The 230,686-nt window shown below is 70.7% G+C and carries 192 protein-coding genes, 6 pseudogenes and 1 riboswitch (1 of these 199 cut by a window edge); of the genes and pseudogenes, 121 read left to right on the forward strand and 77 right to left on the reverse strand.

What is annotated here, in order from left to right:
- Positions 1-215: 215 nt before the first annotated feature.
- The 3 genes from OO68_RS11945 to OO68_RS11955 form a co-directional block, all read right to left on the reverse strand.
- Entirely contained in the window at positions 216-980 is a 765-nt protein-coding gene (locus tag OO68_RS11945) for an SDR family NAD(P)-dependent oxidoreductase (RefSeq protein WP_033308272.1), read from the reverse strand.
- A 32-nt stretch (positions 981-1,012) separates the two neighbouring features.
- A complete protein-coding gene (locus OO68_RS11950) occupies positions 1,013-1,834 on the reverse strand; it encodes an Fpg/Nei family DNA glycosylase (RefSeq protein WP_033308273.1) in 822 nt (273 codons plus the stop codon).
- A 121-nt stretch (positions 1,835-1,955) separates the two neighbouring features.
- Positions 1,956-6,872, reverse strand: coding sequence for an ATP-dependent helicase (locus OO68_RS11955; protein WP_033308274.1), 4,917 nt, complete (start codon positions 6,870-6,872; stop codon positions 1,956-1,958).
- A 118-nt stretch (positions 6,873-6,990) separates the two neighbouring features.
- On the opposite strand from OO68_RS11955, the gene OO68_RS11960 reads away from it, so the two are divergent.
- From OO68_RS11960 to OO68_RS11970, 3 genes are read left to right on the forward strand one after another with little or no spacing between them, the layout of a single operon-like run.
- Positions 6,991-7,821: an AraC family transcriptional regulator gene (locus tag OO68_RS11960; RefSeq protein ID WP_033308275.1), complete on the forward strand. Its 831-nt coding sequence runs from the start codon at positions 6,991-6,993 to the stop codon at positions 7,819-7,821.
- Positions 7,822-7,876: 55 nt separating this feature from the next.
- The gene (locus tag OO68_RS11965) at positions 7,877-8,572 is read left to right on the forward strand and encodes an AzlC family ABC transporter permease (RefSeq protein WP_106974324.1); all 696 of its coding nucleotides are present in this window, start codon (positions 7,877-7,879) and stop codon (positions 8,570-8,572) included.
- A complete protein-coding gene (locus OO68_RS11970) occupies positions 8,569-8,880 on the forward strand; it encodes an AzlD domain-containing protein (protein WP_033308277.1) in 312 nt (103 codons plus the stop codon). Before OO68_RS11965 ends, OO68_RS11970 begins: the two co-directional genes overlap by 4 nt.
- Here the strand turns inward: OO68_RS11970 and OO68_RS11975 are convergent, their stop codons facing one another.
- The gene (locus tag OO68_RS11975) at positions 8,881-9,825 is read right to left on the reverse strand and encodes a hypothetical protein (RefSeq protein WP_033308278.1); all 945 of its coding nucleotides are present in this window, start codon (positions 9,823-9,825) and stop codon (positions 8,881-8,883) included. It abuts the gene before it with no gap.
- Between the two features lie 79 nt (positions 9,826-9,904).
- Between OO68_RS11975 and OO68_RS11980 the strand changes: the two genes are divergently transcribed.
- A complete protein-coding gene (locus OO68_RS11980; protein ID WP_033308279.1) occupies positions 9,905-10,099 on the forward strand; it encodes a DUF3046 domain-containing protein in 195 nt (64 codons plus the stop codon).
- A gap of 114 nt (positions 10,100-10,213) precedes the next feature.
- Positions 10,214-11,488 (forward strand): AI-2E family transporter, encoded by a 1,275-nt coding sequence (locus OO68_RS11985; protein ID WP_078625277.1) that lies wholly within the window; start codon positions 10,214-10,216, stop codon positions 11,486-11,488.
- Between the two features lie 21 nt (positions 11,489-11,509).
- Here the strand turns inward: OO68_RS11985 and OO68_RS11990 are convergent, their stop codons facing one another.
- Positions 11,510-12,061: a hypothetical protein gene (locus OO68_RS11990; RefSeq protein ID WP_033308281.1), complete on the reverse strand. Its 552-nt coding sequence runs from the start codon at positions 12,059-12,061 to the stop codon at positions 11,510-11,512.
- A 338-nt stretch (positions 12,062-12,399) separates the two neighbouring features.
- On the opposite strand from OO68_RS11990, the gene recA reads away from it, so the two are divergent.
- Together recA and recX are read left to right on the forward strand one after the other, a co-directional pair.
- Positions 12,400-13,524, forward strand: coding sequence for a recombinase RecA (recA, locus tag OO68_RS11995; protein WP_033308282.1), 1,125 nt, complete (start codon positions 12,400-12,402; stop codon positions 13,522-13,524).
- Positions 13,525-13,527: 3 nt separating this feature from the next.
- Positions 13,528-14,340, forward strand: a complete 813-nt coding sequence (recX, locus tag OO68_RS12000; RefSeq protein WP_033308283.1) for a recombination regulator RecX — start codon at positions 13,528-13,530, stop codon at positions 14,338-14,340.
- Positions 14,341-14,379: 39 nt separating this feature from the next.
- On the opposite strand, the gene OO68_RS12005 is transcribed toward recX, so the two are convergent.
- The 8 genes from OO68_RS12005 to OO68_RS12035 all read right to left on the reverse strand — a co-directional run bounded on the left by OO68_RS12005 (position 14,380) and on the right by OO68_RS12035 (position 20,744).
- On the reverse strand, positions 14,380-14,799 hold the full coding sequence (locus tag OO68_RS12005; RefSeq protein ID WP_245236948.1) for a rhodanese-like domain-containing protein: 420 nt from the start codon (positions 14,797-14,799) through the stop codon (positions 14,380-14,382).
- Positions 14,796-15,347, reverse strand: a complete 552-nt coding sequence (locus OO68_RS12010; RefSeq protein ID WP_033308284.1) for a cupin domain-containing protein — start codon at positions 15,345-15,347, stop codon at positions 14,796-14,798. The genes OO68_RS12005 and OO68_RS12010 overlap by 4 nt, the downstream gene beginning before the upstream one ends.
- Before the next feature lie 98 nt (positions 15,348-15,445).
- Positions 15,446-15,607, reverse strand: a complete 162-nt coding sequence (locus OO68_RS48580) for a putative leader peptide (protein WP_324605734.1) — start codon at positions 15,605-15,607, stop codon at positions 15,446-15,448.
- Positions 15,608-15,625: 18 nt separating this feature from the next.
- Positions 15,626-17,233 (reverse strand): FAD-dependent monooxygenase, encoded by a 1,608-nt coding sequence (locus OO68_RS12015; protein ID WP_033308285.1) that lies wholly within the window; start codon positions 17,231-17,233, stop codon positions 15,626-15,628.
- 176 nt (positions 17,234-17,409) lie between these two features.
- The gene (locus OO68_RS12020) at positions 17,410-18,303 is read right to left on the reverse strand and encodes an amino acid ABC transporter permease (protein WP_033308286.1); all 894 of its coding nucleotides are present in this window, start codon (positions 18,301-18,303) and stop codon (positions 17,410-17,412) included.
- Positions 18,300-18,965, reverse strand: coding sequence for an amino acid ABC transporter permease (locus OO68_RS12025; RefSeq protein WP_033308287.1), 666 nt, complete (start codon positions 18,963-18,965; stop codon positions 18,300-18,302). Before OO68_RS12025 ends, OO68_RS12020 begins: the two co-directional genes overlap by 4 nt.
- An 84-nt stretch (positions 18,966-19,049) precedes the next feature.
- A complete protein-coding gene (locus OO68_RS12030) occupies positions 19,050-19,886 on the reverse strand; it encodes a glutamate ABC transporter substrate-binding protein (RefSeq protein WP_033308288.1) in 837 nt (278 codons plus the stop codon).
- Positions 19,887-19,967: 81 nt separating this feature from the next.
- Positions 19,968-20,744, reverse strand: a complete 777-nt coding sequence (locus OO68_RS12035; protein WP_033308289.1) for an amino acid ABC transporter ATP-binding protein — start codon at positions 20,742-20,744, stop codon at positions 19,968-19,970.
- A 290-nt stretch (positions 20,745-21,034) separates the two neighbouring features.
- On the opposite strand from OO68_RS12035, the gene OO68_RS12040 reads away from it, so the two are divergent.
- Together OO68_RS12040 and OO68_RS12045 are read left to right on the forward strand one after the other, a co-directional pair.
- Positions 21,035-21,721: a response regulator transcription factor gene (locus OO68_RS12040; RefSeq protein ID WP_033308290.1), complete on the forward strand. Its 687-nt coding sequence runs from the start codon at positions 21,035-21,037 to the stop codon at positions 21,719-21,721.
- A gap of 9 nt (positions 21,722-21,730) precedes the next feature.
- Positions 21,731-23,137, forward strand: a complete 1,407-nt coding sequence (locus OO68_RS12045) for a sensor histidine kinase (RefSeq protein ID WP_033308291.1) — start codon at positions 21,731-21,733, stop codon at positions 23,135-23,137.
- Positions 23,138-23,167: 30 nt separating this feature from the next.
- On the opposite strand, the gene OO68_RS12050 is transcribed toward OO68_RS12045, so the two are convergent.
- Positions 23,168-24,169, reverse strand: coding sequence for a TAXI family TRAP transporter solute-binding subunit (locus OO68_RS12050; protein WP_033308292.1), 1,002 nt, complete (start codon positions 24,167-24,169; stop codon positions 23,168-23,170).
- Positions 24,170-24,265: 96 nt separating this feature from the next.
- Between OO68_RS12050 and OO68_RS12055 the strand changes: the two genes are divergently transcribed.
- Positions 24,266-24,673, forward strand: a complete 408-nt coding sequence (locus OO68_RS12055) for a pyrophosphohydrolase domain-containing protein (protein WP_033308293.1) — start codon at positions 24,266-24,268, stop codon at positions 24,671-24,673.
- Between the two features lie 58 nt (positions 24,674-24,731).
- On the opposite strand, the gene OO68_RS12060 is transcribed toward OO68_RS12055, so the two are convergent.
- Both OO68_RS12060 and OO68_RS12065 read right to left on the reverse strand, forming a co-directional pair.
- Positions 24,732-25,949 carry a cation:proton antiporter gene (locus tag OO68_RS12060; protein ID WP_033308294.1) on the reverse strand — a complete coding sequence of 406 codons (1,218 nt, stop codon included), beginning with the start codon at positions 25,947-25,949 and terminating at the stop codon, positions 24,732-24,734.
- A 4-nt stretch (positions 25,950-25,953) separates the two neighbouring features.
- Entirely contained in the window at positions 25,954-26,439 is a 486-nt protein-coding gene (locus tag OO68_RS12065; protein ID WP_033308295.1) for a cation:proton antiporter regulatory subunit, read from the reverse strand.
- A gap of 206 nt (positions 26,440-26,645) precedes the next feature.
- On the opposite strand from OO68_RS12065, the gene OO68_RS12070 reads away from it, so the two are divergent.
- The 4 genes from OO68_RS12070 (at position 26,646) to OO68_RS12085 (ending at position 30,615) form a co-directional block, all read left to right on the forward strand.
- Entirely contained in the window at positions 26,646-27,611 is a 966-nt protein-coding gene (locus OO68_RS12070; protein ID WP_245236949.1) for a sensor histidine kinase, read from the forward strand.
- Positions 27,611-28,264: a response regulator gene (locus OO68_RS12075; protein ID WP_033308297.1), complete on the forward strand. Its 654-nt coding sequence runs from the start codon at positions 27,611-27,613 to the stop codon at positions 28,262-28,264. Before OO68_RS12070 ends, OO68_RS12075 begins: the two co-directional genes overlap by 1 nt.
- Positions 28,265-28,328: 64 nt before the next feature.
- Positions 28,329-29,843, forward strand: coding sequence for a tRNA (N6-isopentenyl adenosine(37)-C2)-methylthiotransferase MiaB (gene miaB / locus OO68_RS12080; RefSeq protein WP_033308298.1), 1,515 nt, complete (start codon positions 28,329-28,331; stop codon positions 29,841-29,843).
- 58 nt (positions 29,844-29,901) lie between these two features.
- Positions 29,902-30,615 carry a class III extradiol dioxygenase subunit B-like domain-containing protein gene (locus tag OO68_RS12085; protein ID WP_033308483.1) on the forward strand — a complete coding sequence of 238 codons (714 nt, stop codon included), beginning with the start codon at positions 29,902-29,904 and terminating at the stop codon, positions 30,613-30,615.
- Between the two features lie 120 nt (positions 30,616-30,735).
- Here the strand turns inward: OO68_RS12085 and OO68_RS12090 are convergent, their stop codons facing one another.
- Together OO68_RS12090 and OO68_RS12095 are read right to left on the reverse strand one after the other, a co-directional pair.
- Positions 30,736-31,083 (reverse strand): antitoxin, encoded by a 348-nt coding sequence (locus OO68_RS12090; protein ID WP_033308299.1) that lies wholly within the window; start codon positions 31,081-31,083, stop codon positions 30,736-30,738.
- Positions 31,084-31,109: 26 nt separating this feature from the next.
- A complete protein-coding gene (locus OO68_RS12095) occupies positions 31,110-31,379 on the reverse strand; it encodes a hypothetical protein (protein ID WP_033308300.1) in 270 nt (89 codons plus the stop codon).
- Positions 31,380-31,561: 182 nt separating this feature from the next.
- Between OO68_RS12095 and miaA the strand changes: the two genes are divergently transcribed.
- From miaA to hflX, 6 genes are all read left to right on the forward strand, one after another.
- Positions 31,562-32,500 carry a tRNA (adenosine(37)-N6)-dimethylallyltransferase MiaA gene (miaA, locus tag OO68_RS12100; RefSeq protein ID WP_033308301.1) on the forward strand — a complete coding sequence of 313 codons (939 nt, stop codon included), beginning with the start codon at positions 31,562-31,564 and terminating at the stop codon, positions 32,498-32,500.
- Between the two features lie 108 nt (positions 32,501-32,608).
- Positions 32,609-33,121: a hypothetical protein gene (locus OO68_RS12105; RefSeq protein WP_033308302.1), complete on the forward strand. Its 513-nt coding sequence runs from the start codon at positions 32,609-32,611 to the stop codon at positions 33,119-33,121.
- Between the two features lie 28 nt (positions 33,122-33,149).
- Positions 33,150-34,022 (forward strand): diaminopimelate epimerase, encoded by an 873-nt coding sequence (gene dapF / locus OO68_RS12110; protein ID WP_033308303.1) that lies wholly within the window; start codon positions 33,150-33,152, stop codon positions 34,020-34,022.
- Between the two features lie 296 nt (positions 34,023-34,318).
- Entirely contained in the window at positions 34,319-36,496 is a 2,178-nt protein-coding gene (locus tag OO68_RS12115; protein ID WP_033308304.1) for a RelA/SpoT family protein, read from the forward strand.
- 103 nt (positions 36,497-36,599) lie between these two features.
- Positions 36,600-38,096 (forward strand): M1 family metallopeptidase, encoded by a 1,497-nt coding sequence (locus tag OO68_RS12120; protein ID WP_033308305.1) that lies wholly within the window; start codon positions 36,600-36,602, stop codon positions 38,094-38,096.
- A gap of 155 nt (positions 38,097-38,251) precedes the next feature.
- Positions 38,252-39,745 carry a GTPase HflX gene (gene hflX, locus OO68_RS12125; RefSeq protein WP_033308306.1) on the forward strand — a complete coding sequence of 498 codons (1,494 nt, stop codon included), beginning with the start codon at positions 38,252-38,254 and terminating at the stop codon, positions 39,743-39,745.
- A gap of 86 nt (positions 39,746-39,831) precedes the next feature.
- Here the strand turns inward: hflX and OO68_RS12130 are convergent, their stop codons facing one another.
- On the reverse strand, positions 39,832-41,040 hold the full coding sequence (locus OO68_RS12130) for a trypsin-like serine peptidase (RefSeq protein WP_033308307.1): 1,209 nt from the start codon (positions 41,038-41,040) through the stop codon (positions 39,832-39,834).
- Between the two features lie 6 nt (positions 41,041-41,046).
- Between OO68_RS12130 and OO68_RS46240 the strand changes: the two genes are divergently transcribed.
- Positions 41,047-41,190: a hypothetical protein gene (locus tag OO68_RS46240; RefSeq protein WP_157852701.1), complete on the forward strand. Its 144-nt coding sequence runs from the start codon at positions 41,047-41,049 to the stop codon at positions 41,188-41,190.
- Positions 41,191-41,264: 74 nt separating this feature from the next.
- On the opposite strand, the gene OO68_RS12135 is transcribed toward OO68_RS46240, so the two are convergent.
- On the reverse strand, positions 41,265-42,488 hold the full coding sequence (locus OO68_RS12135; protein WP_033308308.1) for a trypsin-like serine peptidase: 1,224 nt from the start codon (positions 42,486-42,488) through the stop codon (positions 41,265-41,267).
- 330 nt (positions 42,489-42,818) lie between these two features.
- On the opposite strand from OO68_RS12135, the gene OO68_RS12140 reads away from it, so the two are divergent.
- The 4 genes from OO68_RS12140 (at position 42,819) to OO68_RS12155 (ending at position 49,658) form a co-directional block, all read left to right on the forward strand.
- Complete coding sequence (locus tag OO68_RS12140) at positions 42,819-44,297, forward strand: aminotransferase class III-fold pyridoxal phosphate-dependent enzyme (protein WP_403550697.1); 1,479 nt, start codon at positions 42,819-42,821, stop codon at positions 44,295-44,297.
- Positions 44,298-44,610: 313 nt separating this feature from the next.
- The gene (locus OO68_RS12145; RefSeq protein ID WP_033308309.1) at positions 44,611-46,680 is read left to right on the forward strand and encodes an IucA/IucC family protein; all 2,070 of its coding nucleotides are present in this window, start codon (positions 44,611-44,613) and stop codon (positions 46,678-46,680) included.
- An 86-nt stretch (positions 46,681-46,766) separates the two neighbouring features.
- Entirely contained in the window at positions 46,767-47,411 is a 645-nt protein-coding gene (locus tag OO68_RS12150) for a GNAT family N-acetyltransferase (protein WP_051814598.1), read from the forward strand.
- Positions 47,412-47,681: 270 nt separating this feature from the next.
- Positions 47,682-49,658, forward strand: a complete 1,977-nt coding sequence (locus OO68_RS12155; protein WP_033308310.1) for an ATP-dependent DNA helicase — start codon at positions 47,682-47,684, stop codon at positions 49,656-49,658.
- 53 nt (positions 49,659-49,711) lie between these two features.
- On the opposite strand, the gene lexA is transcribed toward OO68_RS12155, so the two are convergent.
- Positions 49,712-50,512: a transcriptional repressor LexA gene (gene lexA, locus OO68_RS12160; protein ID WP_033308311.1), complete on the reverse strand. Its 801-nt coding sequence runs from the start codon at positions 50,510-50,512 to the stop codon at positions 49,712-49,714.
- 621 nt (positions 50,513-51,133) lie between these two features.
- Between lexA and nrdR the strand changes: the two genes are divergently transcribed.
- Entirely contained in the window at positions 51,134-51,694 is a 561-nt protein-coding gene (gene nrdR, locus OO68_RS12165) for a transcriptional regulator NrdR (protein WP_033308312.1), read from the forward strand.
- Positions 51,695-51,854: 160 nt separating this feature from the next.
- Entirely contained in the window at positions 51,855-54,746 is a 2,892-nt protein-coding gene (locus tag OO68_RS12170) for a vitamin B12-dependent ribonucleotide reductase (protein ID WP_033308313.1), read from the forward strand.
- A gap of 119 nt (positions 54,747-54,865) precedes the next feature.
- Here OO68_RS12170 and OO68_RS12175 read toward each other — a convergent pair whose 3' ends face one another.
- Positions 54,866-55,399 (reverse strand): TerD family protein, encoded by a 534-nt coding sequence (locus OO68_RS12175; RefSeq protein ID WP_033308314.1) that lies wholly within the window; start codon positions 55,397-55,399, stop codon positions 54,866-54,868.
- Positions 55,400-55,554: 155 nt separating this feature from the next.
- Here OO68_RS12175 and OO68_RS12180 point away from each other — a divergent pair, with 155 nt between their 5' ends.
- From OO68_RS12180 to OO68_RS12200, 5 genes are all read left to right on the forward strand, one after another.
- Positions 55,555-56,160, forward strand: a complete 606-nt coding sequence (locus OO68_RS12180; RefSeq protein ID WP_033308315.1) for a YdbC family protein — start codon at positions 55,555-55,557, stop codon at positions 56,158-56,160.
- Between the two features lie 207 nt (positions 56,161-56,367).
- The gene (locus OO68_RS12185; RefSeq protein ID WP_033308316.1) at positions 56,368-57,027 is read left to right on the forward strand and encodes a histidine phosphatase family protein; all 660 of its coding nucleotides are present in this window, start codon (positions 56,368-56,370) and stop codon (positions 57,025-57,027) included.
- A gap of 12 nt (positions 57,028-57,039) precedes the next feature.
- Positions 57,040-57,945: an ADP-ribosylglycohydrolase family protein gene (locus tag OO68_RS12190; protein ID WP_033308317.1), complete on the forward strand. Its 906-nt coding sequence runs from the start codon at positions 57,040-57,042 to the stop codon at positions 57,943-57,945.
- Between the two features lie 415 nt (positions 57,946-58,360).
- Entirely contained in the window at positions 58,361-59,062 is a 702-nt protein-coding gene (gene rnhB, locus OO68_RS12195) for a ribonuclease HII (protein WP_033308318.1), read from the forward strand.
- Positions 59,063-59,130: 68 nt separating this feature from the next.
- The gene (locus OO68_RS12200) at positions 59,131-59,760 is read left to right on the forward strand and encodes a hypothetical protein (RefSeq protein WP_078625256.1); all 630 of its coding nucleotides are present in this window, start codon (positions 59,131-59,133) and stop codon (positions 59,758-59,760) included.
- Between the two features lie 292 nt (positions 59,761-60,052).
- On the opposite strand, the gene OO68_RS12205 is transcribed toward OO68_RS12200, so the two are convergent.
- Both OO68_RS12205 and OO68_RS12210 read right to left on the reverse strand, forming a co-directional pair.
- The gene (locus OO68_RS12205) at positions 60,053-60,664 is read right to left on the reverse strand and encodes a hypothetical protein (protein ID WP_033308320.1); all 612 of its coding nucleotides are present in this window, start codon (positions 60,662-60,664) and stop codon (positions 60,053-60,055) included.
- Positions 60,665-60,975: 311 nt separating this feature from the next.
- Entirely contained in the window at positions 60,976-63,141 is a 2,166-nt protein-coding gene (locus tag OO68_RS12210) for a RecQ family ATP-dependent DNA helicase (RefSeq protein WP_033308321.1), read from the reverse strand.
- Positions 63,142-63,284: 143 nt separating this feature from the next.
- Between OO68_RS12210 and OO68_RS12215 the strand changes: the two genes are divergently transcribed.
- From OO68_RS12215 to OO68_RS12245, 7 genes are all read left to right on the forward strand, one after another.
- Positions 63,285-64,970: a DUF4192 domain-containing protein gene (locus tag OO68_RS12215; protein WP_033308322.1), complete on the forward strand. Its 1,686-nt coding sequence runs from the start codon at positions 63,285-63,287 to the stop codon at positions 64,968-64,970.
- 626 nt (positions 64,971-65,596) lie between these two features.
- Complete coding sequence (locus OO68_RS12220) at positions 65,597-67,516, forward strand: glycogen debranching N-terminal domain-containing protein (protein ID WP_051814599.1); 1,920 nt, start codon at positions 65,597-65,599, stop codon at positions 67,514-67,516.
- Between the two features lie 130 nt (positions 67,517-67,646).
- Entirely contained in the window at positions 67,647-68,405 is a 759-nt protein-coding gene (locus tag OO68_RS12225) for an NUDIX hydrolase (RefSeq protein WP_033308323.1), read from the forward strand.
- A gap of 131 nt (positions 68,406-68,536) precedes the next feature.
- Positions 68,537-70,876, forward strand: coding sequence for an ABC transporter ATP-binding protein (locus OO68_RS12230; protein ID WP_033308324.1), 2,340 nt, complete (start codon positions 68,537-68,539; stop codon positions 70,874-70,876).
- 161 nt (positions 70,877-71,037) lie between these two features.
- On the forward strand, positions 71,038-71,925 hold the full coding sequence (locus tag OO68_RS12235) for a FadR/GntR family transcriptional regulator (RefSeq protein WP_078625257.1): 888 nt from the start codon (positions 71,038-71,040) through the stop codon (positions 71,923-71,925).
- 426 nt (positions 71,926-72,351) lie between these two features.
- On the forward strand, positions 72,352-73,893 hold the full coding sequence (locus OO68_RS12240) for an RNA polymerase sigma factor (RefSeq protein ID WP_033308487.1): 1,542 nt from the start codon (positions 72,352-72,354) through the stop codon (positions 73,891-73,893).
- Positions 73,894-74,032: 139 nt separating this feature from the next.
- Entirely contained in the window at positions 74,033-74,881 is an 849-nt protein-coding gene (locus OO68_RS12245) for a S1 family serine peptidase (protein ID WP_033308326.1), read from the forward strand.
- 123 nt (positions 74,882-75,004) lie between these two features.
- Here OO68_RS12245 and OO68_RS12250 read toward each other — a convergent pair whose 3' ends face one another.
- Positions 75,005-75,235 (reverse strand): DUF7455 domain-containing protein, encoded by a 231-nt coding sequence (locus OO68_RS12250; protein WP_033308327.1) that lies wholly within the window; start codon positions 75,233-75,235, stop codon positions 75,005-75,007.
- Positions 75,236-75,677: 442 nt separating this feature from the next.
- Between OO68_RS12250 and OO68_RS12255 the strand changes: the two genes are divergently transcribed.
- The 4 genes and pseudogenes from OO68_RS12255 (at position 75,678) to OO68_RS12270 (ending at position 80,291) form a co-directional block, all read left to right on the forward strand.
- Positions 75,678-77,801 (forward strand): DNA gyrase/topoisomerase IV subunit B, encoded by a 2,124-nt coding sequence (locus tag OO68_RS12255; protein WP_033308328.1) that lies wholly within the window; start codon positions 75,678-75,680, stop codon positions 77,799-77,801.
- Between the two features lie 158 nt (positions 77,802-77,959).
- Positions 77,960-78,076, forward strand: a pseudogene (locus tag OO68_RS45380) (response regulator transcription factor); the annotation flags it as partial.
- A gap of 68 nt (positions 78,077-78,144) precedes the next feature.
- Entirely contained in the window at positions 78,145-78,702 is a 558-nt protein-coding gene (locus OO68_RS12265) for a DUF485 domain-containing protein (RefSeq protein WP_033308329.1), read from the forward strand.
- Positions 78,699-80,291 carry a monocarboxylic acid transporter gene (locus OO68_RS12270; RefSeq protein WP_033308330.1) on the forward strand — a complete coding sequence of 531 codons (1,593 nt, stop codon included), beginning with the start codon at positions 78,699-78,701 and terminating at the stop codon, positions 80,289-80,291. Before OO68_RS12265 ends, OO68_RS12270 begins: the two co-directional genes overlap by 4 nt.
- A gap of 71 nt (positions 80,292-80,362) precedes the next feature.
- On the opposite strand, the gene OO68_RS12275 is transcribed toward OO68_RS12270, so the two are convergent.
- From OO68_RS12275 to OO68_RS12290, 4 genes are all read right to left on the reverse strand, one after another.
- Positions 80,363-81,043, reverse strand: coding sequence for a response regulator (locus tag OO68_RS12275; RefSeq protein ID WP_033308331.1), 681 nt, complete (start codon positions 81,041-81,043; stop codon positions 80,363-80,365).
- Complete coding sequence (locus OO68_RS12280) at positions 81,043-82,716, reverse strand: sensor histidine kinase (protein ID WP_033308332.1); 1,674 nt, start codon at positions 82,714-82,716, stop codon at positions 81,043-81,045. The genes OO68_RS12275 and OO68_RS12280 overlap by 1 nt, the downstream gene beginning before the upstream one ends.
- Positions 82,717-82,827: 111 nt before the next feature.
- Positions 82,828-83,772 (reverse strand): ferredoxin family protein, encoded by a 945-nt coding sequence (locus OO68_RS12285; RefSeq protein WP_033308333.1) that lies wholly within the window; start codon positions 83,770-83,772, stop codon positions 82,828-82,830.
- A gap of 53 nt (positions 83,773-83,825) precedes the next feature.
- Entirely contained in the window at positions 83,826-85,085 is a 1,260-nt protein-coding gene (locus tag OO68_RS12290) for a citrate synthase (protein WP_033308489.1), read from the reverse strand.
- 110 nt (positions 85,086-85,195) lie between these two features.
- Between OO68_RS12290 and OO68_RS12295 the strand changes: the two genes are divergently transcribed.
- Together OO68_RS12295 and OO68_RS12300 are read left to right on the forward strand one after the other, a co-directional pair.
- Positions 85,196-86,356, forward strand: a complete 1,161-nt coding sequence (locus OO68_RS12295; protein WP_033308334.1) for a citrate synthase — start codon at positions 85,196-85,198, stop codon at positions 86,354-86,356.
- A 181-nt stretch (positions 86,357-86,537) separates the two neighbouring features.
- The gene (locus tag OO68_RS12300) at positions 86,538-87,602 is read left to right on the forward strand and encodes a CobW family GTP-binding protein (RefSeq protein WP_033308335.1); all 1,065 of its coding nucleotides are present in this window, start codon (positions 86,538-86,540) and stop codon (positions 87,600-87,602) included.
- Here OO68_RS12300 and OO68_RS12305 read toward each other — a convergent pair.
- Entirely contained in the window at positions 87,599-90,052 is a 2,454-nt protein-coding gene (locus OO68_RS12305) for a DNA gyrase/topoisomerase IV subunit A (RefSeq protein ID WP_033308336.1), read from the reverse strand. The genes OO68_RS12300 and OO68_RS12305 overlap by 4 nt on opposite strands.
- Positions 90,053-90,433: 381 nt before the next feature.
- Between OO68_RS12305 and OO68_RS12310 the strand changes: the two genes are divergently transcribed.
- The 4 genes from OO68_RS12310 (at position 90,434) to OO68_RS12325 (ending at position 95,202) form a co-directional block, all read left to right on the forward strand.
- Positions 90,434-91,777: a M16 family metallopeptidase gene (locus OO68_RS12310; protein WP_051814600.1), complete on the forward strand. Its 1,344-nt coding sequence runs from the start codon at positions 90,434-90,436 to the stop codon at positions 91,775-91,777.
- Entirely contained in the window at positions 91,774-93,162 is a 1,389-nt protein-coding gene (locus OO68_RS12315; protein WP_033308338.1) for a M16 family metallopeptidase, read from the forward strand. The genes OO68_RS12310 and OO68_RS12315 overlap by 4 nt, the downstream gene beginning before the upstream one ends.
- Before the next feature lie 190 nt (positions 93,163-93,352).
- A riboswitch (cyclic di-AMP (ydaO/yuaA leader) is annotated at positions 93,353-93,517 on the forward strand.
- 12 nt (positions 93,518-93,529) lie between these two features.
- Positions 93,530-94,318: a M23 family metallopeptidase gene (locus tag OO68_RS12320; RefSeq protein WP_033308339.1), complete on the forward strand. Its 789-nt coding sequence runs from the start codon at positions 93,530-93,532 to the stop codon at positions 94,316-94,318.
- A 188-nt stretch (positions 94,319-94,506) separates the two neighbouring features.
- The gene (locus OO68_RS12325) at positions 94,507-95,202 is read left to right on the forward strand and encodes a GntR family transcriptional regulator (RefSeq protein WP_033308340.1); all 696 of its coding nucleotides are present in this window, start codon (positions 94,507-94,509) and stop codon (positions 95,200-95,202) included.
- A 166-nt stretch (positions 95,203-95,368) separates the two neighbouring features.
- Here OO68_RS12325 and OO68_RS12330 read toward each other — a convergent pair whose 3' ends face one another.
- Positions 95,369-95,650: an HPr family phosphocarrier protein gene (locus OO68_RS12330; protein ID WP_033308341.1), complete on the reverse strand. Its 282-nt coding sequence runs from the start codon at positions 95,648-95,650 to the stop codon at positions 95,369-95,371.
- A gap of 180 nt (positions 95,651-95,830) precedes the next feature.
- Here OO68_RS12330 and OO68_RS12335 point away from each other — a divergent pair, with 180 nt between their 5' ends.
- Genes OO68_RS12335 through OO68_RS12350 form a run of 4 tightly spaced genes read left to right on the forward strand, consistent with a single transcriptional unit; the run spans position 95,831 to position 101,233 of the window.
- Complete coding sequence (locus tag OO68_RS12335) at positions 95,831-98,701, forward strand: bifunctional acetate--CoA ligase family protein/GNAT family N-acetyltransferase (RefSeq protein ID WP_033308342.1); 2,871 nt, start codon at positions 95,831-95,833, stop codon at positions 98,699-98,701.
- Between the two features lie 51 nt (positions 98,702-98,752).
- On the forward strand, positions 98,753-99,340 hold the full coding sequence (locus OO68_RS12340) for a DUF5998 family protein (protein ID WP_181361612.1): 588 nt from the start codon (positions 98,753-98,755) through the stop codon (positions 99,338-99,340).
- Entirely contained in the window at positions 99,340-100,536 is a 1,197-nt protein-coding gene (locus OO68_RS12345) for an alkaline phosphatase family protein (RefSeq protein WP_033308344.1), read from the forward strand. Before OO68_RS12340 ends, OO68_RS12345 begins: the two co-directional genes overlap by 1 nt.
- Positions 100,537-100,582: 46 nt before the next feature.
- A complete protein-coding gene (locus OO68_RS12350) occupies positions 100,583-101,233 on the forward strand; it encodes a thymidine kinase (RefSeq protein ID WP_033308345.1) in 651 nt (216 codons plus the stop codon).
- Positions 101,234-101,255: 22 nt separating this feature from the next.
- Here OO68_RS12350 and OO68_RS12355 read toward each other — a convergent pair whose 3' ends face one another.
- Positions 101,256-102,059 carry a VOC family protein gene (locus OO68_RS12355; RefSeq protein ID WP_033308346.1) on the reverse strand — a complete coding sequence of 268 codons (804 nt, stop codon included), beginning with the start codon at positions 102,057-102,059 and terminating at the stop codon, positions 101,256-101,258.
- Between the two features lie 250 nt (positions 102,060-102,309).
- Between OO68_RS12355 and OO68_RS12360 the strand changes: the two genes are divergently transcribed.
- Positions 102,310-103,161 carry a sulfurtransferase gene (locus OO68_RS12360; protein WP_033308347.1) on the forward strand — a complete coding sequence of 284 codons (852 nt, stop codon included), beginning with the start codon at positions 102,310-102,312 and terminating at the stop codon, positions 103,159-103,161.
- A 63-nt stretch (positions 103,162-103,224) separates the two neighbouring features.
- On the opposite strand, the gene sepH is transcribed toward OO68_RS12360, so the two are convergent.
- The 3 genes from sepH to OO68_RS12375 all read right to left on the reverse strand — a co-directional run bounded on the left by sepH (position 103,225) and on the right by OO68_RS12375 (position 107,290).
- Positions 103,225-104,253, reverse strand: coding sequence for a septation protein SepH (gene sepH / locus OO68_RS12365; protein ID WP_033308348.1), 1,029 nt, complete (start codon positions 104,251-104,253; stop codon positions 103,225-103,227).
- A 519-nt stretch (positions 104,254-104,772) separates the two neighbouring features.
- On the reverse strand, positions 104,773-106,092 hold the full coding sequence (locus OO68_RS12370) for a D-arabinono-1,4-lactone oxidase (protein ID WP_033308349.1): 1,320 nt from the start codon (positions 106,090-106,092) through the stop codon (positions 104,773-104,775).
- Positions 106,052-107,290, reverse strand: a complete 1,239-nt coding sequence (locus OO68_RS12375; protein WP_033308350.1) for an MFS transporter — start codon at positions 107,288-107,290, stop codon at positions 106,052-106,054. The genes OO68_RS12370 and OO68_RS12375 overlap by 41 nt, the downstream gene beginning before the upstream one ends.
- Before the next feature lie 157 nt (positions 107,291-107,447).
- On the opposite strand from OO68_RS12375, the gene OO68_RS12380 reads away from it, so the two are divergent.
- Positions 107,448-108,575 carry a ferrochelatase gene (locus OO68_RS12380; protein ID WP_033308351.1) on the forward strand — a complete coding sequence of 376 codons (1,128 nt, stop codon included), beginning with the start codon at positions 107,448-107,450 and terminating at the stop codon, positions 108,573-108,575.
- Between the two features lie 8 nt (positions 108,576-108,583).
- Positions 108,584-109,399 carry an inositol monophosphatase family protein gene (locus tag OO68_RS12385; RefSeq protein WP_033308352.1) on the forward strand — a complete coding sequence of 272 codons (816 nt, stop codon included), beginning with the start codon at positions 108,584-108,586 and terminating at the stop codon, positions 109,397-109,399.
- Positions 109,400-109,505: 106 nt separating this feature from the next.
- On the opposite strand, the gene OO68_RS46755 is transcribed toward OO68_RS12385, so the two are convergent.
- A complete protein-coding gene (locus OO68_RS46755; RefSeq protein WP_167345885.1) occupies positions 109,506-109,679 on the reverse strand; it encodes a hypothetical protein in 174 nt (57 codons plus the stop codon).
- A gap of 414 nt (positions 109,680-110,093) precedes the next feature.
- Here OO68_RS46755 and OO68_RS12390 point away from each other — a divergent pair, with 414 nt between their 5' ends.
- The 4 genes from OO68_RS12390 (at position 110,094) to OO68_RS12405 (ending at position 113,665) form a co-directional block, all read left to right on the forward strand.
- Complete coding sequence (locus tag OO68_RS12390; protein ID WP_003993508.1) at positions 110,094-110,747, forward strand: response regulator transcription factor; 654 nt, start codon at positions 110,094-110,096, stop codon at positions 110,745-110,747.
- A gap of 6 nt (positions 110,748-110,753) precedes the next feature.
- Positions 110,754-111,986 carry a sensor histidine kinase gene (locus OO68_RS12395; protein ID WP_033308353.1) on the forward strand — a complete coding sequence of 411 codons (1,233 nt, stop codon included), beginning with the start codon at positions 110,754-110,756 and terminating at the stop codon, positions 111,984-111,986.
- Between the two features lie 406 nt (positions 111,987-112,392).
- Positions 112,393-112,689, forward strand: coding sequence for a DUF4193 domain-containing protein (locus tag OO68_RS12400; protein WP_003993510.1), 297 nt, complete (start codon positions 112,393-112,395; stop codon positions 112,687-112,689).
- Between the two features lie 13 nt (positions 112,690-112,702).
- The gene (locus OO68_RS12405) at positions 112,703-113,665 is read left to right on the forward strand and encodes a hypothetical protein (RefSeq protein WP_033308354.1); all 963 of its coding nucleotides are present in this window, start codon (positions 112,703-112,705) and stop codon (positions 113,663-113,665) included.
- Positions 113,666-113,707: 42 nt separating this feature from the next.
- On the opposite strand, the gene OO68_RS12410 is transcribed toward OO68_RS12405, so the two are convergent.
- Positions 113,708-114,166, reverse strand: coding sequence for a DUF3093 domain-containing protein (locus OO68_RS12410; protein ID WP_033308355.1), 459 nt, complete (start codon positions 114,164-114,166; stop codon positions 113,708-113,710).
- 58 nt (positions 114,167-114,224) lie between these two features.
- Between OO68_RS12410 and OO68_RS12415 the strand changes: the two genes are divergently transcribed.
- From OO68_RS12415 to OO68_RS12450, 8 genes are all read left to right on the forward strand, one after another.
- On the forward strand, positions 114,225-114,809 hold the full coding sequence (locus tag OO68_RS12415) for a PaaI family thioesterase (protein ID WP_033308356.1): 585 nt from the start codon (positions 114,225-114,227) through the stop codon (positions 114,807-114,809).
- A 77-nt stretch (positions 114,810-114,886) separates the two neighbouring features.
- Positions 114,887-115,438, forward strand: coding sequence for a dUTP diphosphatase (gene dut, locus OO68_RS12420; RefSeq protein WP_033308490.1), 552 nt, complete (start codon positions 114,887-114,889; stop codon positions 115,436-115,438).
- A gap of 1 nt (position 115,439) precedes the next feature.
- Positions 115,440-116,192, forward strand: a complete 753-nt coding sequence (locus OO68_RS12425) for a DUF3710 domain-containing protein (protein WP_033308357.1) — start codon at positions 115,440-115,442, stop codon at positions 116,190-116,192.
- A gap of 159 nt (positions 116,193-116,351) precedes the next feature.
- Positions 116,352-117,527, forward strand: coding sequence for an alginate lyase family protein (locus tag OO68_RS12430; protein WP_033308358.1), 1,176 nt, complete (start codon positions 116,352-116,354; stop codon positions 117,525-117,527).
- 176 nt (positions 117,528-117,703) lie between these two features.
- Positions 117,704-120,247 (forward strand): sensor histidine kinase, encoded by a 2,544-nt coding sequence (locus OO68_RS12435; RefSeq protein ID WP_033308359.1) that lies wholly within the window; start codon positions 117,704-117,706, stop codon positions 120,245-120,247.
- Positions 120,244-120,927, forward strand: a complete 684-nt coding sequence (locus OO68_RS12440) for a response regulator (protein WP_033308360.1) — start codon at positions 120,244-120,246, stop codon at positions 120,925-120,927. The genes OO68_RS12435 and OO68_RS12440 overlap by 4 nt, the downstream gene beginning before the upstream one ends.
- 62 nt (positions 120,928-120,989) lie before the next feature.
- Positions 120,990-121,388 (forward strand): OB-fold nucleic acid binding domain-containing protein, encoded by a 399-nt coding sequence (locus OO68_RS12445; protein WP_078625258.1) that lies wholly within the window; start codon positions 120,990-120,992, stop codon positions 121,386-121,388.
- A 3-nt stretch (positions 121,389-121,391) separates the two neighbouring features.
- Positions 121,392-122,123, forward strand: coding sequence for a DUF3159 domain-containing protein (locus OO68_RS12450; protein WP_033308362.1), 732 nt, complete (start codon positions 121,392-121,394; stop codon positions 122,121-122,123).
- Between the two features lie 74 nt (positions 122,124-122,197).
- On the opposite strand, the gene OO68_RS12455 is transcribed toward OO68_RS12450, so the two are convergent.
- The 3 genes from OO68_RS12455 to OO68_RS45385 all read right to left on the reverse strand — a co-directional run bounded on the left by OO68_RS12455 (position 122,198) and on the right by OO68_RS45385 (position 124,221).
- Positions 122,198-122,872: a potassium channel family protein gene (locus OO68_RS12455; RefSeq protein ID WP_033308363.1), complete on the reverse strand. Its 675-nt coding sequence runs from the start codon at positions 122,870-122,872 to the stop codon at positions 122,198-122,200.
- A complete protein-coding gene (locus tag OO68_RS12460; protein ID WP_033308364.1) occupies positions 122,872-123,543 on the reverse strand; it encodes a potassium channel family protein in 672 nt (223 codons plus the stop codon). Before OO68_RS12460 ends, OO68_RS12455 begins: the two co-directional genes overlap by 1 nt.
- A gap of 276 nt (positions 123,544-123,819) precedes the next feature.
- Positions 123,820-124,221 carry an MFS transporter gene (locus OO68_RS45385; protein WP_245236950.1) on the reverse strand — a complete coding sequence of 134 codons (402 nt, stop codon included), beginning with the start codon at positions 124,219-124,221 and terminating at the stop codon, positions 123,820-123,822.
- A gap of 52 nt (positions 124,222-124,273) precedes the next feature.
- Here OO68_RS45385 and OO68_RS45390 point away from each other — a divergent pair.
- Positions 124,274-124,528: pseudogene (locus tag OO68_RS45390) on the forward strand (PfkB family carbohydrate kinase); the annotation flags it as partial.
- On the opposite strand, the gene OO68_RS48280 reads toward OO68_RS45390, so the two are convergent.
- Positions 124,525-124,647, reverse strand: a complete 123-nt coding sequence (locus OO68_RS48280; RefSeq protein WP_258199080.1) for a hypothetical protein — start codon at positions 124,645-124,647, stop codon at positions 124,525-124,527. The pseudogene OO68_RS45390 and the gene OO68_RS48280 overlap by 4 nt on opposite strands.
- A 183-nt stretch (positions 124,648-124,830) precedes the next feature.
- Here OO68_RS48280 and OO68_RS12475 point away from each other — a divergent pair, with 183 nt between their 5' ends.
- From OO68_RS12475 to OO68_RS43930, 3 genes are all read left to right on the forward strand, one after another.
- A complete protein-coding gene (locus OO68_RS12475; RefSeq protein WP_033308367.1) occupies positions 124,831-126,882 on the forward strand; it encodes an APC family permease in 2,052 nt (683 codons plus the stop codon).
- Positions 126,883-127,015: 133 nt separating this feature from the next.
- Entirely contained in the window at positions 127,016-128,344 is a 1,329-nt protein-coding gene (locus OO68_RS12480; RefSeq protein WP_033308368.1) for a class I SAM-dependent RNA methyltransferase, read from the forward strand.
- Between the two features lie 687 nt (positions 128,345-129,031).
- Entirely contained in the window at positions 129,032-130,786 is a 1,755-nt protein-coding gene (locus tag OO68_RS43930; RefSeq protein WP_157852702.1) for a NaeI family type II restriction endonuclease, read from the forward strand.
- A gap of 53 nt (positions 130,787-130,839) precedes the next feature.
- Here OO68_RS43930 and OO68_RS43060 read toward each other — a convergent pair whose 3' ends face one another.
- Complete coding sequence (locus OO68_RS43060) at positions 130,840-132,342, reverse strand: 5'-methylthioadenosine/S-adenosylhomocysteine nucleosidase family protein (RefSeq protein ID WP_078625262.1); 1,503 nt, start codon at positions 132,340-132,342, stop codon at positions 130,840-130,842.
- 768 nt (positions 132,343-133,110) lie between these two features.
- Between OO68_RS43060 and OO68_RS46245 the strand changes: the two genes are divergently transcribed.
- The 3 genes from OO68_RS46245 to OO68_RS12505 all read left to right on the forward strand — a co-directional run bounded on the left by OO68_RS46245 (position 133,111) and on the right by OO68_RS12505 (position 136,023).
- Positions 133,111-133,275: a hypothetical protein gene (locus OO68_RS46245; protein WP_157852703.1), complete on the forward strand. Its 165-nt coding sequence runs from the start codon at positions 133,111-133,113 to the stop codon at positions 133,273-133,275.
- Between the two features lie 333 nt (positions 133,276-133,608).
- On the forward strand, positions 133,609-134,790 hold the full coding sequence (locus OO68_RS12500; protein WP_245236951.1) for a hypothetical protein: 1,182 nt from the start codon (positions 133,609-133,611) through the stop codon (positions 134,788-134,790).
- A gap of 747 nt (positions 134,791-135,537) precedes the next feature.
- Positions 135,538-136,023 carry a hypothetical protein gene (locus OO68_RS12505; RefSeq protein ID WP_157852704.1) on the forward strand — a complete coding sequence of 162 codons (486 nt, stop codon included), beginning with the start codon at positions 135,538-135,540 and terminating at the stop codon, positions 136,021-136,023.
- Between the two features lie 352 nt (positions 136,024-136,375).
- On the opposite strand, the gene OO68_RS12510 is transcribed toward OO68_RS12505, so the two are convergent.
- Positions 136,376-137,683: a hypothetical protein gene (locus OO68_RS12510; protein ID WP_051814603.1), complete on the reverse strand. Its 1,308-nt coding sequence runs from the start codon at positions 137,681-137,683 to the stop codon at positions 136,376-136,378.
- Between the two features lie 227 nt (positions 137,684-137,910).
- Here OO68_RS12510 and OO68_RS12515 point away from each other — a divergent pair, with 227 nt between their 5' ends.
- The 3 genes from OO68_RS12515 to OO68_RS12525 all read left to right on the forward strand — a co-directional run bounded on the left by OO68_RS12515 (position 137,911) and on the right by OO68_RS12525 (position 144,263).
- Positions 137,911-139,011: a hypothetical protein gene (locus tag OO68_RS12515; protein WP_143684108.1), complete on the forward strand. Its 1,101-nt coding sequence runs from the start codon at positions 137,911-137,913 to the stop codon at positions 139,009-139,011.
- 427 nt (positions 139,012-139,438) lie between these two features.
- The gene (locus tag OO68_RS12520) at positions 139,439-142,867 is read left to right on the forward strand and encodes an AAA domain-containing protein (RefSeq protein ID WP_033308373.1); all 3,429 of its coding nucleotides are present in this window, start codon (positions 139,439-139,441) and stop codon (positions 142,865-142,867) included.
- 148 nt (positions 142,868-143,015) lie between these two features.
- Positions 143,016-144,263, forward strand: a complete 1,248-nt coding sequence (locus OO68_RS12525) for a phospholipase D-like domain-containing protein (protein ID WP_244201837.1) — start codon at positions 143,016-143,018, stop codon at positions 144,261-144,263.
- Positions 144,264-144,325: 62 nt separating this feature from the next.
- Here the strand turns inward: OO68_RS12525 and OO68_RS12530 are convergent, their stop codons facing one another.
- On the reverse strand, positions 144,326-144,865 hold the full coding sequence (locus tag OO68_RS12530) for a GNAT family N-acetyltransferase (RefSeq protein WP_033308375.1): 540 nt from the start codon (positions 144,863-144,865) through the stop codon (positions 144,326-144,328).
- Positions 144,862-146,145 (reverse strand): NsdA family TPR-like regulatory protein, encoded by a 1,284-nt coding sequence (locus OO68_RS12535; protein ID WP_078625263.1) that lies wholly within the window; start codon positions 146,143-146,145, stop codon positions 144,862-144,864. The genes OO68_RS12530 and OO68_RS12535 overlap by 4 nt, the downstream gene beginning before the upstream one ends.
- Before the next feature lie 242 nt (positions 146,146-146,387).
- Between OO68_RS12535 and OO68_RS12540 the strand changes: the two genes are divergently transcribed.
- The 7 genes from OO68_RS12540 (at position 146,388) to OO68_RS12570 (ending at position 155,386) form a co-directional block, all read left to right on the forward strand.
- Positions 146,388-146,834 (forward strand): ATP-binding protein, encoded by a 447-nt coding sequence (locus OO68_RS12540; RefSeq protein WP_033308376.1) that lies wholly within the window; start codon positions 146,388-146,390, stop codon positions 146,832-146,834.
- A 227-nt stretch (positions 146,835-147,061) separates the two neighbouring features.
- Entirely contained in the window at positions 147,062-147,250 is a 189-nt protein-coding gene (locus tag OO68_RS12545; RefSeq protein ID WP_033308377.1) for a hypothetical protein, read from the forward strand.
- Between the two features lie 188 nt (positions 147,251-147,438).
- Positions 147,439-147,618 carry an FxLD family lanthipeptide gene (locus OO68_RS12550; protein ID WP_016825826.1) on the forward strand — a complete coding sequence of 60 codons (180 nt, stop codon included), beginning with the start codon at positions 147,439-147,441 and terminating at the stop codon, positions 147,616-147,618.
- A gap of 157 nt (positions 147,619-147,775) precedes the next feature.
- Positions 147,776-150,790 carry a lantibiotic dehydratase gene (locus tag OO68_RS12555; RefSeq protein ID WP_051814609.1) on the forward strand — a complete coding sequence of 1,005 codons (3,015 nt, stop codon included), beginning with the start codon at positions 147,776-147,778 and terminating at the stop codon, positions 150,788-150,790.
- Positions 150,787-152,061, forward strand: a complete 1,275-nt coding sequence (locus OO68_RS12560; RefSeq protein ID WP_033308379.1) for a lanthionine synthetase C family protein — start codon at positions 150,787-150,789, stop codon at positions 152,059-152,061. Before OO68_RS12555 ends, OO68_RS12560 begins: the two co-directional genes overlap by 4 nt.
- Before the next feature lie 21 nt (positions 152,062-152,082).
- Positions 152,083-154,164, forward strand: a complete 2,082-nt coding sequence (fxlM, locus tag OO68_RS12565; protein ID WP_033308380.1) for a methyltransferase, FxLD system — start codon at positions 152,083-152,085, stop codon at positions 154,162-154,164.
- Between the two features lie 88 nt (positions 154,165-154,252).
- Positions 154,253-155,386 (forward strand): hypothetical protein, encoded by a 1,134-nt coding sequence (locus tag OO68_RS12570; protein WP_078625264.1) that lies wholly within the window; start codon positions 154,253-154,255, stop codon positions 155,384-155,386.
- A 7-nt stretch (positions 155,387-155,393) separates the two neighbouring features.
- Here the strand turns inward: OO68_RS12570 and OO68_RS12575 are convergent, their stop codons facing one another.
- The 5 genes from OO68_RS12575 to OO68_RS12595 all read right to left on the reverse strand — a co-directional run bounded on the left by OO68_RS12575 (position 155,394) and on the right by OO68_RS12595 (position 160,826).
- The gene (locus tag OO68_RS12575) at positions 155,394-157,100 is read right to left on the reverse strand and encodes a relaxase/mobilization nuclease domain-containing protein (protein WP_033308381.1); all 1,707 of its coding nucleotides are present in this window, start codon (positions 157,098-157,100) and stop codon (positions 155,394-155,396) included.
- Positions 157,097-157,744 (reverse strand): MobC family plasmid mobilization relaxosome protein, encoded by a 648-nt coding sequence (locus tag OO68_RS12580; RefSeq protein ID WP_078625265.1) that lies wholly within the window; start codon positions 157,742-157,744, stop codon positions 157,097-157,099. Before OO68_RS12580 ends, OO68_RS12575 begins: the two co-directional genes overlap by 4 nt.
- 37 nt (positions 157,745-157,781) lie before the next feature.
- Positions 157,782-159,113 carry a hypothetical protein gene (locus OO68_RS12585; protein WP_209442572.1) on the reverse strand — a complete coding sequence of 444 codons (1,332 nt, stop codon included), beginning with the start codon at positions 159,111-159,113 and terminating at the stop codon, positions 157,782-157,784.
- Between the two features lie 91 nt (positions 159,114-159,204).
- On the reverse strand, positions 159,205-159,903 hold the full coding sequence (locus tag OO68_RS43935; protein WP_078625266.1) for an ATP-binding protein: 699 nt from the start codon (positions 159,901-159,903) through the stop codon (positions 159,205-159,207).
- On the reverse strand, positions 159,900-160,826 hold the full coding sequence (locus OO68_RS12595; RefSeq protein WP_033308384.1) for a hypothetical protein: 927 nt from the start codon (positions 160,824-160,826) through the stop codon (positions 159,900-159,902). The genes OO68_RS43935 and OO68_RS12595 overlap by 4 nt, the downstream gene beginning before the upstream one ends.
- 516 nt (positions 160,827-161,342) lie before the next feature.
- Here OO68_RS12595 and OO68_RS12600 point away from each other — a divergent pair.
- The 3 genes from OO68_RS12600 to OO68_RS12610 all read left to right on the forward strand — a co-directional run bounded on the left by OO68_RS12600 (position 161,343) and on the right by OO68_RS12610 (position 163,478).
- The gene (locus OO68_RS12600) at positions 161,343-161,585 is read left to right on the forward strand and encodes a helix-turn-helix domain-containing protein (RefSeq protein ID WP_033308385.1); all 243 of its coding nucleotides are present in this window, start codon (positions 161,343-161,345) and stop codon (positions 161,583-161,585) included.
- Positions 161,586-162,119: 534 nt separating this feature from the next.
- Positions 162,120-162,326, forward strand: coding sequence for a helix-turn-helix domain-containing protein (locus OO68_RS12605; protein WP_033308386.1), 207 nt, complete (start codon positions 162,120-162,122; stop codon positions 162,324-162,326).
- Between the two features lie 165 nt (positions 162,327-162,491).
- Positions 162,492-163,478 (forward strand): tyrosine-type recombinase/integrase, encoded by a 987-nt coding sequence (locus OO68_RS12610; protein WP_245236952.1) that lies wholly within the window; start codon positions 162,492-162,494, stop codon positions 163,476-163,478.
- A 307-nt stretch (positions 163,479-163,785) separates the two neighbouring features.
- Here OO68_RS12610 and OO68_RS12615 read toward each other — a convergent pair whose 3' ends face one another.
- The 5 genes from OO68_RS12615 to OO68_RS12635 form a co-directional block, all read right to left on the reverse strand.
- Positions 163,786-164,349 carry a hypothetical protein gene (locus OO68_RS12615; protein ID WP_245236953.1) on the reverse strand — a complete coding sequence of 188 codons (564 nt, stop codon included), beginning with the start codon at positions 164,347-164,349 and terminating at the stop codon, positions 163,786-163,788.
- A gap of 134 nt (positions 164,350-164,483) precedes the next feature.
- Positions 164,484-166,730 carry a hypothetical protein gene (locus tag OO68_RS12620; RefSeq protein WP_245236954.1) on the reverse strand — a complete coding sequence of 749 codons (2,247 nt, stop codon included), beginning with the start codon at positions 166,728-166,730 and terminating at the stop codon, positions 164,484-164,486.
- Between the two features lie 54 nt (positions 166,731-166,784).
- Positions 166,785-167,600, reverse strand: a complete 816-nt coding sequence (locus tag OO68_RS12625) for a hypothetical protein (protein WP_033308389.1) — start codon at positions 167,598-167,600, stop codon at positions 166,785-166,787.
- Positions 167,601-167,702: 102 nt separating this feature from the next.
- Positions 167,703-168,362, reverse strand: a complete 660-nt coding sequence (locus tag OO68_RS12630; protein ID WP_106974325.1) for a Crp/Fnr family transcriptional regulator — start codon at positions 168,360-168,362, stop codon at positions 167,703-167,705.
- Positions 168,363-168,404: 42 nt separating this feature from the next.
- Positions 168,405-168,896 (reverse strand): Pycsar system effector family protein, encoded by a 492-nt coding sequence (locus tag OO68_RS12635; protein WP_157852705.1) that lies wholly within the window; start codon positions 168,894-168,896, stop codon positions 168,405-168,407.
- 666 nt (positions 168,897-169,562) lie between these two features.
- On the opposite strand from OO68_RS12635, the gene OO68_RS12640 reads away from it, so the two are divergent.
- The 5 genes and pseudogenes from OO68_RS12640 to OO68_RS47560 all read left to right on the forward strand — a co-directional run.
- Positions 169,563-170,036 carry a CU044_2847 family protein gene (locus OO68_RS12640; protein WP_051814611.1) on the forward strand — a complete coding sequence of 158 codons (474 nt, stop codon included), beginning with the start codon at positions 169,563-169,565 and terminating at the stop codon, positions 170,034-170,036.
- A 15-nt stretch (positions 170,037-170,051) separates the two neighbouring features.
- On the forward strand, positions 170,052-172,175 hold the full coding sequence (locus OO68_RS12645) for a VMAP-C domain-containing protein (protein WP_033308392.1): 2,124 nt from the start codon (positions 170,052-170,054) through the stop codon (positions 172,173-172,175).
- A gap of 23 nt (positions 172,176-172,198) precedes the next feature.
- Complete coding sequence (locus tag OO68_RS12650) at positions 172,199-173,209, forward strand: AAA family ATPase (protein ID WP_051814604.1); 1,011 nt, start codon at positions 172,199-172,201, stop codon at positions 173,207-173,209.
- Positions 173,206-174,645, forward strand: a pseudogene (locus tag OO68_RS48285) (SAV_2336 N-terminal domain-related protein); the annotation flags it as partial. The gene OO68_RS12650 and the pseudogene OO68_RS48285, both read left to right, overlap by 4 nt.
- Before the next feature lie 198 nt (positions 174,646-174,843).
- Positions 174,844-176,703, forward strand: a pseudogene (locus OO68_RS47560) (DUF2075 domain-containing protein); the annotation flags it as partial.
- Between the two features lie 1,551 nt (positions 176,704-178,254).
- Here OO68_RS47560 and OO68_RS12660 read toward each other — a convergent pair.
- Positions 178,255-178,650, reverse strand: coding sequence for a hypothetical protein (locus tag OO68_RS12660; RefSeq protein ID WP_078625267.1), 396 nt, complete (start codon positions 178,648-178,650; stop codon positions 178,255-178,257).
- A 177-nt stretch (positions 178,651-178,827) separates the two neighbouring features.
- Between OO68_RS12660 and OO68_RS42230 the strand changes: the two are divergent.
- Positions 178,828-179,499, forward strand: a pseudogene (locus OO68_RS42230) (transposase); the annotation flags it as partial.
- Between the two features lie 218 nt (positions 179,500-179,717).
- On the opposite strand, the gene OO68_RS12670 reads toward OO68_RS42230, so the two are convergent.
- Positions 179,718-180,173 carry an ArsI/CadI family heavy metal resistance metalloenzyme gene (locus tag OO68_RS12670; RefSeq protein ID WP_033308393.1) on the reverse strand — a complete coding sequence of 152 codons (456 nt, stop codon included), beginning with the start codon at positions 180,171-180,173 and terminating at the stop codon, positions 179,718-179,720.
- Between the two features lie 32 nt (positions 180,174-180,205).
- Positions 180,206-181,570 (reverse strand): FAD-dependent oxidoreductase, encoded by a 1,365-nt coding sequence (locus OO68_RS12675; protein ID WP_033308394.1) that lies wholly within the window; start codon positions 181,568-181,570, stop codon positions 180,206-180,208.
- A 165-nt stretch (positions 181,571-181,735) separates the two neighbouring features.
- Here OO68_RS12675 and OO68_RS12680 point away from each other — a divergent pair, with 165 nt between their 5' ends.
- The gene (locus OO68_RS12680) at positions 181,736-182,113 is read left to right on the forward strand and encodes an ArsR/SmtB family transcription factor (protein WP_033308395.1); all 378 of its coding nucleotides are present in this window, start codon (positions 181,736-181,738) and stop codon (positions 182,111-182,113) included.
- Positions 182,114-182,229: 116 nt separating this feature from the next.
- On the opposite strand, the gene arsB is transcribed toward OO68_RS12680, so the two are convergent.
- Complete coding sequence (gene arsB, locus OO68_RS12685) at positions 182,230-183,345, reverse strand: ACR3 family arsenite efflux transporter (protein WP_033308396.1); 1,116 nt, start codon at positions 183,343-183,345, stop codon at positions 182,230-182,232.
- On the reverse strand, positions 183,342-183,650 hold the full coding sequence (locus tag OO68_RS12690) for an ArsR/SmtB family transcription factor (RefSeq protein WP_033308397.1): 309 nt from the start codon (positions 183,648-183,650) through the stop codon (positions 183,342-183,344). Before OO68_RS12690 ends, arsB begins: the two co-directional genes overlap by 4 nt.
- A gap of 202 nt (positions 183,651-183,852) precedes the next feature.
- On the opposite strand from OO68_RS12690, the gene OO68_RS12695 reads away from it, so the two are divergent.
- Positions 183,853-184,272, forward strand: coding sequence for an arsenate reductase ArsC (locus tag OO68_RS12695; protein WP_033308398.1), 420 nt, complete (start codon positions 183,853-183,855; stop codon positions 184,270-184,272).
- A gap of 179 nt (positions 184,273-184,451) precedes the next feature.
- On the opposite strand, the gene OO68_RS12700 is transcribed toward OO68_RS12695, so the two are convergent.
- Both OO68_RS12700 and OO68_RS12705 read right to left on the reverse strand, forming a co-directional pair.
- Entirely contained in the window at positions 184,452-184,724 is a 273-nt protein-coding gene (locus OO68_RS12700; protein WP_033308399.1) for a DUF3253 domain-containing protein, read from the reverse strand.
- Between the two features lie 82 nt (positions 184,725-184,806).
- The gene (locus OO68_RS12705; RefSeq protein WP_033308400.1) at positions 184,807-188,046 is read right to left on the reverse strand and encodes an AfsR/SARP family transcriptional regulator; all 3,240 of its coding nucleotides are present in this window, start codon (positions 188,044-188,046) and stop codon (positions 184,807-184,809) included.
- A 185-nt stretch (positions 188,047-188,231) separates the two neighbouring features.
- On the opposite strand from OO68_RS12705, the gene OO68_RS42235 reads away from it, so the two are divergent.
- The 10 genes from OO68_RS42235 to OO68_RS12750 all read left to right on the forward strand — a co-directional run bounded on the left by OO68_RS42235 (position 188,232) and on the right by OO68_RS12750 (position 195,599).
- The gene (locus tag OO68_RS42235; RefSeq protein WP_329503636.1) at positions 188,232-188,576 is read left to right on the forward strand and encodes an NADPH-dependent FMN reductase; all 345 of its coding nucleotides are present in this window, start codon (positions 188,232-188,234) and stop codon (positions 188,574-188,576) included.
- Positions 188,530-188,706 (forward strand): hypothetical protein, encoded by a 177-nt coding sequence (locus OO68_RS43945; RefSeq protein ID WP_329503637.1) that lies wholly within the window; start codon positions 188,530-188,532, stop codon positions 188,704-188,706. Before OO68_RS42235 ends, OO68_RS43945 begins: the two co-directional genes overlap by 47 nt.
- Positions 188,707-188,792: 86 nt before the next feature.
- Positions 188,793-189,680: an NAD(P)-dependent oxidoreductase gene (locus OO68_RS12715; protein ID WP_033308401.1), complete on the forward strand. Its 888-nt coding sequence runs from the start codon at positions 188,793-188,795 to the stop codon at positions 189,678-189,680.
- A 405-nt stretch (positions 189,681-190,085) separates the two neighbouring features.
- The gene (locus OO68_RS43065; protein ID WP_051814605.1) at positions 190,086-190,613 is read left to right on the forward strand and encodes a hypothetical protein; all 528 of its coding nucleotides are present in this window, start codon (positions 190,086-190,088) and stop codon (positions 190,611-190,613) included.
- Positions 190,606-191,646: a hypothetical protein gene (locus OO68_RS12725; protein ID WP_033308402.1), complete on the forward strand. Its 1,041-nt coding sequence runs from the start codon at positions 190,606-190,608 to the stop codon at positions 191,644-191,646. The genes OO68_RS43065 and OO68_RS12725 overlap by 8 nt, the downstream gene beginning before the upstream one ends.
- Before the next feature lie 70 nt (positions 191,647-191,716).
- On the forward strand, positions 191,717-192,379 hold the full coding sequence (locus OO68_RS12730) for a class I SAM-dependent methyltransferase (protein ID WP_033308403.1): 663 nt from the start codon (positions 191,717-191,719) through the stop codon (positions 192,377-192,379).
- Positions 192,380-192,596: 217 nt separating this feature from the next.
- Positions 192,597-193,658, forward strand: coding sequence for a peptidoglycan recognition protein family protein (locus OO68_RS12735; RefSeq protein ID WP_033308404.1), 1,062 nt, complete (start codon positions 192,597-192,599; stop codon positions 193,656-193,658).
- A gap of 191 nt (positions 193,659-193,849) precedes the next feature.
- On the forward strand, positions 193,850-194,971 hold the full coding sequence (locus tag OO68_RS12740; protein ID WP_033308405.1) for an acyltransferase family protein: 1,122 nt from the start codon (positions 193,850-193,852) through the stop codon (positions 194,969-194,971).
- 55 nt (positions 194,972-195,026) lie between these two features.
- Positions 195,027-195,257 carry a hypervirulence associated TUDOR domain-containing protein gene (locus tag OO68_RS12745; RefSeq protein WP_033308406.1) on the forward strand — a complete coding sequence of 77 codons (231 nt, stop codon included), beginning with the start codon at positions 195,027-195,029 and terminating at the stop codon, positions 195,255-195,257.
- A 6-nt stretch (positions 195,258-195,263) separates the two neighbouring features.
- Positions 195,264-195,599, forward strand: coding sequence for a DUF3140 domain-containing protein (locus tag OO68_RS12750; RefSeq protein WP_033308407.1), 336 nt, complete (start codon positions 195,264-195,266; stop codon positions 195,597-195,599).
- Here the strand turns inward: OO68_RS12750 and OO68_RS46760 are convergent, their stop codons facing one another.
- The 5 genes from OO68_RS46760 to OO68_RS12770 form a co-directional block, all read right to left on the reverse strand.
- Positions 195,600-195,770 (reverse strand): hypothetical protein, encoded by a 171-nt coding sequence (locus OO68_RS46760; RefSeq protein WP_167345886.1) that lies wholly within the window; start codon positions 195,768-195,770, stop codon positions 195,600-195,602.
- A 211-nt stretch (positions 195,771-195,981) separates the two neighbouring features.
- A complete protein-coding gene (locus OO68_RS12755) occupies positions 195,982-196,212 on the reverse strand; it encodes a hypothetical protein (protein ID WP_033308408.1) in 231 nt (76 codons plus the stop codon).
- 386 nt (positions 196,213-196,598) lie between these two features.
- On the reverse strand, positions 196,599-197,621 hold the full coding sequence (locus OO68_RS12760) for a hemolysin family protein (RefSeq protein ID WP_033308409.1): 1,023 nt from the start codon (positions 197,619-197,621) through the stop codon (positions 196,599-196,601).
- Entirely contained in the window at positions 197,618-198,961 is a 1,344-nt protein-coding gene (locus OO68_RS12765) for a hemolysin family protein (protein WP_033308410.1), read from the reverse strand. The genes OO68_RS12760 and OO68_RS12765 overlap by 4 nt, the downstream gene beginning before the upstream one ends.
- Before the next feature lie 189 nt (positions 198,962-199,150).
- Positions 199,151-199,654, reverse strand: coding sequence for a MarR family winged helix-turn-helix transcriptional regulator (locus OO68_RS12770; protein ID WP_033308411.1), 504 nt, complete (start codon positions 199,652-199,654; stop codon positions 199,151-199,153).
- A gap of 114 nt (positions 199,655-199,768) precedes the next feature.
- Here OO68_RS12770 and OO68_RS12775 point away from each other — a divergent pair, with 114 nt between their 5' ends.
- Positions 199,769-200,284 carry a YceI family protein gene (locus OO68_RS12775; protein WP_033308412.1) on the forward strand — a complete coding sequence of 172 codons (516 nt, stop codon included), beginning with the start codon at positions 199,769-199,771 and terminating at the stop codon, positions 200,282-200,284.
- A 9-nt stretch (positions 200,285-200,293) separates the two neighbouring features.
- Here OO68_RS12775 and OO68_RS12780 read toward each other — a convergent pair whose 3' ends face one another.
- Both OO68_RS12780 and OO68_RS12785 read right to left on the reverse strand, forming a co-directional pair.
- Positions 200,294-202,042: a hypothetical protein gene (locus OO68_RS12780; protein WP_245236955.1), complete on the reverse strand. Its 1,749-nt coding sequence runs from the start codon at positions 202,040-202,042 to the stop codon at positions 200,294-200,296.
- A 137-nt stretch (positions 202,043-202,179) separates the two neighbouring features.
- Entirely contained in the window at positions 202,180-206,223 is a 4,044-nt protein-coding gene (locus OO68_RS12785; RefSeq protein WP_033308413.1) for a molybdopterin-dependent oxidoreductase, read from the reverse strand.
- A gap of 194 nt (positions 206,224-206,417) precedes the next feature.
- Between OO68_RS12785 and OO68_RS12790 the strand changes: the two genes are divergently transcribed.
- The 4 genes from OO68_RS12790 to OO68_RS12805 all read left to right on the forward strand — a co-directional run bounded on the left by OO68_RS12790 (position 206,418) and on the right by OO68_RS12805 (position 209,090).
- A complete protein-coding gene (locus tag OO68_RS12790; RefSeq protein WP_033308414.1) occupies positions 206,418-206,813 on the forward strand; it encodes a cell division protein SepF in 396 nt (131 codons plus the stop codon).
- Positions 206,814-206,968: 155 nt separating this feature from the next.
- A complete protein-coding gene (locus tag OO68_RS12795) occupies positions 206,969-208,105 on the forward strand; it encodes an AAA family ATPase (RefSeq protein WP_033308415.1) in 1,137 nt (378 codons plus the stop codon).
- Positions 208,098-208,421 carry a nucleotide pyrophosphohydrolase gene (locus OO68_RS12800; RefSeq protein WP_033308416.1) on the forward strand — a complete coding sequence of 108 codons (324 nt, stop codon included), beginning with the start codon at positions 208,098-208,100 and terminating at the stop codon, positions 208,419-208,421. The genes OO68_RS12795 and OO68_RS12800 overlap by 8 nt, the downstream gene beginning before the upstream one ends.
- Positions 208,422-208,619: 198 nt before the next feature.
- A complete protein-coding gene (locus tag OO68_RS12805) occupies positions 208,620-209,090 on the forward strand; it encodes a DUF6099 family protein (RefSeq protein ID WP_033308417.1) in 471 nt (156 codons plus the stop codon).
- A gap of 33 nt (positions 209,091-209,123) precedes the next feature.
- On the opposite strand, the gene OO68_RS46765 is transcribed toward OO68_RS12805, so the two are convergent.
- On the reverse strand, positions 209,124-209,297 hold the full coding sequence (locus OO68_RS46765) for a hypothetical protein (RefSeq protein ID WP_167345887.1): 174 nt from the start codon (positions 209,295-209,297) through the stop codon (positions 209,124-209,126).
- A 238-nt stretch (positions 209,298-209,535) separates the two neighbouring features.
- Here OO68_RS46765 and OO68_RS12810 point away from each other — a divergent pair, with 238 nt between their 5' ends.
- From OO68_RS12810 to OO68_RS12835, 6 genes are all read left to right on the forward strand, one after another.
- Complete coding sequence (locus OO68_RS12810; RefSeq protein ID WP_033308418.1) at positions 209,536-210,459, forward strand: LLM class F420-dependent oxidoreductase; 924 nt, start codon at positions 209,536-209,538, stop codon at positions 210,457-210,459.
- A 155-nt stretch (positions 210,460-210,614) separates the two neighbouring features.
- Complete coding sequence (locus tag OO68_RS12815) at positions 210,615-212,078, forward strand: 3' terminal RNA ribose 2'-O-methyltransferase Hen1 (protein ID WP_033308419.1); 1,464 nt, start codon at positions 210,615-210,617, stop codon at positions 212,076-212,078.
- Positions 212,075-214,615 (forward strand): polynucleotide kinase-phosphatase, encoded by a 2,541-nt coding sequence (locus OO68_RS12820; protein ID WP_033308420.1) that lies wholly within the window; start codon positions 212,075-212,077, stop codon positions 214,613-214,615. Before OO68_RS12815 ends, OO68_RS12820 begins: the two co-directional genes overlap by 4 nt.
- Before the next feature lie 267 nt (positions 214,616-214,882).
- Positions 214,883-216,106, forward strand: coding sequence for an arginine deiminase (locus OO68_RS12825; protein ID WP_033308421.1), 1,224 nt, complete (start codon positions 214,883-214,885; stop codon positions 216,104-216,106).
- Between the two features lie 60 nt (positions 216,107-216,166).
- Positions 216,167-217,174 carry an ornithine carbamoyltransferase gene (argF, locus tag OO68_RS12830; protein WP_033308422.1) on the forward strand — a complete coding sequence of 336 codons (1,008 nt, stop codon included), beginning with the start codon at positions 216,167-216,169 and terminating at the stop codon, positions 217,172-217,174.
- Positions 217,175-217,276: 102 nt separating this feature from the next.
- Positions 217,277-218,707 carry an amino acid permease gene (locus OO68_RS12835; RefSeq protein WP_033308423.1) on the forward strand — a complete coding sequence of 477 codons (1,431 nt, stop codon included), beginning with the start codon at positions 217,277-217,279 and terminating at the stop codon, positions 218,705-218,707.
- Here the strand turns inward: OO68_RS12835 and OO68_RS12840 are convergent.
- On the reverse strand, positions 218,664-219,131 hold the full coding sequence (locus tag OO68_RS12840; protein WP_033308424.1) for an ATP-binding protein: 468 nt from the start codon (positions 219,129-219,131) through the stop codon (positions 218,664-218,666). The genes OO68_RS12835 and OO68_RS12840 overlap by 44 nt on opposite strands.
- Before the next feature lie 307 nt (positions 219,132-219,438).
- On the opposite strand from OO68_RS12840, the gene OO68_RS12845 reads away from it, so the two are divergent.
- The 3 genes and pseudogenes from OO68_RS12845 to OO68_RS12855 all read left to right on the forward strand — a co-directional run.
- Positions 219,439-220,266, forward strand: a complete 828-nt coding sequence (locus tag OO68_RS12845; RefSeq protein ID WP_033308425.1) for an enoyl-CoA hydratase family protein — start codon at positions 219,439-219,441, stop codon at positions 220,264-220,266.
- Positions 220,251-222,626: a bifunctional salicylyl-CoA 5-hydroxylase/oxidoreductase gene (locus OO68_RS12850; RefSeq protein WP_033308426.1), complete on the forward strand. Its 2,376-nt coding sequence runs from the start codon at positions 220,251-220,253 to the stop codon at positions 222,624-222,626. The genes OO68_RS12845 and OO68_RS12850 overlap by 16 nt, the downstream gene beginning before the upstream one ends.
- 10 nt (positions 222,627-222,636) lie before the next feature.
- Positions 222,637-222,978, forward strand: a pseudogene (locus tag OO68_RS12855) (sigma factor); the annotation flags it as partial.
- A gap of 438 nt (positions 222,979-223,416) precedes the next feature.
- Here the strand turns inward: OO68_RS12855 and OO68_RS12860 are convergent.
- From OO68_RS12860 to OO68_RS12885, 6 genes are all read right to left on the reverse strand, one after another.
- On the reverse strand, positions 223,417-224,490 hold the full coding sequence (locus OO68_RS12860) for an ABC transporter ATP-binding protein (RefSeq protein ID WP_051814607.1): 1,074 nt from the start codon (positions 224,488-224,490) through the stop codon (positions 223,417-223,419).
- Complete coding sequence (locus OO68_RS12865) at positions 224,487-225,338, reverse strand: ABC transporter permease (RefSeq protein WP_033308428.1); 852 nt, start codon at positions 225,336-225,338, stop codon at positions 224,487-224,489. Before OO68_RS12865 ends, OO68_RS12860 begins: the two co-directional genes overlap by 4 nt.
- Entirely contained in the window at positions 225,335-226,153 is an 819-nt protein-coding gene (modA, locus tag OO68_RS12870; RefSeq protein WP_033308429.1) for a molybdate ABC transporter substrate-binding protein, read from the reverse strand. Before modA ends, OO68_RS12865 begins: the two co-directional genes overlap by 4 nt.
- A 137-nt stretch (positions 226,154-226,290) precedes the next feature.
- A complete protein-coding gene (locus OO68_RS12875) occupies positions 226,291-227,082 on the reverse strand; it encodes a ribonuclease BN (RefSeq protein ID WP_106974327.1) in 792 nt (263 codons plus the stop codon).
- Positions 227,083-227,235: 153 nt separating this feature from the next.
- A complete protein-coding gene (locus tag OO68_RS12880; RefSeq protein ID WP_033308430.1) occupies positions 227,236-228,048 on the reverse strand; it encodes a PaaX family transcriptional regulator in 813 nt (270 codons plus the stop codon).
- A gap of 15 nt (positions 228,049-228,063) precedes the next feature.
- Positions 228,064-229,674 (reverse strand): AMP-binding protein, encoded by a 1,611-nt coding sequence (locus OO68_RS12885; protein WP_033308431.1) that lies wholly within the window; start codon positions 229,672-229,674, stop codon positions 228,064-228,066.
- A 127-nt stretch (positions 229,675-229,801) separates the two neighbouring features.
- Between OO68_RS12885 and OO68_RS12890 the strand changes: the two genes are divergently transcribed.
- Positions 229,802-230,686: the 5' portion of an acyl-CoA dehydrogenase family protein gene (locus tag OO68_RS12890; RefSeq protein WP_033308506.1), read on the forward strand. The gene runs 297 nt beyond the window's last position; only the first 885 of its 1,182 coding nucleotides appear in the window; it begins with the start codon at positions 229,802-229,804; its stop codon lies off the right edge, out of view.

Consider the following 230,686-nt stretch of genomic DNA (forward strand, 5'->3'; position numbering starts at 1 on the left):
GCCTGTGCACTGTGTGCCCAAGCGGCGGGCTCGGGGGGTTGTGGGGGCGGGGCGGTGGCAGAGGGTGCTGAAGGCCGGGGTGGGGGCCCGGGCCGGAGACGGGGGTGCCACGGGGGTGAAGTCGGGGGGAGGGTAGGGGGTGCTTCGGCTGCGGGGCTCGTCGTAGGCGGGTGGTGTCCCGGTTGCGGGGCGCTTCTCGAGGGGCAGGGGCTCTGTCACCACGGCATGGCCACACCTCCGTTGGGGCGGAGGATCTGGCCCGTCGTGAAGGCCGAGGCGTCGGAGACCAGGTGGAGGATCGCGTGGGCGACGTCCTCGGGCTCGCCCACGCGGCCCAGGGGCGACATCCGGGCCATGACGGACTCCGTGTGCGCCTGGGAGCCGCTGTCGCCGTGATCGGTCATCGGCGTACGGATCCAGCCCGGCGCGACCGCGTTGACACGGATCCCGTGCCGGCCCACCTCCGTCGCGAGGGTCTTCGTCAGCTGCACCACCGCCGCCTTGGCCGCGCCGTAGCAGAGCAGCCCGGGGCCGCCCGTGTCGACGGCGCCCGAGGCCATGGTGACGATGCTGCCCCGGGTGCCGCGGGCGATCATGAGGCGGGCGGCCTCCTGGCAGGCGTACAGCACGCCCTTGAAGTTGACGTCGAGGACCCGGTCGAGGTCCTCGTCCCGGGTCTCCAGCACGAGACTGCGGTGCATGATCCCGGCGACCGCGGCCAGGGCGTCCAGGCGTTCGCCGGAGGTGAGGGCCTGCCGTAGCCCGGCCCGGTCGGTGACGTCGAGGGTGTGGGTGCGGGCGGTGCCACCGCTGTCCTTGATCAGGGCCGCCGTCTCGTGCAGACCCTCGGCGTCACGGTCCGCGCAGTGCACGGTCGCCCCTGCCTCGGCGAGCAGCAGTGCCGAGGCACGGCCGATGCCGCTCGCGGCGCCGGTGACGAACGCGGTGCGGCCGGTGAGGTCGTACGCCGTGACGGGCATACAGGGACCGTACGAGCGTTTCTGACGGATCGTCAATTGGTGTGGCCGCGCCGGGCCGGGGTGGGAGCCGGGCCGGGCTGGCAGGTGGGGCACCAGTAGGTGGGGCGTTCGCGGGAGCCGTCGCCCTGGTCGGCGACCCGGATCGGGGTACGGCAGCGCAGGCAGGGGCGGCGGGCCCGGCCGTACACGAAGAGGTCCTGGCCGCGGAGGCCCGTCGTGATGCGGATCGGGCGGTCGCGGTTGGCCTCCAGCAGCTTCTTGGCGAGCGCGGGCAGCTTCGTGGCGCGGGCGGGGGGAAGGTCGCCGGCCGGGAGCCACGGGGTGACGCCGAGCAGGAAGCAGAGCTCGCTCTTGTAGACGTTGCCGATGCCGGCGAGGTTGCGCTGGTCGAGCAGGGCCTCGCCGAGCTCGCGGGCGGGGTCCTGGAGGACGTTGGCGAGGGCCCGGTCGGGGTCCCAGTCGGGCCCCAGGAGGTCGGGGCCGAGGTGGCCGACCGCGCGGTGCTCCTCGGTGGTGCGCAGCAGTTCCAGGACGGGGAGGCGGTATCCGACGGCGGTGCGGTCGGTGTTGCCGAGGATCGCGCGGATCTGGTGGCCGGGGCCTCCGCTCCAGCGCTGGCCGTTCCCGTACACCTTCCAGGAACCGTCCATCCGCAGGTGGGAATGGAGGGTGAGGCCGCCCTCGATACGGGTGAGGAGGTGCTTGCCGCGCGCGGTGACGTCCAGGACCGCGCGGCCCGTGAGGTCGGCCGTCGCGAAGCGCGGGACCCGGAGATCGCTGCGGGTCAGCACCTTGCCCGCGAGGGCGTCGTGCAACCGCCTCGCCGCCTGCCAGACCGTGTCACCTTCGGGCATGGGTCAAGGGTGGCACGACGACCGCGTGGGCGGCCGGATCGGCTGTGTGGAGGGCCTGACCGGCTGTGTGCCGGGTCGGATCGCCTGTGTGCCGGTCGGATCGGCCTGCGTGGCCGGGGCGTCAGGCGCGCAGGCGGAGTCCTCGGGGGGTCGCGATGAAGCCCGCTCCTTCCAGGAGGGTTCCGATGGGGGACGTCAGGGCCTGGGCGCCGTTGACGCGCTCCACCGTGACCGTGCCGAGTGAACCCGCGCGGGCCGCCGCGGCGAGGGCCTCCGCGGCACTGTGCAGCCGGGGGTCGTCGGCGGGATCGCCGTCCGAGTGGGCCGGCCAGGCCAGCAGGGTCTTGCCGCCGCGCTCCATGTAGAGCGTCAGCTCACCGTCGACCAGCACCACCAAAGAGCCCGCCTTACGGCCCGGCTTGTGCCCGGCGCCGCTCGGTGGTTCGGGCCAGGGCAGGGCGGCGCCGTACGCGTTCGCCGGGTCGGCGGCGGCGAGGACGACGGCCCGGGAAGCGCCGTCGGGGCGGGTACGGCGGCCCGCGAAGCCCTGGTCGTACCCGGCGCGACCGCCGTTCTGCCAGGGCGGGGCGGCCTGTGGGGCGTAGTCGCGTGGCGAGATCCACTCACCCGGGGACGGCTTCGGGAGGTCGTACGAGGGAGCATGGTCGAGGAAGCCGTCGGACCCGGGGTCGTCGGTGTGGCCGAGGGACGGGGCCGAGTCGTCCGGGGCGGCGAAGTCATGAGCCGAAAACGGGTCGGGGTCGGAACCGGGAGGCGGGCCGGGCAGGTCCTCGCCGCGGTCACGGGCGTTGGACACCGCGCGCAGGCGGTCCACCGCGCCGTCCATCGCGAACTGCGCGGCGCCGAGGCCCTCCACCACGTAACCGCGGCGGGCCTGGCCGCTCTCCTCGAAGACGGACAGGACGCGGTACGTCGCGGAGAAGCCGCCCTCGACGCCCTCCGCCGAGACCGCGCCCCTGGTGACCACGCCGTGCCGGTCGAGGAGGGTGCGGGCGAGGGCGTGGGCCCGCACGGTGGGGTCGGGCTCATGGGCGGGCAGCAGGGACCAGCGGCCCGCGACCGTCGGCGGGCCGGAGCGGGACGCGGTGCGTGCCGCGGCCGTCAGGGATCCGTAGCGGCCGCGTGGGACCGCGCGCTTGGCGCGGTGGGCCGTGGAGCCCGCGGTGCGGCCCGAGCCGAGCAGGGAGCGCATGGGGGTGAGCGTGTCGTTCGTCAGGCGACCGGACCAGGCCAGGTCCCAGAGAATGTCGGCCAGCTGGGGGTCGGTGGCCTCGGGGTGCGTGGTGGCGCGCACCTGGTCGGCGATCTGGCGGAAGAACAGGCCGTAGCCGCCGGAGAGGGTGTCCAGGACGGACTGGTGCAGGGCGGTCAGCTCCAGGGGGTGCGGAGGCGGCAGGAGCAGGGGTGCCGCGTCCGCCAGGTAGAGGGAGACCCAGCCGTCCTTCCCGGGGAGGGAACCCGCCCCGGCCCAGACCACCTCTCCGGCTGCGGTCAGCTCGTCCAGCATCGCCGGGGTGTAGTTCACGACCCGGGAGGGCAGGACCAGTTTCTCCAGGGCGGAGGCCGGTACGGACGCGCCCTGGACCTGCTCGATGGCCCGGACCAGCCCGTCGATGCCGCGCAGGGAGTGGCCTTTGCCGACGTGCTGCCACTGGGGGAGGAACTGGGCGAGGGCGGCCGGGGGCACCGGCTCCAGTTCGTGCCGCAGGGCGGCCAGGGAGCGGCGGCGCAGTCGGCGCAGCACGGCGGCGTCGCACCACTCCTGGCCGATCCCGGCCGGGTGGAACTCGCCCTGGACGACCCGGCCCGCCGCCGCGAGCCGCTGGAGGGCGCCCTCGGTGACGGCGACGCCCAGGCCGAAGCGGGCCGCTGCCGTGGCCGAGGTGAACGGGCCGTGGGTGCGGGCGTAGCGGGCGAGGAGGTCGCCGAGCGGGTCCTTGACGGGCTCGGTGAAGGCTTCCGGGACACCGACCGGCAGGGCGGTGCCCAGCGCGTCCCGCAGGCGGCCCGCGTCCTCGATCGCCGCCCAGTGGTCCTGGCCCGCGATCCGGACCCGGATGGCGCGGCGGGCCCCGGCGAGTTCCTGCGCCCACCGCGCTTCGGCGCCCCGCTCGGCCAGTTCCGCCTCGGTGAGCGGGCCGAGGAGGCGCAGGAGGTCCGCGACGCCCTCGGCGTCCTTGACGCGGCGGTCCTCGGTGCGCCACTGCAGCTCCCGCTCCAGCTCGGTCAGCACCTCGGCGTCGAGCAGCTCGCGCAGCTCCGCCTGGCCGAGGAGCTCGGCGAGCAGCCGGGAGTCCAGCGACAGGGCGGCGGCGCGGCGCTCGGCCAGAGGGGAATCGCCCTCGTACAGGAACTGGGCCACGTAGCCGAAGAGCAGGGAGCGCGCGAAGGGGGAGGGTTCGGCCGTGGTGACCTCGACCAGGCGGACCTTGCGGGACTCCAGGTCCCCCATCAGCTCCACGAGGCCGGGGACGTCGAAGACGTCCTGGAGGCACTCGCGGACCGCCTCCAGGACGATCGGGAACGAGCCGAACTCGCTCGCCACCTGCAACAGCTGCGAGGCACGCTGCCGCTGCTGCCACAGCGGGGTGCGCTTGCCCGGGTTGCGCCGCGGCAGCAGCAGCGCGCGGGCGGCGCACTCACGGAAGCGGGAGGCGAACAGGGCGGAACTGCCCACCTGGTCGGTGACGACCTGGTCGACCTCGCCCTTGTCGAAGACGACGTCCGCCGCACCCACGGGGGCCTGCTCGGCGTCGTACTCCCGGCCCATCGTGACCGGCTCCTGGTCCAGCAGGTCCAGGCCTATGAGGTCGGCGTCCGGCAGGCGCAGCACGATGCCGTCGTCGGCGTGCATGACCTGCGCGTCCATGCCGTACCGCTCGGACAGCTTCGCGCCGAGCGCGAGCGCCCACGGGGCGTGCACCTGGGCACCGAACGGCGAGTGCACGACCACGCGCCAGTCGCCGAGCTCGTCACGGAAGCGCTCCACGACGATCGTCCGGTCGTCCGGGATGTGGCCGCAGGCCTCGCGCTGCTCCTTCAGGTACGACAGCACGTTGTCCGCCGCCCACGCGTCCAGGCCGGCGGCGAGGAGACGGAGACGGGCGTCGTCCTCGGGCAGCGACCCGACCTCCCGCAGGAACGCGCCCACCGCCCGGCCCAGTTCCAGCGGGCGGCCCAGCTGGTCGCCCTTCCAGAAGGGCAGCCGGCCCGGCACGCCCGGGGCCGGCGAGACCAGGACGCGGTCGCGGGTGATGTCCTCGATGCGCCAGGAACTGGTGCCGAGCGTGAAGACGTCACCCACGCGGGACTCGTAGACCATCTCCTCGTCGAGCTCGCCGACCCGGCCACCGCCCTTCTTGGGGTCGGCGCCCGCGAGGAAGACGCCGAAGAGGCCCCGGTCGGGGATCGTGCCGCCGGAGGTGACGGCGAGGCGCTGTGCGCCGGGGCGGCCGGTGATCTCGCCGGTGACCCGGTCCCACACCACGCGCGGGCGCAGCTCCGCGAACGCGTCGGACGGGTAGCGGCCGGCCAGCATGTCGAGGACCGCTGTGAAGGCCGACTCGGGAAGCGAGGCGAACGGGGCGGCCCGGCGGACGGCGGCGAGGAGGTCGTCGAACTGCCAGGTGTCCAGGGCCGTCATGGCGACCACCTGCTGCGCCAGGACATCCAGGGGGTTGGCGGGCACCTTGAGGGACTCGATGGAGCCGGTGCGCATGCGCTCGGTGACCACCGCCGCCTGCACCAGGTCGCCGCGGTACTTCGGGAAGACCACACCCGTGGACACCGCGCCCACCTGGTGCCCCGCCCGGCCGACGCGCTGCAGGCCGGAGGCGACGGAGGGCGGCGACTCCACCTGCACGACCAGGTCCACCGCGCCCATGTCGATGCCCAGTTCGAGACTGGACGTGGCCACGACCGCGGGCAGACGGCCCGCCTTGAGGTCCTCCTCGACCAGGGCGCGCTGCTCCTTGGACACCGAGCCGTGGTGGGCACGGGCGATGACCTGGGGAGCGCCCTGGGCCGCTCCCGAGCCGCCCATGAGCTCGGCGGGGGAGTGGTGCTCGTCGAGCGTCTCGCCCGTGGCCCGTTCGTACGCGATCTCGTTCAGGCGGTTGCAGAGGCGCTCCGCCAGGCGGCGGGAGTTCGCGAAGACGATCGTCGAGCGGTGGGACTGGACCAGGTCGGCGATCCGCTCCTCCACATGCGGCCAGATGGACGGGCGCTCGGCGCCTTCCTGGCCGTCCGCCACCGGGGAGCCGCCCAGCTCGCCCAGGTCCTCGACCGGGACGACCACCGACAGGTCGAACTCCTTGCCCGACTCCGGCTGGACGATCTCCACCTTGCGGCGGGGCGAGAGGAAACGGGCCACCTCGTCCACCGGGCGGACCGTCGCGGAGAGGCCGATGCGGCGGGCGGGCTTCGGGAGGAGGTCGTCCAGCCGCTCCAGGGAGAGCGCGAGATGGGCGCCGCGTTTGGTGCCGGCGACCGCGTGGACCTCGTCGAGGATCACCGTCTCCACGCCCGCCAGCGCGTCACGCGTGGCCGACGTCAGCATCAGGAACAGCGATTCCGGGGTCGTGATCAGGATGTCCGGCGGACGGGTCGACAGGGCGCGGCGCTCGGCGGCGGGGGTGTCGCCCGAGCGGATGCCCACCTTGACCTCGGGCTCGGGCAGACCGAGGCGCACGGACTCCTGGCGGATGCCGGTCAGCGGGCTGCGCAGGTTGCGCTCGACGTCCACCGCCAGGGCCTTCAGGGGCGAGACGTACAGGACGCGGCAGCGCTTCTTCGGGTCCGCGGGGGGAGGGGTCGAGGCCAGCTGATCGAGAGCGGCCAGGAAGGCCGCCAGGGTCTTCCCGGAGCCGGTGGGGGCGACGACCAGCACGTCCGAACCCTCGTGGATGGCCTGCCACGCACCGGCCTGGGCCGAGGTGGGCGCGGAGAAGGCACCCGTGAACCAGGCGCGGGTCGCGGGGGAGAAGCCGTCCAGGGCTCGGTGCGCATTGCTGGGCATGCGTCCATCGTGCACCTCGGCACTGACAACGGGCCCGCGCCGCCTCGCGGCCTGCCGTTCCGCCGCCGGGCCCGGCCGCGGGTGCAGCGCCCCGACCGCCACCGCGGACAATGGTCGTATGAGCGAGCGCGCACGCCACTGGCAGTACGACGAGCTGCCCGGGGTCGATCTGCTGCGGGCCCGGTACGTGCACAAGACGTTCGTCCGGCACACGCACGAGAACTTCGTGATCGCCGCCATCGCCGACGGGGTGGAGGTGTTCCACCACGGCGGGGGTGATCAGTACGCGGGAGCCGGGGCCCTCGCGCTGGTGAATCCCGATACGCCGCACACCGGGCGGGCCGGCGTGCCCGAAGGATGGCGGTACGGGGCTGTGTACCCACCGCCCGGCGTGGTGGCGGAGATCGCGGCCGAGACGACGGCCCTGCGGGGGGCCCCGGGGTTCGTCAGCCCGGTCGTGGACGATCCCTACGCCGCGAGCCTGGTGCACCAGGTGCTGCGCGCCGCTGATGAGGGCAACGCGCTGGCCGCGGACACGCTGCTGCGCGTCGCCGTGACCAGGCTGCTGCGGTTGAATGGCGGGCCCCTGCCGCGGCGGGAGGTGCGGACGGCGGGAGCCCGGATCGCGGCACGCGCGCGTGGTGTGCTGGAGGAGCGGATGACGTGTCCGCCGAGCCTGGAGCGACTGGCGGCCGACCTCGGGACCAGCCCGTTCGCCCTGCTGAGGGCCTTCCGGGACGTCTACGGCATGCCGCCGCACGCGTGGCTCACGGACGCGCGGGTGCGGCGGGCACGGCAGCTGCTGGACGCGGGGACGGCACCCTCCGAGGCCGCCGTGGCCGTCGGGTTCACGGATCAGCCGCACCTCAACCGGCACTTCACCCGGATGGTGGGCGTGCCTCCCGGCGCTTACCAGCGGGAGCGCAAGAACGTACAAGATCTGCGGTAGCCGCCGGCCGTAGCGTGCGGGTGTGGCAGATCGAACAGTTCTCGAAGATGAAGACGTGGACATCGGTGGGAAGGCGGACCGGGCCGTCGTACGCGACGCCCTGGGGGTCGGGGTGGCCGTCGGGCTGTCCGGGTTCGCCTTCGGAGTGACCTCGGCCGGCAGCGGACTCACGCTGCTGCAGACGTGCGCGCTCAGTCTCCTGGTGTTCACCGGCGCGTCCCAGTTCGCCCTGGTGGGAGCTCTCGCGGCCGGAGGCGGCCCGTTCACCGCCGCCGCGGGGGCCCTCTTCCTCGGCGTGCGGAACGCCTTCTACGGCTTGCGTCTGTCGCAGTTGCTGGCACTCCCGCGCGCGGTACGGCCGTTCGCCGCCCAGTGGGTGATCGACGAGACGGCAGCCGTCGCGCTCGCCCAGCCCACGCGCCGCACCGCACGGCTCGGATTCGTCGTGACCGGGCTGACCCTGTACCTCCTGTGGAACCTCACGACACTGCTCGGCGCTCTGGGCGCCGAGGCCATCGGGGACACCGACGCGTGGGGCCTGGACGCCGCCGGGCCCGCGGTGTTCCTGGCGCTGCTGGCGCCGATGCTGAAGACCGGCACCGAGCGGGCCGTCGCCGGGCTCGCCGTGCTGCTGGGACTCGGGCTGCTGCCCGTCCTGCCCGCCGGCGTACCGGTGCTGCTGGCCGCGCTGGCGGCGCCGGCCGTCCTGTGGGCGGACGGTCGGCGCCGGGGACGGGGGGACACGCGGTGAACGTCTGGATCGCGATCGGTGTGACCGTCCTCGGCTGCTACGCCGTCAAGCTCGCCGGACTCCTGGTGCCGGCGGGAGCCCTGGAGCGGCCCCTCGTCAAGCGCCTCGCCGCGCTGCTGCCCGTAGCGCTGCTCGCGGCCCTCACCGCTCAGCAGACCTTCGCCGACGGGCAGACGCTGGTGCTGGACGCGCGGGCCGCGGGACTCGCCGCAGCGGCCGTCGCGCTGATGCTGCGCGCCCCGTTCCTGCTGGTCGTCGCCGCGGCCGTGCTGGTGACCGCGGGGGCGCGGGCCATGGGGGCCGGATGATCAGTAGATGGCGCGGCCGTACGTGCTGAGCACGCGCAGGGCCTCGATGGTCACGAGCGGGCGGGCTTCCAGGGCGGGGGCCGGGGCCCAGCGGCGCCACCGGACGGGCCAGCCGCCGTCCTCCTGCTGCTGGGACGCGAGATGGTCCAGGGACCGGGCCATCTCGTCGTCCGTGAACCACGCGCGCGCGAGGGAGCGCGGTGTCCGCGCGTAGTCGTACGGGAAGTGGTGCTCCCCCGGGGCATAGCCGGGGGACACCGGGTAGGCGTCGAGGTCGCCGGGATCCAGGGCCGCGAGGCGGTGTGCGCGGACCAGGCGGCCGAGTCGGGCGGCGGCCGCCTCAGCGCGCGGACGGTCGGGGGCGGAGTCCAGGAAGGCCACGGCGGCCTCGATCTCGTACGGGTGCGACGTCTCCAGGGACTCGACCGCCTGCCAGCAGAAGTCCGTCGCCCGGAAGAGCCAGGCGTGCCACACCTCGTTGCGGTGCAGCAGTCCCACCACCGGCCCGGTGGCCAGGAGGTCGCTGGGCGGATCGTCCACCACCGTCACGAAGGGAGCCGTGGGGTAGTCGCGCTGGCTGGGGTGGATCGCCGGGAGGGCCCCGTCCGCCGTGGACACGGACGTCAGGTAGCGGCACATGCGCTCCACGCGCTGGCCTGCGCAGCGTCCGACCGCGTCCAGCACACGCAGGGCGTGCGCGGTGTGCAACGGCTGGCTGACCGGCCCGCGCAGATCGGGCTCCAGCGCGTGGCCGTACCCGCCGTCCTCGTTGCGGTAGGCGTCCAGGGCCGTCTCCACCGGTTCGGCGGCGGCGCCCCGGAAGTGGTGGGCGAAGCGGCGCTGCTCGAGCACGCGCGCGGTGAGCCAGACGAAACGCTCCGCGCGCGTGACGGGGCTGTGCGGCGGGGGCGTCGGGGGGACTTCGGTAGCTCCTGTTTCGGCCATGGGTCAGACGGTAGGGCGCGAAGCGGCGCCGGCAGGCGGTCACGGCCCAGGCCCACCCCAGGGGCGGGATACTGGAGGCATGCGGTTGACGGTCTTCTGGCAGCGAATGGCGGAGCACTTCGGTCCTGGTTACGCCGAAACCTTCGCGCGCGATCACGTGATGTCCGAGCTGGGCGGGCGCACGGTGAACGAGGCGCTGGAGGCCGGCTGGGGCGCCAAAGAGGTCTGGCAGGTGGTGTGCTCGGTGATGGACGTGCCCCGGGAGAGGCGCTGACCGCTTCGGGTGAGCGACGGAGACCTAGGCCGGCCGGTCTCGGTCATCGCCGTCCGGTCATGAAGATCGCAGGGCGGGCAGACGGCTGTCGGTGGCGTGGGCGAGACTTGGACCGTGGCACCCACTGACGAGACCGGGCAGGCAGCCCAGAAGTCCTCAGCTTCCGGTACGACGCCGCCCGTCCGGCCCCCGGTCGGCGGGGCCGGGGCGAACGGCCGCATGCCGCGCTGGCTGCCCCGCGCCATGGTGCTCGCGCTCGCTCTCGTCGCCGTGTTCCAGCTGGGCAGCTGGGCCTTCCACCAGCTCACCGGCCTGCTGATCAACATCCTCATCGCGTTCTTCCTGGCCCTCGCCATCGAACCCGCGGTGAGCTGGATGGCGTCGCGCGGCATGCGCAGAGGGTTCGCCGCGTTCGTGGTCTTCATCGGTGTGATGGTCGTGTCGGCCGGTTTCGTCACCCTGCTCGGTTCCGTCCTCGCGGACCAGATCATCAAGCTGATCGAGGGGTTCCCGGAGTACCTCGACTCCGTCATCAACTGGATCAACACGCACTTCAAGACCGACCTGAAACGCGTCGACATCCAGGAGGGCCTGCTCCGCTCCGACTGGCTGCGCAACTACGTCCAGAACAGCGCCACCGGCGTCCTGGACGTGTCCGCCCAGGTCATCGGGGGGCTCTTCCAACTGCTCACGATCGCCCTGTTCTCGTTCTACTTCGCCGCGGACGGCCCGCGACTGCGCCGCGCGATCTGCTCCGTCCTGCCGCCCGCCCGCCAGGCCGAGGTGCTGCGCGCGTGGGAGATCGCCGTGAACAAGACCGGCGGCTACATCTACTCCCGCGGCCTGATGGCGCTGATCTCCGGTGTGGCGCACTTCGTCCTGCTCCAGGCCATGGACGTGCCCTACGCGCCCGTGCTCGCCGTGTGGGTGGGGCTGGTGTCGCAGTTCATCCCCACCATCGGCACCTACCTCGCGGGCGCCCTGCCCATGCTGATCGCGTTCACGGTGGATCCCTGGTACGCGCTGTGGGTGCTGATCTTCGTCGTGATCTACCAGCAGTTCGAGAACTACGTGCTCCAGCCCAAGCTGACCTCCAAGACCGTCGACATCCACCCCGCCGTCGCCTTCGGCTCGGTCATCGCCGGCACCGCCCTCCTCGGCGCCGTCGGCGCGCTCATCGCCATCCCCGCCATCGCCACGCTCCAGGCGTTCCTGGGGGCGTACGTCAGGCGCTACGACGTCACGGACGACCCCCGGGTGCACGGTCACCGACGGGGAGAAGGGGCGGGCCTGCTCACGCGCGCCAGGGGGCTGTGGACACGGCGGCCGGGGGCGGAGCGGCCCGGGGGCGGGGCCGCGGACGGGAACTCGGGGGAGAGTACGTCCTGAGCGACACGAACCGCCCGGCTCCTACGCCGCCGCGGCCTTCAACAGGCTCGCCCGCTCCTCGGGTGGGATGAGCCCGTCCGGCAGTGTCCGGTCGTCCAGCAGACCGCGCACCAGTTCGGCATGCTCGAAGAACACGGCCCGGCACCGTGCGCGTTCCGGGTGGTCGCGGTCGCTGCCCAGAAACCGGATCGCCCGCTCACTGCCCCCGTCGACGGGATGCGAGAGCTCCGCGACGACGAACAGAACCTCGACCAGCCCGGTCCGCACCGGCACTGCCGGATCGGCGGCGAGGCGGAGCAGGAACGGCAGAGCTGCCGGCATGGCCGGGCCCATCGTGAAGACACCGTCCATCAGGACGTTGCAGAGCACCCGCTCGGCCTCGGCAGCCGCGGCCGGGTCGAGCAGACCGCGCAGGAGGGCGGGGACCCCGGCGGGGCACCCGAAGTCCGCCCAGGCGATGTCGTCACAGCCGCGCAGTGCGGGGTGATCCCGGCCGGCGCGCGGTGCGTCCGGGAACTCCTGCAAGAACCGTGCGACGACGGCTTCCTTGCCCGCCGCGGTGATCCGGCACATCCCGTCTCCCCCTTGAGTGCGCGCACCGTCTGTGCAGACGCAGCACGGTACTCCGGCACGAGCGCACCCGGCACGGAAGATCGGCTGTCGGCAGCGGGGTACGGGGTACTGCGGGATGCGCGTGCAACGCGGTGCCGCGTGGTGCGCTTGACACGAAAATCGAACGTCCATTCTCATGGAGGCACCGGCGAGGCTCAACGAAGGGCATTTCGACGTACTTTGGGTAGGTAAATGCCCGAGTTATCCACAGGCCGGACGTGCGTCGGGGCGCATTGTCAGTGGCAGGCGTTAGCGTCTTTGACGTGAAGCGATCGACTCAAGCAAATCGGGTGGAACCCATGGCAGGAACCGACCGCGAGAAGGCCCTTGATGCCGCTCTCGCACAGATTGAACGGCAATTCGGCAAGGGCGCGGTCATGCGCATGGGCGACCGGACCAACGAGCCCATCGAGGTCATCCCGACCGGGTCCACCGCCCTCGACGTGGCCCTCGGCGTGGGCGGCTTGCCCCGCGGCCGTGTCGTCGAGATCTACGGACCGGAATCCTCCGGTAAGACCACCCTGACCCTGCACGCGGTGGCGAACGCGCAGAAGGCCGGCGGCCAGGTCGCCTTCGTCGACGCGGAGCACGCACTCGACCCCGAGTACGCGAAGAAGCTCGGCGTCGACATCGACAACCTCATCCTCTCCCAGCCTGACAACGGCGAGCAGGCCCTGGAGATCGTGGACATGCTGGTCCGCTCCGGCGCCCTCGACCTCATCGTCATCGACTCCGTCGCCGCGCTCGTCCCGCGCGCGGAGATCGAGGGCGAGATGGGCGACAGTCACGTCGGTCTGCAGGCCCGTCTGATGAGCCAGGCCCTGCGGAAGATCACCAGCGCGCTCAACCAGTCCAAGACCACCGCGATCTTCATCAACCAGCTCCGCGAGAAGATCGGCGTGATGTTCGGCTCCCCGGAGACCACGACCGGTGGCCGGGCGCTGAAGTTCTACGCCTCCGTGCGCATCGACATCCGCCGCATCGAGACCCTGAAGGACGGCACGGACGCGGTCGGTAACCGCACCCGCTGCAAGGTCGTCAAGAACAAGGTCGCCCCGCCCTTCAAGCAGGCCGAGTTCGACATCCTCTACGGCCAGGGCATCAGCCGTGAGGGCGGCCTGATCGACATGGGCGTGGAGCACGGCTTCGTCCGCAAGGCCGGCGCCTGGTACACGTACGAGGGCGACCAGCTCGGTCAGGGCAAGGAGAACGCGCGCAACTTCCTGAAGGACAACCCCGACCTGGCCAACGAGATCGAGAAGAAGATCAAGGAGAAGCTGGGCGTCGGTGTGCGTCCCGAGAAGCCGGCAGCCGAGCCGGGCACGGACGCCGCGGTCTCCGCACCGGACGACGCGGCACCCGCTGTCCCCGCCCCGGCACCGGCCAAGACCGCCAAGTCCAAGGCCGCCGCAGCCAAGAGCTGATCCGTGACACGGCGAACCGACTGGGCGGAGTACGAGTACGCCGCCTCCGGTGTCCCACGGGGGAGGGGCACCGGAGGCGACTCGGCCCTGGGCAGGGAGGACGACTCCGGGGACACACCCCCCGAGGGCGCCCGGCTGTACGAAGACGAGGACGGCACCGGGCCGCACGGGGGCGGCTCATCCAGAAGCGGCTCGCGTGACGGCGGGCCGCGCGGCAGGCGCGGTCGTCGTCGGCGTGGCTTCGGCGAGACGGCCCCCGATGCCGAGGACGGAGGTGTCCCTTCCTCGTCGAGGGCCGAGCAGGAGCCACCTCCTGGGGACCCGGTCGAGCAGGCTCGGGCGATCTGCCTGCGCCTGCTCACCGGGACCCCGCGGACCCGTAAGCAACTCGCCGACGCCCTGCGCAAGCGGCAGATCCCGGACGACGCGGCCGAGGAGGTGCTGTCCCGGTTCGAGGAGGTCGGCCTCATCGACGACGGAGCCTTCGCGGACGCCTGGGTGGAATCGCGACACCACGGGCGAGGGCTGGCCCGGCGTGCGCTCGCCCGGGAACTGCGAACCAAGGGCGTCGACTCCACGCTGATCGACGAGGCCGTCTCCCAGCTCGACTCCGAGCAGGAGGAGGCGACCGCGCGGGAACTCGTCGACCGCAAGCTCCGCTCCACCCGAGGCCTCGACCGCGACAAGCGCCTCCGCCGCCTCGCGGGCATGCTCGCCCGCAAGGGTTACTCCGAGGGTATGGCGCTGCGTGTGGTGAGGCAGGCGCTGGAGGAAGAGGGCGAGGACACCGAGTTCCTCGCGGACGAGGGGTTCTGAACCGGCGGCCGGCCGACGACTCACCTCTCGGGCTCCGGCTCACACCACCGGAAGCCCCGCCCCTCGCCATGCCTGGAAGCCGCCCACCAGGTCCGTGGCCCGGTGCAGTCCCAGCTGGTGCAAGGACTGGGCCGCGAGACTGGACGCATAGCCCTCGTTGCAGATCACGACGATGCGCAGGGCGTGGCTCGTGGCCTCGGGGAGGCGGTGGCTGCCCTGGGGGTCGAGGCGCCATTCCAGTTCGTTGCGCTCGACGACCAGGGCGCCGGGGATGAGGCCGTCCCGTTCGCGCAGGGCGGCGTAGCGGATGTCGACCAGGAGAGCGTCGCCGGCCCGGGCGGCCTCGTACGCCTCGTGCGGTTCGATGCGCTCGTAGCCCGCCCGGACCCGTTCCAGCAACGCGTCGATGCCGAGGGGCTGTTGGGGATCGCGGCTCACCGGCCCGGGTGCGGCGCTCACTGCCAGTCCTCCGGTCGCTCGACCTGCTCCAGGCGCAGAACGGGACCGCTGCGGCTGTAGCGGCGGATCTGCGGCAGGGGCGGGTAGTAGGCATGGACGGAGATCGCGTGCCGGTCCGGGGATTCGTTGAGCACCTCGTGCACGTGGTGCCGGCCGAAGGCGCGGCCCTGGCCGGCCCGCAGGCGGCGTTCCCGGTCCACGTCCTCGGTGAGTTCCAGGGTCTTCCAGCCGTCGGTGGGCAGCCGCGCGGCGAGCGAGTTCTCTTTGAGCTCGCCCGACGCGGTCAGGAAGGCGCCGACCGAGTCGGCGTGGTCGTGCCAGCCGGTGCCCGTGCCGGGCGGCCAGCCGATCAGCCAGGCCTCGCTGCCGCCGGGCCCGTCCAGCCGCACCCAGGTGCGGCCCTCCGGGTCGAGCGGCAGGGAGTCGATCAGCTCGGTGTCGGCGGCCGTGCGCCGGACGAAGTCGTAGAGGTCGGCCTGCGTGGGAGCCGAACCGGCGGCGGAGACGGATGAGGTCGCAGACGGGGATGCAGAGGGTGGTACAGACACGGGTGCCGTCCTGAGGGTCCTGGTGAGGGTTCGCGAAGGAGGCGCGGAAGCCGACGCGGCCAGAGCGCGGCGCGCACAGGGAAAAGAGGAATGCGAAGTCAGCAGGACGGACGACACACGCAACCCGCATAGCGGAGGAGGTCCATATGGACCCTCCGCCACAGGCGCACACAGGTGTCGGTCACGCACCGGAGTACACCATGGCCGCCTGGCCGGGTCAACTCACTGTCACCATGCGGACGCACCGTGACAGTGAGCACATCACCGCAGGACCGGTGTCAGTGCGAGCCGGCCGAAGCACCGGCCTCTGCCTGCGCCTTCACCGGTCCGCCCACGGTGGCCTCCGCCGCCGCGTACAGGTCGGCCGGGCGCACGCCGCCCAGCGCGGTGACGAGGTGCCCGTCGGGACGCACCAGAAGCACCGTGTGCGCGGCCGCGCCCGGATAGCTCTCGGCGACGAGCAGTTCGGCGGGGTGCGGCAGTGCCGCGACCGCAGCGGCGAGCTGCGGCATGATGCCGGCGCCGACCCAGTGCTTGCGCTCCCAGACGCCCGTGCCCGGTGCGATCAGCACCACGAGCAGCGCGCCGCGGCCGAGCCGGTCCCGCAGCCGGACGAAGGTGCCGTCCTCCGCGGTGACCCGTACGTCGGTGACGGGTGCGCCGAGGGGTGTCTCGACCGGGGTCTGCCCGTCGAGGTGTCGGGGCGCGAGCGGCGAGTCGGCGTACGCCCCCGGCGCGCCGAGCTGGCCGTGACCCAAGTGCCCCTCCGTGAGGAGGGCGTCGTGACCCCGGGAGGAGCCGGGTACGACGGCGCGCAGCCCCGCACCGCCGCGTAGCAGCGGCAGCGCCTGGTCGGCCGCGCGGAGCCGGGCGGCGACGACCGCCCGGCGTTCGGTCTGGTAGCTGTCGAGGAGCGCTTCGTGCGGCCCGTGGTGCCAGGCCAGGGCCAGTTTCCAGGCGAGGTTGTCGGCGTCCCGCAGGCCCTCGTCCAGCCCGTGTGTGCCGAGCGCGCCAAGCAGGTGGGCGGCGTCCCCGGCGAGGAACACACGGTCGGCGCGCCAGCGGCGGGCCAGCCGGTGGTGGACGGTGTGGACACCGGTGTCCAGCAGCTCGTACGGCGGGGTCGTGCCGCCTGCCCAGCCGGCCAGGGTCTCCCGGATACGGGTGAGCAGCAGTTCGGGTGTGACCAGGTCCTTGCCGGGCGGCAGGAGCCAGTCCAGGCGCCAGACGCCGTCCGGCAGCGGCCGGGCGGTGACTTCGCCGGCGGAGGGGCCGGACATGCGCCAGGGCGGCAGACGGTGCAGCAACGCCTCGTCGTACCAGGGAAGTTCCGTACGGAGCGCGGCGACGGCGTGACGTTCCACCGCCGTACGGCCCGGGAAGCGGATGTCCTGGAGCTTGCGTACGGTCGAGCGGGGGCCGTCGCAGCCGGCCAGGAAACTGCCGCGCCACCAGGTGCCCTGGGGACCGCGGGTGTGAGCGGTGACGCCGGAGGGCTCCTGCTCGATCCCGTCGAGGCGGCTGTCCACGGCGACTTTGACGAGCCGTTCGCCGGTGAGGGCGGCGCGCAGCGCGCCGGTCAGCACGTGCTGGGCGATGTGCAGGGGAGCGGGCTCGGTGCCGTCGAAGACGATCTCGCGCATCACCTGCTTGCGCCGCATCGACCGCCAACCGGCCCAGCGCGCACCGGCTCGGGCGAGAGGCACACCGGACAGCCGTTCCACGAGGGCGGCGGTGTCCTCGCGCAGGACGACGGTGCGTGCCGCGCGGGGTTCGTCTTTGCCCGGGCCCTCGTCGAGGACGACGCAGGGGACTTCCTGACGTGCCAGTGCAAGGGCGAGCGTGAGCCCGACGGGCCCCGCTCCGACGATGATCACCGGGTCCACGGCGTGGCGCCCCCTGCCCGCGGTGGTGTCCTGAGAGACGTGGGTGAACAGGAAGTTGGAGCAGGGTGCACGATCACAGAACGTATGCAACCCATTGCCGGTGCTTGCGTCAAGTGACGAGGGGCAGTGGCGATCATGCCACTGCCCCTGAGTGTGTCACGTGAGGTGACCGGGTGTCAGACGGTGCCTCCGGCGCCGGTCCCCGTCGTGCCGGCGATCTCCGCGCCGTTCGCGCCCACGACCGCGCCCGTCGACTTCTTCGCCTGCCGCAGCCGGCGCTCCAGCCAGCTCGCGAACGAGGTGAGGGCGAAGTTGAGCGCGATGAAGATCACGGACACGACGGTGAAGCTTTGGATGATGTTCCCGCCGTAGTAGCCGCTCATCGTGCCGGCAGCGGCGAGCAACTCCGTGTAGGTCAGGACCGCGCCGCCGAGCGCGGTGTCCTTCACGATGACGACGAGCTGACTCACGATCGCCGGAAGCATCGCCGTGACCGACTGCGGCAGCAGGATCAGGCGCATCAGCTGGCCCTTGCGCAGGCCGATCGCCATCGCCGCTTCGGACTGGCCCTTGGGCAGGGCCAGGATGCCCGCCCGGACGATCTCGGCGAGAACCGAAGCGTTGTACAGGACCAGGCCGGTGACGACCGCGTACAGCGGACGGTCGTCGGAGGAGACGTTGGTGTATTCGGCGAACAGAGCGAGACCAAAGATCATCAGCACCAGAACGGGGATGGAGCGGAAGAACTCCACCACGACCGCGGCCGGGACCCTGACCCACGCGTGGTCCGACAGCCGGGCGATACCGAGAACCGCGCCGAGCGGCAGCGCGATGATCACCGCCAGGGCGGCAGCCTTCAAGGTGTTCTGCAGACCCGGCCAGATGTACGTGGACCAGGCCTCGGTGTGGACGAACGGCTCCCACAGGGCCCATTCCAGCTGGCCCTTGTCCTTGAGGGTCCTGAACACCCACCACAGCAGGGCCGCTACGGCGACCAGGAAGACCACCGTGAGGACGACGTTGCGCCGCTTGGCGCGAGGCCCCTGAGCGTCGTACAGAACGGAGCTCATCGCTTCACCGCCACCTTCTTGCCCACCCAGCCCAGGATCAGGCCGGTCGGCAGCGTCAGGACCACGAAACCGAACGCGATGATCGCCGAGATCAGCAGCAGCTGGGCCTCGTTCTCGATCATCTCCTTCATCAGCACCGCCGCTTCGGCGACACCGATGGCGGCGGCCACTGTGGTGTTCTTGATGAGGGCGATCAGCACATTTGCCAGCGGTACGACGGACGAACGGAACGCCTGTGGCAACACGACCAGGCCCAGCACCTGGTTGAAACTGAGCCCGATCGCGCGGGCCGCCTCCGCCTGCCCGACGGGCACCGTGTTGATGCCGGAGCGCAGCGCCTCGCACACGAAGGACGAGGTGTAGAGAATCAGGCCGAGGACGGCGAGCCGGAAGTTGATCGTCTCGACGTCGTTCGCGCCGAGGGAGACTCCCAACGTCTGGTTCAGGCCCAGCGACGTGAACAGGATGATGACGGTCAACGGGATGTTCCGCACGATGTTCACGTACGCGGTCCCGAAGGCGCGCATCAGCGGCACCGGGCCGACCCGCATGGCGGCCAGCAGAGTGCCCCAGATCAGGGAGCCGACGGCGGAGAGCACAGCGAGCTGCACTGTCGTCCAGAAGGCTCCCAGCAGGTCGTAATCCTTGAGAAAGTCGAACACGATCTCCCGTGCTTCCGCGTGTAGGGATGCCCACGCCGGTGCGCCGCCCCTTCCGGTGGGCGGCGCACCCTGTCAGGCGCTGCTTCAGCTCTTGATCTCGCCGATCTTCGGCGCCGGCTCGTTCTTGTAGTTGGCCGGGCCGAGGTTCTTGTCCACGGCCTCCTGCCAGGCCTTGTCGGCGACCATGTCCTCAAGGGCCTTGTTGATCTTGTCCTTGAGGTCGCTGCCCTTCTTGACGCCGATGCCGTAGTTCTCGTTGGTCAGCTTGAAGCCGCCGAGCTTGAACTTGCCCTTGAACTGCGACTGGGCCGCGTAACCGGCGAGGATCGAGTCGTCGGTGGTCAGCGCGTCGACGGCACCGTTCTGCAGACCGGGCAGGCAGGCGGAGTACGTCGGGTAGGGCTGCAGCTGCGCCTTGGGAGCCAGCTTGTCCTTGACGTTCTGCGCGGAGGTGGAGCCGGTGACCGAGCACAGCTTGGCGTTGTTCAGGTCCTTCGGGGACTTGATCTTGTTGTCGTCCGCCCGGACCAGAACATCCTGGTGCGCCAGCAGGTAAGGACCGGCGAAGTCGACCTTCTCCTGGCGCTCCGGGGTGATCGAGTAGGTCGCGGCGATGAAGTCGACGTCCCCACGCTGGAGCATGGTCTCGCGGTCGGCGCTCTTCGCCTCCTTCCACTCGATCTGGTCCTCGTTGTAACCGAGCTTCTTCGCGACGTACGTGGCGACGTCGACGTCGAAGCCGGCGTAACCCTGCGGCGTCTTCTGGCCGAGGCCGGGCTGGTCGAACTTGATGCCGACCGTGATCGTCTTGCCGCCGCCGTCGGAACCGGAGTCGTCGCCCGAGTCGCCGCCGCACGCGGTGGCGGTGAGGGCGAGAGCGAAGACGGTGGCCGAGGCGGCGGTGACCTTGCGGAGCTTCATGATGAACATCCTTTGGCTGGTGAAGAGATGCGAACCCTCAAAGGGCGGGCGACAGGGGCGCGTCGGGCGCGACCCGCGCCGTCAGTGATGCAGGATCTTCGACAGAAAGTCCTTGGCACGATCGCTGCGCGGATTGCTGAAGAACTGGTCGGGCGCAGCCTCCTCGACGATTCGGCCGTCCGCCATGAACACCACGCGGTTTGCGGCCGATCGTGCGAAACCCATCTCATGGGTGACGACGATCATGGTCATGCCGTCACGGGCGAGCTGCTGCATGACCTCCAGCACCTCGTTGATCATCTCGGGGTCGAGCGCGGAGGTCGGCTCGTCGAAGAGCATCACCTTCGGCTCCATGGCCAGCGCCCGTGCGATGGCGACGCGCTGCTGCTGGCCGCCGGAGAGCTGAGCCGGGTACTTCTCGGCCTGCGCGCCCACGCCGACCCGGTCGAGCAGGGCCCGGGCCCGCTCCTCGGCCGTCTTCTTGTCCTTCTTGCGGACCTTGATCTGGCCGAGCATCACGTTCTCGAGCACGGTCTTGTGCGCGAAGAGGTTGAAGGACTGGAAGACCATGCCGACATCGGCGCGGAGCTTTGCCAGCTCCTTGCCCTCGGCGGGCAGCGGCTTGCCGTCGATCGTGATCGTGCCGGAGTCGGTCGTCTCCAGGCGGTTGATGGTGCGGCACAGGGTGGACTTGCCGGACCCGGAGGGTCCGATGACCACCACGACTTCACCGCGGGCGATCGTCAGGTCGATGTCCTGGAGTACGTGCAACGCGCCGAAGTGCTTGTTGACGCTCTTCAGGACGACCAGTTCTCCGGTCGCGGCCACATCTTCCTTGGCCACCGATACTTCGGTCATCGCTCTCAGGCTCCGTCCTCCTCGGTTTCGGAGGACAGTAGTAACCCCGTACGACCTGCGTCATTACATCTGAGGGGAATCTGAGCATCACGATCCGATAGCAATCGGACACGTGTCGTAGCACTGGGGAACGGCGCTCATACCAGCCGGGTAACGGAAGCGGTCCGCAACCGGAACCCTCTTGACGCCGTCCTCGTCCATCAGCGTGACTGCACAAGGTGCACGCGCGCGCGTGCACGCCTTTTTGTACACATCTAGATCGTACGGCCAGTGAACCGAAGGGGGACCGGATGAGACTGCTGCTCGTCGAGGACGACAACCACGTCGCCGCCGCCCTGTCGGCGGTTCTGGCGCGGCACGGGTTCGACGTCACGCACGCGCGCAGCGGTGAGGAGGCCCTCCAGGCACTCGTTCCCGAGGGCGACTGCTTCGGCGTCGTCCTCCTCGATCTCGGCCTGCCCGACCAGGACGGATACGAGGTTTGCGGCAAGATCCGCAAGCGCACCGCCACCCCGGTGATCATGGTCACCGCCCGCTCCGACGTGCGCTCCCGCATCCACGGCCTCAACCTCGGCGCCGACGACTACGTGGTGAAGCCCTACGACACCGGTGAGCTGCTCGCCCGCATCCACGCGGTCAGCCGGCGCACCTCCCACGAGGACACCTCCAGCGGCATCGAGACCGAGCTGCGGCTCGGCCCGGTGCACATCGAGCTGCCCACCCGCCGGGTCAGCGTGGACGGGGCGGTGGTCCAGCTGACCCGCAAGGAGTTCGACCTGCTGGCCCTGCTCGCGCAGCGGCCCGGGGTGGTCTTCCGCCGGGAGCAGATCATCAGCGAGGTGTGGCGGACCAGCTGGGAGGGGACCGGGCGCACCCTGGAGGTGCATGTCGCATCCCTGCGCGCCAAGCTGCGGATGCCGGCCCTCATCGAGACCGTTCGCGGAGTCGGCTACCGGCTCGTCGCGCCTGCCGGTTAGCGGGGCCGGGTGCGCACTCGTCTGCTCCCGCTGCTCATCATCCTGATGGCGGCCGTGCTGCTCGCCCTCGGCGTCCCGCTCGCCGTCAGCCTCGCCGGCGCGCAGCAGCAGAAGGTCGTCGTCGACCGGATCGACGACACGGCACGCTTCGCGGCCCTCGCGCAGTTCGTCACCGACTCGCCCGACGGGACCACCGGAGCGTTCGAGAACGAGCGCCTGGCCACCCTCAGCAGCGAGCTGCGCAGCTACTACGAGGTCTACGGCATCCGCTCCGGCGTCTTCTACCGCACCGGCAGGGCAATGGCCCACGCACCGGCCAAGTGGACGCTGCCCAAGGAGGGCGAGGTCCGGGACGCCTTCGACGAGGCGAAGCTCAGCCGCCGCAGCCATGATCCGAAGCAGGTGTGGCCCTGGCAGCGGCGCAATCTCGTTGTGGCCTCGCCGGTCATCCGGGACGGGGACGTCGTCGCGGTCGTCGTCACCGACTCGCCCACCGGACAGATGCGCTCGCGCACGCTGCACGGCTGGCTGGTCATCGGCGCGGGCGAGTTCGCAGCGATGCTGCTGGCCGTCGGTGCCGCCCTGCGGCTGACCGGCTGGGTGCTCAAGCCCGTACGGGTCCTGGACGCCACCACCCACGACATCGCCACCGGGCGGCTCAAGTCCCGGGTCGCGGCCGCCGGCGGGCCGCCGGAACTCCAGCGCCTGGCACGGTCGTTCAACGAGATGGCCGACAATGTCGAGGACGTGCTGGAGCAGCAGCGCGCTTTCGTCGCCGACGCCTCGCACCAGCTGCGCAACCCCCTCGCGGCACTGCTGCTGCGCATCGAGCTGCTCTCCTTCGAACTGCCCGAGGGCAACAAGGAGATCCTTTCGGTCCAGGCCGAGGGCAAGCGCCTCGCGCAGGTCCTGGACGACTTGCTTGACCTGGCGCTGGCCGAGCACACCGAGGCGGATCTGAAGGTCACCGACATCGGCGAGCTCGCCGCCGAGCGTGTCGCGGCCTGGGCCCCGACCGCCGAGGCCAAGGGCGTGCGCCTGGTCGGGGATTGCCCGCCGACGACCGCGTGGGCCGACCCGGTCGCCCTGTCCAGCGCGCTGGACGCGGTCATCGACAACGCGGTGAAGTTCACACCCGAGGACGAGACCGTCGAGGTGAGCGTCGCCTCCCGGGGCGACACCTCCACCGTCGTCGTCACCGACCACGGCCCCGGCCTCACCGACGAGGAGCTGGCCCGCGTCGGCGACCGCTTCTGGCGCAGCGGCCGGCATCAGAACATCAAGGGCTCGGGCCTCGGGCTGTCCATCTCGCGGGCGCTGCTCGCGGCGGGCGGCGGTTCGATCGCGTACGACCGTCACGAGCCGCACGGGCTGAGGGTGACGGTGGCGGTGCCGCGGTCGGCGCCTACGGCCTGACGCAGGGCGAGGAGCGGGCGGGGCCGGGCGCTACGGCTTGACCGACTGGTAGTAGCGCTGGGCGCCGGCATGCAGTTGCAGCGGGTCGGTGTAGATCGCCGTGCGCACGTCGACCAGCTGGGCGGAGTGGACTTTCTCCCCGATGAGGTCCCGGCTGTCCAGCACCGTACGGGTCAGCCACTCGGTGAGCCGGGGATCCATGTCGCTGCGGGTGACCAGCAGGTTGGACACCGCGAGGGTCGGCACCGGCTCGCCGCGCTGGATGCGGGGATAGGCCGACTCCGGCATCTTCGTGGCGCGGTAGTAGCGCGTGGCGCCGCCCTGGTCATGCAGTTTGGCCACGAGCGTGGCGTCGATCGGCACGAACCGGAAGGCCGATGCCGACTTGTTGGCCAGGCGGCTGAGGCCGTCCGTGGGCAGCCCGCCCGACCAGAAGAACGCGTCGAGGCCGTGCCCCAGGCGCTTGGGCCCGGTGTCGATGCCGTCCGAGGACGGCTTGATGTCCTTCTCCGGGTCGATGCCGGCCGCTTTGAGCACGCCGTTGGCTATCAGCCGTACGCCGGAGTCGGGCAGCCCTATGGCCACGCGCTTGCCCCGCAGGTCGGCGACGGAGCGGATGTCCGAGTCGGGCGGTACGACGAGCTGGACGTAGTCGTCGTACAGGCGGGCGACGCCGCGCAGCCGGTCGGCCCCCGGGCTGTTGTCGAGCTTGTATGTGGCGACCGCGTCGGCAGCGGCGATCGCGAAGTCGGCCTTGCCGGTCGCCACGTCGGCGACGTTCTCCTGCGAGCCGGCGCTGGTCAGCAGCCGCACCTTCAGGTCGGGCATGTCCTTGTCGATCTCGTTGCGCAGGAGTTCGCCGTACTCGTGGTACACCCCCGCGCGGGTGCCCGTGCTGAACGTGATCGTCCCGCCCGGCGGCTCCTCGGCCCAGGGGCGCAGCCACCACAGGAGCAGGCCGAGGACCACGAGGGCGGCGGTGCCGCCCTGCAGGGCCCGGCGCCTGCCGATGGGGGGGAGCGTTCTGGACATGCGGGCGATCCTGCCAGCCGGGGTGCCCCGCTGACCAGGGGAGGGGTCACAGGTCCAGGGCGGGGACTGTCAGTGGTCGCCACTACAGTCGGCCCCATGAGCTCTTCGCCCGCCGACCTGGTCCGTGCGTTCCACCTCGCCTTCGGTCTGGACGCCCGCAGCACGCCCACGGAGGTCTCCCCGGCTCTGGCGGCCCACCGGGGTGAGCTGCTCGCGGAGGAGGCCCGGGAGGTCGCCGAGGTATCGGTGCGGGGCCCGCTCGACCGGCTCGCGCACGAATTGGCGGACGTGGTCTACGTCGCGTACGGCACCGCCCTCGTGCACGGCATCGATCTGGACGCGGTGCTCGCCGAGATCCACCGCTCCAACATGACGAAGATCGGCCCCGACGGCTCGGTCTCCCGCCGCGAGGACGGCAAGGTCCTCAAGGGCGAGCACTACGAGGCGCCGGATGTACGAGAGGTGCTGCGCAGACAGGGGTGGGTGCCGGGCGGGGGCGCCTGACCAGGGGTCACGCTCCGGGCCGCCCGGCCCCTTCCTCAGTCGGCGGCTGGTGCCTCCCTCAGTCGGCGACGGGCGCCTCGGCCTCGGCCGTCCGGGGCGCGGGCTCCGGGCGGCTGGGCTCGCGGCGCCGGCTCCACCAGGTCGCCACCGGCTCCGTGTAGCGCGCGGTGAGCGGGCCGAGAACGACCAGGATCAGCACGTAGGCCGTGGCCAGCGGGCCGAGGGACGGTTCGATCCCGGCCGAGACGGCAAGGCCGGCGATGACGATGGAGAACTCACCGCGGGCCACCAGCGCGCCGCCCGCCCGCCAGCGGCCCTTCACGGAGATCCCGGCCCGCCGGGCCGCCCAGTAGCCGGTGGCGATCTTCGTCAGCGCGGTGACGACGGCCAGTCCGAGGGCCGGCAGCAGGACGGGCGGGATGCTCGTCGGGTCGGTGTGCAGCCCGAAGAAGACGAAGAACACCGCCGCGAACAGGTCACGCAAGGGGCTCAGCAGGGTGTGCGCGCCCTCGGCGACCTCCCCCGACAGCGCGATGCCCACCAGGAAGGCCCCCACCGCCGCCGAGACCTGGAGCTGCTGCGCGACACCCGCGACCAGGATCGTCAGACCCAGCACGACCAGCAGCAGCTTCTCCGGGTCGTCGCTGGAGACGAACCGCGAGATGAGCCTGCCGTAGCGCACGGCCAGGAACAGCACGAGCCCGGCCGCGCCCAGCGCGATCGCCAGGGTCACGCTCCCGGCCATCAGTCCGACGCCCGCCACCAGCGCCGTGACGATGGGCAGGTACACCGCCATCGCCAGATCCTCCAGCACCAGCACGCTGAGGATGACCGGCGTCTCCCGGTTGCCGACCCGGCCCAGATCGCCCAGCACCTTCGCGATCACGCCGGACGACGAGATCCACGTGACACCGGCCAGGACGACGGCGGCCACCGGACCCCACCCGAGCAGCAGCGCCATGGCGGCGCCGGGCAGCGCGTTGAGGGCGCAGTCGACGAGACCGGAGGGGTAGTGGGTCTTGAGGTTGGAGACCAGGTCGGTCGCCGTGTACTCCAGGCCCAGCATCAGCAACAGCAGGATGACGCCGATCTCCGCGCCGGTGGCGACGAACTCCTCACTCGCGCCCAGCGGCAGCAGACCGCCCTCACCGAAGGCCAGACCGGCCAGCAGGTACAGGGGGATCGGCGAGAGCCGGAAGCGGCCGGCGAAGCGGCCCAGCAGGCCGAGGCCGAGAATGATGGAACCGAACTCGATGAGCAGAACCGCGGAGTGCAACGGCTCACTCCCGCTCGAGTATGGTCGCGGCCGCGTCGACGCCCTCACGGGTCCCGACGACGATCAGGGTGTCACCGCCGGCCAGCCGGAAGTCCGGCGCCGGCGACGGAATGGCCTCGGCCCGGCGCAGCACCGCCACCACCGAGGCGCCCGTCTCCGTCCGCATCCGCATGTCGCCCAGCACCCGCCCGTTCCAGCGCGAGGTCGCGGCCACCTCGATCCGCTCGGCGACCAGCCCGAGGTCCGTGGTGTACAGCAGGCTCGGGCTGTGGTGGGACGGCTTCAGCGCGTCGATCAGCGACCCCGCCTCCGAGCTGGTCAGCTTCAGGGACTGGGCGCAGGAGTCGGGGTCGTCGGGCCGGTACACGTTCACCGTGCGCGTGCCGTCGCGGTGCGCCACCACCGACAGATGGCGGTGTTCCCGGGTCTCCAGGTCGTACTGGACCCCGATACCCGGCAGCGGCGTCGCCCTCAGGCGCGGAGCTGACACGTTGCTTCCCCTTGTTCGTCTTGTTTGCCGTACTTTGTCGGCCTGTTGAACGGTCTCGATCACCGAACGGGTCAAGTCCGCATGCTCCCATCCGGCCGTACGGTGACGACATGGGTGTCGTGACGGATATACGCAACGGCCGGCCGCCGGAGAGGGTAGAGGGGGCCGTGCAGGGTGCGAAGGCGGGAAGGAGCGGATCCGGAAGCGTGTCGTTGTTCTGGCGGATCTTCTCGCTCAACGCCGCCGGCCTGGTCGTGGCCACGGGGTTGCTGCTCGGCCCGGTCACCGTGTCCACACCCGTTCTCGCGGGCGAGGCCCTCGTCCTGCTCTGCGGCCTGGTGGTGCTGCTCGCCGGCAACGCTCTCGTGCTCCGGTTCGGCCTGGCGTCCCTCCAGCGCCTGGACAAGGCCATGGCCACCGCGGACCTGCTGCGTCCGGGCTCCCGGCCGGTGGTCGCGGGACCGGCGGAGACGGCCGGGCTGATCACGACGTACAACACGATGCTCGACCGGCTGGAGGCCGAACGGGCCGCAGGCGCAGCCCGGGCCCTGTCCGCGCAGGAGAGCGAACGGCACCGGATCGCGCGGGAGCTCCACGACGAGGTCGGGCAGACTTTGACCGCCGTCCTCCTCCAGCTCAAGCGCGTCGCCGACCGGGCGCCCGAGGACCTCCGCGAGGAGGTCGGCCAGGCGCAGGAGGCGACCCGGGCCGGCCTGGACGAGATCCGCCGGATCGCCCGCCGGCTGCGCCCCGGCGTCCTGGAGGAACTCGGGCTGGCCAGCGCCCTGCGCTCGCTCGCCGGCGAGTTCACGACCCACGGGCTGACCGTGCGCCACCACGTCACCGGCGATCTGCCCGCCCTGACCCCGGAAGCGGAACTCGTCGTCTACCGGGTCGCCCAGGAGGGGCTGACCAACACCGCCCGGCACGCCGCCGCCGACCGCGCCGAACTCCGCCTCCAGCCGTTCCCCGGCGGCGTCGAACTCCTCGTGCGCGACAACGGCACGGGCATCGGCCACGCCCCCGAGGGCGCCGGCATCACGGGCATGCGCGAACGCGCCCTGCTGCTCGGTGCTGCCCTGGCCCTGGAACCGGCCCCGGGCGGGGGCACCGACGTACGGCTGCGCATACCGGTGACCGCAGGCGTACCGGCGACGGAAGGACCCCTCTGATGTCCCCACCGATCCGCGTCCTGCTCGCCGACGACCACACCCTCGTACGCCGGGGCGTGCGCCTCATCCTGGACAGCGAACCGGACCTGACGGTCGTCGCCGAGGCCGGCGACGGGGCCGAGGCCGTCGCACGCGCCCGCGAGACCGCCGTCGACCTGGCCGTCCTGGACGTGGCCATGCCCCGCATGACCGGCCTCCAGGCGGCCCGGGAACTCTCCCGCCGGCTGCCCGGCCTGCACATCCTGATCCTGACGATGTACGACAACGAGGAGTACTTCTTCGAGGCGCTCAGGGCCGGGGCCGGAGGCTACGTCCTCAAGTCCGTCGCGGACCGCGACCTGGTCGAGGCCTGCCGGGCGGCCGTGCGCGACGAGCCGTTCATCTATCCGGGCGCCGAACGCGCCCTCGTCCGCTGCTACCTGGAGCGGCTGCACCGGGGCGACGGCCTGCCGGAGAGGGCCATCACCGAACGCGAGGAGGAGATCCTCAAGCTGGTCGCCGAGGGCCACACCTCGAAGGAGATCGGTGAACTGCTCTTCATCAGCGCCAAGACGGTCGAGCGTCACCGTGCCAACCTCCTCCAGAAGCTCGGCATGCGCGACCGCCTGGAACTGACCCGCTACGCGATCAGGGCCGGACTCATCGAGCCCTGAGGCCGGTGCGCAGGTTGTCCACAGGCGGCCGAGCCACTTTCGCCGACCGCCTACCCTTGTCCCCATGAGCAGCATCGACCGGAGCCAGTCAGTGGGCGGCACGCGCACATACGAGGTACGCACCTACGGGTGCCAGATGAACGTCCACGACTCCGAGCGGTTGTCCGGACTGCTGGAGGACGCGGGCTACGTCCGCGCCCCCGAGGGCGCCGACGCGGCGGACGTCGTCGTCTTCAACACCTGCGCCGTGCGGGAGAACGCCGACAACAAGCTGTACGGCAACCTCGGCCACCTCGCCCCGAAGAAGGCGGCCCGCCCCGGCATGCAGATCGCGGTCGGCGGCTGCCTCGCGCAGAAGGACCGCGACACCATCGTGAAGCGGGCGCCCTGGGTGGACGTCGTCTTCGGCACGCACAACATCGGCAAGCTGCCCGTCCTGCTGGAGCGCGCCCGCGTGCAGGAGGAGGCGCAGGTCGAGATCGCCGAGTCGCTGGAGGCGTTCCCCTCGACGCTGCCCACGCGCCGCGAGAGCGCCTACGCGGCCTGGGTCTCGATCTCCGTCGGCTGCAACAACACCTGCACCTTCTGCATCGTCCCGGCCCTGCGCGGCAAGGAGAAGGACCGCCGCCCCGGCGACATCCTCGCCGAGATCGAGGCCCTGGTGGCCGAGGGCGTCTCCGAGATCACGCTGCTCGGGCAGAACGTCAACGCGTACGGCTCGGACATCGGCGACCGCGAGGCCTTCAGCAAGCTGCTGCGGGCCTGCGGGAAGATCGACGGCCTGGAGCGCGTGCGCTTCACCTCCCCGCACCCGCGGGACTTCACCGACGACGTCATCGCCGCCATGGCCGAGACGCCGAACGTGATGCCGCAGCTGCACATGCCGCTCCAGTCCGGCTCCGACCCGGTCCTGAAGGCGATGCGCCGCTCCTACCGCCAGGAGCGCTTCCTGGGGATCATCGAGAAGGTCCGCGCCGCCATCCCGCACGCCGCGATCAGCACGGACATCATCGTGGGCTTCCCCGGCGAGACCGAGGAGGACTTCGAGCAGACGCTGCACGTGGTGCGCGAGGCCCGCTTCGCCCAGGCCTTCACCTTCCAGTACTCCAAGCGGCCCGGCACCCCGGCCGCCGAGATGGACGGCCAGATCCCCAAGAAGGTCGTCCAGGAGCGCTACGAGCGGCTCGTCGCCCTCCAGGAGGAGATCTCCTGGGAGGAGAACAAGAAGCAGGTCGGCCGCACGCTGGAGCTCATGGTCGCCGAGGGCGAGGGCCGCAAGGACGACACCACCCACCGCCTGTCCGGCCGCGCCCCGGACAACCGCCTGGTTCACTTCACCAAGCCGGACCAGGAGGTCCGCCCCGGCGACGTGGTCACCGTCGAGATCACCTACGCCGCCCCGCACCACCTCCTGGCCGAGGGGCCCGTGCTGGACGTGCGCCGTACGCGCGCGGGCGACGCCTGGGAGAAGCGGAACGCGGCCGAGAAGGCCAAGCCCGTCGGGGTGATGCTGGGACTGCCGAAGATCGGCGCCCCCGAGCCCCTGCCGGCCGTGGCGAGCGGGTGCGGCTGCGACTGACCCGGACCGCTGCCGCCCTGTGCGGTGGCAGCGGCTTCTGAGGGTTACCCTGCCGATCATGCTTGTCGCCGCCGCTGTCTGCCCCTGCCCGCCCCTGCTGGTGTGCGAGATCGCCGCGGGCGCCGCCCCGGAACTGGACGCCGCGCGGGACGCTTGCACGGACGCGCTGGGCGTGCTCGCCGCCGCCCGGCCCGGCCGCCTCGTCGTCGTCGGCCCTGCGGACGGCGCCGGGCCCGAGACGTACCCGGAGGGAACGGCCGGCTCCTTCCGGGGCTTCGGCGTCGACCTCGATGTACGTCTGGGAGCGGCCGAGGGCGCGGACCCGCACCCACCACTGCCGTACGCGCTGGCGGTGGCCGCCTGGCTGCTGGAGCGGACCGGGTGGTCCGACGCCCCGGTCGAGGGAATCGGGGTGGGGGAGTCGTCCCCGCCCGGGCTGTGCGCGGACACCGGGAGGGACATCGCCGCGCGGGACGAGCGAGTGGCCCTGCTGGTGATGGGGGACGCTAGCGCGTGCCGGACGCTCAAGGCCCCGGGCTATCTGGACGACCGGGCGGCCCCGTTCGACGCGGAGGTCGCACGGGCACTGGGCGCGGCGGACGTGGCCGCACTCACCGCGCTCGACACCGGACTGGCCCACGAGCTGAAGGCCTCCGGCCGGGCCCCCTGGCAGGTCCTGGCGGGCGCGGCCGAGGGCGCGGACCTCGGCGGATCGCTGCTCTACGAGGACGCTCCGTACGGCGTGGGATACATCGTCGCCGCCTGGTCGTAGAGCGCGGGCGGCCGCCCGGAAGGCAGCCAACCGCACACACACGGGAGAACCGGCGGGGACGGCCGGGAGCAGGTGCTCCGCGGCCGTCCGCCGATGTGCCCTTCGGTGCCGGTGTCCGCGTCAGGAAGCAGGCGGAGGTGCGTCGTCCGGCGGCGTCATGCCACCCGGGTTCCGCGGCGGTGCCGTGCGGCCCGCCTCCGGCGGCATGGCCCCTGCGCCCGGCGGCGGTGTCGTGCCACCCCCGTCCGGTCCCCTCTCGCCCTGGTGCGCGAGGCGGCCCATGGCGCCCTTGGCCCGGCCCGTGCCCGACTGGATCCTGTCGCTGTACTTGCCCTTGGTCCTCTTGTCGACGGCCTGCGCGGCTTTGTCGAGACCGTGGTGGATCTTGTCCTCGTGCCGCTGTGCGAGGTCCGAGACCTTGCCCTTGGCCGGGCCCAGCTTGGCTTTCACGTTGTGCAGGAGACCCATGGCTCACCTTCCCTCGCGCGGGGCGGTCACGTACGGGCGCCCTCACCGGCCTCGTTGTCGGCAGCCTTCTCGGTGGACTGCTGCTTGGGGATGTCGACGCCCTCGGACTCGGTGACCTCGGCGGCGGCCTCGCCGGCCGGCTCCTTCGCTTCCCCGGCTCCGTCGGTGCCCTCGGCCTCCGTGGTCTCGGCCGTCTCCTCCTCGGACCCGGCCTTCGCCGTGTCGGTCTGAGCCTCGGCGGCAGGCGTCTCCGCCGTAGCCTTCGACCGCCGGAGAAGTCGTGCAAAAACGCCCATATCCACTCCATACGTTACTCGTGCGGGCGAAATCCCGCGTTGCCCGGTGCGTCAGTTTGCGCGGCCCGGGTCACCGCCTCTGCGATCCGGCGGCAGGAACCTCGCAACGGGCAACGACCCCGCGGCCGTGGCGTCACGTAACTCGTTCGAGACCAGGGTGCGAGGTTTGCGAGACTGGGGCGGTGAGCAGTGCACCCCCCGCCCCCCGCGTCATCGCCGTCGTCGGACCTACTGCGGCCGGAAAGTCCGATCTCGGCGTCTTCCTTGCCCGGCGTCTCGGCGGCGAGGTCGTCAACGCCGACTCCATGCAGCTCTACCGAGGGATGGACATCGGTACCGCCAAGCTGACGCCCGAGGAGCGTGGCGGCGTCCCCCACCATCTGCTGGACATCTGGGACGTGACCGTCACGGCCTCCGTCGCCGAGTACCAGCGCCTGGCCCGGGAACGGATCGACGCCCTGCTCGCCGAGGGCCGCTGGCCGATCCTGGTCGGCGGCTCGGGCCTCTATGTGCGCGGGGCCGTCGACAACCTGGAGTTCCCCGGCACCGACCCCGAGGTCCGCGCCCGCCTGGAGGAGGAACTCACGCTGCGCGGCCCCGGCGCACTGCACGCCCGTCTGGCCGCCGCCGACCCCGAGGCCGCTCGCGCGATCCTGCCGAGCAACGGCCGCCGGGTCGTCCGCGCCCTGGAGGTGATCGAGATCACCGGCAAACCGTTCACGGCCAATCTCCCCGGCCACGACTCGGTGTACGACACCCTTCAGATCGGCGTCGACGTGGCCCGCCCCGAGCTCGACGAGCGCATCGCGCGCCGGGTCGACCGGATGTGGGACGCCGGCCTGGTGGACGAGGTGAGCGCACTCCAGGAGCAGGGGTTGCGTGAAGGGCGTACGGCCTCGCGCGCGCTCGGCTACCAGCAGGTGCTCGCGGCGCTCGCCGGGGAGTGCACCCTGGGGGAAGCGCGGACCGAGACCGTCCGTGCCACCAAGCGCTTCGCGCGCCGCCAGGATTCATGGTTCAGGCGCGACCCGCGGGTGCACTGGTTGAGTGGGGCGGCAGCAGATCTCACGGAACTTCCGCAGCTCGCGCTGTCCTTGGTCGAACGACCGGTTACAGCCTGATCACGTCATGGCATCGGGACGCCCAGGCCGTCATCCGCTCCTTCGGCGGCGTGCCATCATCGAGCTTCGATCGACCGAGTTGAGTCCTAGTTGGGAGGGCGCGTGGCGATGGAGGCCGGCCCTCGCGACACCGCACGAAGCACGGATCACATCACCGCCGAGCGGGATGAGCCGGAGCCCGGGACGGCACCCGAGCAGGAGGCGGACCACCTCAGCTCCGACGGGCCCGACGAGACGCAGGGCGTGACGGACGACGGGCCCGAGCCCGGCGAGATGTTCGCCGACGAGGTCGAGGTCGAGCTGCGTCCGCAGCGCCGGCTCCGCATCTGGCAGCTGGCCCCCATCGTGGGCCTCGCGGCACTCGGCTCCCTGATGTTCGCCTTCCCGCTCGCCTTCGACTTCGGCGACAGCGGGGCCGTCATCGCCATGCTGGGCCTGCTGATCTGCTCCTGCGCGGCCGGCTGGGGCATGATGGCCGCCCGCCGCGTCGGCTACACCCTGCCGGGCCTGCCGGCCCGCGGCTCCGGCCGCAGACCCGACTGGCGGGTCGTCCTCGCGTACGCCCTGGTCGTGGCCCTCGTGGTGGTCCTCGCCGTGTGGCGGGTGGCACGACTCCGGTAGGCGGCGCGCGCCCCGTTACGATCGAGGCATGAGCACGCGGATCGCCTTCCTCAAGGGCCACGGCACCGAGAACGACTTCGTGATCGTCCCGGACCCGGAGAACGCCATCGACCTGCCCCCGGCCGCCGTCGCCGCCCTGTGCGACCGGCGCGCGGGCATCGGCGGCGACGGCCTGCTGCACGTCGTCCGCTCCGCCGCCCACCCGGAGGCCGAGGGGATGGCGGCCGAGGCGGAGTGGTTCATGGACTACCGCAACGGCGACGGCTCCATCGCGGAGATGTGCGGCAACGGCGTGCGGGTGTTCGCGCGCTACCTCCAGCGCGCCGGTCACGCCACCGAGGGAGACCTCGCGGTCGCCACACGCGGGGGAGTGAAGACCGTGCACCTCGCCAAGAACGGCGACGTGACCGTCGGGATGGGCCGGGCAGTGCTCCCGGACGGAGACGTCACGGTGAGCGTCGGCGAGCGCAGCTGGCCCGCGCGCAACGTCAACATGGGCAACCCGCACGCGGTCGCCTTCGTGGACGACCTGGCGCACGCGGGCGATCTGCTCTCTCCGCCCCCTTTCAGCCCGGCCGCCGCCTACCCGGACGGAGTGAACGTCGAGTTCGTGGCCGACCGCGGCCCCGGGCACGTCGCGCTGCGCGTGCACGAGCGCGGCTCGGGTGAGACCCGCTCATGCGGCACGGGCGCCTGCGCGGTCGCCGTGGCCACCGCCCGCCGCGACGGCGCCGACCCGACGGTCACCGGCACCCCCGTGACCTACACCGTGGACGTCCCCGGCGGCACCCTGGTGATCACCGAGCGGCCCGACGGCGAGATCGAGATGACCGGCCCCGCCGTGATCGTGGCCGAGGGCGAGATCGACGCGGACTGGCTGGAAGGCGCCACGTCCGCCTGAGTCCGAGCCGGTCGTCCGGAAACACCCGCGTCCCTTCGGCCGCCCGACCCGAAATCACCGTTGGAACCGGCCATTTGGCGGAAATCGCACGGTGAAGGTCGCGATGAACAGGGGTACAAACCTCACATTCATCCCTCGAATGGGTGATCAGTTTCACGCTCGGCGAGAGGCGGTCAGTCGGGCGTGGTGGGCTCGGTAGCATCAAGCACCGGCCCGGACGGGGGACCGAAGCCGCTCCCTGAGCCGTGTCCGCTCTGGGGCACCCCGTCCGCCGGTTGACGCAGCCGGAGGTGCCCATGAGTGCGGAGGCCACGAATTCCGTGACCCCAGGCCCGATGCCGGGCGCGGTGTCAGGACCGGTGACGCCGACAGCCCCCCGCAGAAAGGCCCGCCCCCGGATCGACCTGCGCCGCCTCGGCCGCGCGGCCCTGCTGGGCCCCGCCGCCCGTGGCCGGCTGCCCGACGCCATCAGCCACGTCGTCGAGGCGCACCGCGCCCACCACCCCGACGCGGACCTCGAACCCCTGCGCCACGCCTACGTCCTGGCCGAGTCCTCGCACCGCGGCCAGATGCGCAAGAGCGGTGAGCCGTACATCACGCACCCGCTCGCCGTGACCCTCATCCTGGCCGAACTCGGCGCCGAGACCACGACGTTGACCGCGTCCCTGCTGCACGACACCGTCGAGGACACGGACGTGACGCTCGACCAGGTCCGCGACCAGTTCGGCGAGGAGGTCCGCTACCTCGTCGACGGCGTGACCAAACTGGAGAAGGTCGACTACGGCGCCGCCGCCGAGCCCGAGACCTTCCGCAAGATGCTCGTCGCCACCGGCAACGACGTCCGCGTCATGTCGATCAAACTCGCCGACCGGCTGCACAACATGCGCACCCTCGGAGTCATGCGCCCCGAGAAGCAGGAGCGCATCGCCAAGGTGACACGTGACGTGCTCATCCCGCTCGCCGAACGGCTCGGCGTCCAGGCGCTCAAGACCGAACTGGAAGACCTGGTCTTCGCGATCCTGCACCCCGAGGAGTACGCGCACACCAGGGAGCTGATCGTCCACAACGCCGCCCGCGCGGACGACCCCCTCGCCGAGGTCGCCGACGAAGTACGCGGTGTGCTGCGCGAGGCGGACATCACGGCCGAAGTCCTCATCCGGCCCCGCCACTTCGTCTCGGTGCACCGCGTCTCCCGCAAACGCGGCCGGCTCCGCGGCTCCGACTTCGGCCGCGTCCTGGTCCTGGTGAACGAGGACGCCGACTGCTACGGCGTCCTGGGCGAACTGCACACCTGCATGAAGCCGGTGGTCTCCGAGTTCAAGGACTTCATCGCCGTACCGAAGTTCAACCTCTACCAGTCGCTGCACACGGCCGTGGCGCGCGAGGACGGCCAGGTAGTCGAGGTCCTCATCCGCACGAACCAGATGCACAAGGTCGCCGAGGCCGGCGTCGTCGCCCTCGGCAACCCGTACGCGCCCGCACCCGACGACCCGGCCGACGGCGAGCGTGTCGACCCCACCCGCCCGGGCTGGCTCTCCCGGCTCCTCGACTGGCAGGAGGCGGCACCCGACCCCGACCACTTCTGGTCCACCCTGCGCGAGGACCTCGCCCAGGACCGCGAGATCACCGTCTTCCGGCCCGACGGCGGCACGCTCGGCCTGCCCGAGGGCGCGACCTGCGTGGACGCCGCCTACGCGCAGTACGGCGAGGACGCGCACGCCTGTATCGGGGCCCGGGTGAACGGCCGTCTGGCGACGCTGAGCACCGTCCTCAAGGACGGCGACACCGTCCAGCTCCTCATGGGCCAGGACCCGGCGTCGGAACCCTCCCGGGAGTGGCTGGAGCACGCCCACACGCCCGCGGCCCGGATCGCCATCCAGCGGTGGCTGACCGCACATCCGGTCCAGGCGGAGTCCCAGCAGCAGGGCGAGGCGCGGATCTCCGAGGACCGGACGGCTCCGCGGTCCGTCGGCGCACCTGACCCGGACGCGGCTCCGGAGCAGCCCGCCGGGCGCCCCGGCACCGGCCATGTCCTCGCCGACCTGCCCGGCGCGACCGTCCGGCTCGCCCGCTGCTGCACGCCCGTACCGCCCGACGAGATCACCGGTTTCGCCGTACGCGGGGGAGCGGTCACCGTGCACCGCGTGGAGTGCCCCGCGGTGGCGCGTATGAAGGACGGGGGGCGCGCGGAGGTCGGCGTGCGCTGGGGAGAGACCGCCGAGTGCCGGGTCACGCTGGTCGCCGAATCGTTCGTCCGTCCCCATCTGCTGGCCGACCTCACCGAGGCCATGGCCTCCGAGGGCGCCGAGATCGTGTCGGCGACCGTCGAGCCCCCGACCCAGCAGCAGGTGCGGCACACGTACACCGTGCAACTGCCGGACGCCGGCCACCTGCCCGCCCTGATGCGGGCGATGCGCAACGTGGCCGGGGTGTACGACGTCAGCCGGGCGCAGCCGCAGCCGCAGGGCGGCTGACGCGCCGCCGGGGCGGCACCCGGCTCAGGCCCCGGTCCCCGGTTCGGGTGGGACGAAAGCGCGCCGTCCCCGCCGCCCGCCCGCCCGCTGATAGCCGTGGGGCATGATCCTGACCCCTCACAGCCAGGCCACCACCCCCACCCGTCGCCGGGCCGCGGCCGCCCTGCTTGCCTCGGCCGTCTCCGTCTGCCTCGTCGCCGCGAGCGCCCCCGTCGCCCCGCTCGGCGTCGGCGACCGCCTCTTCCCGTACCTCGGCAACCCCGGCTACGACGTGGCGTCGTACGACCTCGCTTTCACCTATCCGGGCAACAACAGCGAGCCGCTGCAGGCCGTCACCACCATCGACGCCTGGACGACCGCCGACCTGGACCGCGTCAACCTGGACTTCGCCCACGGCAAGGTCAAGTCCGTCGAGGTCGGCGGCGACCCCGCGGAATTCCGCTCCGCCGGCGAGGACCTGGTGATCACACCCGAGGACTCGGTGCCGGCCGGCACCTGGATGCGGATCACCGTGCGGCACACCAGTGATCCCGTGCCCGCCGAGGGCCGCGAGGGCGGCTGGGTGCGCACGGCCGACGGCCTCGCCATGGCCAACCAGGCCGACGCCGCGCACCTGGTGTTCCCCTGCAACGACCACCCCTCCGACAAGGCGATGTTCACCTTCCGGGTGACCGCGCCCGACGGTCACACGGCCGTCGCGGGCGGCCTGGCCGCCGGGGTGGAGAAGTCCGGCGGGTCGACGACCTGGACCTACCGCACCCAGCACCCCATGGCCACCGAGCTCGCCCAGGTGTCCATCGGCCGCTCCACGGTGCTGCACCGCACCGGCCCGCACAGCCTGCCCGTACGGGATGTCGTCCCGACCCGCGACCGCAGGGCACTCGAACCCTGGCTGGAGAAGACCCCCGGCCAGATCGCCTGGATGGAGAGCAAGGTCGGCCGCTACCCCTTCGAGACGTACGGCCTGCTCGTGGCCGACGCCTCCACCGGTTTCGAACTGGAGACCCAGACTCTGTCGCTCTTCGAACGGAAACTCTTCACCGAGCCGGTCTACCCTCCGTGGTACGTCGAGTCGATCATGGTCCACGAGGCGGCCCACCAGTGGTTCGGCAACAGCGTCACCCCCCGCACCTGGTCCGATCTGTGGCTCAGCGAGGGGCACGCCACCTGGTACGAGGCGCTGTACGCCGAGGAGCAGGCCGGCAAGCCGATGCGGGCCCGGATGAAGGCCGCCTACGGCGCCTCCGACCGCTGGCGCGCCGCCGGCGGGCCCCCCGCCGCCCCGAAGGCCCCCGACCCCGCCCGCAAGACCGGCCTCTTCCGGCCCAACGTCTACGACGGCGCCGCGCTCGTCCTGTACGCCCTGCGCCAGGAGATCGGCCGCCCGGCCTTCGAACGCCTGGAACGCGCCTGGGTCGTCCGCCACCGGGACGACACGGCCACCACGGAGGACTTCGTCAAGCTCGCCTCCGAGATCTCCGGGCGTGACCTCGACGGCTTCTTCCAGGACTGGCTGTACGGAGAGAAGACCCCGCCGATGCCGGGGCACCCGGACTGGAAGCCGGAGACGTCCGCGAAGCCGCAGGACCCGGCGCAGTAGGCCCGAGCGGGGCGACGCCCGCCCGATAACACAGTGACGAGACGCCCCGTGCCGTGCGAACATCTTCAGGTCGGCGCGGTACGGGGTGCCGGGAATCTCCCGGACCGCCCGCGCGTTGCACACAGTGAACGGCTTCCCATCGACGTAAGGATCCAATGACCTCCTCTTCTTCCTTTTCCCAGGACTCCAAGCGCTTCGCGCACAGCCACCCCGATGGTTTTCGGGCCGATGCCCTGATGGAAGAGGACGTCGCCTGGAGCCACGAGATCGACGGAGAGCGGGACGGCGACCAGTTCGACCGCTCCGACCGCGCGGCCCTGCGCCGTGTGGCGGGCCTCTCCACCGAGCTCGAGGACGTCACCGAGGTCGAGTACCGCCAGCTCCGTCTGGAGCGGGTCGTCCTCGTCGGCGTCTGGACCTCGGGAACGGTGCAGGACGCGGAGAACTCCCTCGCGGAGCTCGCCGCCCTCGCGGAGACGGCCGGCGCGCTGGTGCTCGACGGCGTCACCCAGCGCCGCGACAAGCCCGACGCGGCCACGTACATCGGCTCCGGCAAGGCCGAGGAACTGCGCGACATCGTCGTCGAGACGGGCGCGGACACCGTCATCTGCGACGGTGAGCTCAGCCCCGGACAGCTGATCCACCTCGAGGACGTCGTCAAGGTCAAGGTCATCGACCGGACGGCCCTGATCCTGGACATCTTCGCCCAGCACGCCAAGTCCCGAGAGGGCAAGGCGCAGGTCGCTCTCGCGCAGATGCAGTACATGCTGCCGCGACTGCGCGGCTGGGGTCAGTCGCTGTCCCGGCAGATGGGCGGCGGCAAGGGCGGCGGCCTCGCCACCCGTGGTCCCGGTGAGACCAAGATCGAGACGGACCGGCGCCGGATCCGCGAGAAGATGGCGAAGATGCGCCGGGAGATCGCGGAAATGAAGACCGGCCGCGAGATCAAGCGCCAGGAGCGCAAGCGCCACAAGGTGCCGTCCGTCGCCATCGCGGGCTACACCAACGCCGGCAAGTCCTCGCTGCTCAACCGCCTCACGGGCGCGGGCGTGCTGGTCGAGAACGCCCTGTTCGCGACCCTCGACCCGACCGTGCGCCGGGCCGAGACCCCGAGCGGACGGCTGTACACCCTGGCCGACACGGTCGGGTTCGTACGCCATCTGCCCCACCACCTGGTCGAGGCGTTCCGCTCCACGATGGAGGAGGTCGGCGAGTCCGACCTGATTCTGCACGTGGTGGACGGTTCGCACCCGTTCCCGGAGGAGCAGCTGGCCGCCGTACGCGAGGTGGTCCGGGACGTCGGCGCCACCGACGTGCCCGAGATCGTCGTGATCAACAAGGCGGACGCGGCCGACCCGCTCACGCTTCAGCGTCTGCTGCGCGTCGAGAAGCGGTCCATCGCCGTCTCGGCCCGCACCGGCCAGGGCATCGAGCAACTGCTCGCGCTCATCGACAACGAGTTGCCGCGGCCCTCGGTCGAGATCGAGGCGCTCGTGCCGTACACGCACGGCAAGCTGGTCGCCCGTGCCCACGACGAGGGCGAGGTGATCTCCGAGGAGCACACCCCGGAGGGCACCCTGCTCAAGGTGCGGGTACACGAGGAACTGGCGGCGGAACTCACGCCGTACGTTCCCGCGCCGGCGCTCTGAGCACGACCCGGCAGGCGCCGTGACCTGACCCGACCGCCGGAAGGCCCGCCCCCGTCGCCGGGGAGCGGGCCTTCAGCATGCACGGGTCACTGACCGCCGTACGTCTTGCTCATGTTCTGGTAGAGCGCCTCGGCGTCGCGTCCCAGCTGGGGGCCGGCCAGCCAGGTGTTGTCGGCCGGGCCGATCGAGGTGTTGGAGACCAGCACCGACTTGCCGTTCACGACCCGGAACCAGCCGCCGCCGGACGAACCGCCGGTCATGTCACAGCCGATGCGGTACATCGTCGGCAGGGAGGGACTGAGCGAGAACCGGCCGGGGATGTCGATGCACTTGAACATCTTTTCGCCGTTGTAGGGCGGCGCGGCCGGGTAGCCCCAGGCACCCATCTTCGCGGCCTCGGCCGCGGACGGGGCCGAGAAGTCCACGTCCAGCGCGGCGCCTACCGTCTCCTCCAGGGACTTGGCGCCCTGCTCCGGCTTCACGTGCAGCACGGCATAGTCGTACGCGGCCCCGTCACCGCCGCTCTCCGAACCGCCCTGGATCCACTGGTTCGAGGTCGAGGCCCAGTTCGCCCACCAGTTGCCGTAGGGGGCGACCTCGGCCGGGTTCGCGTTGCCGATCTCCGCCTCGGACTTGCCGAGGTCGTTGTAGGCCGGGACGAACATGATGTTGCGGTACCAGCCGCCGTTGCCGCCGGCGTGCACGCAGTGGCCCGCCGTCCACACCAGGTTGGACTTGCCCGGGTGGTTGACGTCCTTGACGACCGTGCCGGAGCAGACGGCCGGGCCGTCGGGGGAGTCGAAGAAGACCTTGCCGACCGGCGCCGCGTTGCGGTGGTACGGCGTCTTCTCCGCCTGCGCCCGGACCGGAGCCGGATCCGGGTCGCTGACGCCCTGGCCGGCCGCCGCGTCCTTGGTCGTGACCGTCTTGTCGGCCTCCTCGGCGGACTGCATCCGCTCCGGCTTCCAGAGGCCCTCGATCACCGGGTTGACGAAGTCCTTGGCGTCACTGAGCCACTTGTCCTTGTCCCAGTCCTTCCAACCGCCGTCCTTCCAGCGGTCGACATCGATCCCGTGCTCCTTGAGCTTGCCCGCGAGATCGGCCGGGATCTTGACCTTGCCGCCGCCGCTGCCGTCCGCGGCTGCCTGCGAGGAGGTGGCGTCGGGCTTGTCGCTCGCCGAGTCCGCCGAACCGCCGCAGGCGGTCGCGGTGAGCGCCAGCGCGGCGACGAGTCCGGTGGCGGCGAGGACGGTGCGCGGCCCGCGCCTGGGTGCGGGCGTACGTGTGGAACGCATGGTGCGATGACCCCCGTTGTGCGTACGTATGTGGTGCTGGTGCTGGTGCTGGTGCTGGTGCTGGTGCCGGGCGGGCGCTACGTGGGCATGTCATGGACCTGGGTGTGTTCGGTGGGTCCGCGCGACACCCCACTATGCCCGGGGAGTTGAGGGCGTACCGGGGTGGGGCGGTGAAGGTTTCCGCGGGGTGTGCCGCCCCACCGGCGGCGCCGTTCAGCAGGCCGTCACCGGTCGGCGAACTTCTTGCTGACCGAGTCGTACACGCCCTTGGCCACGCCGCCCAGGCGCGGCCCGGCCAGCCAGCCCGACGTCACCGGGCCGATGGAGGTGTTGGACACCAGCGCCGGCTTGCCGTCCGAGCCGGTCGCGACCCAGCCGCCGCCCGACGAACCGCCGGTCATGGTGCAGCCGATGCGGTACATCGTCGGATCCGACGCGGTGACCGACAGCCGTCCGGGCCGGTCCTCGCACCGGTACAGCTTCTGCCCGTCGTAGGGTGGCGCGGCCGGGTAGCCGATCGCCGTGAGGCTCTTCACCTGCGGCACCGCGGGCGCCTTGAAGTCGACCGGCAGCGCCGAACCGACCATCTCCTCCAGCGACTTGCCGCCGCTGCCCTTCTCCGGCGTCACATGGATGACCGCGAAGTCGTACGGCGCGCCGTCGCCGCCCGTCGAACCGCCCTGCTCGATCCACTGGTCCGAGGTCTGCGCCCAGTCGCCCCACCAGACACCGTAGGGAGCGACGTCCTCACGGGTGACGTTCTCCAGCTCCTCCACCGGCCTGCCGTCGTCGTTGTACGACGGCACGAACGCGATGTTGCGGTACCAGCCGCCCTTCTTGCCCGCGTGCACGCAGTGACCCGCCGTCCACACCAGGTTGGACTTGCCGGGGTGGGCCGGGTCCTTCACCACGGTCGCCGAGCAGACGGCCGAGCCCTTGGGGGAGTCGAAGAACACCTTCCCGGCCGTCGGGGCGTTGGCGTGGTACGACGGCGGCACGGCCTGCGCCTCGACCGGCTCGGGCGTCGGGTCGGTCACACCCTGGTCTCCGGAGAGGTCGCTCTCGTCGACGCCCTGGTCGGGCTCCTCGGCCTCCCGCATCCGGTCCGGGTTCCAGAGCCCCTCGATGATCGGGTTGATGTACTCGTGGGCCTCGCGCAGCCAGTCGTCCCGGTCCCAGTTCTTCCAGGCGCCGTTCTTCCACTTGTCGACGTCGATCCCGTGCTCGCGCAGCCGGTCCCTGATGTCGTCCGGGATCCTGAGCTTGCCGTCGTCGGAAGCGGTGGCCGACGCGGAGGCTTCACCGCCCGCCGCGGCGTCGCCCGACTCGCAGGCGGTGGCGGTGAGCGCGAGCGCCGAGACGAGGGCCACGGCGGCCAGTACGGGGGAATTCCTGCGGCCCGCCCTCCCCTCTCGGCTGGCATGGGACGACGGCCGTATGGATCGCATGATCTGACTCCCCCTGATACGGAACGAACGTGGACCGACCGGTGCCTCGGCCCCGATTCCCGCTGTCACACGGGCGGTTCGGGGACCGCACGGTGTCCGGGAACGGCACCACACACTATGCGGTGGCTGTCGGGGCGATCCGACGGGTCCGCAACAGTTCCGTTACGGAAAGGATCTTGAGGCAACCCGTAACCAGGTGAGTGATCCGCGGTTGGTAGCGGTGGGGGGGCCTGCTGTCTGTGCACGGTCCCCTGTGCCCGTGCCCAGTGGGAGGTCAGGGAAATCGTGGCGGAATCCACCCGTGGGGGTCGTGCGTCGGAGGAGGCCGCTGTGGGGCGTACGCAGGTGAAACCCCTTCCCGCCGGAGCCGTTGACGCCACCGCCCTCGCCTCGCGCGACGGGCACGAGGCGATCCTGCGCCGCCAAGCCGCGCGCGAACCCGCCGCCCGGACCTACGCCCGTGCCCTGCCGATCGTTCCGGTGCGGGCGCGGGGACTGACCATCGAGGGCGCGGACGGTCGCCGCTACCTGGACTGCCTCTCCGGCGCCGGCACCCTCGCCCTCGGCCACAACCACCCGGTCGTCCTGGAGGCCATCCGCCAAGTCCTGGACTCCGGCGCACCCCTGAACGCCCTCGATCTGGCGACACCCGCGAAGGACGCCTTCCTCACCGAGCTGTACCGCACCCTGCCGCCGGGCCTCGCCGGGCGGGCACGCGTGCGCTTCTGCGGGCCGGCCGGCAGCGAAGCCGTCGAGACCGCCTACGCACTGGTACGTGCGGCGACCGGTCGGAGCGGCCTCCTGGCGTTCACCGGTTCCGGCCGCGGAACCACCTGCCGAGCCCTCGACGGCACCTGGGCGGACACCCCGGACATGCGGGTCGCCCGCCTGCCCTACCCGCAGGACTACCGCTGCCCCTTCGGTGTCGGAGGCGAGCGCGGCGCCGACCTCGCCGCCCGCTGGACCGAGTCCCTCCTCGACGACCGCGGCCCCGGGGTGCCGCTGCCCGCCGGGATGCTCGTCGAGCCCGTTCAGAGCGAGGGCGGGGTGATCCCCGCACCGCACACCTGGCTGCGGCGCATGCGACAGCTCACCGCCGAGCGGTCCATCCCGCTGATCGTCGACGAGACCCACACCGGCGTCGGCCGGACCGGCGCCTTCTGGGCGGTGGAGCACAGCGGTGTGACCCCCGACGTGATGGTGCTCTCCAAAGCCATCGGCGGCAGCCTGCCACTGGCGGTCGTGGTCTACCGCGACGATCTCGACATCGGGGAACCCGGCGCTCCCGTCGGCACCTTCCCCGGCAACCAACTCGCCATGGCCGTCGGCACGGCAACCCTCGCTCACGTCCGCGAGAACGCCCTCGCCGAGCGTGCGGCGACCCTGGGGGAGCGCTTGCTGAGGCAATTGCGGGACCTCACCTCGGGGTTGAAGTGCGTAGGGGATGTGCGGGGGAGGGGACTGATGATCGGGGTCGAGCTGGTGGACCCGGAGGCTGAGGGGGACTCCGGCTCTTCTGGCGCTCCTGAGGCTGTGGAGGGCGGTGTGGCGGCATCGGTGATGCCGCACAGTGGACGACAACCCCGGCCCGCCGCCCCCGAACTGGCCGCCGCGGTCCAGCGGGAGTGCCTGCGGCGCGGCCTCATCGTCGGACTCGGCGGCCGTCACGCCAGCGTCGTACAACTGCTGCCGCCCCTGACCCTCACCGATGAGCAAGCGGCCGCCGTACTGGACCGCCTGACCGATGCGGTCCGGACAGCGGCTCGATGCCGTGGGGTGGCCCGGCAGACGCACCCTGAGCCGCGGTGAGCTTCTACGACACGGGGTTCGTGCGGTGCACGCTTTCGAGGCGTCTGCCTTCAGCCGTCTGCCCACCCGGGTCTGCTTGCCCGCACTGCGTCCGCCTGTCGGCAGTCTGTCGCCAGCCGCCTGACTGCCAGCCGATTGTCCGCCAGCGCCTGGCGCGCCATGAGCCCGTTCGCCCGCAGAGGGGCACGACCAACAGCCCGCCCGATCACAGCCCGCGCGCCTCTCCCTCGCGCCGCGCAGCCACACCCGAGTGAGGCTCCCCAGCCCACAGCCCTCCCCAGCATGATCCGGACCAGTCCAAGAGGTACCCGCCGTGAACGCCACCCCCCACACCCACCCCGACTCCCACACCCCGACACCTGGCCAAGGCTCCGTCGGCGCCCGGCCGTCCCAGATGTCGCCGAACCCGCGGGTCCCTCATCAGCGGCCGACGTCGAAACCCGCCCAGGGGCTGGGCGAAGGCCATGGCCCTGACCCCCTGGCCCATCCCGACCCGCACACCGTCGCCCAGGCTGTCGCCGTGGAGAACCTGCTCCGCTGCTGGGCGCGCGAGACCAACCAGTCCGCCCCGGCCGACGGCCACCTGCGCATCCCCCTTCCTGCCAGCGGCACGGCCCTGTCCGCCCCGGTCCGCTACTGGTCCCCGACGGGCTGGCACCGCTTCGGCCCACCTCGTCTGGCAGGCGCTCCCGACAGCACCCCACCGGTCGACGCCCTCACGCTCACCGCCCTGCTCACCAGGGAGATGTCCGCGAATGGCTCTGGCCACGACTGCGTACCCGACTCCTTCCCCAGGTCCACCCCCAGCTCCATCACCGGTGGCCTCAGCAACGGCACCGAACTCGTGGCGGGCGTTGCCGACTCCCTCCGACGCGTCGCCGGCTTCGTCACCGCCCGCCGGGAACGACCGGCCGACGGCCCCGACCGCTTCCTGACAGCGGAGCAGGCACTCCTCTTCGGACACCCACTCCACCCGACCCCGAAGAGTCGCGAGGGTCTTACCGATGCCCAAGCACTCCTGTACTCACCCGAGTCCCGGGGCTCCTTCCCTCTGCACTGGATGGCTGTCGCCTCCTCCGTCCTCGCCACCGACTCCTCCTGGACCGAACGTGGCCGCCCTGTCGCCGCACCCCTGCTCACCGCCCGCCTCGCCGGTCCCGCACCGGCGTTGCCGTTCGGGTACGCCCTGCTGCCCCTGCACCCCTGGCAGGCGCGCGAGATCCGCCACCGGCCGGAGATCGCTGCCCTGCTCGACGCCGGACTGCTCTGTGACCTCGGCACCAGCGGCCCTCACTGGCATCCCACCTCCTCCGTACGAACCGTCTACCGCTCCCATGCCCCCGCGATGCTCAAGCTCTCGCTGGGCCTGCGTATCACCAACTCCCGCCGGGAGAACCTCCGCAAGGAACTTCATCGCGGCGTCGAGGTCCACCGCCTGCTCCGCAGCGGCCTCGGACAGCAGTGGCGGGCCGCGCACCCGGACTTCGACATCGTTCGGGACCCCGCCTGGCTCGCCGTCGACACACCCGACGGGGCCCCGGTGCCCGGACTGGACGTGGTGATCCGCCACAACCCGTTCAGCCCCTCGGACGATGTCTCCTGCGTCGCCGGCCTCGTCACGCCGCGCCCGTCCTCGCCGGCCGTGCCGGACGAGGCGCCAGGGCACCCGGCCCAGCACGCCCCGGCCCAGCACGACCCGGCCCAGCACGACCCGGCCCAGCACGACCCGGCCAGGCCCGATCCGGCCCAGCGCAATGCGATCCCGCGGTCCCGGCTCGCCGAGCTCGTCACGCGTCTTGCCCGGCGCACCGGCCGTCCCCGCGGAGCCGTCGCCGCCGAGTGGTTCCTGCGCTACCTCGCCCATGTGGTGCGCCCCGTCCTCTGGCTGGACGGCGAGACCGGTGTCGCCCTGGAGGCACACCAGCAGAACACCCTGCTTCTGCTGGACGCGGACGGCTGGCCCACGGGAGGCCGCTACCGCGACAACCAGGGCTACTACTTCCGCGAGTCCCGGCGCGGGGAGCTCGACACCCGGTTGCCCGGGATCGGAGAGCGGAGCGACACCTTCGTAGACGACGAGGTCATTGACGAGCGACTCGTGTACTACCTGGTGGTCAACAACGTGTTCGGCCTCATCGGCGCGTTCGGCTCCCAGGGGCTGGCCGACGAGCGGCTGCTGCTCGCCGCCTTCCGCCGTTTCCTCGCCAACGCGGCCTCCGGTCCGGCTCGGCTGCACAGCTCGCTGCCCGCCCGGCTGCTCGACTCACCCGTCCTGCGCTGCAAGGCCAACCTTCTGACCCGGCTGCACGGCCTCGACGAACTGGTGGGCCCGGTCGACGGGCAGTCCGTCTACGTGACCATCGCCAACCCCCTGCCTTTCTGACCACCCTGATCGACGCCGACCACGGCTGTACCTCCTTCATCTCATCCCTGAGCACACGCCCCACCCCTTCTCGAGAGGAGCGTTGAATGCCTTCCGCCGACCCGATCGACGCGCCCGGCGAGCCTCCGCCCCGAGCGGGCGGGCATGACGACGCACTCGACGACCTCCTCGACAGCGTCGCCGCATGGGGTCCGGCCGACACACGCGCAGGCGTGTTCCACCTCGTGCCCGCGCGCATCGAACGCGACCTTCCGCTCATCAGCCGTTGGATGAACGACCCCGCAGCCGCGGCGTTCTGGGAGCTGTCCGGACCGCAGGACGTGGCCGAGGATCACCTGCGGACCCAGCTGGCCGGCGATGGGCGCAGCGTGCCGTGCGTCGGTCTACTGGACGGAACACCGATGAGCTACTGGGAGATCTACCGGGCGGATCTCGACCCGTTGACCCGCCATTACCCGGCCAGGCCTCATGACACGGGCGTCCACCTTCTGATCGGTGCGGTCGCGGACCGGGGACGCGGTCTCGGCGGTCTGCTGCTGCGGGCCGTGGCCGATCTCGTGCTCGCGCAGCGGCCCTCCTGCGCACGTGTCATCGCGGAACCCGACATCCGCAACACCCCCTCCCTCGCCGCTTTCCTGACCGCTGGCTTCCGGTTCTCCGCCGAGGTCGACCTGCCCGCCAAGCGGGCCGCCCTCATGGTCCGAGACCGGTCCCTCCGGCTTCTGTTGTAGCGCTGTGTAATCGTGCCATCACTCATCGAACGCAGCCCGGGTCGAGGCAGTTCCCGTCTGTGCGGGAATCTTTCGAGCGGCTTCGCAGCGCCCTCACCTACGCAGCCGGCCACCCGCCACCCAACCGGCCACCCCGCCACCCAGCCGGCCACCCGTACACCCGCCACCTCCCCCCGAGGAGCCCACGGTCTTGATCCCGTCCCGCGCCCACGCCGCTGCCGCCGCCTTGATCACCCGTTTGTCAGTGCAGGGTCGTAGGGTGGTCGCGCTATGACGAAGCCCTCACTCCCCGAACTCCTGCATGCTGCCGTCACTGCCGTCGGCGGCACGGAGCGCCCCGGTCAGGTGGCCATGGCCGAAGCCGTCGAGGAAGCGATCGACGACGGCTCCCACCTGCTGGTCCAGGCCGGCACCGGTACCGGCAAGTCGCTCGGGTACCTGGTGCCCGCGCTGGCGCACGGGGAGCGGGTGGTCGTCGCGACCGCCACCCTGGCCCTGCAGCGCCAGCTGGTGGAGCGCGACCTGCCGAGAACGGTCGAGTCGCTGCACCCCTTGCTGCGCCGCCGTCCGGAATTCGCAATGCTCAAGGGCCGGTCGAACTACCTCTGCCTGCACCGGCTGCACGAAGGGGTCCCGCAGGACGAGGAGGAGGGTCTCTTCGACCAGTTCGAGGCCGCCGCGCCCACCAGCAAGCTCGGCCAGGACCTGCTGCGGGTGCGCGACTGGGCCGACGAGACCGAGACCGGCGACCGTGACGACCTCACGCCCGGCATCTCGGACCGGGCCTGGGCGCAGGTCTCGGTGTCGTCCAGGGAGTGCCTGGGTGCCTCGAAGTGCGCGTACGGAGCCGAGTGCTTCGCCGAGATGGCCCGCGAGCGGGCCAAGCTCGCCGAGGTCGTCGTCACCAACCACGCGCTGCTCGCGATCGACGCCATCGAAGGCGCCCCGGTCCTCCCGCAGCACGAGGTGCTGATCGTCGACGAGGCGCACGAACTGGTCTCCCGGGTCACCGGAGTCGCCACCGGCGAGCTCACCCCCGGCCAGGTCAACCGCGCGGTGCGCCGTGCGGCGAAACTGGTCAACGAGAAGGCCGCCGACCAGCTCCAGACCGCCGCCGAGGGTTTCGAACGGCTGATGGAGCTGGCGCTGCCGGGCCGTCTGGAGGAGATTCCCGAGGACCTCGGGTATGCCCTCATGGCGCTGCGCGACGCGTGCCGCACGGTCATCTCCGGGATCGGCGCGACCCGTGACAAGTCCGTCCAGGACGAGGACGCTGTCCGCAAGCAGGCACTCGCCTCCGTGGAGAACGTGCACGACGTGGCGGAGCGCATCACGAACGGCTCCGAGTGGGACGTCGTCTGGTACGAGCGCCACGACCGTTTCGGCGCCTCCCTGCGTGTCGCCCCCATGTCCGTCTCCGGGCTGCTGCGGGAGAAGCTCTTTGCGGACCGCTCCGTGGTCCTGACGTCGGCGACGCTGAAGCTGGGCGGCGACTTCAACGGCGTCGGTGCCTCCCTGGGCCTCGCCCCCGAGGGCACCGAGGGCGACGACGTCCCGCAATGGAAGGGCATCGACGTCGGCTCGCCCTTCGACTACCGCAAGCAGGGCATCCTGTACGTCGCCAAGCACCTGGCCCGTCCCGCGCGGGACGGCGATCGTGCGGACATGCTCGACGAGCTCACGGAGCTGATCCAGGCGGCAGGCGGCCGCACCCTCGGCCTGTTCTCCTCGATGCGGGGCGCCCAGCTGGCCGCCGAGGAGCTGCGCTCACGGATCCCCGAGTTTCCAATCCTCCTGCAGGGCGAAGAGACACTCGGCGAGCTGATCAAGAACTTCGCGGCCGATCCGAAGACCTGCCTCTTCGGCACGCTGTCGCTCTGGCAGGGCGTGGATGTCCCGGGGCCGAGCTGCCAGTTGGTCGTCATGGACAAGATTCCGTTCCCGCGCCCTGACGACCCCCTGATGAGCGCCCGCCAGAAGGCCGTCGAGGAGGCGGGCGGCAATGGTTTCATGGCGGTCGCCGCCACCCATGCGGCACTCCTCATGGCCCAGGGCGCCGGCCGTCTGGTACGGGCGTCGGGCGACCGCGGGGTGGTCGCCGTCCTCGACCAGCGTCTGGCGACGGCCCGGTACGGCGGTTACCTGAAGGCGTCACTGCCCGACTTCTGGTGCACGACGGACCGTAACCAGGTCCGGAAGTCGTTGGCAGCGATCGACGAGGCTGCCCGGCAGACGGAAGGCGCGTGAGTGGTGGGGGGGGGGCCTTGGCCCACCCCCCCCACTCACGCGCCTTCCCGAGCTCACCCCGGTCCCACCACCGGCCCCCGACAGCGCAGGACGGCCACCACCTTGCCGAGGATGGTCGCGTCGTCGCCGGGGATCGGCTCATAGGCCGCATTGTGCGGCAGGAGCCAGACGTGGCCGTCCTCGCGCTTGAAGCGCTTGACGGTGGCTTCGCCGTCGAGCATCGCGGCCACGATGTCGCCGTTCTCGGCGACCGGCTGACGGCGCACCGTGACCCAGTCGCCGTCGCAGATCGCGGCCTCGATCATCGAGTCACCCACGACCTTCAGGACGAACAGCTCACCATCACCGACGAGCTGGCGGGGGAGAGGGAAGACGTCCTCGACGGATTCCTCGGCGAGGATCGGGCCACCGGCGGCGATCCGGCCGACCAGCGGCACGTACGACGCGGCCGGCTTGCCTGCCGTGTCCGTGGGCTGCACCGAGGCGGCCTGATCGGAACCGCGCACCTCGTAGGCGCGCGGGCGGTGCGGGTCGCGGCGCAGGAAGCCCTTGCGCTCCAGGGCCATCAGCTGGTGTGCGACGGAGGAGGTGCTGGAGAGGCCCACGGCCTGACCGATCTCCCGCATCGACGGCGGGTAGCCCCGCCGCTGCACGGAGTCCCTGATGACCTCGATCACGCGGCGCTGGCGATCGGTGAGTCCGGAGCTGTCCGCCCGGATGCCCGGAGGTCGGCCCGGCAGGGAGCGCTTGTGCCCCTCAGGGTTCGTGGCTTCGTTCATCGCATGCACCGGCTCCAGTCGGCCCTGGGAGCGGTCCTGGGCAGCGATGGCGGCACTGTCTGCGGTGGTGGTCACGTCGGCCCCTCTCGATGGTCTCCCTGCTGGACAACGGTAGTTGCTTTCGAAAGGTTGCGCCAAACACACGTTCGAGTGAAAAATCGCGAATCACCGGACGCAGTCATGTGTCCGGGTGTATTGGCGGCCGTGCCACCTGGCGGGCAAAAGGGCCCATTGCTGTACTCTTCACCGCCGGGGTGATCGCTCGTGGACTGGTGCCCCAGTCTGCCATCCGGCCTTCCCCTGCCCCGGGACCAGCCCTCATCTGTGCGGGAGTCCCACGTCCCCTCCCCGCGGCGCCCACGGTATCTCCGCATGTGCCGCAGCGATACGGCTGTGCCGGAACGGATGCGGCCGTGTCCCGGACGGAGCCGTCGGCGGCGGCGCGTCCGGAGGCCCGCGGGGCCGGTGCGGCCCGACCCGCCGCACGTCACCTGCGCCTACGCGTGCGACACGCGGCAACGGCTTGGATGTATGAGCCAATCCCCACATCTAGTGGTTGGATTGCAACTGCATCCCAGAAGTTGTGGTCCCCCGGGTCTCGAGGCTCATGGTCATCGCCTATGCTGGGGGCTGCTTCGTGGGGCGCAAGATGCCCGGCGAGGCTATTGAGTCTGCTGTGAGGAGGGTTGGGAATTCATGCACTGCCCCTTCTGCAGGCACCCCGACAGCCGTGTCGTCGACAGTCGTACGACCGACGACGGCACGTCGATCCGCAGGCGCCGCCAGTGCCCTGACTGCTCCCGTCGTTTCACGACCGTGGAGACGTGCTCGCTCATGGTGGTGAAGCGGTCCGGAGTCACCGAGCCCTTCAGCCGTACGAAGATCATCAATGGTGTGCGCAAAGCGTGCCAGGGGCGGCCCGTCACCGAGGACGCGCTGGCCCAGCTCGGCCAGCGGGTCGAGGAGGCGGTGCGAGCGACCGGAAGCGCCGAGCTGACCACCCACGACGTGGGGCTGGCCATACTCGGCCCGTTGCAGGAGCTCGATCTCGTCGCATACCTGCGCTTCGCCTCCGTCTACCGGGCCTTCGACTCGCTGGACGACTTCGAGGCGGCCATCGAGGAGCTCAGGGCGCAGACGGGACACCCCGGCGCGGACGACGGAGACCGCGAGGACACGGCCGCGGGGGGCCAGAAAGACGACCGCGGGTCCGGAGGGGCGGAACAGGTCCCCCAGCCCGCCGGCGCCGCCGACTGACCGGCGGGCCGGACCCGAAGGCAGCTCCGGGCCCGGCCGGACGGCGGCGAGAAGACCTGTTGCGGGCGACGTGAGTGGGTGCCCGCAACATCAGACAGAACACCGTGCCACGGGAACAACGGGGCACTTCAGGGCGTTTTCGCCCGTACAGGGAGGCGGCATGACAGAGACGGCGAGCGGTCCGGCACGGAGTTCCCGCGCCAAGAGCCCCAAGGCGAGCAAGGGCCTGCGTGTCGAGCGCATCCACACCACCCCTGGGGTCCACCCCTACGACGAGGTGGCCTGGGAGCGTCGTGACGTCGTCATGACCAACTGGCGTGACGGCTCGGTCAACTTCGAGCAGCGCGGCGTCGAGTTCCCCGACTTCTGGTCGGTGAACGCGGTCAACATCGTCACCAGCAAGTACTTCCGCGGTGCCGTGGGCACCCCGCAGCGCGAGACCAGCCTCAAGCAGCTGATCGACCGCATCGTGAAGACGTACCGGAAGGCCGGTGAGGACCACAAGTACTTCGCCTCGCCCGCCGACGCCGAGATCTTCGAGCACGAGCTGGCCTACGCCCTCCTGCACCAGATCTTCAGCTTCAACAGCCCCGTGTGGTTCAACGTGGGCACGCCGCAGCCCCAGCAGGTCTCCGCCTGCTTCATCCTGTCCGTCGACGACTCCATGGAGTCGATCCTCGACTGGTACAAGGAAGAGGGCATGATCTTCAAGGGCGGCTCCGGCGCCGGCCTGAACCTCTCCCGGATCCGCTCCTCCAAGGAGCTGCTGTCCTCCGGCGGCAATGCCTCCGGCCCGGTCTCCTTCATGCGCGGCGCCGACGCCTCCGCAGGAACGATCAAGTCCGGTGGCGCCACCCGCCGCGCCGCCAAGATGGTCGTCCTCGACGTGGACCACCCGGACATCGAGGACTTCATCGAGACCAAGGTCAAAGAAGAGGAAAAGATCCGCGTCCTGCGCGACGCCGGCTACGACATGGACCTGGGCGGCGACGACATCACGTCCGTCCAGTACCAGAACGCCAACAACTCGGTCCGGGTGAACGACGAGTTCATGCAGGCCGTCGAGCAGGGCGGCAAGTTCGGCCTGCGCGGGCGGATGACGGGCGAGGTGATCGAGGAGGTCGACGCCAAGGCGCTCTTCCGCCGGATCGCCGAGGCCGCATGGGCCTGCGCCGACCCCGGTATCCAGTACGACGGCGTCATCAACAACTGGCACACCTGCCCCGAGTCCGGCCGGATCACCGCGTCGAACCCGTGCAGCGAGTACATGCACCTGGACAACACGTCCTGCAACCTGGCCTCGCTGAACCTGATGAAGTTCCTGAAGGACGACGGCAAGGGCAACCAGTCCTTCGAGGCCGAGCGCTTCCAGAAGGTCGTCGAGCTGGTCATCACCGCGATGGACATCTCGATCTGCTTCGCGGACTTCCCGACGCAGAAGATCGGCGAGAACACGCGCGCGTTCCGCCAGCTCGGCATCGGCTACGCCAACCTCGGCGCCCTGCTGATGGCCACCGGCCACGCGTACGACTCCGACGGCGGCCGCGCCCTCGCCGGCGCCATCACCTCCCTGATGACGGGCACGGCGTACCGGCGTTCCGCCGAACTCGCCTCGGTCGTCGGCCCGTACGAGGGCTACGCCCGCAACGCCGACGCCCACAAGCGCGTCATGAAGCAGCACTCGGACGCCAACGACAAGGCCGTCCGCATGGACGACCTGGACACCCCGGTGTGGGCCGCCGCCAGTGAGGCCTGGGGAGACGTGCTGCGCATCGGCGAGAAGAACGGTTTCCGTAACTCGCAGGCGTCCGTGCTCGCCCCGACCGGCACCATCGGCCTGGCGATGTCCTGCGACACCACCGGTGTCGAGCCCGACCTCGCGCTGGTCAAGTTCAAGAAGCTGGTCGGCGGCGGCTCGATGCAGATCGTCAACGGCACCGTCCCGCAGGCCCTGCGCCGTCTGGGCTACCTGGAAGAGCAGATCGAGGCGATCGTCGCCCACATCGCCGAGAACGGCAACGTGATCGACGCCCCCGGTCTCAAGCCCGAGCACTACGAGGTGTTCGACTGCGCCATGGGCGAGCGTGCCATCTCCCCGATGGGCCACGTCCGCATGATGGCCGCGATCCAGCCGTGGATCTCCGGCGCCATCTCCAAGACGGTCAACATGCCGGAGTCGGCGACCGTCGAGGAGGTCGAGGAGATCTACTTCGAGGCCTGGAAGCTCGGCGTCAAGGCGCTCGCGATCTACCGCGACAACTGCAAGGTCGGCCAGCCCCTCTCCGCCAAGACCAAGGAGAAGGAGAAGGCGGAGATCACCGAGAAGGCCGAGGAGACGATCCGTACCGCGGTCGAGAAGGTCGTCGAGTACCGCCCGGTCCGCAAGCGCCTGCCGAAGGGACGTCCCGGCATCACCACGTCCTTCACCGTCGGCGGTGCCGAGGGCTACATGACGGCCAACTCCTACCCGGACGACGGTCTCGGTGAGGTCTTCCTCAAGATGTCCAAGCAGGGCTCGACCCTCGCGGGCATGATGGACGCCTTCTCCATCGCGGTCTCCGTCGGCCTCCAGTACGGCGTGCCGCTGGAGACGTACGTCTCGAAGTTCACCAACATGCGCTTCGAGCCGGCCGGTATGACGGACGACCCGGACGTGCGGATGGCGCAGTCGATCGTCGACTACATCTTCCGCCGCCTGGCGCTGGACTTCCTGCCCTTTGAGACGCGCTCCGCGCTCGGCATCCACTCCGCCGAGGAGCGTCAGCGTCACCTGGAGACCGGTTCGTACGAGCCGTCCGAGGACGAGGTCGACGTCGAGGGCCTGGCCCAGTCGGCGCCGCGCGCCCAGGAGCTGAAGGCCGTCACGGCTCCGAAGGCCGAAGAGGCGGCCAAGCCCGCCCCACAGCAGGCCCACACCAGTGCCGAACTGGTGGAGATGCAGCTGGGCATCCAGGCCGACGCCCCGCTGTGCTTCTCCTGCGGCACGAAGATGCAGCGCGCCGGTTCCTGCTACATCTGCGAGGGCTGCGGCTCGACCAGCGGCTGCAGCTGACGCCGAACGCCTGAGCCGATGACGACAGGGGCACCGCCTGCGGGCGGTGCCCCTGTCGTTCTGCCTGCCTCGCCGGTGTCGGGCTCAGGGACGCTGCTCCGCGCCCATCGGTGTCGGGCTCAGGGACGCTGCTCCGCGCCCATCGTGGTGGTGAAGTCCACGGGATCGCCCTGGAAACCACGCAGGCCGGACCGGAACTCCCACGGGCCGGAGCCCTCCCGGGTGAACTCCGCGACCGTCGCCGCCGTCGCCCCGAGGACCCCCCCGAAGTCGTCCTCCGCGAGGACGGTGTACCCCTCGCGGATACGCAAACCGGGGTTGCTCACACTGACGAAGGTGCGCTCCGCCGGGCGCTGCTGGATGACGACACCGACCACCACGCGCGCGTAGCGGACGTCGAGCCGGTCGAGTTCCAGCGTCATGACTTCGTCGTAGCCGAAGCCCTGGCCGTCCTTGCTGTCCCGGTTGAGGATGATCGTGCCGTCGGGCGAACGGCTGTCGAAGTGCACCACGTATGCGGGGTCGCCGTGCGGAGCGTCGGCCAGGTAGGTCGCCGCGACCAGGTCCAGGTCGGTGGACGGCTGCCCCGCCGGACTGGGATCCCACCGCACCGCGATCTCGACCTTGCGAAGCCCCTTGTTGAGCCCGTCCACCAGAGTCCCCTTCCCCGTACCGACCCGTCCGCCGGACCCAACTGCCGGGCCCTCATGACCGTTTGCCCATCCTGCCACGCGTGTGGGTGCGCGCGTGGGGGAGTGGTCCACCCGAGAGTGACCGACGCCACGCGCCGTGGCCTTACCATGGCGCGGTGCTGGTCAAGTGGATTCGCTGCACCGTGGTGGACCGCCGCGGTTTCGAGCGGGGGCAGCGGAAGTGGGCGGGGCTTCTGGGGGAGCCGGGATTTCGCGGGCAGGGGGGTGGCTGGAGCCGGGGACGGCAGGACGTGGCGCACATCTTCGCGTTCTGGGAGAGCCGCGCCTTCTACGACTCCTTCATGGCGCGGTCGCACGACCGGCTCGCGTCTGCCCAGGCGGGGACGTTCAAGGACGCCCAGGTGAGGCTGTTCGACTATCGCTTCGACGTGAAGACCGGTTTCGAACCGCGCTTCACCGACGCCGACCTGCTCCGGGTGGCGCTCTGCCGCATCCACGAGGAGCGGGCCGAACACTTCGTGCTGATGCAGGAGAAGGTCTGGAACCCGGCGATGGCCGGTTCGCCCGGCATGGTGCGCGGGCTGTTCGGTGAGGCACCGGGGAACGAATTCCTGGTGCTCTCGATGTGGCGCTCGGCCGCCGAGCACGGCAAGTACCGCACCGAACGCGTGGAGCGGCTCGCCCTGAGGGCCCAGACGGAGGCGGACGTAGCGGCGCTCACCGGGGACGTCGTGGACATGGAGTCGAGCTGGACGGTCTGAGCCCGCGCGGAGTCGGGTGCCCCGGACGGTGCGGGCAGGTGCCCGGAGAGGTGCGGCGCTGTGTGACGCCGCAGGGCCCGGACGGAACCGTTCCGACTCGGACAGGAGTGCGATCAGTGTGACCTGTGGTGCAGGAATCGTGTGACCTACGCTGTATGGGTGCGGCAGGAGTCCTCCGCCGACCCTCACCCGATCTAGGGTCTTGGCATGGCACGACCACGGCGCATCGTCCTTGTCCGGCACGGCGAGTCGACGGGCAATGTCGATGACTCCGTCTACGAGCGTGAGCCCGACCACGCCCTGGCGCTGACCGAGCGCGGCCGGCGGCAGGCGGAGGCCACGGGCGAGCAGCTGCGCAGGCTCTTCGGCGACGAGTACGTCAGCGTGTACGTCTCCCCGTACCGTCGTACGCACGAGACCCTGCGCGCGTTCCACCTCGACCCCGGACGCATACGGGTGCGGGAGGAACCCCGGCTGCGCGAGCAGGACTGGGGCAACTGGCAGGACCGGGACGAGGTCCGCCTTCAGAAGGCCTACCGGGACGCGTACGGCCACTTCTTCTACCGCTTCGCCCAGGGCGAGTCCGGCGCCGACGTCTATGACCGGGTCGGCGGCTTCCTGGAGAGCCTGTTCCGCAGCTTCGAGGACCCCGACCACCCGCCGAACGTCCTCATCGTCACCCACGGCCTGGCCATGCGGCTCTTCTGTATGCGGTGGTTCCACTGGACGGTGTCGGAGTTCGAGTCACTGTCGAACCCCGGGAACGGTGAGGTGCGGATGCTCGTTCTGGGGGACGACGGCAAGTACACCCTCGACCGGCCGTTCGATCGTTGGCGAGATCCCGAGCCGTACGGGATCACCGGATAGAGTGGCAGGGCGATGACCGCTGATTCCTCCCCCGCTGTGCGCCTGGACCGCGCCCTGGCCTGCCTGCGCGGACTGTCCGTCGGGGACGCCCTCGGCTCCCAGTACTTCGTGCCGGTGAACTACCCGCTGCTCAAGCGCCGCGAGGTGCCGTCCGGGCCCTGGCAGTGGATGGACGACACGGAGATGGCCGGCTCGGTCGTCGCCGTCCTGGCCGTCCACCACCGCATCGACCAGGACGCGCTGGCCCGCTCCTTCGCCGAGCACCACGATTTCGACCGGGGCTACGGCCCCGCGGTCAACCGCCTGCTGCGCCTCGTCCGGGAGGGTGGCGACTGGCGGGAGCTCGCCGCGGCGCTCTTCAAGGGGCAGGGCTCCTGGGGCAACGGCGCGGCGATGCGGATCGCCCCGCTGGGCGCCTGGTATGCGGACGATCCGGAGCAGGCGACCCACCAGGCGGAGATCTCGGCGTACACCACGCACCAGCACCGCGAGGGCGTCGTCGGGGCCATGGCCGTCGCCGCGGCCGCCGCGTTCGCCGCCGCTCCCGACGGACCGCCCAGCGCCGAAGCCCTCCTCGACGGTGTCATCGGCCTCGTGCCCAAAAGCGCCGTGGGCGCGGGGCTTCGCCGGGCCCGGGACATGCTCGACTACGGCGACCCGGGCACGGTCGCGGCCGTCCTGGGCTGCGGGCGGCGTACGACCGCCCATGACACGGTGCCCTTCGCCCTCTGGTCGGCCGCGAGAAGTCTCGGCGACTACGAGCAGGCGTTCTGGACGACCGCGCAGGTGGGCGGGGACGTCGACACCACGTGCGCCATCGTCGGCGGCGTGATCGCTGCGGGGAAGGCGGGGACACCGCCCGCCGAGTGGGTGGATCGGACGGAGCCGCTTCCGGACTGGGTGCCCACGTCGGTCTGACGGTCTGGGCTCTCCGCTCCTTCAGAAACTCTCCGTGTGCATCGGGAACTCTCCGTGACCCGCCGCCCGTTGTCCTGGTACCCGCTGTGCGAGCCGCCGGGGCGTTCGTGAGTGCTACACGCAGGCCTTCCGTAAGAGGGATCTGCGCAGTTTGAGACGCCATACCGGCGATGGTGATGTACCGGTCGAAGGTGTGCTGCTGTGAACGACGGGATCGTGAAGTCGAGGAATCCATCCACCAGTTGATGGGCCCGCTGCTGCTGCCGCACGATTCCTGAGGCTGTGGCCGACGGGCCTCGCTCCGCTGTCGGAGGTGCGCGACGCCCCGGTCGGCCGGTGCCTGACCGGGTTGTTCACGGGGTGCGGAGGACCGGGGTGTTGCGGGCGGTTCCGGGCGGCGTAATCTAGGGGCGCCATGCCGTACGAACCGCCTACTCACACCGTCGAGCGCTCCCTTCGAGCCACGACCGGAGCGAAGATCGTTGCAGGTGTCGACGAGGTGGGGCGCGGCGCGTGGGCCGGTCCCGTCACCGTCTGCGCGGCGATCACCGGACTGCGCCGTCCCCCGGAGGGGCTCACGGACTCGAAGCTGCTCACCATCAAGCGACGTACCGTCCTCGCCGAGGAACTGCGGACCTGGGTGACGTCGTACGCGCTGGGGCATGCCTCCCCGGAGGAGATAGACGCCCTGGGGATGACGGCCGCGCTGCGGCTCGCGGCGGGGCGTGCGCTGGACGCGCTGCCGGTCCGTCCCGACGCGGTCATCCTCGACGGCAAGCACGACTACCTCGGTGCGCCCTGGCGGGTCCGTACGGTGATCAAGGGCGACCAGTCCTGCGTGGCGGTCGCGGCGGCCTCGGTGATCGCCAAGGTCCAGCGCGACAAAATGATGGCCGAACTGGGTATCGACCATGCAGACTTCGGTTTTGCGGACAACGCCGGGTATCCATCCCCCGTGCACAAGGCCGCACTGGCGGAGCGGGGCCCCACCCCCTACCACCGGTTGTCGTGGGCGTATCTTGATGCGCTGCCCCAGTGGCGGCACCTCAAGAAGGTCCGCACCTGGGCGGACGAAAGTGTTCCGGAGATCGAGGGTCAGCTCGGCTTCGATTTCTGACGGTTTCGTTCGCACGCATGCGCCACCCGCCGACGCGGGCCGTACCAACGTTTGATAAATATCAACTCATGCCTCTCATTCCCGAGGAGCCTCAGATTCACGAGAGTGCCCAGGGTCCCCGCGCCACGCCGGCCAGCGGCCGCACCGCGCCGACCCCCCGTCCCGTACCCGGCCCCCGTCCCGCGGCTCCGTCGCGTCCCGGTCGCCCCGGCCCTCTCCGGCCGGCGCCGCCGATGCAACGTACGCCGCGCGACGTGGCCGCCAAGCCCGCTCCGTCGGGTCCCGCCGCCGGTGCCGCCGCTCCGGTCACCCCGCAGATCCAGCTGATCCCGGCTTCCCTGGAGGGGGCGCTCGACGCCGCCGAGGAAGCCGTGGACCTGCTGCTGGACTCCGGTCGTGCCCCCGGCGACGTGCTGGTGATCACGACCGGGGAGCAGCACCCGTGGGCCGCCCACGAGCTGTCCTTCGGTGAAACCTCCTACTGGGCCCAGCACGACGCCGGTGACGATGTCTTCTACACGGATGTCACCATCGCGGACCGTGCCGCGTCGCGTCCGGTGGTCGTGGTCGCCGTCAACGGCGGTCACGAGGACGCAGCCGCGCGTGCCCTGTCCGCGGCCCACTCCCGGGCCGGCACCCTGCTGATCGTTTGCGGCGACCCGCAGCGGATCAACTCGGTGCTGGGCGCGGGCGTTTGAGCCGCTGCCACTGCACCCGACGGGGCGCTGGGGCGTGACTTCAGGTGCCGCTGTGGCGGCGCCGCACGGCGGGCGGTTCACCGTGCCCGGAGGTCGCTGGACCGTGCTCGGGTGAGGCCAGGCGGTCGGGAGAGCGCTTCCGTTGTTGCGGCAGACCGCCCTGTGGGCGGTTATGCCAGGGCAGGTTCGGGTGCTGGTTCCGGCTGCCTGCCCAGCCGTCGTCGTGTGCCGTGCGAGGGGGCGCCCCGACCGGCCGACAGCCCGGATCGGTGCGGACCGGCCCGCCCAGGGCTCAGCGTGCCGCCGCTGCGCGGCGCAGTACCTCGGAGGCGCCGCCGGTGCGCGGTATGGGTGGCGGTGCCTCCGACGTGGCGAACGGCTCCGGTGCCGAGGCCGAGTGGGGGCGGCGTCCGCCGCGGCCCTCGCCCAGGACCTGCCAGCCGTCACGGGTCAGCGTGATGTACGCCCCGCAGCGCAGCCCGTGCAGGGTGCACGCGTCGCGCAGCCCCCACATCCACGCACCGTCCTCCTCCGTCCAACGCGCGTCGCCCTCACGGCAGTAGAGCAGCACCGCGGTGCGCACCGGCGTGCGGCGGCGCAGGTCGTGTGGAATGACCCGACGCAACTGCGCGAGAAGCGCGTTGCGGAACATCCAGCCGTCGGCCGGGGCCGGACGGCGTACGAACGACGCGCTCGCCAGCAGCCGCTCGTCCGGGTCGAGCACGGCGACGACAGCGGTCGCGGGCTGCGGGTGGTGACGGACGTGCAGTCCGCTGACGATCTCACGAGGGTTGCGCAGGAGTGGGATCCCGGCGGCGGCCCATTCCGCGGGTTCGAGCAAGCGGTTGGCGGAAGCGGCGGACGTCGACGCCGCTGCCGAGGCCGGAGCGAATCCGAAGGTCACGGTCCTCCCTTCGGCTACGCGCCCACACTGCGGGCGGGGTCGGATTCCTGGGAGCGCGCACCGCAGCGAAGCCCTACCGGAGCGGCCGGCGAGCCGTGCGGGAGCAGACCTCAATTCTTCCTGTCGAACTTGAATGCGGCAACGAGCAATTGAGGCAGCCGACCGTTATCAGATGATGCGCGGCTAATATCCCCACCATATGTGTCGCCGGACCACCCATGGGGCGTTCGAGCACGACACGTTCGTACGTCATGGGGGTGTGCGGCGTCCAGAGGTGTGCGCCGGGGCAGCTGCCCCGGCCCGGGTCGCCGTCAGCCCTGCACAGCCAGCACCAGCGGCAACACCCCCTGCGCGCCGGAGTGTCGGAGCATGCGCGCCGCGACCGCGAGGGTCCAGCCGGTCTCCGTGTAGTCGTCCACGAGGAGGACCGGGCCCCGGGCCTCGACGAGGGCGGAGGCGAGGGCGGGCGGCACGGCCAGGGCCCCGTCCAGCGCCTTCAGCCGCTGGGCGCTGTTGCTCCGGGAGCCCGAGTGCGCGTCGCCGGTGTACTCGACTGAGCCCAGCAGCGGCAGCCGCCCGATCTCGGCGATGCGCGCCCCGAGGGAGCCGATCAGCTGCGGTCGCGTGCGCGAGGCGACGGTGACGACACCGGCGGGGCGAGGCCCGGCCTCCGGTGCGCCCGGGGCCCAGCCGCCGGGGCCCCGGGCCCAGTCGGCCAGTACGTCCACCACGGCCTTCGCCACGTCGTCGGGAACGGGCCCGTCGGGGGCCTGGGGCGAGAGCATGGGCCGCAGCCGGTTCCCCCACCCGATGTCCGACAACCGTCCCAGCGCGCGTCCCGACCCGGCCTGTTCTCCGGCCGGGATGCGGCCCTTGAGGTCCACTCCGATCGCCGGCAGCCCGGTGGGCCACATGCGTCGGGGCTCCACTTCGACACCTGCCCGGCCGAGGTCCACGCGCGCGGCACCGAGCGCCTCCTCGGACGTGTCGGCGGTGAAGCGCGGACCGGCGCAGTTGTCGCAGCGACCGCACGGTCTGGCGGCCTCGTCGTCCAGCTGGCGCTGCAGGAACTCCATACGGCAGTCGGCCGTCGACGCGTACGCGCGCATGGCCTGCTGCTCGGCATCGCGCTGACGTGCTACCCACGCGTACCGCTCGGCGTCATACGTCCACGGCTGCCCGGTCGCGATCCAGCCGCCCTTGACGCGCTTGACCGCCCCGTCCACGTCGAGGACCTTGAGCATGGTCTCCAGGCGGGAGCGGCGCAGCTCCACCAGGGGTTCCAGGGCGGGCAGGGACAGGGGCTTCTCCGCGTGCGCGAGGATGTCGAGCGTGCGGCGCACCAGGTCCTCCGAGGGGAAGGCGAGCGACGCGAAGTACTTCCAGATCGCCTCGTCCTCCTTGCCCGGTAGCAGGAGCACCTCGGCATGCTTCACGCCTCGTCCCGCGCGGCCCACCTGCTGGTAGTAGGCGATGGGGGAGGAGGGCGAACCCAGGTGCACCACGAAGCCCAGATCGGGCTTGTCGAATCCCATGCCGAGTGCTGACGTGGCGACCAGCGCCTTCACCTTGTTGCCGAGCAGATCCTCCTCGGCCTGCTGGCGGTCGGCGTTCTCCGTCTTGCCCGTGTACGACGCGACCGTGTGCCCCCGCTGCCGGAGGAAGGCGGTGACCTCCTCGGCGGCGGCCACGGTGAGGGTGTAGATGATTCCGGACCCCGGCAGTTCGTCGAGGTGCTCGGCCAGCCAGGCCATACGGTGCGCGGCATCCGGCAGCCGCAGGACACTCAGGCTCAGGCTGTCCCGGTCCAGCGGGCCCCGGAGCACGAGGGCGTCCGAGCTGCCGCCGGTGCCGAGTTGTTCCGCGACGTCGGCCGTCACGCGCGCGTTGGCCGTGGCGGTGGTCGCGAGCACCGGAACACCGGGTGGGAGGTCGGCGAGCATGGTGCGCAGCCGGCGGTAGTCGGGCCGGAAGTCGTGGCCCCAGTCGGAGATGCAGTGCGCCTCGTCCACCACCAGGAGCCCGGTGGCTGCCGAGAGCCGGGGGAGGACCTGGTCCCGGAAGTCCGGGTTGTTGAGCCGTTCGGGACTCACCAGCAGGACGTCCACCTCGCCCGCGGCGATCTCGTCCTGAACGGCTTCCCACTCCTCGGTGTTGGAGGAGTTGATGGTCCGGGCGTGAATGCCTGCCCGAGCCGCCGCCTCGACCTGGTTCCGCATGAGCGCGAGCAGCGGGGACACGATCACGGTCGGGCCACTGCCCCGGGCTCGCAGCAGCGAGGTCGCCACGAAGTAGACCGCGGACTTGCCCCAGCCCGTGCGCTGGACGACCAGGGCACGGCGTCTGTCGGCGACCAGTGCCTCGATCGCCCGCCACTGGTCCTCGCGCAGCTGGGCCTCCCCCGAGACGTCCCCGACGAGACGGGCCAGGACCGTGTCGGCCGCCGCCCGGAGTTCCGCGTTGCTCGTGTGCTCCATGCGTTCCATACAACAGGACCGCACTGACATCCGCGGCGGCGCATCGGGAGGCTGGGGACACGCCGGGCCTGGGCTGACGTGTTCCTGATAGGACTTATCCACAGGCCCAAGCGGAGTTTTGCGTTCCGCGAGATCGTCTTCGCATGACGAACCACAGCGAAACGACCGGATCCCCCGAGAACGGCGACATCACCGGGCCCGAAGCGCAGAGCGGGCGGAAGAACGGTGAACAGGACAAAAAGGCGAGCGACGCGACCCGGCTCCACACCTCCACCCCCGCGTACGACAGTCACGGCGGCGAGCACCAGGTCACCTTGCGCACTCCGGCCGAACTGGCCGACGCTCTGCCGTACCTGCTCGGATACCGCCCCGAGGACAGCATCGTCCTGGTCGCTCTGCACGACAGCGACGGACGCGGGCGGTTCGGAGGCCGGGCCCGTCTCGGTATCCCCGCCAACGCTGACGACTGGGCTTCCGCGGCCCGGCAATTGTCCCACGGCCTTGTGACGGGCAGCGAGCGCCGAGGCGCACGGCCCGAGTCGATGGTCGCCTTCCTGTGCCAGGAACCGGAGAAGGGCCAGACCGGCCGGCAGGTGATGGAGCGGCTGAGGCCACTGGCCCAGAGGCTGCGTGTCGAGTGCGGTTCCCTCGACGTGGTGGTGGTCGAGGCGCTGTGCATCTCGGAGGGCCGGTACTGGTCGTACTGCTGTGACAACGCGACGTGCTGCTCCCCCGAGGGAGCCCCCATGGGCCTGCCCGGCACCTCCGTGCTGGCCGCCGCGGCCACCTACGCCGGCATCCAGGTCCGCGGCACACTGCGGGAGCTCCGGGCCCGGCTACTGCCCTGGGAGAACGCCGCGGCCCTTGAACAGGAGGCCGCCCTGGACACCGCCAGCATGGCGCTGGTGCCGAAGATCCTCGACGACGCGGGCCGTGCCGCCGTGGCCGACGAGACGCTGGAGCTGGCCAGGAGGATCCTGGACCGTTTCGCCCAGGCACCGCCTGCGACCGGCACACTCCTTGCGGATCTCCGCGACGACGAACTGCTCGGGCACGACGAGGCCGCCCGGCTCATTCTCGGCCTCCAGGACCGAGCGACCCGTGACCGCGCGGCCGAGTGGATGGAGGGCGACGAGGCCGGACACGCCCTTCGCCTCTGGCGGACCCTGGCTCGGCGCTGCGTCGGACCCTACGGAGAGCATGCCGCCGCACCGCTCACTCTCACCGGCTGGGTTGCCTGGTCCACCGGCGACGAACTGGAGGCCCGCGAAGCCCTCGCCATGGCCCTGGGCGCCGATCCCGACTACCTCTTCGCCCGGCTTCTGCACCAGGCCTGCAACGAAGGTCTCGACCCGGAGTCGATCCGCAGCTGCCTGCGAGCGGAGCGGAAAGGCCGTGGATCCGCGGTGGCCGATCTCCTGGAAACACGCGCGGACGGTGACGAGTCCGACGGACGCGAGACGACCGGGGCGTGCGAAGCCGAGCCACACGACGAGCCGTCACCGGCAATGATGCCGTCGCGCCGTCGCCGCCGCTCTCTCCCCGCCGCTACCACCGCCTCGGCCTCGGACCGCACCAGCGCGGATGACCGTGGCACGGGAGCCCGGGCTCCCCGGCGGCGTCCATCCTTGGGCACCACACACCCTGCCGGTACCACCACCGAAACCGGTCCTCGCCCCGGCCGTGCGACCAGGGCGAGTACCGCGCGATCGGGAAGCGTGCGGACGGGCGGCACGCGTGCACGCACGGCTAGGAAGGCAGTCCTGCCCGTCCGGGAGACCGGCCAGGAAGGTCCACAGCCCGGCCTCGGCAAGGACGGCGGGGAGTGAGCCCTCGCCGAGCGCCTTCGAGGTTCTCGGGGCGGGCTCCAGGGCGTGACTCGAAGGAGGGTCCCACCGTTCACCTGAGTGGCGGAACGGCTGGACGGGCCACGACGCCGCACTGCCCCTGCCCCGTCGGACCCCTCCGGCACCGGCGCCGAACCCGATCGAGGCGCACCGAGCGCAGAGGAAGCCATCCGATGCCCCAGCCGACTCCGCCCTCCGCCGCCGACGACCGCCGCCCTCCGGGCGGCCCGCCACCACCTCTCGGATCGGGTGTCGGCCCGCCGGGGGCAGGAGCGCCGGGGGCGGGGGAGCAGCAGGTCGTCCCTCCGCGGCCGACGGCACGTCTCGACGGATACGGGCCGCGGTTCCCCGGCGGCACGTCATACCCCCCTGCGCCCACCGGACCCGACTCGCGCCCGCCCACGTCGCCCGGCCCGGGCCGATCGTCACCCCGGGGGGTCGGACAGAACCGGCGCCCTGGTGCGGGAACAGGACATGGCTCAGTCGCGCCGCCCTTTGCTCAAGGACGGACTCCTTCACCTGGGGGCCGCCGGTCTGAACCCCCGCCCCGGGGAGCCACGATCCCCGGACTGCGCTGGTCCGCCGACCTACCCCCCGCCCACACCGCGATGATCTGTGTCGCCCTTCCCGGCCTCGCCATCTCGACCGAAGGAGGGCAGCTGACCGGCCGCGGGCTGGAGGGGTTCTACCGGGCCGGCCGGCGCGTGCTCTCCCGGTGCGAGATCCGCGTCGCCGGGCGAGAACCCCTCGCGGTACAGGCCCGGATGGCCTCGGCCGACCGCGCCCGGTTCGTGGGAACTCTCCGCACATCACCCCAGGCAGGCCCGGACCCGGACGTGATCGTGGAACGCAACCGCCTCGCGGACGGCACGGAGCGGATCACCCTGCACAGTGCGGCTTCCCGCCCGCTGCGACTGCCGGTCGAGATCGTCCTGGGCACGGATCTCGCCGACCTCGGGGCGATCGCCTCCGGGAGTGCAGGGCCCGAACTCACCGCCACTGTCCACGGCTCCGGCCTGCGCTGGTCCTGCGCTACCGGCAACGCGTCCGTCACGGCCGAACCGCCTCCCGCCGACGCCCTAGCCTCGACCGGGCTGCTGCGGTGGGAGCTCGACCTGCCACCCGGCTCCAGCAGAACCGTCGAACTGCGGGTGCGGCCGGACGGCGCAGGACCCCTCCGAGCCGTGGGACGAGCGGCGACCAGCCCACTGGCCGCCGCGCACGCGGAGGGGGACGACCTGAGAGTCCCCGCCCTCCTGCGGACGAGCATCGAGGACCTCCAAGCCCTCCTCCTGCGTGACGCGGCGAACCCCGCCGACACTCACCTCGCAGCCGGGGCGCCCTGGCGCTGCGGTCTGGCCCCCGCCGACGCACTCGTCGCCGCCCGGATGGCACTGCCGCTCGGCACCGGCCTCGCCGCGGGGACGCTGAGGATCCTCGCCCGGACCCAACTCTCCGGACCCGGAGAACAGTCCGGCATGATCCCAGGCCCTCGACGGGACGCCGGACCGCACCTTCTGCCGCAGTGCACCGGAACAGAGGCCACCCTGCTCTTCCCCGCCCTGCTCGCCGAGGCCCGCCGCTGGGGCCTTCCCGACCGGGAGACGGAAGAACTGCTGCCCGCCGCCGAGCGCTGCCTGGCCTGGCTGCGGACCACCGTGGGCGACGGCCCCTACCTGCGCGACGCGAACGAGGGCGGGTCAGTCCGCTGCGAGACACAAGCCCACGCCCACCGTGCCGCGCTGCTCGGCGCCGACCTCCTCGATGCCTGCGGCCGGGGAGGGGGAGCGGCACTCCGGCAGTGGGCGCAAACCCTGCGGACCGCGTTCCGAGAGGACTTCTGGGTCGAGGATCGCGGGGGCGGCCGGCCCGCGGCAGCCCGCAGACCGGACGGCAGCCCGGTCCCCCACCTGGGCGCGGCCGCCGTGCACCTCCTCGACACGGGTCTGCTGGGCGGGGGCGAGCCGGCACCAGGTCTGCTCGACAAGGTCCGGACCGAGCACCTCGCCCGGCTGCTCGGCAGCCCGGTCATGGACTCGGGGTGGGGCTTGCGCGGACTGGGCGCGAAGGAGCCGGGATTCAATCCGTTCGGCCACCGCGCAGGAGCTGTACGGATCCAGGAGACGGCACTCGCCGTGGCGGGACTGGCAGCCGCCGGCTACGAGAAGGAAGCGAGCTCACTCCTGCGCGGCGTACTCGTGGCTGCCGAGACGTTCTCCTACCGGCTGCCCGAGATGTACGCGGGGGAGCAGCGTACGGAAGGGGGTGCTCCGCTCCCGCACCCGGCAGCCTGCCGCCCCGCAGCCACAGCGGCGGCCGCCGGAGTCCTGCTGCTGACCACACTCGTCGGCATCCGCCCCGACGCCCCGGCCGGGACGGTCACCCTGCGCCCCGTGCGCAGTGCGCCCCTCGGGGAGATCGGCTTCACGGGACTGCGGGTGGCGGGCGCCCCGTTCTCCGTACGGGTCAGCCGACTGGGACTCGCCATGGTCGAGGAGGCGGCCGACGAGCTGCAACTGGGGGTGTGACGTGCGACGACGCGCCATTTTCAGCACCGGAGGGCAGGCGGTGCAGTCCCTGCCGGACAGAAGACGATCAGTAAGCGACGGGACGGGCGAAGGGAGTGTTTATCGTCAGGCAGACGACTATGATCGCCGCATGCCCTACGACCCGTCAGCGTTTCCTCCCTTCGCCGTCACCGTGGACCTGGTCGTGCTGACCGTGCGCCGCCATGCCCTGTGCGCGCTGGCGGTACGCAGGGGCGAACCGCCGTTCCAGGGGCGTTGGGCGCTGCCCGGCGGTTTCGTACGGGCCGATGAGGACCTGGCGCAGGCGGCGGGGCGTGAGCTGGCCGAGGAGACCGGACTGGGCGTCCACGACCCGTCCGTCCCGGCGCAGGACAACGGCGCACACCTGGAGCAGCTTGCCACCTACGGAGATCCCAAGCGGGACCCCAGGATGCGGGTCGTCAGTGTCGCGCACCTGGCTCTCGCCCCCGACCTGCCCGCACCCAGAGCAGGCGGGGACGCCAGCAACGCGCGGTGGGCCCCGGTCGAGGAACTGTTGCAGCAAGGCGGCTACGGGCGTGAGGCCGAGCCGGTCGCGCCGCTCGCCTTCGACCATGCTCAGATCCTCGCGGACGGAGTGGAGCGCGCCCGCTCCAAGATCGAGTACTCGTCGCTGGCCACCGCCTTCTGCCCGCCCGAATTCACCGTCGGGGAACTGCGCCGTGTCTACGAGGCGGTGTGGGGCGTGGCGCTCGACCCGCGCAACTTCCACCGCAAGGTCACGGGTACCCCCGGGTTCCTCGTGCCCACCGGCGGGACGACCACCCGCCAGGGCGGACGCCCGGCTCAGCTCTTCCGTGCCGGTGGTGCGACGCTGCTCAACCCCCCGATGCTGCGCCCCGAGGTGTGAGCGGCGGCCGGGCGCGTGCGGCCCCCGGGTCCGGAACTCCACCCGCCCGCAGCCCGGTCACGGTGAGGGCCATGCCTGAGGCAGGCTTGTGGTGCCCGAAAAACCGGACATAGCGCGCTATCTTGCTACGGGTGATCCAGGCCTTCGGACTGACCAGCAATCCCCGCAAGGAGCTTCCGCCCGCAGCCGACGACGTCTCCTTCGAGGCACGCGCGGGCCGGACCACCGCGCTGCTCGGAGCGCCGGGCGCCGGCAAGACGACGGTTCTCAGACTCATGCTCGAACTGCAACAAGGTCGCGGCATCACCCACTTCAGGGGCCGCCCCCTGCACCGCATCGCCCATCCCTCGCGCGAGGTGGGCGTGCTGCTGGGGGACGTGCCGGGGCATCCCGCCCGCACGGTCCGCGGTCATCTGCGCATGTTGTGCGCTGCCGCAGGGGTCCCGGTCCGGCGTGCCGATGAAGTTCTCGAGGCGGTCGGGCTCGTGAGCTTGCGCGACGAACGCCTCGGCACCCTCTCCCGCGGCATGGACCGCCGCCTGGGCCTGGCCTGCGTCCTCCTGGCGGACCCGCACACCCTCGTCCTCGACGATCCGGCCGGCGGACTGTCCACTCGCGAGAGCACCTGGATGCACGACATGCTGCGCGCCCACGCCGCCCAGGGCGGCACGGTCCTTTTCACCACGGCCGACCCCAAGGAGGCCGCGCGCACCGCCGATCACGTCGTCACCCTCGAACAGGGCAGGCTCGTGGCCGACCAGGACGTCGCGGAGTTCTCGCGCACCCGCCTCCGACCCCGGGTCGCCGTACGCAGCCCTCACGCGGCCCGTCTGGCCGTTCTCCTGGCCAAGCAGGCCCGCACCTCGCAGCGTTCGGTCGAGGTCGTCCGAGAGGGGGGCAACCGTCTCTCGGTGTACGGCGGTACCTGCGCGGACATCGGCGAGGTCGCCTTCCGCCACGGCATCGTGGTTCACCAACTCGCCGATGAGACCGGAGACATGGGGCCCGGTGCGGGCTCCCCTCGGACAAGTGGGCCGCGTGACCGGACCCTCGCCGCATCAGGGCACCTCACCGGAACGCACCGGGCGGACCGTATGCCGCGGCCCTCAGAAGCAGCGTCGCCTCTCGACCCGTCGAGACCGTTCGTGACCGATCCCACGGCTCTTACGACCGGGTCACGGTCCCCGCTTGAGCCGGGACCTTCGTCAGGCTCACCGAGACAGGGCGCGACAGAGCAGGGTGCACCAGAGCAGGGCGCATGTGAGCAAGGCGCACCAGGGCAAGGTGCCCGAGAGCGACGTGCTCCAGAATGCGGCGCACCAGAGCAAGGTGCCCGAGAACAAGGTGCTCCGAGACCAAGCGCACCAGGGCAAACCGCACCCAGGCAAGCCGCAGAGCCGTCGGCCTCCTCCGCAGCCCCTGCGGTCGTCTCCACCGAGCCGCGGCCCATGCCGGAGCCGCCATCCGGCACGGGCGCGCCGGAACCGGGCACGGACGAGTCGTCGCCTTCCCGCGGGCATCCGCACCCTGCCGCCGAGCCGCCAGAACTCCCGGACGCCCACTCGGCCGGCCGGTCAAGCGACGGACCTGTCGCGGAGACCGTGTCCTCCGCGCCCCAAACGCTGCTCCCTACCGGCACCCGCCCCGCACGCACGCTCGATGCGCTGCCTCCTCTGCCACCCCCCATCTCCGTCCGCCCGGCCCCGAGCCCCCTTCGCCCCCTGCGCTACGAGATCCGCCGTGCCGCCGGGATCGGCACGGGGTTCCTGACCGGGGCCGTCGTGCTGGCCGTGTCTGCGGTGACCGCCGTCGTGCTCGCACGCATCGGCCACACGCCTCAGCCGCGCCTGCTGGCCGCGTGGCCGCGCGAGCTCCCCCTGCCGCCCGCGGCGCTCGGCGCGGGACTGCTGGGAGCGCTGTCCTTCGGCGACGAGTTCCGCCACCCCGCCCTGGCGGCGGACCGCGGCACCGTACCCCGCCGGCTGGGGCTCCTGGCCGCCAAACTGCTCGTCTCCTCGGTCACCGCGCTGGTGCTGGCCGTCCTGACCGTCGGCTGCGACGCCGAAGTGCTCTATCTCGTCTACGGACGGGAGCTCGCCCAGGTTCCCACCGACTGGCTCCCCATGAGTGCGAGTTGGATCGGACTCGTAGTCGGCTGCGCCTGGGCCGGTGTACTCGCCGCCGGCGTTTTCCGGTCCACCACCGCCGGACTCGCCGCCGTCGCAGCCGTCCCCCTCCTCGTCGTGCCCGTCGTGCACCAGCTCGTGAACGGACCGTCCGTGCGAACCGCGGCCGGACTGCCCATGCGGCTGCGAGAGGCTCTCCTGCCGCGATGGCCCTTCGGGGGAGAGCGCTACCTGGAGGCCGCGCTCGAGGTGATCTCCCAACCCGTGGGCGGGGCACTGACGTTGTCGCTGACAGCGCTGCTCTGCGCGTATCTGCTGACGGGCCTGCGCAGCCGCTTCCGGTGACGACTGTCCGTAACCCTTGGTCCGGCCATGCCCACAACTCCCCGCAGAACGCCCATTTCTTTCCGATAAGGCGTCAATTGCGACGCGGTGAGCGATCACCCTTTCGTGTGCTTTTCACCAAAGACCTCAAGGGAGTTGGAGACGAGGCCGACAAAGGATGCGTGAGTACCCTTGCGCACACCATGATGACCGCCGCCCGCTCCGCCGACTCCGGCCTCGCGAGCCCGGGCGAACTCGACCGCTACCCGTACGCCGAGGCGCCCGCCGTCGACCGCGTCGGGGCCCCTGCCTGGGACGGCGGGGACCCCGAGCTGGGCCGTGTGGGCCGACGCGCCGCGGGCAGCCGCGGACGCGGGCTGCACGGCCAACTCGTTCAGCAACTCGGTCAGATGATCGTCTCCGGCGACCTGGGTGCCGACCGCCCGCTGGTGCCCGAGGAGATCGGCCAGCGCTTCGAGGTCTCCCGCACCGTCGTCCGAGAGTCGCTCCGCGTCCTGGAGGCCAAGGGTCTGGTGAGCGCCCGCCCGAACGTCGGCACGCGCGTGCGCCCCGTCAGCGACTGGAACCTCCTCGACCCGGACATCATCGAGTGGCGGGCCTTCGGGCCCCAGCGCGACGACCAGCGCCGCGAGCTGAGCGAGCTGCGGTGGACGATCGAGCCGCTCGCCGCCCGCCTCGCGGCCGGGCACGGGCGCGAGGACGTCCAGCAGCGCCTTGCGGACATGGTCGAGATCATGGGGCACGCGATGGCTCAGGGTGATGCGCTCACCTTCTCCCGCGCCGACGCGGAGTTCCACTCGCTGCTCATCCAGGTCGCGGGCAACCGCATGCTGGAGCACCTCTCCGGGATCGTGTCCGCGGCCCTTCAGGTCTCGGGCGGGCCGGTCACGGGGTGTGACCGGCCGAATGAGGCGTCCCTGGCGCACCACGGCCGTATCTGCGACGCCCTCGCCACTGGAGACGGTGCGGCGGCCGAGGCGGCCATGCGCCAACTCCTCACGATCAATCCCGAGGTGGAACGGGTCGTGCCCGCCCCGCGCGAGCACTGACCGAGTTCCGCGGGCGGCGCGGCCGGGTGTGCCACCCCCCTCCTGTGGCAGTGCCTGACCGGTGATCCGCCTCCCGTCGGACCTCGTGGGATCCCAGTGATCCTGCGGGGTCCGACGGCGCGAAGGGATCGAGGCATGGCGAGGCGGCCGAGTCGATACCGCATGTGACCTCTTCTGTCAGCGTCTGACCGTTTTCGTTCGCTTACGGGGTGTGACTCGGGCCACGCGGATTGGGCGTAACGCTCGCGGGAAGAACGCGATGACCTAAGAGGTGACAGCCGCGGAGGGAATACGGACGCCGTTCACGGCGCTGTGCATCTTCCCGGCCCCCGCCCGCGCCGTCGGCCCATCCCCAAGCCGGCGGTCGGCTCCTGTCCTCTGTGGACGGGGCCGGAAGCCGTTTTCCAACGTTCCGAGAGGTTGTTCGTGTCGGCCAGCACATCCCGTACGCTCCCGCCGGAGATCGCCGAGTCCGTCTCTGTCATGGCGCTCATTGAGCGGGGAAAGGCTGAGGGGCAGATCGCCGGCGATGACGTGCGTCGGGCCTTCGAAGCTGACCAGATTCCGGCCACTCAGTGGAAGAACGTACTGCGCAGCCTCAACCAGATCCTCGAGGAAGAGGGTGTGACGCTGATGGTCAGTGCCGCAGAGCCCAAGCGCACCCGAAAGAGCGTCGCAGCGAAGAGTCCCGCCAAGCGCACCGCCACCAAGACGGTCGCGGCCAAGGCGGTGACCACCCGGAAGGCCACCGCCACCGCTACGCCGGCGGCGCCCGCCGCCGAGCCGGCCGTCGAGGAGGAGGCGCCCGCCAAGAAGGCGGCTGCCAAGAAGGCGACCGCCAAGAAGGCTGCCGCGAAGAAGACCGTCGCCAAGAAGACGGCCGCCAAGAAGACCAGCGCCAAGAAGGACGACGCCGAGATTCTCGAGGAGGAGGTGCTCGAGGAGGCAGCGCCCGGCAAGGCCGGTGAGGAGCCCGAGGGCACCACCGAGAACGCGGGCTTCGTGCTCTCCGACGAGGACGAGGACGACGCGCCCGCCCAGCAGGTCGCGGCCGCCGGTGCCACCGCCGACCCGGTCAAGGACTACCTCAAGCAGATCGGCAAGGTTCCCCTGCTCAACGCCGAGCAGGAGGTCGAGCTCGCCAAGCGCATCGAGGCCGGGCTGTTCGCCGAGGACAAGCTGGCGAACGCCGACAAGCTGGCCCCGAAGCTCAAGCGCGAGCTGGAGATCATCGCCGAGGACGGCCGCCGCGCCAAGAACCACCTCCTGGAGGCCAACCTCCGTCTGGTGGTCTCCCTGGCCAAGCGCTACACCGGCCGCGGCATGCTCTTCCTGGACCTCATCCAGGAGGGCAACCTCGGTCTGATCCGCGCGGTCGAGAAGTTCGACTACACCAAGGGCTACAAGTTCTCCACGTACGCCACGTGGTGGATCCGTCAGGCGATCACCCGCGCCATGGCCGACCAGGCCCGCACCATCCGTATCCCGGTGCACATGGTCGAGGTCATCAACAAGCTGGCACGTGTGCAGCGCCAGATGCTCCAGGACCTGGGCCGGGAGCCCACCCCGGAGGAGCTGGCCAAGGAGCTCGACATGACCCCCGAGAAGGTCATCGAGGTCCAGAAGTACGGCCGCGAGCCCATCTCGCTGCACACCCCGCTGGGCGAGGACGGCGACAGCGAGTTCGGTGACCTCATCGAGGACTCCGAGGCGGTCGTCCCGGCCGACGCGGTCAGCTTCACGCTCCTGCAGGAGCAGCTGCACTCCGTCCTGGACACCCTGTCCGAGCGTGAGGCGGGCGTCGTCTCGATGCGCTTCGGCCTCACCGACGGCCAGCCGAAGACCCTCGACGAGATCGGCAAGGTCTACGGCGTCACGCGTGAGCGGATCCGTCAGATCGAGTCCAAGACCATGTCGAAGCTGCGCCATCCGTCCCGTTCGCAGGTGCTGCGCGACTACCTCGACTGAGCGAAGCCGTACGACACGAAAGGCCCGGTTCCCCGAGGGGGGCCGGGCCTTCGCAGTGCCGTCCCCCTCCGCGGGTGCGGGGTTCCACGAGGTGAATCACTCTGGGTGTCCCAATGACAACACGGAGTGAGGAGTGTGTATGCGTCGTCGACTGGCTCGAGCTCTGGTCCTGCCGCTGGCACTGGCGGCCGCGGTATCTGCGCTGTCCATGGGCGTCAGCGCCCCTGTGGCCGCCGACAGCGTGGTCATAGGGGGCTTTCCCGTTGAGGTGTCCCAGAGTCCGTGGACGGTGGCCCTGTCCAGTCGTGACCGGTTCGGGGGTACGCGCGCGGGGCAGTTCTGCGGGGGTGCGGCGGTCGGCCGCACCACCGTGCTCACCGCCGCCCACTGCCTGGACGAGGACGTCCTGGGCGTGCCACTCGAGCGCGTACGGGACCTCAAGGTCATAGCCGGCCGCACCGACCTGCTCTCGGGCCGTGAGGGGCGCGAGATCGCCGTGCGCCGTGCATGGGTGAACCCGGCCTACGGCAGTCACGGCAACGCCGGGGACTTCGCCGTGCTCACCCTGGCCGAACCGCTCCAGGGCGACTCGGTCATCAGGATGGCGGCGGACGGTGACCCCGCGTACGCGGCAGGTGAGACCGCGACGGTGTACGGATGGGGTGATACCTCGGGCACGGGCGACTACCCGGACGGTCTGCGGGCGGCGCGCGTGCGCGTGCTTTCCGATGCCCTGTGCGAGGAGGCGTATCCCGGCGGCATGGACGGCACCTACGACGCCACGAGCATGCTGTGCGCCGGGGAGGCCGAGGGGGGCCGGGACGCCTGCCAGGGCGACAGCGGAGGGCCGCTGGTGGCCCGGGGGCGGCTGATCGGGCTCGTGTCCTGGGGGATCGGCTGTGGCGAGGCCGGCAACCCCGGTGTGTACATGCGGGTGTCCTACCTCATGCGGACGCTCGGGTGGGCACGAGCCTCGGAAGGTGTATGAGGCGTCCGGCGGAGTCCGGACCGGTCCGGAGGACGAGGACGGGCGGCTGTCTCTGGTGGTGACCAGAGACAGCCGCCCGTTCACCGGCCTGTGCCGGGCTGGCTCGTCGTCGGACGCGAGGTGTCAGCGCTCTTCTTCGGAGGCGTTCGCGGGAACGGACGTGAGCCGCTCCGTCTCGTCCTGTATCTCAGCGGCGATCTTCTTGAGTTCCGGCTCGAACTTGCGCCCGTGGTGGGCGCAGAAGAGCAGTTCTCCACCGCTGAGCAGGACGACGCGCAGGTACGCCTGGGCGCCGCAGCGGTCGCAGCGATCAGCGGCCGTCAACTGGCTCGCAGGGGTCAGAACAGTAGTCACGTCGCCTCTTCTCTAGCTCGACGAGCTGTCGTACCAGGGTCAACATCCAACCAGCCCCAAAACGTTCCCGCTCGTGGCTTTTCCTCGAAAGAATCTTTGCGAGGCGGCTGTCTGCTGCCGGTTGGCGGCGAATGTGCCGTATTGCGTGTCTATGTGTCTTACGGGGCTTCGCGTTGTATCGGTGGTCGGTCCTCCCGGCTGGGTTGCCGGTTGTTCATGAGGACGTGCCCGGAGCCTAAATGGTTCATGCCTGGAAGGGAACGTGATGTGTACTTCACTCCATCGAGGGATCGAACACGCATGCGAGTGTGGACTAGTCTGAGTTTCCGACGAGGGTGGCGTTACAACGGCTCTACCAGGCCTCGGTACCCTCTCACCGGTGACCGAAGCCGCGCCCTTACCCATGAGGGCCCCATCTGAAATTCAGCGAGGAGCGAACCGCGTGACCGCCGAGACGTCCGTGCCGTCCACAGCTCTGCTGGCAGGAGCCGACCGGGACGGTTCCAACTACACCGCGCGGCACCTGCTCGTCCTCGAGGGGCTCGAGGCCGTGCGCAAGCGCCCGGGTATGTACATCGGGTCGACCGACAGCCGTGGCTTGATGCACTGCGTCTGGGAGATCATCGACAACTCCGTCGACGAGGCCCTGGGCGGGTACTGCGACCACATCGAGGTGATCCTCCAGGACGACGGCTCCGTCGAGGTCCGGGACAACGGCCGGGGCATCCCGATCGACGTCGAGCCCAAGACCGGCCTCTCCGGCGTCGAGGTCGTCATGACCAAGCTGCACGCCGGCGGCAAGTTCGGCGGCGGCTCCTACGCCGCCTCCGGCGGTCTGCACGGCGTCGGCGCCTCCGTGGTGAACGCCCTGTCCGCCCGGCTGGACGTCGAGGTGGACCGCGGTGGGCACACCCACGCGATCAGCTTCCGGCGCGGTGTCCCCGGCGCCTTCGCCGGGAACGGCTCCGAGGCCAAGTTCGAGGCCAAGAGCGGCCTGCGCAAGGCCAGGAAGATCCCGAAGACCCGCACCGGCACCCGCGTGCGGTACTGGGCCGATCGCCAGATCTTCCTCAAGGACGCCAAGCTCAACCTGGAGACGCTGCACCAGCGCGCCCGCCAGACCGCCTTCCTGGTGCCCGGCCTGACCATCGTCGTGCGCGACGAGTACGGGCTTGGCGAGGGCGGCAGCAAGGGCGAGGAGTCCTTCCGCTTCGACGGCGGGATCAGCGAGTTCTGCGAGTACCTGGCGAATGACAAGCCGGTCTGCGATGTCCTCCGCTTCTCCGGGCAGGGCACCTTCAAGGAGACCGTCCCCGTCCTGGACGACCACGGCCAGATGACGCCCACCGAGGTCACCCGTGAACTCGGTGTCGACGTCGCGCTGCGCTGGGGGACCGGCTACGACACGACGCTCCGGTCCTTCGTCAACATCATCGCCACACCCAAGGGCGGCACCCACGTCGCGGGCTTCGAGCAGGCCGTGGCCAAGACGATGAACGAGGTGCTGCGCGCCAAGAAGCTCCTGCGCGTCGCCGAGGACGACATCGTCAAGGACGACGCCCTGGAGGGCCTGACCGCGGTCGTCACCGTGCGTCTCGCCGAGCCGCAGTTCGAAGGCCAGACCAAGGAGGTCCTCGGGACCTCGGCGGCCCGCCGCATCGTGAACAACGTGGTCACGAAGGAACTCAAGGCGTTCCTGACGTCCACCAAGCGGGATGCCGCCCAGCAGGCCCGGGTTGTGCTGGAGAAGGCCGTCGCCGCCGCACGCACGCGTATCGCCGCCCGGCAGCACAAGGACGCGCAGCGCCGCAAGACGGCCCTGGAGTCCTCCTCGCTGCCCGCCAAGCTGGCCGACTGCCGCAGTGACGACGTCGACCGCAGCGAGCTGTTCATCGTCGAAGGAGACTCCGCGCTCGGCACGGCGAAGCTCGCTCGCAACTCCGAGTTCCAGGCGCTGCTGCCGATCCGCGGCAAGATCCTCAACGTCCAGAAGTCGTCCGTGACGGACATGCTGAAGAACGCCGAGTGCGGCGCGATCATCCAGGTCATAGGAGCCGGCTCGGGCCGGACCTTCGACATCGACACAGCCCGCTACGGCAAGATCATCATGATGACCGACGCCGATGTCGACGGCTCGCACATCCGCACCCTGCTGCTGACGCTGTTCCACCGCTACATGCGGCCCATGGTCGAGGCCGGCCGGGTCTTCGCGGCGGTGCCGCCACTGCACCGCATCGAGATCGTCCAGCCGAAGAAGGGGCAGGACAAGTACGTCTATACGTACTCGGACCGCGAACTGCGTGACACGCTCATGGAGTTCCAGAGCAAGGGCATCCGCTACAAGGACTCGATCCAGCGCTACAAGGGTCTCGGTGAGATGGACGCCGACCAGCTGGCCGAGACGACGATGGACCCGCGCCACCGCACCCTGCGCCGGATCAACCTCTCCGACCTGGAGGCCGCCGAGCAGGTCTTCGATCTGCTCATGGGCAACGACGTGGCCCCGCGCAAGGAGTTCATCTCCAACTCGGCGGCGACGCTGGACCGGTCGCGGATCGACGCGTAGCCGGAGCGCCTGGCTGTTGCCGCGTACGGCCGGGTCACGCAACCGGTCGGCAGCGGTCCGGGCTGTCTGAGCCACCTGGACCGCTCCGGCCGTACCGAGACGTCTCTCCACCCTCGGGTGGAGAGACACCCGGTCGGGGATCCACCCGTGATCCACCCACGGCGACCGTGAAGACCCACATCAACAACCTCTTCACCAAGACCGGGCTCAAGGACCGTGCGCAGGCGGTGCGTTACGCCTACGGAAAGGGACTCGTGCGGCCACCAGCGGGTTAGTCACCTGATGGGGTGAAGTGTGAAGGGAAGAAGAGTCAGACATCTTCCCGTTCTGTCCATCCTTGGGCATGCAGCCAAGCAAGGGCCGTCCCTGCGGCGGCGGGGCCGGCCAGGAGAGCCGGGTCGAGCCTCTCGACGGTCATGAACCGGTCCCGGCCGAGGAGGCCGGACAGCTCAGGTACGACGATCCCTGGTACGACGCCCTCGCCTCCGGCTGGGGCGAGTCGTCCGACGAGGCCCAAGCCCAGCCGGTGGTCCCGTCGGCACGGACGGAGGGCGATGCGGAGGCCGCGGCGGCCGACGTGTACCTGGAAGTGCAGCGCAGTGCGGCCTTTCAGGAGGTGCGGCAGCGGTACCGGAAGTTCGTGGTGCCGGCGTCCGTGGCGTTCTTCACCTGGTACGTGGGCTACGTCGTGACCGCCACGACGGCACCGGAGCTGATGGCGCGGCCCGTGGCGGGAGCGGTGAACGTCGCGATGGTGGCGGGGCTCGGGCAGTTCCTGTCCACCTTCCTTCTCACCTGGGCCTACGCGCGGCACGCGCGGCTGCGCAGGGACCGAGCCGCCCTCGAACTGCGGTGGGACACACAGGAACTGACCCGTGGCGTGAGCGGCGGTGCGTCGTGACGGAAGAACACCAGACGCTTGCGCTGCTGCTCTTCAGCGCCTTCGTCGCCGTCACGCTGGGGATCACCACCTGGGTCAGCCGCAACCGGCGTGGCTCGGCGGAGGAGTTCTACGCGGGCGGACGGCTCTTCTCCCCCATGGAGAATGGTTTTGCCATCGCCGGTGACTACATGTCGGCCGCTTCCTTCCTCGGGGTCACCGGGCTCATCGCGCTGTTCGGCTATGACGGGCTGCTGTATGTCGTGGGCTTCCTCGTGGCGTGGCTGGTGGTGCTGTTCCTGGTCGCCGAACTGGTCCGCAACTGCGGCCGGTTCACGCTCGCCGACGTCGTGGCGGCCCGGATGAGGGAACGGCCGGTCCGGATCGCGGCGGGAACCTCCTCGGTCACGGTGTCCGTTCTCTATCTGGTGGCGCAGATGGTCGGAGCGGGCAGCCTGGTGGCGCTGCTGCTCGGGGGCACGAGCGACGCGGCCCGTGCTTGGACCGTCATCGGTGTGGGCGCGCTCATGGTGATCTATGTGTCGTTGGGAGGGATGCGCGCGACCACGTGGATCCAGATCGTCAAGGCCGTCCTGCTGCTCGGCGGCACCATCGCGCTGACGGCGCTCGTCCTGATGCGCTTCCACGGCGACCTGAACCGGCTGCTGCTCACGGCAGCCGAGCGCAGTGGGCACGGCGCGGCGTTCCTGGCGCCCGGGCTGAAGTACGGCGAGGACTGGACCGCCCGCTTCGACTTCATCAGTCTGGGGCTGGCTCTGGTGCTGGGCACGGCAGGGCTGCCGCACATCCTGTCCCGCTTCTACACCGTGCCCACCGCGCGGGCCGCGCGCCGCTCGGTCGTCTGGGCCGTCGGGCTCATCGGCGGCTTCTACCTGATGACGATCGTGCTCGGATTCGGTGCGGCCGCCATCCTGGGGCCGGACACGGTGCGCGCTTCGAACGCGGCCGGGAACACGGCGGTTCCGCTGCTGGCGCTCGATCTGGGCGGTGGTGCGGGATCCACCGGCGGGACGGTTCTCTTCGCGATCGTCGCCGCGGTCGCCTTCGCCACGATCCTCGCCGTGGTCGCCGGCATCACGCTCGCCTCCTCGGCGTCCGTGGCCCACGACCTGTACGCGTCCCTGCGGCGCCGGGGCGGGAAGCCGCGCAGCGAGGTGACGGTGGCCCGTATCGCGGCCGTCGGTGTCGGTGCGGTGGCGATCGCGCTCGGTCTGCTGGCGCGGGATCTCAACGTGGCGTTCCTGGTGGGCCTGGCATTCGCCGTCGCAGCGTCGGCGAACCTGCCGGTGCTGCTCTACTCGCTGTTCTGGCGCGGCTTCACCACCCGGGGTGCCGTGTGGGCGGTCTACGGCGGTCTGGCCCCGGCGGTGGTGCTCGTGGTGCTGTCACCGGTGGTCTCGGGCAGCCCCGACTCGCTCTTCCCGGGCATCGACCTCCAGCTCTTCCCTCTGCAGAACCCGGGTCTCGTCTCGATCCCCCTCGGCTTCCTCGCGGGCTGGCTGGGCACGGTCACCTCGGCGGAGGTACCGGACGAGGTCAAGCACGCGGAGACAGAGGTGCGGTCGCTGACGGGTGCGGGAGCGGCGTAGCGGCGGTGCCGCCGACGCCACGGTCGAGGGGGAGCCGTCGCCGGTTCGTGGAAACGCCGCGGGATGTCGCCTCAGCCGCGGGTCGCCCACACATAGCGGTGCTCCGGGCGGCCCGCGTCGCCGTACTTGAGGGTCAGCCTGGCCCGTCCCGTGCGTTCCAGGAGCTTCAGATAGCGCTGGGCGGTCTGGCGGCTCACTCCGGTCCGCTCGGCGATCTCCTGGGCGGACAGGGGCCCGTCCGCGTGCATCAGGGACTGGCGGACCAGCTCCGCGGTGGTGGGGGAGTGGCCTTTGGGCAGGTCGGGCTCCGAGGACGCCGACAGGGCGCCGAAGATGCGGTCCACCTCGGCTTGTTCCGCCTCTCCGCCGCCGTCCAGGGTGCGGCGCAGTTCCGCGTAGGCCTCCAGCTTGGCGCGCAGGCCGGCGAAGGCGAACGGCTTGACCAGGTACTGCAGTGCGCCGTGCCGCATCGCCGCCTGCACGGTGGAGACGTCCCGGGCCGCCGTCACCATGATCACGTCGGTCTGGTCGCCGCGCCGCCGCATCTCCTGGACGACCGTGAGTCCCGTCGCGTCCGGCAGGTAGTGGTCCAGGAGCACCAGGTCAAGCCGGGGCAGCGTCTCCAGCCGGTGCAGCGCCTCGGCGGCGCTGTGGGCCTCTCCGGCGACATGGAAGCCCGGTACCTTCTCGACATAGGCGGCGTTGACCCGCGCGACTCTCACGTCGTCGTCCACGACCAGGACTTCGATCATCACGACCCCTCCTCGGCGGTCTGCGGTGCGGACGGCACGGTCGAAACGGCCGGTTCGGGACCCGGTCCGGCCAGCGCCTCGGGCAGGACGACGGTGAACTCCGCGCCTCCGCCGTGCGCCTCGCCGACCGTAGCGCTGCCACCCTGCCGCTCCGCCAGCCTGCGCACCAGGGAGAGTCCGATGCCCCGCTCGCGGTGAGCCGGCGGCTCCTTCGTGGACCATCCCGTGGTGAAGATCAACTCCCGGTGCTCCGGCGGGATTCCCGGACCCGTGTCGCGCACTCTGAGGATCGCCGTACGCCCCTCGGCGCGCAGTTCGACCTCCACGCGCGCGTGCGGCTTGCCGGCGACCGCGTCGAGGGCGTTGTCCACCAGGTTCCCCACGACGGTGACGAGCCCCTGCGGGTCGACCAGCCGGTCGGGCAGCCGGGTCCGGTCCGACACCCCCAGGGCGACGCCCCGCTCGGCGGCGACGGTCGCCTTGCCGACCAGCAGGGCGGCGAGCAGCGGGTCCTCGATCCGCTCGGTGACCTGCTCCGCGGTGGCCCGGTGGTCACCGACGACCTCGCCGACGAACTCGACGGCGTCGTCGTACATCTCCAGTTCGAGCAGCCCCAGCAGCGTGTGCATACGGTTGGCGTGCTCGTGGTCCTGGGCCCGCAGGGCGTCGATCAGACCGCGGGTGGAGTCCAGTTCGCGGCCCAGCTGCTCCAGCTCGGTGCGGTCGCGCAGGGTGGCCACGGCGCCGCCGTCGTCGGTGGGCATGCGGTTGGCGACCAGCACCCGCTGGCCGCGCACGGTGAGCAGATCCGTGCCGGTGACGCGCCCGGCCAGCACATCGGCCGTACGGCCCGCGCCGAGCGCCTCGTCGGGTGAACGGCCCACCACCGCTTCCCCGATGCCCAGCAGGCGCTGCGCCTCGTCGTTCACGAGACGGATGCGGCCGGTGCGGTCCAGGGCGACGACCCCCTCGCGGATACCGTGCAGCATCGCCTCGCGTTCCGACAGGAGCGCCGCGATGTCCGAGAAGGCCAGGTCCCTGGTCTGCCGGTGGACCCGCCGGGAGATGAGCCACGCCGCCAGCGCGCCCACGGCCAGGGCACCGCCGGCGTAGGCGAGCAGCCCGGGGATCGCGTGGATCAGCCGGGCCCGGACGCTGTCGTAGGCGATGCCGACCGAGACCGCGCCGACGACGGTGCCGTCGCTGTCGCGCAGCGGCACCTTCCCCCGGGCGGAGCGGCCCAGGGTGCCGCTGTCGATCTCCATGACGTCCTTGCCGGCCAGGGCCTGCCCGGGGTCGGTCGAGACGATGCCGCCGATCTGCTTCGGGTCCGTGTGTGACCAGCGCACGCCCCGCCAGTCCATCACCACGATGTACTCGGCCTTGGTGGCCTTGCGGATGCGCTCCGCCTCCCGCTGCACCGGGCCGTCCGGCGAGGGCGGCGTGTCCCGCACGTCCTCAGCCAGGTCCGGCAGCTGTGCGGTCGTCTGCGCGATCGCGAGCGCGCGGCGCATGGCCTGGTCGTCGAGCTGGTTGCTGAGGGGGGCGAGGAACAATCCGGTCGCGAGCACCGCGACTCCCGCGGCGATCGCCACCTGCATCAGCAGCACCTGCGAGAACACCCGCCGGGGCAGGCCGAGGCGCAGGCGGCGTGCGGGGGGAGTGGGGCTCATACCGAAGACCGTACGTGCGCCCGGCCGCCGTCCCTAGACGGGTGTGGCGTGGATCTCCCGGTCAATGTGTACGGAGGCGGCATCAATGTGTGCCCGAGGCGAGCCGGACGGTCAGCTGGCCAGTGAGGTTGTCATCCTCACCTCGCGCACCGCCACCACGTCCATGCGTGCGGGCGTACCGAGGACGGACGCCCCGCAGCTCTCGGGGCGGGCCGGCAGGGCCGCGCCCTGGGCCACGTCGACCTGCCAATGGCGTCCGTCGGCGTGGGCGACGGTCACCTCCCAGCGCGGGGCCGAGCCGGACGTCCGCACGACGCTCAGAGCCTCGGCGTCGTACTCGCCGGCCCTGGTGCGCACGGCGAGCTCGGCTGCTTGGCCGGGCCGGTCCCAGGCCGAGCTGCCCCGGCATCCCTCCACGACGATCCGCCCCTCTCGGGCGCCGTGCAGGACCTCCTTGAGGGAGTGGGCCTCGGCCCGGCCGTACGCGTATCCGTACGGCAGCACGAGCACCGTGGGGGAGAAGCGGTGACCACCCAGATGGGTGACCTCCCAGACGCCCTCGACCCCCGAGGTCGCCAGCTCGGCCGCGAGCGGCCGGCCCAGAAGGGCGCAGCAGCGGTCGCGCTTGCCGTTGGTGCAGACGAGGGCGAGCGGGTCACCGTCGTGGGGCCGGCCGCCGAGCAGCGCGCCGAACGAGCGGTGGTCCCCCCGGCCGAGCGCGGCGAAGTCGAGGCCCAGCAGCTCTCCGGGGTCCGGGGTCGAGGCGCTGTGCAGCCATACGTTGCCCGGCACGACGTGCGCGGCGTACACCCGGCGCGCCGCGGGCATGCGGCGGTCCGCGTGGCGCCCGGGGCGGCGGATGAGCGCGATCCGTACGCCCGTGTCCTTGGTGGCCGCCTCCAGGGCACGCCCCAGGGCGGGGTCCAGGTGGCTCGAGGTGAGCGCCTTGGCACCCCACGGACCGGGCTGTTCCAGCAACAGCCAGGTCCTCGCGGTGGCCGCGGTTCCCGAAACGGGCTCGGCGAAGTCCCGGGAGACGCTTGAGCACGTACTCACAGAGGTGAGCCTAACCTGACTTCGGCCATGGTGACTCACGGGCCCGGCCGGCGCTACTCCGGCAGTGGCTGCGGCGGTTTCGGACCTGCGTAGAGACCGCTCGGGCGCATCCGCAGGGGGCGCTCGCCGTACTCCTCCAGGGCGTGGGCGATCCAGCCCGCCGTCCGGGCCACCGCGAAGATCGTCTCGCCTGCGCTCGGGGCCATGCCGCAGGACACGGTGAGCACGGCCAGGGCCAGGTCCACGTTGGCGTGCAGGGGAGAGTGCCGGGCGGTCGTCTCGACGATGTCGCGGGCCGCGAGGAGAGCGGGCTCCGCGCGCGGGATCTGCTCCAGGAGGGCGAACAGGGCACGCGCGCGTGGGTCCTCGCCGGGGTAGAGCCGGTGTCCCAGGCCCGGGATGCGGCGGCCGGCGCGCAGTTCGTCCGCGATCACGGGTGCCGCGTCGCCCTGGTCGAGCACGTCCATCAGCAGCCGGTGGGCGAGCCCACTGGCGGCGCCGTGCAGCGGGCCCTCGATCACGCCGAGCCCGGCGGAGACCGCGGCGTAGGCGTGGGCCCGGGCGGACGCGGCGATGCGCACCGCGAGGGTGGAGGCGGCCAGGTCGTGGTCGACGAGGAGGGCGAGGGCGGTGTCCAGGGCACGCAGGGAGGCCTCGTCGGGGTCCTCGTGCACCGACAGCCTGGACCACAGGCGGTGGACCAGGGGGCCCTCGTCGCGGAGCCGGTGGCCCGCAGGGGGCAGAGCGGCCACGAGCGTGGGGATGAGGGTGCGCGCGGTGCCGAGTACGGCGCCTTCCGACAGGTCGAACCGCAGGGGATCGGCGGTCGCGGCGGCGATCGTCGCGACCCTCAACAGGTCGGCGGGAGCGGCGTGTTCGGGCAGGGCGTCGACGGCGCGGCGGGCGACGGCGACGGAAGCGGACGGCGCGGTGAACGTGCTGCCCGGGAGCATCCGGCCCGTCCACAGCCACTCGGCGACCTCCTCGTAGGTGTGCCGTGTGGCCAGGTCGACCGCGTCGACACCGCGGAAGAAGTAGCGGTCGCTGTCGATGAGCGTGATGCGGGTGCGGACGGACAGCTCGCCGCCGGAGCCGGAACCGCCGGTGCTCTCCCGCCTGTTGCGCCGGGCGAGTGCCTCGACCTCCCCGGCGTCGAAGGTGCTGCCCCGGCCGCCGCTCACCCGCCGGCTGCTGAGCTGGCCGCGACTCACGTACGCGTACACGGTCTCCGGCTTCACGCCGAGCAGCTCGGCGGCCTCCTTGGTGCTCAACCGTCGTTCCGTGCCCTGGGGGGCGGGCTCTTGATCGCGCATGGGGGCCACCGTATCCGTCCTGCGGACCATTGATTAATATATTGATTCAATCAATATTGACAGAGCTTTAGTCAATCATGGACAGTCGAATCAAGTCCAGGGAGGAAGTCATGTCCGTGAACAGGTCAGCAGCCACTCTTGTCGAAGCGCCCCGGGGGCTTGCCGGTGTCGTCGTCACCGACACCCGGATCGGTGATGTCCGCGGTCTGGAGGGCTTCTACCACTACCGCCAGTACTCCGCCGTCGACCTCGCGCGGACCCGCGGCTTCGAGGACGTCTGGCATCTGCTCGTACACGGCGAACTGCCGGACGCCGAGCGGAGTGCGGCCTTCGCGGCCGAGACGGCGGCGCTGCGGAGCCTGCCCGACGAGGTGCGCGCGGCGCTGCCGGCCATCGCCGCGGCCGGTGGGCGCTCCGGGCCGCTGGCCGGGATGCGTACCGCGCTGTCGCTGCTGGGTGCGGCCAAGGGATTCCGCCCCGTGTACGACATCGACGCCGACCGGCGCCGGAGGGACACGATCGAGGCGGCCGCGGCCGTACCGACGCTGCTCACCGCGCTGCACCGGCTGGGCAAGGGGCTGGAACCGGTGGAGCCGAGGGAGGACCTGACCTACGCGGCGAACTACCTGTACATGCTGACCGGTTCGGTGCCGACCGAGCGGCACGCGCGGGCGATCGAGCAATACTTGATCTCAACCATTGATCACGGATTCAATGCATCCACCTTCACGGCCCGGGTCATCGCGTCGACGGGCGCGGACGTGGCGGCCTGCCTGGCCGGGGCGGTGGCGGCGCTGTCGGGGCCGTTGCACGGAGGCGCGCCCAGCCGGGCCCTGGACACCCTGGACGCGATCGGCACCCCGGACCGTATCGATCCCTGGGTGCGTCAGCGGGTGCTCGCCGGCGAGCGCATCATGGGGTTCGGACACGCGATCTACCGCACGGAGGACCCGCGCTCCCGGATGCTGCGCGAGGTCGCCCAGGGGTTCGGCGGGCCGCGGGTGGACTTCGCCGTCGAGGTCGAGCGTCACATCGAGGCGATCCTGGCGGAGCTGAAGCCCGGGCGGGAGCTGCACACCAACGTCGAGTACTACGCGGGCGTGGTCATGGAACTCTGCGGTCTGCCCCGCGAGATGTTCACCCCGACCTTCGCCGCCGGCCGGTCGGTGGGCTGGAGTGCCAACATCCTGGAACAGGCGGAGGACACGAAGATCATCAGGCCCGTGGCGCGGTACGTGGGGCCGGAGGCGCCGGTGCCCGTGCCGGCCTGAGGGGAAGCGCCGCCGGTGGAGGGCGCGGCCCGCGATTCGTGAGGACCGTCGGCAGTCCCACCCTGACGGTCGTTCACTTCGGTGTGGATCTCTCGGCTCGTATCCTGGGGCGGCACCCCCATTACCCACGTGTGCCGGGAACGCGAGCCGGTGCACGCGTCGGCGCGAGAGAGGTCGCACGGTGAGCCAGCCGAGCCCCACACCGCAGCAGATCCCGGTCGTCGTCCTGGCCGGATTCCTCGGCTCGGGAAAGACCACCCTGCTCAACCACCTCCTGCACCGCAGCGGCGGCAGCCGTATCGGCGCCATCGTCAACGACTTCGGGGCGATCGAGATCGACGCGATGGCGGTGGCGGGAGCGCTCGGCGACTCGACGGTCTCCCTCGGCAACGGCTGTCTGTGCTGTGCCGTCGACGCGAGCGAACTGGACCAGTACCTGGAGCGGCTCGCGGAGCCCTCCCTCGGCATCGACGTCATCGTCATCGAGGCCAGCGGTCTCGCCGAGCCGCAGGAACTCGTGCGGATGCTGCTGGCCAGCGAGCATCCCGGGGTCGTGTACGGCGGGCTCGTGGAGGTCGTCGACGCCGTCGAGTTCCACGACACCCGTGCCCGGCATCCCGAGATCGACCGGCATCTCGCGCTGGCCGACCTCGTCGTCGTCAACAAGCTCGACCGGGCGGCGGACGGCGAACGCGTCCTCGGGCTGGTCCGGTCCCTCGTCGACCGCGCCGCCGTCGTCCCTGCCACCTACGGCCGGATCGACCCCGAATTCCTCTTCGACTGCCGCCCGGGTGAGGAGCGCATCGGGCAGCTCTCCTTCGACGACCTGCACGAGCACGGCGGGGACGAAGACGGCCACGCCGGCCACCTGCACGCCGCGTACGACAGCCTGTCGTTCGTCTCCCGGGAGCCCTTCGACCCGCGCCGGCTGATGACGTTCCTCGACAGCAGGCCCGAGGGGCTGTACCGGATCAAGGGGTACATCGACTTCGGGCCGCACGACGTCCGCAACCGTTACGCCGTCCACGCCGTCGGGCGGTTTCTGCGCTTCTACCCGGAACCCTGGCCGGGCGGCGGCGAACGCCTCACCCAGCTGGTCCTCATCGGCTCCGGGATCGACGCCCCCGCTCTCGGCAAGGAGCTGGAGGCGTGCAGGAGCGAGGCCCCACACGCCGACGAGCACGGCATGTGGGGCGTCCTGCGGTACGTGCGCGATCCCGAGGCGGATCTCGCGGACCCGGCCTAGACCGGCCCGGCCACCACGGCCACCGTCTTCGCCAGGGAGACTCCCGAGCCGTCGCGGCGCGGGTCGATGTCCGGGAGGTCGGCCGGGGTGCCGTTCTTCTGCGCCGCGAGGGCGGGGGCGGGACCCGCCCAGGCCAGGGACAGACAGTCCTCGCCCTTCAGGAACCGCTGGCAGCGGACGCCGCCCGTGGCGCGGCCCTTGCGCGGGTACTGGTCGAACGGGGTCAGCTTGGCCGTCGTCTGGACGGAGTCGTCCAGCGTGCCCCGCGAGCCCGCGACGGTGAAGACCACGGCGTCCACCGCCGGGTCGACCGCCGTGAAGGAGATGACCTTTGCGCCCTCGGTGAGCTTGATGCCGGCCACACCGCCGGCCGGGCGGCCCTGCGCGCGGACCTGGGATGCCTGGAAGCGCAGCAACTGCGCGTCGTCGGTGACGAAGACCAGGTCCTCCTCGCCGGTGCGCAGCTCGACCGCCCCGACGATCCGGTCACCCTCCTTGAGGGTGATCACCTCCAGCTCGTCCTTGTTGGCCGGATAGTCCGGCACCACGCGCTTGACGACGCCGTGTGCCGTGCCGAGCGCCAGTCCCGGCGACGACTCGTCGAGCGTGGTCAGGCAGACCACCGTCTCATCGTCCTCCAGGGAGACGAACTCCGCCAGCGGCGCGCCCCCCGCGAGGTTCGGTGCCGTCAGCGACTCCGGAAGCTGGGGCAGGTCGATCACGTTCAGCCGCAGCAGCCTGCCCGCCGAGGTGACCACGCCGACCTCGCCGCGGGCGGTGGCCGGCACCGCCGAGACGATCACGTCGTGCTTCACGCGCTGGGCACCGGCGTCCTCCGCGAACGGCTCGCCGTTCGCCGTACGGGCCAGCAGGCCCGTCGAGGACAGCAGCACCCGGCACGGGTCGTCGGCCACCTGGAGCGGCACCGCGGAGACCGGGGCACCGCCCGACTCCAGCAGGACCGTACGCCGGTCGGTGCCGAACTTCTTGGCGACCGTGGCCAGTTCGGAGGAGACCAGCTTGCGCAGCTCCGCGTCCGAGTCGAGGATCCGGGTCAGCTCCTCGATCTCCGCGTTGAGCCGGTCCTTCTCGGACTCCAGCTCGATGCGGTCGAACTTGGTCAGACGGCGCAGCGGCGTGTCGAGGATGTACTGCGTCTGCACCTCGCTCAGCGAGAACTGCTCCATCAGGCGCTGCTTGGCCTGCGCGGAGTTCTCGCTGGAGCGGATCAGGCGGATGACCTCGTCGATGTCCAGCAGGGCCGTCAGCAGGCCCTCGACCAGGTGCAGCCGGTCGCGCTTCTTGCCGCGGCGGAACTCCGAACGCCGCCGGACGACGTTGAAGCGGTGGTCGAGGTAGACCTCCAGGAGCTCCTTCAGACCCAGGGTGAGCGGCTGGCCGTCGACCAGGGCCACGTTGTTGATGCCGAAGGACTCCTCCATAGGCGTCAGCTTGTAGAGCTGCTCCAGGACCGCCTCCGGCACGAAGCCGTTCTTGATCTCGATGACCAGGCGCAGGCCGTGCTCGCGGTCGGTCAGGTCCTTGACGTCGGCAATGCCCTGGAGCTTCTTCGAACCGACCAGGTCCTTGATCTTGGCGATGACCTTCTCTGGGCCGACCGTGAAGGGCAGCTCCGTGACCACGAGGCCTTTGCGGCGGGCCGTCACCGGCTCCACCGACACCGTCGCCCGGATCTTGAACGTGCCGCGGCCGGACTCGTAGGCGTCCCGGATGCCGGACAGGCCGACGATGCGGCCGCCGGTGGGCAGGTCGGGGCCCGGGACGTGCTTCATCAGGGCGTCGAGATCGGCGTTCGGGTACCTGATCAGGTGGCGGGCGGCGGCGATGACCTCGCGCAGGTTGTGCGGCGCCATGTTCGTTGCCATGCCGACCGCGATGCCCGAGGCGCCGTTGACCAGGAGGTTCGGGAAGGCGGCGGGCAGGGCCACCGGTTCCTGCTCCTGGCCGTCGTAGTTGGGGTTGAAGTCGACGGTGTCCTCGTCGATCGACTCCGTCATCAGGCTCGTCGCCTCGGCCATCCGGCACTCGGTGTACCGCATGGCCGCCGGCGGGTCGTCGTTGCCCAGCGAGCCGAAGTTGCCGTGGCCGTCGACCAGGGGGACCCGCATCGAGAAGGGCTGGGCCATGCGCACGAGGGCGTCGTAGATCGACGCGTCGCCGTGCGGGTGCAGCTTGCCCATCACCTCGCCGACGACACGGGCGCACTTGACGTACCCGCGCTCGGGGCGCAGGCCCATCTCGCTCATCTGATAGACGATGCGCCGGTGCACGGGCTTGAGGCCGTCGCGTGCGTCGGGCAGGGCGCGGGAGTAGATGACCGAGTATGCGTACTCGAGGAAGGAGCCCTGCATCTCGTCGACGACGTCGATGTCGAGGATCCGCTCCTCGTACGAGTCGTCGGGCGGCGTCTTCGTGCTGCGGCGGGCCATCGCTGCCGGCTCCTCCTGTTACTGGTCGCTCGCCTACGGGGCGTTCCTGCCGGTGAGGAGACGTCGATCGTGCCCGGCCCTTCCGGTCCTGCGCGCGCTCGCCCACTCGTCACCGGCCGCCCCTGCGGCTCGCTCATGCTGCTGCGATCCGGATCTGACGCCGACCATTGTGGACCGCCGCACTGACAAGCGGGACCAGGACCCTGTCTCCGACGCCTGCCGGGCCGTCCGGAGCCCGGCGGGAACGGCCGCCCGTGCTCGCTCTCGGCGTACGCCGCCCGGGAACTTCACCAGGGCTTCGCACGCTTGCATACAGTGGCAGGACCGGCAGGAATCCGCGGTCGGGAAGACCGCTCCGCGATCGAAGGGACGTACATGCCCATGGGTCACACGGCCACAGCCCAGGCAGGCTCCGGGGGCCTGACAGCGACCGAGCACCGCCTGGCCAACGGCCTGCGCGTGGTGCTCTCCGAGGACCACCTGACCCCGGTCGCGGCGGTGTGCCTCTGGTACGACGTCGGCTCGCGCCACGAAGTCAAGGGACGCACCGGCCTGGCTCACCTTTTCGAGCACCTGATGTTCCAGGGGTCCGCCCAGGTCAAGGGCAACGGTCACTTCGAGCTCGTCCAGGGCGCGGGCGGCTCGCTCAACGGCACGACCAGCTTCGAGCGGACCAACTACTTCGAGACCATGCCCGCCCACGAGCTGGAGCTGGCCCTCTGGCTGGAGGCCGACCGCATGGGCTCGCTGCTGACCGCCCTCGACGACGAGTCGATGGAGAACCAGCGGGACGTCGTCAAGAACGAGCGCCGCCAGCGCTACGACAATGTCCCCTACGGCACCGCGTTCGAGAAGCTGACCGCGCTCGCCTACCCGGAGGGCCACCCCTACCACCACACCCCGATCGGCTCCATGGCCGACCTGGACGCGGCGACCCTGGAGGACGCGCGCGCGTTCTTCCGCACCTACTACGCGCCGAACAACGCCGTGCTCTCCGTGGTCGGCGACATCGACCCGGAGCAGACCCTCGCCTGGGTCGAGAAGTACTTCGGCTCCATCCCCGGTCACGACGGCAAGCCCGTCCCGCGCGACGGCTCACTGCCGGAGACCATCGGCGAGCAGCTGCGCGAGGTCGTCGAGGAGGAGGTCCCGGCGCGCGCCCTGATGGCCGCCTACCGGCTGCCGCACGACGGCACGCGCGCGTGCGACGCGGCCGACCTGGCCCTCACCGTCCTCGGCGGCGGCGAGTCCTCCCGCCTCTACAACCGGCTGGTGCGCCGCGACCGTACGGCCGTGGCGGCCGGCTTCGGCCTGCTGCGGCTCGCCGGGGCGCCCTCCCTGGGGTGGCTGGACGTGAAGACGTCCGGTGACGTGGAGGTTCCGGTCATCGAGACCGCCATCGACGAGGAGCTCGCCCGGTTCGCCGAGGAGGGCCCCACGGCCGAGGAGATGGAGCGCGCCCAGGCCCAGCTGGAGCGCGAGTGGCTGGACCGGCTCGGCACGGTCGCCGGCCGCGCCGACGAACTGTGCCGGTACGCCGTGCTGTTCGGCGACCCGCAGCTCGCCCTGACCGCCGTCCAGCGGGTGCTGGAGATCACGGCGCAGGAGGTCCAGGAGGTCGCCAAGGCCCGCCTGCGGCCCGACAACCGCGCGGTGCTCGTCTACGAGCCGACCGCCCCCGAAGCCCCCGCCGACCAGGACGAGAACGAGGAGGCGGCCCGGTGACCGAGCTCGCCACGATGGACTTCCACCCCCGGCCCCAGTCCGGCGACGCCAAGCCCTGGGCCTTCCCCGCCCCCGAGCGCGGCACGCTCGACAACGGCCTGACGGTGCTGCGCTGCCACCGCCCCGGCCAGCAGGTCGTCGCCGTGGAGGTGCTGCTGGACGCCCCCTTGGACGCCGAGCCGGCCGGTCTCGACGGTGTGGCCACGATCATGGCCCGGGCCTTCTCCGAGGGCACCGACAAGCACTCCGCCGAGGAGTTCGCCGCCGAGCTGGAGCGCGCGGGCGCCACCCTCGACGCGCACGCCGACCACCCCGGCGTCCGGCTCAGCCTGGAGGTGCCCGCTTCCCGGCTCGCCAAGGGGCTGAACCTGATCGCCGACGCGCTGAGGGCGCCCGCGTTCGCCGACAGCGAGGTCGAGCGGCTGGTCACCAACCGCCTCGACGAGATCCCGCACGAACTGGCCAACCCCTCCCGCCGCGCCGCCAAGGAGCTCTCCAAGGAGCTGTTCCCGCCGGACGCGCGCATGTCGCGGCCCCGGCAGGGCACCGAGGAGACGGTCGCCGCGATCGACTCCGCGGCCGTCCGCGGCTTCTACGAGAAGCACGTCCGCCCGGCGACGGCCACCGCCGTGGTCGTCGGCGACCTCACCGGCATCGACCTCGACGCCCTGCTCGGGGACACTCTGGGCGCATGGACGGGCTCCTCGGCCGAGCCGCGCCCGGTGCCGCCGGTGACCGCCGACGACACCGGCCGGGTCGTCATCGTGGACCGCCCCGGCGCCGTCCAGACGCAGCTGCTGATCGGCCGGGTCGGCCCGGACCGGCACGACCGCGTGTGGCCCGCGCAGGTGCTCGGCACGTACTGCCTCGGCGGCACCCTCACCTCCCGCCTGGACCGCGTCCTGCGTGAGGAGAAGGGCTACACCTACGGCGTACGGGCGTTCGGCCAGGTCCTCAGGTCCGCCCCGGACGGCACGGGTGCCGCGATGCTCGCCATCAGCGGTTCCGTGGACACGCCCAACACCGGCCCCGCTCTGGAGGACCTCTGGACGGTGCTGCGCACCCTCGCCGCCGGAGGACTGACCGACGCCGAGCGGGACGTCGCCGTGCAGAACCTGGTCGGGGTGGCTCCGCTGAAGTACGAGACGGCCGCGGCGGTCGCGAGCACGCTGGCCGACCAGGTCGAGCAGCACCTGCCCGACGACTACCAGGCCACGCTGTACCGTCAGCTCGCCGCGACGGGCACCGTGGAGGCCACCGCGGCGGCCGTGAGCGCCTTCCCGGTGGACCGTCTGGTGACCGTCCTCGTGGGCGACGCGGCACAGATCAAGGCGCCTGTCGAGGCCCTGGGCATCGGCGAAGTCACCGTCGTCGCGGCCGAGTAGCGGCACGCGCGCAGGGGCCCTGGTTGTCTTCAAAGGCACCAGGGCCCCTTTATGCCCGAATTGATACGGGAGTTGCCTGTCTGCCCTGTGGGATGCGCTACAAACACCGGGATTCGTTTGGGAATTGAAAGTGGCGCCGCTTAGCGTCGTCCGGGCTGTTCGTCAGGCAGTGCGCCGCACCCGCGGCACCGGACAGTCATCGCCGAGTCCCCGTACGGCGCGAGCCAGGGGAGCCGGGGACCCACCGCAGTCCCTGGGGTGAATCGGGCGCCCGCGCGAGTCGCGAGGGAGTCCGTAGGAGACCTTCCTGCTCCGAACCCGTCAGCTAACCCGGTAGGCGAGAGGGAAGGAAAGGACCAGCCACTACATGGCGTTCACTCGCGCCACCGGGAAGCACCGTCGTCCCAGCAGGATCCAGCGCGGCACCGCCCGCGCGGCGGGCGTCGCGGCCCTCGCCACCACCGGCGTGATCGGCACCGTGGCGGCCCCCGCGGCCTTCGCCGCCGAACCCAGCCCCGAGCAGACCGGCCTCACCCCGGTCGTCACCATGGGCGACACCGTGGCCCAGCAGATCGACGCCCAGGCGATCGCGCAGCAGCAGGCCGCCGACGAGGCCGCCGCCAAGCGGAAGGCCGAGGAGGCCGCGCGCAAGCGGGCCGCCGAGCTGGCCGAGAGGGCCAAGGAAGCGGCCGAGAAGGCCCGCGAGGCCAAGGAGCGCGCCGCCCGCGAGGCCGAGCGCAAGCGCCTCAACGCCTACGTGGCGCCGATCTCCGGCTCGTACGTCTCCACCGGCTACAAGGCGAGCAGCGGCCTGTGGTCCTCCGGCAGCCACACTGGTGTCGACTTCCACGCCGCCACCGGCACCTCCGTCCACGCGGTCGGCGCGGGCACCGTCGTCGAGGCCGGCTGGGGCGGCTCGTACGGCAACCAGGTCGTGATCAAGATGAACGACGGGACGTACACGCAGTACGGCCACCTGTCTTCCACCGGCGTCTCGGTGGGCCAGCAGGTCACCCCCGGCCAGCAGATCGGCCTGTCCGGCGCTACCGGCAACGTCACCGGCCCGCACCTGCACTTCGAGGCCCGTACGAGCCCCGAGTACGGCTCGGACATCGACCCGGTCGCCTACCTCCGCTCCCACGGCGTGAACGTCTGACCGGAACCCCGCGCTGTTCCCGAAGCCCCGGCTCCCCGAGCCGGGGCTTTCGGCGTTTACGGCGGCGGCCTGTCCAAAAAAATATCCCTGAATTCCCGATGGCCGTCGGAAATTCCGGCTCATTGCAATAGAGTCACGGAACGGACGCCGCCCGTCGGCGTTTCACGGGGATTAAGGGGAGGTCGGTCATGCGTATTCCCGCGCACTCGGTGTGCACGGCCATCCGGGACGACATCGTCGCGGGCGTCCACGCACGCGGCAGCCGGCTCACCGAGGAACTCCTCGCGCGCCGCTACGGCGTCTCGCGGGTGCCCGTCCGGGAGGCGCTGCGCACCCTGGAGGCCGAGGGCTTCGTGGTGACCCGCCGGCACGCGGGCGCGTGCGTGGCCGAACCCACCGAGCAGGAGGCGGGCGACCTGCTGGAGATGCGCATGCTCCTGGAGCCGCTCGGAGCGGCCCGCGCCGCCCAGCGCCGCACCGAGGCGCATCTGAAGGTCCTGCGCGGCCTGGTCCGGCTGGGCCAGGAGCGGGCCCGCCGCGGCAGCAGCGACGACCTGCGCTCCCTCGGCGGCTGGTTCCACGAAACGCTCGCCCAGGCCTCCGGCAGCCCCGCACTGACCTCGATGCTGACCCAGCTCCGCCACAAGATCGCGTGGATGTACGCCGTGGACGCGCCGGCCAGCCCCGTGGAGTCCTGGACGGAGCACGGCGCGATCGTGGACGCGGTGGCGCGCGGGGACGGCGAGCGCGCGCGGGCGGTCACGGCGCTGCACGCCGAGCGCGCGACGAGCGCGCACCGCCTGCGCTTCGGCTCCGGCCGGGAGCCCGCCGACCGTGTGAGGAACCCGCAACATCCCGTAAACACGGCGAGCCCGCGGAATTAACACGGCGGCCGTATACAAAGAGCAGCCAATTCGTGAGGGCCTCATTCTCCTGCCCGGAAACAGAGAATTCCACAATTCCCCGCTCCATGTCGGCCGGGAATGGCGAAGGGCCCGCCCGGTGAATCGGGCGAGCCCTTCCACGCGCGCCGAATCGGCGCGCGGGACATCAGACGGTCTCGGGCAGTTCCTCGAGACCCTCGGAAACCAGCTTGGCCAGCCGGTCCAGGGCGGCGTCCGCGCCCTCGGCGTCGGAGGCGAGGACGATCTCCTCGCCCCCCTGGGCGCCGAGGCCCAGGACGGCCAGCATCGAGGCCGCGTTGACGGGCTTGCCGTCAGCCTTGGCGATCGTCACCGGGACGCCTGCGGCCGTGGCGGCTCGGACGAAGATGGAAGCGGGGCGGGCGTGGAGGCCCTCGGCCCAGCCGACGTTGACGCGGCGCTCAGCCATGTGTTGCTGCCCTTCGGTGTTCAGGGTTGTCTAGACCAGTTTCCCATATCGTGAAGCCACCGGGAGCGGTCCTCGCGTTCCACTCCCGGGGGGTGCCGTCGGATCGCGGCCTCGACCCGACTGACGCCCTCCACAGACTGCCTGGCGCCACTGTCGGACGCTAGCCGTACTCTGGGGCCCATGCAGACCTCGCCGGACCGGCACGAGTATCCCGCCCACTGGGAAGCCGACGTGGTGCTGCGCGACGGGGGCACCGCGCGCATCCGGCCCATCACCGTTGATGACGCCGATCGCCTGGTCAGCTTCTACGAGCAGGTCTCCGACGAGTCGAAGTACTACCGCTTCTTCGCGCCGTACCCGCGCCTGTCCGCCAAGGACGTCCACCGCTTCACGCACCACGACTTTGTGGACCGGGTGGGACTCGCGGCCACGGTCGGCGGCGAGTTCATCGCCACCGTACGCTACGACCGGATCGGCGCGGACGGAACGCCCGCGTCCGCACCCGCCGACGAGGCCGAGGTCGCCTTCCTCGTACAGGACGCCCACCAGGGCCGCGGGGTCGCCTCCGCCCTGCTCGAACACATCGGCGCCGTCGCCCGCGAGCGCGGCATCCGCCGCTTCGCCGCCGAGGTGCTGCCCGCCAACACCAAGATGATCAAGGTGTTCACGGACGCCGGCTACACCCAGAAGCGCAGCTTCGAGGACGGCGTCGTCCGTCTGGAATTCGGCCTCGAACCCACCGACCGCTCCCTCGCCGTGCAGTACGCCCGCGAACACCGCGCCGAGGCACGCTCCGTGCAGCGGCTCCTCGCCCCCGGCTCGGTCGCCGTCATCGGCACCGGCCGGACACCCGGTGGCGTGGGCCGCAGCGTCCTCGGCAACATCCGCGACGCCGGGTTCACCGGCCGCCTCTACGCCGTGAACAAGGCCCTCCCCGACGGGCAGAAGGAGCTCGACGGCGTGCCCGCGCACCGCTCGGTGCGGGACATCGACGACCCGGTCGACCTCGCCGTCGTCGCCGTACCGGCCGAGCAGGTCACCGAGGTCGTCACCGAGTGCGGCGAGCACGGCGTGCAGGGGCTGGTCGTGGTCTCCGCCGGGTACGCCGAGAGCGGCCACGAGGGGCGCGAACGCCAGCGCGCCCTCGTCCGGCACGCGCGCACGTACGGGATGCGCATCATCGGCCCCAACGCCTTCGGCATCATCAACACCTCCCCGCAGGTGCGGCTGAACGCCTCCCTCGCCCCCGAGGTACCGCGCCCCGGCCGGATCGGCCTGTTCGCCCAGTCCGGTGCCATCGGCATCGCCCTGCTGTCCCGGCTGCACCGGCGCGGCGGCGGCGTCACGGGCGTGACCGGCGTCTCCACCTTCGTCTCCTCCGGCAACCGCGCCGACGTCTCCGGCAACGATGTCCTGCAGTACTGGTACGAGGACCCCGACACCGACGTCGTCCTCATGTACCTGGAGTCCATCGGCAATCCCCGCAAGTTCACCCGCCTCGCCCGCCGGACGGCCGCGGCCAAGCCGCTGGTCGTGGTCCAGGGCGCGCGGCACGCGGCCGCTCCCCAGGGGCACGCCGTCCGCGCGACCCGGCTGCCGCACGAGACCGTCTCGGCCCTGCTGCGCCAGGCCGGCGTCATCCGCGTCGACACCATCACCGAGCTGGTGGACGCGGGCCTGCTGCTCGCCCGCCAGCCCCTGCCCCCCGGCCCCAGGGTGGCCATCCTGGGCAATTCGGAGTCGCTCGGCCTGCTCACGTACGACGCGTGCCTCGCCGAGGGCCTGCGGCCGCACCCCCCGCAGGACCTGACCACCGCGGCCTCCGCGGCGGACTTCCACGCCGCCCTGTCCCGTGCACTCGCCGACGACCGGTGCGACGCCGTCGTCGTCACCGCCATCCCGGCGGTGGGGGAGGGCTCGGTCGGTGACGCGGCCCTCGCGCAGGCCCTGCGCTCCGCCTCTGCCGCGGCCCCGGGCAAGCCGGTCCTGGTGGTTCACGTGGAGCTGGGCGGCCTGGCGGAGGCCCTGTCGGCGGCGGCGAGCACGGCACCGCAGACCGGTTCGGGTGAAACACCGCAATCGATCTCCGACCGGGCATCACGCGCGGAGGGGGGCGAACCACCTCGAAGCGCGCCCGATGCGACACCCGCCGAGGGCCACCTCCCCGCCGCCGACGCCGCCGAAGGCGCCCACCTCATCCCCGCCTACCCCGCCGCCGAGCGTGCCGTCCGCGCCCTCGGCCAGGCCGTCGCCTACGCGCAGTGGCGGCGCGACGCCGCCGACCCCGGCAAGGTGCCCGAGTACGAGGACATCGACGAGAAGGGCGCCGCCGCGCTCATCGACGGCCTGCTCGCGCGCGGGCAGGGACTCACCCTCGGCACCGAGGAGACCTGCGACCTCCTCGGCCACTACGGCGTCCAGGTCCACCGTGCCCTGCCCGCCCCGACCCCCGACGCCGCCGCCGAAGCCGCCCGCACCCTCGGCTACCCCGTGGCGCTCAAGGCCACCGCCCCGCACCTCAGGCACCGCGCCGACCTGGGCGGCGTCCGCCTCGACCTCGCCGACGAGGACCAACTGCGCCGCTCATACGCGGAGTTGACCGAGCTGTTCGGTGCGCCGGAGGAGCTGCGGCCGGTGGTGCAGCGGATGGCGCCGCGCGGCGTGGACGTCGTCGTACGGGCCGTCATCGACCCCGCGGCCGGAGCGGTGCTCTCCTTCGGGCTCGCCGGGGCCGCCTCGCAGCTGCTCGGGGACACCGCGCACCGGCTGATCCCGGTCACCGACCGGGAGGCGAGCTCGCTGGTGCGCTCGATCCGCACCGCCCCCCTGCTGTTCGGCTGGCGCGGCTCCGCCCCTGCGGACACCCGGGCCCTGGAGGAGCTGCTGCTGCGGCTGTCCCGGCTGGTCGACGACCACCCCGAGGTCGTCGCGGTCACCCTGGAGCCGGTCGTCGTCGCCTCGCACGGTCTGAGCGTCCTCGGTGCCTCCGTCCGCCTCGCGCCCCCGCCCGCCCGCGACGACCTCGGCCCGCGGACCCTTCCCGCCTACTGACAGGGGGCGACCTGTCCCTCGCAGTCAGTGGTCCCCCGTAGGATGGGCGTCATGGCCAAGACCAGTACGACGACCCAGGGGCTGCGGGCGGCGATCGAGCGCAGCGGCTACTACCCGGCCCTCGTGGCCGAGGCGGTGGAGGCCGCCGTGGGCGGTGAGCCCATGCGGTCGTACCTGGTCCACCAGGAGACGACGTTCGACCAGAACGAGGTGCGGCGGCACGTGACCGTGCTCGTCCTCACGGACAACCGCTTCATCGTCAGCCACACCGATGAACAGGCCGCCGACAGCACCTCCCCGACGCCCTACGCCACGACGTCGACGGAGTCCGTGAAGATCGGCCGCATCTCGTCGATCGTGGTCAGCCGCGTGGTCGCCAACCCCGAGTCGTACAAGCCGGGCACCCTGCCCCGCGAGGTCGTCCTCACCATCGGCTGGGGCGCCGTCTCCCGCATCGACCTGGAGCCTGCCGCGTGCGGCGACCCCAACTGCGAGGCGGACCACGGCTACACCGGCAACTCGACCGCGGACGACCTCAGCCTGCGCGTCAGCGAGGCCGGGGACGGACCGGAGACCGTGCGTGAGGCCCTCGCGTTCGCGCAGGCCCTCTCCGAGGCGACCGCGGACACGACCCGCTGATGGCACAGCCCGAAACGGCCTGGGGCCCCCACCCCGAACCGCTGACCGTCTCCTCCGCACCCACCCCCGAGTACGGCAGCGGATCGCTCGCCGACCTCCTGCCCACCCTGGCCGCCGGCCTCGGCGTCCCGGACATGAACGCCGCGATCACCGAGCTGACCCCCGCCGACCGGAACTGCGTGTTCCTGATCGACGGTCTCGGCTGGGAGCAGCTGAAGGCGCACCCCGAGGACGCGCCCTTCATGACGTCCCTCCTCGCCACCTCCCGCGGCGGCACCGGGCGTCCGCTCACCGCCGGCTACCCGGCGACCACGGCGACCTCCCTCGCCTCCGTCGGCACCGGCCTGCCGCCCGGCGCGCACGGCCTGCCCGGTTACACCGTCCGCAACCCGGACACCGGCGAGCTGATGAACCAGCTGCGCTGGCAGCCGTGGACGCAGCCCGGCGTCTGGCAGCCGTACCCCACGGTCTTCCAGCTGGCGCACGCGGCCGGGGTGCACGCCGCGCAGGTGTCGTCCCCGACCTTCCAGAACACCCCCCTGACCAGGGTCGCGCTCAGTGGCGGAACGTTCCTGGGACGACTGACCGGCGAGGACCGCATGGACCTGGCGGCCGAGCAACTGGCCGCGGGTGACCGCTCCCTGGTGTACACCTACTTCGCCGAGGTGGACGGCGCCGGTCACCGCTTCGGCGTCGACTCCGACACCTGGCGCGGCCAGCTCATGTACGCAGACCGCCTGGTCCAGCGCCTGGCCGAGCAACTGCCCCCGCGCAGCGCCCTCTACGTCACCGCCGACCACGGCATGATCGACGTGCCGTTCGACGAGCAGCACCGCATCGACTTCGACGAGGACTGGGAGCTGAGCGCCGGGGTCGCCCTGCTCGGCGGCGAAGGCCGCGCCCGCCACGTCTACGCGGTGCCCGGCGCGGCGAACGACGTCCTGACCTGCTGGCGCGAGGTGCTCGGCGAGCAGTTCTGGGTGGCCTCACGCGACGAGGCCATCGCGGCGGGCTGGTTCGGCCCGCACATCGACGAACGGGTGTACGGCAGGATCGGTGACGTGGTCGCAGCCGCCCGGGACGACGTCCTGCTCATCGCCTCCGAGCGGGAGCCCAAGGAGTCGGCCATGGTCGGCAACCACGGTTCGATGACCCCCGCCGAGCAGCTGGTCCCCCTGCTCGAAGTACGCTCCTAGCACTGCCCCACGCCGACCTCTCACGCCGAAAGGTGCTCAACTCCACATGCCCGAGCTGGTGTTCTTCTGCGGAACCATGGACTGCGGGAAGTCGACGCTGGCTCTCCAGATCGAGCACAACCGCTCGGCGCGCGGCCTGCAGGGCATGATCTTCTCGCGCGACGACCGGGCCGGCGAGGGCAAGCTGTCCTCGCGCCTCGGCCTGGTCACGGACGCGGTGGAGGTCGGCGACGGGCAGGACCTCTACGCCTACCTCGTCGACCATCTCTCGCAGGGCGGCCGCGCGGACTACGTGATCGCCGACGAGGCACAGTTCCTCGCGCCGGAGCAGATCGACCAACTCGCGCGCGTGGTCGACGACCTGAGCCTGGACGTCTACGCCTTCGGCATCACGACCGACTTCCGCTCCAAGCTGTTCCCCGGCTCGCAGCGGCTGGTGGAACTGGCCGACCGGGTCGAGGTGCTCCAGGTGGAGGCCCTGTGCTGGTGCGGAGCCCGCGCCACGCACAACGCCCGCACGATAGGCGGGGTGATGGTCGTCGAGGGCGCCCAAGTGGTCGTCGGCGACGTCACCCACTCCGCCGACGAGGTCGGGTACGAGGTGCTGTGCCGTCGTCACCACCGCCGCCGGATGACCGCGGCGACCTCCCATGCGGCGGCCCTGTCCCCGGACGTGCTGCCGGTGACGTCCGCCTGACCCGCGTCCCGCGCTCCCGCCGTCAGTCCGGTCGCTGCACGATCGCGAACCGGGCGCCTTCCGGATCCGCCACCCCCGCCACCCGCCCGTGGGCGGTGTCGTGTACCGGCTTGAGGACCTGCCCGCCCAGATGGACGAGCTGGTCCACGGCGTCGTCGACATCAGCGACCTGGAAGTACGTGACCCAGTGCGGCCCGCGGTCGCGGGGCAGGGCGTGGCCCACACCGTGGATGCCGGCGACGGGCGCTCCGCCCAAGTGCAGCTCCACGTAGTCGAAGTCGGCGGAGACCACCGGCTCCTCCTCGTAACCGAACACCGTCCGGTAGAACTTGGCGGCACTCGCCGACTCGAAGGTCAGCAGCTCGTTCCAGGCGGGGGCGCCGGGCACGCCCGAGACGGCGGTGCCCAGATGCGTGGCGGCCTGCCAGATGCCGAAGACAGCGCCCGCGGGGTCGGAGCAGATCGCCAGACGGCCGGCGTCGGCGGCGTCCAGCGGACCCACGCCGATCGTTCCGCCGCGGCTGCGCACCGTTTCGGCCGTCAGATCCGCGTTCCGTGAGGCGAAGTAGGGCGTCCACGCGATGGGCAGATGGCGGTCCGGTGGCAGCCGGCCGAGGCCGGCCACCTCGCGTCCGTCGAGCAGCGCGCGCACATAGGGGCCGAGTTGCTGGGGGCCCGGCTGGAACTCCCAGCCGAACAGCGCTCCGTAGAAGTCCTCGGTCGCGTCCAGTCCGTGCACCATCAGGCTCACCCAGCAGGGCGCGCCGGGCGCGTGCCCGGCGGGTGGGTCACCGTACGGCCCGGCGGACCCCCGTGCGTCGGTCATCGTCACTCTCTTCTCGGCCTCGCGGTGGCCGTGCTCTCCGCAGCCTGGTGGGTCAGCCCTGTGGGGCGTCCCATGCCCGGGAGAATGCCCGATGTGCGGGCCTCGTCCCTCGCGGCGCGCTTGTCGGCAGGTGTCGTTCAGCTGTACAGCATGTGCTTGTTCCCGTACACCGTGTGATCGTTCCGCTCCGGCCGAGCAGAGTAGCCGGACACGGACGGCTCGGCCACCCCCGTGCGCGAGGATGGGAACCATGAACGTCATCATCTCCGCCTCCGACCTCGCGAAGGACCTCGACAGCGCCCGCCCGCCGGTCCTGCTCGATGTCCGCTGGCAGCTCACCGCGGCCAAGGCGGCCGGCGAGCCGCCGTTCGACGGCCGGGCCGCGTATGAGGCAGGGCACCTGCCGGGGGCCGTCTACGTCGACCTGGACCGGGAGTTGGCCTCCGCGCCGGGCGAGGGCGGCCGGCATCCGCTGCCCGACCTCGCACGCTTCGGCACCGCGATGCGCCGGGCGGGCGTGTCGGCCGGTACACCGGTGGTCGTCTACGACGGCGGCCAGGGCTGGGCGGCGGCCCGGGCGTGGTGGCTGCTGCGCTGGACGGGTCACCCGGACGTGCGGGTCCTCGACGGCGGGTTGCCGTCCTGGGAGGGGCCGTTGGAGACATCCGTACCGGCTCCGGCCGAGGGGGACTTCGTGCCCGAGCCGGGGGTGACGGGGCTGCTCGACGCGGATGCCGCCGCGGCTCTGGCACGGTCCGGTGTGCTGCTGGACGCGCGGGCGGGGGAGCGGTACCGGGGCGAGGTGGAACCGATCGACCCGGTGGCCGGGCACATCCCGGGCGCGGTGTCGGCACCCACCACCGAGAACGTGGGGGCCGACGGGCGCTTCCTGCCCGCCGGGGAACTGCGGGCGCGCTTCGAGGGATTCGGCGTGCGGGAGGGTTCGCAGGTCGGCGTGTACTGCGGGTCGGGGGTCTCCGCCGCCCACCAGGTACTGGCGCTGGCGGCCGCGGGCATTCCGGCCGAGCTGTACGTGGGTTCGTGGTCGGAGTGGTCCTCGGACCCGGGCCGGCCGGTCGCCGTCGGGCCGGATCCGCAGTGACCTGACACGAGGAGAGGGCCGCGCCCGGAAGGCACGGCCCTCTTCGTCCTGTGGCGGACCCGGCTACTCCTGCTTCTTGCGCCGCGTCCCGAACACGATCTCGTCCCAGCTCGGGACGGCCGCTCTGCGGCCCGGACGGACGCCGTCCGCCTCGGCCTGGCGATCGGTGGCACCGATGAGCCGGTCGCGGTGACTGCCCACCGATCGCGGCATGAGGACGTCCGCGTAGGCGGACCCGGCCGAGGCGGCGGGAGCCGGGGGCTCCTCCTCCTCGATCTCGGCGACGACGGGCTCTTCCTCGGACTCCGCCGGGGGCAGTTCCGGGACGACGAGGTCGCCGCGGAAGCTCGGCACCGCCTCCAGCAGGCTTGTCAGCGAATCCCGCTCGCCGGTGATCTCCTCGTCCGGTTCGGACGCCTGCGCGGGCAGGCTGGGCCGCTCGGGACGGTCCAGCGGTCTGTCGCGCGGCAGACGGGCGATCCGGGGGACGAACGGGAAGCTGGGTTCCGGCGCGGCCAGGTCGTCGGACTCGCCGATCAGGGAGCGCGCCTCGTCGTCGACGGCCTGGACGAGCCGCCGGGGCGGGTCGTACGTCCAGCTCGCCGAGTGCGGCTCGCCCGCGACGCGGTAGACCAGCAGGACTTCCCACGTGCCGTCGTCGCGACGCCATGAGTCCCACTGGACGGTGTCCTTGTCGGCCCCGCGCAGCAGCAGTCGTTCCTGCACGGCCTCGCCCAGCGGCGGACCGGAGTTCTCGCCGGGGCGGCGGACCGGGGTCTTGCGGGCGCGCTCGGCCATGAAGGCGCGCTCGGCGAGCACGGGACCCTCGAAGCGGCGCACCCGGTCGACGGGGATGCCGGCCATCTGCGCGACCTCTTCCGCGGTCGCGCCCGCACGTATACGCGCCTGGATGTCGCGGGGGCGGAGGTGGCTCTCGACCTCGATCTCGATCTGGCCGAGACGGGGACGGTCGCCACGCACGGCGGCGCGCAGCCGTTCGTCGATCGGAAGCGTGTACTCCGTAGAGTCGGCAGCCTTCAGCACCAGCCGTGTGCCGTCATTCGAGACGGCCACGACACGCAGTTCGGGCATGGGGACCTCCCGGGTGGTGCCTGCCGACGTCACGTGCGTCGCTGCTTCCGCTAGTCGAGTGTGGCCTGCCCGGGTGCAGCCTGCCACAACCTTGCCGAGTTGCCCGGCGTGTCGGGCGCGGGCCCTGGATCGCCGTTATGGCACGGTTACCTATTCGCAACGCTAAGTGACGAACTCCATCACCCTGTGCAACTAGCCCCCTCCCGGCGGTCCTTAAGGCCCTGTACACCCACAGGGGAGACCGGACCCAGGGCTCGCAACAGTACTCCATTCGGGCCACGTGCGTGGATTGGCGCGCCGCCCAACTTCTCGCAAGGGGTGGGACTTGGACACCCCTTCCCCGGTTCTGTGATCTTGAACGTGGGGAACTTCACGTAATCACCAGAATCGGAACTAAGGGTTCGGAACCAAGGGTTACGGAGAAGCCACGGCGGACCGACGTGCTCAGGCGAGAGCGACGATCCCACCCCGAGCGCCGACCGGCGTGAAGACGCCGGGCGCACCACCCCCGTGCGTCGCCTACGCCCCCAGAACCCTCCGCACATAGTCGTTCTGGAACAGCCGGTCAGGATCGAGCCGGTCCCGCAGCGCCGTGAACTCGCCGAAGCGCGGATACACCCGGGAGAAGTACTCGGCGTCCCGCGTGTGGACCTTGCCCCAGTGCGGACGGCCCTCGTGGGCGGTGAAGATGCGCTCGGCCGCGGTGAAGTACCGCTGGTAGGGGGTGCCCTGGAACATGTGGACGGCGATGTACGCGCTGTCCCGGCCGGAGGCGGTGGACAGGGCGATGTCGTCGGCGGGGGCCGTGCGCACCTCGACCGGGAAGCTGACCCGGAGGCCGGAGCGGTCGACCATCGCCTTCAGCTCGCGCAGCGTCTCGACGACGGCCGCGCGCGGAACGGCGTACTCCATCTCCACGAAGCGCACCCGGCGCGGGGACGTGAAGACCTTGTAAGGGATGTCCGTGTAGGTCCGTGCGGACAGGGCCTTGCTGGAGATCTGGGCGATCGCGGGGATCGTGGCGGGCACCGTGCGGCCGACCCAGTTGGCCACCTGGAAGACGCCGTTGGAGAGGAACTCGTCCTCGAACCAGCTTTTGAGCTGCGGCACGGGTTTCTCCGGACCCGCGCTGCGGTTGTTGCGCTTGGTGTTGGTGCTGCCGGTGTGCGGGAACCAGTAGAACTCGAAATGCTCGTTCTCGGCCCAGAGTTCCTCGAAATCGGAGAGGACCTTGTCGAACGGCATCGGCTCCTCGCGGGCCGTGAGCAGGAAGACCGGCTCGACGGCGAAGGTGATCGCGGTGACGATGCCCAGGGCGCCGAGGCCGATGCGGGCCGCGGCGAAGACCTCCGGGCTCTCCTTCTCGGAGCAGGTGAGGACGGAACCGTCGGCGGTGACCAGCTCCAGGCCCTTGATCTGGGCGGCGATCGAGCCGGAGTCACGGCCCGTGCCGTGCGTGCCGGTGCTGGTGGCGCCGGAGACCGTCTGCTCCATGATGTCGCCCATGTTCGTGAGCGACAGACCCTCGCGGGCGAGGGCCACGTTGAGCCTCTTGAGCGGGGTGCCGGCCTCCACCGTGACCGTCATGTTCTCGCGGTCGACCTTGCGTATGCCGGTCAGCAGCTGAGGGCGGATCAACATGCCGTCCGTCGCGGCTATGGAGGTGAAGGAGTGCCCGGCGCCGACAGCCTTCACCTTCAGACCGTCCTCGGCGGCTCGCCGCACCGCGGCGGCCAGCTCGTCGACGGAAGCAGGGGTGACCTCCCGCGCGGGACGGGCCGAGACGTTGCCGCCCCAGTTACGCCACGTGCCGTTCTTTCCGTTCGCTGTGCTGCTCAACGGAGCCTCCCCGACCCGGTGCCGGTCGCTTGAGCCGGCGGAACCCGAGGAAACCCACCGCGACCGCGACGGCCCCGGCCACCGCCGGAACCCCGTACCCGGCACGCGCCCCGGCCGCGTCGATCACCCAGCCGGCCACGGAGGAGCCGAGCGCGACACCCGCCGCGAGCCCGGTGCTCACCCAGGTCATGCCCTCGGTGAGCTGCGCGCGTGGTACGTGCTCTTCGATGAGGGACATGGTCGTGATCATCGTCGGAGCGATGGACAGACCCGCAACGAACAGCGCCACGGCCAGAGACGGCAAGTTTCCGACCAGTAGGAGGGGGATCATACTCACGGCCATGGCACACACGCCCAGCAGCCACCGGCGTTCCGGCGCCCCGGCGAAGTGCAGCAGCCCGTAGACCATGCCCGCCACACAGGAACCCGCTGCGTACACCGCCAGGACGACGCTGGCGGCGGCCTTGTGCCCCTCCTCGTCGGCGAAGGCCACGGTGACCACGTCGACCGCCCCGAAGATCGCCCCGGTCGCCACGAAGGTGGCCACCAGGACCTGAAGGCCCCGCGAGCGCATCGCCGTGCCGCCGCCCCGCCGCTCGCGCGGGTGAGGTGCAGGCTCGGTGGCGCGCTGCGCGGTCAGCCAGAAGACGCCGACCGCCAGGAAGCAGGCGGCGATCAGCGGACCGGCCTCCGGGAACCAGGCCGTGGACAGACCGATGGAGATGATCGGCCCGAAGATGAAGCACACCTCGTCCACCACGGACTCGAAGGAGTACGCGGTGTGCAGCTGCGGCGTCCCGCGGTACAGGGCCGCCCAGCGGGCCCGGATCATCGCGCCGACGCTCGGGACGCATCCGATGCCCACGCACGCCGCGAACAGCACCCAGTCCGGCCACCGGTAGTGCGCCGCGCACAGCAGGAGGGCCGCCGCGGCCAGCGAGACCAGCGTCGCCGGGCGCAGCACCCGCCGCTGCCCGTACTGGTCGACCAGCCGCGAGACCTGCGGTCCGGCCACCGCGGCGGACAGCGCGATGGTGGCCGACAGGGCACCGGCCAGGCCGTACCTCCCGGTGAGCTGGGAGGTCATCGTGACCACGCCGATGCCCATCATCGACAGCGGGATGCGGCCGAGGAAGCCCGCGACGGAGAAACCCTTGGAGCCTGGGGCTGCGAACAAGGCGCGGTACGGGCTGGGCACGAGGTCTCCGAAGGCTTCAGTAAGCTGCGAACGCAGTCGAGGCAGCTTACGCCTGGAATGCCCGGCGGCACCCGTTCGGCCCCGTCCCGGATCCGGCCGCCGCGCGCGGGCCACCCGCCGTTTCCCGGCTGTCACTGCAGGGTGGCAGGATCGACTCATGCCAGACGCGCGCGATGCCAGCCCCTACGATGCCCTGCTCCTGCTCTCGTTCGGCGGCCCGGAAGGCCCGGACGACGTGGTCCCGTTCCTGGAGAATGTGACGCGCGGGCGCGGCATCCCCAAGGAACGCCTCAAGGAAGTCGGGCAGCACTACTTCCTGTTCGGCGGGGTCAGCCCGATCAACGACCAGAACCGCGCCCTGCTGGACGCCCTGCGCAAGGACTTCGCCGGCCACGGCCTGGACCTCCCGGTCTACTGGGGCAACCGCAACTGGGCGCCGTACCTCACGGACACGCTGCGCGACATGGTCCGCGACGGCCGGCGCCGCGTCCTGGTCCTCGCCACCAGCGCCTACGCCTCGTACTCGGGCTGCCGCCAGTACCGCGAGAACCTCGCCGACGCACTCGCGGCCCTGGAGGCCGAGGGCCTGGAGCTGCCGAAGGTCGACAAGCTGCGGCACTACTTCAACCACCCCGGCTTCCTGGAACCCATGATCGACGGGGTCCTCCGGTCCCTCGCCGAGCTTCCCGAGGACGTCCGGGACGGGGCGCACCTCGCCTTCTCGACGCACTCGATCCCGACGGCCTCCGCCGACACCTCCGGCCCGGTCGAGGAGCACGGCGACGGCGGCGCCTACGTGAAGCAGCACCTGGACGTGGCGCAGCAGATCGCCGACGCCGTCCGGGAGCGCACCGGCGTCGACCACCCCTGGCAGCTCGTCTACCAGTCCCGCTCCGGCGCCCCGCACATCCCGTGGCTGGAGCCCGACATCTGCGACCATCTCGACGAGCGGCACGCGGCCGGCGTCCCGGCCGTCGTCATCGCCCCCATCGGCTTCGTCTCCGACCACATGGAGGTCCTGTACGACCTCGACACGGAGGCCACGGCCAGGGCCGAGGAGCTCGGGCTGCCGATGCGGCGCTCGGCCACCGTCGGCGCCGATCCGAGGTTCGCCGCCGCGATCCGCGAGCTGGTGGTGGAGCGCGCCGCCGCGGAGCGCGGGCAGGACGTCACACCGTGCGCCCTGGGCGCCCTCGGGGCGAGCCACAACCTCTGCCCGGTCGGCTGCTGCCCGGCCCGCGCCCCCCGGCCCGCCGCCGCGGGCGCCGACAGCACCTACGCGTGAGGAGCCCCGTGACCGACCCCCTGCACACGGACCTGCTCGAACTGGCCCGGGAGGCCGCCCGCCGCGCCGGGGCGCTGCTGCGGGACGGACGCCCTGCCGACCTCGCGGTCGCCGCGACCAAGTCCAGCCCCATCGACGTCGTCACCGAGATGGACATCGCGGCGGAGAAGCTGATCACGGGCCTGATCGCCGAGCGCCGCCCGGACGACGGGATCCTCGGAGAGGAGGGCGCCGCCACGGAGGGCACGAGCGGCGTCCGCTGGGTGATCGACCCGCTCGACGGCACCGTGAACTACCTGTACGGGCTGCCCACCTGGGCCGTCTCCATCGCCGCCGAGCAGGAGGGCGAGACCGTCGTGGGCGTCGTCGCGGCTCCGATGCGCGGCGAGACGTTCCACGCCGTGCGCGGCCGGGGTGCCTGGGCCACCGGCGCCTGGGACGGCGAGCGCAAGCTGGCCTGCCGCACCGCGCCGCCCCTGGACCAGGCGCTGGTCTCCACGGGCTTCAACTACGTCGCCGACGTCCGCGCCCACCAGGCCGATGTCGCCCAGCGGCTGATCCCGCTGCTGCGTGACATCCGGCGCGGGGGCTCGGCCGCGGTCGACCTGTGCGACGTGGCCGCCGGACGCCTCGACGGCTATTACGAGCGCGGTCTGCACCCCTGGGACCTCGCGGCGGGGGACCTGATCGCCCGGGAGGCGGGCGCGCTGACCGGTGGACGCCCCGGAGAGCGCCCGTCGGGCGATCTGGCAGTGGCGGGGGCCCCCGGCGTCTTCGAGCCCCTCCAGCGCCTCCTGGAGGACTTCGGAGCCTGGCACGACTGAAGGCGCCCGGGCCCGCGCGAGGTGCGCCGAGCACCGGGCGCGCCCCCGAGACAACGAAAGCGGGCCCCGGCGCTGGATTCGCCGGGGCCCGCTTCCTGCGGCCTGATCAGACGCTCGTCGCGCCGACCTCCACACCGTGCTCGGCGGCGAGGCGGCGCAGGTCGTCGAGCTCGCCCTGCTCCACATCGACGAGGAAGTCGTCGCCCTCGTCGCGAGCCCGGGACAGATCGGACTCGGTCGCCCTTATGCGCTGCAGAAGTCCTGCGGTGAATGCGTCCATGCTGCGCCCCCTCGTCCTGGGTCGTGGGTCGATGGCACGGGGGTGTGCCGGTCGGAAGGGACGATCACGCCGCATGTGGATGCCCAGCGCCGCTCGGCCGGGCGGCGACGGTGCCGGACACCCACGCCCGCCCTGCGGAAAGCGGATTGATGCGCACCGCATGGTGGTGCGGCGCCAGCAGAGCGTGATCGTGGGATGTAAAGCCGTCCTCCCCAAGCTCCCTTCCGGGGAAACCTAACGGGAGGAGAAAATCTCGTATTCCCCCTCGGGTCACCGCCCTCTCACTCGCCTTACCTCCGACTTATGGCCGAAAAGGGCAGGATGGAGGGCAACACACCAAGGCACCGTCGAAGACCCCTGCCCGCGTGCGCCCGGTGAGGGCTGCGCGGGTGGACATGAGGAAGGACCAGGAACGTGCGCGTACTCGTCGTCGAGGACGAGCAGCTGCTCGCCGATGCGGTGGCCACCGGACTGCGCCGGGAGGCCATGGCCGTCGACGTCGTGTACGACGGCGCGGCCGCCCTGGAGCGCATCGGGGTCAACGACTACGACGTGGTCGTCCTCGACCGCGACCTGCCCCTCGTGCACGGCGACGACGTCTGCCGCAAGATCGTCGAACTGGGCATGCCCACGCGCGTGCTGATGCTGACCGCCTCCGGCGACGTCAGCGACCGGGTCGAAGGCCTGGAGATCGGCGCCGACGACTACCTGCCCAAGCCGTTCGCGTTCAGTGAGCTCATCGCGCGCGTGCGCGCCCTCGGCCGGCGCACCAGCGTGCCCCTGCCGCCCGTCCTGGAGCGCGCCGGGATCAAGCTCGACCCCAACCGCCGCGAGGTCTTCCGCGACGGCAAGGAGGTCCAGCTCGCGCCCAAGGAGTTCGCCGTCCTGGAGGTGCTGATGCGCAGCGAGGGCGCCGTCGTCTCCGCGGAGCAGCTCCTGGAGAAGGCCTGGGACGAGAACACCGACCCGTTCACCAACGTCGTGCGGGTGACGGTCATGACCCTGCGCCGCAAGCTGGGTGAGCCGCCCGTCATCGTCACCGTCCCCGGCTCCGGCTACCGGATCTGATAACCCGTGGCAACGACTCCAGCGCCCCCGCAGGCGCCCCCCAAGCCCACCTGGGATCCCAGAAGGCCCGTACCGCCCTTCCCCTGGCTGCGCCCGACCATCCGCATAAGGCTCACCCTGCTCTACGGCGGCATGTTCCTGATCGCGGGCATCCTGCTTCTGTCGATCATCTACCTGCTGGCTGCCCAGGCCCTGAACGTGGGCAGTGAGCTGCCGTTCAAGATCGTCGAGGGCAAGGTCACCAGCGAGATCTGCAACCTGCCCGACCAGGCCTCGCCCGCCGAGTTCAACAACGCCATGAACCACTGCGTCAACGAGCAGCGCCAGAACGCCCTGGACAACCTGCTCAGCCGCTCGCTGCTGGCCCTGCTGGGCCTTGCGGTCATCGCGTTCGCCTTCGGCTACGCCATGGCCGGCCGCGTCCTGTCGCCGCTGGGCCGGATCACCCGTACCGCCCGCGCGGTGGCCGGCTCCGACCTCTCCCGGCGGATCGAGCTGGACGGCCCGGACGACGAGCTGAAGGAGCTGGCGGACACCTTCGACGACATGCTGGAGCGCCTCCAGCGCGCCTTCACCGCCCAGCAGCGCTTCGTCGGCAACGCCTCGCACGAACTGAGAACGCCGCTGGCGATCAACCGCACACTCCTCGAGGTGCACCTGTCCGACCCGCAGGCACCGCCGGAGCTCCAGCAGCTGGGCAAGACGCTGCTGGCGACCAACGAGCGCAGTGAGCAGCTCGTCGAGGGCCTGCTGCTGCTCGCCCGCAGCGACAACCAGATCGTCGAGCGGGGGCCGGTGGATCTCGCCGAGGTCGCCGAGCAGGCCATCGACCAGGTCCGCGGGGAGGCCGCCGGCAAGGGCGTGAGCATCCGCGGCGAGCAGAAGCCCGCGGTCGTCCAGGGCAACGGCGTGCTGCTGGAGCGGATCGCGCTCAACCTCGTGCAGAACGCCGTGCGCTACAACGTGCCGGAGGACGGCTGGGTCGAGGTCACCACCGACGTCCAGCACGGCCAGGCGGTCCTGGTCGTCGCCAACACGGGCCCGGTCGTGCCGGCGTACGAGATCGACAACCTCTTCGAGCCGTTCCGGCGGCTGCGCACGGAGCGGACGGGCAGCGACAAGGGCGTGGGGCTCGGACTGTCCATCGTCCGGTCCGTGGCCCGGGCACACGGCGGGCACATCTACGCCCAGCCGCGTGAGGGGGGTGGACTCGTCATGCGCGTCACGCTGCCGATCTGAGATCATGTCGCCGATCCACTCGGCGGCACACGGGGATGTTCGCTTTGCGCGGAATTTTTTATGCTTCGCCGCGCGTGCACCGTGTGTGATCGATCACAGGGACGCCTTTCCGGCCATCTACTCTCCGTGATCATGCCCGTTGTCGGAAAGCCGGGATAATCCCGGTTTTCGGGGGTCTTGATCACGGGAAGTACACGGTGAGACGCCTTTGGCGTGCAGCATTCGGACCGTGTACGGTCCCCATCGCCATCCAAGCCGATCACTCATGAGGAGTCCGGTTGGGTGTCGATTGAGTAACAGACCTTGATGTGAGGCAAAATCTCCGCCTCAGGTCGGGCACAAGTCCGGCCTCTCACGCGTTACGTGCGCTGGAGACACCGCAGACACCCAGAGGGGGAGAGCGACCATGGCAACCGATTACGACACTCCACGCAAGACCGACGACGACGTCGACTCGGACAGCCTCGAAGAGCTGAAGGCTCGGAGGAACGACAAGTCGGCCTCCGCCGTGGACGTCGACGAGTTCGAGGCGGCAGAAGGCCTCGAACTGCCCGGAGCCGACCTCTCGAACGAGGAACTGGCCGTCCGGGTGCTCCCGAAGCAGCAGGACGAGTTCACGTGCATGAGCTGCTTCCTGGTGCACCACCGCAGCCAGCTGGCCCGGGAGAAGAACGGTCAGCCGATCTGCCGCGACTGCGACTGAGGGCGGGTCGGCCGTGACCGGCTCGACCCCTCCCTGGAAGCGCCGCTTCTCCCAGCGGAAAGCGGACGAAGGGCCGACGGACGGCCCGCGGTACGGCGTGCGTGAAGACGAGCGAGGCTCATCCGGCACGGGGGCGGCCTCGCTCGAACCGGCAGCGGACCGGGGTGACCTCCCGGCGTCCGTGGACGTCCCCGCACCCGTCGCGAGACGGCGGGCGGGGGCGTTCCGGCAGCGGGCCAGGGAAGGCGCCCGCAAGGGCGGCGACCGGGCCCGGGCCGGCCTGGCCCACCTGGCCGACCGCATCATCGAACTGGCCCCGCGCGTGCCCGTGCGGGACCTGGCGACGCTGCGCCGGCAGTTTCCGGGCCTCGGGCCCGAGGAGATCGCCGACAAGCTCGTGGCGGGCGCCGCGAAAGCGACGGCGACGGTCGGAGCGGGTGTCGGCGCGGCCGCGATGCTCCCCGTGCCCCCGGCGATGCCGACGGAACTGGCCGCCGAGATCACCGGCGTCGCGGTGATCGAGCTGAAGCTGATCGCCGAACTCCACGAGGTCTACGGCGTGCGGCCGCCCGGCAACCTCAAGCAGCGCAGCACCGCGTACCTCGACTCGTGGTCGGGGGAGCGCGGCATCGACGCGTCCAGGCCGTCGACCCTCAGCGCGGCGCTGAACAGCCGCATGAAGCGGGAACTGCGGCAGCGGATCATGAAGCGCATGGTCCGCAGCATGCCGAACCTGATGCCGTTCCTGGTGGGCGCCGCCGTGGGCGCGGCGATGAACCGCGGCGAGACGAGAAAGCTCGCCGGCCGGATCCGCCAGGACCTGCGCAAGATCCAGGTGCCCTGGGAGGCCCTGGAGGCGCTCCCCGGCCTGGAACGTCCGGCGGACGCCCTGGAGATGGGCGAGATCACCCATGACCCCCTGGGCCGTCATGAGGGCCACCGCGGCGACGACCGGACCGGCGGCGACGGGCCCTGAGAACGGCCGGTCGGCGGCCGGGTGACGTCCCGCTCAGGTGTGCTACGCCGGCTTCGCCGTCCGCAGCGCCTCCGCCAGGCGCTCCGGCTCGCGCGTCGACAGGTACAGGTACGGAGTCGGGTCCTGCGGGTCCGTGACCTCCACCCGCAGGGCCGTGGGGATGTACGCCCGCAGCAGGAGGAAGGCGCGCGGATCGGCCTTGTAGGTGCGCCAGGCGCGGGCTTCCTCCGCGTCCAGCACCTCCGCCTCGCCCAGGGCCGTCAGCGGGATCTTCGCCTCTCCCGCGATCAGGGAGTCGCCTACCACGCGGATGCGGACCGAGCCGTACGAGCTCGCGGCGACGGCCGCGACCGCGGTGCCCCCGGCCAGGCCGCCGAGCATCGGCAGCGTGCCGAACGGGAGCAGGATCAGAGCCAGGGAGACGCCCACGAGGAACGAGATCAGCCACCAGGTCCGCGGGGCGGTGAGGCGTTCTTCGTACGGGGCGGCGGAGAGCTGCATGGGGCCTAGCTTGACACGGTGTCCGGAAGGGGCCGACGCGCGGGTAAGGTCTCCGGCTGTGAGTCGTACTTCCGCAGCTCTTCAGCCTCCGGCCGACGCCGTGCAGCCGGTGCGGCACCCGGACGCGCCCGCGCCCGGTGAGCTCCTCGGCGCGCACTACGGCGCGTGTTTCGGCTGTGGCGACGACCAGCCGCACGGGCTGCACCTCCAGGCGCGGGCCGGCGAGGGCGTGTCGCTCACCGCCGAGTTCACCGTCCAGCCCGCCCACCAGGGCGCTCCGGGCCTCGCGCACGGTGGCGTGCTCACCTCCGCCCTGGACGAGACCCTCGGCTCGCTGAACTGGCTGCTGCGCACGATCGCGGTGACCGGGCGGCTGGAGACCGACTTCGTGCGGCCCGTGCCCGTCGGCACCACGCTGTACCTGGAGGCGCAGGTGACGGCGGTCGCCGGGCGGAAGATCTACTCCACCGCGACCGGCCGTGTCGGCGGCCCCGAAGGGCCCGTCGCCGTGTGCGCGGACGCGCTCTTCGTCGAGGTGAAGGTCGACCACTTCGTCGACCACGGCCGCCGGGAGGAGATCCAGGCCGCCATGAACGACCCGGACCAGGTCCGGCGCGCCCGCGCCTTCGAGGTGAACCCGTGAGCACGGAACACCCCTTGCGACCCGCGAGCCCCACCAGTCCCGTCAGCCCGGAAAGCCCCATGACCCCCACGAGCTCCATGAGCCGGCAGCCGCTGGACGTGCTGATCCGGCGCGTCGACCCCGACGTGCCGCTTCCGTCGTACGCGCAGCCCGGTGACGCCGGGGCCGATCTGCGCACCACCGAGGCGTGCCAACTGGAGCCGGGTGAGCGGGCCGTGCTGCCCACCGGGGTGTCTGTGGCGCTGCCGGAGGGGTACGCGGCCTTCGTGCACCCGCGATCCGGCCTGGCCGCCCGCTGCGGCGTCGCCCTGGTGAATGCCCCGGGGACGGTTGATGCCGGGTACCGTGGGGAGATCAAGGTGATCGTGGTGAATCTCGACCCGCGCGAGGCCGTGCGGTTCGAGCGCTTCGACCGGATTGCCCAACTGGTGGTGCAGCAGGTCGAGAGGGTCCGCTTCCAGGAGGTGGCGGAGCTTCCCGGCTCCGCGCGAGCCGAGGGGGGCTTCGGGTCCACCGGAGGCCATGCGGCGGTGGACGGGACGAGCGGCACAAGCGGTCAGGCCGCCGTCGGCGGTCAGGCGGGTGGGAATCGATACGCTTCGGTCGTATCCGACCGGGAAGGACAGTGACGTGTTCGGACGTCGCAAGAAGAGGGATGCCGCCGAGGACGCGGCCGGCGAGGCCGAGCAGGTCGTCGACGGTGTCGACACCGATGCGGACGCAGAGCGCGAGCGCCTGAGGCTCGAACCGGCGCCGCGCCCCGACGGGCCCTGGGACAGCTCCGAGGTGCGTGACCCGAGCGAAGGCCGGGTCGACCTGGGCGGCTTGTTCGTGCCCGGCGTCGACGGCATGGAGCTCAGGGTCGAGGTCGCGGGCGACGCGATCGTGGCGGCGACGGTCGTGCTGCAAGACAGCGCCATCCAGCTCCAGGGCTTCGCAGCGCCCAAGCGCGAGGGCATCTGGGGCGAGGTGCGCGAGGAGATCGGCACCGGCATCACCCAGCAGGGCGGCATCGTCGACGAGGTCGAGGGGCCGCTGGGCTGGGAGCTGCGCGCCCAGGTGCCCGTACAGCTGCCGGACGGCACCGGCGGCTTCCAGGTCGTGCGGTTCGTCGGTGTGGACGGCCCCCGCTGGTTCCTGCGCGGGGTCATCTCGGGCCAGGGCGCGGTGCAGCCGCAGGCCGCCGGGCTGCTGGAGCAGATCTTCCGGGACACGGTCGTGGTCCGCGGCGAGGGCCCGATGGCGCCCCGCGACCCGATCGTCCTGAAGCTGCCGAACGACGCCCAGATGGTCCCCGAGGGCGTCCAGCAGGAAGAGGGCTCCCGTTTCGCCGGCGGAATGGGCCAGCTCCAGCGCGGACCGGAGATCACCGAGGTCCGCTGACCCGGCAGAGACACCAGAGCCGTACCCCACCGGGGGTGCGGCTCTTTCTCGTGCGCGGAACCTTGACGACACATTGGTCTGTACCTACCGTCTCCGTCCAACGCGTCTGTTCATAAAGGCGCTTCACGTTCACATACGAGAACGGAAGGCCCCCCACGTATGCGCAGAACCGCTCTCCTCGCGGCTTCGGCCGCCCTCGTCGCCGGTGTCCTCGCCCGGCCCGCCGACGCCGCTCCCAGCGCCCCCGCCGCCTTCGTCCACCCCGGAGTCACCGTTTCGAAGGGGCAGTTGGACTTCACCCGGTCCAAGGTCAACGCCGGCGCCCAGCCCTGGAAGAGCGCCCTCGACCGGATGACGGCGAGCAAGTACGCCGACCTGAACCGCACGCCCAAGCCCCGCGCGGTCGTCGAATGCGGTTCGTACTCCAACCCCAACCTCGGCTGCACCGACGAGCGCGAGGACGCCATCGCCGCGTACACCCACGCGCTCGCCTGGTACATCACCCGCGACGAACGGCACGCCCGCAAGGCGATCGAGCTGATGGACGCCTGGTCCGCCGTGATCCGGGACCACACCAACAGCAACGCGCCCCTGCAGGCCGGCTGGGCCGGCTCCTCCTGGCCCCGGGCCGCCGAGATCATCAAGCACACCTACACCGGCACCTGGGCGAACTCCGGCCGCTTCGCCACGATGCTCCGCACCGTCTACCTGCCCGAGATCATCAGCGGCTCCCACTCCAACGGGAACTGGGAGCTGTCGATGATGGAGGCCGCCGTCGGCATCTCCGTCTTCCTGGAGGACAAGGCCTCCTACGACAAGGCCATGGCCAAGTTCCGGACCCGGACGGCCGCCTACGTCTACCTGGAGTCCGACGGAGCGCTCCCGAAGACCGTGCCGAGCCAGAACCTCGACACCCGGGAGAAGATCGTCAAGTACTGGCAGGGGCAGACGACCTTCGTCAACGGACTCAGCCAGGAAACCTGCCGCGACTTCACACACACCGGCTACGGCCTCTCGGCCATCTCGCACGTCGCCGAGACCAGCCGCATCCAGGGTCAGGACCTCTACGGCACGGACGTGGGCGAGAGGCTGCGGCACGGGCTCGGCTTCCACGCCAGGTACCAGCTGGGCGCCGGTGCCGAGGGCTGGCTGTGCGGCGGCTCGCTGAAACTCGGCCTCGGGCCGGTCTCCGAGGTCGGGCACAACGCCCTGGCCAACCGGCTCGGACACGCCATGACCAACACCGGGACCCTGACCCTGCGGGGCCGCCCCGCCGGGAGCAACAACCTCTTCGTCGCCTGGGAGACCCTCACCCACGGCGACAACCCCGCCTGACCTCCTGACGGCCGGGCGTCGGGCGGGGACCCCGGTGCCCGGCCCCTCCGGCTGGCCGGCCCGCGTCAGAGTTCCGTCAAAGTGCGCCCCTGAGGGTGCCCGGCGCCCGGATGCAGCGCTTTGCGGCCGTAGGGTCGACGCTGCGCACTCGCAGACCACCGGAAGACAATGGGGCCATGGCACGCGGCAAGCTTCGGATCCACCTCGGTGCAGCACCGGGCGTCGGCAAGACGTACGCGATGCTGGCCGAGGCGCACCGCCGCGTCGAGCGGGGCACCGACTGCGTGGTGGCCTTCGTCGAGCACCACGGACGGCCCCGGACCGAAGTGCTGCTGCACGGCCTGGAGCAGGTGCCGCGCAGGGAACTGGAGTACCGCGGCGGGGTTTTCCCCGAGATGGACCTCGACGCCGTCCTCGCCCGGCGCCCCCAGGTCGCCCTGGTGGACGAACTCGCCCACACCAACATCCCCGGCTCCCGCAACGCCAAGCGCTGGCAGGACGTGGAGGAACTGCTCGCCGCCGGGATCGACGTGGTCTCGACCGTCAACATCCAGCACCTGGAGTCCCTCGGCGACGTCGTCGAGTCGATCACCGGGGTGCGGCAGCAGGAGACCGTGCCGGACGAGGTGGTGCGCCGGGCCGACCAGGTCGAGCTGGTCGACATGACGCCCCAGGCGCTGCGGCGGCGGATGGCGCACGGCAACGTCTACCAGCCCGACAAGGTCGACGCCGCCCTGTCGAACTACTTCCGTCCCGGCAACCTGACCGCCCTGCGCGAGCTGGCGTTGCTCTGGGTGGCCGACCGGGTCGACGCCTACCTCACCCAATACCGCAGCGAGCACCGGGTGTCGGCGATCTGGGGCTCGCGCGAGCGGATCGTGGTCGGTCTGACCGGCGGTCCCGAGGGCCGCACGCTCATCCGCCGGGGCGCCCGGCTGGCCGAGAAGGGCGCAGGCGGCGAGGTGCTGGCCGTCTACATAGCCCGCAGCGACGGGCTGACCTCGGCCTCGCCCAAGGAACTGGCGCTGCAGCGGACCCTGGTCGAAGACCTGGGCGGAACGTTCCACCATGTCGTCGGCGACGACATACCGGCCGCGCTGCTCGCCTTCGCCCGCGGCGTCAACGCCACCCAGATCGTGCTCGGCTCCTCGCGCCGCAAGACCTGGCAGTACGTATTCGGGCCCGGCGTCGGAGCGACGGTCGCCCGGGAGTCCGGACCCGACCTCGACGTGCACATCGTCACCCACGACGAGGTCGCCAGGGGCCGGGGGCTGCCGGTCGCCCGGGGCGCGCGGCTCGGACGCTCCCGGCGGGTGTGGGGCTGGATCACCGGCGTCGCCGGACCACCGCTGCTCGCCGCGCTGCTCAACGCCGTCGACCTCGGCCTCGCCAACGACATGCTGCTGTTCCTGGCGCTGACGGTGGCGGCGGCCCTGCTCGGCGGACTGCTGCCCGCCCTGGCCTCGGCGGCGGTGGGCTCCCTGCTGCTGAACTACTTCTACACACCGCCCCTGCACCGCTGGACCATCGCGGACCCGAAGAACATCGTCGCCATCGTGATCTTCGTCGCGGTCGGTGTGGCGGTGGCCTCCGTGGTCGACCTCGCCGCCCGCCGCACGCATCAGGCGGCCCGGCTGCGGGCCGAGTCCGAGATTCTGTCCTTCCTCGCCGGCAACGTGCTGCGCGGCGAGACGGGCCTGGAGGACCTGCTGGAACGGGTCCGGGAGACCTTCGGCATGGAGTCGGCGGCCCTGCTGGAACGGGCGAGCGACGTCGAGCCCTGGACCTGCGCCGGCCGCGTCGGCCGGGGACGCCCCGTCGACCGGCCCGATCAGGCGGACGTGGACATGCCCGTCGGCGACCACATGGCCCTGGCCCTCACCGGCCGCGTGCTGCCAGCCGAGGACCGCCGGGTGCTGGCCGCCTTCGCCGCCCAGGCCGCCGTCGTCCTGGACCGCCGCCGGCTCCGGGAGGAGGCCGACCGGGCCCGCACGCTCGCCGAGGGCAACCGCATCCGTACGGCCCTGCTGGCCGCCGTCAGCCACGATCTGCGCACCCCCCTCGCCGGGATCAAGGCGGCGGTGAGCTCCCTGCGCTCCGAGGACGTCGAATGGTCCGAGGAGGACCGGGCCGAGCTGCTGGCGGGCATCGAGGAGGGCGCCGACCGGCTCGACCACCTCGTCGGCAACCTGCTCGACATGTCGCGGCTCCAGACGGGCACCGTCACCCCGCTGATCCGCGAGATCGACCTCGACGAGGTGGTGCCGATGGCGCTCGGCGGTGTGCCCGAGGGCAGTGCCTGCCTGGACGTGCCCGAGACGCTGCCCATGGTCGCCGTCGACCCCGGGCTGCTGGAGCGGGCGATGGCCAACCTCGTGGAGAACGCCGTCAAGTACAGTCCGCCCGGCGCACCCGTGCTGGTCGCCGGCAGCGCGCTCGCCGACCGGGTGGAGGTGCGGGTCGTCGACCGGGGGCCGGGCGTGCCCGACGAGGCCAAGGAGCGCATCTTCGAGCCCTTCCAGCGCCACGGCGACGCCCCGCGCGGCGCGGGCGTGGGCCTGGGCCTCGCGGTGGCACGCGGCTTCGCCGAGGCCATGGGCGGCACCCTGGCCGCCGAGGACACCCCCGGCGGCGGGCTCACCATGGTCCTCACCCTCCGCGCGGCGGGAACCCGCCCGGAGCACCGTCCCGCGGCAGAACCGGAAAGGCAGGCCTCATGACCCGCGTCCTCGTGGTCGACGACGAGCCGCAGATCGTGCGCGCCCTCGTGATCAACCTGAAGGCACGCGCGTACGAGGTCGACGCGGCCCACGACGGTGCCACCGCCCTGCGGCTCGCCGCCGCCCGCCACCCCCACGTGGTCGTACTGGATCTCGGGCTGCCCGACATGGACGGCGTCGAGGTGATCAGGGGACTGCGCGGCTGGACCCGGGTGCCGATCCTGGTGCTGTCCGCCCGGCACACCTCCGACGAGAAGGTCGAGGCACTGGACGCGGGCGCCGACGACTACGTCACCAAGCCGTTCGGCATGGACGAGCTGCTGGCCCGGCTGCGGGCCGCCGTACGCCGGGCCGAACCGGCCGGCGACGCCCCGGGCGACGTGATCGTCGACACCGGCGAGTTCACCGTCGACCTGGCAGCGAAGAAGGTCAACCGGGCCGGCAAAGACGTACGGCTCACCCCCACGGAGTGGCACCTGCTGGAGGTCCTCGTGCGCAACAGCGGTCGCCTGGTCGGGCAGAAGCAGCTGCTCCAGGAGGTGTGGGGGCCGTCGTACGGGACGGAGACGAACTATCTGCGCGTGTACATGGCGCAGTTGCGCCGGAAACTGGAAGCGGACCCCTCGCACCCGAAGCACTTCGTCACCGAGCCGGGGATGGGCTACCGCTTCGAGAAGTGAGGGGTGTCGCGCCGGGAACAGGCTCCTCGCCCTTCGTCAGCGGGCCCCGGTACGCTTCAGATATGAGTGCTGTCCCTCGTTCCGAAAAGCCGGCGGGCCGTTTCCGGCGCATGCTCGACCGGCTCTCCTCGTCGCAGGAGGACCTGGAGTCCGAGGAACTGCGCGAAGACAGCGAGACGGCCGGCTGTACCCGGATCGGAGACTGCCAGGACCGCCAGATAGTGACGGTTACTGGTACCTTGCGCACGGTCACCCTTCGGCCGCGTGCGGGAGTCCCGGCCCTGGAGGCCGAGCTGTTCGACGGCTCCGCCGCGCTGGACGTGGTCTGGCTCGGCAGGCGCTCCATCGTGGGGATAGAGCCGGGGCGCAGACTGATCGCGTCGGGCCGGATCTCGATGAGCCGGGGCCGCCGGGTGCTGTTCAATCCCAAGTACGAACTGAGACCCCTCGGACGGGAGTAGCCGGTGACGTCGCTCGACAAGCCGACCGAAGAGACATCTGCGGACGACGCCCGGGCGGTGACCGAGGCCGCCCTGTTCGAGGCGTTCGGCGGCGTGCGGGGCATGGTGGAGACGGTGCTTCCCGGCCTCCTCTTCGTCACCATCTACACGATCAACAAGGACCTGCACCTCTCGGCGATCGCGGCGCTGGCCGTGTCGCTGAGCCTGGTCGTGGTCCGGCTGGTGATGAAGGACACCGTCAAGCACGCCTTCAGCGGTGTCTTCGGCGTGGCCTTCGGTGTCGTCTTCGCGATGATGACCGGCAACGCCAAGGACTTCTACCTGCCCGGCATGCTCTACACGCTGGGCCTGGGTCTCGCCTACATCATCACCACGCTGTGCGGGGTGCCGCTGATCGGGCTGATCCTCGGCCCGGTCTTCAAGGAGAACCTCTCCTGGCGCACGCGCAACCCCGGCCGCAAGAAGGCCTACGCGAAGGCCAGCTACGCGTGGGGAGCGATCCTGCTCGCCAAGTGCGCGATCCTCTTTCCGCTGTACTGGTGGGCCGACACCACCCAGCTGGGCTGGGTCCTGGTCGCCCTGAAGATCCCGCCGTTCCTGCTCGCGGTGTACCTGACGTGGGTGTTCCTCGCGAAGGCGCCCGCGCCGATCGACGTGTTCGCCGAGATGGAGGCCGAGGAGAAGGCGGCCGAGGAACGCGAGCGGCAGGCTGCCGCCCGGTCCGCGGAGCAGTAGCCTCCGGCGCTGACGTAAACGGAAGGGGCGTCCCGAGTGCTCGGGACGCCCCTTCCGCTCGTCCGGAAGACGGCTCAGCTCGCCGTGGTCCGCCGCACCGACAGCAGGTCCTCCAGCTGCTCCTCACGGGCCTGGGCCGCCACGAACAGGAGTTCGTCGCCGGCCTCCAGCGAGTCCTCCCGCGAGGGCGTCAGCACGCGGTTGCCGCGGATGATCGTCACCAGGGACGTGTCCTGCGGCCACTCGACGTCGCCGACCTGCGTGCCGGCCAGGGCCGACTCCTCCGGCAGGGTCAGTTCGACGAGGTTGGCGTCGCCGTGGCTGAAGCGCAGCAGGCGGACCAGGTCGCCCACGCTCACCGCCTCCTCGACCAGGGCCGACATCAGACGCGGGGTGGAGACGGCCACGTCCACGCCCCAGGACTCGTTGAACAACCACTCGTTCTTGGGGTTGTTCACGCGGGCGACGACGCGCGGGACGCCGTACTCCGTCTTGGCGAGGAGCGAGACGACCAGGTTCACCTTGTCGTCGCCGGTCGCGGCGATCACGACGTTGCAGCGCTGGAGCGCCGCTTCGTCCAGGGACGTGATCTCACAGGCGTCGGCGAGCAGCCACTCGGCCTGCGGGACGCGCTCGACCGAGATGGCGGTCGGCGCCTTGTCGATCAGCAGGACCTCATGGCCGTTCTCCAGCAGTTCGCCCGCGATCGAGCGGCCGACGGCGCCGGCTCCGGCAATGGCGACCCTCATCAGTGACCGCCCTCCTCTTCGGGACCCTTGGCGAACGCCGCCTCGACCTTGTCGACCTCGTCGGTGCGCATCATCACGTGCACCAGGTCACCCTCCTGCAGCACCGTCTGCGAGGTGGGCAGGACCGCCTCGCCGAGCCGCGTCAGGAACGCCACGCGCACGCCCGTCTCCTCCTGGATGCGGCTGATCTTGTGGCCGACCCAGGCGGTGGAGGTGTGCACCTCGGCGAGCTGGACCCCGCCGGTGGGGTCCCGCCACAGCGGCTCCGCGCCGGAGGGGAGCAGACGGCGCAGCATCTGGTCGGCCGTCCAGCGGACGGTCGCGACGGTGGGGATGCCCAGGCGCTGGTAGACCTCCGCGCGGCGGGGGTCGTAGATGCGGGCGGCGACGTTCTCGATGCCGAACATCTCGCGGGCCACGCGCGCGGCGATGATGTTGGAATTGTCACCGCTGGAGACGGCGGCGAAGGCACCCGCCTCCTCGATGCCCGCCTCGCGCAGGGTGTCCTGGTCGAAGCCGACGCCCGTGACGCGGCGGCCGCCGAACCCTGAGCCCAGCCGGCGGAAGGCGGTGGGGTCCTGGTCGACCACGGCGACCGTGTGCCCCTGTTGCTCCAGGTTCTGGGCCAGCGCGGAACCCACCCTTCCGCAACCCATGATGACGATGTGCATGGCCTCACACCACGCTTCCCGCAGACCTTCCGGCCTGCGTCAGTGTTCTGCTCATGTCTCTCTCTCGGCTCGCCGGGCAGCACTTCGCGGCCTTCTGTGCGGGCCGCCAGGCACCATCATGCCGGGGAACGCCGGGTGTGATCCCCTTCGGAGTCCGCCCGCCCGGCCGATCGCCCGTGTCCAACGTATCTGCAAAGCCGGAGGAGCCCGCCAGGACCCTCGGGTGCGGCGCGGGGCGAGGTCCGGTGGGCCTCGGGGTTGGCGGATGGGCCGGACTCAGCCGGTCGTCTCGGCCACCGCGTCCGGAGGTGGGGTTCGCTGTCCGCCTCGTGAGAGCAGGCCGACCAGGAGCGCGCCGCCCACGAGAAGGCCGAAGGCCACCCAGAGCGCCACGGTGTAGCCCTGCACCGTCCCGGTGTTGACGGCGTCCGTGCCGCTGCCGTGGTCCTTGAGATACGACGTGGTGACACGTGTCGCGATGGAGTTGAGCAGCGCGGTACCGAACGCGGCCCCCACCTGCTGCACGGTGTTGTACGCCGCCGACGCGACACCCGCCTCGGCGGGGTCGAGCCGGACCGTCGCCCTGTTCGTCGCCGTCGCGAGCAGGCAGCCGAGTCCGATACCGGTGAGGATCATGGACGGCGTGAGGTACACCGGGAACACGTGGGAGCTGTCCACTTCCAACCGCGTGAGGATCAGCATCCCGGCGGCCGACGACAGCAGGCTGCCCGAGCTCACCCACGTACCCGCTGCCCCGCCCCCGGAACCGGTCGTCGACTCCAACGGCGCGGGCGACGCCTTCGCCGCCGCGTTCCTCCACGCCTGGCTCGACGGCACCCCGCCCCACCGCAGCGCCCTGCACGGCGCGGTGGCCGGCGCCTACGCCTGCACGGTCCCGTCGACCCGGGCCGCCGCCATCGGACGGGAGGAACTGAAGGCGGGGGTGGCGCGGCTGGAGCGGCCCAGGCGGCCGGACACGGCTTAGGGCCGAGCCCCGGGTGACACGTCCTTGCGGCGGCTGATGCTGCGGACGCTCGCCACCGTCAGGATCCCGAGGGCGACGAGGGTGGCCGCGGCGCCGATCAGCTGGGCGGGGGTGTGCATGGGACCTCCAGGGGCGGCAGCGGCCGGGAAGCGGACGGGGTTTAGTCATATAGGCATGGGAAGCGGGTGACCTGCGCAATCCCCAGCCGCACAGGCCTCTGAATTCACTCGGAGAGCAGAGGGAACGCCGATGGGGGGTGGCGGGTGGGCGCCCCCGCAATCGAACGCCTACGATCCTCTGTTGTGTCCAAACTGACCGACGTGCCCAAACGGATCCTGATCGGGCGCGCACTGCGCAGCGACCGGCTGGGCGAAACGCTCCTGCCGAAGCGCATCGCACTCCCCGTCTTCGCCTCCGACCCGCTCTCCTCCGTGGCGTACGCGCCCGGCGAGGTCCTGCTGGTCCTGTCGATCGCGGGCGTGACGGCGTACCACTTCAGCCCCTGGATCGCCGTCGCGGTCGTCGTGCTGATGTTCACCGTGGTGGCGTCGTACCGGCAGAACGTGCACGCCTACCCCAGCGGCGGCGGCGACTACGAGGTGGCGACCACCAACCTCGGCCCCAAGGCCGGCCTGACGGTCGCGAGCGCGCTGCTCGTCGACTACGTCCTCACCGTGGCCGTGTCGATCTCCTCCGGCATCGAGAACCTCGGCTCCGCGATCCCGTTCGTCGTCGAGCACAAGGTGCTCTGCGCGATCGGCGTGATCGTGCTGCTGACCTTGATGAACCTGCGCGGGGTCAAGGAGTCCGGCTCGCTGTTCGCGATCCCGACGTACGTCTTCGTCTTCGGCGTCTTCACCATGATCGCGTGGGGCGCCTTCCGCGGACTGGTCCTGGACGACACCATGCGGGCGCCGACCGCGGACTACGTCATCAAGCCCGAGCACCAGGGACTGGCCGGATTCGCCCTGGTCTTCCTGCTGCTGCGCGCCTTCTCCTCCGGCTGCGCCGCCCTCACCGGCGTCGAGGCGATCTCCAACGGCGTCCCGGCCTTCCGCAAGCCCAAGTCGAAGAACGCCGCGACCACCCTCGCCATGATGGGCCTGCTGGCCGTCACCATGTTCTGCGGCATCATCGCGCTGGCCGCCGCGACCGACGTCCGCATGGCCGAGAACCCGGCCAAGGACCTGATTCACAACGGCGTCCCCCTCGGCCCGGACTACGTGCAGAACCCGGTGATCTCCCAGGTGGCCGAGGCGGTCTTCGGCAAGGGCAGCTTCCTGTTCATCATCCTGGCCGCCGCCACCGCGCTGGTGCTGTTCCTCGCCGCCAACACCGCCTACAACGGCTTCCCGCTGCTCGGCTCGATCCTCGCCCAGGACCGGTACCTGCCGCGCCAGCTGCACACCCGCGGCGACCGGCTGGCCTTCTCCAACGGCATCGTGCTCCTCGCGGGCGCCGCCGCACTGCTGGTGGGAATCTACGGAGCCGACTCCACCCGCCTGATCCAGCTGTACATCGTCGGCGTGTTCGTGTCCTTCACGCTCAGCCAGACCGGCATGGTCCGGCACTGGAACCGCCACCTGGCCACCGAGAAGGACCAGGCCAAGCGCCGCCACATGATCCGCTCCCGCGCGATCAACGCCTTCGGCGCCTTCTTCACCGGCCTGGTGCTGGTGGTCGTCCTCGTCACCAAGTTCACCCACGGCGCCTGGGTCGCCCTCCTCGGCATGGTGATCTTCTACGCGACGATGACGGCCATCCGCAAGCACTACGACCGGGTCGCCGCCGAGATCGCCGCCCCCGAGGGCCCGAGCGACGACAGTGTGCGGCCCTCCCGCGTCCACTCGGTCGTGCTGATCTCCAAGATCCACCGCCCGACGCTGCGCGCCCTGGCCTACGCCAAGCTGATGCGCTCGGACACGCTGGAAGCCCTCAGCGTCAACGTCGACCCGGCGGAGACCAAGGCCCTGCGCGAGGAGTGGGAGCGGCGCGGCATCGACGTACCGCTGAAGGTCCTGGACTCGCCCTACCGCGAGATCACGCGGCCGATCATCGAGTACGTCAAGAGCCTGCGCAAGGAGTCGCCGCGCGACGCGGTGTCCGTGATCATCCCCGAGTACGTCGTCGGCCACTGGTACGAGCACCTGCTGCACAACCAGAGCGCCCTGCGGCTGAAGGGCCGGCTGCTGTTCACGCCCGGGATCATGGTGACCTCGGTGCCGTACCAGCTGCAGTCCTCCGAGGCGGCCAAGCGGCGGGCCCGCAGGCAGCAGGACTGGAACGCGCCGGGTTCGGTGCGCCGGGGTCCCGCGCAGGTGCGGTCGAAGGAGTCCTCCGAGCCCAAGTCCTGACGAATTCCCGGACGATTTCCCGGGGCGACGGCTCGTGTGAAGCGGCCGGGCGGCAGCCACGTAGACTGGTGGGCTGTTGTCCGGCCGTTTCCGTTCGGCCCTTCCCCCTCACGCGTTTTGGAGTCACCCCGCCATGCAGGCAGAACCGAGGAAGTCGCTGGTGGGGGAGGAGTACGAGGTCGAGGTCGGCCCCGTCGCCCACGGCGGTCACTGCATCGCCCGCACGTCCGAGGGGCAGGTGCTGTTCGTCCGGCACGCGCTGCCCGGCGAGCGGGTCGTGGCACGGGTGACGGAGGGCGAGGAGGGCGCGCGGTACCTGCGCGCGGACGCCGTGACGGTCCTGGACGCCTCCAAGGACCGGATCGACGAGCCCTGCCCGTTCGCCGGCCCCGGCCGCTGCGGCGGCTGCGACTGGCAGCACGCCAAGCCGGGCGCGCAGCGGCGCCTGAAGGCCGATGTCATCGCCGAACAGCTCCAGCACCTCGCCGGGCTCACCCCGGAGGAGGCCGGCTGGGACGGCACGGTGCTGCCCGCCGAGGGCGACAAGGTGCCGGCCGGCCAGGTCCCCGCGTGGCGCACCCGCGTCCAGTACGCCGTCACCGCCGACGGCCGGGCGGGCCTGCGCCGGCACCGCTCCCACGAGGTCGAGCCCATCGACCACTGCATGATCGCCGCGGAGGGCGTCAGCGAGCTGGGTATCGAGAAGCGGGTCTGGACGGGCATGGACTCCGTCGAGGCGATCGCGGCGACGGGCTCCCAGGACCGCCAGGTGATCCTCACCCCGAAGCCGGGCGCGCGCCTGCCGCTGGTCGAGCTCGACCGCCCGGTCTCCGTCCTGCGCGTGGACGAGCGCTCCGGTGGCGTCCACCGCGTCCACGGCCGCCCCTTCGTCCGCGAACGCGCCGACGGCCGCACGCACCGCGTCGGCAACGGCGGCTTCTGGCAGGTCCACCCGAAGGCGGCCGACACGCTGGTCACGGCCGTGATGCAGGGCCTGCTCCCGCGCAAGGGCGACATGGCCCTCGACCTCTACTGCGGCGTCGGCCTCTTCGCCGGCGCCCTCGCCGACCGCGTCGGCGACCAGGGCGCCGTCCTCGGCATCGAGTCCGGCAAGCGCGCGGTGGAGGACGCACGGCACAACCTCGCGGACTTCGAGCGGGTGCGGATCGAGCAGGGCAAGGTCGAGAGCGTGCTGCCGCGCACGGGCATCGAGGAGGTCGACCTGATCGTCCTGGACCCGCCGCGGGCGGGGGCGGGCCGCAAGACGGTCCACCATCTGGCCTCGCTGGGCGCGCGGCGGATCGCGTATGTGGCGTGCGATCCCGCTGCGTTGGCGCGGGACTTGGGGTATTTCCGGGACGGGGGGTACCGGGTGCGGACGCTTCGGGCGTTCGACCTGTTTCCGATGACGCATCACGTCGAGTGTGTCGCGATCCTAGAACCCGCCGCGAAGGGCTCCTGACCTGCGGTTTTGTGTGTGCGCATTATGTGCGGTGTGGGCGTTACGGGCGATATCTTGACGCTGAAATGACGCTCGTGACGCTCATTTGACGCTGGTTCTGATGGGGTGTCAGGCGCGTTGGGGCGCTGGTTAAACGGCCGGTAGCGGCGGGGAAATGGGTGGCTCCATGCATAGCAGCGGGCTCGTGCCCGCCGGAACCACCTACCTGACGTCCTGCCGCGCAGGGACCTCACCACCGAGATGCGACGCCCGCCGCTCCGCACCCCTCTCAAGCGATCGGAGCTCCTCCTGCCGCACCTCCATCTCAATGGGCGGAGCGGCTGGCGGCTGGCCCGTGCGCCAAGCCGAGTACAGGCCCGCCAGGGCGATGGTCACGGCAGCGAGGGACTCCGGTGACAACCCCAAGGCCACCAGCGTGACCCCGGTTGCGAGCACCATGACGAACGCAACGAGGTCCAGGGCAGGGGAGCGGCGGAGCGGGGTGGGACGGCGCACGGGCGGATTCCTCTCGGTTCAGGCTATGGTGATCAGCTTTCCTGAGGGCGCCCTCGCTCGCTAGATTTTCCCAGTTCTATCGGAGAAAATAGCCGTCTTGCCGAGAGAATTGTGAGCCTGATGTCCCCATTCCGCGCCAGCGGACGGCCTACCGTGCCTCCATCGACAGGTTCGGATGCCGTAGATGCGCTTGTGCTGCTCCTGCTGGACATACGCACGCAAGCTCGGCTATCCGTCGAGGACGTCCACGAACTACTCAGGACCAGCGGCCAGTTTGATGGTCAACTGCCCGCCCGATCGACGCTCTACCGCAAGCTGAGCGGCGTCGGGTTGAAGAACGAACGGCGTCTGATCGAGGCCATCGTCAGGGTCTGCATCCCCGACGCTCAGCGTGCCAACACGCTCAGGGAACAGGCCATCTCCCTACTGCATCAGGCTTGGTCGGAGGATGCCGAGCCAGATCAGCCGGAGCCCGGAGCGGTTCCGGACGACGGAGGCTCGCTGGCAGAACTGGTCAGGGTTCAGCGCGAGTTGATCGATACTCAGGCCCAGCTCACTGCCGCGCTCCAAACCGCTACCGAGGCTGAGAAAGAATCTGCCAAGTCACGCGCGCTCGTTACCACGCTGTTGGTACTTGGAGCTTTGGGGCGCCCCGCAGCCGGACGAGTCTCAACTCCTTCCCCTGATGGCCCTTCCTATGCCGTCTCCGGAATCGAGCTGTCCAGACTGCGGACCCGCCTCGCGGCCGCCGAGGCCGAACGAGACGAGGCTCAGCAAGTCGCTCGCGCAGCACAACATCGACTGGCCGAGGCAGAGAACCTGCTTACCGCCCACGGCACTGGCTCCACAGACCCCACGGGTCTTTCAGCTCCTACCCCTACAGGTCCCGTGGAATGGCCGACGACTCGGACCGATCCCGCCGGCCAGGCTGCCCCAGCAGATACGCTCCGCAGCTCCCGTCAGGCACTGCCGGACACCACCGCCATCGAGCGGGAGGTAGAGCAAGGGGAGGGGGTGTCGTCGTTCGAGGGGCACGAGCGCGTCCGGTCACTAGAACAGGATCCGGAACTGGCCGAGGTCCTCGCCGAGATGCTGCGTTTGGACCCAGATGGCAGCCGCATGGGATCCGTGATCGACGGAGCGGGACGGCACCTGCTTGACCCCGCACACACCGGCCGCTACCTATGGTCCCAGCTCACCAAGGTCGAGAAGACAGGCTTGGGCACCGCCGTGTATCACCGGATGCAGCGCGAGTTGGGCCTCCCTGACGGACTGCACCTGGACTTCATGGTGGCCGGGCACGACGTCGACATGAAGTTCACCCGGGGCAGTAACTGGATGTTCCCGCCTGAACTGCAGGGTGGCCTGTGCCTGGTCGTACGCGCTGATGACGCCAGCGGCCTGTGGAGCATCGGCCTGCTGCGGGTGAGGTCCGAACTGATGAACGCGGGTTCGAACCGCGACGGGAAACGCACGCTAAGCGCGCAGGGCCGGGAGGCAATCCACTGGATCCACTCCAACCTTCCCCTGCCCGAGCATGCCCTGCGTCGACTGTCTGCTGACACAGTGAGTTCGATCTTCGCCAAGGCTTCAGGACAGGCTCGCACCGAGGAGCTGTTCCTGCAGGCACAGCTCACTCCCATCACCACTGCGGACCTCTCCGCCGTCACCATGCAGGCTGATGGGGTTAAGCGAGCGCGGGAGGCGCGGCAGAGGCTCGCCCATCGGGGCGTGCTCGTCCTTAATGGCACTCGCCCCCGCGACGTCGAGTGGGCCTGGGGCCTCGGTCTACCTGCCCTTGAACCAAGCACGTGGATGAGTGTCCGGCTCACCCCGGCACAACCCGGACACGAAGGCACTCCCGCGATCGTGCTCGACGGTACCCCGTGGTGCGTGGCTCACCCGGAGGATCTAGAAGTCCCCCTGCCCACAGCTGCCCTCGCATGACCGGCGCCAGCCGCACTCACGATGTACATGCTCCATGACCTGTCCAGAGGACCTTAGCGGCCTGGAGCACGGAACGCGTAGAGCAGGCGGGCAGCCAGTTCCTCGGCCAGGTCGCTGCGCCGACTGGCAACCACCGCCGCAGTGACAGCTTCTTCGGGTTGGACGCGGACAGGACTATCCGACATACGCATCCCGCTGGACCGGCGGGGATCGACTTCACTCAGACGTTCGACCGTGACCATCATGGTGTTTTCGATACCGGCCGCCGGTGCATATGACGGAGCGGCCTGTCCATCGACAGCTTCCAGCACCTCCAACAGAGTCTTGATCCGTTCGCGAACATCGTCCTCGTCGAGTACGTACGTGATGCCTGGTTTGGGAAGCGAGTCCCAGGCACTCCTCTGCCCGGATCGTGTGATTGCCAGGCCAGCCGAGCGCCCCCGAGGATTGGCAACAGCGACCACCGTCATCTCAGCGGCGTTGTGGACGTCGACCTGCTCAGCGTTCGTAAACAGCCCCTTCGAACGGCCCAGGTTCACCATTTCCTCGGCCAGCTCCCGCATGCGCGTCGCAGTGATCCTGCTTGTCACCGGAATGGGCACCAAGTGGATCTCCAGCAGGGAAGGACCATTGGTGTAGCCACTCGACGGCACGAGGTCCCTGTACCAAGTCACGCTGGCCGGTTGATCGAGGGGCTGCCAGATCAGCTCGTCTGTGGGCTGTCCGGAAGAAGGCGCCTTCGGCAGGGATGCTGCGTTCGCGGGTTTGAACTGGGTGATCACTCCCGTCAGGAAGAGAGCCGCATGCTGCGCTGCGGTTTCCTGCACGCCGGCATCGTCGGTGCTCCGCTTGGTTCCGTTCGCCAAATCACTGATCCCCCGGACCAGAAGGTAGGGGACCCCCGCCTTGGTCGCGGCGTTGGCGAAACCCGCACCTTCCATCTCCACAGCTACGGCGTCGTTGAAGTTCCGGTCCAAGTGGACTCGGGACGGCGACTCGGCCGGAGCGTCCAGCACGAGGTCGCCCGCCGCGATGGGTTTGAAGTGCACCTTGGTCGTGGCTCGTTCCGCCTCCGACAGGGCTCCCCGCCATTCATCCACGCTGTGGACGTACATGGCCACCTGCTGGAGCGGATGGGAAGTTTCCCAGCTGCGCGGGCGCCCCTTGAACCCTTCCGGACTCTCCTTGCCCCCGTGGTACGCGTACACCTCAAGGGCAACCACCACGTCGCCTGGCGAAACGTCGGACTTGAGCGATCCCGCGATTCCGACGAAGAAGACGGCTTGGGGGCGCACGAAATTGATGGCCCGCTCGGTGATCACCGCCGCAGAGTCGTTCCCCGGCCCGGTGGCAGCCAGATAGACCGTCCAGGACGTACCCGGCAGCCGACCTCGCTCGAACACCGTTCCTGCTTGATCGACTCTCTCCAGCCCCTCCAACAGCCGACGCACCGCCTTGGGTACTCCAGCGGCAGTGCAGTCAGTACAACGAGCGTTTCCCCAGTTGCGTCCATGACCGCCCCCTTGCCGCCACCGCTGTGTGCGTCTCGCGCTCATACCGTACGTAGATCCAGTGAGCCTCACGGAACGGGGTGGTCACCGGCGTGTCGGCGGCCACGCCGATCCCCGACCAGCTGTTGCGCAGGCGCCGACGGGCGGGCATCCCGACCTTCCGCTCACGCAGAACGCCGAAAACGCCACAGCGCCCGACCTGACCGAAGCCGACCCGAGCGCTGCGTAGCAGGTCAGAAGGGGTTTCCCCTCCCCGCATCCGTAGGCCCTGTGGGACTCGAACCCACAACCAATGGATTAAAAGTCCTGGCCAAAGCTTGCTGGGTGGTTCCGGACGGTTCTTCGGTGTCCGGAACCACCAGGTCAGAGCGCATGCGCCGTAAGCGGCGATCCACCTACCGATGGGTCGTGCCACACCGTCCGCTCACGCATCGCTCACGCAGGGCACCCCGCATGAACTGCATGGAACACTCTGGGCGGGCCACGCTGCGGATCCATCCAAGATCGGAAAAAGTGGGCTCGACCCTACAGACGCCAGCCCGTTCGACGGGCAGCCTGGGTGTATCGGCTCAGCCACGTTCCCGTGGCGCAGATCTTCAAGATCAGCAAAGGCATCAACCCTGATGCTGACCCGCGCCCTCACGGCGGCAAGTGTTGTACGTGGTGCCTCAAAGTGGCTCGGCTCGTTGAGTTCAGCCGCGTGTCCGTCCAATCGTGCGGGTGAAGCCGAGGGTGATCACGAAATGTACCCAGCGGGGTACAGACTTCGCGGTGTGAGACGGAGAGGCTGGTGCCCGAGGTGGGGAGCAGCCGATGAGCGGGCTCGCGGTGGAATTCGAAGTAGCTACTGCCATTTGTGCTGCGCGGGTTCTCATTCGCCAACTTCGAGGGCTGTTGATGGACATCGGTAACGCAATCCGCGCCTGGCGCTCCGTGCGCGACGCCTTGTGGGACGATCAGGAGGAAGACCAGGGCTGACCTCTGCCCTCGCACCGCCTGGGCGGCGGGCGAACGGCGCCAGTCCCAGGGCGCTCAGCAGCCGAGACCGCTGTCACCGCCGAGCTGAATCTCTGCGGCCGGCCTGGTGACGAAAGGGCGCGGCGTTCCGTTTCGGAACAGCCGCAGGTGCTGGTCAGTTCTGAACGGGCACTGCTGATCATTTGCTCCGCGTCTCCGTCGGCAGCGAGAGACGGCGCACGATCATCAAGGGCGTGCGGACGACGGCGACAGCTCGGACTCAACCCAAGCGTCGCCGGGACGCTGCAGAAAACCCGTGGGAGCAGCGCACGGAGCAATCTATGATCGTTCGTCATGGGCGTGTACATAAGCCGACATCGGACAGATGCGACACCGAAGCGAGCATCGGAGTCGGATGCCGAATTCTTCGAACGGATCGCCGGTCCGTTCTGGGACCAGGTTCGAGATGTGATCAACGAGTGGTGGTCACACCTGCCCCCCGATGCTCAGCCCGGCCTGCGCAGTCGGCTACGCGATCGCAATTCCGACGCGAACGTCTTCTCCGCGCTGTGGGAGCTGTACGTGCACGAGATGCTGCGCGGATCCGGTTGCACCGTGGAGATCGAGCAGCAAATAGGCACAGGGGGAAAGTACCCAGACTTCCTGGTCACCCGTGGCGACCAGCAATTCGTTGTCGAGGCGATCTGGACGGCCGAGAATCTGGACGCAACCGGGAGCCGCTCGCTCCCGCCTCAGGTGGTGGACGTGATTGACCGCGTTCCGAGCCCAAACTTCTACGTGGCGTACAAGGTTGACAGCGTTGGCTCGACCACACCGCAGCAACGGCGGTTGAAGAACGAGTTGACACGATGGCTGGCAAGCTTGGACCCCGACCAGGTCACTGCCGAGTATGAGCAGAAGGTGCCGCTACCCAGGCATACCTGGCAGGAGGCAGGTTGGCGCCTCAGCTTCGAGGCGATCCCCCGCAGCCCCGGCAGGCGAGGCGATCCGACGAGCAGGACAATCGGCTTCCATCCCTCGGTGTGGGTCGCCGATGACTCAGATCGGGTACTCAAAGCCGTGAGAAAGAAGGGCAGGAAGTACGGCGAATTGGGGCTGCCATTCATCGTGGCGGTTGGCAATTCAGCGGTCTTTCCCGAGGATGAGGACACCGAAAGCGCGTTGTACGGGACCTCGGTCGAGTACGCCCACCACACCGGATCGACCTTCGGTCGCAATGCCGACGGCTACTGGACTGCTGCGCAAGATCAGACCCATAGCCGGGTCAGCGGCGTACTGACCGTCGACAATCCGGCACCTTGGACATGGGCGAAGAAGGCCCCAGTCCTCTGGCAAAGCCCCGCACCTGACTCGCTCCCGGCCCCCGTTCTCCCCACCTGGGAAACAGTACAATTGGTTGATATTCACGTCGAACGTCAGTCAGCGGCTCGCCCCATCCACACGTCTCTTGGTCTGTCTGAGGACTGGCCGATCGGAGATGCTTTCCCCCGGCGTCGGCCAAGCGCCGAAAGCTGAGAGCTCGACGCAAACGGGCGGATGCCCCACGTATGTAGAGTGCCCGGGGACCAGAGCAGGTCCCCTCGTCATACCGAGCAAGGGTGTCTTGACAGCCCAGTAACCGGCTGCCCTATGGGCGCCCGGGCGATCTGCCAGACGGCAGCATGCTCCTGCACTTCACGTGGGATCGCGGACTTGTCGGCCGGCTACTGCTCACCGTCGTAGGTGCCGACCGCATCTATACCAAGACAGGGGCCACCGTTCCCAATGCGTCGCTACAGGTCGCATCTCCTCCTGTATGCCCTACCTCGCACCCCCCAACTGCCCCACTGCAAAGTTCTGTTGTGCGCCCTCAGCAGGCTGACCTCGCTGCTCGGCGCGACCCAGGCACTGTTCGGCTCGTAAACTTCGCTGTCCACTACTACGGCACCAACTCCTCGTGCATCATGGCCTCTTGTGGATGAGGGAATCGTCGCACTGATAGCGGCAGGTTGCGGGCTTCTCGGCTCGATACTGGGAGCTGCTTTCACGGCATGGGCCACCAAGGCCGGAGCAGACAAGAGCGCTGATGCTGTGCGTGGACAGGCACACGACCAGGCTGCGAACGAACACGCCCATTGGCTACGGCAACAACGTCTTTCCGCCTGCGAGGGATTCCTCGACGCTTGGGACGAGTGCACCCGCAGGCGAAAGGAGTTGGCCCGTCCAGCAGAGGAGGGCCAACATAGGTCCCATCGTACAGAACTGCATCAAGCTGCCACTCGCATGCTGGAACGTGCGCGTCGCGTATCTATTCTTGGCCCTGAAGAAGTCGCTCAAGCCTCTCAGGCGATCTCTGATGCAACAATGGAGAATATCGAGAGAGAAGAAAAGTTCGGCCAATACATCGAGGCAGCTATCGCACGCCTACGGGAGCAGGAAAGACATATCCGCGAACTCTCGCCAGATCTCAAATTTGAGCAGCTGAATCAGGTACTCGCCCACGCTGGCGACCTAGAGATCTTGCAGGAACTCTATTCCATAGAGGATCTGGAGCGGATTCTGGAAAATGCGGAGCACTCCATGGGAGAGGGGGAAGAGTGGCTCAGCAGGATGACCGCATTCGGGGAACTAGGGGACGAAATAAACAACGAAGGAGCGCGCTTCCTGGAGGACTTTAAACACAACATTCAGGTGACCGAAGAGAATAGGGCGGTATTCGTTCGCACCGTGCGGAACTCAATCGCAAGTCCGCCGATGCGTAACGACTGATCAGCCTCGTTCTGCCGCAGGAGATGAGCGCATACCCATCTCCCTCAACTCGTCGAAGACCACGCGGGAGTCACCCGTGGTCTGTACACGGACACCAGGAACTGGCTCCTGCAGCCCAACGCGCGGCAGCTCGGCGAGGTCGCCGCCACCACGGTCTCCGACCACTGCGGAACACCGGTGTTGTCGAGTTCTCCATGTACGGCGCCGCCGGCAACCTCGCGCTGCACGAGCGCGGCGACTTCCCCGGTCATCAACACGCGCGAACGCATCAGGCACCATCACGACCGTTAGCGGGACTTCGTGATCATCGAGCACCGCATCCTTGCCATCAGCTAAACGGCGAAGACCGCGCTCAGGAAGCTTCGGCGGGCTGGGGATTCCAGAGCTCGGTGTATCGCTCCACTTCCTCGGAGCTCAGTTCATTGTCGCCCTCGGTGCGCAGCAAGGTGGTGTCCCATGGCCGGCTGCCATCGGTGCGCGGGGTAAGCAGCACGCCGAGGGTGGAGCTCTGTTCGGCCAGGCCGGTCTGCTGGTGGAGTTGGTGGTGGCGCAGCAGTACGTACGACTGGAAGGCGGCTTCCACCTCGGGACCGAAGCGCGTGGCACATCCGAAGATGAGCTGGCGGGTGCCGGACGGGTCGATGGAACGGCGCCAGCGCCACTTGGATTCGTCAGCAGGCACCTCACGCACGTCGGCCAGCATGTCCAGCAGCAATTGTCCCCACTCAGCGCGCGCTCCGACCGGCAGCTTGTCCAGGTCGGAGAGGAGGAGCTGCCGGTTGGGCTCACTCATCTGTGAGCGGATGGCGCTGGTGGCGACGTCCTCCATGATGATTCGCATAACCCGGTGAGCATGATCTGACCCCACCGGAGCCTGCGGGAGCAAGGGGGTGGAGAAGTGGTTCCCGCCGAGTCCGGCGACATCTGGGTTGAGGGGGCCGGGGGGTGCCTCGGCGTCGGCCGCGGCGAACTCGTAGTACCGCACGGGCTCTTCGCCCAGGGCTACAGGAGGCTCGACGGCGGCGCGGAAGAGGTAGTCGAGGACAGCGGTGGTAGAGCGCAGCTGGTCGAAGAGGAAGTCCCAGTCCCTCCGTGTCAGGGCGATCGTGGGGATACCGATCGGCTCCAGCGAGCAGATCGTGCCCTCGGGTACTTGCTCGTGATCCAGCAGGAACACCCCGATCCACTCGTAGGCATTGCCGTCGACAGACAGCGTGCGATCGCGGCCGTTGGCCATGTCAGCGGGCAGCATCCGCAACTGACGCACCGTGCCCTTGGCCTGACGTACAGCCTTGGTCGCCACCTTCTGGATCCAGGCCATCTCGCTGTCCGCGTCCTTGGGCTGGATCGTGCGCGCCTTGACCTGGATCACCGCGCCACGCCCTCCGGCGAGCAACAGCCTGTCGCCGAGCTCGCGTCGACCGGAGCCCTTGCTGGCGTAGGCGGACTGGAAGACGAAATCGGGCAGACCCCAGGTGGCGGCAGCGGTGTGTGCCGCCACCTCGGCACCCGGGCCATGCTCCACGCCGGACGGCAGCGGTAGCGCTGGACGTATGCGCCGCACGTACTGCCCGTTCGCGGTTTCCACAATGAGCGTGAACGCGTCGGGGTCGTCGTCCTGGATGAACCGCCACAGCGCGGGAGAAGCCTGATCAGTCACGCCCTCTATTAGACGCAACGCACGGCCGCCGACACCTACCCTTTTCTCGTAGTACGTGTCACTCGGCAGCTTTCCGGCCCGGCATGAAGATGAGTCCGCCCTGCAGGGCGGTCGTGCGGGCGTCCCAGGCACGCCGAGCAAGGCCGGTGCCCACGGACCCGAAACACGATATGCCCCAGCTGGCGGCACCTCTATCCTGGTCCGTTGCCCACCTGGAGATAGACGCCATGACCGCCCTGACAGACCCGCTCACCGAGGAGCAACGGCTCCTCCTCGACATCGTGTGGACGACGTTCGTCGAACACGAGCGCTTCCCGAACTTTTTCCACGTCGCTTACCGCATGCGAAAGCACGGCCACGACGCCGCGAAGGTCCTCTACAGCTTCCCCGTGATTGGCCACGATCAGGTCTCAAACGGCTACCGGGCCGTCGGGTGGTGGGGGCACGGCTTCACCCCGCAGTCCGACGGGCCGGTGTACCTGACCATGGCGGGGCTCTACCACCTGCAGCATGATCAGATGGCCCGCGATCTTGCCCGTGGCCTGCTGGCGTATATGCAGCAGATGACCCGGGAGCAGGACAGGATCCTCGACAGCCCCTTCGACCTGCCCGATATCGACGTGAACCTCGGCGAAGTCCTGAAGGAGATCGACGGCACCAGTCCCCTGCTGGAGCGCATGGCGCAGATCGCCGACCGAGAGTGGCCGGGCATGCGCTTCAACAAGACATCCCTCACGGGCCGAATCGGCGCGCTGCCATCCGCCGACTGCGACACCCTCGACCACTACCTCGCCGATATCGCCGCCCACCTGTCGCCGCCTGCGCCGCCGGAGGCGCTGTCCTTCACCGAGCCGCGCTCCTTGTTGCGCGCGCTGAACTTCCTCGACGTCACCTACGAGCTGGTCTTCGGCGAAGCCCTGGTTGTCCCGCCGCCCATGGACCGATCCAGCCTCCTCGCCTTGGACGTCGACGACGAAGCGGCCTACAACTCCGGGCTGGTCGTCCTGACCGACATCCTGCGCGACTTCAAAGTGCCCGGCCGCAGTCCAGGCTCGGGCCTGCTGCGACTAGAGGAACATCTCGCCGACGAGCTACCCGCGCTCGACCGCAACGCGGTCCACCAAGCCGTGCAGCTCCTGGACCAGATCCGTGTCATCCGCAACTCCGCCGTCCACCCCAAGCCGCGGCCGGAACTCGCCGCCGCCCACCACGCGCTTGGGCTGGGCTTCCCGGTCCGCGACTTCACCGCTGCCTGGGACAGCGTCCGCGCGCACGCTGAGCGGGCCGTGAGCAACCTGCAGGAGGCAATCCAGTCCGCTAGGCCCTAAGACCAGTCGCCGCGGAGGGTGTTTCTATCTGTTCGGTCAAGGTCTGTGGGCTTGGTCAGGAGAAAAAAGGTAGCCAGAAGGGGCATGATCTTGATGGGTGGTTCCGGACGCTTCTTCGGTGTCCGGAACCACCTCGTCAGGTCAGGTTCGATGTGACCTTCGATCCGATCCCTCGCCGCCGCCGCTGCATCGTCCGCTCACGCATCACTCAAGCACTCAACGCGTTCTACCGTGGTCGAGGGGCCGACTCCGATCACGCCTCGCTGCTTGGGTCAAGGGGGGCGTCCTCTCGCAGAGCCACTCCGAAGGGACCATTACTCGCCAAGTCCGTATCGCCCTGGGCAAACTGCTGATCCGATGGGAAAGCCGCTGGCAAGATGGCCGCTTGGGTGGACTGCGCGGCAGTCGGGGGAGCAAGGAGCAGTGGGTGGGGACGACGATTAACGGCCGGTTTCTGTTGCTCCCTCAGGAGGCCCGCCCGGGGGGGTTGTCCGAGGTCCGCAAGGCCGTGGACATCAAGAGCGCTGGCGGTGACCACGTCGCCGTGAAGCTGCTCAAGCAGCGGGAGGACGACGCGATCACCCGGATCTTCCTGGAGCGGGAGACCTCGGCGCTCAAGGCACTGAACCATCCCCATATCGTGCGGATGCTCGACTCTGGCTGGGCTAAAGGGCTGGAGCGGTACTTCATCGCCCTGGAGTGGATTGACCGCAGCCTCAAGGACGAGATGGCAGATGGCCGTCCCCTTGACTGGCCGGCCTACTTCACACGCATAGGCGGACCGTTGGCTTCCGCCCTCGCGTATGCCCACGAGAAGGAGATCGAGCACCGTGATCTGAAACCGGGAAATGTCCTGCTGACCGGCGACGGCACGGTCAAGCTCGCCGACTTCGGGATCGCCAAGATCTTGTCCAAGGCCGCAGCCGTGACCGACGAGACGGTCGCGGACTTCCGATCCGCTCTGTACTCGCCGCCCGAGCAGAGCGAAGCAGTCCCGTACGTCCGTGACGTGTACGCCTACGCGGTCCTGGCCATTCAGGTCCTCTCCCGCAGCCAGGCACGTGACTACCACGATCTGGCGACGGTACTCGACGGTCTGGAACTCGACACCGAGATCCGCAACGTCCTCAGAACCTGCATCGACCTCGACCCGAAGAAGCGGCCAGCCAACGCTATCGTCCTCGAACACCGGCTCCTGGAGGCCGAACGGGTCTGCGAAAACCGTGATGCTCGCCAACGCAACGCGCTCTGGCTGAAGATGACCCGTCGCGCGGCCGAAAGCTTGAGCACCACCCCGGCCGGAGAAGAGATGGACTGGGATGCGGTGAAGAACACGGTGCTCGCGGACATCTCCGGCACGGTTCATGTCGACTACGGCTACAACGCGCAGAGCGACGAAGTCGACACCGGCACGGTGCGGGTGTTCGGCCAGAGTCTGTTCCTGCGCCTGGTCAACGACGAGGATCAAAGCGACCGATGCGTCATCGTTTCGGCCGAGGAACGAGCAGAGGAATGGATGGCCAAGCGCCGTGCGTCCGCCCTCAAACTCGGCCCCATCCTCACCTGGACGTTCAACGATCCGGGCGAGGACCCGGCGTACGACGGCCTCAACCTGCTGCTGGACAGCCTCAACGAAGAACTTGACGCACGCGAGACACAGGCCAAGGAGGGTAAGCGCCAGCAGCTCGGCGACCTGTTCGACGGCTGGCGCCGCGTCCTGGAAGCCCGTGAGGAAGCGGCGGCCAACGGGCGGCAGCCGATCCAGTACGAACGGCTGGAAGGCGGCGGCCGCATCCGAGTCTTCCATCTCGCCGCGCCCGACACTACCGCCGAAATCGGTGAAGAGTGGTCCGTCGCGGAGTACCCCTACAGTCGGCCCATCGACCGTGGCGAGATCACCAACCGCACTGACGACACCGTCGTCCTGCGAATGACGCGTCCCCAGGCCGTCCTGCCCGCCCGGGGGGTACTGCTCCCCTTCCTCGGACCCAGCCAGAACGCGATCAACCGGCAGCGCGACGCACTTACCGCGGTCGCCGCCGGCCAGACCGCAAATCTCGACCTGCGGCAGATCATCGATAACCCCGGGGTCCTTGAGGTCGGCCCGCCCACCGAAGTCACCACCTGGGTCCGCGCCGACCTCGACCAGAGCAAACGGGACGTCGTCGCCCACGCCCTGGGCACCCAGGACCTACTGCTCGTCGAGGGACCACCCGGCACTGGCAAGACGACCGTGATCGCTGAGATCGTCGAGCAGACCCTCAGCCGGCATCCCACCGCCCGCATCCTCATCGTCAGCCAGACCCACATCGCCATCGACAATGCCCTCAAGCGCCTTGAAGACGCAGGCATCACCGAACTCGTCCGCCTCGGCCGCGTCGACGATCCACGCGTCGCTGAAAGCGCACAGCCGCTGCTGCTCGACCGGCAAGTCAAGAAGTGGACCCAGGGTGTCCGGACGCGCGCAGAACGGCATCTGGAGAGCGTGGCCGCCAACAGCGGCCAGCAGCCCAGCCACCTCAAAGCGGCCCTGGTGCTGGAAGAACTCGCCGCCGTGGCCGCCGACCTCGCCCATGTGACGGCCCGCCTCGACGAGCTGGCGAACCAGCCTGTGCCTGAGCGCACCACCTCCGCCAGAGAGCTCGGCGAGGAAGTCGTCACCACCCGAGCCCGTCGAGAACAGCTCCTCGAACAGCGGGCAGAGCTGTTCGCCGAAGTGCAGACCATGCTCGACGGCGAACTCACCCTCCGCGAGGAAATGAGCGCCGCAGACGCCCGCGACGTGGTCGAGGCGCTCCTCGGCCCGGCCGGGACCGGCAGGGAACTGATGCACCTGCTGCGCCTCCAGGGCGAATGGCTGCAGCGAATCGGCACCGACCAGAACCTGATCGCGGGCTTCCTGCGCACCCGGCGCGTCATCGGCGGCACCGCGCTCGGCTTCCTCGGCCACCCGGCGGCCCGGGATCTCGAATTCGACCTGTGCATCTTCGACGAGGCGTCCAAGGCGACCGCGACCGAGGCGTTGGTGCCAATGGCCAGGGCCAAGCGATGGGTGCTGGTCGGCGACACCAACCAGCTGCCTCCCATCGATGAGGATCTGCTGCGCGATGAAAAGATCATGGCCGATCACCAGCTCATCCCCGAGCTGGTGAAGACCACCCTGTTCCAGTACTTCGCCAACTCCACCAAGGCACCCGTCAAGCACCTGCTGCGCGAGCAGTACCGGATGACCCCGGCGATCGGCAACATGATCAGCAGCTGCTTCTACGGCAACAAGCTAATCTCGCCCAACGACCATGTCCTTCCCGGCTACAGCACGGTCAACAAACCCGTCCTGTGGCTGGACACCAGCGCTCTGCCGAACCGCCGCGAGGACGAGCAGTCCGCCGCACAAACCAGCGTTTCAAACCGCCTTGAGGGCCAACTCGCGATGCGACGCCTGGAAGTCATCGACCGGGCCATCGACAAGGGGGTGATCAAGACTCCCGACGGCAAGCGCCTCGACGTCCTGCTGATCGCCCCCTACGGCCGCCAGGTCGAAGAACTCACCAAACGCCTAGCCTCCCTGCGACTCAAGCACATCGCTCCAGAAGTGCTCTCCGTCGACGCGGTACAGGGTCGAGAATGCGATCTCGTCGTGTTCTCCGTGACCCGAAGCAATATCAGCGGTCGCTTCGGATTCCTTGGCCAGCCCTACTGGCGCCGCATCAACGTCGCTCTCTCCCGCGCCCGCTACGGCTTGATCATCGTTGGCGACGCTGGCTTTTGCCGCAGCAAGCCCGGCGCCCTGCGCGACGTCCTCGACTACATGAGCGGCCACCCGGAAGACTGCGAGATCCGCAATGCCTACCTCTAGCCCCACCTTCGGCGACGACAGCCTCCTGGCCCTCCGCTTCCACAACACCCGTCCCGGACTCGAACTCATCCAGATCGCCGACGCCGCACTGCCTGTCGCCCGGATCACCGCCGAGGTCCTCGCCCAGGACAGCAAGGACCTCCCGCTTATGGAGGAATTCGTACTGCGGCTGGTCGACCACAACGTGAGCAACACGCGTGGTATCGCCGGCCTACTCGGCCTGCCCGAAAACATGGTCGACCGGACCGTCGCCGTGCTGTTCGGCTCAGACGACCTCAAATGGGCCCGCCCCACCCCCGCAGACGCAGGCCGGGCTCCCGGCCTGCGGCTCACAGACAAGGGCCACCTCACTGCCCAGAAGGCCGCCGCCGTAGCGCCCGTGCGGGTCAACCAGCCGCTCGTCTACGACCAAATGCTGTGGAAGGTAGCCCCCTACGACCGCCGCACCACCATCCCGCGCGGGCAGGCCGAGGAAAACGGCATGATCATGCTGCCCGCCGCAAGGTCCGGGCCCGTCAACGACGGAGACATCACCGCAGCGGAAATCACCGCTCTGCTCCGCGAGAACGGCAACAACAAACGCGAAGTCCTCCAGGTCAAAGGCATCTCCCAGGCCCCGGCCCGCCGTGTCCTGCCGGTCAAGCTCCTGGTGTATGCCGACGCAGACCGTACCGACGTCGAAGTCGGCATCGTTGTCGACGGCGAACTCAGTCAGGCCCACGAACTCGCTCTCATCGGCCACGGTGGTGCCAAGGCCCTCGGCATCTCTGTCGCGCCGCCCCCCGAACGCCCTCTTCTCGACCCCGACCTCGAAAAGGCCCGCGTACCGCTGCAAGAGGTCACCCAGCACCGTGCAGAACAGGCCGCATTCCAGCTCGGCGCTCACGCCCCCATGCCCGGTCCGCCGGCAGTTCAGCAGCCACAGGCAGACGAGATCCGAGCCATCGGAGTCTTCGAGCATCCGGACGTCCTCGACGACGCACTCACCAACGCCCGCCGCCGACTCTTGATCATCTCCCCGTGGATCAAGAACGCGATCATCACCACCGACTTCCTTAGCAAACTCGAACGCCGGGTCAAACAAGGCGTCAAAGTGGACATTGCCTACGGCTACGAGGAAAACGACACCAAGACCGACCCTGCCTCCGTCCGGAAACTCACCAACCTCGCTGACCGCTACCGCGACAAACTCAGCTTCACGCGTCTGAAGAGCACCCATGCCAAGGTCCTCGTCTACGACGACGTTTGGGTGACCACGTCCTTCAACTGGCTCTCTTTCAAAGGTGATCCCGAACGCACCTACCGCATGGAGGAAGGAAGCCTCGTCCGCAACCGCCAGATCGCCGACACCCAGTACGCCCGCTACCTTGAGCTGATCGCCGACCAGCGCCGATAACTGTCAGCGGTGGTGCCTCCCGCATGCCGCTGCACCTTTGCACCGGGTCTTGTGAGCGTCGGTCAGCCGCTGGCTCGGATCATTACAGTGAGGACCGGTGAGGCCGGTGACGGCTGGCTCTGTCCGATGTCCTGGTACCCCCACAACTTGTAGAGCGCGTGGACCTTTCCGTCGCCAGCGGCCGGGTTGACCATGAGCGTGACGTACGGCTCGTCGCGTGTGGCGAGGAGGGCGTCATGGATACGCCGGGCAGTACCGGTCTTCCGCCAGGTCGGTCGGACGCCGATCTCCTTCAGGGCCACGGCCGGACGCTCGGTGTACATCTCCGCCGGCGTCGGGCTGGTGCGCTGCCAGTAGCGGTCGCCGTGCTCGATGGTGTTGCCGTAGGCGTAGCCGACCGGGTGCCCGTCCGCGTACGCGAGGACGGCCGTGAACCCCGGCTCGGTGCCGTGCCGGTCCAGGCGTTCGCCGAACGCGGTGACCGCGTAATTCGGCAGGTGGAGGAGCGGGGCGCGCACGTCGGCGTACACGTCGAGGAGGTCGCCGCGGGCTGTGTCGAGGGTGGTGAAGGTGCGCAGTTCGATGGCGGGCGCCGTGGTCATGCGGCCATCCTCCAGGTGGCGGTGTGCTCGGTCCAGGTCTGCACGGTGGAGCTGGCCGGCGCGGTGGCGCGCAGTGCGGCCCCGAACTCCTGCAGCATGCGCGTGACCCGGGCGTGCTGGGTGGCAGCCTCGGCGGGGACCTTCATCGCGGTGGCCGTGGCGGCTTCGGGGGCGCCCTGGGCGAGCTGGGCGTGGGCGAGCCGGGTGGTGGTGATGGCCCGGGAGCGGATCATGTGGGGCCGGAGGGCGGACAGGCAGCGGTGGGCGTGGTACTCGGCGGTCGAGTAGTCGCCGAGCGCCAAGTGCGCGGAGAGGGCCAGGGAGTCCAGTTCGGCCTGGTCGTAGAAGGCGAGCATCCACACCGGGCGGTAGTCGGTGGGGTCGGCGCGCAGCATGGCGTCCTGGGCCTGTTCGAAGGCACGGCGGGTGCCCGTGCGGTCCTGGGCTGCGCCGTGGATGGCTCCTTGGCGGGCCAGGCCGAGGGAGGCGAACAGGGGGTCACGGCGGGTGAGGTGCAGGTTGCGGGCGACGTCGTTGGCGGCGAACGCGTCGGCAGGGCGGCCCATGTGGCGGTACATGGTGCCCGCGTGGCTCCAGATGCGGAACTTGATCGCCTGATCGCCGGACATCTCGGCGAGGGCCTGGGCCTCGCGCATGTGTGCCTTGGCGACGTCGTAGCGCCGGCCGTCGATGGCGGCCCACATCGCCGAGGAGCGGAAGGCAGCCGCTGAGGCGTAGAGGTTGCTTCGTACGCGCTGGGTGGCGCTGCCTGCGTTCTGGAGGTTGAGCGCCTCGTCGGCGAGGGCTGCGGCCCGCTGTTCGATGCCGAGCTGTCCGCCGTGGCGGTGGTCGCTGGCGATGATCTCGGCGAAGCGCTTGTTGAGGCGGTTGACGTCGCTCATGCCGATCCGGCGCGGCGATGCTGTACCGGGTGCGGCTGCTGCTGCGGCTACCGCCGCGATGCTGCCGACGAGGGTGCGGCGCTTCATGTCGGGGTCCTCCTGCTGTGGTGGGGCCGGGGTGGACGAAGGCCGGCTCCGTGGCACGAACCCTAAAGCGACGGCAGGTAATCCGGTGACGTCCTCAAGTGCTTTGCGGGCAACTGACTTTGGCCACGTGACCCGGCCCGATTTCCATGCCCGGACCGATGAGCCGTCGAGTCCTCCAGGGCGCCCGACCAACCGTTCAATGGCCCTGTTCACGGCCTCGGCGAGGTTGTTGGAGCTGTAGCCGTGTTCGGTCATCCACGCCTCAAGAACGGTGTTGCGGGTGGTGTCCATGCGGGCACGGTAGTCCGCGCGATCCCCACCCGCCAGGTAAAGGAGAGGTCAAAACGTCCTAGGTGGGTCCGTCGGCTGCATGCCTGAACGTCCTAACCAACCTGCTGGGAAAGGGAGTTGTCTGGGTACTGGTCGCCCGCCGCGGCCCCACCGTGCGGGCGGCTGTTGACGGCCCGGCCCGCCTCCGAGGTTCCCCCGCGGGGGCGGGCCGGGCGCCGAGACGACACGAAGGCTCCACCCCAATGACGAGTCTGAGAACACCAGTTGAGGCCCTCTCCGTCGGCCATCCCACGTACAGCCAGACCTTCCCGTGTGAGCCATCCACGGCCGAGCTCGGCCGCGAACTCGTCCGAGACGTCCTTGGTGTGTGGCACCTCGACGGTCTCGCCGACCGTGCCGCGCTGATCGTCACGGAGCTGATCGCGAACGCCTCCAGGCACACGCCGTGTCCCGAGATCCGCCTCACGGTCGGGCGGCCGAGCGCGACACGAGTGCGTGTCGGGGTCGTGGACCGGGAACCGTCGCGTCTTCCCATACTCAGCCAGGCGGCTGACGACGACGAGTCGGGGCGCGGGCTGCTCCTCGTCGATGCTGTCGCCGACCGGTGGGGCTACGACCTGCGCGGCTCGGGCAGATGCCCTTGGGGCAAAGAGGTCTGGGCGGAACTCCGTACCGAGGGCGGCAAGTGAGCGTCCAGGCCACGGCACCCTCGCCCCTTCCGGACCTCACCCGACTCCGGCCCCGCCAGCAGATGGCCATGGACTGCGCCCTCTGCGCCCGGCCGCTGGGAGCGAGCGGTCGACGGCTGAGCGATCTACGCCACCGGGGCCTGCCGTTCCTGCTCTGGGCCTGCGCTCCCAACTGCCAGGCCACCAGATCGACTATCCCGACCAGCTGAGAAAGGGGAAGTTCTTCCATGGAGTGGCCGTGGATCACCGGTGATTGCTGGCTCGGCTGCGGGCGTACCGGCGTCCTGGTGATCTGGCTCGGTCCGGTGCAGTGGGACGGGCAGCACGCTCCCTTCTACGCGTGCGAGTCCTGTCTCGATCGTCTCAAGGCCCAGGCGCTCGCCTACTTCATGGAGCGGCGACCGGCATCTGCTTGATCAGAATCCCGGCACATGACTTCCCGGCGTGAGGCAGGCACCCCGCGAGGACTTCTACGCGGAGTACGTCCCCTCCTGCCGGGCAGCCAGGGGCCGTCCGGTGAGCAGCCCTCTGGCAACGCTCCCGCGGCGGCACCTGGTGGGCGCTCCAGCCCAGTAACACCACAACGATTACGAGGAGTTGAAGCATGACTCGCAGCACCGTAGTTCCCAGCCGCACCGAAGTACGCCCGCAGATCCCTGGGGCATCGGACGGCTTCGACCTGGACGTCTCCCTCGTCGAGATCGCCGACCCGGCGGGCCTTGTGAACCTGACCGACGACAACTGCGGGTCCACCTGTGGCGCCTGCACCACCAACGTCGCCTGACCCGGTCCCGAGGTCACCCCGGTCTGGTGCCGCCGCGTCTCCGCGCGGCGGCACCAGCCGCCGGCCCCCTCACCTACGGAGGTACTTGGTGATTGCTCCGACTGCAGCGTTCCGCACCGGTTCCACCGCTCTGGTGCGCGCCGTGGCCCGGCCCTCGTTGCCGTTCCCTCCGTGCCCTGACCTCGATGACCGCTCACCCAGCGGTTCGTCTGCCCGTTTAGCGTGGCTACGCACGGTATGGGCGGACAGCGACGTCGCCGAGGCACTCCACCACTCCAGCCCGGCCCTGGCCACGCAGGTACGGGCCCTGTGTACGGCCGAACGCCCCGCCCTCCGTGACGTGCAGCGCACAGCGCTGTCCGTGGCCCGCTACCTGCTGCGGGCCCAGCACCGGTCGACGCCCTTCGGCCTGTTCGCCGGCGTGGCCACCGCGGAGTTCGGCCCGCAGGCACGGGCCGACTGGGGCGAGGAACACGTGGCCGTCGGTCGCGCGGGGGCGGAGTGGCTAGCTGCCGTCGTCGAGCGGTTGGAGTTGTGTCCGGACCTGCTCGAACGGCTACCCGTCGTCGTCAACAACACCGTGACGTACCGGGGAGACCGGCTCGTCGTGCCGTTTCAGCCCGACGTCCACGACGACCGGACACGTGCGGTCGAGGCGTCTCTGGCCTTGACCGGACCGGTGCACGCGGTCCTTGCCGCGGCCCGGCTGCCGATCCGGTTCGGAACCCTGGTGGACAAGCTCCAGGCGGAGTTCCCCGAGGCCGGTCCCGAGAAGGCACGTCAACTGCTGGCGGAGTTGGTCCAGCAGCGGGTGCTGATCACGGGCCTGCACGCTCCGAGCACCGAGACCGATGCCCTCAGGTATCTGGTGGGCCAACTCGACGCAGTCGACGCTGGAAGCCTCGCCCCGGTCGCGGAGACCGTACGCGAACTCCACGCGGTCCGGGCGGGCCTGAAGGAATGTGCCACGCATGGCGGCCGGAACAGCGTCGCGGCGCGGATGCGAGACCTCGTCCCCGGCCTGCGTCGCCACTCCGTCGCGCTCGACCTCCGCCTGGACGCACAGATCGTTCTGCCGCAAGCGGTCGCCCGAGAGATCGAGCGCGCCGCTCTTATCCTGACCCGCTTGAGCAGCCGCCCGTACGGGACCGCCGCCTGGAACGAGTACCACCAGCGGTTCTACGAGCGGTACGGCATCGGCACGATGGTGCCGCTCGCGGAGGTCGTCGCGGACAGCGGCACCGGCTATCCCGACGGCTACCCAGGCGCTCCGGCCAGCCCACGCAGGCCCCGCGTCTCCGCTCGGGATGACGTCCTCGTACGGCTGGCCCAGGCCGCCGCACTCGACGGCCGTGACGAAGTGATCCTCACGGACGACCAGATCAAGGCCCTGGAAGTGGGCCCCGACGAGCCTCGGCTGCCGCCGCACTTGGAGATCGGGGTGCGGGTACACGCGGCCAGCCTGGAGGAGTTGCAGCGCGGGCGGTTCCGGCTGGAGGTCATGAGCGTGTCCCGAGGCGCCGGCGTCTCCACGGGCCGGTTCCTCAGCGTGCTGGCCCTCGCGGACCGGGAGGCACTGGTCGCAGAGCTTGCCGACCTCCCGGCCGCAGACGGGAACACCGTGCCCGCGCAGCTGTCTTTCCCGCCCCTGCTCCCGGAGAGCGCCCACGTCACCCGCTCCCCACAGGTTCTCCCCACCGTGATCAGTCTTCAGGAGCACCGCGCCCCGCAGGACACCGTCCTGTCCCCGGAGGACTTGGCTGTGGGGTGCGACGGCCGCCGCATGTACCTCGCTGTCCCCGAGCGAGGCCACCGTGTTGAGACCGTCGGGATGCACGCGCTGAACCTGCGCACCCACACCCCGCCGCTGGTGCGGTTCCTCACCGAACTGTCCCGCGCCCAGTGCGCGCAGGTCACCGTCTTCGACTGGGGCGCCGCAGCTGCGATGCCGTTCCTTCCACGTCTGCGGTACGGCCGGACCGTACTGGCCCCGGCGCGCTGGCGGCTGGAAGCGTCCGAACTGCCCGGCCGTGCCCGCCCTCGGGCCGAGTGGGACACCGCGCTCAGCGACTGGCGTGCCCGGCGGAGGCTGCCGCACCGCGTCCATCTCGTTGAGGACGACCGACGCCTCTTCCTCGACCTCGACGAGGCCGGCCACCGTGCGCTCCTGCGCAGGCACCTCGACCATTCGCGCCTGGCCGTGCTCGTCGAGGCCCCGGAACCGGAGGCGTACGGCTGGTGCGGTGGGCGAGCCCACGAGGTCGTGGTACCCCTCAAAGCAACCAGGCCGTCGGCATGGCCGCCACTGCCAGCCCCCACCCGGGCTCGTGCCCTGTCGGTGACCCAGATGCAGACACCTGCCGCTTCCCCGGTTCTTCTGGCCGCCCTGTACGGTGACCCCCGCCGCCAAGACGTCTTACTCTCCCGGTACTTGCCCGGCCTACTCGAACAACTCGGCAACCCGCCATGGTGGTTCATCCGCTTCCGCGACCCGGACCAACACCTCCGCGTACGCATCGCCCTCCCCGCCCTGGAAGCCTTCGCCGACACGGCCCGAACGGTGAGCGCCTGGGCCGACGAGCTACGAAGCATCGGCCTGCTGGCCGACCTGCGCTATCCCACCTCCTACCGGGAGATGGGCCGCTGGGGCTCCGGCACCGCATGGGAGGCGGCCGAGGAGGTGTTCCGGGCGGACTCGCGCGCCGTCCTGGCCCAACTCGCGCAGCCACGGCGTCCGGGCCAGCGCACGCTGGTGGTGGCCCACACGGTCGCCATCGCCTCCGCTTTCCTGGGCACCACCGAGGCTGGGATGCAGTGGCTGATCGACCATGTCTCGCCGATCGCACCCGTGCCCGTTCCGCGCCCGCAGTTCACCGAGGCCGTACGGCTCGCCGACCCGAGCGACGACTGGTCGGCCTTGTGCAGGGTCCCGGGCGGAGACGCCATCGTGTCCGGATGGACTGACCGGGATACGGCGCTTGCCGCGTACCGGCCGCACCTTCCCGGCCCGGACACCCAGGGCATCGCCCTCGACGACGTTCTGACCTCCCTGTTGCACGTCCACTTCGTGCGCCACGTCGCCGTGAACTTCCTGGAGGAAGAGGTGTGCCTCTACCTGGCGCGCGCCGCCGCCCTGGCCTGGACGGCTCGCACTCGGGGGAGAACCTCGTGAACGCCCACCCTGCGCTCGGTCTGGTCGACACCATCGCCGCCCAGCTCGCCGACCCCGAGACCATGCCATGCGGCTCTAGGACGCTGTCCTTGGATCGGCAGCATCTTGCCTACGGGCCGCCCGGCATCGCGCTCCTGCACATTGAGTTGGCCGCGAACGGCCTCGGCCCGTGGCACCGCGCCCACGACTGGCTCACCGCCGCCTCCCGGCAGCCGCTCACCAGCGGCCCGGACAGCCACCCGTTCTACGGAGTACCTGCCTTCGCCCACGCCCTGTCCTGTGCCGCCGACCACCTTCCCGGCTCCTACCACCGCGCCCTCGACGCGATGGACGCCCAGATCACGGTCGACGTCGGACGCCGTCTCGACGCGGCCCACCGCCGCATCGACGCCAGACGCCTGCCGCAGCTCGCCGAGTTCGACGCCATCCGGGGTCTCACCGGATACGGCGCCTACCTACTGCGCCGAAGCCCCGGCAGCTCCACGACGCGCGCCGTTCTCGACTACTGCGTGCGCCTCACCGAACCGATCACCCACCACGGCGAGACCCTTCCGGGCTGGTGGGCGGAGACCGGGCCCTCGGGCAGCCCGGACGACCGATTCCCCGGCGGGCACGCCAACACCGGTATGGCGCACGGCATCGGCGGCGTCCTCGCACTCCTAGCCCTTGGCGCTTGGGACGGCTCCGTCACCGATGGGCACCACGCAGCACTGCACACCATCCTGGCATGGCTGGACCGCTGGAAGGAGGAGGTCGACGGCGGACCGGTCTGGCCGTACTGGGTCACTCAGGGCGAGCTGCGAAGCTGGCATCTCGCCCCGTCCGCACCCCGGCGGCCATCCTGGTGCTACGGCACCGCCGGCCTCGCCCGCGCCGAGCAACTTGCCGCGCTTGCCCTCGGCGACACCCGCCGCCAGATTGCCGCGGAGAAAGCACTCGTGGCCGCCCTTACCGCCCCCGAGCAGCTGAAGGCCACGACGGACAACGGCCTCTGCCACGGGTTCGCCGGCCTCGCCCACGTCGCCACGCGTACGGCCGACGACGCCCACCGCTCGACCGCGGAGAAACTCCGCGCCGCGATCCCGGCCCTCCTGGCTGCGGTCATGCCACCGGGCACCGACCCCGAACTCACGGCCACGGCGCTCATCCAGGACGAGGAATGCGGCCTCGGCTTCCTCGACGGCGCCGCCGGCATAGCCCTGGCCCTCCTCGCGTCCAGCACCGCCGCACCACCCCGGTCCGCCTGGGACGCATGCCTCCTCATCGCTTGATCCACCGACCGAAGGACCTCAATGCCTCCCGACCGCTGGCAGCAGCACAACATCGCCTTCGCCGACCGCGAGATTGCCCGACGCACCATCGCCGAACGCCTTGGCCCCGCCCTGATCGAGGCCGAGGCCGACGGCCAGCTGACCGGCTGGTGGTTCATGAACAAACAGCCCTGGCCGCTGCGTTACCTCGCGGACAAGCCCTCAGCAGCCATCGAGTCGCTCCTGAGCGATCTCATCGGCGACGGCGTGGCCGTGTCGTGCCTGCCCTGCGTCTACGAGCCCGAGACCGACACCTTCGGCGGCCCGGAGGCCATGGACACAGCCCACGAACTGTTCCACAGCGACTCCCGCCACCTGCTCACCTACCAGCCGAGCCCGATGCACCTGGGACGCCGGGAATCCGCCGTCCTGCTGGCGAGCGTCATGATGCGCGGTGCCGGACTCGACTGGTTCGAACAGGGCGACGTATGGGCGAAGGTCGCGACCCTTCGACCAGCCACCGCTCCACAACCGTCCGAACGAGCCGCCGAACTGGCTCCGGCCATGCGCAAGCTCATGACCGCAGACGCCCACAGCCTCTGCCGCCCTGGTGGCCCACTCCACGCGCACGAGGAATGGGTGACCGCCTTCGAACGGGCCGGCGCCACGCTCGCCGACCTCGCAGGCCGCGGCGCCCTCACCCGCGGCCTGCGAGCCGTCATCGCCCACCACGTGATCTTCCACGCCAACCGCGCCGGTCTCCTCCGGTACGACCAGAGCGCCCTGTCCCACATCGCACGAGAGGTAGTCATGGGAACGAGTGACCACACCGAGTCGCCCACCGAGGCAACGGTCGACATCGATAGCGTCAGCGCGGTGAACACCGACGCGATCACCACCCCGAGGGCGGACGCCGAGCGCCTCCGCAACGCCCTGGTCGACCAGCTTCGGGCGGACGGACCCGCCCGCACGCCCGCCGTCGAGACCGCGTTGCGGACCGTTCCCCGCCACGTGTTCGTGCCCGACGCGTCACTCGAAGACGCCTACGCCAACGCACCGGTGCACATCAAGTACGACACCGACGGCACATCCATCTCCTGCGCCTCCCAGCCAGGCGTCGTCGCCCTCATGCTGGACCAGCTCGAAGCCCAGCCCGGCGAGCGCATCCTCGAACTCGGCGCAGGCACCGGCTACAACGCCGGTCTGCTCGCCCACCTGGTTGGCGAGAGCGGACACGTGACCACCCTCGACGTCGACGACGACCTCGTGGAAGGCGCCCGTGCGCACCTCGCCGCCGCCGGGATCACCAACGTCGAGGCCGTGACCCGCGACGGAGCACTCGGCTACGCCGAAGCAGCGCCGTACGACCGGATCATCGCCACTGTGGGCGCGCACGGCGTGCCGCACGCCTGGCTGCAGCAACTAGCGCCCGGCGGTCGGCTCCTCGTCCCCCAGCGCCTCAAGGGCACCGTCTCCCGCTCCATCGCCTACGAGCAGCGCGACGGCCGGTGGGTCTCCCTCGGCAGCGAGATGAACACCTTCATGCCCCTTCGGCGGGGCATCGCCGATGACGACCGCCGAGTCATCCCGCTCAGCACGGACGGCACCGTACGACTCCAGGCCCCCGCCGGGCTCAGCATCGACGCCGATGCCCTCGCAGGTGTACTCGCCCAGCCGCGCACCGAGGAGTGGACCGGCATGACGGTCCGCGCCATGGAGTCGCCGGAGTGGATGGAACTGTTCGTCACCTGCTCCCTCCCCTCTGGTCTGATCCGGATGCTGTTCCCCCAGAGCGCCAAGGGCACGCTGCTCACCGAGGACCCCTACCCCTCGTCAACTGCGGTCGTTGACACGGGTGCCGTTACCTACCTCGCCCGGCGCGTGTCCAATCAGAAGACCCCCGAGGGCGACAGGCTCTGGGAGTTCGGCGTCATCGGCCACGGCCCCGGCAGCGACGAGCTGGCCGCGAAGGTCGCCGACACCATCCGTACCTGGGACAGGGAGTACCGAGGTCGTGAGGCCACGTTCGAGATCCAGCCCCTCGACACCCCCGCCATCGAGCAGCGCCCCGGTCTCTTTGCCCTCGACACACCGCTGAACCGCATCGTCGTCGACTGGCGATGACGCCCCACGCGTAGCGGACGGTGCCCGTCGGCGTACAGCTGGCGGACACCGGCGCCTCATCAGTCCTCGCTCTCGACCTGGGGGATCCATGGACCCATACGGCCCCATAGCCCAGCGTTTCCCGCTCGTCGCCCGCTTCCGCCCCGCCTGCCTGCCCCTGCCTGAACGCGTACGCGCACTCGTCGACCTGGCCGACAACGCGGTGAAAAGGACCGACCAGGGGCTCGCCTCGGCCGTCTACAACCAGGCCGCGCTCATCGCCTCCGACCTCGACCTCCCCGAGCTCGCCCGCGAGATGTGCCACCAGCACGCCGCCGCCTACCTGTACGCCTACCCCCTGCCCGGCATGAGCGCAATCCGCGGACTGGAACCGGTCGTCAACCTCGCTCGCCTCCAGATCCGCGCCGGCCACCCCGACGAGGGCCGTCAGCGACTCCTCAACCTGTACAAGGCCATCGAGACGGGCACAGCCGCCCGGTTCGAAGGCGTCAACGTACCTGCGAACCTCACTGCGACCGGCGAAGACCGCCAGGAGGTTCGCGCGTGGCTGTGGCGCGTCCTCCTCGCGGACGGCACGCGCACCCTCACCGCCGAGGGGCGATGGCCCGAGGCGCTGGCGCACATCGGAGCCCACCACGGCATCGGAAAGCGAATGCTCGACGGCCGACAGGTCGCCGTACTCGCCGCCCTCGTTGCGGGTGACACCGCGCAGGCCGCTGCCCTCCTTGCCGACACGATGCCCGGCGACCCGTGGGAACAAGCCGTCACGGCATGTCTGACCGTTCTATGCCGCCGCGACGCCGGGCAGCCGACCGACGGCCACCTGGCGGATCTGGTGACGGCCTACCTCGGACGGAAGGCCGAACCCGGGATGACCGTCTTCGACACCCGGCTCGGACTTACGGTCCTCGACGCATTCGGTTCCGCCGATGCGCTCGCCGCGCATCGCATCGTCGAGGGCCTCCATCGCAGGACGACGGACACCGAAGACGGCTATGCGGCCCGCGAGACCCTGGCTCACCCTCTGTTCACCGAGATCGCCACGGACCGGCAAATGCAGGACTGTCGCGTGCTGGTGCGCGCCTGCGCCCTCGGCTCAGGGACCCTTCCGAACGAGCTGCGAGGAGAACTGACGGCGGCTCTGCGCACCAGCGACCGCGTGATCCGGGAAAGCCTCGCACGTCCCTCAGATCCCGGAAAGACGCAGCCCCTGCGGCTCTGACGTCGTTTTACCGCCGCCGTCCTCGCGGTGCTTGCGGAACAACCGGGGCAGCCGTTGCCGTCGTCGGCAATGGCGCAGCGGACCGTTGTGTTGCGCTCCGGGCCTGCGCTGCCAGGGCTCGTGCAGTGGGCGCCGGCCTTGCGCTGAGGCGTTCGATTCGCCACGCCAGGGTCCTTGCGGGGGATCGGGCGTCCTCCAGGGTCCGCTGGTCGACAGCCTGCTGGAGAAGCTGCTCCGGGTTGTGGCCTGCTGCCTCGGCTTCGGCGAGGGCAGTGGTCAGGGCACCGAAGGCGGGATCTTCGGTGATCTGCTCGACGTGATCGGGCACGACTTGGTGCAGGTGGAGGATGTGCCTGTCCGCCGCCTGCTGAGGCGGTCGGCGCTGAGCGAGGGCGGCCAGTGGTGCGGCGGCTGCCTGGTCGTAGGCCGCCTGGAGGTGCAGCAGGGTCTGCTGGGCGGCGGCAACCTGCTGGTCGTGGTGGCGGAGCTGGTGCCAGCGAGCGGCGGCGATGACGACGAGGATCGCGGCGTCGAGGAACATCGCCAGGGCGGCGCCGTCCCTGGGTACCGGATCGCGGAGCATCGCCCGCACGGCACCACGCAGGGCGCGGGCGTGCTGGTGTTCGGCCTGGATGCGGGAGCGTGTGGCGCGCTCGAACGCCGTTGCCGCCTCTCGGAGCTGAGGCCGAAGAGCCTGGGGCGCGAGGAGAGGAAGGGCGTCGAGGGCTTCACCGAAGGCGGCGAGGTGGGCCTGGGAGGCTTCGTCGTCGGTCCGGTCGAGGTGGCGCGGGATGCGTTCTGCGGAAGCAGTGGCCTGGTGCCACGTGTTCGGCCTGCGCCGACCCGGCTGGGCGCCTGCCTGCGGTTCGGTGTTCTCCAGGCGTTCTCGGATCTTGGGGAAGGACAGGTCGGGGGCGAGTTCGGAGCCGGAGTACCAGACGGGCCTGTTGTCGGCGGTGGTGGTGTCTTCGGCAGCGACCTTGTAGCCGCGGACGTCGCCGGAGGGGAAGTGCACGATCTCGACGAGTACGCCGTCGATGTGGCTGAGCAGGTGGACGAACTCCTCCATAGTGGAAGCAGCGGCCACAGCGGTGCGCACGGTGGCACGCAGGCGCTCGCGAGCGGGCAATCGCTGGCCGGTACGGCGGGCCTTCTCCTGCTCGGCGCGGGTGGTCCGCTTGGCGGCGGTGCGGTCGCCGCGGGCGACGCGGAAGAGGCCGTATTCCTTCTCGATGGCGGCGAGTTCGCGGTCGGCGGTGAGGTAGTCGTTCCAGTGGCGTGCGGCGTGCAGATCTGCGCGGACCTTGGTGGCGGCGATGTGGATGTGGTCGGGGGCGTGGCGGACGGCGACCCAGCGGCAGCCGTCCGGATCACCGGCGGGCGCGATGCCGGTGGCCTCGACGACCCGGCGGGCGATGGCGGCCCACTCCTCGTCGCTGAGGTGGCGGTCGCTCTCGGCGGCCCGGATCGAGCAGTGCCACGTGTGCCGCTCCGGGGCACGGCCGAGCCGCCGGGCCTGCTTGACGTGCAGGTCGAGGTCGGCCACGAGGAGCCTCCTGGCCGCGTTAGGGTCCTCAGCGCGGCCGGGGTCGGGGGCGAAGCCGTCCCAGGAGGCGACCAGATGCGGGTCGGTGTGGTCCTTGGCCTTGTTCGTGTCGAACAGATACCGGATCAGGCCCGCGGTCTCCTTGCCACCGCTGATCTTCGCGATCACCGGGCCGCCCGCTTGGCGACGGCCTGGTTCGCGGCGGCCGCGATGTGGCGGACGGCCGTGCCAACCGCGTCCAGGGTGCGCTCGGTCTGGGCCAGGACAGCGGTGTCCCCAGGGTGCGGGGGGCCGCCGGAGTTGAGCTTCTTGGTGATCTGGTTGAGGTTGCGGCCGATCCTGGCGACCTCGCTGCGCAGGGCGGTGAGCTCGTCGATGTAGTCGTCGAGCTCGGTGCGCTGGCCGGGCAGGGCGAGGTCGCCGTGGACGTGGGCCATGACGACGGCTCCAACGTAGTGGGCGCCGGCGATGTTCAGCGAGCGGGCCATGCGCTGGATGTCGGCCTTCTCCTCGACGCTGTAGCGGGCGTCGACTCGCTCCTTGCGTTGGCCGTTCGGATCGGGCTTGCGCCGTCGGGCGACGCGGTGCAGCGCGGCGGCTTCGGCGGCACGCGGCAGCGCGACGGCGGCGGTGTCGACGGGCTGTTCCTGCTCGGGCACCCCCTGGTGCCCGAGTGCCTCCGCCACCCCCGGGGCGGAGGCGTCCCCGCTGCGGCCGTCCCTGGACGGTCCAGCGGGATACCTTGCTCCCGCCGAGGTGGGGGTGGTCATCTCTGTTGGAGCGACCGGCAGTTCGTGGTGCGAGTCGTGCATTGATCGGTCTTCCATGAGGTTGGGGGCGGGGGCGGTCTCAGTGAGGGTGGTCGGCGCGCGCGGCCTGTTCCCTGGCCTTGACGGTGCGGACGACTTCTCCGGCGATGTCGCTGCCGACGCTGTAGCCGTTCGCGCGCACGGTCTCCTCCAGCAGGTCACGGGAGAGACGTCCGTGCTCGTCGTAGAGGTGATCTGCGTAGTCGATGAAGAGCTCGCGTGTGGCGCGCGGTTTGCGGCCCTGGCCATTCGGCTCCGCCCGCGAGGTCTTGCCCGGATCGTCGCCCTGCGGCTCCCCGCCCGGTTTCGATTCCGGGCTGGAGGTCGTGCGGGCGGGCTGCCGCGGGCGGTTCTCGGGCTGAGGGCGGGCTGCCCGGTCGGCGGTGTCATCGCCAGCGACCTTGGCGGGCGGGCGGCCCGGAGTCTCTGCCCGCTTCGCTGCGGTGGCCCGCGGGCGGGCGGTCGCGGTGCCGCCCGTCGTGCGCGCGGCAATATCGGGCCAGCGGGCGGGCAACGGGACGGTGACCAGGGCGAGGGCCTGTTGGCGGGTGGCGAGCTTGCGCAGCAGCAGCTCGTCCTGGCGTTCGTCGCGGTCGACGTCCGCCTGCTCCAGGGCCTTGTGCAGGCGGCGGGTGAGGCGTCGGCCTCGCGGCTTGCTGCGTCTCTCGGGCTCCATGGTCTCTGCCCGGAGGATCAGGGTGACCGCCCGGTCGAGGGCGCGCTCGCGGATGATCCGGGCGGAGTCCGCGTCCCGGTCTGCGATCCCCATGCGGGCCAGCAGCCGTTCGCGTGCCTGTCGGGTGAGGACGGCGGTCAGGCTGCGGGAGTCGGCGTGCGGGCTGCGGTTGCGCAGTTCGATGCCCATGGCCAGGTGCCACAGCACGGCCGCCAGCACCGGGCCGACGAAGGCGCGCACGGTTCCGCCGATCAGCCCGGACTCGGCGTAAGCGGGCACGATCTGCACGCCGGTGATCACCCAGGTGAGGGTGCCGGGCGCCCCGGGTGCCTGCTTCGGGCCGTTGAGGTTCTGCCGGGCCATCAGCGCGGTGGCGAACAGGGCGAGTTCGGCGGCTGCGAACATCGCGGCGCGCTCGACGGTGCCGCCCATGTCGAGGTAGTCGGCGGCGAACCGCCAGCTGGTGTCCGCGCTGTATGCGGTGCAGCCGATCGCGGCGACGGCGGCGACCGGGATGGCGGCGGTGCCACGTCGCTGCCCGCTGCCGTGCTTGCGGGCGCGCTGCCACAGCCATCCAGCGGTCAAGGCGAGGGCAGCGAGTGGGACTACGGCTGCTGTGGGTGAGGGGATCCAGTGCGCCAGGGACGCTGCCTGGGACGTTGCGGCGCTTGTGGCCAGGGTGCTGCCGGATGTCATGCAGGGGCTCTCCAAGGGCTCGCGCGATCGAGGGCATGCCTGTGCGCGGGCGGGTGAGGTGAAGGCAGGGAAGGGAGACGCGCGGCGGCCGTCAGGCGGCGGGCGCGGCACGGCGTCGGTCGGGGCCGGTGAGGATGACGCGTTCGGTCATCTCGGCGAGGCGGGAGGCGACGCGGTCGCCGAGTGCGGTGCGTAGCTCGGCGGTGGGGAGGTTGGTGGTGATGAGGGTGGGGAGCATGTGCTCGTACCGGTGGTTGATGAGCCGGTAGGTGAGCTCCTCGGTCCATTCGCTGATCTTGGCCGCGCCGAGGTCGTCCAGGAGCAGCAGCGGGCAGCGGGCCAGCGTCTGCAGTTCCCGTTCGCCGTCGTGGCCGGCGCGGGGGCGGAGCCGCGCGTGGAGGTCGGCGGAGGTGGTGGCCTCCCAGCGCAGGCGCACGCCTCGGGTGAGGAGGGCGCGGACGGCGCCGTATGCCTGGTGGGTTTTGCCGGTGCCGGTGGGGCCGGCGATCAGCAGCGACGGTCCCTCGGCGATGCCGGGTCCGCTCGGGCCGGGGCGTCCGGCGCGGGCGATCTGGTCGGCCCAGGTGGTGATCTGGGGGTGGTCGGCCAGGGCGCCGCGGTAGCGGGCGGGGATGCGTGCGTCGGCCAGTTCCAGGGCGGTGACGCGCTCGGCAGGTGGTTCCTGGGCGGCAGCGGCGGTGGGGTCGATGCCGCGGCTGGCCAGGATGCCGTTGAGCCAGTCGGCGAGGGGACCGAGTTGGCGGGGCTCTCGGCTGAGGGTGGCGGTCAGAGCTCATCTCCGTAGGCGGCGACGACGTCGGTGGGGTTCGTCCACGCCCTGTGGGAGGCGGGCGTGGCGGGGGAGGCGGCGTTCATGACCTCGTGGACGAGGCTGGGCAGAACGCTCGGGGACAGGCCCTTGACGCGATGGCGTTCGAGGGCGGCCCGGAGATGGGTGGGGGAGATGCCCTCGTCGAGCAGTTTGCGCACCTGTCCGCCGAGCTGGTTCAGGAAGGCGTCCGGCGGGCGGTGGTTGCACGCGGCGACGTACTCGCCAAGGAGCTGCTTGGCCGAGACGGTGTCGGGTGCGAGGGCGCTCGCGCCCCCCGAAGGGGTATCTCCTAGATCCATGATCCTAGGTCCTAGATCCGGGCAGTGAGGCTTCACCGACGGCTCCGTGAGTCCTCCGTGAGTCCTCACTGAGGACTCACGGAATCTACCCTGACCTGCGACTTCGTCATCGGTGTCCGGATTCACTGCGGGCTCGCGCATCTCCCGTGAGCCCTCATGTAGGGCTCCGTGAGGTGGCAGTGAGGGCTCCGCGAAGCCGACACCCTGAGCGGCGCTCGGGGTGGCTCCGGCGGGAACGTCGTGGTGCGGGCAGGCCGGGAGGCGGCTCTTGCTCGGCCGGTTGATCTTCTGGTGCCGGCTCCAGGTGACGATGTGCATGTACCGCTTGTCGTCCGGCCCCTTGTAGCGGCAGAGCAGCCCGGCGTCGGCGAGCTGGGCGAGGTCCGTCTCGACGTCCGAGGGCCCGTGTTCCGGGCGAAGCACCCACAGTTGTCCCGCGATGATCGCGGCGTGGTCGCGGTGGCGGCCCTGGTCGTCGGCCTGGGTGAGCAGGCCGAGGAAGGTGCGCTCGGCGGTCAGGGAGACGGCGGCCAGGGACTCGGAGACGAAGGCTTCGGGCTTGATGGTGCGGATTCGTGCCAAGAGGGGGTGGTTCCTCACTCGGTTGTAGATGGGCGGGCACCCATTGCTCACCGTCGATGGGCGGTACGGGCCTCAGGGGTGGGGGAGTTGGCTGGTTCTGCCGCGCGCGGCACGTCGATGGCCACTCGCGCGCTTTCCGGGGGTGTCGTCAACATAGCCACACCCATGCGGCGCAAGTCCAGCCCTGTCCCGCGCAATCTCTCACGGCAGAAAGGCGCAGAGAAAGGAGTCGGGAAGGGGAGGTTGCAAAACTGCAGGGCACGATCGGCGGTTGACGAAATAGTTGCCTTGGTGGCCGAGCCAGAAGCATCACATAGAGAAGCCGTTGACGCCCCGCCGACAGGGAAGCTACAACACAACACCCCACGTCAGAGCACTCGCAGAGTGGCAGTAGATGTACCGGATTTCGATACATCCGGACCTTCCGCGGTCGCTTACCCGGCCAACCGAGCGAGCGCAACATAGACGACGATCGCCGGTTCACCAAACCGGCGAATGCGAGCTACAAATGGAGCCATGGCAGCACGACCCCTGGAAATCGGTCCGTACGGAATACGGGCCGCCCGCACCATCGAAATCCTCCGCACCGAACGCGGCCTCGCTCAACGCGAACTCGCCGCCCATGTCACCGCCCTCGGCCGCCCGATGTCCAACACGATGCTGTCCCGCATCGAACGCGCCCAACGCCGGTGCGACGTCGACGACCTAGTCGCTCTCGCCCAAGCCCTGGATGTCCCTCTCCTCACCCTGCTCCAGTGATCGGCTCGTGAGGCGAGAGGCAGCCGACTCCTGCGCGTCCGGCCCCCTGCCCTGCCGGCTCGTGAGCTGAGTCCGCCGGGGGCTTATAGCACCCGATGCCCGGTTACCGAAACCGGGGATTCTCCGGATGGTTTGAGGTGTCCAACGGGACCGACCCCTCTGTCCCACGTGGCTAGACGCGCCCCAACCCAACCAAGGGAGTACACGAAGTTGCCTGCGCCTTCCCCCCGTACCGAAGAGCCGGCTGTCGCAGAGTTCCGCCCCCACTCCAGCGTCCTCCGACCGACCGTTTCGGCTCTTCCCCACGCCTTCAAGGCGTGAGCTCGGCCCGAGGCCCCGCCTGACAAGTGCGCGGTTGCGAGACGCCTGCCCCGCACATCGCCAGCCCTCGTGCCCACGACGCGTCACGCCGTAACCGCTGACGCCTCAATGCCCTGGCAAGGCTGATTGGCCTTCTACTGAACCGGCCTACAGCCCGGCTGCCGAATCGCCGGGCCACTCATCCCACCCCACCTGCACCGCCAAGGACTCCCCATGCCTGCCCGCTTGCTCTCCATACCCGCTGTCGCCGCCGCTCTGGACGTCGACCGCCGCACCGTCTACCGCTTCATCGCCGCCGGCGACTTGCCCGTCGTCGATCTCCGTACCGGCCCCGGCCGCTCCCGCGTGCGTGTACCCGCTGCCGGGCTGGAGGAGTTCATCAGCAGCAGGACCGTCACCCCGGCCATGGCTCGTCACTGACCCGCACCTGTTTCCGAATCCCTCGACAGTCGAACAAGGAGTAGATCCACGTACCTCCGGAAACTGGCATCCGGCAAGTGGCAGGCGACCGTACGCAACAGAGCGGGAGACCGGTTCAGCGAGTCGTTCCCCCTCAAAGCACAGGCCCGAGCCTGGGGCGCCGACATGGAGAACCAGTTCGCTCGCGGCGCCCTGCGCGACCCGCGAGCGGGCGAGATCTCCTTCAGCGACTGGCACGACCGATGGTGGAACGCCCGCATCGTCGAGCCCCACACCTTGCGCGGCGACGCCTCCTCCATCAAGAACCATGTCCTGCCCTACTGGGAGGGCTGGGAGATGCGGGCCATCACACGCATGGACATCCAGAGCTGGATCCGCGCCCTGGTGGAGAAGGGCGCCGGAGCCTCCGCGATCAAGAGGGCGTACAACCTGACGTCCTCCATGATGCGCGCGGCAGTCGACGACGACATCCTCGCGGTGAGCCCTTGCCGCAACATCGACCTGCCGGCCATCGCGGTCAAGCCGCCGCAGTGGTTCACGCTCGATCAGGCGCAGAGCATTCTGGACGAACTCCCCACGCCTTGGCGGACGATGTGCTTGCTCGGCTTCTACACCGGGCTGCGCTGGGGCGAGCTCTCCGGCCTTCACCGCCACCGCATCGACCAGCGCCGCTCGCGCCTCTTCGTCGTGGAGGTCAACACCAAGAGCGGCATCAAGGAGTATCCGAAGAGCTCCAAGAGCCGTCGCGAAGTCCCGCTCCCGCCCCACGTCCTCGAGGCCCTCGAACGCCACATCCACCGGCTCGAACGGGACGCCGTGGTGTTCACCACCATCACCAAGGGTCGCGCCGGCCGCCTCCTCAGCGACAGCAACTGGCGCACACAGACGTGGTGGCCGGCCGTCGACGGCGCCCGCTACTTCGACGGCGACGGCGAGCAACAGCCTGTCCCGCACTACCCGCCGCACTCCATGCGCCACACCTGCGCCTCATGGCTGGTCCAGAAGGGAGTCTCGCTCTACGAGGTCCAGCACCTCCTCGGTCACGAGAGCTTCCAGACCACCCAGCGCTACGCCCACCTGCAGCCGGACGCGCACAAGGCGGTGCTCGGAGCCTGGGAGCGTCTGGACGCGCCGCTGACCATCGCCGCATGAACGTCCTTCGCCCTGTCCTCATGGACAGGGCGAAGGTGTTTGTGTGTTTGCGGAGACGTCGGTCAGGGGCGTCGGTCGGTCCGCTCGTCTTTTCTCGGCGCGGCCAAGGGCGACTGCGCACTGGATGCTTGGTCGGGAGCGGTGGCTTGGTGGCCGTGTAGTCGATAGACCATGTCGTCGGGACAACGGTCCAGGCGGGCCCGGCGCCAGGCGACGTCGTAGGACAGGGGTGTTGCGCTGCGCCGTTGAATGAACAGGGCTCGGAGGCTGGTCAGGGGTGCCAGCAGCATCCGCCACAGGGCGAGCTTCATGGGTGCGCCCTTCGGGGTGCTCCGTCAGACCCGGACATGTTCGGGTCTGCGATGCCGCTGGGGAGACTGCCGCCGTTGAGAGCCTTAAGGGAGTCGGACAGCACGAGCATGGCCTGCTGTCGCTTCTCGATGTTCGTGAACCCTTGGCCGACCTGCTCCCATTGCTGCAGGAGCGGGAACCACCAGCGGTCGCAGGAGCAGATCAGGCGAGCAAGCCGCTGGAGTTCGGCAACGTGCTCGTCGCCCAGGGCGCCGGGGGCGTGGTGTTCGAGTTGGTCCAGGACGACGAGGTCCGGATGGTCGTAGAGGTTCTCCTTCAAGAAGCGCAGGCGGCGGACGCGCTGCTCGTCCGCTGCCCGCTGAGCCAGCAGCTCCTGTGCTGCGCTGGGCAGACCAAGAGTCGCCTTGACGTTCAGCAGGCAGTAGTTCGGGGCACGGCGGGGCAGAGCGCCGAGAGCCGCGTTGACGACGTCCTGCGCGGCGGGCACGTCTGAGGCGCACAGACGTACCGCTGTCTCGGTCGCCGTGGCATGCACGGTGGCGCGAACCGTCTCCTCCACGCTGGGAGGCACCCGCCACAGTGGTCGCCAGGTGATTGTGTATAGGGCCTCGAAGGCGATGCCATCGGTGGCACTGGGCAACAACCGTGGCTGGGCAGACCTACTCGTACGGACGGCGCGGCGCCATGGCCACCTCATACGAGGTTCTCTTCGAGCGGGAAGACCGTGCGCACACGGCTGTCGACGAGATGGTTGTAGAAGTCGTCGGCCACGCTGACGCCCTCAACGGTGGAGATGCCGCGCAGCCCGTTCATGAACCTCCAGCCGGCCTCGAACATGTTGTGGCCCCGCAGCGCCGGCAGAAGCTGGTCGCGCAACTGCGTATAGGCGCGGGGATCGTCGGCACAAGCACGAATCCAGTCCGTCAGACGCGAGGTGACCTGGGCGGCGGTCTCCGACGAAGACAGCAGGTCGTGCACGCCGCGCTGTACGTCGATGTCCGGGGGAGGGGAGCCCAGGAGCCACGGCGTGCCGTCGTGGCTGAGGGTCATCAATGCAAGGAAGGCCAGGGCGCCGCTGCGCGCGGAGGAGACCTTGCCCTGCTGCCAACTCTGGACCTCACCGGCCAGCCGCTGGGCGACGGTGGGGTGTTGGACCAGAGCATCGAAGGCAGCCTGGACTTGGCCGATCACGGTGCCGCCGGTGTTTTTGTGCGCGACCCGGCGCAGGCGCACCATTGCCCGCTTGGCCAGAGAAGTGGCGACGGAGGAGTCCTCCAGGACGCGTCGGCACACTGTAATAACCGCGGGCGCGTAACTCTCCTTCTCCGCCCATCCGTACAGCGCCTCCCACGCCAGGCGCCCCACGTGTTCGTTATGCACGGCACGTTCCATGACCGCACCAAGCACCTTGGGGTGAGTGCTGCCGACCAGGCCGCCCAGTGTCGTGAGGTAGTCCACCGATCCGTGCCGTACGGTGAGCTCGGCCAATGCAGCCACTGCGTGGTCTTCCGGCTCGGCGCTTTGAGCCGTCGCGACGAGCCAGGTCAGCAAGGGCTCACGCATGACGTCGTAGTTGTCCCAGACGTACTCCAGTACCGCGCGTCCATAATCAGGCCGGTCGAAGACCACGGTGTCCTGCAGGTCGACTTCACCGCCGACATCCTGGATGCGCCGGCGCATTCCCCGTCCGGCCAGCGCGCTGAGGGGCGGTGAGAATTTTGCTGCTGCGCCGGGAGCGTCGGGGGCGTCGCCGATGGCTTTTAGCAGAGCGGCCGCACTGCGCGCGACGAGGGGCATGGGTGCCGTCTGCTGCACAGCCATGGCCAGCAGCAGACAGCGGTCCTCCACGGTGAGTGAGGGGTTGTCGTGTGTGCGCAGGCTGTTCATCTCGCCGAACCGGCCGTCCAGTTCGCCGCGCCAGTCGGTCAGAGCCGCGATGATGCGTTCTTCCAGCGTGGGCGGGGTTCCGCCGTCGGAGTCTGCCCGCACTCGCGACTGCTGGGAGCCGACGTGGATATGTTCCTTCCAAGCCGTCACAGCGGAGTGCGCGGCCCGTACGGCGGCCACCGCCGTCAGTCCGCGCAAGGAAGCCATGGCCTTGGGGAAGGAGCGAAGCGATGTGACCAGCTGTCCGTAGCCGTTGGCGTCCAGATGCGCCTCTACGACTTCCTGGGCATCGGGAGCCTCGTGCAGACGAACCACTTGGATGCCGTCGCGATCGCTGAGACGGTGATCTTTCCACAGGTCCTGTGCCACGGTCAGCGCCAGATAAGAACCGCAACCCCGGAGGTGGGCGGCGTGTTCTGATAGCGCGTCGAGGAAGTCGGCCGATACCTGATCTTTCTCCGGGTGCTTGAGGTCAAGCTGGTAGGCGTGCGCGATCTCCAGCGGCAGGCGTCCTTTGCTGGGGGTCTTCCAGTCTGCGTCCAATTTGACCAGGGTGGCGTCGTGAGCAGTGTGCTCGGCCAGAAGCCGCAGCGCGAGGGTTGTCGAGCCGTATGAGCGGGGCGCGACGATGATGATCACGGGCTGGTGTGGGCGGCTGGTACTGGGATTGACGATCTGCTCCCAGATCGTGTTCCAGTGCGCGCTGCGAACGAACGGCTGATCGAGCAGTCGCTCACGACTTTGCTCGACGCCCTCCAGCAAGTCCTGCTTTCGGGTCTCCAGGATCAGCTGTTTGATGTAGTGGGCGACGACATCGGGGTCCCCATACACGTGTGTCGCCCGGTCCTCCGTTTCATGCACGCGATGCGCGGGCGAGACGGCATCCGGTGGTAGGGGAGCGAGGGAAGGAGATGGGGCGTCAGGGTTCGCGTCCCGTCGATCGGGAGCACCGGATCCGGGGCGCAAGCGATGCAGCCAGCCGCCGGAGCCGTTGGACTGGTTCTCGGTAGCTTCGCTGGTCGGTTGGATGGGGTCGAACGGCACGTCAGACATACGAGTGCTCCAGGGTGAGTGTGGGAAGAGTGGGAGGGCGGAAGGCCAGGCGACTCACCGCTGGCGGCGATCGATTCGCAGGGTGTCGATGCTGTTGGCGATCGTGGGGTCGCTGACCTGACCGTGGAACTGGAACGTGCCGCCACTGCTGGCAACTGGTGTCACCGACGCGTCGCCCGGCTGCGCAGCGGAGGAGGGAGCAGCGGCCGGCGGTGCGGCGTCCGTGACATAGGGGCGTACGGCCGGCCCGGTCAGGCCCGGCACATGAATCCGGCAGGGCTGCTCGAAGCCGGGCTTGTCGCCGACGCGGGCAACCGCCTCAAGGAAGTGGTGTGGGCCCAAATCCTGCGTGCGTCCCGCGTGCACGGTGCGCTGGTAGACGATCTCGGAGAGCGCGGCAGCAAGGAAGCCGCCACTGTCCTTCGCGGCGGACAGCGCCTGGCGGTTCGCCTGACTGTCGAGCAGCCGGCTGGTGTCATTGATGGCGTCACCGCGGTGGTCGGGCAGGGACAGCGGGCCGATGTGCACACTGGCCCACAGCCGCAGGACGGGACTACTGGCCAGCCGCTGCCGCTCGTAGCGCATCAGAGCCGCATCGAGCCGGCCGAGCAGCGGGTCCACGAGACGTGCCAGCACCGAGGGCGGGAACAGCAGGATCGCCCCGTCGCCACTGTCCTTGTAGCCGCCGGGAAGTTCCTGTGGGTCGGGCAGCTGACATTCAGCGATCACAGTCGCCACGATGTCGTCCACGTCGCACCGGGCGGCAGCCATCTTCGCCTCGGGGATCTGGCTGTACTTCTCCATGTCGATCGCCACAAGGGCGAGTTCGGCGGGCACATCCAGGGGCTCTGCGTGCAGCGGCGCATCCATTGAGCACCGTCCTTTCAGCACAGGCGGTCAGGGAAGTGCCCATGCTGATCGGGCGAGACGGCCGCCGCTGCCCAGTAGTGGGCACGCCTGAAGTGCGGCCCGTCACGCCTGCGTACGCGCGTGCGACTGAATCGAATGGATGTCACGAACGAGGAGCCCACCACTGGAGGTGGTGCGGACCCAGTCCTGCTCACGCCAGGGCTTGAGCGCGTTGACCACCGCGTTGCGGGAAGCGCCAATCATCTGAGACAGCTCCGTCTGGGTCAGACGCACGGCAAGATCCGAAGCCGAAGCGGATGCGGCCTCGACCAGCCGCGACAGAGCCGATGCCAGACGCAGCGGCACAGACGCAGTGGCCAGTTCGAGCCGCACGGCCTCGGATTCCCTGACCCGGGCGATGGCATGGCGCAGGAGCGGGGCCAGCAGATCATGTTCCTCAACGAACGTGAGGAAAGCGGCAGCCGGGATGATGCGGATCTGACAGGACTCGGCGGCGATGACCGTGGCCGTGCGCGGCTGGGAGTCCAACACGGCCAGTTCACCGAGTAACTCACCGGCGCCGCGCACGGCAAGAAGCGTCCTTTCTCCGCAGACCCCGGCCAGGGTGATCAGCGTTGAACCGGACTCCAGCACGATCACGTGAGTTGCTGGATCTCCCTGCCGGAGCAGCACACTCCGAGCGGGCCTGACGCGCTGCGGTGCGAGCGCCTTCAGGCGTGCCCATAACTTGTCGCCGATCACCGTGGCATGCGGCTGATACATGCGTCCCCCTGCTGTGCGGCCCGACACACTTAGGTGATCGTCTCAACTAACCAGAATGTTGCTCAATAGACACATTCCAGCCATCAGGAGTGCTGCTAGGGCAAAGTCGACGGCCAGGCGGGCCGCTCGCAGCTTCCTGTCCGCCAGCCAGGCCAGCACTTGTAGTCGTCGGCCCTCGACATGCCGTTCAAGCTCCCCACGAGCAGCCGTACTCACACCGGCCCGGTCGTGTACGAGTGCCTCGCCCATTAATTCGGTATGCAGCCCCGCCCTTGGGACCACGGGCCGCAGCGCGAGCAGCGCAGCCCCTATCGCGGCCATCAGCAAGAGACACATCAGGACAAGGGAACACACCGCGATGGGGGGCATGCCGTGTGCACTCGACAGCACGGCAACCCCTGCAGCCAGCAGGCCACCGGCTATTCCGCACAACGCCGTTGCTTTTGTATCGGCCCTCTGCACCTCGACGAAGGCGCGTTCAGCGTGCCCTTGCAGCCGGTCCATCTCCGTCGGAATACTGCCTGGCTCGCGCATGTCGTCCCACACCCCTCCGCGCCCGTCGCCTGCTTGTCGTCGCAGTTGCCAGCCTGCTCTCAGCTGACGAGGATTGATGCCAACCGCAGGGCACGAGGAGGGGTAGGTTCCTCACTCCATGGCCTTCCGTGGGGCGTAGTCACGGGGATGTGGGTCGACGTCGGCGGGGCGGCGCAGCGCCTAGCGCTGGCTGAGCCTCGTTGGGCGGAGGCCAGCTCATGCCTCGGCCGTGACGCTCGTTTGACGCTCCGAGCGTCCGTGGGGTCGTTCGGCGGGGCTACAAATGGCGGCTGACCTGCGAATACGTCAGGTCCTCCCCCTTCTGATGTCTTTCCGATGACGCATCATGTGGAGTGCGTCGCGATTCTGGAGCCTGTTCGGTAGCGGGTTGACCTGGTGGTTTGAGCCCTCCGCTGCTGCTGGACCTATTTCTCAGGTATCCAACGAGTCGAGCTGATGGTCTGTCAGCGAAGGCGGTATGGCCTGCACGTTCACGCTGACCCGGTGATAGAGCCGATGCCGGTGTGAGCGTACGCCTCGAAGCTCTCGACGCTCGCTGTGATACGACGAACGTCGCTCAGACACGGTCTCCGCAGAGAGAACTGTGCTCTGCCGCTGGAGGCATCAAAGTCACGGTCGTCGGACGTCCATGCCATCATGGTGCCCATGGGGGACGTGAATCTGACCTTTGACGATGGCTCTGTGGTGCGTCTACACCTTGCACCGATAGTCAAAGAGCCTGCTGCACTCGGTGAGTTCAGCACCGGACAGGCCGAGCGGGATGAGTCTCTCGAGCTTCCGGCGGGTTTCGGCGCTGCGCAGCCCGTCAGCGTTCAGGGGCGTGTTGCGCAGGCAATCACCCGAGGAGGCGAAGCGCTCACGGAAGCGCTCCGTCCGCTGGGTGGCGTGCTGGACGGGATCCACCAGTCTCTCGCGGAGTCCGCTCAGCGGCCGGATGAGGTGACCGTGGAGTTCGGGGTGACCCTCGGCAGCGATCTGAGCCTGGGGGTTTTCTCGGGCAAGGGCGAGGCGAGCTTCACCGTTTCAGCCAGCTGGCACTTCACCAGCGGCGCACGGACTGAGACGTCCCCGGAGACACCGCTTCCCGTGCCCGGGGCGGCTGCTTCAATCGTTTCGTGACGGAAGCGACACGGCGTGCTTCCCTCCGTTCAGGATGACACGGCACTTCGCCGGTCGTTCATCTCTGTCCTCGGGCAGGACGGTTTCGTCGGCGCTGCCGTTCTGATCAGCGACTCGCTGGTCCTCACCTGTGCTCATGTCGTCAACACGGCACTGGGGCGAGACCACTTCGAGACCTCCACTCCCGGACCCGACAAGGTCGTCCGGTTGCGGATGCCTCATGTCGACCGCGATCGGGAACTGACAGGTCGTGTCGATCACACGATGTGGCGTCCGCCGAGGCCGTACGCGTCGGCGAACAGCGGCGCTTCCGCGGCCGGAAGGCTGCCGTACTTCGGTGATCTGGCGGTGCTCAGACTCGGGGAACCGGTTCCCGACGGCGCAGAGCCGGCACCATTTTTGCCACAACGGGACGGGCACGAGGTCACAGCGTTGTGGGCCAGTGGCAACCCGCTGACAGCTCTCCGGGCGCTGCCACGCGCTGTGGCCGACCCGTGGGTCGTATTCGACGTCGCGGCAGGCTCGCTGGTCGGCGGGTTCAGCGGCGGTCCGCTCTGGGACCGCGAGCGTGAGGCAGTGGTGGGGGTCGTCGTCGCCGCCCATGTGGCGTCGTCAAGTGAGCGTGCGGCGTCGGGGGCCGCTGGCCCGCTTTATGCGATCGGGCTGCCCACGATCGAGGCCGAGCTGCCTGACCTTCCGCCACTTGCCGTACCCATGGCCGGACATGGTCGGCAGCAGATGTTGGATGTCCTGGAACAGCTTCTGCCGGGCAGCGAGTCCGTCCGCAAATGCGAGGAGAGGCTGGCCGCCAAGCTCTCCCGGGAACCGGAAGGCCAAGCCGCGGACTGCTACAGGCTGCTCGCCCTCGCCTTGAGCGTGCGACGCGGGGTACCAGAACTCCTGGACGTCGTCCGGGACCACTTGGCGGATACCGATGCCGGTGAATGCCCGGCCAGAAGCCTGCTCTGGGACCGGCTGCTGCGTGTCGCCCGCGTGGTGAGCGAGCGGGAGATACTGACCGCGCAACAGCGACGTGACCTGGTCGGTCTACTGGCCTACTGCCACGCCGATCCCACGGATCTGCTGCACTCAGTGCTTCCATACGCCGACGAGTGGCCGCGGGTATCCGGACTCGTCGATGTCACTGACCTACTGGAGGGATACGACCCGGCTGCGGATCGGTTGATGCCTCCTCTGCTTCAGGCAGTCGTCAGGATCGCCCTCACGGAGGGTTCTGCGGGGAACTCCGTGGCGCAAGACCTGGATGCCTGGGTGACGAGGGTGGCACGTCGGCTCGGAGTACCCGAAGCCGCGGTTGACCAGTTTCGCGAGGCCATCCGTCCGGCTCCTCGTGACAGTCGGTCCGCTGTCGTGGGCCCCCGTGTCCAGGTTGAGCTGCTGCCCCTTGCTCCCGGCCATCGCTTCACTTACCAGATCTGGGTCTGGAACGGTGAAGGGCGTCACGAGGTGGTTCTGGTACAGGACTCCGAGGTCTCCAGCGAGCAAGTGGTCGAGGGGATCAGGGGAGTGCTCCGCGATGAGGTACAAGAACACGCGGACCAAGCCCTGGTGGAGTTCTTTGTGGCACCCGCTTGGCTGCGCCTCGACGTCGACACCTGGAAATTGGCGGGGAGCGAGGAGGACAGTGCCTTCCTGCTCGGCATCAGCCGCAGGGTCGTTCTGCGCAGTTCCAGCCGGACACGTGAGACCTACGCCGGCTGGAGGCGGCGTACCAAAGCCCTTCCGTCCTCTCAGCCCCTCGTCCTCGACCACCACTCGACGGACCCCACGGTTGCCCAGGCACGGCTCGAAGCGACTCCGGACGCGGGCGTAGTCATCATGTGTTGCGAGCAACAGCATCACAACCGAGTGCTCCGACAATGCCTCCAAGCCGGCGTGCACACCGTTCTGTGGCACCGGCAAAGCCACGACACGGAGACGGCCAAGAGGCTGCTCGACCTGGTGCAAGGGATCGGGCACGCCGACCTTCCGGAGACGGTACGTCGTGAACGGGCCAGAGCATTGGCGGACCCCGACTGTCTGACGCATCACGGTCGCCGTTTGTCGCTTCTCTACGACGGGCCGGATCACAGGCCGCCGCCGCTCGCCCCCGATGCTTGGGCACTCACTCAACCCTGAACCACTCGTCAAGGAGAGCGACTGTGTCGCACAACGCAGCATCCGGCCAAGGCCCCGGCGAGGCAGCCGAAGACTGGTGGGTGTTCCGCGGCCCGGCCGACCTGCCCCCACCACCCCCCTGGCGGAGTCTCGCGGGTTCGGCGCGGACTCCGGCGGCTCAGCAGTATCTGTTGAGCCCGCAGCACGTGGCAGTCGTCAACGCCGCGCTGCACCTGCGTCGTCCGCTTCTGGTCACCGGGCGTCCCGGGACAGGCAAGAGCTCTCTCGCACATGCCATCGCTGACGACCTGGGATTGGGCAACGTACTTCGCTGGCCGGTCAACAGCCGGTCGACACTGGAGGATGCCCTCTACCGCTACGACGCGGTGGGCCGACTGCGGGAGGTCTCGCTGGAACGCGAGAGGCACACCGCGCGCGGCGCGCCGAGGAAGCTGCGGCACCGTGCTCGGGGTCGCCAGTCGGATATCGGGGACTACCTGCGGCTCGGCCCGCTGGGTACGGCTCTCGCCGCTCCGGACCGCCCGCGGGTTCTGCTCATTGATGAGCTCGACAAAGCCGACATCGATCTTCCCAATGATCTCCTGGTGGTGCTGGAGGAAGCAGAGTTCGAGATTCCCGAACTCGCAAGGCTCCCCGAGGACCAGCAGACCGTGAACGTTCTCGTCACCGGAAGCAGGCAGCGCGTCCAGGTGCACCGGGGAACGGTGTCGTGTCGGCACTTTCCTATCGTCGTCATGACCAGTAATGGAGAGCGGGATTTCCCGCCGGCCTTCCTCCGTCGTTGCGTACGCCTCGACCTGCAGGATCCGGACGAGCAGAAACTCCGTGACATCATTGAACTCCATCTGGGTGAAGAGGCGCTTGCCGAAGCCGAAGACCTCATCCAGAACTTCCTGCAGAGGGCGGCCACACAGACCCTTGCCACCGATCAACTTCTGGCCGCCGTACACCTCCGCGTCACGGGAGCCGATCTGAGTCGCGAGCAACTGATCAACACCGTCATGCACCGTCTTGACGAGGTCTTCCCGGGATGATTGACCGTCTACGACGGATCCTGGACGGCTTCGGTCACCCACTCGGCGGTGAGGAGTTGCTGGACGTCCTCCTGCTGGCCCGCGCCATGGCAGCGAGCAGGAAGGACGTCCTCGACACGACAGGAACGGGGGCGGGGAAGGAGGCCGATCTCCAGGCCGACGACTCCTTAGGGCCCGCCTCGGATGCCGAACAGATGGCCGACCCGGCGGATTCGTCCGGCACCGGCACGGAAGGTGCGGAGAAGCAGCAGCCGGAAACGCCCTCACCGGGCAAGCGCCGCATGCTCTTTCCTGATACGCGATCACATGACCCGTCGACCGGCTCAGCCGCTCACTCGCTGAGAATCCCGGGGCCTCGTTCCCTGCAAGGTGCGAACCACGTGATCCGGTCACTGCGCCCGCTGCGTGAACACCGGGAGCACCCGCGTCATACGGTCGTCGATGTGGAGGCCACAGTCCGGCTCGCAGCGGAATCGGACACCTTCGATGTGGTGCTCCGCCCCACCCGTGAGCTGCGGAACACCGCTGTCCTTCTGATCGACGACTCCCCCTCCATGCGAGTTTGGCGATCGCTGCTGCCGGAAGTCGGCCGTCTACTGGAGCGCAGTGGGGTCTTCCGCACGGTTGAGATCCGTAAGGTCACGCCGGATGAGTTGATCCGGCGGCATCGTGTGCGGAGCGTCGGCCCGTCCGTCACCTTCCTGTTGACGGACGGTGTTCATAAGGCCTGGACGAGCTCGGCCATGGCCGACGCCGTCGCAGCCCTGGGGGCACGGGGGCCGGTCACCGTCCTGACACCCCTGCCCCAGCGACTCTGGCGCGCCACAGGGTTCCAGCCGCTGCCGCACCTCCTCAGGGCAACGCAGCGATTCCCGGCGCTCCGCGAGCTGTCCATGCTCGACCCCTTGACGGGGGAGCGCCTGGAACTCGGACCCGGCCGTGTGCCGCTGCCGGTCGTAGCACTGTCACCGTCCTCGCTCGCCTCGTGGGCGCAGCTGATGGCTCGGCCCACCGGTTCACAACTGATCGAAACCGCCGTGCTGGGGTCTCCGGGAGCCGTTCTGCCGGAAGAAGCGGTGACCGCTGCCGAAAGTGTGCCGCCGGACAAGCTGATCGCCGCGTTCCGGGGCGCCTTCTCCCCACAGGCCTACAGCCTCGCGGTCAGGCTCTCCGCCATCACGCCGCTCAGCCCGCTCCTGATGCAGCTCGTCCGCACCGCCACCCTGCCCGAGGCCACTTCAACGCATGTGGCGGAGGTGCTGCTCGGGGGTTTGCTCCAGCGCCGGGACGACATGGCCGACGCGCAGGAGCTTCCGGAGACGCTACGCGGGCACGACCTCTACACGTTCCGCCCCGGTGTGCGTGAGCTTCTGGCCACCGGGCTGAGCCGGGCGCAGACCCACGAGGTGACAGAGGCAGTGGGCCGTGCCCTCGCTCCCTATCTCGGCCGACTGCCGGACTTCTCAGTCCTGGTGCCGGATGCGGCGGGCACCCACACGATCTCGCAGGAGGCGTTGCCCTTCGCAGCGCTGGCAGACCCCCGTACCGACAGTGCGTCGAGTCCTACGGCATCGAACGCAGCTGACGCGGATAACCGTGCCGGGGAGACCTCAGCCGCGCTTGGCGGGGCCGCGCTGTTCCGGGCACCCGCTCGGGTCGTCGCGGCTGACGTTCTGAGGGGGTCGCTGATCCAGCTCCTCGTCGAACAGCACGTGAGTGCCTTGGGGAGGCAGCCGACTGTCGCTCAGGTCCGCGCGTGGGAACAAGACCTCCCGGAGCTGGCAGCTGCGCTCATGGACGTGGGTCTCGGCGACGTCGAGATGCTGATCGACTACGCGCTTCCGATGAGCAGCTTCCGTGTCTCCGTGATCCTGGCAGGCCTGGACCCCGCCCACTTGGCTCCCTCCTATGTGCTCGTCGATCTCAAACGGTGGACCCAGGCCACTCCGGATGAGGACGATCCGACCCTGTGTTATAGGGATGCCACCTCACGCCCCGTCCTTAATCCCGTCGAGCGGGTACGGCGCTACCGCGAGTACCTGATCCGGGTCATCAGCACGGAGCCCCGGCACCCGGAACGTGTCAGTGGCGTCGTCTACCTGCCCGACGCCACCGAAGCGGGGGTGAGCAGGTTGCGTGAGATCGAACATGACGACCGGGTCCACTTGTTCACCGGTGAAAGGCGCAGGGAGTTCCTCGACCAGCTGCGTATGAGGTTCAGCGACAGCCACCCAGGAGAGCGAGCGGCCGAGGCACTCCTCCAGGCCACGTCCGTCCGCTCCGGCCGACTCATGGCCGTAGCAGCCCAAGAGGTGCGGGAGCGGCAACAGTTTGTGCTGCTGGACGAGCAGCAGGTCGCGTACCGCTTGGTGCTCAACGCGGTGGAGAAGGCGAAGCACGCCGATCGCAAGGAAGTCGTCGTCGTCACGGGCGGCCCCGGCACCGGCAAGAGTGTGATTGCTCTCCAGTTGCTCGGCGAGCTGTATCGGCGCGGTGTGCCGGTGTTGCACGCCACCGGGTCGCAGTCGTTCACCAAGACGCTGCGGAAGGTTGCTGGGGCCCGGAAACGGGAGGTCCAGGACCTGTTCAAGTACTTCAACAGCTTCATGACCGCCGAGAAGAACACTGTGGGCGTCCTGATCTGCGACGAGGCCCACCGTATTCGGGAGACCTCGGCCAACCGTTACACCAGTGCCGGGCACCGGACCGGCAGGCCCCAGATCGACGAACTCATCGATGTCGCCCGTGTGCCCGTCTTCTTCCTCGACGAGCATCAGGCTGTGCGTCCGGGCGAGATGGGAACCGTCGCCGAGATCACGGCGGCGGCCAAGAGGAAGGGCCTGTCTGTCCGTGTGGTGCCGCTGGAGGGGCAGTTCCGTTGCGGCGGCAGCGCCGCCTATCTGAACTGGGTCGTGGCGCTTCTGGGGTTGGAGCCGGGCGGTCCTGTGCACTGGGAGCCGGATGGCCGGATGCACCTTTTCGTCGCTGAGAGCCCGGAGGAGATGGAGGATTTCCTCGCGGCTCGCCGCTCCGAGGGATACAGCGCCCGCATGAGCGCGGGCTACTGCTGGGATTGGTCGTCTGAGCCCAAGCCGGGGGACCCGCTTGCCTTGGACGTGGTGATCGGTGACTGGGCTCGTCCATGGAACCTCAGGGGCGATCGCTCTGTTTCCGGGGCACCGCCTGCCGCGCTGTGGGCCACCGATCCGGTCGGCTTCGGACAGGTGGGCAGCATCTACACGGCGCAGGGCTTCGAGTACGACTGGAGTGGAGTCGTCCTCGGCCCCGACATGGTGTGGCGGGGGAGCCGTTTTGTCACGGACCGCACGTCGTCCAAGGACCCGGTATTCACCCGGTCCGTTTCGGACGCTGATACGGACCGGCTGATCCGCACCGCTTACAAGGTTCTGCTCACGCGCGGCTTGATAGGGACGGTCATCTACTCGACGGACGCTGAGACTCGCGCGCAGTTGCTCGAGCTGGGTGCACAGCCGTTGAATGAACATTCCAGTCGACCAGAGGAATCGGCCATCGCCGCCCTCGCGAATTGGCCGCACCGGCTCGCTGACCTCGGTCCTCGCATCACCGCCGGCTTCCATGAGAAAAAGGGCATTGCAGCGGGCTTCTTCGCGTGGAACCCCGGGCCGGTCGAGGGTTGGCAGGACGTCATCCTTCAGGGCTCGTTCATCAGCATGGCCACGCCGTTCCACAGGCAGCCGCCCGGGGGTGGAGCAAGAGGCGTGCGTGAGAACGAGAGCTGGAATCATCTGAGCCTTGCGGCGGACGCCGTGCCGCGCACGAACTACCGCCCTACCGGGTCCGCTGCGAGTCGTCTCGGCGCCCAGGACCGTTGGGTGGACTACGACCGGCTCCATCAGCTCCGGGGTGATTCGGCAGCTGTCCTGGCAGCGCACGCCGATGTCAGCGCGACTGATCCCGAATCTCAGGGAGGAGAGCGCGACAAGGCCGTCGAAGCTGTGCTCTTGGCGGCGAGCACGCGGCCGTGCTCGGAGTTCTATCGGGTGGCATGGCGAGCATTGGTCGCCTCCGACACGGAGCGGAGTCTGCATGCCGCGCTCGTGCCGCCAGGGGCGAACCACCTTCACACGCTGCGCACCTGTGCACTCAGGTCGCCGCGGCTCACGGTACTTACAGCCGGGTTCTTCGCCTCTCTTCCCCTGGACTACCACCTCCGCAGATCAGGCCGCGCCCACCTCGACGCCTCCGACGTCATGGACATGCCTGTGCCCTCACCGGGGCACCCCTTGGAATCAGCGCTTCTCCTGCGCACACTCCGGCTGAACTGCCAAACCAATGCCTATGCTCCCCTCTGGCAAGAGCTGTACGACCCCTCCTGGCGCCAGGATGGCTGGGCCGCCTCAGCTGTCTGGCCCAAGTCGATGCCTCCACTGACCGACGGTGTGGGCCCCACCTGGAACGGCGACACCCCACTCCGTACGGAGTTCGCCCGCCGGGCAGCCCTTGTCGAAGTTGATGCCCTCGTCGCAGTCTGGCTGGGTATCAGCGCGGACGAGGTCGTGGCCATGTATGACTCCAAGTTCCCCGTTCTCCAGCGAAACGAGGAGAGCATGTGGTTCGACGCAATCGGTCGCCGTATCGCCAAGCAGCGCCACCAGCACGGATTTGACCAGCCCAAGGACGCCTGGAGGCAACTGAGTTCACATGAGGGATTTCCGAGCGAATGCAATATTCCTGACGGATACGCCGGCCCTCTCTACCGAGCACACCGCAAGGACGAGATACGGGCAGCGCACGCGGAGTTCAGCCGCCGTCTGAATGAGATCGGTCGAAGTTCGGGTGAAACCCGGCACCTAGATGATCCACAAACTACTCGCTTCACGTCCGCGGAGTGAAAGCTGCCTGGTTGGCTCAGGGACTATTCCCTGGAGCCCATCGGGCGCCCTGCGGCGAACCAGTAAACTGATCCGGAGCGATGAGATCGATCCACTGAGCATTTTCAGCGTGACCACCTATCAGGTGACAGCTCCGGCGCCTCTGGCGTCAAGCACTTGCCGGGGAGGCGGTCAGTTGAAAGCATCGGTCATGCAGTCCACCCGGCAGTCGGCAGCCTCATAGCGCTGGCGGAGGGCGGCAGCTGCTTCTTCGCGCTCCACCAAGAGATACCCGTAGTGCTGGCGCGCCACCCTGGTCACGTCTCCGACCGTGACGATGGCCGGTTCGCCGTGTGCGGCCCGTCGACGCGCTCCGGCGATTGCCATGTCCGCAGAGCGCAGCAGGTTTCTCGAACGATCCCGGATCACGGCTGCCTGGGCGCGTTTCGCAGAGAGGGGACGCAGGACACGTCCTCTCCAGACGTAGCCGACGGCGACAAGGATGAGACCGAGCGCTACGAACAGGAGTCCGCCTGGGGTGTGAGGCCGCATCTCTTCAGTCTTCACCACTCGCGTGGTGATCGTCATGCTCGCGTCGGCAGCAGATGTCGGAGCGACTTGGTGACAGTGAGCCCTTGCGCAACGCACGAGGCTCCCCTGCCGTTGAGGGAGGTGTTCGAAGTCGCAACCCACACGCCCAGGAGCCGCGTCGGTTCCGTATTCTGCGCACTCGACCTGCCTCACGCCCTGGTCGAGCGGGTCACCATGCTCATCGTCACCCGCGAGGGTGACCGCCGCTGCAAGCTCCACCGCACAGCGTGCCCTGGTCGGCCTGGTGCACCTGCGCCGGCACGACACTCTCGCCCAGCTCGCTGCCGGGTTCGGCCTCTCCGTCGGCACCGCCCACGCCTACACGACAGCCGTCGTCGACCTGCTCGCCGACCGGGCTCCCGGCCTGCTGCGTGCTTTGCGCGAGACGGACCCGGACTACGTCCTGCTCCACGGCACCCTTGCCGAGTGACAGCCGGGCCGACTACTCCCACAAGCACCGGCGACACGGGGTGAACGTGCAGGTGGGGACCGCCCCGCCGGGCGGCTGCTGTGGATCTCGCCGACGATGCCCTGCCGCGCGCACGATCTCACTGCGGCCTGCGCCCACCGGATCATCCGGATCTGTGAACGCCAGGGCGTCCCGATCCTCACCGACCGCGCCTGCACGGGAGCCGGCCCATGGGTGACAACACCCCTCAGACGGCCGCCGGGCCGTGACCTCACACCGACCCAGCAAACCATCAGCCGAGCGCTGGCAGGGCACGGGCACCGGTCGAACGCGGCGTTGCACGACTGAAGTCCTGGCGGACCTTCCGCAAGTCCCGGGGCAGTCCGAATCGAATGTCGTCAATCTCCGCGGCCGTGCTCACTCTGGAGCGGCAACGCTGCAAGACCTCACTGACAAGGGCGCGATTCGAGAAGGATAACGCTCGGTTGACGCTCTGAGCGCCTGGAAGATGAAGTCCAGACCGCCGCACACATGTGGCTCGGTACGTCTCCCGATCTTTGTGGGGCGACATCTTTGCGATGACGCACCGTATTGAGTGCGTTGCCATCCTCGAACCGGCCGCCAAGGCCTCCTGACCGGCGGTGTCGGCGGACGATCAGCAGCAGCCGCCGGCGGCGGGTTCCCTGACGTCGGCCGTTGCCGGGTCGGTGCAGCAGGGGCTGCCTTGCTGCTTGGCCAGGGCGCCGGCGTCCGCCTTGACCACGTACACCTCCCAGGGTTCCCGGCCGGGGCCGTGTACCCAGACCTTGTCCTGAAGGGCATAGCAACAGGTGGTGTCGTCCTCCTCGGTGGTGGCCAGGCCGGCCTCGCTCAGGCGGGTGGTGGCGGCGTGGACGGCCTCGGTCGAATCGACTTCGACGCCGAGGTGGTCCAGGCGGGTGTCAGCGTCTGCCTTGCCCTCGATCAGCACGAGCTTGAGCGGGGGCTCGACGATGGCGAAGTTGGCGTATCCGTCACGGAGTTTGGCGGGCTCGGTGCCGAACAGCTTGCTGTAGAAGGCGATGGACGCGTCGAGGTCCGCGACGCGGAGGGCCAGTTGAACGCGGGACATGGTGTACCTCCTGCTCGATGGGTGGTTGTGGGTCAGCAACTGCTGGAGGTGGTTGCGCGTCCGGTGCCGATCTGCAGGGTCGCCGGGGCGCCGCAGCATCCGCCGCCCTGGCCGTTCTGGGCCGTGTCGGGTTCGTCGTACAGGCCGGCGCCGCCGCACACGCCGGTCTCCGGCAGGGTCAGCTCGACGCGTTCGGCGGCCTCGCGGTCGCCGGCGATCGCGGCGCTGATGGAGCGGACCTGCTCGTAGCCGGTCATGGCCAGGAACGTGGGGGCGCGGCCGTAGGACTTCATGCCGACCAGGTAGACGCCCTGCTCCGGGTGGGAGAGCTCGTTCACGCCGTGCGGGTAGACGGTGCCGCAGGAGTGCACGTTCGGGTCGATCAGGGGAGCCAGGGCGGTGGGCGCCTGTAGACGCTCGTCCAGTCCGAGACGGACCTCGGAAAGGAAGGACAGGTCGGGGCGGAAGCCGGTCAGCACGATGACCTCGTCGACCGGGTCCAGACGGCGGCCGTCCTCGGCGACCAGGACCAACTGGTTACCGTCGCGGTCCACAGAGGCTGTTCGGAAGCCGGTGACCGCGCTCGCGTGGCCGTCTTCCACTGCGGCCTTGGCGCGCAGGCCCAGGGCGCCACGTGCGGGCAGCTCGTCGGCCTCGCCGCCGCCGAAGGTGTCGGCGCCGATGCCGCGTCGCAGGATCCACGTTGTATGCGTGCCCTGTTCCTCCTTGGCCAGGCCGGCGAGGGAGGCCAGCGCGGTGAAGGCCGAGGCGCCGGAGCCGATGACCGCGGTGCGCCTGCCCGCGTGGCGGGCACGGACGGCCGGGTCCTTGAGGTCCGGGACGCGGTAGGAGACGTGGTCGGTGGCGGTCTTCTCGCCGAGGGCGGGCAGGCCGTCGGCGCCCATCGGACCGGGGGTGGACCAGGTGCCGGACGCATCGATCACGGCGCGGGCCGTGATCCGCTCCTCGTGGCCGTCCGCCCCCAGGACATGGATGGTGAAGGGCTGCTCGTCGCGATCGGCGTCGACGATGCGGTCGCGGCCCGCGCGGGCGACACCGGTCACTCTGACGCCGTAGCGAACCTTGTCGCCGAGGGCGGCGGCGAGCGGTTGCAGGTACTGCTCGGCCCAGTCGCCGCCGGTCGGGTAGGCGGAGCCGTCGGGGCGCACCCAGCCGGTGGGGGCGAGGAGCTTCTCGGCGGCCGGGTCGGTGACCTCGGCCCAGGGTGAGAACAGCCGCACGTGTGCCCAGTCGCGCACGGCGGTGCCCGCGGACGGTCCGGCTTCGAGAACCAGGGGTTCGATGCCGCGTTCGACGAGGTGGGCGGCGGCGGCCAGGCCGATCGGACCGGCACCGATGACCGCGACGGGCAGCCGGCCGGAGTTGGACGCGTTCACGAGACTCCCCTTTGTTTCGACAAGTGTCGATGGCTTACGCAGCCAGCATGGCAGCTGCTTCGATGAACGTCAACATAGACATCTATCGAATCAAGGGGCCATGCCGGTTTTCGCTGGACGGAGGCGTCGTTCGCCCACTGGTTCGATGTATGTCAACATAGATGCATGTCGAATACGAGCGTGCTGCCGCTGATCGAGGCCGAAGGTTCCGAGGCTGTGGCGCCGTGCTGCCCGCCGCTCACCGAGCGCCCGTTCACCGCCGAGGAGGCCGAGACGGCCGCGCGGATGTTCAAGGCGCTCGGCGACCCGGTGCGGCTGCGGCTGTTCTCGGCGGTGGCCTCGCATGCGGCCGGTGAGGCGTGCGTCTGCGACATCTCCGACGTGGGCGTATCCCAGCCGACGGTGTCCCACCACTTGAAGAAGCTCAAGGAAGCCGGGCTGCTGGCCTCCGAGCGGCGCGGCACCTGGGTGTACTACCGGGTGGAGCCCTCGGTGCTGGCGGCCATGGGCAAGCTGCTCACCATGGCTCCGGCTACTGCCTGACCGTCCCTGCGTCTCGGGCTGGGCAGGCCGGACGGTGCGGGTCTGGATGCCCGATTCCGCCCGGGTCCGCTTGGAGATGCCGCCGTCGGTGGCGCAGACAGTGGCTCCGCCGAGCTTCACCTCTCCCGCGGCATGGCCGTAGGCCGCTGGCCGGTGCTGAACTTGCGTCGCCAGGCCAGCGATACGTACACGAGCGCCACCAGGACCGGCACCTCGATCAGCGGGCCGACCACGCCCGACAGTGCCTGACCCGAGGTGACCCCGAAGGTGGCGATGGCGACCGCGATGGCCAGCTCGAAGTTGTTGCCGGCCGCGGTGAAGGCGAGGGTCGCTGTCCGGTCATAGGCCAGACCGATGACCTTGCCGAGGGCGAACGTGCCGAACCACATGACCGCGAAGTACACCAGCAGCGGCAGCGCGATGCGGGCCACGTCGAAGGGCTGCGAGGTGATGGTCTTCCCCTGCAGGGCGAAGAGGATGACGATCGTGAAGAGCAGGCCGTAGAGCGCCCACGGGCCGATCTTCGGCAGGAAGCCGGACTCGTACTTTTCGCGGCCGAGCCTCTGTTCGCCGATGCGGCGGGTGAGGAAGCCGGCCAGCAACGGGATGCCGAGGAAGATGACCACGTTCAGCGCGATCTTCCCCATGGAGATGTCCAGGTGCTCGCCGTCGCCCAGGTGCAGCCAGCCGGGCAGCAGGTCGAGGTAGAACCAGCCGAGCAGGCCGAAGGCCAGGACCTGGAAGACCGAGTTCAGTGCCACCAGTACGGCAGCCGCCTCGCGGTCGCCGCAGGCCAGGTCGTTCCAGATGATGACCATGGCGATGCAGCGGGCGAGGCCGACGATGATCAGGCCGGTGCGGTACTCGGGCAGGTCCGGCAGGAAGATCCAGGCCAGCGCGAACATCACGGCCGGGCCGACGATCCAGTTGATGACCAGCGACGAGACCATGAGCTTCTTGTCACCGGTGACGGCGTCGAGTTTGTCGTAGCGGACCTTGGCCAGGACCGGGTACATCATGATCAGCAGGCCGATGGCGATGGGCACGGAGATGCCGCCGATCTCGACCTTCGCCAGGGCGTCGTTCATGCCGGGGACGACGCGGCCGAGACCGAGGCCGATGACCATGGCGAGCAGGATCCAGACGGCGAGGAAACGGTCGAGCGTCGACAGCTTCGCGACCACCGAGGAATCCTCGGCGGGGGACGTCGCGGATGCTTCGGTGCGGGTCACGGGCAGGCCCTCTTGTTGTCGGCGGCAGCGCGGGCGGACTCGGCCAGGTCGGCGAGCCGACCCGCGAGCGAGGCGATGACGTCGGGCTTGAGCCGGTAGTAGGTGAACCGGCCGCACGGCTCCGTCTCCACGACTCCGGCCTCGCGCAGCACCTTCAGGTGGTTGGAGAGGTTGGTCTGCCGGGCGCCGGTCTCCTCCACCAGGTGGGTGGTGCACAGCGTCTCTTTGGCCAGCAAGGTCACGATGCGAAGCCTGAGCGGGTCGGCCAGAACCCGGATCAGATCAGTGTCGACTGACGTCAGCATGGGCTGATACTGTCACATCACTCCGAGCTGATACCAGCCGGGGTTGATGCACGGGATCTGCGTCTCCGCGCCCCAGCATGGGATGTGGTCCGCTGCATCCGCGACGGGATCGACGCCCGCATCACCGAACTGCTCGCCCTCTGCCGACCGCCCGGCTCCGCACCCCCCGCCACCGCAAGCACCAGTGACAAAGGAAGAACCGATGTCCTCCAGCCCGCTCGCCTCCGTGCTGTTCGTCTGCGTCCACAACGCCGGGCGCTCGCAGATGGCTGCCGGATTCCTCTCCCACCTCGCGGGAGACCGGATCGAGGTCCGCTCCGCCGGATCCGTCCCGGGCGACCAGGTCAACCCCTCAGCGGTCGAGGCCATGAGGGAGGTCGGTGTCGACATCGCCGACGCCGAGCCGAAGATCCTGACCACCGAGGCCGTCCAGGCGTCGGACTACGTCATCACCATGGGCTGCGGCGACGCCTGCCCGATCTTCCCGGGCAAGAAGTACCTCGACTGGGCCCTGGAGGACCCGGCGGGCAAGGGCGTCGAGGCCGTCCGTCCGATCCGCGACGAGATCAAGACCCGCATCGAGGCCCTGATCGCCGAGATCGACGCTGAGCGGGGGGAGTGACCGGGGAAGGTCTCGACCTCGGTCGTCGTGGTCGGCGCGCCGCCTACGAAGATCGCACCGCCGACTGCAAGGAGAAGCGCACCGTCGGCGGTGGAGGACTGGGCGACGCCGGCGACGAGGGTGCTGTTCACGTTCCGGAGCCCGTAGTACCCGCCGCCCGATTCATTGAGGAGTCTCCGTCAGCGCGGGCGGCGGATGCGGAGGGGGCCGCGGGCCTCGGCCTCCGTGACGGGGCGGCCGGACCGGGTCACCTCGGCCTTGCCGGCCGCCGACAGGTTCCAGGCCGCTCGGCGGACCGGTTCCATCAGGGCTCGCCAGCCTTCGTCGTCGCCTTCGTAGGCCTCGCGCGCCGCGTCGGAAGGGCAGATGGAAGACGTGGCAGCACGCCGCTCCAGCAGGTTCATGATGACCTGCTCCAGCCGCTGGGTGAGTTGCCGGTCCGTCTCCGCCACGCCATCCAGTGTCGCACCGTTCGCAAGGGGGCGACGCTTGCCTCCCCGCGGAGCTCTCCTGGTCAGGTGCCAGGCCGGCGGCTCACGGTGTTCCCGGGTGCGTCGACTCCGCCAGGGCCTCCGCCTCGTGCTGGCGCTCGGTGCCTGTCGTGAACTCGCGTATGTACGTGGCCTCGCCCAGCGCGGCGCGCAGGCGGGCCGCGATGCGCTCCACGTCCCCCCGTTCCGCCGGGGGGTGCGGGGCGCCGGCCCGTTCGCGGGTCGCCGCCGCCGTGCCGAGGAGACGGGTCGCGCGGTGCGGGGCGCCTGCCACGGAGTAGGCGCCTGCCAGGCCTTCCAGGGCCAGGGCGACCGAGCGCGGGTCCTTGGTCGTGGCGGCGGCCGCGAGGCCGTCCCGGTGGTAGGCCAACGCCCGCCCGGCGTCGCCGCGCTGCTCGGCGATGAACCCCAACTCGGCCAGAACCAGGGCCAGCCCCGGGCCGTCACCGCGGCGGCGGTTCCAGGAGAGCCAGGGCCGCAGCCACTCCTCGGCGGCGTCGAGGCGGCCCTGGCGGCGGGCGCTCAGGGCGAGGCCCAGTGCGGCGAACTGCTCGGCCGGCTGGTTGCCCTGCGCCTCCGCGATCCGCAGGGCGCGCGTGTGCAGGTCGTCGGCCTCGTCGTAGCGCTGGGTGAGCAGGGCGATCCTGCCGAGACCCGACAGCTTCGTGGACATCTCGGGCCAGGTCTCCAGGGTCTGGGCGATGTGCAGGCTCTCCCGGTGCAGCTGGGCGGCGGAATCGTAGTCACCGTTGATCTCGGCCAGCCTGCCGAGCACGTCCGTCGTCTTCAGCCGGCCCCACAGGTCGCCCAGTTCCGCGAAGTGGGCGCGGGCCTCCTCGGCGTTGCCGCGCAGCGACTCCAGGTCCCCGCGGGCCAGGGCGAAGCAGGCGCGCGTGGTCAGCGCGGCGGCGGTGCCCCACGCGTCGCGCAGGGTGCGGAAGCGCACCAGGACGCGCTCGACCCGCTGCTCGCCCTTGACCAGCGCCCCCACCGTCCACTGCGCGTGCGCCAGGAACCACTGGGCCCTGGTCGACTCCAGGGTGGACTCCGGCGGGTACTCCTCCAGGGCGTCGCACTCCCGGTCGTGCTCGCCGAGCAGCAGCCGGATGCCCGTGTACCAGAACTCCGCCTCCACGCGCTCCTCGGGCGCGGCCTCGCCCGGTGTGTCCAGGGCCGTCGCCAGCGCCCTGCGGGCCTCGCCCAGCCGGCCGCGGACGTACCAGTACCAGGTCAGCGAGTTGACCAGGCGCAGCGCTTCCTGCGCGGCCCCGGCCCGGTCGGCCTCGGCCAGCGCGCGCTGCACGTTGGCCGCCTCCAGGTCCAGGTACTGGAACCAGCGCGACTGCTCCCGCTCGTGCAGATGCGGCCGGGCCCGCTCGGCGAGGCGGACGCAGTGCCGCAGGTGCCGGGCGGCGGTCTCGGCGTGCTCACCGGACTCGGCGAGCTTGTCACGCGCGTAGACCGCGACCGACTCCAGCAGCCGGTAGCGCGGGCCCTGCGGCCCTTCGGTGCGGACGGCCAGCGAGCGCTCCACGAGCAGGCTCAGCGCGTCGAGGACGTCGGCGGCGGACACACCGCCGCTGGAGCACACGTCCTCGGCGGCCCGCAGACCGCACCCCTCGCCGAACACCGACAGCCGGCGCAGCACGGTCCGTTCACGGTCGTCGAGCAGGCCCCAGCTCCAGTCAAGCGTGGCCTGCAGGGTCCGGTGGCGTGAAGGGGCGTCGCGATAGCCGCTGTTGAGCACCTTGAAACGGTCATCGAGCCGGTCGTGCAGTTCCCTGATACCCAGCGACCGCACGCGGGTGGCGGCCAGTTCCAGGGCGAGCGGGATGCCGTCGAGGCGCCGGCACACATCGGCGACCAGCGGGGCGGTGGTGGCGTCGAGCACGAACTCCGGGTCCGTCGCCCTGGTCCGGTCGACGAAGAGGCGTACGGCCCCCGCGCTCGTCAGGGTGTCGAGGTCCGGGCCGTCCTCCGGCGGCAGGGACAGGGGCCCCACCGGATACACCGTCTCGTCACGGGTGCGCAGCGGCTCCTGGCTGGTCGTCAGGATGCGCAGCTGCGGGGCCCGGTTCAGCAGCGGACCGGCCAGTTGCGCGACGGCCTTCACGACGTGCTCGCAATTGTCCAGCACGAGCAGCAGCCGCCGGCCGGCCAGCGCGTTCGCCAGACGGTCCGTGGGGCCCTTGGCGTCGTCGTCGGAGCTGCTCTCCCGGATGCCCAGCGTCGCCATGACCTGCTCGGCCAGCGCCTCCGCGCCGGCGAACCGCTCCAGGCCCCCGGCGTCCGCGAGTTCCACCAGCCAGGTGCCGTCCCCGAACGCGCCCGCCAGGCTCTCCGCCGTGGCCTGGGCGAGGCGCGTCTTGCCGACCCCTCCCGGCCCGGTGAGCGTCACCAGGCGGCGCTGGGAGAGCAGGGTCCGGATCGCCCGGACGTCCTGCTCGCGGCCCACCAGGGGTGAGGCCGACCCGGCCGGCCCCGGCCCCGCCTGCCCGCCGGCGGCGGACGCCGCGGGCGGCTCCGGCCGGGCCAGCACCGGATCGTGGCGCAGGATGGCCTGCTGAAGGGCCTCCAGGGACGGGCCGGGAGTCAGCCCCAGCTCCTCGTCCAGCCGGCGCCGCAGGTCGTTGAAGCAGTCGAGCGCGTCGGAGGAGCGCCCCGCCTGGTACAGCGCCCACATCAGCGCGCCCCGCAGCCCCTCCCGTAGCGGATGCTGCGCCACCAGTTCCGTCAGCTCGCCCACGAGCAGGCTGTGCTCGCCCAACTCCAGCCGCACGGCGGCGTGTTCCTCCACCGCCGTCAGCCGCTCCTCCTCCAGGCTCGCCGCCGTCGGCCGTACGGACGGCCGGTCCGCGAACTCGGCGAAGGCGGGGCCGCGCCACAGTGCCAGCGCCTCGGTGTAGAGCGCGGCCCGCGTCACGGGATCCTCACCGGACCGGGCCCGGGCGAGCAGTTCACGGAACCGCCCGGCGTCGAGCGCTCCGGCCGGGACGTCCAGGACGTACCCGGGCGGCCGGTGCGCGATCAGTTCGCGGCCGCCCGTCTCCGCGTCCTCCAACGCGCGCCGTAACTGGGAGACCTTGGCCTGGAGCGACGCCGCCGGCCGGACCGTGAACGTCGAGCCGCCCCACAGGTCCTCGATGAGCCGCGCCGCGGGAACGACCTGCTTGTGGTGGGCGAGCAGATCGGCGAGGAGCATACGCACCTTGACTTCGGGTACCCGCACGACACGACTCTCGTCCGTGCGCACCTCCAGCGGCCCCAGCACCCCGAATTCCATGATCTCAGCGTAGCCGCCCGACGACCGGCGCGACCGGCGACGACAAGGGCTCGGCCACCGCTGCGCGGGGTGTTCCCGCAGCGTTTCCGAAGTCGTCCGAAGCGAATCCGAAGGGGCAGATGCCATGGTTCCCCGAGGAATGCGGTTTCGGCGGGGGAGCGGAGGTCGGGGGCAGGTGGCCGAGAATGAGCGACTGCGGCCGGCGATCATCATCGGCAAGCATCAGGAAGGGTCGGTTCGGGCACGTCGCGGCGGAATGGCCGGCCTTCCGGGCCCGGTTGCGGCGCGACTTCGACGTCGGCGTCATAGACCTCGCCACGGCCTGGCTGCCCGACGTGATGTCCGCCGACCCCACGGCGCCCCGCCCCCAGGCCGTGAAGGACCTCGCGCCCTGGCTGGAGGCGGCCGACGCGTTCGTGGTCGTCACCCCCGAGCACAACCAGACGTTCCCGGCGTCCCTGAAGAACGCGATCGACCGAGGCCGTGGAGATCCTCCACAACGCCAGCGGCGGCTCCGTCATCCGGCGTGACGTCCACCTCCAGCGCTTCCACCGCGACATCCAGGGCTTCTCGCTGCACGCCCTCGCCACCGCCGGCGTCAACCTCGAACTCCAGGGCCGCGTCCTGGTCGGCCTGGAGCCCGGCACCGTCTTCCTCTGAGTCGGCGCCCGGACCCGTCCCTTTCACCGGTGCGCCCCGCGTGCCGGTTCGTACAGCACACCACTTCGTTCTGGAGGAACACATTCATGGGTGACAACCACACCTCGGTGTCGGTGCTCGGCCTCGGCCTGATGGGGCAGGCCCTGGCCGCCGCCTTCCTGAAGGCGGGCCACGCCACCACCGTGTGGAACCGTTCGGCGGACAAGGCCGACGGCCTCGTCAAGGACGGCGCGGTCCTCGCCGCGAACCCCGCCGACGCCGTCGCCGCGAGCGACCTCGTGGTCGTGTGTGTGTCGACGTACGACGTCGTGCACGACGTCATCGGCTCGCTCGGCGACGCCCTGCGCGGCAAGACCGTCGTCAACCTGACCACCGGCTCCTCCGAGCAGGCCCGGCAGACCGCCGAGTGGGCGGAGAAGAACGGCGCCCAGTACCTCGACGGCGCCATCATGATCACCCCGCCCGGCATCGGCGCCGAGACCTCCGTCCTCTTCTACGCCGGTGACCAGGCCGTCTTCGACGCGCACGAGCCCGTCCTGAAGCTCCTCGGCGGCGGCACCACCTACCTCGGCATTGACCACGGCAAGCCCGCCCTGTTCGACGTGTCGCTGCTCGGCCTGATGTGGGGCGCCCTCAACAGCTTCCTGCACGGTGTGGCCATCGTGGAGACCGGCGGCGTCAAGGCGCAGGAGTTCCTGCCGTGGGCGCACATGTGGCTCGACGCCATCAAGATGTTCACGGCCGACTACGCCGCGCAGATCGACGCCGGCGACGAGAGGTTCCCGGCCAACGACGCCACCCTGGAGACCCACCTGGGCGCGCTCAAGCACCTCGTCGAGGAGTCCGAGGCGCTCGGCGTCGACACCGAACTGCCCAAGTACTCCGAGGCGCTGATGGAGGGCATCATCGCCCAGGGCCACGCCAAGAACAGCTACGCCAGCGTCGTGAAGGCATACCGCCGCCCGGCCGAGTGACACCCGGCTCCGGTATTCGCTTCACCCGGGCGCCACCGCGCTCACCGCCGCCGCGACGGCGTCCCCCGCCGCGGCCGACGACAAGCCCTACGACGCCATCGTCGTCGGCGCCGGATACGCGGGCGGCACCGTCGCCCGCGAGCTGGGCGCGCGCGGTATGGGGGTCCTGGTCCTGGAGGCCCGCGGCCGGGAGCACCGGCCCCGACAGCGCCGACTACCACCCGCTGCGTATCGACCCCTGGCGCGTCCAGGTCCTGCGCGGCTCGGACCTGAGCAGCCGCATCTGGGCGGCCGACCCGCCGCCGCACTCCTGACCCCGGCCGCCGGACACCCGGCCCGATTGCCCCGCCCTCCCGGCGTGCGGTTGGATCGGGGCATGAACGAGGCGGCGACCGAGGAGAGTTGATGTCGGCAGAGGGGGAGCGGACGGAGAACACCTCCGCCGGCCACGCCAGCGGGCAGGCCCACCACTTCACGACCGGAGGCGGCCCTGGGTGGGGCCCGGTGCCCTCTCCGCCCCCGGACGGGCGCGTCGACGAACTCCTCGTCCTGCTCCGGGAAGTGCGGTCCGACCTCGAACGCCTGCAGAGCACGGACGACATCACCGCGCTCAGGGACGCGTGCGACGAGGCCGAGCAGGAGATCTCCCGGACGGGCCTCGTCACACCGGGCCTCGCCACCCGGCTCCGCGCCCGGCTGGCGGCGGCCGAACCGGCCCCGTCGCTCCTGGCCTCCGTCGCCACACTCGCCCAGGCGCTCGCCCAGGTGGACGGGCCCCTGGGCACTCCGGAACCCGACAGGCGGCGCTCGATGCGGCCGAAGCCCTCCGGTGCCGGGCACCCCGGCGCGTACGGGGCACCGGTGGGCCACACCCCGCCCGGCCCCAGCACCGGTTCCGACGACGACGAATGGCCCGACCCGGCCGATGGGTGACATCGCCAAGGGCGTGCTGGGCGGAGCCTGGACGCTGCTGGTGGGCTGGATCCTGCCCACCGCGCTGAATCTGGCCGTCTTCCTGCTCACCGTCGCCCCGAGCCTTCGTGACCTCGGCCCGCTCGAACGGCTGCGCGGCGCCGGCGGACTCGGCACCGGCCTCACCCTGCTGACCGGCGCGCTGCTGCTCGGCCTGGTCGCCAACGCCTGCCAGAACGCGCTCTACCGGCTCCTGGAGGGGTACCTGCTGTGGCCGGCCCGGGCCTTCGAGGCGGGCTGCCGGCGCAGCCGCCGCAGCAGGGCGTTCCTCGCGGACCGGCTGACCGTGCTCCGCCTGGAGCGCCGCCGGGCCGAGCAGGGGCCGCTGCGGACCGCGGACGCCGAAGAGCTCGCCAGGCTGCTCGCCGACCCGCGCCTCGCCCGGGCCGCCGAGCGGGACCGGCGTCGTACCGCCGTCCAGCGCGGGCTGCTGCGTGAGCGGTTCGCCCGGTTCCCGATCGCCGACGACCAGATCGCCCCGACCCGGCTCGGGAACGCCATCCGCCGCTTCGAGGAGTACGGCTGGGACCGCTACCGCCTCGACACCCAGCTGTTGTGGAACGAACTCAGCGGCTGCGTCCCGGACCAGATCCGCCGCCAGAGCGAACTCGCCCGCACCAGCGTCGACTTCTTCGTCGCCCTGCTGGCCGGCCATGTCGTCGTGGTCCTGGCGGCGGCTCTCGCCCTCGTGGCCGGGGACAAGCCGGACCGCGTCGCCCTGCTGAGCACCCTCGTCGTACTCGCCGCGCTCGTGCCGGTCTGGTACCGGTCCGCGGTCACCGCGACCGACGAGTGGGCCGCCGCCGTCCGGGCCCTGGTCAACACCGGCCGCAAGCCCCTCGCGGCCTCCCTCGGTCTCGCCCTCCCGCAGACCCTCGCCGCGGAACGCGCCATGTGGACGATGGTGTCCCGGCTCTCCCGCATCCCGTACCACGAACGCGCCGCCGCCCTGGACCCCTACCGCGCGGAACCCACCACGACGGACCCCGCCTGACCCCGGGGCCCCGCGGACGACCGTCGACATCCGGTCGTCCGCGACGGCCGGCCGGGCCCAGGGTGCGGCCATGGACTGCAGCGCCTGGCACGGCGGGTACGACACCGCCGACTCCTGGATGGCACGGCGGCTGCGGACCGTGCGGCAGCAGATCCGCCGGGCCCTCGACGACGCCCCGCCCGGGCCGCTCAAGGTGATCAGCCTGTGCGCCGGGGACGGCAGGGACCTCCTCCACGTCCTCGCCGGCCACCCCCGGCGCCACGACGTGCGGGCCAGACTGGTCGAACTGGACCCCCGCAACGTCGAGGCGGCCTCGGACGCGGCGCGCCAGGCGCACCTGGACGGGGTCGAGGTGGTGACCGGTGACGCCTCGCTCGTCGACCGCTACCAGGACCTGGCCCCGGCACATCTCGTCCTGGTCTGCGGGGTGTTCGGCAACATCACCGACGCCGACATCGAGCGGACCATCGGCGCCTGCACCCAGCTCTGCCAGGCCGGCGGCACCGTCGTCTGGACCCGGCACCGTGGCGAGCCCGACCGGGTGCCGCTGATCTGCCGCCGGTTCGAGAGGGAGGGCTTCGAACTGCTGTGGCTGTCCGAACCGGACGCCGGCTACGGAGTCGGAGTGCACCGGTTCACCGGCACGCCGCGGCCGCTGCGCCCCGGTCTGCGCATGTTCGAATTCGTGGGCTACGACGTGCTGCGGGACCTCCCTGGTGCGGCAACGTCGTAATCGCGCCGATTTTGCGGACGTGGCCTCGGCGAGGTGAGTGACGGGGCGAGCGGCGGAAGAATGATGAGAGCGACCTGGAACGGCACACCCGGAACCCGCGGGCGGAGCGATCCGCCGAACCCGCGCCGCCGGGCGAGCTCCGAGATCAGGCACGCTCCCCCGATGTGATCGGACCGTCTTCGACCGGCACGAACGCGCCGGAACGGAGGACTGACTCATGGCCACCCCGCTCACCGCCGCCCGGCTCGTCGCCGCGTTGAAGGCCGAGGGCTGCGCCGTCCGCGAAGTCACCGGCTGGCGCACCAACAACCGTAACCACAAAGGTCCTTGGGGTCCCGTGCACGGCGCGATGATCCACCACACCGTCACCGGCTCCGGTACGGACGTCGTCGGACTGATCTTCCACGGCCACAGCGCCCTGCCCGGCCCGCTCGCCACCGGATGCATCACCAAGGACGGCGTCGTCCACCTCACCGGAAACGGCCGGGCCAACCACGCCGGAGGCGGTGACCGCGACGTGCTCGACGCGGTCATCGGCGAGTCCTACGGCACGTATCCGCCCCCCACGCACGAGCACGACGGCTCGGCCGGCGCCGTCGACGGCAACGCCCGCTTCTACGGCTGGGAGTGCGAGAACAGGGGCGACGGCAAGGACCCGTGGCCGCCCGCCCAGTACCTCGCCATGGTCAAGGCCACCGTCGCGATCTGCCGCGCGCACGGCTGGGGCCACAAGAGCGCCATCGGCCACCTGGAATGGAGCGACTGGAAGGTCGACCCGCGCGGATTCGACATGGCCGGCTTCCGCCGAGACGTCGCCGACGCCCTGGCCCTCCCGGCGGGCCGGTGGGAAGGAGAGGACCCCATGCCCCAGTACGTGAACCTCGGTGTCGCCGGGGAGTACCAACTCGCGCCCGGCGCCTGGGACTCGGTCGAGTTCACCGAGGAGTGGACCGACGAGACCGGCCACCACGCCACCGGCGGCAGCGTGTTCGCCCGGGGACCGGCCCGCTTCAGCGGCACCGTCAGTCTCCACATCGACGGTCTGCCGGCGGGTGCGGTCGTGCAGGCGCGCATGTCGGAGTACGAGGGCGACGAGCTCCGGACGGACCACCCGATCCACGAGATCACCGGGACCGGCGGCGGCAGCTTCGTGGTCGTCCCCGTGACCAAGCGGCTCGCCACGGGGCGCAGCATGCGGGTGCGGCTGCTGAACCAGGCCGCCGTCCCCGTCACCGTCGTGAGCGCCGTACTGACCGCGCTGGTCTGGAAGGAGACCTGAGCACCGCCCTCCGGGAGACGATTGCCCGCCCGCGCACGTATACCCGGGCATGAACCGAAGCGAGCCACGTCCGTTACGAGTTGAACGAACGCACGGCCCTGTGATTAGGGTGCGGGCGATGTTCTGCGCGCACCCCACTCCCTTACTCCCGGCCGCCAGAGGCACCCACGCCTCCCGTTGCGGGAGGTCCCGTGAGTGACACGGTGACCGCGGCCCGCCCCGGGGCCGCGGTGACGCGGGCGACGGGGACGAAGGAGCGGGACGCGGCGCCCCGCCCGGTCCGGCAGCGGGACGCCTTCTTCGACAACGCCAAGTACCTCGCGATCGTCCTGGTGGCCGTCGGGCACGCCTGGGAGCCACTGCGCCAGGGCAGCAGGACCGTCACCGCCCTCTACATGCTCGTCTACGCCTTCCACATGCCGGCGTTCATCATCGTCTCCGGCTACTTCTCCCGCACCTTCGACGGCAGCCCCGCCCGGCTCGGGCGCCTGCTCACCGGCGTCGTCGTCCCGTACGTGGTGTTCGAGACGGCGTACACCCTGTTCACCCGCTGGACCAGCCAGGACCCCGGCCGCCCGGTCAGCCTGCTGGACCCCCTGTACCTCACCTGGTTCCTCGCGGCGCTGTTCGTCTGGCGGCTGACCACACCCCTGTGGCGGCTGGTGCGGTGGCCGCTCCCGCTCGCCCTGGCCGTCGCGATGCTGGCGACGACCGCACCGTCCATCGGCCATGACCTCGATCTCCAGCGCACCCTGCAGTTCCTGCCGTACTTCGTGTTCGGCCTGCTGCTGCGCCCGGAGCACTTCCGGCTGGTACGACGGCGCGAGGTGCGGATCCTCGCCGTGCCGGTGGCCGCCTGCGCCCTGGCCGTGGCGTACTGGGCGGTCCCGCGGATGGACTACGCCTGGTTCTTCCACGCCGACAGCGCCCCGGAGCTGGGCGTGCCCCTCTGGTACGGGCCCGTGATGACCCTGGCCGCCTTCGGCTGCTCGCTCGTCCTGGTCGGCTGCTTCCTCGCCTGGGTGCCCGGGCGCCGGACGTGGTTCACCGTGCTGGGCGCCGGCACCCTGTGCGGCTACCTGCTGCACGGCTTCGTCGCGCAGGCCGCGAAGTACTGGGGCTGGTACGAGCCGGCCTGGGTGCGCGGGCCCGTAGGCGTGGTCGCCGCCGCCCTGGTCGCGGGCGTGATCGTCACCGCCCTGTGCACTCCGTCCGTACGGCGGGTCTTCCGCCCCGTGACGGAACCGGGCATGGCGTGGGCCTTCCGCGGCACGGCCGCCACCCGGACCGGTACCCGTCGGGCTGCGCCCTGACCGTACAGCCCGCACGCTGGAGGGACAGCACACTTCTCCGCGAGGGAGCACCGGCATGGCGAAGGGCCGCAGCGAGGGCGGGAAGCCGAAGAAGGGTGACAAGGTCACCTGGAGCAGTCACGGCAGCCGGACCGAGGGCGAGATCGAGAGGGAGATCACCGAACGGACCGAGGCATCGGGCCGCACGGTCGACGCCTCACCGGACGACCCGCAGTACGAGGTGCGCAGCGACAAGTCCGGCAGGACCGCGGTGCACAAGCCGTCCGCGCTCAAGAAGAAGAAGTGAGGCGGCGTGGACGAGGAGGAGCGCGAGGAGACCTGGAACGACTTCCGTGAGCTGGTGAACATGACACCGGCTGACCTGGAGAAATGGCTGGAGTCCGACGCATCGCAAGGCGTCGGGCAGCACCAGGACGGGGGTGAGTCCACCGGGCACGCCTCCGGCCGCCGGATCGTGGCGATCCTGCGCGCCCGCAAGGGCGACCTCACGGACGACGACTACCGGCACATGCGCAAGGTCGTCGGCTACGTACGCCGCCACCAGGCCCAGCGGCCCTCCGGGGACGTCCGGGACACGCGGTGGCGGTACTCCCTGATGAACTGGGGCCACGACCCGCTCGCCGGGTGATCAGGGCGCGCCGGTCTCGTGCGGGGTCGCGGCGACACCGTTCAGCGCCTGCGTCATCTGGTGCTGCGTCTCTTCGGCCACGGCACGGGCCTCCTCGACGACGTCACCCCGTTCGCGTATGAGGCTCGCGTAGATCGGCAGTTCTTCGGTTCGGGTCGAGTCGGTCTTCACAGTGGGTTCCAATCGGTTTGCAGCCGGGATCCGGGGGGTCCGAGTAAGTCTGCGTCACGGCCCCGCACCGCGTTACCCACCCCCGTGGTGTTCAGATTTCCGTCACGTGTTTCGCAAATTCCTCACGTTTGCGATCCGTGGCCGAACGCCGCTGCTCCGCACGCGAAAGGGCCCCGGGAAACGCTTCCCGGGGCCCTTCGTGCGCAGGTCGTCAGAGCGACGTCGTGTGGACGCCCGCGTGGCCGCCCGCGGCCGCGCCCTCCGGCGACAGGGTCGCCTGCAGGGCGGCGCAGGCCTCGCCGGTCAGGGGGCCGACCAGGCCGGCGGAGAGGCCGCCCACGAGGCCCGCGGAGACATCGACGCCGCCCGCGTTGCCGCCGGCGACGGCGTCCAGGTCGGCGTCGGAGAGCTCGGCGGTGGCGACCCGAGAAGTGAGGTTCATGGGGGTGTTTCCCTTCGCGTGAATGTCTCGCAGTGGCGGTGAGCGTGAGTGACGCCGGAGCCGGGGACCAGCTCCCGTCCCGGCTGCTCCCGCCGTGCGCAGGATCAAAACACTCCCCGCCAAGGAGAGCCAACCGCCTTCCGGCGACGAGCGGTTCCGTCCGGCAGCCGTCTTCACCGCTGTGACCGCGGGGTCACCGGATGCGCCCACTCCTTCACACAGCCCGTCGCCCGACCGCGTGCGGGAGTGTTGTGCCCCGGATCCCGAAGCGGGCACTTCACCGCCAACCCCCCCTGCCGGAACCGGGACGCGCCGGCGGGCCGGGCGGCGCGCCGCCTCCCGGCCCGCGGTGTGCAGATGTGCTGGAGTTTCGGGCCCCGTCCCCGTCAGGCCGCCGCGGCCGGCTGCATCAGACGGGCCAGCAGGTCGTCCAGGGTGACCAGGCCGGTGAGCCGGCCGGAGCCGTCGCGGACCACGGCCAGGGACGACCGGCGGCGGCGCAGCACCTCGATCGCCTCGGCGACCGTGGCGGTCTCCGCCAGCTCGGGCACCGGCCGGGCGAGGTCCCGCGCGGTCGTGGCCCGGCCCCGGGCCCGGGCCACCAGGGCGTCCCGGGCGTGCACCGAGCCGAGGACGGTGCCGTTCTCCCGGACCAGCAGCCGCGTGCGGTCGTGCTCGGCGGCGAAGCGCAGCAGCGCCTCGACGTCCGCGCCGCCCTCGGCCCAGGTGATCTCGGCGGCCGGGATCCGCAGCGCCGCGACCGGTGTCTCCGGCTCGGTCAGCGAGCGGGTCAGCAGCTCCGAGTCGGTCGCGCTGATCAGGCCCAGCCGCTCCGACTCCTCCACCAGGTGCGTCAGCTGCTCCCGGTTGTGCACCGAGGCCAGCTCGTCGCGCGGGGCCACCCGGCACAGCCGCACCAGGGCGTTGCTCACCGAGTTCAGCAGCCGGATCAGCGGACGCACGGCCCGCACCACGGCCCGGAACGGCGGCGACAGCAGCATCGCCGAACGCTCCGGGTGGGCGATGGCCCAGGACTTGGGCGCCATCTCGCCGACCACCATGTGCAGGAACACCACCACGACCATCGCCACGGCGAAGGCCACGCCGTAGCTCACCGCGCTGGGCAGGCCCAGTGTGTGCAGTAGCGGGTCGAGTTCGTGCGAGATCGCCGGCTTGGACACCGAGCCGAGGCACAGCGTGCACACGGTGATGCCCAGCTGGGCACCGGCCAGCATCAGCGACAGCTCGCGCATGCCGGCCAGGGCCGCGCCGGCGCCGCGCCGCCCGTCGGCCGCCGCCTTCTCCATGCGGTGGCGCTTGGCGGCGACGAGGGCGAACTCGGCCGCGACGAAGAAGCCGCTGCCGATCAGCAGCAGCACGGTCACGAAGACCGCCATCGGGAAACTCACGCCATCTCCTCGGCTTCCACGGCCTCCACCAGCGGGCTGATCCGGACCCGGTCGGCCACGTGCCGGTCCAGTGTGCGGACGTCGATCACGGCCCGGCCGCCGCCGGGCAGGCCGACCGTGACGCGGTCACCGACCGTCGGGAAGCGGCCGAGCCGGTCCACCACCAGGCCGGCCACGGTGTCGTAGTCGTCGTCCTCCGGCAGCCGGACACCGGTCGCCTCGGCCACCTCGTCCACCCGTCGGCCGGCGTCCACCAGCCAGCCGTCGCCGTCGGCGACGGCGAGCAGGGTGACCTTGTCGGACTCGTCGGCGATGTCCCCGACCAGCTCCTCGGCGATGTCCTCGTAGGTGACGATGCCCGCCACGCCGCCGTGCTCGTCGAGGACGACCGCGAACTCGTCGTCCTGCTCCCGCATCCGCGTCACCGCGTCGGGCAGCGCGAGGGTGTCCGGCAGCAGCAGGGGGCGCCGGGCCACCTCCCCGGCCCGTGCGCCGGCCATCCGGGCGGCGGGCAGCGCCATCAGCTCGCGCACGCCCAGCACGCCCACGATGTCGTCCGGGTGGTCGCCGAGCACCGGGTAGTTGGAGTGGCCGTGCCGGGCGATCAGGCCGACGGCCTCCTCGGCGCCGGCGTCCTTGCGCACGAACACGGCGTCCGCGCGCGGCACCATCACCTCGTCGAGGGTGCGCTCGGAGAACTCCAGCGCGTGGTCCAGCAGCGCGGCGGTGTCCTCGGGCAGCTCGCCCTGTTCGTGGGACTCGCCGATCAGATGGCCCAGCTCCTCCAGGGTGGCGCCATGGTGCAGTTCCTCGACGGGCTCGATCCCGGCCTTGCGCAGCAGCCGGTCGGCCGCGCCGTCGAAGACCCGCACGACGGGCCCGACGACCTTCAGGTAGGCGAGGGTGGAGGGCGCCAGCGCCTTCGCCAGCCGCTCGGGCACGGCGATCGCGAGGTTCTTGGGGGCGAGTTCGCCCAGCACCATCTGCACGACCGTGGCCAGCGTGAAGGCGAGGACGACCGCGATGCCGCCGACGGCCGCGTCCGGCAGGCCCAGCCCCGACAGGGCGGGCCTGAGCAGGGCGGACACCGAGGGTTCGGCGATGAAGCCGACCACCAGGCCGGTGACGGTGATGCCGAGCTGCGCGCCGGACAGCATGAACGACAGCCGCTCCAGCACCGTGAGGGCACGGGCCGCCCTGCGGTCCCCGGCCTCGGCCTCACGCGCGAGGGTGAGCCGGTCGGCGGAGACGTAGGCGAACTCCTGGGCGACGAAGTAGCCGGTGCCGGCGGTCAGCAGGAACACGGCGAGCAGGCCCAGCAGGGCCTGTGCGGCACTCATCCGACACCACCCCGCCGTGTGCCGCGATCACTCATGTCGTGGCGGGATGGTCGGGGACTGTGCCCCGGAGGGTCCGTCGGGCTGGCGGACAAGAACGTGCTCCTTCAGGTGTCGTGTGTCTCCGGTACAACGCGCGTCACCGCACCGGTGTTCCCGGATTCTACGACCGTGTAGATCAAGCCGCCCGGCTCATTCCGGGCGGGACTCCTCGGCGAGATCCGGCACCAGCCCCCGCATCGCCGCGCACTGGTCCGGGCCCATGAAGCGGGCCAGGGACTCGGTGACCGTCTCGGCGAGCGGGGCGGAGGCCTCTTTCAGCAGGTCGCGCGCCTTGTCGGTGAGGGCGACCTCGACGCCCCGCCTGTCGCCGCAGACCGACCTGCGGGTGACGAGGCCGGCGTGCTGGAGGCAGGCGATCTGGTAGGTCAGGCGGGTCTTCGGACGGCCCAGGAGCTCCGCGACACGCGTCATGCGCAGACCGCCCTCGGGCTGTTCGGCGAGCAGGCACAGGACCAGGAACTCGTCGTGCGAGACGTCCAGCTTCTCCTTCACGACCGCGCGCAGCCGCTGCTCCACCGCTCCCGTCGCGGCCAGCAGCAGCATCCAGGCGCGCAGTTCGGCGGGCAGCAGTCCGCCGGCGCCGAGGGACGGGCATTCGGGCAGGACGGCGCGGTGCTCCTCGGGGTCGGCCATGACGTCGAGTCTACCTGTCGTCCAAATTTGGAGCAGATGGTTGTTCAATTTTGGATTAGCCGTTAGCGTGCCCTTCAGTCATCCAAATTTGAACCACAGAGCAAGGAGGCGATCATGACCGTCGCCGTGGAAACCGGACAGTGGCAGCTCGACGCGACCGCCTCGACCGTCGGCATCCGGCACAAGACCATGTGGGGCCTGGTCACCGTGAAGGGCACGATCGGTGCCGTCAGCGGCACGGGGGAAGTCCGTCCCGACGGGTCCGCCGTCGGCACCCTGACCTTCGACGTCGCCTCCCTGGACACCGGGCACGCCAAGCGCGACACCCACCTGAGGTCGGAGCACTTCTTCGACGCCGGCCACCACCCCGAGATCACCTTCGCGGCCCGCAGCGCCGAGCTCCGCGACGGGGACCGGGTACACGTCATCGGGCAGCTCACCGTGCGCGGCATCAGCAGGCCGCTCTCCCTGGACGCCCGCGTGACGGACCGGGACGCCGGGGGCCTCACCCTGGCCACCGAGTTCACCGTCGACCGCGAGCAGTTCGGCATGGGCTGGAACCAGCTCGGCATGATCCGCGGCCGGGCCACGGTCGCCGCCGCCCTCCGCTTCACCCGGGCCGCGGCCTGAACGCCGCCGTCAGTCCGCCCCGCCGCGCACGGCTTCCTGCACATCCGTGCTCGACAGGGTCTGCGGCGACGCCGTGAACGCACGCAGACGGATCCGGACGCCCGGCCGGGGCAGCGTGAAGCGGCCCGCGGGCGGCCGGAGTTCGTAGCGGGCGGTGGCATGCGCGGGCAGGGTGCGCGGGCCCCGGACCACCCGCCAGTACGGGGCCATGCCCTGACCGGTGGTCAGGGTGAAGTGCGGGCTGAGGGCCGCGTCAGCGGTGTTGGTGACCTGGAGGGCGAGGCGCGAGACGGTCGCCGCGGTGGGGTGCCGGGCCGCCGTGACCCGCATCCGCAGGGGCGGTGTGCCCGTCGCCGCCACCGCCGCTGCGGTCAGCGCCGGAGCCAGCAGCAGGACCGTCGCGGCGATGCGCGCCGTGCGGCGGCGCGGCCCCGGCCACAGACCCGGCAGCCGGCCCGGACGGGGTTGCCAGGCCCCGGCGAACGCCGACGCCGGAGCGGTCACCGCCGCCGCCAGCCACAGCGGCGTCATGAGCAGGTAGTAGCCGTCCTGCGACCGGGTCGCCAGATAGAAGGCGCACCAGGGCAGCACGGTCGCCGCCGGTCCCAGCCGCCGGACGAACAGCACGAACAGCGCGAGCAGCCCGACGAGGAGCAGCAGGCTCGCGCGGGAGTACCAGTCGATCCGGTCGCTGCCGTCCGTCAGGTACAGCGAGACGCCGACCACGCCCTGGCCGTGCAGCACCGCCCCCTGCGTGAGCGGCAGGGCGACCCCGGTGAGCCAGCGCCCCGGCTCGCTCACCATGAAGTACGCGTTGACCAGCAGCCACCCGACGGCCGCGACCCCGGCGAACCGCGCCACCACCAGCGCCGCCGCCCGCCCGCCCAGCTCGCCACGCCGCACCGCGTAGATCCCGGCCAGCAGGAACGGCGCCAGGAACCACGGCAGTTGCTGCGCGGCGCACGCCAGCCCCAGGCACCCGGCCCGCGCCAGACCCGCAGCCCCGAGCCGTCCGCCCGTGCCCGTCCGGGGCCAGCGCACCACCACCGGCACCAGCAACGCCAGCGCCACGATCGCCGGGTAGCCGAGCCGCCCGTACGACGGCAGCATCCCGAAGCCCAGGCACACCAGGGTCGCCGCCGACCGCCACGGCGCCGGCAGCATCCGCCACAGCGCGACCGTCCCGGCGATCAGCGCGCCCGTGCTCACCGCCGTCGCCGGGGTGCCGCCGTGGCCCAGCCACAGCAGCGGTACCGCCAGCAGCGGCGCCAGCGGCGGATAGCCGTACGTCAGGTCGTAGCCGCCGGTCACCGTCGGGGTGAGGGCGACGCCGTGACCGAAGAGCCAGGGCCACGGCTGTCCGTAGACCGGGCGTCCCGCGGCCAGTTCCCGCGCCGCCTGGGTGGTGAGCAGGGCCTCGTCGGAGCCGTTGTGGAGCATGATCCACGCGCACAGGGTGAGCGTCACGCCCGTCACCAGCACACACTTGTCCACCCGCGCCAGCGACCGGGCCCGGCGGACGACCAGGGCCAGCACCCCGCACACCAGGATCGAGGCGTAGCACAGCGAGATCACCGCGGCCACGGCCGGCCGGTGACCGGCCGCCGACGTCCACACAGCCCGAGTACCGATCAGCAGACCGATGTCGGCGAGCAGGGTCAGGACGCGGTGCCACTGGGCCGGGGGAGCCGGCGGCGCCGCAACCCCCGACTGGGTGCGCGGACCGGGCACCACCAGCGTCGTTTCTGCCGAGTACACGTCGCAGGACGCTAATCGCCGCCGGTGAGCGGGACCCGGAGGGAGGTGAAGATTCCGGTGTGATCCGGGTAAGGGCCCCTGCGGGCTCCTCGGTGGCGCCCTTGCGGGCTCCTCGGCGGCCCTGCGGTCCCGTCGGCTCAGTACACGTCCCGCACGTACCGCTTGTCCGCCGCGAGCTGCTTCAGATACGCGGTGGCCTCCGCCTCGCCCAGTCCGCCGTGCGTCACGGCGATGTCCCGCAGCGCCCGGTCCACGTCCTTCGCCATCCTGGAGGCGTCGCCGCACACGTAGAGACGGGCCCCGTCGCGCAGCCAGTGCCACAACTCCGGCCCGTGCTCGCGCATCCGGTCCTGCACGTACACCTTGTTGCGCTGGTCCCGGGAGAAGGCGGTGTCCAGCCGGGTGAGGACGCCCTCGTCGCGCAGCGCCGTCAGTTCGTCCTCGTAGTAGAAGTCCGTCGCCCGGTGCTGCTCTCCGAAGAACAGCCAGTTGGGGGCCCCGTGGCCGAGCGCCCGCCGCTCCTGGAGGAAGCCGACGAAGGGGGCCACGCCGGTGCCCGGGCCGACCATGACCATCGGCGTCGAGGCGTCGGCCGGGGGCCGGAAGTGCGGCGAGCGCTGCACGAACACCGGCACCTCCGTGTCCGGTCCGGCGTCCGCGAGGTACGGCGAGCAGACCCCACCGCGCGCCCGGCCGTGCAGGTTCTCGTACCGCACCACGGACACCGTCAGCGACACCCGGTGGGGATCGGCCAGCGGACTGGACGATATGGAGTACAGCCGCGGCTGGAGCCTGCGCAGCACCCCGGCCCACTCCTCGGCGCTCGCCCGCACCGCGTACTCGGCGAGCACGTCCACCGCCTGCCGGCCCCAGCTCCACTGCGCCAGCCCGTCCTTGTTGTCCGGCCGCAGCAGCCTGCGCAACTCGTGCTTGTCCCGGGCGCGTTCGGCGACGAAGCGGAGCAGGTCGGGGGTGATCCGGGTGATGTCGAGATGCCGGTGCAGGGCCTCGCCGAACGGCACCTCACCGACACCGTCGACCGCCACGGCCGACCCGGCGTCCACCCCGGTCACCGCCAGCCACTCCTCCACCAGGGCGGGCGCGTTGACCGGCCGCACACCGAGGGCGTCCCCGGCCTCGTACGCCAGGTCCGTCCCGCTCGTGTCGAAGGTGAACCGCCGGACCTCCTTGCCCGCACCCGCCCGGCTGAGCAGCCGGTTGCCGACCAGCCGGGCGGTGGTGACGGGCTTGGACCGCGTCCTGGGCTTCCCGGCCGGCACGGCGGTCGTCTCGCCCAGCGCCGACAGCACCTGGTCGAGCCACTGACCGGCGGACGGCTCGAAGTCCGGCTCGCAGTCCGTGCGTGGGGCCAGCCGCACCCCGCCCAGCTCGTCGAGGCGCGCGTCCAGCCGCCGCCCGTGCCCGCAGAAGTCGTCGTAGGAGGAGTCGCCGAAGGCCAGCACGGCGTACCGCACCCCGTCCAGCCGGGGGGCCTGCTCGCCGGAGAGCGCGTCCCACAGGCCGGAGCCGTTGTCGGGCGCGTCGCCGTCCCCGAAGGTGCTGGTGATGAAGAGCAGATCCGCGGTGCGGGCGAGTGTCCCGACATCGGCGTCGTCCATGCCGACGAGGGTCGTACGGTGTCCCGTCGAGGTCAGCCGTTCGGCCGTGGCGGTGGCGAACTCCTCCGCGTTCCCGGTCTGTGAGGCCCAGAGCACGACGACCTCCCGCCCGGAGGGCCGATCCTGCGGCACGTCCGCCCCGGTCCGTGAGTACATGCCGGCGAGCACCCCGTTCACCCACAGCGCGTGCTCGGGGGAGAAGGGCGCGTCGGGCGGCAGCACCGGCACCCCGGGGGCGCCCGAGCCGAGCCCGGCGAGGAAGCCGGTGAGGTATTGGCGCTCCTGGGCGGAGAGCACCGGGGGAGGGGAGGGTTCAAGGCCGAAGGGGTTCGCGCCGCCCGGCGTAGCGGCCGTGGGCGTCACGGCCGTGGGCGTCAGGGCCGGTGTCTCCGGGACGGGCGCCGGGGACGCCACCTTCGCCAGCGACACCGCGCACACCTTGAACTCCGGCTGGAACGACAGCGGATCCACCGCGTCGCTCGTCACCGCGTTGATGCTCAGGTACTCGCCGAACAGGTCGTTCCAGTGGAACGGCGCGAAGCAGCAGCCCTGCCGCACCCGGTCCGTCACCACCGCCGGCAGCACGGCACGCCCGCGCCGCGAGGCGACCTCCACGAGATCGCCGTCGGCGACCCCGAGCGCCGTGGCGTCCGCGGGGTGGAGCTCCACGAACGGCCCCGGGTTCAGCTTGGTGAGCTTGGGGACCTTCCCGGTCTTGGTGAGCGTGTGCCACTGGTGCTGCACCCGCCCGGTGTTGAGCACGAACGGGTAGTCGTCGTCCGGCATCTCGGCGGCGGGCAGCTGCGGCCGCGCGAAGAAGGCGGCCCGCCCGGAGGCCGTCGGAAAGCGCAGCCCCTCCTCGTCCACGTACCGGATCGGGTTGCGCTCCGGACCGTCCTCCCGCGCGGCCGGCCACTGCACGGGCGTTCCACGCAGCCGCTCGTAGGACACCCCGCGCAGGTCCCACCCGGTCTTCGGGTTCCAGAAGCGCTTGATCTCCTCGAAGACCTGCTCGGCGCTGTCGTACGAGAACCCCTTCTCGTAGCCCATGGCGCACGCCACCTCGGCGATGATCCGCCAGTCGGCCATCGCCCCCCCGGGCGGGTCCGCGGCCGGCCGGGTCAGCGTGAGGGTGCGCTCGCTGTTGACGAAGACGCCCTCCGCCTCGGTCCACATCGCGCCCGGCAGGACGACATCGGCGTACGCGTTCGTCTCGGTGTCCGTGAACACGTCCTGCGTGACGACGAACTCGGCGGCCTCCAGACCCTCGATGACGGTGCGGCGGTTGGCGACCGAGGCGACCGGGTTGGTGCAGATGATCCAGCAGGCCTTGATCTCCCCGTCGGCCAGCTGCCGGAACATCTCGACCGTGCCCTGCCCGACCCCGTCGGCGCGCAGCGTCCCGGGCGGCAGCTCCCACACCTCCTCGGCGAAGGCCCGCTCCTCCGGGACGAGCACCGACCGCTGCCCCGGCAGCCCCGGCCCCATGTAGCCCATCTCGCGCCCGCCCATGGCGTTGGGCTGTCCGGTCAGGGAGAACGGCCCGGCGCCCGGACGGCAGATCGCTCCCGTCGCCAGGTGCAGGTTGACCAGGGCGTTGGTGTTCCAGGTGCCGTGGGTGGACTGGTTGAGCCCCATGGTCCAGCAGCTCATCCACTGCCGGCCCGCCTCGCCGATCAGCCGGGCGGCCGTGCGCAGATCGTCCTCCGCGATCCCTGTGATCTCCGCGACCGCGGCCGGGGCGTAGTCGGCGAGGAACCCGGGCAGCTCCTCCCAGCCCTCGGTGTGGTCCGCGACGAACTCCGGGTCGGTGTGCCCGTTCTCCAGCAGCAGGTGCAGCAGGCCGTTCAGCAACGCGAGGTCGGTACCCGGCCTGACCTGGAGGAACAGATCGGCCTTCGCGGCGGTCGCGGTCCGCCTCGGGTCGACGACGATCAGCTTGGCGCCCGCCTTGACCCGCTCCATCATCCGCAGGAACAGGATCGGATGGCAGTCGGCCATGTTCGACCCGATGACGAGGAAGGCGTCCGCCCGGTCGAAGTCCTCGTACGACCCGGGCGGCCCGTCCGCGCCCAGCGACAGCTTGTAGCCGGTGCCCGCGCTCGCCATGCACAGCCGTGAGTTCGACTCGATCCGGTTCGTCCCCACGAACCCCTTGGCCAGCTTGTTGGCCAGGTACTGCGCCTCCAGGCTCATCTGCCCGGAGACGTAGAAGGCGACCGCGTCCGGCCCGTGCTCGTCGATGATCGCCCGTAGCCGCGCGGCGGTCCCGGCGATCGCGTCGGCCACGGGCGCCGGGGCCGCCTCCTCGCCCCGGTCGTCCCGCACGAGCGCACTGGTCAGCCGCCCGGGCGCGGCGAGCATGTCGGCGGTGGTCGCGCCCTTGGTGCACAGCCGGCCCGCGTTCGCGGGGTGCGCCTTGTCACCCGACGCCTTCAGCACCTTGCGCCGCCCGTCCGGGCCCGCACCGACATCCAGCACCAGGCCGCAGCCCACACCGCAGTACGAGCAGACGGTGCGCACCCGCTGCGTCTGCTGCTGCGGCCGGGGGGTCGTGGTCATGCCGTCGACGGTACGAACGTCCCGTTACGCAGGTGTCACATCACTCGATCACGAGCAGTTACGCCGGTCACACAGCCGCCTTTTGGCCGTTGTGAGGTGCATTGAGGTCGCTGAGCGTGTCGCTGTTGGGCCGAACGGGTGACTCTGCGCAAGAATTGCCCGATGCAGACAGCGAGCGCGAGCCAGGACGGAGCATGCCGGTGAACAGCCACGATGTCACCGACGAACAGTGGGAGGGGCTCGCCCAGGTCGTGCCGCTGCGAGGCCGGGACGCCTGGCCGTCCTCCGTCGGCCACCGGTCCATACCCGAGGCCGAGACGGAGACCCGCCGTCGTTTCGTCGTCCTGCGGGTGAACGTCTTCGCCGACGCCCGTGACGTCGCCGAGCGGCTGATGGCGGGCGTCCCCGTCCTCCTCGACCTCACCGGCGCGGAGACGGAGGTCGCCAAGCGGGTCCTCGACTTCAGCACGGGTGTCGTCTTCGGCCTGGCGAGCGGGATGCACCGGGTGGACCGCAACGTGTTCCTGCTGACTCCGGCGGGGACCGAGGTGACGGGCCTGATGGAGGGAGCGGGCCTCCCCGGGGCGTGACCGACGGGGTGGACGCCGGTGTGACCACCGGGTGGACGTGGGTGTGACCGCGGGAGTGACCGCCGTAGCGACCGTCGACGTGACCGTAGCCCGATCGTAGGAAGCCCCCGGAGACGGAACGGTTCGTCCTGCCGCCGGAGCCCTACCGTCCGGGCATGACCCACCCCGCCCTCCCCGACCGCCCGCGCGTCACCGAACTGCGCCTGGCCGCCTTCACCGCCCACCGCCGCGCCGCGTTCCCGCTCGGGCCCCTCACTCTCCTCGCCGGCCCCAGCGGCAGCGGCAAGACCAGCGCGCTGCGGGCGTACGAGGCCCTCGCCCGGCTCGGGGGCGGCGCCCGGCTCGGCGAGGCGTTCCCCGACCCCACCGCCTGCGTTCCGGAACGGGCCCGGCCCGACGCCCAGGGCCGCCGCGGTTTTCGCATCGGCTGTACGGCCGACGGCCCAGCGGGCCCGGTCCGCCTCGACGTGGCCGTGCAGGCCGAGCCCGAACTGCGGGTCGTGGGCGAGCGGTTGACGTCCGACGGGCTGGTCCTCCTGGAGACCGCCCTGCGCGACCCGGGCAAGCGTGCCGTGCAGGCCGCCTGGCACACGGCCGGACCGACACCGGTGACCCGCGGCCCGCTCCCGGACGACCGGCTCGGCACCGCCCTGCTGCCGCTGCGCGTGGCCGGCAAGACGTCCGGGCAGCGCAGGGTGCTGGCGGCCGCCGAGCAGATGGTCGTCGCGCTGCGCTCCGCCTTCGCCGTCGACCCCCAACCCGCCCGCATGCGCGGCCCCGTGGCGGCCGGCTCCGGCCGGCTGCTGGGTGGCTGCGGCAACCTCGCCGACGTGCTGTGGCGGACCCGCGCCGAGTGCGGGCGGCGGCACGCGCAGTTCGTGGCGGCGGTGCGGGCGGGGTGCGCGGGGCCGGTGACGGATGTGCTCGCCCGGGCGGAGGAGGCCACGGGAACGATCCGCGCCGCGCTCGACCGGGGCGACGGCGTCCGCACGGACCTGCGACGGCTCGGCGACGGCGAACTGCGCTACGTGGCCCTCGCGCTGGTCCTGCTGACCGGGCCGGGCGTGCTGGAGGTCGACCCGGCCGGCGAGGTGCCCGCCGCGCTCCAGACGCTCACGGTCCTCGCCGACGGCTTCGACCGGGGCCTGGACGGACGGCAGCGTCTCGAACTGCTGCGGCTGGCGGCCCGGATGTGCGAGCGGGGGCACATCCGGCTGGTCGGCGCGGTCAGCGACGGCTCCTGGGCCGCCGGGACGGAGGGGGCCACGGTGGTACACCTGGACCGTGACTGATCCCCTGGACGTGGCCGCACTACAGCGCCGCCTGGCCGATTTCGCTGCCGCGCGGAACTGGCAGCAGTACCACACCCCCAAGAACCTGGCCGCCGCGCTCAGCGTCGAGGCCTCCGAACTGGTCGAGATCTTCCAGTGGCTGACGCCCGAGGAGTCGGCCCGGGTCATGGCCGACCCGGACACCGCGCACCGCGTCACCGACGAGGTCGCCGACGTGCTCGCGTATCTGCTCCAGCTGTGCGAGGTGCTCGGCATCGACCCGCTGGCGGCGCTGGACGCGAAGATCGACCGGAACGAGCGGAGGTTCCCGATCTAGCGGCACCGCCCCACCGCCTGGAGCGATGAAGTCCACTTGTACGCTGTGTAATCAAATCACCGCTCGAATCCGAATCGTTGTCCGCAATTTTCCACCTTCCTCTGGCTTTTCGTCTCACACCCCTTCACTCTGGGTAGTGAACAAGGGAGTGCGGGCAGACGGACGCGCGCAGCGCGTCGGACAAGACGGGGGCAGCGCATGGAAGCGGTGCGGCTCATCGTGACGAGCAGGCGGTCCCTGGCGGCGGGCGGCGGCGCGCGGGAGACCCTGGCCGAGGTGTGGCAGGCGCAGGCCCTCGCGCAGGCCATAGGCAGCCGCCTCGCGGTCGCCGGACCGCCGGAACTGCGCGGCGAGGCACTGGGGTTGACGGAGCTGGCGGGCCGGGGCTGCGGCGTCCTCGACCCGCCGGAACTGGCCCCCGGTGAGCTGCGGGCGGGCCAGCTCACCGAGTTGGGCGACGCCCGCCACACCCTGATGTACCTCGGCGGCCTCCTCGGCGAGGTCGGCATCGCCCTCGTCGCCCTGGCCAGCTCCGCCGACGACGAGGGCACATACTGGCAGTGCATGGAGGCCATCGACGCGGCGGACGAGTCCCGCGACCGCGTCCTGGAAATGCTCCGCAGACTCGCGGACCGGGAACAGGCGCTGCCGGAGCGGGAGGCGGGGTGAGGCGGGCGGGGAGAGCTCCTGAACCGCCCGCCGCTAACCCGCCTGCCCCTCCTCGACGGCCCCGCGCTCGGCGTCCCCCGCGGCCTGAAGGTCCGCGTCCAGCGCCGACAGGTCCGCGTTCAACGCCGCCATCAGCTCCTCCATCTGCTGCAACAGCCCTTTCGGCTGCCCGCTTCCGCCCTGCTGCGGCACGGTCTCTTCGGACATGACGGCCTCCTCGGCCCCTGGCCCCCGGGGAGGCCGACACGGGTGACGCCCCGGCGGTCCACCCCCGGTGCGGAAGCCGGGGGCTCCGGCTCCGCCCGAGCCAACGATCACCATCGGGGCCGGTCACTGGCCGGGCCGGGCGGCGGCTGCGGTATTGACGTAATTTCACCCGACCGGGGAGCGGCGTGGACGGGGGACCGATCCCGTGATCGCACACCCCGGCGTGCAGGATGGAAGCATGGATCTTCGCATCTTCACCGAGCCCCAGCAGGGGGCCACCTACGACACTCTGCTCGCCGTCGCCAAGGCCACCGAGGACCTCGGCTTCGACGCCTTCTTCCGTTCCGACCACTACCTCCGCATGGGCACCGTGGACGGCCTGCCCGGCCCGACCGACGCCTGGATCACCCTGGCCGGACTCGCCCGGGAGACCAAGCGCATCCGGCTCGGCACCCTGATGACCGCCGGCACCTTCCGGCTGCCCGGCGTGCTCGCCATCCAGGTCGCCCAGGTCGACCAGATGTCCGGCGGCCGGGTCGAACTCGGCCTCGGCGCGGGCTGGTTCGAGGAGGAGCACAGGGCCTACGGCATTCCCTTCCCCAAGGAGAAGTTCGCCCGCCTGGAAGAGCAGCTGGAGATCGTCACCGGCCTGTGGGCGACGGAGCCCGGCAAGACCTTCGACTTCCACGGCACCTACTACGACCTCACGGACTCTCCCGCCCTGCCCAAGCCCGCGCAGCGGAAGATCCCCGTGCTCGTCGGCGGCCACGGCCCTTCCCGCACCCCGCGGCTGGCCGCCAGGTACGCCGACGAGTTCAACATGCCGTTCGCCTCCGTCGAGGACAGCGAGCGCCAGTTCGGCCGGGTCCGCGCGGCAGCCGAGGAAGCGGGCCGCGGCGGCGACGAGCTGACGTACTCCAACGCCCTTGTCGTCTGCGTCGGCCGGGACGACGCGGAGGTCGCCCGCCGGGCCGCCGCGATCGGCCGCGAGGTGGACGAGCTGAAGCGCAACGGCCTGGCCGGCTCCCCGGCCGAGGTCGTCGACAAGATCGGCCGCTACGCCGAGATCGGCTCCCGCCGCATCTACCTCCAGGTCCTCGACCTGGACGACCTCGACCACCTTGAGCTGATCTCCGCGCAGGTGCAGTCGCAGCTGTCGTAGAGGGCCCGCCCGACCGCCCTCGATAAACGAAGGCGCTGGTGGGCACAGGTGTGCGAAGCTGTGGGCGTCGTCCTGCCGAGCCCCCAGGATCACCGTCCTGGGGGCTCTCGCACGTACGGCACCAAGACATCCACCCAGCCGGAGAGGCCCTCCGCATGTTCCTGACGATCACTACCACCGGCACGCCTGAGCGCCCCGCCACCGACCTCGGCTACCTGCTGCACAAGCATCCCGACAAGGCGCAGGCGTTCTCCACCTCCTACGGCACGGCCCACGTCCTCTACCCCGAGGCGGAAACCGGGCGCTGCACGGCGGCGCTGCTGCTGGAGGTCGAAGCGGTGGCACTGGTCAGGCGCGGCAAGGGCAAGGGCCGCGGAGGCGCCCCCGACGCGGCACTAGCGCAGTACGTCAACGACCGCCCCTACGCGGCCTCCTCCCTGCTCGCCGTGGCGCTGAGCAGCGTCTTCTCCAGCGCGATGAAGGGCGTCTGCAACGCCCGGCCGGAGCTGCCCGGCCAGGCCAGGCCACTGCGCGTCGAGGTGCCCGCGCTGCCCGCCCGGGGCGGCCCCGACCTCGTACGCAAGCTCTTCGAGCCGCTCGGCTGGACCGTCACCGCCGCACCCGTGCCGCTGGACACGGAGTTCCCCGACTGGGGCGACTCGCGGTACGTGAGCCTGGTCCTGGAATCGGACGCGCTCACCCTCGCCGAGGCCCTGCGGCACCTCTACGTCCTGCTCCCCGTCCTGGACGACGCCAAGCACTACTGGGTCGCTCCCGACGAGGTCGACAAGCTGCTGCGCGTCGGCGAGGGCTGGCTGCCCGCGCACCCGGAGCAGCGGCTGATCACCAGCCGCTACCTGTCGCGCCGCTGGTCGCTGACCCGGCAGGCCACCGAGCGCCTGGAACTGGTGCGCCTCGCCGAGACCGACGACAGCGAGGTCGAGGAAATCGACAACGCGGTCGAGGCGGAGACCGAGACCGAGGAGAAGCCGACCCCGCTGGCCGTGCAGCGCCGCGAGGCGATCGTCACGGCGCTCCGGCAGTCCGGCGCCGCCCGCGTCCTCGATCTCGGCTGCGGGCAGGGCCAGTTGGTGCAGACCCTGCTCAAGGACCCGGCGTTCACCGAGATCGTCGGTGTCGACGTGTCGATGCGCGCCCTCACCATCGCCTCCCGGCGGCTCAAGCTGGACCGCATGGGCGAGAGGCAGGCCTCCCGCGTCCAGCTCTTCCAGGGCTCCCTCGCCTACACCGACGTCCGGCTCAAGGGCTACGACGCCGCCGTGCTCAGCGAGGTCATCGAGCACCTCGACCTGCCCCGGCTGCCTGCCCTGGAGTACGCGGTGTTCGGCTCGGCCCGGCCGAGGACGGTCCTCGTGACCACCCCCAACGTCGAGTACAACGTGCGCTGGGAGTCCCTCCCGGCCGGCCACGTCCGGCACGGCGACCACCGCTTCGAGTGGACCCGCGCGGAGTTCCGGGCCTGGGCGGAGGCGGTGGCCGGACGGCACGGCTACGGCGTGGGGTTCGTCGCCGTCGGCCCCGACGACCCCGAGGTGGGGCCGCCCACCCAGATGGCCGTGTTCACGATGACCAGCCCGAAGGAGGCGAAGGCGGCATGACCGACACACAGCAGGGGCGCGTGCTGCCCGTCACCGACCTGTCCCTGGTGGTGCTGGTCGGGGCCACCGGCTCCGGCAAGTCCACCTTCGCCCGCAGGCACTTCAAGCCCACCGAGGTCATCTCGTCCGACTTCTGCCGCGGCCTCGTCTCGGACGACGAGAACGACCAGAGCGCCACCAAGGACGCCTTCGACGTCCTGCACTACATCGCGGGCAAGCGCCTGGCCGCCGGCCGCCGCACCGTCGTGGACGCGACCAGCGTGCAGTCCGACGCCCGCCGCCAGCTCATCGACCTGGCCAAGCGGTACGACGTACTGCCCATCGCGATCGTGCTCGACGTGCCCGAGGAGGTGTGCGCCGAACGCAACGCGGCCCGCACCGACCGCGCCGACATGCCCCGCCGGGTCATCCACCGCCACACCCGCGAACTGCGCCGCTCGCTGCGGCACCTGGAGCGCGAGGGCTTCCGCAAGGTGCACATCCTGCGGGGCGTGGAGGAGGTCGAGCACGCCACGGTCGTCACCGAGAAGCGCTTCAACGACCTCACCCACCTCACGGGCCCGTTCGACATCATCGGCGACATCCACGGCTGCGCCGCCGAACTGGAGGCGCTGCTCGCCAAGCTGGGCTACGTCGACGGCGTCCACCCGGAGGGCCGTACGGCCGTCTTCGTCGGCGACCTGGTCGACCGCGGCCCGGACAGCCCCGGGGTGCTGCGCCGCGTGATGGCGATGGTGAAGTCCGGCAACGCCCTGTGCGTGCCCGGCAACCACGAGAACAAGTACGGCCGCTACCTGCGCGGCCGCAAGGTCCAGCACACCCACGGCCTCGCCGAGACCATCGAGCAGATGGCCGGCGAGAGCGATGAGTTCCTCGCCGAGGTACGGGAGTTCCTCGACGGCCTCGTCAGCCACTACGTCCTCGACGGCGGCCGGCTGGTCGTCTGCCACGCCGGTCTGCCCGAGAAGTACCACGGCCGCACCTCCGGGCGCGTCCGCAGCCACGCCCTGTACGGCGACACCACCGGGGAGACCGACGAGTTCGGCCTGCCCGTGCGCTACCCGTGGGCCGAGGACTACCGGGGCCGGGCCGCCGTCGTCTACGGCCACACCCCGGTGCCGGAGGCCACCTGGCTCAACAACACCATCTGCCTGGACACCGGCGCGGTCTTCGGCGGCAAGCTCACCGCCCTGCGCTGGCCGGAGCGCGAGCTGGCCGAGGTCCCGGCGGAGCAGGTCTGGTACGAGCCGACGAAGCCGCTGCGCTCCGAGGCACCCGGCGGGCAGGACGGCCGCCCGCTGGACCTGGCGGACGTGCGGGGCCGCAGGGTCGTGGAGACCCGGCACCAGGGCCGCGTCGCGATCCGCGAGGAGAACGCGGCGGCGGCCCTGGAGGTCATGAGCCGCTTTGCGGTGGATCCGCGGCTGCTGCCGTACCTCCCGCCGACCATGGCCCCGACGGCCACGAGTCACGTCGAGGGCTACCTGGAGCACCCCGAGGAGGCCTTCGCCCAGTACAAGGACGACGGTGTCGCCCGGGTCGTGTGCGAGGAGAAGCACATGGGCTCGCGGGCGGTAGTCCTGGTGTGCCGCGACGCGGAGGCCGCACGCAAGCGGTTCGGCGTGGACGGGCCCACCGGATCCCTCTACACCCGTACCGGACGCCCCTTCCTCGACGACGACGCGCTCACCGAGGAGATCCTCGACCGGGTGCGCACGGCGGCCGGCGAGGCCGGCCTCTGGGACGAGCTGGAGACGGACTGGCTGCTGCTGGACGCCGAGCTGATGCCCTGGTCGCTGAAGGCGTCCGGGCTCCTGCGCTCGCAGTACGCCGCAGTGGGCGCCGCCTCCGGCGCGGTGCTCCCGCAGGCCCTGAGCGCCCTCCAGGGCGCGGCGGCGCGCGGCGTGGACGTGGCGGGCCTGCTGACCCGCACCGGTGAACGCGCCACTGACGCGGCCGCCTTCACCGAGGCCTACCGCCGCTACTGCTGGACCACCGACGGCCTGGACGGCGTGCGCCTTGCGCCGTTCCAGATCCTCGCGGTCCAGGGACGCAGCCTCACCGGGCTGCCGCACGACGAGCAGCTCGCCCTGCTCGACCGGCTCGTCGAGCACGACGGCAGCGGTCTTCTGCAGACCACCCGGCGGCTCTACGTCGACACGGCCGACCCGGAGTCGGTGCGGGCGGGCGTCGACTGGTGGCTGGAGATGACCGGCCGGGGCGGCGAGGGCATGGTGGTCAAGCCGGTCGGCGCGGTGGTCCGCGACGGCCAGGGCCGCCTGGTGCAGCCCGGCATCAAGTGCCGCGGCCGCGAGTACCTGCGGATCATCTACGGTCCGGAGTACACGCGCCCGGAGAACCTCGCCCGCCTGCGCTCGCGGTTCCTCAACCACAAGCGCTCCCTGGCGATCCGCGAGTACGCCCTGGGCCTGGAGGCCCTGGACCGGCTGGCCGAGGGCGAGCCGCTGTGGCGGGTGCACGAGGCGGTGTTCGGGGTGCTGGCGCTGGAGTCGGAGCCGGTCGACCCGAGGCTGTGAGCCGGTGGCCACACGATTCCGGCCAGGCTTGTCCCGCCTGGGACACTCCTGGCCGGACGTCGTCCTTCAGGTCCCGTTCGTCCCGCACGTCCCGGCCGGACACGCGCACCCATGGCTCCGCCACGCGTCCCACCGTGCCGCGCACCCCGGGCGGGCACCTCGCCGCCGGTGACGCCGCCCCGCTTGTCGTCGCCGCGACGAGAACTGGCGGTCACGGAAACGGTCGAGGAGCGCGTCAATACGCCCTTCGATGGTCAGGATGGAGGCATGGCATACCACGTCCACTCCGAGGCCGGGCGGCTGCGCCGCGTCATCCTGCACCGGCCCGATCTCGAGCTCAAAAGGCTCACCCCCAGCAACAAGACCTCGCTGCTCTTCGACGACGTGCTGTGGGTGCGCAGGGCCCGCGCCGAGCACGACGGGTTCGCCGACGTGCTGCGGGACCGGGGCGTCGCCGTCCACCTCTTCGGCGACCTGCTGGCCGAGACACTTGAGGTCCCGGCGGCCAGATCCCTCGTCCTGGAGCGGGTCTTCGACGAGAAGGAGTACGGTCCGCTGGCCACCGACCCGCTCAGAGCCGCCTTCGAGAACATGACCGCGCGGGAGCTGGCCGAGGTCCTGGTCGGCGGCATGACGAAACGCGAGTTCCTCGACGTGCACCCGGAGCCGACCTCCGTGCGCTTCCACGTCATGGAGCTGGACGACTTCCTGCTGGGCCCGCTGCCCAACCACCTCTTCACCCGCGACACCTCCGCCTGGATCTACGACGGCGTGTCCATCAACGCCATGCGCTGGCCCGCCCGGCAGCGCGAGACCGTGCACTTCGAGGCGATCTACCGGCACCACCCGCTGTTCCGCGACGAGACGTTCCACGAGTGGTCGAAGGGACAGACGGACTACCCCTCCACCATCGAGGGCGGGGACGTGCTGGTCATCGGCAACGGGGCGGTGCTCATCGGCATGAGCGAGCGCACCACTCCGCAGGCCGTGGAGATGCTCGCGCACAAGCTGTTCGCCGCCGGGTCCGCCGAGACGATCGTGGCCCTCGACATGCCCAAGCGGCGTGCCTTCATGCACCTCGACACCGTGATGACCATGGTCGACGGTGACACCTTCACCCAGTACGCGGGCCTCGGCATGCTCCGCTCGTACACCATCGAGCCGGGCGTCGGAGAGAAGGAACTGAAGGTCACCGACCATCCGCCGGAGCACATGCACCGCGCGATCGCCGCCGCGCTCGGCCTGAACGAGATCCGCGTGCTGACCGCCACCCAGGACGTGCACGCGGCCGAGCGCGAGCAGTGGGACGACGGGTGCAACGTCCTCGCCGTCGAACCCGGGGTCGTGGTCGCCTACGAGCGGAACTCCACGACCAACACCCATCTGCGCAAGCAGGGCATCGAGGTGATAGAGATCCCGGGCAGCGAGCTGGGGCGGGGGAGGGGCGGGCCGCGGTGCATGAGCTGCCCGGTCGAACGCGACCCTGTATAGACATGCTGGAGTTCGTATAGTATTCCAGCATCTGTGTCCCCGTATCCCTGGAGCGTCCTCATGGCGACTGTCCCGACCGCCCTCGCCGGCCGCCACCTCCTCAAGGAGCTGGACCTGACCGAGAAGGAGTTCCGCGGTCTGGTCGAGCTGGCCGCCGAGCTGAAGGCCGCCAAGAAGGCCGGGGCCGAGACCCAGTACCTGCGGGGCCGGAACATCGCGCTGATCTTCGAGAAGACCTCCACCCGCACCCGCTGCGCGTTCGAGGTCGCGGCCGCCGACCAGGGCGCCTCGACCACGTACCTCGACCCCTCCGGCTCGCAGATCGGGCACAAGGAGTCGGTCAAGGACACCGCGCGGGTGCTGGGCCGGATGTACGACGCGATCGAGTACCGGGGCGACAGCCAGCAGAAGGTGGAGGAACTGGCGGCGCACGCCGGTGTCCCCGTCTACAACGGGCTCACCGACGACTGGCACCCCACCCAGATGCTCGCCGACGTGCTGACCATGACCGAGCACTGCGCCAAGCCGCTGACCGAGGTCTCCTTCGCCTATCTGGGCGACGCCCGCTTCAACATGGGCAACTCCTACCTGGTCACCGGCGCCCTGCTCGGCATGGACGTCCGTCTCGTCGCGCCGAAGGAGTACTGGCCGGCCGAGGAGGTCGTCGACCGGGCCCGTTCCCTCGCCGCCGGCAGCGGCGCCCGCATCACGCTCACCGAGACGGTGGACGACGGCGTGCGCGGCGCCGACTTCGTGGCCACGGACGTCTGGGTCTCCATGGGTGAGCCGAAGGAGGTCTGGGCCGAGCGCATCGCCGCCCTCGCCCCGTATGCCGTGACCATGGACGTCCTGCACGCCACCGGCAACCCGGAGGTGAAGTTCCTGCACTGCCTGCCCGCGTTCCACGACCTCGGCACCAAGGTCGGCCAGGAGATCCACGCGGCCCACGACCTGGAGTACCTGGAGGTCTCCGACGAGGTCTTCGAGTCGGCCCACTCGGTCGTCTTCGACGAGGCGGAGAACCGGATGCACACCATCAAGGCGGTCTTGGTGGCAACCCTCGCCTGAACAGGCCTTATGCTGACCGGCGGCCCGGAGCCACCCCTTCTCCGCGGCCGCCGCGCGACGAACCCGTCGCATCCCGCACCACCAGAAACGAGCACCACCCGCATGCCCCGCTTCAAGTCGTCCCATCTCCTGGTGGCCGAATCCGGCGCCGACCGCGAAGGCCACGGCCTCCGGCGCACGATGGGCCTCTTCCAGCTCGTCTGCTTCGGCGTCGGTGCCATCGTCGGCACCGGCATCTTCGTCGGCCTTTCCGACTCGGTCGCCCAGGCCGGTCCGGGCGTCGTCGTCTCCTTCCTGCTCGCCGCGATCACCTGCGTCTTCACCGCGTTCGCCTTCGCCGAGCTCGGCGGCGCGATCCCGGTCTCCGGCTCCTCGTACTCCTTCGCCTACGCCGGTCTCGGCGAGGGCACGGCCTTCCTCGTCGGCTGGTGCCTGCTGCTGGAGTACGGCGTCTCGGTCTCCGCGGTGGCGGTCGGCTGGAGCCAGTACGTCAACGAACTCCTCGACAGCCTCGTCGGACTGCACCTGCCCACCGCCCTGTCGGCCGGTCCGGGCGAGGGCGGCGTGGTGAACCTCCCGGCTGTGATCGTCATCGCCATGGCCGCGGTCCTGCTGGTCCGCGGGGTGCGCGAGAGTGCCCGGGCCACGGCGGCGATGGCCGTGCTGAAGCTCGCCGTCCTGGTGGCCTTCGTCGCGATCGGCTTCACCGCGTTCGAGGACGGCAACCTCACGCCGTTCTCGCCCACGGGCCTGGCCGGCATCGGGGCGGGCACGACCGCCGCCTTCTTCTCGTACATCGGCTTCGACGCGATCACCACCGCCGGTGAGGAGGCGAAGAACCCCCGCCGGGACATCCCCGTCGCGATCCTCGTCTGCATCGGGCTGGTCACGCTGCTCTACTGCGCCGTCGCGCTCGCCGCGATCGGCGCCATCGGCGGCGACGCGGTCGGCGGCCGTCCGGCGGCCCTCTCCTACGTCGTCAACCAGGTCACCGGCTCCACCGTCGGCGGCGGGGTGATCGCCTTCGGAGCGGTCGTCGCCATCGCCTCGGTCGTCCTCGCCGTGATGTACGGCCAGACCCGGATCCTGATGTCCATGTCCCGCGACGGGCTGATCCCGCGCGTCTTCGAGAAGGTCTCGCCGAAGACCTCCACGCCTGTCGCCGGCACGCTGATCGTGGCGGTCGTCTTCGCGATCCCCGCCGCCTTCGCCCCGCTGGACGCGGTGGTCAACCTGTGCACCATCGGCACCCTCGCCACCATGGCCGTGGTCAACATCGCGGTCATCGCCCTGCGCCGCCGTGAGCCGGGCCTGGCCCGCACCTTCCGGGTGCCGCTGTACCCCGTCACCCCGCTGCTCGGCGTCGGCTTCTGCCTGTACCTGATGTACGAGACGGGTGCGACGACCTGGATTCAGTTCGCCGGGTTCCTCGCGGTCGGCACCGCCCTGTACCTGCTCTACGGGCGCCGGAACTCCCGGCTCGCCGCGGTCACGCCGACGGACGCCGCTGAGCCGGTACGAGAGGCAGTCTGAACCAGACCGCCTTGCCGGACTCGGTCGGCCGGTGCCCGCAGGAGGAGCTCAGGGCGCGGATCAGCAGCAGCCCGCGCCCGTGCTCCTGCCAGGGGTCGGGCGGTCCGCCGGCCGGACAGGTGAGGTCGCCCGGCGGGGCCGGGTCGGCGTCGTGGACCTCGACCTGGCAGCCCGACGGCAACAGCTCCACGACCAGCTCTATCGGCGACTCGCCCGTGGTGTGCTCCACCGCGTTGGCCACCAGCTCCGCCGTGAGCAGCTCCGCGGTGTCGCAGTCCGCCCCGCGCTCCAGCTCGGCCAGCGCCGTACGGACCAGGGCACGGGCCACGGGCACCGCCGCTGCGGTGTGCGGCAGCGCGATGCGCCAGGAGGCGGGAGCTGAGGGGAGTTCGTACACGGCGGGTCCGTTCATGGAGCAGGACATCCTGCTTTCAACCTGATGAATGGTACGGCGCCGCTCTCCGGGGACGTCCGAGGGGCACCGCCGGAGGCGCCCTTGCCTCCTTGCCGACGGCTTACCCAGGTGAACGCGGCGCCGCGCACAGCTGCTCCCGCCGTTACGCCGGTGTGGACGATCTGTGACGGATGTGACCGGCCCGGGGCACGCCGGGCCCACACCGGAGTCCTACCCGGACGGTCTATCGCGCACTCATGACGACAGTCACGGATGAGTGATAGCTTCGGAGGGTAGAGCTCAGTGAGGCAGTGCCCGCCCGAGGAGGCCGCACGTCATGAGTCCCTTCACCGGCTCCGCCGCCCGCACCCCCGGCTGGGAGCATCTGCGCGTCGAGGTCGCCGACGGCGTCGCGACCGTCACCCTCGCCCGCCCCGAGAAGCTCAACGCGCTCACCTTCGGCGCCTACGCCGACCTGCGCGACCTGCTCGCGGAGCTGTCCCGGGAGCGGTCCGTACGGGCCCTGGTGCTGGCCGGCGAGGGCCGCGGCTTCTGCTCCGGCGGCGACGTCGACGAGATCATCGGCGCCACCCTCGGCATGGACACCGCCCAGCTCCTGGACTTCAACCGGATGACCGGCCAGGTGGTCCGGGCGATCCGGGAGTGCCCGTTCCCCGTCATCGCGTCGCTGCACGGCGTGGCGGCGGGCGCCGGAGCGGTGCTCGCCCTGGCCGCGGACTTCCGCGTCGCCGACCCCACCGCCCGCTTCGCCTTCCTCTTCACCCGCGTCGGCCTCTCCGGCGGCGACATGGGCGCGGCCTACCTGCTGCCCCGGGTCGTCGGACTGGGCCACGCGACGCGCCTGCTGATGCTGGGCGACCCGGTCCGCGCCGTCGAGGCGGAGCGCATCGGCCTGATCAGCGAGCTGACGGAGGAGGGCCGGACGGACGAGACCGCACGGCAACTGGCGCGGCGCCTGGCGGAGGGCCCGGCCCTGGCGTACGCCCAGACCAAGGCCCTTCTGACGTCCGAGCTGGACATGCCCCTGGCGGCCTCGATCGAACTCGACGCCTCGACGCAGGCGCTCCTGATGACGGGCGAGGACTACGCGGAATTCCACGCGGCTTTCACGGAGAAGCGCCCCCCGAAATGGAGCGGACGATAGTGGACGTGCCTGAAGGGGCGCGGGGAACTGCGCGACAAGCCACCACGCGCCCGCAGCCGCACCACGACACCAGCCGCCCCCTGCGCGTCGCGATCACCGGCGGCGGCCCCGGCGGCCTCTACGCCGCCGCCCTCCTCAAACGCCTGGACCCGGAACGGCAGATCACCGTCTGGGAACGCAACGCCCCCGACGACACCTTCGGCTTCGGCGTGGTCCTCTCCGACGAAACCCTCGGCGGCATAGAGCACGCCGACCCGGACGTCTACGAGGCACTCCAGCGGCACTTCACCCGCTGGGACGACATCGACATCGTCCACCGCGACATCCGCCACACCTCCTCGGGCCACGGGTTCGCCGCCCTCGGCCGCCGGCGCCTCCTGGAGATCCTCCACACCCGCTGCCGCGACCTCGGTGTCGACCTCCGTTTCCGCACCGAGGCCCCGGAAGACCTGCCCCGCACCCACGACCTGGTCATCGCAGCGGACGGCGTCCACAGCACCACCCGCGAGAGGCACGCGGACGTCTTCCGCCCCCGCGTGACGAACCACCGCTGCCGCTACATCTGGCTCGCCGCCGACTTCCCCTTCGACTCCTTCCGCTTCGAGATCGCCGAGACCGAACACGGCGTGATGCAGCTCCACGGCTACCCCTACGCCCCCGACGCCTCGACGGTGATCATCGAGATGCGCGAGGAGGTCTGGCGCGCGGCCGGTTTCGACGAACTCGACGAGGCGGAGTCGGTCGAGCGCTGCGCCAAGATCTTCGCGGAGGCGCTCCGCGACCGCCCCCTGAAGTCGAACAACTCCGCGTGGACGACGTTCCGCACGGTCGTCAACGACCGCTGGTCGCACGGCAACGTCGTCCTCCTCGGGGACGCCGCCCACACGGCCCACTTCTCCATCGGCTCCGGCACCAAGCTCGCCGTCGAGGACGCGCTCGCCCTGGCCGCCTGTCTGGAGGAGCGGGACACCCTGCCCGAGGCCCTGGCCGCCTACGAGGCGGAGCGGCGCCCCGTCGTCGCCTCCACCCAGCGTGCCGCCCGGGCCAGCCTGGAGTGGTTCGAGAACATCGCCCTCTACCTGGACCAGCCGCCCCGCCAGTTCGCCTTCAACCTGCTCACCCGCAGCCGCCGCGTCACCCACGACAACCTGCGGCTGCGCGACGCCCGCTTCACGGAGACGGTGGAGCGCGAGTTCGGCTGCCCGCCCGGCACGCCCCCGATGTTCACCCCGTTCCGGCTGCGCGGCCTGACCCTGCGCAACCGGGTCGTCGTCTCTCCCATGGACATGTACTCGGCCGTCGACGGCGTCCCCGGCGACTTCCACCTCGTCCACCTGGGCGCGCGGGCGCTGGGCGGGGCCGGGCTGGTGATGACGGAGATGGTGTGCGTCAGCGAGGAGGGCCGGATCACGCCGGGCTGCGCCGGCCTCTACACCGGCCGGCAGGCCGAGGCCTGGAAGCGGATCACGAACTTCGTGCACGACCGGGCCCCCGGCACCGCGATCGGCGTACAGCTCGGCCACAGCGGCCGCAAGGGCTCCACGAAACTGATGTGGGAGGGCATGGACGAGCCGCTGGAGGAGGGCAACTGGCCGCTTGTGGCCCCCTCGGCGCTGCCCTACAAGGAGTTCAGCCAGACACCCCGCGAGCTGTCCCGGGCCCAGCTCACCGACATCCGGGAGCAGTTCGCGGCAGCCGCGGTGCGCGCCGCCCGGGCCGGCTTCGACCTGCTCGAACTGCACTGCGCGCACGGCTACCTGCTGTCCGGGTTCCTCTCTCCGCTGACCAACCGGCGCACCGACGCCTACGGCGGTTCCCTGGAGAAGCGGCTCCGCTTCCCGCTGGAGGTCTTCGACGCCGTACGGAACGTGTGGCCGGGGGAGCGGCCGATGACCGTCCGCATCTCCGCGACCGACTGGGCCGAGGGCGGCACGAGCGCCGAGGACGCCGTCGAGATCGCCCGGGCCTTCGCCGCGCATGGCGCCGACGCGATCGACGTGTCGACCGGCCAGGTCGTGGCGGACGAGCAACCGGAGTTCGGACGGTCGTACCAGACGCCCTTCGCGGACCGCATCCGCCACACCACCGGCATCCCCGTGATCGCCGTCGGCGCGATCTCCTCCTGGGACGACGTCAACTCCCTGATCCTCGCGGGCCGCACCGACCTCTGCGCCCTCGCCCGCCCGCACCTCTACGACCCCCACTGGACCCTGCACGCGGCGGCCGAGCAGGGCTACACAGGGCCGGGCGCGACCTGGCCGGCCCCGTACCGTGCGGGCAGCCGCCGCCCCCAGACGGGCCGCACCGACGCGCCGAAACCGCGGCTGAGTCTCGGAAGCGGTGACGCCCGCGGAGGTTAGGATCCGAGGCATGGCCATGACCATGGACGCCGTGGACCGGTTCGAGGCCTTCCGACCGCGCCTGGAGGCCGTCGCCTACCGGCTGCTCGGTTCGGCGAGCGAGGCCGAGGACGCCGTGCAGGAGACGTTCCTGCGCTGGCAGGGCGCCGACCCCGACCGCATCGAGGTCCCCGAGGCGTGGCTGACGAAGGTCCTCACCAACCTGTGCCTCAACCAGCTCACCTCGGCCCGTGCGCGCCGCGAGACATACGTTGGCCAGCGGCTGCCCGAGCCGCTGCTCGCCGGGGACCGGATGCTCGGGCCCGCCGACACCGCCGAGCAGGCCGCCGACGCCATCGTGGCCCGCCTGACCGGCGGCAGGGTCCCGACTGTGCCGGTGCGCCCGGTATTCATCCGCAGTGCTCCAGGTTCCACCCCGGGGTGAAGCGAATCTCATGCCTGCGACGCGGAGCGTCGCGGTGTCGTTCCGGTGGAGCCGGACTGTGTGCGGTGACGGTGAGAGGTCGCTCGAATGTTCCCGGTGACGGTACTCGTTCGACCTGCCTAGTGTGATCGTCATGCAGCTCCGGTACGCCTTCCGCGTGTATCCGGATGCCGGTCAGCGGATCGCGCTGGCGAAGGCGGAGAAGAAGCTGAAGAAGGCCCAGAAGGACCTGTCTCGCAAGCAGAAGGCGTCGCCCACCCGACTCTCCTGCCGGTCCGGCGCCGCCACGTCGTGCAGGAGGCCGCCGTCGTCCCGGAGGGCTCGCCGGTCAGGACGGCGGCCTGACCCGTGGGGGCGCCGGCCGCCTCAGACCGGGTAGGCGTGGGTCTGGGCCGCCTTGACCGTCGCCCAGACCTCCGCGCCCGGGTGCAGGCCGAGCTCCGCCGCGGCGACCGTCGTGAGGTCGGCGGTGAGGGGGAGCTCACCGGTGAGGTCGGCCCGGATCTGGTCGCCGTGGGTCTCCAGACCGGCCACCTCGCAGCGCCACAGGTTGCGGGCGCTGGAGCCGGAGGGCCGGTCGCGGTGGAGGGTGACCGCGCTCGGCGGGAACGCCACGAAGACCGGGCCGGACAGGACCTCCGTCGTGGTCAGGGGCGGGCCGTCGGCCGGCCGGACGGTGTGGCCGTCCGCCTCTCCCCGGTAGAGGTTCAGGCCGACCAGCCGCGCGATGTAGTCCGTACGCGGGTGGCGGGCGATGTCGGCCGGGGTGCCCTCCTGGACGACCCGGCCGTGCTCCACGACCACCAGCCGGTCGGCCAGCACCATCGCGTCGAGCGGATCGTGGGTGACGAGCACGGCGACCGCCTCGAACGCGGCCAGGTGCCGCCGGAGCCGGGCACGCACCTCCAGACGGGTACGGGCGTCCAGCGCCGCCAGCGGCTCGTCGAGCAGCAGCAGCCGGGGGCGGGTCGCCAGGGCGCGGGCGAGGGCGACGCGCTGGGCCTGGCCGCCGGAGAGCCGGCGTGGTTTGACACCGCTGTGCGCCGCGAGGCCGAGGCGGTCGAGCCACTGAGCGGCCTGCGCCCGGGCCTCGGCCTTGGTCGCGCCCTGGCAGCGGGGCCCGAAGGCGACGTTGTCGAGGGCCGTGAGGTGGGGGAAGAGCAGGTAGTCCTGGAAGACGACTCCGACGGGACGGGCCTCCGGCGGCGTACGGTCTAGCCCGGTGCCGTCCAGCCGCAGATGACCGCCGGACAGCGGGGCCAGTCCGGCGAGGGCGCGCAGCGCGGTGGTCTTGCCGGCGCCGTTCGGCCCGAGCAGGGCGACGACCTCGCCGGGCGCGACGGTCAGCGCCACGTCGAGGCGGAAATCCCCGCGGTCCACGACGAGACGGGCGTCGAGCCCGTCCGTGGAGGGGCCGGTGGCGGGGTGGGTCTCGGTCATCCGGCACGCATCCATCGGTCGCGCAATCCCGCCAGCACCGCGATCGACACCGCCAGCAGCACCAGGCTGAGGGCGATCGCGGCCTCCGGGTCGCTCTGCAGGGCCAGGTAGACGGCCAGCGGCATGGTCTGGGTGCGGCCGGGGAAATTGCCGGCGAAGGTGATCGTCGCCCCGAACTCGCCGAGCGCCCGCGCCCAGGCGAGGACCGCCCCCGCCGCGATGCCCGGCGCGATCAGCGGCAGCGTGACCCGGCGGAACGCGGTGAAGCGGGACGCGCCCAGGGTGGCAGCCGCCTCCTCGTAGCGGGGGTCGGCGGCCCGCAGGGTGCCCTCGACACTGATCACGAGGAACGGCATCGCCACGAACGCCTCCGCGATCACGACCCCGGCGGTGGTGAAGGGCAGCGTGATCCCGAACCACGCGTCCAGCCACTGCCCGACGATGCCGTTGCGGCCGAGTGCCATCAGCAGCGCCACCCCGCCCACGACCGGAGGCAGGACGAGGGGCAGGGTGACGAGGGCGCGTACGAGGCCGCGGCCGGGGAAGTCGACGCGGGCCAGCAACCAGGCCAGCGGCACGCCGAAGACCAGGCACACCGCGGTGGCCGCCGTGGCGCTGACCAGGGACAGCCTGAGGGCCTGCCAGACGTCCGCGCTGGTCAGCTGCTCGGGCAGGCTGTGCCAGGGGGTCCGCACCAGCAGGGCGATCAGCGGCACGATCAGGAAGGCCAGGCCGGTCAGCGCGGGGATCAGCAGGGGCAGCGGGACGCCCGTCCGGGCGCTCCGGCGCCGCGGACCGCCCCGGAGGGTGTCGGCCGCGGCGCGAGGCTGATCGGCAGGGAGTGTCACGGCTTGAGGAACCCGGCCCCGCTCAGCACCTTCTGGCCCTCCGCGGACCGCACCAGCGCGATGAACGCCTTGGCTGCCTCGGTGTTGGGCGCGTCCTTGAGCAGCGCGATCGGGTAGTCGTTGACGGCGTCGGCGGACTCGGGGAACCTCACGCCCTCCACCTTGTCGCCCGCCGCGCGCACGTCCGTCTTGTAGACGACGGCTGCGTCGGCCTCCTTCAGCTCGACCTTGGTGAGCGCGGCCTTGACGTCCTGCTCGTAGGAGACAGGGGTGAGCTTCAGCCCGCCCGCGTCGAGGGCCTTCTGCGTGGCGGCGCCGCACGGCACCTCCTTGTCGCAGAGCACCACCTTCAGATCCGGTGCGGCGAGGTCCTCGAGGGAGGAGACCTTATGCGGGTTGCCCGGCAGGGTGGCGATCTCCAGCTCGTTGCGGACGAAGGTCACGGGGGCGCCCGAGGCGTCCCCCGCGTCCGTGACGATCTTCATGGTCTTGGGGCTGGCCGAGGCGAAGACGTCCGCCGGGGCGCCGCCGGTGATGCTCGCGGCGAGGGAGTCGCTGCCGCCGAAGCTGAAGGTGACCTTCGTGCCCGGGTGCTTCTTCTCGAACCGCTCGCCCAGGGTCGTGAAGCTCTCCTTCAGCGAGGCCGCGGCGAACACGGTCACCTCCCCGGACAGCTTGCCCGACCCGGAGGAGTCCGGCTTCGCGGAGGAGTCCGAGCCGGACGACGAGCAGGCGCTCAGGGCCAGCAGGGCGGCGGCTGCCACCGCTGCTCCCTGGAGCGGGCGGCGGATGCGGCGCACGGTACGGGTCGTCACGGGTCTGCTCCCTCTGCTGGGTATGCGCCGATGATAATGCCGCAGATGCGAGGGGGAGACCCCCTGTCGATTCGCATGAGCGGCACTGAACTCCGTAGAGGCTGGCATGTGCGTTCGTACGGGAGGGCCGGCGGGATCTACCCGCTGCGGTTCCGGTGCCCGTGGTGCTCCAGGGCCCAGTGGCCGAGCAGTGCCCCGCCGTAGACGACGTAGCCCACGCCGATGAGCCAGGACTCCACGACGAGGACGACGCCCATCGCTCCGTAGCTGATCGCGTTGGTGACGATGAGGGGGGTGAAGACGAAGTAGGAGAACAGGCGCAGGCCGCCCAGCCCCAGCATGGTGGCCAGCGCGCCCGGGAGCAGATCGCGCCAGCGGACCTGCCCGCCCAGCAGGAAGCGCTGCCCCCACCAGAAGAACAGCACCCCGGACGCCGAGCTCAGCGCGATCCGCTGCGGCCCCGAGAGGAGGTCCCGCGTCTGCACCTCCTGGTACAGGTACGCCGTCATCGCGATCAACCACACCGCCTGCCGCCAGACGCGGTGCCACGGCCCCGAGGGCAGGCCCCAGATCCGCTCGTAGCCGTTCTGCACACTCCCGCCGAACGCGACACCGAAGACGGCCAGCGCCACCCCGCCGAGCACGCTCGTGGTGCCGATGACCTTGCGCGGCGGGCTGATGATGTCCGTGAGTACCCGCGCGGACCTCCCGGACAGCCCCATGCCGTCGGCCAGCCACGACGCGAAACCGCCCCTCCCCAGCGGGTCGGCGGCGGCCACCACGATCAGCAGCGGTGCCAGCGTGACCAGCGCGAGGGTGGCGAACCCCGTGGCCCGGTGCATCAACTCCAGGTCCCGGCCCTGCCGCACCAGGGTGTGGGCACCGGCCCGCCTCCACCCGCCGTGCACCGTGCGGCCCAGCCGCCTCACGGAAGCCGGTCCGCGCGGGCGCCCGCCGTGCCCGGTGGTCTGGTGACGGTCATGCCTGGGTCCGCCTCCCGCTCCGTGCTCCGTTCGCTCGCGGACATCGTTGACCGTTCCGTGGCGGAGCAAACGCGGCAAACCGGGCGGTGCCCGCGTGGGTCAGAGCCCCACGAACGCCGCCCCCGCGTCCCGCAGCCGCTCGTGCAGCCCCCGGAACACCGCCGCCGAGCGCACCCCCGGCCAGTCCGCGGGGAGCAGCCCGGACGGCAGGCCCGGGTCGGTGTAGGGGAGGTGGCGCCAGGAGTCCAGGGCGAGGAGGTAGTCCCGGTAGGCCTCCTCGGCCGGGGTGTCCTCGCGTTTCTCCCAGTCGCGCAGCACGCGCGCGTGGCGGTCGAGGAACGCCTCGTGCTCCTTGGCGATGGCCGCCAGGTCCCACCACCGGGCGACGGCCTCCGCGGTGGGCGCGAAGCCGAGGTGCTCGCCGCGGAAGAAGTCGACGTACGCGTCGAGCCGCAGCCGCTGGAGCGTGTGCCGGGTCTCCTCGTAGAGCCGTGCGGGCGCGATCCACACGCCCGGGGCGGCCGTGCCGAAACCGAGCCCGGCCAGACGGGAGCGCAGCACGTGCCGCTTCTGCCGCTCCGACTCCGGCACGGAGAACACCGCGAGCACCCAGCCCTCGTCCTCCGGCGGGGCCAGGGCGTAGATACGGCGGTCGCCGTCGTCGAGCAACTGGCGGGCGTCCGGGGACAGTTCGTAGCCGGCCGCACCCTGGGCGGTGCGGGCCGGCACGAGCAGTCCGCGTCTCTTGAGCCGCGACACCGAGGAGCGGACGGACGGGGCGTCCACGCCGGCCGCGGCCAGCAGCCGGATCAGTTCGGCTACCGGCACGGGGCCCGGGACGAAGCGGCCGTACGCGCCGTAGAGCGTGACGATGAGAGACCGTGGTGCATGCTGGTCGGACACGTTGATCATCTTAGGTCGTACGGATCACTCCTGGCCGCCTCCCGGTACCCCTTCGGCGCGCAGTCTGAACCGCTGGAGCTTGCCGGTCGCCGTGCGCGGCAGCGCGTCCAGGAAGACGATCTCGCGGGGGCACTTGTACGGCGCCAGCTCGCTCTTCACGAAGGCGCGCAGCGCGTCGGCGTCCCGCTCCGCGCCCTCCTTGAGGACGGCGAAGGCCAGCACGACCTGCCCGCGGGCCTCGTCGGGGCGTCCCACGACCGCCGCCTCCACCACGTCCGGGTGCCGCAGCAGCGCGTCCTCCACCTCGGGGCCGGCGATGTTGTACCCGGCCGAGATGATCATGTCGTCGGCCCGTGCGACGTAGCGGAAGTAGCCGTCGGGGTCGCGGACGTAGGTGTCGCCGGTGACGTTCCAGCCGCCGCGCACGTAGTCCCGCTGCCGCGAGTCGGCGAGGTAGCGGCAGCCGACCGGCCCGCGTACGGCGAGCAGCCCCGGCTGCCCGTCGGGCACGGGCCGGCCGTCCGCGTCCTGCACGCGCGCCTGCCAGCCGGGCACGGGAACGCCCGTGGTTCCGGGCCGGATCCGGTCGTCGGCCGCGGAGATGAAGATGTGCAGCAGCTCGGTGGCGCCGATGCCGTTGATGACGCGCAGGCCGGTGCGCTCGTGCCAGGCCTGCCAGGTGGCCGCGGGCAGGTTCTCGCCGGCCGAGACGCAGCGGCGCAGGGAGGAGACGTCGTGCCCGTCGAGTTCGTCGAGCATCGCGCGGTACGCCGTAGGGGCGGTGAACAGCACGGAGACCCGGTGCCGGGCGATGGCGGGCAGCAACTGCCGGGGTCCCGCCTGTTCGAGCAGCAGCGCACGCGCGCCGGCCCGCAGCGGGAAGACCACCAGCCCGCCGAGACCGAAGGTGAAGCCCAGGGGAGGGCTGCCGGTGAACACGTCGTCCGCGTCGGGCTTCAGGACGTGCCGGGAGAAGGTGTCCGCGATCGCCAGGATGTCCCGGTGCAGATGCATGCAGCCCTTGGGGCGGCCGGTGGTGCCGGAGGTGAACGCGATCAGCGCCACGTCGTCGGCCGCCGTCCGGACGGCCTCGTACGGGGTGGTGGGCGCCGGGCGGTTGAGGAGGTCGTCGGGGGCGTCACCGCCGTAGGTCGTGATGCGCAGGCCGGGGACCTCGGCCTTGGCGAGGTCGTCGACGGCCCGGATGTCGCACAGCGCGTGCCGCACCCGCGCGATCTCGCACATCGTGCTCAGCTCGTGCGGCCGCTGCTGGGCGAGCACCGTGACCGCCACGGCCCCCGCCTTCAGCACCGCCAGCCAGCAGGCCGCGAGCCAGGGCGTGGTGGGTCCGCGCAGCAGCACGCGGTTGCCGGGCACGATGCCGAGTTCACCGGTGAGCAGGTGCGCGACGCGGTCCACGCGGGCGCGCAGATCGCCGTACGTCCACGGTTCGCCGGTGGGTGTCAGGAACGCCGGGCGGTCGTCGGGCGGGCCGTGCAGCAGTTCGGCGGCGCAGTTGAGCCGTTCGGGGTAGTGCAGCTCCGGCAGATCGAAGCGGAGCGCGGGCCATTGGTCCCGGGGTGGCAGATGGTCCCGGGCGAAGGTGTCGACGTGGGCCGTGCCCCGTGGAGTCATACGGTTCGCCCCCTTGGCGTGGTGGGCTCGCCCCTGGAGCGTATCGTGTTGGTGACGACAGTCAACGGTCCGCGATAACCTCGGAGGGGCCCGGCCGGAAGGCGGGGTGGCGGAGAAGGGACCGGCGATGACCGCATTCTCGCTCGAACCGGCACAACTCGCCTGGTGTGCCGAGCTGCGCACCCTGGCCGCACAGCGGCTCCGCCCGCTGGCCGACAAGGGCGAACCGGGGCATGTGAACCGGGCGCTGGTCGCCGAGCTCGGCAGTCTCGGGCTGCTCGGACGCCTGTTCACCTCGGGCGCGCTCGACCTGTGCCTGATGCGCGAATCCCTCGCCTACGCCTGCACGGAGGCCGAGACGGCCCTGGCCCTCCAGGGCCTCGGCGCCCACCCCGTCCACGCGCACGGCACGCGGGAGCAACGCGCCCGCTGGCTCCCCCGGGTGGCCGACGGCACCGCGATCGCCGCCTTCGCGCTGAGCGAGCCGGGCGCGGGATCGGACGCGGCGGCGCTGGAGTTGCGGGCGGAGCCGGAGTCCCCGCGGCGCGAGGGGCCATCGGCCGCCCCGGCACTCGCCGCCGCCCCCGACGGCCCCGCCCGTTGGCGTCTCACCGGCGAGAAGTGCTGGATCTCCAACGCCCCCGAGGCCGACTTCTACACCGTCTTCGCCCGGACCACCCCGGGTGCCGGGGCCCGCGGCGTCACCGCCTTCCTCGTCCCCGCCGACCGCCCGGGCCTGACCGGCCGCGGGCTCGACATGCTCTCGCCGCACCCCATCGGCGCCCTCGTCTTCGACGCCGTGCCCGTGACGGCCGACGACGTGCTCGGCGAGGCCGGCCGCGGCTTCCGGGTCGCCATGGGGACGCTCAACCTCTTCCGGCCCAGCGTCGGCGCCTTCGCGGTCGGCATGGCCCAGGCCGCCCTCGACGCGACCCTCGCCCACACCGCCGGGCGGGACGCCTTCGGGGGCAAGCTGATGGACCTGCAGGCCGTCGCCCACCAGGTCGCCGAG

It is taken from the genome of Streptomyces iakyrus (assembly GCF_000717055.1).
In the GTDB taxonomy this organism is placed as follows: Bacteria; Actinomycetota; Actinomycetes; order Streptomycetales; family Streptomycetaceae; genus Streptomyces; species Streptomyces iakyrus.

What these genes read in the sequence shown, in the direction of transcription:
- dapF (WP_033308303.1), top strand. Translation starts at nt 33,150, where the DNA reads ATGAGCACGCGGATCGCCTTCCTCAAGGGCCACGGCACCGAGAACGAC.
- OO68_RS12680 (WP_033308395.1), top strand. Translation starts at nt 181,736, where the DNA reads ATGTCGAATACGAGCGTGCTGCCGCTGATCGAGGCCGAAGGTTCCGAG.
- OO68_RS12835 (WP_033308423.1), top strand. Translation starts at nt 217,277, where the DNA reads ATGCCCCGCTTCAAGTCGTCCCATCTCCTGGTGGCCGAATCCGGCGCC.
- OO68_RS12295 (WP_033308334.1), top strand. Translation starts at nt 85,196, where the DNA reads ATGTCCGTGAACAGGTCAGCAGCCACTCTTGTCGAAGCGCCCCGGGGG.
- OO68_RS12695 (WP_033308398.1), top strand. Translation starts at nt 183,853, where the DNA reads ATGTCCTCCAGCCCGCTCGCCTCCGTGCTGTTCGTCTGCGTCCACAAC.
- OO68_RS12115 (WP_033308304.1), top strand. Translation starts at nt 34,319, where the DNA reads ATGAGTGCGGAGGCCACGAATTCCGTGACCCCAGGCCCGATGCCGGGC.
- OO68_RS12055 (WP_033308293.1), top strand. Translation starts at nt 24,266, where the DNA reads ATGAGCTCTTCGCCCGCCGACCTGGTCCGTGCGTTCCACCTCGCCTTC.
- OO68_RS12430 (WP_033308358.1), top strand. Translation starts at nt 116,352, where the DNA reads ATGCGCAGAACCGCTCTCCTCGCGGCTTCGGCCGCCCTCGTCGCCGGT.
- OO68_RS12525 (WP_244201837.1), top strand. Translation starts at nt 143,016, where the DNA reads ATGGAGGAATTCGTACTGCGGCTGGTCGACCACAACGTGAGCAACACG.
- OO68_RS11980 (WP_033308279.1), top strand. Translation starts at nt 9,905, where the DNA reads ATGCGGTTGACGGTCTTCTGGCAGCGAATGGCGGAGCACTTCGGTCCT.
- OO68_RS11975 (WP_033308278.1), bottom strand. Translation starts at nt 9,825, where the DNA reads ATGGCCGAAACAGGAGCTACCGAAGTCCCCCCGACGCCCCCGCCGCAC.
- OO68_RS12860 (WP_051814607.1), bottom strand. Translation starts at nt 224,490, where the DNA reads ATGACCGAGACCCACCCCGCCACCGGCCCCTCCACGGACGGGCTCGAC.
- OO68_RS12845 (WP_033308425.1), top strand. Translation starts at nt 219,439, where the DNA reads ATGAGTCCCTTCACCGGCTCCGCCGCCCGCACCCCCGGCTGGGAGCAT.
- OO68_RS12265 (WP_033308329.1), top strand. Translation starts at nt 78,145, where the DNA reads ATGCAGCCAAGCAAGGGCCGTCCCTGCGGCGGCGGGGCCGGCCAGGAG.
- OO68_RS43065 (WP_051814605.1), top strand. Translation starts at nt 190,086, where the DNA reads ATGTCGGCAGAGGGGGAGCGGACGGAGAACACCTCCGCCGGCCACGCC.
- OO68_RS11945 (WP_033308272.1), bottom strand. Translation starts at nt 980, where the DNA reads ATGCCCGTCACGGCGTACGACCTCACCGGCCGCACCGCGTTCGTCACC.
- OO68_RS12280 (WP_033308332.1), bottom strand. Translation starts at nt 82,716, where the DNA reads ATGAGCCCCACTCCCCCCGCACGCCGCCTGCGCCTCGGCCTGCCCCGG.
- OO68_RS12220 (WP_051814599.1), top strand. Translation starts at nt 65,597, where the DNA reads ATGATCTGTGTCGCCCTTCCCGGCCTCGCCATCTCGACCGAAGGAGGG.
- OO68_RS12350 (WP_033308345.1), top strand. Translation starts at nt 100,583, where the DNA reads ATGCCCGAGCTGGTGTTCTTCTGCGGAACCATGGACTGCGGGAAGTCG.
- OO68_RS12635 (WP_157852705.1), bottom strand. Translation starts at nt 168,896, where the DNA reads ATGCGCGAGCCAGGCAGTATTCCGACGGAGATGGACCGGCTGCAAGGG.
- OO68_RS12775 (WP_033308412.1), top strand. Translation starts at nt 199,769, where the DNA reads ATGACCGTCGCCGTGGAAACCGGACAGTGGCAGCTCGACGCGACCGCC.
- OO68_RS12105 (WP_033308302.1), top strand. Translation starts at nt 32,609, where the DNA reads ATGGAGGCCGGCCCTCGCGACACCGCACGAAGCACGGATCACATCACC.
- OO68_RS12210 (WP_033308321.1), bottom strand. Translation starts at nt 63,141, where the DNA reads ATGGAGCACACGAGCAACGCGGAACTCCGGGCGGCGGCCGACACGGTC.
- OO68_RS12840 (WP_033308424.1), bottom strand. Translation starts at nt 219,131, where the DNA reads ATGTCCTGCTCCATGAACGGACCCGCCGTGTACGAACTCCCCTCAGCT.
- OO68_RS12600 (WP_033308385.1), top strand. Translation starts at nt 161,343, where the DNA reads ATGGCAGCACGACCCCTGGAAATCGGTCCGTACGGAATACGGGCCGCC.
- OO68_RS12795 (WP_033308415.1), top strand. Translation starts at nt 206,969, where the DNA reads ATGACCCACCCCGCCCTCCCCGACCGCCCGCGCGTCACCGAACTGCGC.
- OO68_RS12610 (WP_245236952.1), top strand. Translation starts at nt 162,492, where the DNA reads ATGGAGAACCAGTTCGCTCGCGGCGCCCTGCGCGACCCGCGAGCGGGC.
- OO68_RS12820 (WP_033308420.1), top strand. Translation starts at nt 212,075, where the DNA reads ATGACCGACACACAGCAGGGGCGCGTGCTGCCCGTCACCGACCTGTCC.
- OO68_RS12215 (WP_033308322.1), top strand. Translation starts at nt 63,285, where the DNA reads ATGACGAACCACAGCGAAACGACCGGATCCCCCGAGAACGGCGACATC.
- OO68_RS12625 (WP_033308389.1), bottom strand. Translation starts at nt 167,600, where the DNA reads ATGGATGCGCCGCTGCACGCAGAGCCCCTGGATGTGCCCGCCGAACTC.
- fxlM (WP_033308380.1), top strand. Translation starts at nt 152,083, where the DNA reads ATGCCTCCCGACCGCTGGCAGCAGCACAACATCGCCTTCGCCGACCGC.
- OO68_RS12730 (WP_033308403.1), top strand. Translation starts at nt 191,717, where the DNA reads ATGGACTGCAGCGCCTGGCACGGCGGGTACGACACCGCCGACTCCTGG.
- OO68_RS12035 (WP_033308289.1), bottom strand. Translation starts at nt 20,744, where the DNA reads ATGACCGAAGTATCGGTGGCCAAGGAAGATGTGGCCGCGACCGGAGAA.
- OO68_RS12585 (WP_209442572.1), bottom strand. Translation starts at nt 159,113, where the DNA reads ATGACATCCGGCAGCACCCTGGCCACAAGCGCCGCAACGTCCCAGGCA.
- OO68_RS11960 (WP_033308275.1), top strand. Translation starts at nt 6,991, where the DNA reads ATGAGCGAGCGCGCACGCCACTGGCAGTACGACGAGCTGCCCGGGGTC.
- OO68_RS12550 (WP_016825826.1), top strand. Translation starts at nt 147,439, where the DNA reads ATGACTCGCAGCACCGTAGTTCCCAGCCGCACCGAAGTACGCCCGCAG.
- OO68_RS12445 (WP_078625258.1), top strand. Translation starts at nt 120,990, where the DNA reads ATGAGTGCTGTCCCTCGTTCCGAAAAGCCGGCGGGCCGTTTCCGGCGC.
- OO68_RS12725 (WP_033308402.1), top strand. Translation starts at nt 190,606, where the DNA reads ATGGGTGACATCGCCAAGGGCGTGCTGGGCGGAGCCTGGACGCTGCTG.
- OO68_RS12605 (WP_033308386.1), top strand. Translation starts at nt 162,120, where the DNA reads ATGCCTGCCCGCTTGCTCTCCATACCCGCTGTCGCCGCCGCTCTGGAC.
- OO68_RS11955 (WP_033308274.1), bottom strand. Translation starts at nt 6,872, where the DNA reads ATGCCCAGCAATGCGCACCGAGCCCTGGACGGCTTCTCCCCCGCGACC.
- OO68_RS12085 (WP_033308483.1), top strand. Translation starts at nt 29,902, where the DNA reads ATGCTTGTCGCCGCCGCTGTCTGCCCCTGCCCGCCCCTGCTGGTGTGC.
- argF (WP_033308422.1), top strand. Translation starts at nt 216,167, where the DNA reads ATGGCGACTGTCCCGACCGCCCTCGCCGGCCGCCACCTCCTCAAGGAG.
- OO68_RS12540 (WP_033308376.1), top strand. Translation starts at nt 146,388, where the DNA reads ATGACGAGTCTGAGAACACCAGTTGAGGCCCTCTCCGTCGGCCATCCC.
- OO68_RS12340 (WP_181361612.1), top strand. Translation starts at nt 98,753, where the DNA reads ATGGCCAAGACCAGTACGACGACCCAGGGGCTGCGGGCGGCGATCGAG.
- OO68_RS12095 (WP_033308300.1), bottom strand. Translation starts at nt 31,379, where the DNA reads ATGGGCGTTTTTGCACGACTTCTCCGGCGGTCGAAGGCTACGGCGGAG.
- OO68_RS12785 (WP_033308413.1), bottom strand. Translation starts at nt 206,223, where the DNA reads ATGACCACGACCCCCCGGCCGCAGCAGCAGACGCAGCGGGTGCGCACC.
- OO68_RS12765 (WP_033308410.1), bottom strand. Translation starts at nt 198,961, where the DNA reads ATGAGTGCCGCACAGGCCCTGCTGGGCCTGCTCGCCGTGTTCCTGCTG.
- OO68_RS46240 (WP_157852701.1), top strand. Translation starts at nt 41,047, where the DNA reads ATGACCCCCGTTGTGCGTACGTATGTGGTGCTGGTGCTGGTGCTGGTG.
- OO68_RS12040 (WP_033308290.1), top strand. Translation starts at nt 21,035, where the DNA reads ATGAGACTGCTGCTCGTCGAGGACGACAACCACGTCGCCGCCGCCCTG.
- OO68_RS12580 (WP_078625265.1), bottom strand. Translation starts at nt 157,744, where the DNA reads ATGCACGACTCGCACCACGAACTGCCGGTCGCTCCAACAGAGATGACC.
- OO68_RS12335 (WP_033308342.1), top strand. Translation starts at nt 95,831, where the DNA reads ATGCAGACCTCGCCGGACCGGCACGAGTATCCCGCCCACTGGGAAGCC.
- OO68_RS12790 (WP_033308414.1), top strand. Translation starts at nt 206,418, where the DNA reads ATGCCGGTGAACAGCCACGATGTCACCGACGAACAGTGGGAGGGGCTC.
- OO68_RS12305 (WP_033308336.1), bottom strand. Translation starts at nt 90,052, where the DNA reads ATGGCCCGCCGCAGCACGAAGACGCCGCCCGACGACTCGTACGAGGAG.
- OO68_RS12690 (WP_033308397.1), bottom strand. Translation starts at nt 183,650, where the DNA reads ATGCTGACGTCAGTCGACACTGATCTGATCCGGGTTCTGGCCGACCCG.
- OO68_RS12850 (WP_033308426.1), top strand. Translation starts at nt 220,251, where the DNA reads ATGGAGCGGACGATAGTGGACGTGCCTGAAGGGGCGCGGGGAACTGCG.
- OO68_RS12185 (WP_033308316.1), top strand. Translation starts at nt 56,368, where the DNA reads ATGGCACGACCACGGCGCATCGTCCTTGTCCGGCACGGCGAGTCGACG.
- OO68_RS12020 (WP_033308286.1), bottom strand. Translation starts at nt 18,303, where the DNA reads ATGAGCTCCGTTCTGTACGACGCTCAGGGGCCTCGCGCCAAGCGGCGC.
- OO68_RS12745 (WP_033308406.1), top strand. Translation starts at nt 195,027, where the DNA reads ATGGCGAAGGGCCGCAGCGAGGGCGGGAAGCCGAAGAAGGGTGACAAG.
- OO68_RS12245 (WP_033308326.1), top strand. Translation starts at nt 74,033, where the DNA reads ATGCGTCGTCGACTGGCTCGAGCTCTGGTCCTGCCGCTGGCACTGGCG.
- OO68_RS12885 (WP_033308431.1), bottom strand. Translation starts at nt 229,674, where the DNA reads ATGACTCCACGGGGCACGGCCCACGTCGACACCTTCGCCCGGGACCAT.
- OO68_RS12030 (WP_033308288.1), bottom strand. Translation starts at nt 19,886, where the DNA reads ATGAAGCTCCGCAAGGTCACCGCCGCCTCGGCCACCGTCTTCGCTCTC.
- OO68_RS12075 (WP_033308297.1), top strand. Translation starts at nt 27,611, where the DNA reads ATGTCCCCACCGATCCGCGTCCTGCTCGCCGACGACCACACCCTCGTA.
- OO68_RS12505 (WP_157852704.1), top strand. Translation starts at nt 135,538, where the DNA reads ATGCTGGAACGTGCGCGTCGCGTATCTATTCTTGGCCCTGAAGAAGTC.
- OO68_RS12440 (WP_033308360.1), top strand. Translation starts at nt 120,244, where the DNA reads ATGACCCGCGTCCTCGTGGTCGACGACGAGCCGCAGATCGTGCGCGCC.
- OO68_RS12810 (WP_033308418.1), top strand. Translation starts at nt 209,536, where the DNA reads ATGGATCTTCGCATCTTCACCGAGCCCCAGCAGGGGGCCACCTACGAC.
- OO68_RS12480 (WP_033308368.1), top strand. Translation starts at nt 127,016, where the DNA reads ATGCAGGCAGAACCGAGGAAGTCGCTGGTGGGGGAGGAGTACGAGGTC.
- OO68_RS12805 (WP_033308417.1), top strand. Translation starts at nt 208,620, where the DNA reads ATGGAAGCGGTGCGGCTCATCGTGACGAGCAGGCGGTCCCTGGCGGCG.
- OO68_RS12090 (WP_033308299.1), bottom strand. Translation starts at nt 31,083, where the DNA reads ATGGGTCTCCTGCACAACGTGAAAGCCAAGCTGGGCCCGGCCAAGGGC.
- OO68_RS12770 (WP_033308411.1), bottom strand. Translation starts at nt 199,654, where the DNA reads ATGGCCGACCCCGAGGAGCACCGCGCCGTCCTGCCCGAATGCCCGTCC.
- OO68_RS11950 (WP_033308273.1), bottom strand. Translation starts at nt 1,834, where the DNA reads ATGCCCGAAGGTGACACGGTCTGGCAGGCGGCGAGGCGGTTGCACGAC.
- OO68_RS48280 (WP_258199080.1), bottom strand. Translation starts at nt 124,647, where the DNA reads ATGCACACCCCCGCCCAGCTGATCGGCGCCGCGGCCACCCTCGTCGCC.
- OO68_RS12755 (WP_033308408.1), bottom strand. Translation starts at nt 196,212, where the DNA reads ATGAACCTCACTTCTCGGGTCGCCACCGCCGAGCTCTCCGACGCCGAC.
- OO68_RS12455 (WP_033308363.1), bottom strand. Translation starts at nt 122,872, where the DNA reads ATGAGGGTCGCCATTGCCGGAGCCGGCGCCGTCGGCCGCTCGATCGCG.
- OO68_RS12050 (WP_033308292.1), bottom strand. Translation starts at nt 24,169, where the DNA reads ATGTCCAGAACGCTCCCCCCCATCGGCAGGCGCCGGGCCCTGCAGGGC.
- OO68_RS12360 (WP_033308347.1), top strand. Translation starts at nt 102,310, where the DNA reads ATGAACGTCATCATCTCCGCCTCCGACCTCGCGAAGGACCTCGACAGC.
- OO68_RS12155 (WP_033308310.1), top strand. Translation starts at nt 47,682, where the DNA reads ATGACGAAGCCCTCACTCCCCGAACTCCTGCATGCTGCCGTCACTGCC.
- OO68_RS12135 (WP_033308308.1), bottom strand. Translation starts at nt 42,488, where the DNA reads ATGCGATCCATACGGCCGTCGTCCCATGCCAGCCGAGAGGGGAGGGCG.
- OO68_RS12310 (WP_051814600.1), top strand. Translation starts at nt 90,434, where the DNA reads ATGGGTCACACGGCCACAGCCCAGGCAGGCTCCGGGGGCCTGACAGCG.
- OO68_RS12530 (WP_033308375.1), bottom strand. Translation starts at nt 144,865, where the DNA reads ATGACCACGGCGCCCGCCATCGAACTGCGCACCTTCACCACCCTCGAC.
- OO68_RS12320 (WP_033308339.1), top strand. Translation starts at nt 93,530, where the DNA reads ATGGCGTTCACTCGCGCCACCGGGAAGCACCGTCGTCCCAGCAGGATC.
- OO68_RS42235 (WP_329503636.1), top strand. Translation starts at nt 188,232, where the DNA reads ATGAGCGACTGCGGCCGGCGATCATCATCGGCAAGCATCAGGAAGGGT.
- rnhB (WP_033308318.1), top strand. Translation starts at nt 58,361, where the DNA reads ATGCCGTACGAACCGCCTACTCACACCGTCGAGCGCTCCCTTCGAGCC.
- OO68_RS12330 (WP_033308341.1), bottom strand. Translation starts at nt 95,650, where the DNA reads ATGGCTGAGCGCCGCGTCAACGTCGGCTGGGCCGAGGGCCTCCACGCC.
- OO68_RS12200 (WP_078625256.1), top strand. Translation starts at nt 59,131, where the DNA reads ATGCCTCTCATTCCCGAGGAGCCTCAGATTCACGAGAGTGCCCAGGGT.
- OO68_RS12150 (WP_051814598.1), top strand. Translation starts at nt 46,767, where the DNA reads ATGCCTTCCGCCGACCCGATCGACGCGCCCGGCGAGCCTCCGCCCCGA.
- miaB (WP_033308298.1), top strand. Translation starts at nt 28,329, where the DNA reads ATGAGCAGCATCGACCGGAGCCAGTCAGTGGGCGGCACGCGCACATAC.
- OO68_RS12670 (WP_033308393.1), bottom strand. Translation starts at nt 180,173, where the DNA reads ATGTCCCGCGTTCAACTGGCCCTCCGCGTCGCGGACCTCGACGCGTCC.
- OO68_RS12325 (WP_033308340.1), top strand. Translation starts at nt 94,507, where the DNA reads ATGCGTATTCCCGCGCACTCGGTGTGCACGGCCATCCGGGACGACATC.
- OO68_RS46755 (WP_167345885.1), bottom strand. Translation starts at nt 109,679, where the DNA reads ATGGACGCATTCACCGCAGGACTTCTGCAGCGCATAAGGGCGACCGAG.
- OO68_RS12130 (WP_033308307.1), bottom strand. Translation starts at nt 41,040, where the DNA reads ATGCGTTCCACACGTACGCCCGCACCCAGGCGCGGGCCGCGCACCGTC.
- OO68_RS12400 (WP_003993510.1), top strand. Translation starts at nt 112,393, where the DNA reads ATGGCAACCGATTACGACACTCCACGCAAGACCGACGACGACGTCGAC.
- OO68_RS46245 (WP_157852703.1), top strand. Translation starts at nt 133,111, where the DNA reads ATGAGCGGGCTCGCGGTGGAATTCGAAGTAGCTACTGCCATTTGTGCT.
- OO68_RS12515 (WP_143684108.1), top strand. Translation starts at nt 137,911, where the DNA reads ATGACCGCCCTGACAGACCCGCTCACCGAGGAGCAACGGCTCCTCCTC.
- OO68_RS12640 (WP_051814611.1), top strand. Translation starts at nt 169,563, where the DNA reads ATGGGGGACGTGAATCTGACCTTTGACGATGGCTCTGTGGTGCGTCTA.
- OO68_RS12735 (WP_033308404.1), top strand. Translation starts at nt 192,597, where the DNA reads ATGGCCACCCCGCTCACCGCCGCCCGGCTCGTCGCCGCGTTGAAGGCC.
- sepH (WP_033308348.1), bottom strand. Translation starts at nt 104,253, where the DNA reads ATGCCCGAACTGCGTGTCGTGGCCGTCTCGAATGACGGCACACGGCTG.
- OO68_RS12500 (WP_245236951.1), top strand. Translation starts at nt 133,609, where the DNA reads ATGGGCGTGTACATAAGCCGACATCGGACAGATGCGACACCGAAGCGA.
- OO68_RS43060 (WP_078625262.1), bottom strand. Translation starts at nt 132,342, where the DNA reads ATGAGCGCGAGACGCACACAGCGGTGGCGGCAAGGGGGCGGTCATGGA.
- OO68_RS12435 (WP_033308359.1), top strand. Translation starts at nt 117,704, where the DNA reads ATGGCACGCGGCAAGCTTCGGATCCACCTCGGTGCAGCACCGGGCGTC.
- OO68_RS12535 (WP_078625263.1), bottom strand. Translation starts at nt 146,145, where the DNA reads ATGGACACCACCCGCAACACCGTTCTTGAGGCGTGGATGACCGAACAC.
- OO68_RS12190 (WP_033308317.1), top strand. Translation starts at nt 57,040, where the DNA reads ATGACCGCTGATTCCTCCCCCGCTGTGCGCCTGGACCGCGCCCTGGCC.
- OO68_RS12275 (WP_033308331.1), bottom strand. Translation starts at nt 81,043, where the DNA reads ATGATCGAAGTCCTGGTCGTGGACGACGACGTGAGAGTCGCGCGGGTC.
- nrdR (WP_033308312.1), top strand. Translation starts at nt 51,134, where the DNA reads ATGCACTGCCCCTTCTGCAGGCACCCCGACAGCCGTGTCGTCGACAGT.
- OO68_RS11990 (WP_033308281.1), bottom strand. Translation starts at nt 12,061, where the DNA reads ATGTGCCGGATCACCGCGGCGGGCAAGGAAGCCGTCGTCGCACGGTTC.
- OO68_RS12410 (WP_033308355.1), bottom strand. Translation starts at nt 114,166, where the DNA reads ATGCAGCTCTCCGCCGCCCCGTACGAAGAACGCCTCACCGCCCCGCGG.
- OO68_RS12630 (WP_106974325.1), bottom strand. Translation starts at nt 168,362, where the DNA reads ATGTATCAGCCGCATGCCACGGTGATCGGCGACAAGTTATGGGCACGC.
- recA (WP_033308282.1), top strand. Translation starts at nt 12,400, where the DNA reads ATGGCAGGAACCGACCGCGAGAAGGCCCTTGATGCCGCTCTCGCACAG.
- OO68_RS12225 (WP_033308323.1), top strand. Translation starts at nt 67,647, where the DNA reads ATGCCCTACGACCCGTCAGCGTTTCCTCCCTTCGCCGTCACCGTGGAC.
- OO68_RS12825 (WP_033308421.1), top strand. Translation starts at nt 214,883, where the DNA reads ATGGCATACCACGTCCACTCCGAGGCCGGGCGGCTGCGCCGCGTCATC.
- OO68_RS12355 (WP_033308346.1), bottom strand. Translation starts at nt 102,059, where the DNA reads ATGACCGACGCACGGGGGTCCGCCGGGCCGTACGGTGACCCACCCGCC.
- OO68_RS46765 (WP_167345887.1), bottom strand. Translation starts at nt 209,297, where the DNA reads ATGTCCGAAGAGACCGTGCCGCAGCAGGGCGGAAGCGGGCAGCCGAAA.
- OO68_RS12705 (WP_033308400.1), bottom strand. Translation starts at nt 188,046, where the DNA reads ATGGAATTCGGGGTGCTGGGGCCGCTGGAGGTGCGCACGGACGAGAGT.
- dut (WP_033308490.1), top strand. Translation starts at nt 114,887, where the DNA reads ATGAGCCGGCAGCCGCTGGACGTGCTGATCCGGCGCGTCGACCCCGAC.
- OO68_RS12460 (WP_033308364.1), bottom strand. Translation starts at nt 123,543, where the DNA reads ATGCACATCGTCATCATGGGTTGCGGAAGGGTGGGTTCCGCGCTGGCC.
- OO68_RS12660 (WP_078625267.1), bottom strand. Translation starts at nt 178,650, where the DNA reads ATGACGATCACCACGCGAGTGGTGAAGACTGAAGAGATGCGGCCTCAC.
- OO68_RS12620 (WP_245236954.1), bottom strand. Translation starts at nt 166,730, where the DNA reads ATGTCTGACGTGCCGTTCGACCCCATCCAACCGACCAGCGAAGCTACC.
- OO68_RS12380 (WP_033308351.1), top strand. Translation starts at nt 107,448, where the DNA reads ATGCCAGACGCGCGCGATGCCAGCCCCTACGATGCCCTGCTCCTGCTC.
- OO68_RS12170 (WP_033308313.1), top strand. Translation starts at nt 51,855, where the DNA reads ATGACAGAGACGGCGAGCGGTCCGGCACGGAGTTCCCGCGCCAAGAGC.
- hflX (WP_033308306.1), top strand. Translation starts at nt 38,252, where the DNA reads ATGACCTCCTCTTCTTCCTTTTCCCAGGACTCCAAGCGCTTCGCGCAC.
- OO68_RS12545 (WP_033308377.1), top strand. Translation starts at nt 147,062, where the DNA reads ATGGAGTGGCCGTGGATCACCGGTGATTGCTGGCTCGGCTGCGGGCGT.
- OO68_RS12120 (WP_033308305.1), top strand. Translation starts at nt 36,600, where the DNA reads ATGATCCTGACCCCTCACAGCCAGGCCACCACCCCCACCCGTCGCCGG.
- OO68_RS12345 (WP_033308344.1), top strand. Translation starts at nt 99,340, where the DNA reads ATGGCACAGCCCGAAACGGCCTGGGGCCCCCACCCCGAACCGCTGACC.
- OO68_RS12880 (WP_033308430.1), bottom strand. Translation starts at nt 228,048, where the DNA reads ATGATCAACGTGTCCGACCAGCATGCACCACGGTCTCTCATCGTCACG.
- OO68_RS12815 (WP_033308419.1), top strand. Translation starts at nt 210,615, where the DNA reads ATGTTCCTGACGATCACTACCACCGGCACGCCTGAGCGCCCCGCCACC.
- OO68_RS12570 (WP_078625264.1), top strand. Translation starts at nt 154,253, where the DNA reads ATGGACCCATACGGCCCCATAGCCCAGCGTTTCCCGCTCGTCGCCCGC.
- OO68_RS12290 (WP_033308489.1), bottom strand. Translation starts at nt 85,085, where the DNA reads ATGCGCGATCAAGAGCCCGCCCCCCAGGGCACGGAACGACGGTTGAGC.
- OO68_RS12715 (WP_033308401.1), top strand. Translation starts at nt 188,793, where the DNA reads ATGGGTGACAACCACACCTCGGTGTCGGTGCTCGGCCTCGGCCTGATG.